A 230,686-nucleotide genomic window follows, 5' to 3' on the forward strand; every position below is an offset into this window, starting at 1 on the left:
ACAAGACTAAAATTGATAGTAAATTTTTATTTTATATCCTTAAAGCAAAAGAGAAGAGTATTACGGAATTGCAAAGCGAAGGAGGAGTGCCAACAATCAATACAACTAAGGTCGGTGGTATTCAAATCCCCATCCCATCACTCGAAATTCAACAAAAAATAGTTGGAATTCTTGATACCTTCACCGAACTTACAGCAGAACTTACAGCAGAACTTACAGCAGAACTTACAGCACGTAAACAGCAGTATAGTTATTATCGTGAGCAGTTGTTGCGTTTTGATGATAGTGTAGAATGGAAAACGATGGGAGATGTTATTTTACCAACTTCAAATATTCGCTGGAGAGATACAAATAAATCTTATCGATATATTGATTTGACGTCTGTTTGTCGCGAGAAAAATACGATTATCGAAACAACCGAAATCAACACTAATAATGCACCAAGTAGAGCTCAAAAGTTGATTTTAAAAAATGATGTTATTTTTGCTACTACTAGACCAACTCAACAGCGCCTTTGTTTGATTACAGAAGAATATTCAGGTGAAATAGCAAGTACTGGATATTGCATTTTAAGAGCTGACACAAATCATATTCTCTCAAAATGGATTTATTATTGGATTACTTCTAGTGAGTTCAAAAAATATGTTGAGGAGAATCAAAGTGGTTCTGCTTATCCTGCTATTTCAGATACTAAGGTAAAAGAATTTAAAATCCCTGTTCCATCAATTGAAGAACAAGAGCGCATCGTTTCCATATTAGATAAATTTGACGTGCTTACCACTTCCATAAGCGAAGGTTTACCAAAAGAGATAGAATTGAGACAAAAACAATATGAATATTATAGAAATCAGTTATTATCGTTTTCAGCATCACGATAGGGGCGAATTGCAATTCGCCCCGACAATTCGCCCCGACAATTTGCCCCGACAATTTGCCCCGACGACGATAAAAAATAAAATAAAATAAATGAAATACAATCCAAATATTCATCATCGTCAATCTATCCGATTAAAAGGATACGATTATTCGCAGGCAGGATTGTATTTTATAACTCTTTGCTGTGAGGATAGAGCCCCTCTATTTGGGCACATTGAAAATGGCAAAATGATTTTAAATTCATTTGGAGAAATTGCCTTGACAGAATGGTATCATACAGAGCAGGTACGTGATAATTGCGTGATTCATGAATCTGTAGTAATGCCCAATCACATGCACGGCATTATAGAAATTACCCAAAAAAAAGGAACAGAAGATGAAATTGGAAAATTTCAATCGCCATCCCAAACTATCGGCTCAATAATTAGAGGCTATAAAATAGCCACCATAAAAAAGATTAAGGATTTAATATTAGAAAATAATAAAGATATTATTAGCACGGGCGAATTGAATTCCGCCCCAAATAAAGGCGAATTGAATTCCGCTTCAAATATAGGCGAATTGGATTTCGCCCCAAATAAAGGCGAATTGGATTTCGCCTCAAATAAAGGCGAATTGGATTTCGCCTCAAATAAAGGCGAATTGGATTTCGCCCTGAGTACGGGCGAATTGCAATTCGCCCCAACCGCCCCAACCGCCCCAACCGCGGAAATAATTAAATCTTTAGATTTTAAAATCTGGCAACGCAATTATTGGGAACACATCATCCGTAACGAAAACGCTTACCATCGAATTTCTAATTATATTATAAACAACCCACAAAAATGGGAAAACGATAAACTAAAAAAATAAAATGTCAAACTACAAAACCATCGCCGAATCCAACAATTTTATTGTTTTAGATAAATATACTAAACATTCCGCATTTAACGATTCACCGTCTACGTATCAAACCGAAGCCGCTTTGGAAAAGGAATTTATCCAAGATTTAATCAATCAAGGATATGAAAATGCTTTCGATATTAAATCAATAGAATCCATGTTAGCTAATGTACGGGTACAACTACAGGCATTAAACAACATGGAGTTCACCAATAGCGAATGGGCACGTTTTGTAGAAGAATATTTAGACAAACCAAGCGATAACTTAGTAGATAAAACAAGAAAAATACACGATAATTATATTCACGATTTTGTATTTGATAGTGGTCGTATTCAAAACATCTATTTAGTAGATAAAAAGAATATTACCCGTAATAAAGTGCAGGTCATTTCTCAATTTGAACAAAAAGGAACCCACGCCAACCGTTACGATGTTACCATATTAGTAAATGGGTTGCCTTTGGTACAAGTGGAACTTAAAAAACGTGGAGTGGCTATACGTGAAGCCTTCAATCAGGTACACCGTTATTCAAAAGAGAGTTTCAATACTACCAATTCCCTTTTTAAATACTTACAACTATTTGTTATTTCTAACGGTACCTATACCCGATATTTTGCCAACACTACGAAACGCAATAAAAACAGTTTCGACTTTACTATGGAATGGGCAAAAGCCGATAATACCTTAATTAAAGACTTAAAAGATTTTACGGCTACCTTCTTTCAAAAAAATACGCTTTTACATGTATTGTTAACCTATTCGGTTTTTGATACAAGTGATACCTTGTTAGTTATGCGTCCTTACCAAATAGCAGCTACCGAAAGAATGTTATGGAAAATAGAAAGTTCTTTTAACGCTAAAAATTGGTCTAATGTAGAGAGCGGTGGGTACATTTGGCATACCACAGGTTCAGGAAAAACCCTAACCAGTTTTAAAGCCGCACGTTTAGCTACCCAACTGGATTTTATAGACAAAGTATTCTTTGTGGTCGATCGAAAAGATTTAGATTTTCAAACCATGAAAGAATACCAACGCTTTTCGCCTGATAGTGTAAATGGCTCTGATAGTACGGCTGGTTTAAAACGCAACTTAGAGAAAGATGATAATAAGATTATTGTTACCACCATTCAAAAGTTAAATAACTTGATGAAAACTGAAAGTGATTTGGCTATTTATCAAAAGCAAGTGGTGTTTATTTTTGATGAAGCACATCGCTCACAATTTGGCGAAGCACAAAAAAACCTAAATAAAAAGTTTAAAAAATTCTACCAATTTGGTTTTACAGGAACGCCTATTTTTCCGCAAAACGCTTTAGGTGCAGAAACTACGGCAAGTGTTTTTGGTCGTGAGTTACATTCCTATGTGATTACAGATGCCATTAGAGATGAAAAAGTACTAAAGTTCAAAGTAGATTATAATAATGTCCGCCCGCAATTTAAAAATATCGAAGCAGAACAAGACGAAAAAAAATTAACCGCTGCCGAAAACAATACCGCTTTACTGCACCCGAAGCGTATTAAAGAAATTTCGCAATACATTTTACAAAATTTCAGACAAAAAACACACAGAACAAAAGGAGGCAACGCTGGGTTTAACGCAATGTTTGCCGTAAGTAGTGTGGATGCGGCTAAATGTTATTACGAGGAATTAAATAACCTACAAAAAGACAGCGAAAAACCGCTTAAAATAGCAACCATTTTTTCTTTTGCAGCAAACGAAGAGCAAAATTCCATCGGAGAGATTTTAGATGAAACATTTGAGCCAACTGCATTAGATTTGAGTGCAAAAGAGTTTTTAACAAAAGCCATCAACGATTATAATGCAATGTTTAAAATGAATTTTAACATTGAAAGTGGATTCCAAGAATATTATCGTGACCTAGCAAAACGCGTAAAAAGTAAAGAAATCGACTTGATTATTGTAGTCGGAATGTTTCTTACCGGTTTTGATGCGCCAACCTTGAATACCTTGTTTGTAGATAAGAATTTACGTTATCATGGGTTAATGCAAGCCTTTTCACGAACGAATAGAATTTACGATGCAACCAAAACTTTTGGAAATATTGTAACGTTCCGAGATTTAGAACAAGCTACCATTGATGCTATTACTTTATTTGGAGATAAAAACACCAAAAATGTAGTGCTTGAAAAAAGCTATAAAGAATATTTAGAAGGTTTTACAGATATTGTTACAGGTAAAGCATGTAGAGGATTTAAGGATGTAGTGAATGAGTTAAATGAAAAGTTTCCAAATCCAGATGAAATAGTTACCGAAAAAGACAAAAAAGAGTTTGCAAAACTTTTCGGAGAATACTTACGTGTTGAGAATATTTTACAGAATTACGATGAATTTACTCATCTAAAAGCTTTACAGGATATTGATATAAATGATAGTGAAGCAATCGAAGCTTTTAAGGAAACTTACTTTGTATCTGATGAAGATATTGCCGTAATGCAAGAAATAAGTGTATTGCCAGAAAGAACCGTTCAGGATTATCGTTCCACCTATAATGACATTCGCGATTGGTTACGTCGTGAGAAAAACGGTAAGGAAGCGGAAGAATCAAAAATTGATTGGGATGATGTAGTATTTGAAATTGATTTATTAAAATCACAAGAAATTAACCTAGATTATATTCTGGAATTAATTTTTGAGCACAATAAAAAGTCCAAAGATAAAGCTGCGTTAATAGAAGAAGTTCGTCGAGTTATTCGTGCTAGTATTGGCAATAGAGCAAAAGAAAGTTTAGTAGTTGATTTTATTAACGAAACAGAATTAGACGCCATCGAAGAAAAAGCAAATATTATCGATTCATTCTTTAAATATGCACAACAAAAACAAAAGATAGAAGCAAAAGAGTTAATTGAAGAAGAGAATTTAAATGAAGAAGCCACAAAAAGATACATCACGGCATCATTAAAACGTGAATTTGCAAGTGAAAACGGCACAGAACTCAATGCCATTTTACCAAAAATGAGTCCTTTAAATCCTTTATACCTCACAAAAAAACAAATTGTATTTCAAAAAATAAGTGCATTTGTGGAGAAGTTTAAAGGGGTAGGTGGAAATTTATAAAGAAACTATCTTACCAAAGTGTGTAAGTTAATTAACTTTTAAATAAGAATGATACGTTTTTTTGCCTGTTCAATTCGTTCAAATCTCTTTTAGATGATAGAGGAGATTGAACGAAGTTAAACGGCGAGATTGTGTATTTTGATACACACTTTATAAAAACAAAACGAACCAATTAAATTTAAATCAAATTCTTGGTTTTTGACTTTACAAATAGCGTGCCAATTTATAATTTACTTTTTAGGTAATATCCTGTAATTGATTTTTTTTCTTTTGTTATTTGTTCAGGTGTACCAAAAGCTAGTAATTGTCCTCCATTTTCTCCACCTTCAGGACCTAAATCTATAATATAGTCAGCACATTTAATCATATCAAGATTGTGTTCGATAACTAAAATAGAATGTCCTTTTTCTATTAAGGCATCAAAAGATTTTAATAATTTTTTAATATCATGAAAATGAAGACCTGTTGTAGGTTCGTCAAAAATAAAAAGAGCTTTATCTTTTGTAGTTCCTTTAACTAAAAAAGAAGCAAGCTTAATTCGTTGTGCTTCGCCTCCAGATAGAGTGGAAGAAGATTGACCTAATTGTACATAACCTAGTCCAACATCTTGTAGAGGTTGTAGTTTTTGAATGATTTTATTTTGATTGTTTGTTTTAAAGAAAGCTAAGGCATCGTCTATAGTTAAGTTGAGGATGTCATCTATATTTTTACCTTCAAATTGTATTTCTAAAATTTCTTTTTTAAAACGTTTTCCGTTACAAGTTTCACAAGGTAATGAAACATCTGCCATGAAAACCATTTCGACATTGATTGTTCCTTCTCCTTTGCAACTTTCACATCTACCTCCATCTACATTAAAAGAAAAATGTTTAGGTTGGTATCCTCTTAGTTTTGAAACTTTTTCTTTAGCAAATAAATCACGAATATCATCGTATGCTTTTATATATGTAACGGGATTGGATCGAGAACTACGACCTATAGGGTTTTGGTCTACATATTCTACATGTTTAATATGAGAATAGTTGCCAGATATTTCGGTAAATTGACCTGGTTTTTCGCTTACACTTTCCAATTGTTTTTGTAGGGCGGGATATAGTATTTTTTTTACTAATGTGCTTTTACCGGATCCTGATACACCTGTAATGATGGTTAGTACATCTAGAGGAATAGTGACATCAATATTTTGTAAATTGTTTTCTCTAGCTCCAATAATATCTATATGATTTTTAAATTTTCTTCTTTTTTTAGGAACGTCTATAGTGCGTTTTCCATTTAAATATTGGGAAGTAAGAGAGTTAGATTTTAGTATTTCTTCATACGTGCCTTGTGCTACTAAGTTTCCTCCGTAGGTACCTGCTTCGGGACCAATATCTATGATCATATCAGCTGATTTCATAATATCCTCATCATGTTCTACTACTATTACGGTATTGCCTAAATCGCGTAATGATTCTAGTACTTTATTTAGTTTTTCAGTGTCTTTAGGATGTAATCCTATACTAGGTTCATCTAGTATATACATAGAACCTACTAAACTGCTTCCTAGTGATGTAGCTAAGTTGATACGTTGTGATTCGCCGCCTGAAAGAGTAGCAGAATTTCTATTTAAAGTCAGATAATCTAGACCTACATTTTCTAAGAAAGCTAATCTATTATTGATTTCTATAAGTAATCGTTTGGCTACTTTTGCATCGTATTCTGATAATGTTAGGTCGTTAAAAAAAGGGATTAATTTACGGATGGGCAAATCTACAAGTTCTGGTAATGTCTTGTGATTAATTTTTACATAACTAGCCTCAGGTCTTAATCGTTTTCCTTTGCATATTGAACATTTTGTTTTGCCTCTATAGCGTGATAGCAAAACACGATTTTGAATTTTATAGTTTTTTTCTTCTAATTCTTTAAAAAAAGAAGTAAGTCCTTCAAAGTATTGATTCCCTTCCCAAATTAACTGTTTTTGTGATTCTTCTAGCTGAAAATAGGGTTTATGAATAGGGAAATCAAATTTATGCGAATTATTTACTAATTGATCGCGGTACCAACTCATGCTTTCGCCTTTCCATGGTGCTATGCAGTTTTCATACACAGATAATGCCGTATTAGGGATTACGAGATCTTGATCTATTCCTATTATATTTCCATATCCTTCGCAGGTAGGACAGGCCCCATAAGGATTGTTGAAGCTAAATAGATGAACGTTAGGTTCTAAAAAAGAAAGACCATCTAATTCAAAATTAGCACTAAAAATTATTTTTTCAGTAGTATTAAGCTCTTGTAAATAACAAAATCCTTTGCCTTCATAAAAAGCTGTTTGAATAGCATCGGCTAACCGATTGTAAAAATCTTCTTCGTGTTTTACAACTAAACGATCTATAATTAATAAAATTTCCTTGTCTTTATAAATATCTTTTGAGTGTAATTCTTGGGAATCAGTAAATTCATCTAGACGAATGGTTTCATTATTAATTAATATTCTACTGAAACCTTGTTGTAAGAGAATTTTTAATTTGTTTTCTAATGTTCTTCCTTTTTCTAAATGTATTGGAGATAAAAGTAAGTAGCGTTTTCCTTCTTCTAGTTTTTGGACGTGTTCTATTACATCAGTTACTGTGTGTTTTTTGACTTCTAAACCAGAAATAGGAGAGTAGGTTTTACCTATTCGAGCAAATAGTAGTTTTAGGTAATCATAAATTTCGGTAGAAGTACCTACTGTAGATCTTGCGTTTGTAGTATTTACTTTTTGTTCTATTGCTACAGCTGGTGCAATTCCTTTAATATAATCAACTTTTGGTTTGTCAAGCCTACCTAAAAATTGTCGTGCATAACTAGAAAGACTTTCTACATATCTGCGTTGACCTTCTGCATATAATGTATCAAATGCTAAACTTGATTTTCCAGAGCCTGATAATCCTGTGATAACAATTAGTTTATTTCTGGGAATTGCAACATCTAAATTTTTTAGATTATGAATCTGTGCTCCTTTTATAAGTATATTTTTTTTGGGGTCTAGAGTATGAATATCTTGTATCATTTTAAGCAAAACCAATTTTTACAAAGGTAAAGAAATATAATTTCAAAATAAGAGCTATAGATTTTCATTTTACAGACTTTTTAAAATAATATGTAGAGTTTTATGGGTTTTATATTTTTTAACGAAATAATTAAAATTTTAAATTAAATAAACCCTTTTATATAATTGAAAAATAAATATTTAAAATAGATAAAGAAAAATTTAAATTAACTGATTTAAATGATAATAAAGAAAGTATTATACCATTTAAACTTTGAAACTTCCTCATAATACTATTTTTTTAACCTTAAGACTGTCCAAAAAGTTCGCAATCTTTCATTTCGACCAAAGGGAGAAATCACATAACGCTGATTATGAGATTCCTCCTTATATAGGAGTGACAAACTGCATGCTGATTTAGACACTATCCTACAAAAGCAATAAAAATTAGTGTTGGTTCTCGATGTGCTTCGCGCTCAAACTAACGATGATTTCAATTATATACTCAACCCTTTGTTCGAGTTGTTTTAAAAATGAAAAAAACAGATAAAGAATTTTACTTTTTAATCCATTATATTTTAAGTTTAAATGGTATTATATACTGTAATATTGTGTAAAATATGCCTACTAATAAAAATTGTTTATTAAACAAATTATGATTTAATTTATTAATTTAATTAATATGTTATAAAATAGATTATATCAATTCTATACGTTTTTTATCTTTACCTTTAAAATTAATAGTTTATAGATTACTTCTTGGATATAAGTAAATAATTGGAGGGTGTCTGAAAAATTAAAACTTTCAACGTTTAGTCTATTATTTTGACTATAAGAGAAATCATATTATCAGATAACATAAATATTAAAAAGAAGAATGTAATAATATATAATACTTGTATAAGGAATGTTTAGTTTTTAGAAATGTACCTGTTTTTTATTAGGATAAAACTCTGCCAAATGGCTAAAGAAATAAAAAAAACAGAGATGTATTTTTGAAGTGGTAATTGAATATAGTTTGTAGTTTTATCTAAAAAAATAATTAAGCTAAGCATACCAGTATAAGTTCCTACTACAGCTCCAAAAGTGTATAAAAGAAGTCCGTTTTGTGAAGGAATTATATATTTTTCGTTTAGGATATATACATTCCAACTCAACCAAAATGGAATTTGGGAAAAGTTAAGACCACTAAATAGCATCCCTGTACAAAGAGGATGTTCTAGTATTTGTTTTAAAATAAAAACTTGATTGTTTGTTTTTTCTAAATCAACGGGTTGTTTAGCTAAATAGGAGAGAAGTAATAAGAAAAGTATACTGAATAAAGAAATTTTTGTTTTTAATTTAGGATTTAAATTAATTCTAGAAATACCTTTAGCTGTAAAATAAATTATAAAACTTTCTATAAGCACTACACCTAGTAAATAAACTAGGGTAGAAAACAGGTTGCTTTTTTTATAATAATGTAAACCTATTATGTTTAAATAACCAAGTGGTATAGAACCTATAAAGCTAATAGTAAAACCTACTACTATATTTTTTATTTTTAAATTCAATAGTATAAAATTTATTCTGTCTTAAGTTATATTTATAATTTTTTTAAATTATGATTAAATTTGAGTAAGCTTATAAAAATGTTCTTGATGCTTACGATATTCATTCATGCCTTCTTTATGGTTAAGATAAGGAACTCCTTTTATATGATTTTGTTGACTAATTTTAAACATATAACGAACGTGTCGAGCTATTTCTTTCCAAGCAAAGAAGATAGAATGATTAGGATCGTAAATATGGGTAGGTTCACTTGCAGAGCCGTTTAATTCTACAATCATAAAATTTTTTCCATTTTCTAACTCTTCCCAAGTATTATACATTAAGTCCATGCGACCATAATAAAAACCATTTATTTGTTGACACATATTGTCGATTACTTGTGTTAGTCTTTCGGAAATTTTGTAGCTGATATCAACAAATTTTGTTCCTCTAGAATGATTACCAAAAGGGACAAGATTATAGGTTTTTCCTTTGGGTAAAATAGTATGAATTTTTGAGCCTAATTCTTTTCGTAAGACATTTAGCTGTAATTCATAACGCGGATTTAGTTTGATGAGGTTTTCAATAGTGTTTTTTCCGTCGCCTGTTATAATCATAAACTCTTTTGATACGATTCCTGTAATACGACCTTGTTTTTCGTTCGGAAAACGAACATAAAAGATCCCAATTTCGTTAGAAAAAGGAATTAATTCTTGAAGGAGGTAATTAAAATTAACATTTTTATGGTATTTTTTTAAATCTTCCAAAGAATAAATTCGTCTTACAGCACTTCCTCGTAAACCAATGTCAGGTTTTGCAATAAAAGGAAAAACAAGCGAATGTGTTGAAACCTGTTCAATAGAATCTTTGTAATTTATTAAATATGTTTTAGGATAGTACTGCTGTGGGATTAAATGATATATATCATTCTTACTTTCATTAAAAAAACCTCCATTTTTAATGGTTGGATTTACGGTATTAAAGAAGAATAAAGTACGAGAACGGATAGCATAATAGATCCATAAAAAATAAATAGGTATATAAAGAATCTGAAAGGGCCAATATTCCCAATGTGTTAGTTTATGTATGAAAAGTTTCATTATAACATTAAAAAAGAGTTCTCGTAAATTTCTTCAGTAATCAAATCTTTGTAATTAAAAATCATTTTATTTTGATTTATAATCGTTTGAGTAATACTTTGTGTAATGAAAGTATCATTTCGGTTAATGACCAATCCATTTTCTTTATCATCTGAATTTGTATGTTGATGAAAATAGGCTATATCTTTAGCATAAATTATATCCTTATTTTGGATAAATGTGTTAAATAATGATTCTCTTTCTTTTCTTATAAGATTAGAATACAGTGTAGAAGAAGACCATATATATTTTCCTTGAGGATTTAATTTTAAAGTATTTTTTGCAGTACCATCCCAACGTAGTTGATAGAGTTGTTTATGAGTATAAACAATTAATGTAAAAGGTTCTATATCAGTTAGGTTTATTTCTAACCATTTATTTATACAATGACCGCTATCAAAAATTTCAAGCAAAATTAAACCCCTACTTTTTCGGTAATTTTCTTTAGGAATGTGTTTTTCAGATGCACCATTTAGTAAAACAATTATATTTCCCTTATCATCTAATACATACCAAGTGCCACCTGCTTTTGAGTCTTTTGGGAAAAACATTTTTTTTTGCTGACCCATATAAGATTTTGGAACTAATGCTTTAGGGCGACCCATTTTTTCATCTCTATTAGAAGTAATGATGATCGTGTTATTGCTAAAAACGTAACTTACTGTGCACATATTTTTCGAAATTCAATAGTAGATGGAGCAATACCAAATGTTTCTGAAATTTGTATATAATTAAAATTTAATAAAGCAACTTTTATTAGAGCTTGATGATGAATACAATGTTCTAAATTATAAAGCACTTCTCTAAAATAATTCGTTTCTATAAAAGTTGGAATACCAGAAATAAAATGCTCTATTATCAATTTTTTATTTTCTTTTTCTATTTCATTAATAATTAAATCAATAGCTGAAATAGCACACTTTTTTACAGTTTGTATACTAACATCTCGTTCTCTAGTATCATAATTAATTATATTATTATCATATCCTTTTAAAAGAGCTTGATATAATTCAATAATATGTCGAATATGTTCCCCTATTGTAGCGTTACTTAAAGAAGAAATAGGAATAATAAAATCACAATCATTTAATTGTATCATAATTTCTTTTAGCTCAATAAGCCTATTTTTAACTGAAGTAAAATTCATAAAAACGTCTTTTTAAATTGATTAAAGTCTTTTTTGAAATCTATTTTATATAAAATAGAGAAGTAAACATTTATTGTAAAAGAAATATAATTTAGGCTAGTAATAAATTTATAAAATGCTATTCAAAATAGTATAATTGGTAAAATTAATTTTATATCTTAAAGGAATAAATGTTCTTAGAGAATAGTAGAGAAAGGAATAATAATTAGTCATAATTTTTATTATAGCAAGAATTTTTATTACTACATTACTATAAAATCTTGTTTTTGATAGACTAAATTAAATGATTGAATAATATAAGGGATTTTTAAAAATATTCCTTTCTCCACTAAAGATATATTACATTGAAAATTTTATTTAAATAGATACTTGATCGTATTTATTATACCATTTAAACTTTGAAATTTCCACATAATACTATTTTTTTACCTTTGAGACTGTCCAAAAAGTTCGCAATCTTGTCAACCAAAGGGAGAAATCACATAATGTTGATTATAAGACTCCTCCTCACGTCGGAGTGACAAACCGCATGTTGATTTAGACACTACCCTACAAAAGCAATAAAAATTAGTGTTGGTTCTCGATGTGCTTCGCGCTCGAACTAACGATGATTTCAATTATATACTCAACCGTCTGTTCGAGTTATTTCTAAAATAAAAAAAACGTATCGAGAACTTTATTTTTTAATCCAGTATATTTTAAGTTTAAATGGTATTATTAAAATAATAAAAAAATTATTTATTTCTTATATAATAGGTTAGACCAAATGGATTATTTTCAACGGTTATATCTTGCTCATAAACTAATTTGTTCTGATTTATTTTATATACAGATACAGTTGTACTATTTGAACCTGAATGAGTGGCAAAAATTTTATTCCCATCTTTATTTAAAACTAAATTATGAGGTAAAGGTTTACTAGTTGAAATAGGATCATAATTTTGAACTAAATCATTTGTCTTAATAGAATACATTTGTCCACCCGTAATGTTGGTAACAAAAATATTTTCTAAGTTAGGACTAGGATATAGACCATGAGCACCAGGATATGACTTTTGTGAAATAATTTGTAAATTTTCTCCATTTATATTATATATTTCACCAGATTGACAAGGAACAATTAACCTATTATTATTTGATAAGTGAAATAAATGAGGATCTTTACCAACATTTACTTCTTTTAACTTTTCATAGTTACTAGTAGAATATAAATATACCTTGTCAGGCATTTGCTGATCAGAATTAAAAACAGATATATAAGCCTTTGTTCCGTCTTTTGTTAAAAAAACATCATGAGGTTTCATATCTACATTTATAGTTTTACTAACGGAATTAGTATTCAGATCAATAACAGAAATCGTGTTGTCTATATCATTATTAACCCAAAGTTGTTTCCCTAGTCCATCAGCCCACATGTGAAAAACCCCATTGCCAACGTTTATTGAACTTTCTAATTTTTGTGTACTAGGATTAATAATATGAACCTGTTTGTTTTTTCGATCTCCAACATATAGTTTATCCTTTGAAGGAACAAAAACAAGATACATGGGCTCTGAATTGGCAATTTTTAATGTATTGGTTACAGCATTTGTGTTAGCATTCAAAAAACTTACAGATGAAGAATTTTTGTTTGCAACGACAACCGTTTCTTCATATAAATTTTGGTTATGATCATCATTATTCTTATCACAAGATAAAATTATAAAACTTGCAAAAAATGCCTTTAATGTTAGAATTAAAAATTTGTTTTTCATAATAGATTAATTTAATTTTTTTAAAAGTTCTTCTTCGTTTATAAAACCTAAATTTTCCCAAATTAATTTACCTTTTTTGTAATAATGTAAGGTGGGAAGTCCTTCAACGTTTAATTTTTGAGCCAATTCAGGATTTTTGTCAGTATCTATTTTAATTAGCTTGATTTTTTTTTCCTTAGAAACTTTTTCTAAAATAGGAGCTAATTTTTTACAAGGACCACACCATTTAGCATTAAAATCAACAATTATTATTGAATCTCTTGATAATAATTGATTATATTTTTCAATTGTTAATTTTTCTAATTTTATTTTTTCCTGTTGATCTAATTTTAAATTTTTGGAAGTTTGCCCGAAAAAAGAAAAACTAATTAAAAGTGTGGCAATAGTGGTAAGTAATTTCATGTTTAATTTTATTTGATTATAAGTTTTTTAATACATTAAGTAATAGTTTGTCTGAAATACGATTCTTGTAATCAGGAGCTATATATTCAAAAATGACTTTATTTTCCTCATTAATTACAAATAACGAAGACACAGGTAAGAAATTTTTATTTACTTTATTAGAACCTTTACTAATGATAGGTTTGTAGGTTAAAGGAGCTTCGTATGTAATTCCCATAGCGGTCAATAACTCTCCTTTGCTATCAGAATAAAGAGTATACTTTAATTTATCTTTATCCGAAGTTTTAATCAAAGAACTAGGAGAGTCTGGACTAATTGCAATTATTTGATAACCTAATTTGATAATGTCATTTTCTATTGATGCTATGTTGCTTAAATGAACATTGCAATAAGGACACCAACCACCGCGGTATACGATTAATACCGTTTTCTTTTTGTTAATAATAGAATGGCTAGAAACAAAACTACTATCTATTTTTTGAATTTGAGCATTAGGTAAAGTTTCTCCTATTAAGATAGGGTTGATTTCAGTAGAAGAAGAAGCTATATGTTTTTGTCCTAAAAGTGTTAAAGGTAAAAACAGTAAATAAAAAAATACATTTTTCATAATTCTCTTTATTTTATTGTTACAGTGTAAAATTAAGAGGACTAAAAAATGTATTTTGTAAGATAGTTTACAAAAACCTAAATATTATTGTAAAAGTTCAATGTTAGGAATAATTATTTCCTTACGAGTATATCGGATAATACCATTTTCTTCTAACTCTATTAATAATTTAGTAGCGGTAGGCCTTGAAGTACAAATAATTTGGGCAATATCTGTTTGAGTTAAATAATTTTCTAAAATAATATTATCCCCTTGATGACTTCCTTCTTTTTCGCACCAATCTAATAAAAATGTTTTAAGACGTGTTTTAGCATCCTTTGACATTAGGTTTGAATAATTGTTTTTAACTCGTTTTAGTTTTAGTCCTACAAATTTCATGTAACTTAATGCTAAATCAGGATATTTAAGCATTAAATTTTCAAAATCAGATAATAAAAAACTGCATATAGAAACTTCTTCTGTAAGTGCCATAGCTAGTTCATTAGATGTTCTATCAGGTTCTAAAGTTAGCTCTCCAAAAAGATCCCCTTTTTGGATAATGTCTTTTATAGTTTCATTTCCTTCTTGATCTATAGCTACAATCTTTATACTTCCCTTTTTTAATAAAAAAACCCGAGGTGTTTCAGAATCAGAAAAATATATAATTTCACCTTTTTTTGCTTTTTTAAAACCAACAATAATACATAATTGTTTAAGTTGAGACATACTTAAGGTTTTAAAAAGTTTATGATCACGTAAATACCAGTATTTAAGTTCGTCGTACATAAATGTCAAATTGAGTGTTAAAAATAATAAATAGAAACAATAAAGATCAAAACTTAACAAAACTTTATTTAAAAACAATTATTTTTTCCTAACTCTTAATTATTTTTTTATACATTTTAAAAAATAATTAAGAGTTAGGAATATAAGTGATAGGTATGAAATTAATCTATATTATGTGTTAGATTTTATGATAAAGATGAAAAGAATAAAAAATCATTTTGATCTATAATAAATTGATAACTCTTAATTAGGGTTTAATATGAAAACATTTTCATACTTTTCGTTAATAATTCATAATATTATTTCATTATTAATAAAGCAGAACCAGAAGATAAACGTTATCAAAAATTTTAAGGAAAAAATAAATCCTTTAGTAGTCTAAATAGATTTTTTAAAGAGGCTGTTATAAGGTACTTTATCTTATTATTTCATTTCTTTTTAGTTGAGCTAAAAAAGACTTAAAATTAAACAGAAGATATAAATTATATAAAATCAATATAATATTTACTAAAGCAATAAACAAATAATTTATAATTTGATTTTTGAACAGCCTCTTGAAAAAATTATTTTAAAATACCAGCGCAAGCAATTCTACCTCCAGCATTTCCAGTAGGTTGAGTCGTAAAATCGTCAACTCCTTTATGAACGATTAATCCTTTACCTGTTATGTCTCTTGCTGGATCACCGCACCCAATACACCATTCATTAGTTGAAAACGTTACCACCGCATTTCCTTTATCATCTGCAGTAAAGTTCCCAATATCTCCTCTATGATATTCTGCCTGTCCCCACTTGCCGTGCTTTTTAAAAGTAGGATTCCAGTGTCCACCTGTAGAAGTTCCGTCTGGAGCAGAACAATCTGCTTTTTCATGTAAATGAATAGCATGTTCTCCAGGTGTTAAACCACTCATGTTAGCTACCATTGTTATAATACCATTTTTTTCGGAAAAAACAGCAGTTCCTGTTACTTGACTATCACTTTTTGAATTAAGAACAACTTTAATTTCATTTTTTGTTACATGAGAACTTTGACAGCTAGCACATAATCCTAAAATAAAAAGACTAGATACAATTTTTTTTTTCATTATTTTAAATATGTTTGAGATTAATGAGACTGTTCAAAAAGTTCACAATCTTGTCATTTAGACCAAAGGGAGAAAATACATAATGTTGATTATGAGACTCCTACTTACGTTGGAGTGACAAACTGCATGTTGATTTATTACCTTTTGAAAAGCCTCTTTTTAAGTTTATATTCTATTAAACATAATAGAACTTCACCGTATTGCAAATTTAAAATATAGAATTAATCATTTTGTTATTGATAATAGTTAAAATTTATATAAATATAAGTTAAACAAAATATTATTTTCATTTTTTGTTTTAAAAAGGACGTTTTTGTGATTAAAATAAAAATAAATAAACTTAAAATTTTATGAATATCTATTATGCCATTTAAACTTTGAAAGTTCCTCATAATACTATTTTTTTAACCTTGATACTGTCCAAAAAGTTCGCAATCTTTTTTTTCATTTCGACCAAAAATAGAAAACACATAATACTGATTATGAGACCCCTCCTTACGTTGGAGTAACAAACAAGAGGTATTTTACTTCTGGTTCTTGTCATCCCGACTTTAGGAGGGATCTCATAAAATGCGTAACATTCGGAGTAACAAACAAGAGGTATTTTACTTCGGGTTCTTGTCATCCCGACTTTAGGAGGGATCTCATAAAATGCGTAACATTCGGAGTAACAAACAAGAGGTATTTTACTTCTGGTTCTTGTCATCCCGACTTTAGGAGGGATCTCATAAAATGCGTGACATTCGGAGTAACAATTAAGAGGTATTTTACTTCTGGTTCTTGTCATCCCGACTTTAGGAGGGATCTCATAAAATGCGTAACATTCGGAGTAACAATTAAGAGGCATTTATTTCGGGTTCTTGTCATCCCGACTCATAAAATGCGTAATATTCGGAGTAACAAACAAGAGGTATTTTACTTCGGGTTCTTGTCATCCCGATATTAGGAGGGATCTCATAAAATGCGTGAGATTCGGAGTAACAATTAAGAGGCATTTTACTTCGGGTTCTTGTCATCCCGATATTAGGAGGGATCTCATAAAATGCGTAACATTCGGAGTAACAAACAAGAGGCATTTATTTCGGGTTCTTGTCATCCCGATATTAGGAGGGATCTCATAAAATGCGTAATATTCGGAGTAACAAACAAGAGGCATTTATTTCGGGTTCTTGTCATCCCGATATTAGGAGGGATCTCATAAAGTGCGTAACATACCGTTTTTAAATTCTGATGATTATATTCCTCTTTTATTAAGTGTTTTTGATATCGATTATATGACTCTTCCTTACTTAGTGACAATCAAGAGATTAAAAATAGAAACAAAAAGAGTCTTCATTGAATCTAAAAGAGTCTTCATTGAATCAAAAAGAGTCTTCGTTGAACCAAAAAGAGTCTTCGTTGAATCAAAAAGAGTCTTCATTGAACCAAAAAGAGTCTTCGTTGAACCAAAAAGAGTCTTCATTGAATCTAAAAGAGTCTTCATTGAATCTAAAAGAGTCTTCATTGAATCAAAAAGAGTCTTCATTGAACCAAAAAGAGTCTTCGTTGAATCAAAAAGAGTCTTCGTTGAATCAAAAAGAGTCTTCGTTGAACCTAATATCATTTAAATTTTGAAATTTCCTCTTAATACTTTTTTTTAACCTTGAAACTGTCCAAAAAGTTCGTAATCTTGTTCATTTTGATCAAAGGGAGAAATCACATAATGTTGATTATCAGATTCCTCCTTATCGGAGTGGCAAACTACATGTTGATTTAGGCACTATCTTACAAAAGCAATAAAAATTAGTGTTGGTTCTCGATGCGCTTCGGGCTCGAACTAACGATGATTTCAATTATATACTCAATCGTCTGTTCAAGTTGTTTAAAAATGAAAAAAACGTATTGAGAATTTTACTTTTTAATTCAGTATATTTTAAGTTTAAATAATATTATTTTTAATCAATTCGTTCTAGAAAAGGTTTTATTTATAAAAAAGGCCACTATTTCTATTAAATAGTGACCCTTTTAACCAAACTAATTAAAATTTAAAGACTAATAGCAATAGCCGTTTTCTGCAATCATTTTAGCAGTAATAGTTTCGCGAAGTGCTACTACATTTGGCATATTGGTATATTTTGTAAAACGACGTAATCCCATTAACATCATGCGTTGTTCATCGCCATCAGCAAAAGAAACAATGCCTTCTTTTCCTTTTTGAGAAACGATGTCTACCGCTTGGTATAAGTACAATTGCGCCATAGCAATTTGTTCTTTTACATTTTCAGCTCCTTTAGCTTTCGCTAATTTTTCTGTACGTAAAATTCCTGACTCTGCCATGTAAATCTCGATTAACATATCAGAAGCACACATCAATAATTGTTGGTGTTTTTCTAAATCTGGACCAAATTTTTGTACAGCAGATCCTGCAACCATTAAGAACGCTTTTTTCAATTTGCCGATTAATTCTTTTTCTTCTGCAAATAGTTCCGTGTAATCAGGAGTATTGAAATCAGGAATACCCATTAATTCTTCAGCCACTTTCATTGCAGGACCTAATAAATCTACCTGACCTTTCATGGCTTTTTTCACTAACATACCTACCGATAACATACGGTTAATTTCGTTAGTTCCTTCATAGATACGAGCAATACGAGCATCTCTCCAAGCCGATTCCATTGGTGTTTCTTCTGAGAATCCCATACCTCCAAAAATTTGGATACCTTCGTCAGTACAGCTTTGAACGTCTTCTGAAACTGCTACTTTAAGGATTGAACATTCGATAGCAAATTCTTCCACTCCTTTTAATTCCGCTTCTTGGTGGGTGTTACCCGCTGCTTCACGTAATTCAATTCTTGTTTCGATATCTTTAGCGGCACGGTACGATGCTGCTTCATCTACATAAGCGTTAGTAGCCATGTTAGCTAATTTAGCTTGAATAGCGCCAAAGTTTGCAATTGGCGTTTTAAATTGGATACGCTCGCTAGCATATTTTACAGCTTCTGTAATGGTACGACGTTGTGCATCTAAACAAGCAGCTGCCAATTTGATACGACCTACGTTCAACGCATTCATTGCAATTTTGAAACCTTCACCACGTCCTGCTAACATGTTTTCTACAGGAACAACTGTATCGTTGAAGAATACTTGACGTGTAGAAGACGAACGAATACCTAATTTGTGTTCTTCTTCACCTAACGTAATTCCGTTTGAATTTGCTGGGTCATACTCTACGATGAATCCCGTGATGTTTTTGTCATCTTCAATACGAGCAAAAACAATCATTAAGTTACAGAAACCAGCGTTAGAAATCCACATTTTCTGACCGTTGATTTTGTATGATTTACCATCTGCTGATAATTCTGCTTTTGTTTTACCAGAATTAGCGTCAGAACCTGCTCCAGGTTCAGTTAAACAGTAAGCACCAAACCATTCACCCGATGCTAATTTTGGAACATATTTTAATCTTTGTTCTTCTGTACCGTATAAAGTGATTGGCATAGTACCAATACCTGTGTGCGCTCCGAAAGCTGTAGAGAAAGAACCTGTAGCACCAGAAATATAGTCACAAGTTAACATCGTTGATACGAAGCCCATACCTAAACCACCGTAAGCTTCAGGAACCGCTACGCCTAAGAAACCAAGTTCACCTGCTTTACGCATACATTCTTCGGTGTAAGCGTAGTCTTTTTTCTCAAAACGAGGTTTTTCTGACCATAATTCTTTGTCTACGAATTCTTTGATAGAATCACGCATCATGATTTGTTCTTCTGAGAAATCCTCAGGAGTAAATATATTTTCGCATTTCGTTTCTTTAACTAAGAACTGTCCGCCTCTTGTAATATCTTCCATTTGTTATTATTTTAAATGTTGAATTATAAATTTTAAATTAGTTTATACTTTCCTGAGAAGTTTTTACAATTTTGGTTATTATGTTTATGATATGCTCAATTTCAGTTAAATAAATTTCAATATTAATTTTGGTTATTTCTGATTTATCTAAAAGTCTCAACCAGTATTTAGTTTCTCTGGCTTCTTTTGAAGCGATTGACATTTTACTAATAAAGTCTTTTTTAGATTGAGCAGCTATAGCTTCTTCAACATTTGCACCTATACTTGTAGCACTTCGCATTAATTGTTTTGAAATAATGAACTCGTTTTCTTTTTTAAGTTGAATTGTTAGATTGATAACTGATAGTGCAAATTCAAATGTTTTGATAGCAATTATATTATCGTTCTTCATAATTCATTTAAAATTTAAAATTTAAAATCCATCATTTATAGTAACTCAAATATCCCCGCTGTACCTTGTCCAGTACCCACACACATGGTTACCATACCGTATTTGTTACCGCGGCGTTTCATTTCGTCAAATAATTGAACTGATAATTTAGCTCCCGTGCAACCTAGTGGGTGACCTAAAGCGATTGCACCACCATTTACGTTGATGATTTCAGGGTTTAAGTCTAACTCGCGGATTACCGCTAATGATTGTGCTGCGAAAGCTTCGTTTAATTCGAATAATTCGATATCAGAAATTTTTAAACCAGCTTGTTGTACCGCTTTTGGAATGGCTTTTACAGGGCCAATACCCATGATTCTAGGTTCAACACCTGAAGATGCAAAGTTTACCAAACGTGCAATAGGTTCTAAATTTAATTCTTTCACCATTTCTTCGCTCATAATCAGTACGAAAGCGGCACCGTCACTCATTTGTGATGAGTTACCCGCAGTTACTGAACCATCTGCAGCAAATACAGGTTTTAATCCTGAAAGCGCTTCAACAGAAGTACCCGCACGTGGTCCTTCGTCTTTAGTAACTACATAAGATTTAGTTTCTTTTTTGCCAGCTTCGTTGATGAACGTTTGTTCTACGGTGATAGGCGCGATTTGAGCATCAAATTTACCTTCTGCTTGTGCTTTCAACGCTTTCATGTGCGACTGATAAGCAAATTCATCTTGGTCTGCACGTGAAATATTAAATTGCTTTGCTACAGCCTCAGCGGTTAATCCCATACCCCAGTAGTAATCTTCGTTACCTGCTGCGGCTACTTTATAATCAGGAGTTGGTTTATAACCTCCCATTGGAATATAACTCATGCTCTCTGCACCACCGGCAATGATACAATGTGCCATTCCTGCTTGGATTTTTGCAGTTGCCATACCAATGGTTTCTAAACCAGAAGCACAGTAACGGTTTACAGTTACTCCTGGAACATCAGTCACTTTTAATCCCATTAAAGAGATTAAACGTCCCATATTTAATCCTTGTTCCGCCTCAGGCATCGCATTACCCACCATTACATCGTCAATTCTTGACTTGTCGAAGTTGGGTAATTCAGCCATCATGTGCTCGATGGTTTCAGCGGCCAATTCATCTGGACGTTTAAAACGGAACAGTCCTTTCGGTGCTTTACCTACTGCTGTTCTATATCCTTTTACTATATATGCTGTTTTACTCATTATTTTGAATTTTGAATTATAAATTTTAAATTATTTGTTGTTTTTCAAATTATTTATGTTTCATTTAAAATTCAACATTTATAATTTAAAATATTAATTACGAAGCGGTTTCCCTTTAGTTAACATAAACTGGATACGCTCCAATGTTTTTCTCTCGGTACAAAGTGATAAGAAAGCTTCTCTTTCTAAATCTAACAAGTATTGCTCCGTTACTAAAGTTGGTTCTGATAAATCACCCCCCGCCATTACGTAAGCTAATTTGTTTGCGATTTTTTGGTCGTGTTCCGAAATGTATTGTCCCGCAACCATTTGGTCTGTACCCACAAGGAACATACCTAAAGCTTGTTTTCCTAATACTTTAATGTCTTTACGACGTACTGGTTGTGTATATCCTGCTTCAGCCATTAACAAGGCGTGTTTTTTAGCTTCGGCAATTTGACGGTCTTTGTTAACCACCACCACATCTTTACCTTTTTGTAAAATGCCTAAGTCGTAAGCCTCATAAGCAGAAGTTGCCACTTTTGCCATACCTACAGTTAAGAAATATTCTTGTAAAACGTTTAATTCTACGTCGTTTTTACGGAAGGTATCCGCAGCGCGTAGTGCCATTTCTTTAGAACCACCACCACCAGGGATTACACCTACACCAAATTCAACTAAACCGATATAGGTTTCAGCCGCAGCAACAATTTTATCCGCGTGCATAGAAAGTTCACAACCACCACCTAAAGTCATTCCGTGTGGTGCAGCAATCACTGGAATAGAAGAGTAACGCGCGCGCATCATCGTGTCTTGGAACATTTTGATGGCCATATTTAACTCATCGTATTCTTGTTCTACCGCCATCATGAAAATCATACCGATATTGGCTCCAACAGAGAAGTTAGCGCCTTGATTTCCAATTACTAATCCGTTGTATTCTTTTTCAGCTAAGTCGATAGCTTTATTGATTCCTTGTAAAACACCACCTCCAATAGAGTTCATTTTTGAGTGGAATTCTAAATTTAAAATCCCATCGCCTAAGTGGTGAATTGTACTGTCGGCATTCCCCCAAACTTTTTTGCTTTCGCGAATGTTGTTTAAGATGATAAATGCGTCTTGACCAGGAACTTTAACTTGCGATTTTGATGCGGTATTGTAGTATTGTGTAGCTCCTTCTTTTACACTATAGAAAGAAGTGTTTCCAGACGCAACCATGTCAGTTACCCAAGAAGCAGGTGTATAGCCTTCTGCTTGCATCATTTCGATACCTTTTTGAACACCTATTGCGTCCCAAATTTCGAATGGTCCATTTTCCCAACCGAAACCTGCTTTCATAGCATCGTCAATTTTGTAGAAGTCTTCTGTAATTTCAGGAACACGGTTAGAAACATAAGCAAACATCGCTGAGAAGTTTTTACGGTAAAAATCACCTGCTTTGTCTTTTCCTTTAACTAATACTTTGAATCTATCGATAGGTTTTTCGATAGTTTTGGTCATTTCTAAAGTGGCAAATGACGCTTTTTTGTTGGCGCGGTATTCTAATGTATCTAAATCTAAAGAAAGGATGTCTTTCCCTTCTTTTTTGTAAAACCCTTGTTTTGTTTTACTACCTAACCATTTGTTTTCCATCATTTTGTTGATGAATTCAGGTAGTTTGAACAATTCGTGTGCTTCGTCGTTAGGGCAGTTTTCGTAAATACCATTAGCTACGTGTACTAAAGTATCTAAACCTACTACGTCAACAGTACGGAAAGTAGCCGATTTTGGACGACCAATTACAGGACCTGTTAATTTATCTACTTCTTCAATAGTAAGCCCTAATTCTTTCACTTGGTGGAATAAACTCATGATTCCGAAAATACCAATACGGTTTCCGATGAAAGCAGGGGTGTCTTTAGCAACTACCGAAGTTTTTCCTAAGAATTGTTCGCCATAATTATTCAAGAAATCCAATACATCCGAAGAAGTTTGTGGTCCTGGAATAATTTCAAATAATTTCAAATAACGAGCTGGATTAAAGAAGTGTGTACCGCAGAAATGCTTTTGGAAATCTTCGCTACGACCTTCGCTCATGAACTGAATAGGAATACCTGAAGTGTTTGAAGTTACTAATGTTCCAGGTTTTCTGTGTGTGTCAATTTGTTCAAAAACTGACTTTTTGATGTCTAATCTTTCAACAACTACTTCAATAATCCAATCACAATCTTTAATTTTTGTGATATCATCGGTTAAATTTCCTGTAGTAATTCTATCAGCAAATTTTTGATGATAAATAGGAGAGGGCTTCGATTTTAAAGCGGCAGTTAAACTGTCGTTTACGATTCGGTTTCTAACTATTTTATTTTCTAGTGTTAACCCTTTTTTTTGTTCTGCTTCTGTAAGTTCACGTGGTACTATATCAAGGAGTAAAACTTCTACTCCGATATTAGCAAAATGGCAGGCAATTCCTGAACCCATAATCCCTGAACCAACTACAGCAACTTTTTTAATTGTTCTCTTCATTTTGTAATTACTCTGGTTGATTGAATATTTTTTTATCTTGTATTAATTCATTTATTTTTTCTGTGACTTCTATGAAGTGTATTAATTTTTCTTCATTAATATGTTGTTTGATGACTTCATTAAATCTAAGAACAGTTTGTTTAGATAGTTCTCGTTTTAATTTTCCTTCTTTAGTAAGATAAATCAAAACGCCTCTTCCATCTTTAGGATTTGGTTTTCTTTCAATTAATCCTTTTTCTTCCAATGATTTTAAGGTTCGGGTTAAACTGGTAGCTTCCATACCCATTCTTGCACTTATGCTGGTAGAAGGGGTACCTTCTTCTTTGTCTATGCTTAAAAGGGCAAAACCAATAGCCATAGAACCCTCATATTTAGATCCTTCTTCATTATACATTCTAGAAACGGCTTGCCAAGTTGTTCTAAGTAAATAATCTATTGTTTTATCTTTCATTTGGATTCTAAAATTCAAATATACAAAAAAAATAATATGCGCGCATATTATTTTTTTTGATGTCGTTTTTTTACAATTCTTGATTGTGTAAAAGGAGTAAATTTGTACTTAAAAATAAACTTTAAAAGATGTACTAAATTTATAAATAATAGGGAAAACGATGAATATAACGGTGAAAAGAAAGTATAAAATCAGTATGTATCACTTTTTTAGAAAAGGCTAAAGTAATAAATAGAGGATATGAGAGAATAAAAAGGAAATATTTCGTATACCTTATATAGGCGATAATAATAAATTTAATTTTATTTTTGTTGAAGAATTTATAAAAATTGAAATTTTTGAATTTTATTTGCATGCAGGTTATATAAATAACTTATAGGTATATTAACTTTGATTTTGAAATAAAATTCTATATTAAGTCTTTATTCTTGATTAAAATTAAATATTTGCATGGCTAAATTGTCCGTAAAACCTTCTACTAAATTACAGCCTTATATAGATAGATATTTTTATGAAGACAAGGAGTACTGTGATGATGAATCATTATCTTTTTTTTTGCCAGGTACAGGTTTAGACCTTTTTTTTCATTTTGGCGAAAGTGTTTTTATGTCTAAATCAGAATTAAGTTATTCTTATCTTGTTTGTCCAAGAGAAATATTAAATAAAAATGTTTTAAAAGAACAATTTATAGCAGTTCGTTTTAAATCAGGAATGTTTCGACACTTTTCTAATGTTTCTTATTTAGATGTTAAGAATAAAATTGTTTGGGCTGATGATGTTTGGGGAAATCAGTTTAAGGAATTTCAAAAAAGATTTTTAGATACAACAGAAATTTCAAAAAAGATAGAATTAATAGAAGATTTTTTAATAGATCTGTTGTCTTTTTTTAAAAAAGAAGAATTAGTTAATTGGGATTATTTTAATCAAAAGATTTATAGTGACTATAAAACAATAAGAATAATGGATTTAGTTGATTATTCAAATTTTTCGAAGCGTACTTTTGAACGAAATTTTAAAGATCATTTTGGTGTAACCCCCAAATATTTTCAAAAGCTGGTTCGCCTTGAAAAGACAATTAAATCAATTCATCTATCAAAAAGAAATTTATTAGATTGTCTTGAATTTGGTTATTATGATCAAAGTCATTTTAATAAGGATTTTAAAGAATTTATTAGAATGAGTCCTAGAGAATACTTTAAGAAAAATAAATTTCATTATTATTTTGAAAGTTTAAATAATATAAAATAAATATACAAACTATGAAAACAAAAATTTTATTTGTCCTAACAAGTCATAATGTTAAAGGAAGTACAGGAGAATCGACAGGTTATTATTTGTCAGAAGTAAGTCATTGTTGGGATGTTTTAGTCAATGGAGGATATGAAATAGATTTTGTGAGTCCTAAAGGAGGAGTTGCTCCAGTTGAAGGTTTTGATTTAGAAGATCCTATAAATGCTAAATTTTGGAATGATTTAACGTATAATAATAAAGTGCATAATACTTTAAAACCATCAGAAGTTAATGCAACGGATTATTCTGCTATTATTTATATTGGAGGTCATGGTACTATGTGGGATTTTGCAGATAATGTTGAGTTGGCAGAAATAGCAGCAAAAATTTATGAAACAGAGGGTGTTGTAGGCGGTATATGTCATGGCCCTTCTGGATTAGTAAATATTAAACTTAGTAACGGAAAATATTTAGTTGATGGAAAAAGAATAAACTCTTTTTCAAATGATGAAGAAATCTCTATAAAGCAAGAAAAAGTAGTTCCTTACATGCTTGAAACTAAATTAATAGAGAGAGGTGCTATTTTTGAAAAATCAGGTTTGTGGGAAAAACATATTACTGTAGATGAAAGAGTGGTGACAGGTCAAAATCCTGCTTCTGCTAAGGGAGTAGCAGAAGCAATATTAGAATTGTTATCTTAAAAATTATATAAAATACTATTTTTAGAGATTAAGATGTCTAAAAAGTGATAAGTTTGATTTTTAATTTATTGCTTTTTAGACATTTTTTTGTCTTTTATAAAGACTGTTTAGGGATTCTTATTTTGAAGATAATTTTTTGAGAAGTACTTATTCAAATGAGATTTAAATAGGTTTTATTTTTGTTTACAAAATAAAACTAATAATTTTGAGTTTTATTTTTAAAGTAAAAAGATGAAAATACATAGGTTGTTTATAGTTCTGTTTTTAAGTTCATTTAGTATTTTTTCCCAAATTAAGAAAGAATCAGAAAATCAAATTAATAGTAAAGGAGAACGTATTGGTTTTTGGAAAGGATATTATGAAGGATCCAATAGAGTTCGTTATGAAGGAAATTTTAAAAATGGAGTAGAGGATGGAGTGTTTAAATACTATACAGATAGTGATAAAAAAATTTTAAAAGCAACACGCGAATTTGATGGTAAAGGAGGAGCCTATACCATTTTTTTTGATGAAAACGGATTAAAAGTAAGCGAAGGAAAAGTTATAAACAAACTTCGACAAGGAATATGGAAATACTATCACAAAGGATTAAAAACTGTTATGTGTATAGAAAACTATATAGATGATAGAGTAGAAGGAAGTAAAAAAATATTTTTTACAGATGGAGTATTAGCAGAAGAGGTAATGTATAAAAATGGCGTTAAAAATGGAATTTCTAAGATTTATTCTAAAGGAGGAACTTTAAAAGAAGAAGCTGTTTTTTTACAAGGTTTTATGCACGGTGATTATAAAGTTTTTGAAGATAATGGTGTAATCCTGATTCAAGGACAATATAAAGAAGGTAAGAAAAAAGGTCTTTGGAAATATTTTGATGCCAATAAAAATCTAGTAAAAGAAATAAATACGGATACAATTAACGGTTATAAGAAGCCTTCATTGGTTAAAAAGAAATAATTATCTTTGTGGGCTAAAAAAAAGAATACATGAAAAGAGTTGTTGTAGGTTTATCAGGAGGAGTAGATTCAAGTGTAGCCGCTTATTTATTAAAAGAGCAAGGTTATGACGTAATTGGCTTATTTATGAAAAACTGGCATGATGACTCAGTCACTATTTCTAATGAATGCCCTTGGTTAGAAGATAGTAATGATGCCTTATTAGTTGCACAAAAATTAGGAATTCCTTTTCAAACAGTTGATTTAAGTGAACAATACAAAGAAAAAATTGTAGATTATATGTTTGCTGAATATGAAAAAGGACGTACCCCTAACCCTGATGTTTTATGTAATAGAGAAATTAAATTTGATGTTTTTCTTAAAATAGCAATGTCATTAGGTGCTGATTATGTGGCAACAGGGCATTACTGTCGTAAATCAGAAACTCAAGTAGAAGGACAAACCATTTATCAATTATTAGCGGGTATAGATAGTAATAAAGATCAGTCCTATTTTCTATGCCAATTATCACAAGAACAATTATCAAAAGCCTTATTTCCTATTGGAGAATTGACAAAACCTCAAGTACGTGAAATAGCGGCTAAAATGGAACTGATTACAGCTGAGAAAAAAGATTCTCAAGGATTATGTTTTATAGGAAAAGTTCGTTTACCTGAATTTTTACAACAGCAATTACAACCTAAAGAAGGTTTTATATACGAAATAGATGCTACAAATAATCTATATAGTACGCCTAAACCTGAATTTACTACAGAAGAAGAAAAATTAAAGTTTGAAGCATCCAATATTCAATATACACCAGAAATGGGAAAGCTTGTAGGGAAACACCAAGGAGCTCATTATTACACTATTGGTCAAAGAAAAGGACTTAATATTGGAGGTACTAAAGAACCTTTATTTATAATAGCAACAGACATATATAGTAACTCTATCTATACAGGTCAAGGTAATACACACCCTGGTTTATTTAAAAAAGCATTATTTGTAGCTAAGGAAGAGATCCATTGGATCCGAACCGATCTAGCTCTTAAAACAGGTCAAAAAATGCAAGTAAAAGCGCGTATACGTTATCGACAAGAATTAAAAAATGCTATTTTACACCAGTTTGATTCAGGAATGTATGTAGAGTTTGAAGAACCTATGTCTGCTATAACCCAAGGACAATTTGTATCTTGGCATATAGGAGAGGAGCTTATAGGTTCAGGAGTAATAGCTTAAAGATAAGGTTTTCTGTGTATATTTGGAAACAAAAGGATATAAGAATATGAGATTAAAAATACTTTTAGCATTCCTGTTGTTTTTAAATTATTTTTTTACTCAAGAGGATGTTTGCATTTTTTCTAAAGACAAACCTGATGCACCCACTTTCTTTGCTAATCCATTATTAGAACTGTCACAACGTTCGCTAGATAAAAGAAAAGTTCAAGGAATTCTTTTAGATAATAAAGATGGTTTTTATTCATCAACTGTATGTTAATCAAATAGGCTCTATCTATAGAAATTATTATTTTAGCAAAATCTAAATCGTTAAATTGCGTACACATAAAAGAAATACAAAAAACATAGAGGTCCTTACTAATCTTTTTTGTAGACGTATTGAGTAGGCTAATCATTCATTAAATAGAAAAATAATGAGCCAAGATAATAGATTTTTTGTTAACAAATAGTCTGAACAAAATGCTTTAAGAGTTGATTATAATTGTGGTAATTCAGCTCCTCAAATTCAAATGTTGAATGCGCGTTTTTTACATAAGCAAAATTATACAGAAAAAGGAAAAATAGTGGCTATTTTAGACGCTGGTTTTCTAGGAGTAAATACACCCACACTGTTTGTAAGCTTACATAATAAAAAAATAATTCTAGTAGGTTATGATTTTGTAAAAGATTCGAATAATTTTTATAAAGGTAATTCGCATGAAACAAATATATTATTCATAATGGGAGTTAATACAACAAATTTAATAGGAACGGTACCCGATCCAAGTTATTATTTGTTTATAACAAAAGATTTTGCCACGGAAAAAGAAATAGAACGATCTAACGGGGTAGAAACAGTAGAAAAAACAGATCGTTTTATTTCACCAGATAATATGGTTACGGAATACCTAATTTTCAGAATGCTTTAAATAATGAATTAAGTATAAAAGAATTTGAATGGAATTCAAACAAGTTTATTCTAATTCAACAATTGAAGTAATTACTTGTGAAATTCATTAGATGGTATTAATTCAAAATTAAAGATTGATGGCAATTTAGGACAATTGATAACACAAAAAAAATTGACTAATAAAGCCGAAGAAATAAATGTAAGTTATTTGAATACAGGTGTTTAATATTATGTAGTAGTTAATTCGATTAAAAAACAAGATAAATTAATTAAAAAATAAATATTTTGAATACAATAACATCACTTTTCGATATTAAATATCCAATTATTCAAGGAGGAATGATCTGGAATTCAGGATATAAACTAGCTAGTGCGGTAAGTAATGCTGGCGGTTTAGGATTGATAGGAGCGGGATCCATGTATCCTGATATTTTACGAGAGCACATCCAAAAATGTAAAAAAGCAACGAATAAACCTTTTGGTGTAAATATACCAATGCTTTATCCAAATATTGAAGAGATAATGCAAATAATTATAGAAGAAGAAGTTAAAATAGTTTTTACTTCCGCTGGAAATCCTAAAACTTGGACTTCTTTTCTAAAAGAAAAAGGAATTGTAGTTGTCCATGTTGTAAGTAGTACAAAATTTGCATTAAAAGCGCAAGAAGCAGGGGTAGATGCGATTGTAGCAGAAGGATTTGAAGCGGGAGGACATAATGGACGTGAAGAATCCACAACTTTTACCTTGATTCCTATGGTCAAAGAACAAATAACAATTCCATTAATAGCTGCAGGAGGTATTGCTACAGGTAGAGGAATGTTAGCAGCTATGGTTTTAGGTGCAGATGGTGTACAATTAGGATCACGATTTGCAGCTTCTATAGAAAGTTCTGCCCATCAAAAATTTAAGGAAAGAATACTTACCACCGAAGAAGGAGGAACTCAGCTTACTTTGAAAGAATTAGCCCCTGTACGTTTAATTAAAAATAAATTTTATAATGATGTGCAGGAACTCTATACTCAATGTCCTTCGCCAGAAGAATTAAAGGTTTTATTAGGGCGGGCTAGAGCAAAAAGAGGAATGTTTGAAGGAGATTTAGAAGAAGGTGAGTTAGAAATAGGTCAAATAGCAGGATTAATAAAAGATATAAAGCCCGTTCAAGAAATAGTTGATGAATTATTAAAAGAATTTGAACAGGCTAAAAATGAAATGTATTCTTTGTAAAAACGTTAGAAAGAGGGTTAAATCCCTCTTTCTATTAAACTTTGTATCCCTTCACTAGCATTTAAAGGAATTGTTTCAATAAGATTACGTGAATTTTTTACATGTGCGGGTTTAGGATCTATGTAATAAATAGGAGTCTGTTTTGAAACATAGTGCATAAGTCCTGCTGCTGGATAAACTTTTAAAGAAGTTCCAATGATAATTAAAATATCAGCTTTTTCTAATATAGGAATTGCTTGGTTTATACCAGGAACGGCTTCGCCGAACCAAACAATATGGGGTCTTAGTTGTGATCCATCTGGAGCTGTATCACCTATATGTAAATCTTCCGTCCAATCAATTATATAAGTATTGTTTTTTGTGCTTCTCGCTTTCGTTAATTCACCATGTAAATGCAATACTTTTGAACTACCAGCTCGCTCATGTAGATTATCTACGTTTTGTGTTATGATATGTACATCAAAATTTTTTTCTAATTCTGCAATTATTTCATGTCCTCTATTAGGATGAACTCGTTTCAGTTGAGCCCTACGTTGATTATAAAAATCTAAAACTAATGCAGGATTTTTCTGCCATCCATCTGGAGAAGCCACCTCCATAATATCATGGTTTTCCCATAAACCATTAGAGTCTCTAAAAGTACTGATACCACTTTCAGCACTCATACCAGCTCCTGTTAAAATAACTAGTTTTTTTTTCATTATATTGGGTAATTTTAGGATTTAAAAAGATAACGGTTCTATCATTAAAGTAATTCATAAAAACATATAGAGAACTTTAATTACTTTTGCCAATATAATTAAAAACATTTACAATGCAATCTTTATTTCAAGATGAAAAATATTTAGAATATTTAGAAACGTTTATAACAGAGAATAGAAAAGAAGGTTTTAAAAAAATTTTAGCTAATAGAACTAAACATTTTACTGTAGTTTGTGAAGATGTTTATCAATTACATAATACCAGTGCCGTAATGAGAAGTTGTGAGGTTTTTGGTATTCAAGAGTTAAACGTAGTAGAACAACGATTCGGGAAAAGAATTGATAAAGAAATTGCGCTTGGAGCAGAAAAATGGGTAGATATTAAGCGGTTTTCTAATAATCAAGATTGTATTAATGATTTAAGAACTAAAGGATACCAGATTATAGCAACTACTCCACATGAAAAAGATAGTATGCTTGAGGATTTTGATATTTCTAAGCCATCGGCAATTTATTTCGGAACTGAAAGACTAGGAATATCAGAAGAAGTTATAAAAAATGCAGATGGATTTTTAAAAATTCCAATGGTTGGATTTACTGAAAGTTTAAATATTTCAGTATCAGCAGCTATTATTATACAAAGTTTAACCAATAGACTACGTCACTCTAATGTTAATTGGCATTTAACAGATCTAGAATTTTTAGAAAAAAGAATTGATTGGACTCGTAAATCTATTAAAGATATTGATTTTATTACTGAAAGATACTTTGAACAGATTAAGATGGAATGATTCTAGTTTTTTTATTTTAGATGTGTGAAATTTTTAAATAAAATAACTGTGATACGGTTTGTAATTAAGCAATGTTAACCCTGTATTTGAATTATTATATTAACCCAAATAAAAACAGATTTAAAACACTTAAAAAAGTCTTTTTTAGACTTTTAAAAACAATTTTTTTGGTATAAGATGAAAATTTTGAATTACTTTTGTATGCAATAGATATGAAGCCTCAAAGAAATGAAAAAAAGAGTATACCAATTTATATTTTTTAAGTTAATGGGATGGAAAATTGTAGGGGACTACCAATCCTACATGATTGATATAAAAAAAAGTGTAATGCCTGTAGTTCCACATACTAGTTGGCATGATTTTTATATAGGATTATTAACAAGAGGTTCATTAGGTATTAATATTAATTTTGTTGCTAAAAAAGAACTTTTTAAATTTCCTTTTGGTTATTATTTTAAATGGGTAGGAGGAGAACCTCTTAATCGTTTTAAAAATGAAAACAAAGTAGACGCAATTGCCAAAATCTTTTCACAAAAAGAAGAATTTAGATTATCTATTTCACCCGAAGGGACTCGAAAAAAAGTATCCGAATGGAAAACGGGATTTTATTATATAGCTATAAAAGCAAATGTTCCTATTGTTGCTATTGGTTTTGATTGGAAAAATAAACAAGTTATTGCTTTTCCTAAAATGATACCCTCTGGAGACAGAGAAAAAGATTTTGCTATCTTAGAAAGCTATTTCAATGGAATCGTAGGTAAAGTTCCTGAATATAGTTTTACCAAATAATTTTTAGATAATTTATATAAAATAAATTATCACCACTATTTCTGTTAATTTGATTTTTACATAGCCTTTAGTATAATAAAGAGAAAAATTTAAGTTCTTAAATTTGATGAATTTTAAAAAATAAATTTTTTCTTGGATGAGGTATGTGACTGTCTCAATTAAATTTTTTTTTAAAAAAATCAAGTAAAGCAAATGAAATTTTATTCGGATTATAAAGAAAAAAGTATTTCAGGGCGTTATATTACCAATACCCACCTAGAAGCAATATTAGATCAATTAAACTCAAACTTTGAAATTGAAATATTGGGACAATCTGTTCAAGAACGTCCTATTTATTCTGTTAAATTTGGAACTGGAGCTACAAAAATATTTATGTGGTCACAAATGCACGGAAATGAATCTACAACCACTAAAGCATTGTTTGACTTTTTAAACTTTTTAGCTTCAAAAGAACCATTAGCTCAAAGGTTAGCAAAAACGTGTACTTTTTTTATAATTCCTATAGTTAATCCTGACGGAGCACTTGCCTATACAAGAGAAAATGCAAATCAGGTGGATTTGAATAGAGATTCTATAACTTTAACGCAACCTGAATCAAAAATTTTACGTAAAGTTTTTGAAAAAATTAAACCTCATTATTGCTTTAATTTACACGATCAACGAACAATATTTGGAGTAGGAGATTCAGGTATGCCAGCAACTGTTTCTTTTTTGGCACCTTCTTTTAATGAAGCTTGTGAATATAATGAATGTAGATTACGTGCGGTAGAGGTTATTTTAGCAATGAATAACGAATTACAAAAATATATACCCAGCCAAATAGGTAGATTTGATGATGCTTTTAACTTAAATTGCATTGGCGATTATTTTCAATATTCAGGAGTACCCACTATTTTATTTGAAGCAGGACATTACCAAAATGATTATGAAAGAGAAGAAACAAGAAAATATATTTTTATAGCTTATATAACAGCATTAGAAAGTATTATTTCTTCAGAAAAGACAAAAGTAGATTTAAACAAATATTTGAATATTCCGCAAAATAAAGTTGTTTTTTATGATTTTATTTATAAAAATGTTAGAATAAAAGATGATTCTTTAGATATTATTACTAAATTTGCATCCCACTATAAAGAAACCCTTCTTGATGAGAAGGTTCATTTTGAAGCCGAGATCGTAGAAATCGGAGAGCTAGAAAGAAGTTTTGCACATCAGGTTTACGACTTAAAAGGTGAGTTATATCAAGATGAATTAGGGAACTATCCCAAACTAAAAAAAAACACTAACTTTTCTGTAAACATTAACAATATTTTTGTAAATGGAGTGCTTAAAAAGTAATATTTTAGACGTATTTAAACAAAAACTAAAAAATAAAAACACAAACAAAGAAATAATTATATGAGTAAGTTTAAACTAGATGAGGTTGATCATCAGATTCTTGATATGTTAATTGATAATACGAGAATACCATTTACAGACATTGCAAAAAAACTTTTAATTTCAGCAGGAACTGTCCATGTACGTGTTAAAAAACTAGAGGATGCTGGTATTATTCAAGGATCATCATTAACATTAGACTATGAAAAATTAGGTTATTCGTTTATTGCCTATGTTGGAGTATTTTTAAATAATACATCACAAACCAAGTTTGTTTTAGAAAGAATTAATGAAATACCATTTGTAACTGTTGCTCACGTGACAACAGGAAAATTTAATATTTTTTGTAAGATTAGAGCAAAAGATACAAAACACGCTAAAGATGTAATTTACATGATTGATGATATTGATGGAGTATATAGAACAGAAACCATGATTTCTTTAGAAGAAAGTATTAATGATAAAAAAAGATTAATGCACACAATCTTTAGAGAGATGTAAAATTATAAGTATTAATAATTTTAAAAAAAGAGTATTGAAAAAACATTTTCAATACTCTTTTTTTATTTATATCAATTGATTATTATCCGAAATTAATACCATTTAAACTTAAAATATACTAGATTAAAAAGTGAAATTCTTGATCTGTTTTTTTATTTTAAAACAACTCGAACAAACGGTTGAGTGTATAATTGAAATCATCGTTAGTTCGAGCCCAAAGCGCATCGAGAACCAACACTAATTCTTATTGCTTTTGTAGGATCAAGGAATCTCCCTCTGGTCGAAATGAAAGATTACAAACTTTTTGGACAGCCTCAAGGTTAAAAAATATTATGAGGAAATTTCAAAGTTAAAATGGTATTACACTTTTTTTATGTAAAGAAATAATAAATAAATTTATTATCAATACCTCTAATTAGATTTGTGAACAATCTTAAAAGGTTTGTAAATTTGGTTACAAAGTAAAAAACTAATTATATAAAAACTTTCACCTTATTTTTAGAAGAAATTTTATCCATATAAGTTTGTCTGATTTTAAATTCTATTAATACACTTTAAGAATATATAATATGCCTTATTTTTTTAATAGAGAATGAAAAGTCTTAGTTTGGGTTAATAAAAAACTAATAAAATTCGTAAATTTATTCATTCGAATTTAATTACCTTAAATGAAAAAAATATTACTGGTTTCGTTATTTTCTATTATTGCTTGCTCTAAAAAAGCAACTAAAGAAATAAAACCTGAAAAAGGAACAGTTACAGAAAGTGTTTATGCTTCTGGTGTAGTAAAGGCAGACAAACAATATATAGTTTTTAGTACCGTAACAGGTGTTTTGCAATATATTAATGTAAAACCAGGACAACCTATTATAAAAGGACAATCATTATTTCAAATAGAAAGTGAAAAAGCTAATCTAGCCACCGAAAATGCTCGTTTATCGTATGAAATCACACAAGAAAATGGGAGATATATCCAAGATAAAATAGCAGAAGCAGAATTACGCATTCAAAGTGCTAAGGACAAATTAATTTTAGATGAATCACTTTACAAACGTAGTAAAAATGTTAAGGAGTATAACGCTATTTCGGAAGTTGATTTTGAAAAGGTAGAGTTAGCCTATAAAAATTCTAAATTAGCCTACGAAACGGCTATAAAACAATTATCTCAATTAAAAAATCAGTTGCGAAATGAACAAGATCGGAGTAATATAAACTTAAAAATAAGCCAAAAAACAGAAAGTGATTTTACTGTTAAAAGTGCCTTTTCGGGCGAGCTATTTGATGTTCTAGTAAAAGAAGGAACTGTTGTAAATCCACAAACACCTCTAGCGATCGTAGGTAAAAAAGATAATTATATATTAGAGTTAGATATAGATGAAAATGATATGGTACGCGTGCAAGTTGGTCAAAAAATAAGGGTTACAATGGATAGTTATAAAGGTAAAATTTTTCAAGCTACTGTTACTAAAATTTATCCCATTATGGATGTGCGTTCACGAACATTTAAAATAGAAGCCCATTTTGTAAAATCACCACAAAAACTATATCCTAACTTAACTGCTGAAGCAAATATTATTATCCAAACACGTAAAAATATACTCACTATACCAAGGAATTATTTAGTAGAAGAACAATACGTTTTGGTGAAGGAAAACGAAAAAAGAAAAATAAAAACAGGACTAAAAGATTACCAAAAAGTAGAAATAATGAGCGGATTAAAAGAAGATGAAATCATTTATTTACCTGAGTAATGAATTGTAAATTAATTTTTTCTATAGCACTACACTTAATGCGCTCTAGACTCAAACAAACAATCATTGCAGGAGCAGGGGTCATGTTTGGAATTGCCATGTTTATTACTTTGGTTAGTTTTATGTATGGAATGAACGATTTGTTAGATGGTTTAATTATTAATCGTACACCGCATGTTCGTTTGTATAACGAAATAAAACCTTCTCAAAATCAACCTGTAACTATTGATCAAGAATATAAAAAGCATAGTAATTTCATTCATTCAATAAAACCTAAAGATAGAGGAAAATCTATTTACAATGCTAAGTCAATTATTCAGAGTTTAAAGCAAGATAGCCGTGTATATGATGTGGCAGCCAAGATTAATACACCTGTTTTTTTTAATTCTGGAACAATAGAAATTTCTGGAGTTGTAAACGGTATTGATGTTCTAGTAGAACAAAAATTATTTGCTCTTAATGATTATATGATAGAAGGAAAAATAGAAGATTTACAACAAAACAATAGTATTGTGATCGGGAAAGGTTTATCTGATAAAATGTTATTAAAAAAAGGAGATATTCTTAAAATTACTACACCCAAAGGAAATTTAACTTCTATGAAAATTGTAGGAATTATTCAAATAGGTATTGCAGATATAGATGATATAACCAGTTATACCTCTTTGTCCATGGCTCAAAAAATTTTAGGTGTTCCCAAAAACTATATTACTGATATTCAAGTAAAAATTTATGACATTTTACAAGCCTCCGTCTTAGCTAAAGAATATAAAATAAAATATGAAACAGATACAATAGATTATCAAACAGCTAATTCACAATTTGAAACAGGTACTACTATTAGAAGTATTATATCCTATGCAGTAGGTGTTGTCCTTTTAATCGTAGCAGGTTTTGGAATCTATAACATATTAAATATGATGATTTTTGAAAAGATGGATAGCATTGCAATTCTAAAAGCAACAGGCTTTTCAGGAAATGATGTGAAATGGATTTTTATATTGTTATCTATGGTTATTGGAATTACAGGAGGTGTTTTAGGTTTGTTTTTAGGTTTTGTTTTTTCAAACATTATAGACCTAATTCCATTTAATACAGCCGCTCTACCTACAGTTAAAACATTTCCAATTAATTACAACCCTCTTTTTTATATCATAGGAATTACATTTGCTTTGTTAACTACTTTTATAGCAGGTCTGTTTCCAGCACTCAAAGCCAGTAAAATTGATCCAGTAGAAATTATTAGAGGAAAATAATGAATAATATTGTTTTAGAAACTAAAAAACTAATAAAATACTTTAATGACCCTGTACGTATACAGGTTCTTAAAGAAATTGATTTACAAATAGAATACGGTCAATTCGTTTCTATTGTTGGAAAATCAGGTTGTGGAAAATCTACTTTATTGTATTTATTATCAACTATGGATACTGATTATGAAGGACAAATTTTAATGGATAAACAACTAATTACAGATAAAACAGATAAAGAATTAGCTCAAATTAGAAATGAAAAAATAGGATTTGTATTTCAATTTCATTATTTACTTAATGAATTTAGTGTATTACGAAACGTAATGCTTCCAGGACTCAAGTTAGCTAAACTTTCAGAAGAGGAAATAGAATATAATGCAATGGAATACTTGCGTACATTGGATATGCACGAACAAGCATTAAAAATGCCCAATCAATTAAGTGGTGGACAAAAACAACGAGTCGCAATTGCTAGAGCACTTATCAATAAACCTGTTATAATCATGGGTGATGAACCAACAGGTAATCTAGATAAAAAAAATAGTGATATCGTCTTTGATATTTTTAATCAATTAGCTGAAGAATTCAATCAAACCCTATTAATTGTAACACATGATCCTGATTTTGCTAATCGTACACACCGTATTATAACCATGGAAGATGGTAGAATTAAGATTTAAGAATTGTTGTGCAAGGCTCTGTTTTTATACGTAAGTGTTCTTCAGCAATAAATTTGCCCCAGTTTGAAATTTCATTCAATAAAGGAATTAATGTTTTACCTAATTCTGTAAGTTCATATTCTACCTTTAAAGGAGCTTTATTCGTAAAAACAGTTCTAGATATCAAACCATCTTCTTCTAACTCTTTTAACTGTAAACTAAGAGTTCTCTCCGTTATCATAGGTATTTCTTTTCGTAGCTCGTTATACCTTTTTTTATTAAAAAGATGAATTAAGATAACAGCTTTCCATTTACCTCCTATAAAATTCATAGTTAGACTCGTGCTACAAGGAAATTTTTTATGATCTATTTTATACATTTTACTATCCTTTTTGACCGTTATTGCAAATATAAAAAACTATAAATATGTTTGCAACTATAAAAAGTATAGTTTAATTAAAATAAATAAACATGAATTTTCTAGAATTAGCAAAAGAACGCTACACTACAAAAAAATACGATCCTAATGAAAAAATTTCATTAGAAATGATTGAAAAATTAAAATCAATATTAAACTTGTCACCATCCTCTATTAATAGTCAACCTTGGCATTTTACATTTGTATCAAATACAGAGATAAAAAAACTTTTGGCAGAAGCATCCTATTTTAATGCCTCAAGAGTTTTAGAGTCAAGCCATACGGTAGTGTTTAGTGTAATTGATGATGTACAAAAATTTGAAGAAAAATTTGAAAAAAAAATAGAAAACAAATTACCAGAAGGCGCAACAGGGTATTACAAACAATATTTAAAACCTCTTCCAGAAGAAGAAATAAAATCTTGGATGAAAAATCAAGTATACTTATCATTAGGGTATTTTTTATCAGCTTGTGCCAGTTTAGGAATTGATTCAACTCCTATGGAAGGAATAGAAACAGATGCTTATAAAAAAATATTAGGATTAAAAGATTATCAGCCTTTATTTGCAGTAGCAATAGGAAAAAGAGATCAAAAAGATGGAAACCAACCTCATGTAAGATCTAAATCACGTCTAGAGCTAAACGAAGTGATAAACGAGTTTAAATAAGCTTTATTTGTTATATATTACCTCTTACTTTTTTTAGTTTATACTTTCTATAAACATCAGATTGAAGTAGGAGGTATGTATTTTTATTTGAACTTTTACCTAAAAAATACTTACTTAATTATAATCTCATACTGATCTAATAAGCCTTTTATGTTTTCTTGAGAAAAAATAGCTTTTTTTAATTGATTCTTTTCAGGATTAATTGAAAAATTATGACTGGAATAAAAATCAGATTTTGTAAGATTTGTATTTGAAAAAACGGCTAATCGAAGATTACAGTTGTCAAATAAAGCCTCCGTAAGGTCACTTTCCATAAAATCTACCGAAACCATACTGCAATTTGTGAATTGAATTTTTTTAAGTTTTAGTTTATAAAATTGAGCATAATCTAAAAGACAATTTGTAAAATGAAACTCATAAATAACTTGATCAGTCATAGCAAAATTTACATTTGTAAAATTACTATCCACAAATAACACATTTCGTAAACCTACATGACCTATTTTTGCTTCCTTGAAATTACAATTTTTAAAATTACAATCTACAAAGATAGTTCCCGTAAAAAAGGCTTGTGTAAAATCACAATCTATGAATGTACAGTTTTCAAATTCTTTATTAGTAAGCTCATAAAGACCGTATGTAATATGATTAAAATTTTGATCGTATATAAAATCGTGCATATATTTTGTGTAAAGTAAAGAATAGCAATTATTCTTATTCAAGTAAAATAATTATTATTCCTTTAGGTTATTATTCAAGTATAATATTTATTAAAAGAATTATTTAAAAAATAAAAAGCTGTTCAATTTTTGAACAACTTTTTATATACTGTAGTTTTAAAAAATAATTAGCTTCTACGACTTCTACGATCAGATGAAGAAGAATCGGAACGTCGAGGACGTCTTTCGTTTTTAGGAGCTCTATCATCAGAAGAGTTTCTTCTGTCAGATTTTCTACCTCCATCACGTCTTTCGCCTTTAGGAGCACCTTCTCCGCGTCTTTCTCTACGATCTGTTCCTTCGCGTTTTCCTCCTCTACCGCCATGATCACGACGTTTGCTGTTAGAAGAACCATCGTTTTTAGATATTTCTACGTTTATACGTCTGCCTTCTAAGGTAATGCCGTTTAAAGTGTTCATAACTAAATCTACATGCTCAGCATCTGTATTAAAGAACGAGAAACCTTCTTTTACATCTACTTTAAATACGTCATCACGACCTAATTCTAGTTTTTCTTTTAAGAAATCCTTTAATTCCATCCATTCAAAACCATCACGAGCTCCAATGTTAATGAAGTAACGAACAGCACCTTCTGTAGGGATAGTTGCCTTAGCACCTGAAGACTCTTGATGTAAATCACGTGATTTTTTATAGTAAGACAAGAAACGATTGAACTCTACCGATACCATTTTTTTAATTAATTCTTCTTTAGTTAAATCTTGAAGAACGTCATAAATAGCGGGTAGGTAAGTATCTATTTCATGGTCTACCTCTACATCCTTTATTTTGTTGGCTAAGTGATATAATTGGATTTCACAAATTTCAATTCCATTAGGAATTGGTCTTTCTTCAAATTTAGTTTTGATGATTCGCTCAATTTGATTAATCTTACGAAGTTCACTTTTCGTTATAATAACCATTGAAGTACCTGATTTTCCAGCACGACCAGTACGACCAGAACGATGAGTATAGGTTTCAATTTCATCAGGTAATTGATAGTTAATTACGTGAGTTACATCATCTACATCTATACCACGAGCTGCAACGTCAGTAGCTACTAACATTTGAATCTGACGACTACGGAATGCTTTCATAACAGCATCGCGTTGTGCTTGCGATAAATCACCATGTAAAGCAGCAGCATTATAACCATCTTCGATTAATTTTTCAGCAATTGCTTGTGTATCTCTTTTGGTTCTACAAAAGATAACAGAAAAAATATCAGGATTAGCATCTGCTAAACGCTTTAGAGCAGCATAACGATCACGAGCATTAACTAAATAAAACTCATGAGATACATTAGTTGAACCTTGGTTTTTATGTCCTACTGTAATTTCTTGTGGAGTGTGCATGAACTGTTTGGCAATTCTTGCTACTTCAGCTGGCATAGTAGCCGAAAACAACCAAGTGTTTTTGTCTTCTGGAGTATCCGCTAAAATAGAACAGATGTCATCATAGAATCCCATATTTAACATTTCATCTGCTTCATCTAATACACAGATTGAAATGTTTTTTATGTTAACCATTCCACGGTTAATCATATCTTGCATACGTCCAGGAGTAGCTACAATAATTTGCGCACCTCTTTTTACTTCTCTTGCCTGTTCATTAATGCTTGCACCACCATATACTGCCACGGTATGTAAACCCTTAATGTACTTAGAATAAAGTTTAATTTCATTTGTGATTTGCAAACATAATTCACGTGTAGGCGATAAAATTAATGCTTGAGTTGTTTTGTCTTCTGCATTAATCTTTTGAATAAGAGGGAAACCAAATGCAGCTGTTTTTCCAGTACCAGTTTGCGCCAATGCAACAATGTCGGTATCTTGCTCTAATAATAGAGGAATCGCTTTTTCTTGTACTTCAGAGGGATTTTCAAATCCTAGATCTTTAATCGCCAGCACTAGCGATTCATTAAGACCTAATTGTTCAAATTTATTCATTACTTATTTTTAAATTGGGCGCAAAGGTAATGAAAAGTTATAAGTTAATGCTGCGAAATATATTTTTTTTTAAATATCCTCAAAAAAATAAGAGTTTGATTATTAAAATTTTAAATAAAATTTAAAAAAAGAGGGTGAACTAAAAGATTCTGATCTTATCATTTCGATCAAAGGAAGGCTCGAACGAATTGAAAAGATGAAACAAATTTGTTACTTTTCTTGTTGTCAAAGTGACAAACTAGACATTAAGTTACTAATTTTTAGACACCCCTTGTATTATTGTCAAAAATTATAATTTACTCATATTTTGAGCTAATGTTTCGATAAATTTAGTAATAGGTGCTTTTATCATCATTGCCATCATAGCATTAAATTCACCTTCAAATATTAATTGGATGTCTGTAGAGTCAACAGCCGTTTCATTTATATTAGCGGTTAATGTAAAAGGTAATTTGCTAGAAGCAGCTCCTAAAACAATCTTTGAAGTAGGTACAGATTCTTTTTTAACTAATTTAATTTCAGGCATACCCTTTAAACCAAATTCAAAGCAATTTTCATCAATTACCTCAAATTTAGCCGTATTTTCAGGCATTAATTTTTCAAAATTTTTAACCTCAGATAATTCTTTAAATATATATTCTGCAGATTTTGCTACTGTTACTTTTGGGCTTTCTAAATTCATACTTGATTTTTTTTAGATATTATATGTTAATATTCCATTCAGCTGGATTTTTTTTCCAATCTATAAGTAATTCATGTTCTTTTTCTGTAATATACTCTTTTATTACAGCTAATTCTAAAAGATTTTCATAGTTACTCAAGGTAAACAAGTCTACATTTGCATTTTTAAAACTTTCTTGAGCAATTGGAAAACCATAAGTAAAAATAGCAGCCATTCCTTTAATATTAGCACCTTCATTGCGTAAAGCTTCTACAGCTAATAAACTACTATTTCCTGTACTGATCAAATCTTCAACTACTACCACATTTTGACCTTTTTGTAAAAAACCTTCCACTTGATTTTTACGACCATGTTTTTTAGGTTCAGGGCGTACATATACAAAAGGGAGTCCCAATTCTTGTGCTACCAATATACCTATACCTATAGCACCTGTAGCTACCCCTGCAATTACATCAGGTTTACCAAATTGTTTCTCAATGTTCTTTGCAAATTCATCTTTTACATAATTTCGTATTGCCGGGAACGAAAGTAATATCCTATTATCACAGTAAATTGGCGATTTCCAACCAGAGGCCCATGTAAAAGGATTTTTAGAATTCAATTTAATTGCATTTATTTGTAAAAGCAATTCGGCAGTTTTACTCGCTGTATCTTTATTAAAAATCATACTGCAAATGTATAAAGTTTTTGTGAACGACAAACCACTTTTCCTGACAAATCAATTTGTTAAGGAAACTGATTTCAAGTTTTTTTTGCTTGAAAGTATTGACATCGAACAGCTTATTGTGAGCTATTTTCAAAACAAAATTCAAAAGGCCTATTTGTATCATCCTGATGAAAAAGAAATTCTTAATACTTTAAAATCTAAGATAAAAGTAAATTTTGCAGGAGGAGGTTTAGTATATAATAATAAAGGAGAAGTTCTTTTTATTTATCGAGGAGGAAAATGGGATTTACCTAAAGGTGGGATTGATAAAGGAGAGGAAATAGAAGAAACAGCTATTCGTGAAGTTGAAGAAGAAACAGGGGTTACAAATCTTAGAATTACTAAAAAACTTCAAAAGACATACCATATTTTTAGAAGAAATGGTAAGTATAGGTTGAAAATTACTCAATGGTATGAAATGCAGACCGATTATGAAGGCTTATTAGTAGGACAATTAGAAGAAGGTATTGAAAAGGTAGCTTGGCTTAATCCTAATCAAATAGACGAAGCATTAACTAATTCTTACGAAAATATTAAACTTCTCTTTGAAAAAAATAAAAAAATGCAAGAATAAAATATTATCTTAAAAGAGGCTGTCCGAAAAGGTCGCAATCTCTCATTTCTATGAAAGGGAGGTTTGAACGAAGGAAACAAGGAAAAGAAAATTATATAATGCTGAAAATGTGATTTATCCTGTCATTTAAGTGATATGTTAAACGTTGAGTTTTGACTTTTTAGACACCCTCTTTTTTTAAAATAACTATAAAAGAATTTTCAAATTATTACTTTTAATACGGCTGGAAATAAATGTTAATAGAAGTAATAAAAATACTATTTAACTTCTTAATTAAACTTGATTAATAAAGCATCTTCAGTTTTATTATATCATTTATTTTTGTCTTTTTTTAATAGCTTATCAGAGTAAAAAAATAGAATAGACCTATTAAATAGTACTTTTAAATATTAAATAAATTACAGATTTTAAGTTTTAATTATGTAATAATATGCTTTTGTTTTTTTTTGTTTGTTATATTGTGTTTTTTGTTTGAAAATATAATTAAAACATTGTTTATGGTTTAAAATTAAAATTAAATACATCAATTTTGCTTCATAAATATATTATTAATCAAATCTGGATTCAGGTAATTAAAAACTAAAATATACTATGTGTGGAATTGTATGTGCCTTTGATTTAAAACAAAAAACAGAAACTTTAAGACCTCAAGTGTTAGAGATGGCAAAAATTATACGTCATCGCGGACCGGATTGGAGTGGGATTTTTTCTAATGACAAAGCTATTTTAGCGCATGAGCGTTTAGCAATTGTAGATCCAGCTTCTGGAAAGCAACCTCTTTTTAGTCCTGATCAAAAATTCGTTTTAGCTGCAAACGGCGAAATATACAACCACCGTGAATTGCGTAAACAATTTGAGGGTAAATATGAGTTTCAAACTCAAAGCGACTGTGAAGTTATTTTAGCATTGTACCAAGAAAAAGGACCTACATTTGTGGATGAAATGAATGGAATTTTTGGTTTTGCATTGTACGATGTTGAAAAAGACGAATATTTCATTGCTAGAGACCATATCGGAATTATTCCATTGTATATCGGTTGGGACAAACACGGAACTTTTTATGTTGCCTCTGAATTAAAAGCTTTAGAAGGATATTGTTCTAAAATCGAATTATTCCCGCCAGGGCATTATTTACATAGTAAAGACGGTCAGTTGGTAAAATGGTATGATAGAGAATGGACAGAGTACGAGGCAGTAAAAGAGAATGAAACGAGTATTCAGGCCATACGTGAAGCTTTAGAAGCAGCTGTACATCGTCAGTTGATGAGTGATGTACCTTATGGAGTATTACTTTCTGGCGGATTGGATTCTTCCATTACTTCGGCTATCGCTAAAAAGTATGCGAGTCGTCGTATTGAAACTGATGATAAATCGGAAGCTTGGTATCCACAATTACATTCCTTTGCTGTAGGTTTAGAAGGTTCTCCAGATCTAGCTGCGGCTCAAAAAGTGGCTGATCATTTAGGAACGATTCACCATGAAATTAAATTTACTATTCAAGAAGGTTTGGATGCTATTCGTGATGTGATTTATAATTTAGAAACCTATGATGTTACTACGGTACGTGCCAGTACGCCAATGTATTTAATGGCTCGTGTAATTAAATCTATGGGGATTAAAATGGTGCTTTCTGGAGAAGGTTCTGATGAGTTATTTGGTGGCTATTTATATTTCCATAAGGCACCTAATGCGAAAGAATTTCACGAAGAAACGGTTCGTAAATTAAGTAAACTCCACATGTACGATTGTTTAAGAGCTAATAAAAGTTTAGCGGCATGGGGAATTGAAGGGCGTGTTCCTTTCTTAGATAAGGAATTTATGGACGTGGCTATGAGAATTAACCCCCAAGATAAAATGATTAATGGAGAACGTATGGAAAAATGGGTTTTACGTAAAGCTTTCGAAGATATGTTGCCAGAAAGCGTAGCTTGGCGTCAAAAGGAACAATTTAGCGATGGAGTGGGGTACAGTTGGATTGATACATTGAAAGAAATTGTAAACAAAGAAGTCTCAGATGAACAATTAGCAAATGCTAAATTCAGATTCCCAATTCAAACGCCAATGAATAAAGAAGAGTATTATTATCGTACCATTTTTACTGAACATTATTCAAGTGATACAGCAGCATTATGCGTGCCACAAGAAGCTAGTGTGGCATGTAGTACAAAAATAGCATTAGAGTGGGACGAAGCTTTTAAAAAACTAAACGATCCTTCAGGACGTGCTGTGGCAAAAGTACATGATGATGCGTATGAAAAATAAATAAAATGATTTTGTGTTCTGATTGACTTTCTTATCAATTCAATAGAAAGTATAAACCTCAATAGTTTTTCTTTTGAGGTTTTAAATTTTAATTTAAATTACGTATTGGCTTTTATTACAAAAAAGAATTAATATCTATCCCATAATTTGACTTTAATGTATAAAAAGGTAAATAGAGGGATTTTAAAAGGTTTTTTATAAGATTTTAATTTTAACATTTTCTAAAAAATAAAGAAAATATGATTTAAGGCTGTTTTTGGTTGATTTAAAGAATGATCTCTTTGTTAACGCTTTAATGTTAATAAACTAAAAAGGTTTTAAACGATTTTGTAATTTTAAAAAGCAGTATTTCACTATATTTGCGTGTTTGACAAAAGAATATAATTACACGAAAAAGATATTATGAGCGAAGAAGTTAAAAAGAATAATTATTCTGCTGACAGTATTCAGGCGTTAGAAGGAATGGAACACGTGCGTATGCGCCCATCCATGTATATTGGAGATACTGGAGTTAGAGGTCTACATCATTTAGTATATGAGGTAGTAGACAACTCAATTGATGAGGCTTTAGCAGGACACTGTGATACTATTTTTGTAACAATTAACGAAGATAATTCAATTACTGTTGAAGATAATGGTCGTGGTATTCCAGTAGATATTCATAAAAAAGAAGGCGTTTCCGCACTTGAGGTTGTAATGACTAAAATTGGTGCTGGAGGTAAATTTGATAAAGATTCTTATAAAGTTTCTGGTGGTCTTCACGGGGTTGGGGTGTCGTGTGTTAATGCACTTTCTGACCATTTAAAAGCGACAGTTTATCGCGATGGTAAAATTTACGAACAGGAATATGAAAGAGGTAAAGCGCAATATCCTGTAAAGCAAATAGGAACTACGGAAAAAAGAGGTACCACCGTTTGGTTTAAACCTGATGGAACAATTTTTCAACAAACTTTGGAGTACTCTTATGATACGCTTGCAGCTCGTATGCGTGAGTTGGCATTTTTAAATAAAGGAATTACAATAACGCTTACGGATAAACGAGAAAAAGATAAAGACGGTAACTTTTTAGGTGAAACTTTCCATTCTAAAGAAGGTTTAAAAGAGTTTGTTAAGTTTCTTGATGGTAATCGTGTGCCTATTATTGGTCATGTGATTTCAATGGAAAATGACAAAGGAGAAATTCCGGTTGAAGTAGCTTTAATTTATAATGATAGCTATTCAGAAAATATATTCTCGTACGTAAATAATATCAATACACACGAAGGAGGTACACATTTACAAGGTTTCCGTATGGGGTTAACTCGTACGTTGAAAAAATATGCAGATGCTTCGGGTTTATTAGATAAGTTGAAATTTGAGATTTCTGGTGACGACTTCCGTGAAGGTTTGACAGCTATTATTTCGGTAAAAGTTGCTGAACCACAGTTTGAAGGTCAAACAAAAACAAAATTAGGAAATAGAGAAGTAGTTTCTCCAGTATCCCAAGCAGTAGCTGAGATGTTAGAAAATTACTTGGAAGAAAATCCTAATGATGCTAAAATCATTGTTCAAAAAGTAATCCTTGCAGCACAAGCACGTCACGCAGCTAAAAAAGCACGTGAAATGGTGCAACGCAAAACCGTAATGGGCGGTGGTGGATTACCAGGTAAATTATCAGACTGTTCCGAGCAAGATCCAACAAAATGTGAAATATTCCTTGTCGAGGGGGACTCGGCGGGTGGAACGGCTAAACAAGGACGTGACCGTAATTTTCAAGCGATTTTACCACTTCGAGGTAAGATTTTGAATGTAGAAAAAGCAATGCATCATAAAGTGTTTGAAAACGAAGAAATTCGTAATATTTTTACTGCTTTGGGAGTAACAGTGGGGACTGCCGATGATAGTAAAGCATTGAATCTTGAAAAACTTCGTTATCATAAAGTAGTAATCATGTGTGATGCTGATATTGATGGTAGTCATATTTCTACACTTATTTTGACTTTCTTCTTCCGTTTTATGAAAGAATTAATAGAAGAAGGACATGTTTATATTGCCACTCCTCCTTTATATTTAGTTAAAAAAGGAAATAAAAAAGAATATGCTTGGGATGAGAAAATGCGTGACGCGATTAATGAAAGAATGGGCGGTGGTGCAAATATTCAACGTTATAAAGGTCTTGGAGAGATGAATGCTGAACAGTTGTGGGAAACAACATTAAATCCTGAATACAGAACATTGCGTCAAGTAACGATTGACAGCTTAACAGAGGCTGATAGAGTGTTCTCTATGTTAATGGGAGATGAAGTTCCTCCTCGTAGAGAATTTATTGAAAAGAATGCTATTTATGCTAATATTGATGCATAATTTATAAAGTATAAAAAAAGATATAGAAAGACTGGAATAAAACACCAGTCTTTTTTATTTGTATAAATTTTCCTATTAATGAATTGATATTGTATTTTTTCGTATATTCGAAAGAAGCTAATTACTTAAAACAGCTTAAAAAAATAAAATAAAATTTAACAAAAAAAGATAGTTTATTATGAAAGTATCAATTGTAGGAGCAGGTAATGTTGGAGCTACCTGTGCAGACGTTATGGCTTATAGAGGTATTGCTAGCGAGGTGGTTTTATTAGATATTAGAGAAGGATTTGCAGAAGGAAAAGCATTAGATATATCACAATGTGCAACTAATACAGGATTTAATACTAAATTAATAGGCGTAACGAATGATTATTCTAAGACAGCTAATAGTCATGTAGTAGTTATCACTTCTGGAGTTCCAAGAAAGCCAGGAATGACAAGAGAAGAATTAATAGGGATTAATGCAGGAATTGTAAAATCAGTTGCTGAAAATCTTCTTGCTTATTCACCTAATGCAATTTTTGTTATTGTTTCAAATCCTATGGATACAATGACTTATTTAACTTACAAAACTTTAGGAATTCCTAAAAATAGAGTGATAGGAATGGGAGGAGCTTTAGATAGTGCACGATTTAAAACATATTTAGCTCTAGCTTTAGATAAACCAACTAATGATATTGCAGCTATGGTTATTGGAGGTCATGGAGATACCACGATGATTCCATTGACGCGTTTAGCATCTTATAATGGAATTCCAGTATCACAGTTTTTATCAGAAGAACAATTGACTAAAATAGCTAAGGATACAATGGTAGGAGGTGCTACTCTTACGTCTCTATTAGGTACATCAGCTTGGTATGCACCAGGAGCTTCAGTAGCCTATTTGGTAGATTCTATCCTAAATAATCAGAAAAAAATGATTGCTTGTTCAACATATTTAGAAGGTGAGTATGGTCAAGATGATATATGTATAGGAGTTCCTTGTATAATAGGAAGTAATGGAGTAGAAGAAATAATAGATATAAAATTAGATAATCAAGAGAGCGAATTGTTTGTGAAATCTTCATTGGCAGTTCGTGGCATGAATGATACTCTTTCAGAATTATTATGAAAAGAATTTTAATTTTATTAAAAGACTGTTTTTTTAAAACAGTCTTTTTTTTGATATAATTTTCTTAAATTAATTGGTTTATCGTATTCAGAATTATATATTTGCAAGTTCTAGTAAATACTCCTATTGTGTTTAGGAGTCTTTTATTAACCAAAAACTAACGTAGAACAAATTAATTAATTTTTTACAAAGAATGCAGAATAGAGGACTCATTAAGTTTTTTGCAATCATCTTTGCTTTAGTAAGTATTTACCAGCTTACTTTCACTTTTGTAGCCAATAAAGTTAAAAGTGATGCAAAAGCATTTGCAAATGGAAATCAAGAAAAGGAGATTAAGTATCTTGATTCAATTGGTAAACAAAAAGTTTTTAGTTTAGGGTTTACTGATTTCACTTACAATGAAGTAGCTGATAAGCAAATTAACAAAGGTTTAGACTTAGAAGGAGGTATTAATGTTACCTTGCAAATTTCTGTGAAAGATGTATTAAAAGGTTTAGCTAATAATACATCAAATGCCATATTTAATAAAGCTTTAGCAGAAGCAAAGAAAAACCAACAAGGAAATCAATCTTTTCTAGATGCTTTTTTCGAAGCATTTGAAAAAGCTTCAGCTGGCTCAGGAACTAAATTGGCTTCTCCTGATGTTTTTGGAAATAGAAATTTAGCTGATGAAATCAACTTTAATATGTCAGATTCACAAGTGAAAGCTGTAATTGCTAAAAAAGTTGATGAGTCTGTACAAAGTGCATTTGGAGTATTACGTGAACGTATAGATAAATTTGGTGTAACACAACCTAATATTGTTAAATTAGGAAATACAGGACGTATTTTAGTAGAATTACCAGGAGCTAAAGACGTAGATCGCGCTAAAAAATTATTATCTTCTACCGCTCAATTAGAGTTTTGGGAAACGTATAAAATGGAGGAAGTTGCTTCTTATTTAATGACTGTTAATGAAGCTTTAAAGAAAACAGAAAAAGTAGAGCCAGTTGTTAAAGAAACTAAATCTTCTTCTAAAGTAAACGATTTATTAGTTGATAAATCAAAAGATTCTACAAATAATACAAAAGGAAACAATCCATTGTTTGATAAATTAATGCCGTTACAGCAAGGAGGTTCTATTATAGGTATGATTGCAACTAAAGATACAGCGGTAGTTAATGCTTATTTGAGAAGAACTGATATAAAAGCTTTGTTACCCGCTAATCTAACAGATGTTAAGTTCTTATACGGAAAAGCAAAAGATGACGAAGCAGAAGCAGTTGAGGTCTATGCTATTAAAGGTAATAGAACTAATACTCCTCCAATGAGTGGAAGTGTTTTAATAGATGCAGCAGATACTTTTGATCAAATGGGTAAACCAGCTGTTTCTATGCAAATGAATGGAAAAGGAGCTAAAATTTGGGAAGAACTAACAGGTAGAGTGTTTTCTCAAAAAAATGCAATTGCAATTGTTTTAGATGATGTAGTTTATTCTGCACCAGGTGTAACTTCAGGTCCTATTGCAGGTGGTCGTTCTGAAATTTCTGGAACTTTTAAAATTGATGAAACAAAAGATTTAGCTAATGTTTTACGTGCTGGTAAATTACCAGCAGCAGCTGAAATCGTTCAATCAGAAGTAGTAGGTCCCTCTTTAGGTCAAAAAGCAATTGATAATGGTACTATGTCAGCTATTGTAGGTTTATTAGCTGTAATGTTATGGATGTGGGTATATTATGGTAAATCAGGTACTTATGCAAATATAGCATTAGTAGTTAATTTATTATTCCTATTTGGTATTTTAGCAAGTTTAGGTGCTGTATTAACATTACCAGGTATTGCAGGTATCGTACTAACGTTAGGTACTGCAGTAGACGCTAATATCATTATTTATGAAAGAGCAAAGGAAGAGTTGAGACACGGTTTAAATTTAGGAGAAGCTGTACAAAAATCATTCTCTTGGACTGGAGCTATGCGTTCTATTATTGATGCAAACGTAACACACGTTTTAACAGGTGCTATTTTATATACCTTTGGAACAGGTCCTATTAAAGGTTTTGCCACTACTTTATTAATAGGTATCGTAACTTCATTATTTACATCTATTTTTATCACAAGAATATTCTTAGACAGAGCGGTAGCTAAAAACATTACTTTATCATTTACTACAGATTGGTCTAAAAATTGGTTTACAGGATACCATTTCGATTTCTTAAAAATTAAAAAATTCACGTATGGTTTCTCATTAGTGGTAACTGTAATCAGTTTAGTTTCAATTTTCTTTATAAATGGTTTAGATCAAGGTGTAGACTTTGTTGGAGGTAGAACTTTTCAAGTAAAATTTGAAAAACCAGTTGATGCTGCTGTAGTATCAGAGGAATTAGGAAAAGTATTTGGTGTACCTGCTGAAGCAAAAGTATTTGGTGATTCAGATCAATTAAGAATTACAACTAAATACAAAATTGAAGAAGAAGGTGTAGCTGTAGACGAAGAAGTTAATAAATTATTATACCAAGGATTATCTAAATATTTCCCTGGTATGGATTATAAAACATTTATTACCCTAACAGATGGTAAAAAAATAGCAGTATTATCAGGTTCAAAAGTAGGTGCTGCTATTTCTAACGATATCAAAACAAACTCTTTTTGGGCAGTTATCGGAGCAATGTTAGTAGTAGGACTGTACTTAGTAATTTCATTCCGTAAATTAGGATATTCACTAGGAGCAGTAGCAGCAGTAGCACACGACGTAATTTTTGTATTAGGTATTTATTCTATATGTTATAAGTTTATGCCTTTCCACATGGAAATGGATCAGCATTTTATTGCAGCTATCCTAACAGTTATTGGGTACTCAATGAATGATACCGTAATTGTATTTGACCGTATTCGTGAGTTCTTAGCAGGTAACTTAAAAGGTAACTTTAATCATATTGTAAATGAATCTATTAACACCACTTTATCAAGAACAATCAATACATCATTAACCATGATTCTAGTATTAGCTATTATGTTCGTGTTTGGTGGAGAGTCTATTAGAGGATTTATCTTTGCTATGTTAATAGGTATTATTGTAGGTACTTATTCTTCATTATTCATTGCAACACCAGTGTTAGTAGATACTTTATCTAAAAAAGATAAAGAAGAAATAGAAAAAAGACATGCAGAAATAAATGCTTAGTGTCAGACATTTTTTAATAAATTAGAAGTCCCGATTTCTCGGGACTTTTTTTATACATCAAATAATCATTAAAAATAATAAATATGAAAATTTCTTGGTCTGATTTTGAACGAGTAGAAATGAGGGTTGGAACAATAATTACCGTAGATGATTTTCCTGAAGCACACAAGCCCGCCTATCAACTAACAATTGATTTTGGAAGTCAATTAGGGATCAAAAAAACTTCGGCTCAAATAACAAAACGATATTCAAAAGAAGAATTGATTAGTAAGCAAATTATAGCTGTTATAAATTTTCCTGAAAAACAAATAGGCAAGTTTATGAGTGAATGTTTGATTCTTGGAACCCTAGGAGAAAATAATGATGTCGTATTGCTATCTACAGATCAAAAAGTAATAAACGGTTTGCGTATTGGTTGAAAACCTAAGATTGTTAGGTCTATTTTGTTCTAAAAAATGTCTTACGATTTTTATGTTAGAAAAATATAGATTATCCAATTTTTTTATACTGTTTATTTATTTTATCTAACGGACAAAGAAAAAATGAAATCAAATAATAAAACTAATATTCTTTTTAATTAAGATATGCAGTTATAATTGTTTAAAAATAATATAGGTATATAAAAACAGATTTAAAGATAATCTAAGAAGCATACAATATGTTTTTTTTATTTTTAAAACAGCTCGAACAAAGGGTTGAGTATATCATTGAAATCATCGTTAGTTCGAGCGCGAAGCACATCGAGAACCAATACTAATTTTTATTGCTTTTGTAGAATCAAGGAATCTCCCTCTGGTCGAAATGAAAGATTACAAACTTTTTGGACACTCTCAAGGTTAAAAAAATATTATGAGGAAATTTCAAAGTTTAAATGGTATAAATGGTTTTTAAAGAAACGGGAATTATTTACCAGTTTTAAGGAAAAATGAACAATTCTTTTAAAGTTACTTAATCGTAACTTTGTATAATAAAACAAAAATAAAAGAGTTATGAGAAACAAAGAATTAAATTGGACAGATGTAATTCGATTTGCTACAAAAGGAAACTTAACTCCAGATATAAGAATTAAAAAAACAGATGATGAATGGAAAGAAATACTAACCCAAGAGCAATTTTATATTACGAGAAAAAAAGGTACAGAAGCTCGTTTTTCGGGTGAACATTGTACTCAATATCAACCGGGTGTGTATAGTTGTATTTGTTGTAATACACCTCTTTTTGATTCCTCAGAAAAATTTGATTCAGGAACAGGATGGCCTAGTTTTACCCAGCCAATTAAAGAAAATGTTATTCAATATATAAAAGATAGTTCTTACGGAATGATTAGGGTAGAGGTAATGTGTAATATATGTGATAGTCATTTGGGACATGTTTTTCCTGATGGACCAGAACCTAGTGGATTACGTTATTGTATAAATTCTGTCTCACTATATAAAAATGAAAATTAAAAGAATAAAAAGCATGAAAAATATAGAAATAGCCACTTTTGGAGGAGGATGCTTTTGGTGCATTGAGGCAATAATTCAAAGACTAAAAGGAGTAGAAAAAGTAGTGTCAGGTTATACAGGAGGTAAAATAATAAACCCTACTTACGAAGAGATTTGCAAAGGAGATACTGATCATGCTGAAGTAATACAAGTAACTTTTAACACAGATTCTTTATCTTATGTAGAATTATTGAATGTTTTTATGATTTATCATAATCCTACAACCCTTAATTATCAAGGAGCAGATTATGGAACCCAATATAGATCCGTTATTTTTTATCATAATGAAAAACAAAAAATATTAGCACAAGAAGTAATCAAAAAATTAAATCCTGTCTTTGAAAACAAGATAGTTACGGAATTAGCTCCTCTAAGAGATTTTTATCCTGCAGAGATTTATCATCAAAATTATTATAATAAAAACAAAAATAAAGGATATTGTCAAGTAGTTATTTCTCCTAAAATAGCTAGACTTAAAAAAGAATATGCCGATAAACTTAAAGAAAATATTTAAAATAAAATATATGAAAACACAAAATTGGAATACAATAAAAACAGAACAAGAAGTACTTAATATTGTTGAAAAATCTAATAATAAGCCACAAGTTATTTTTAAAGATAGTGTAACTTGTGGTATTAGTGCATTTGCAAAAGAACGACTAACAAATGGTTTTAATCTAATAGAAAATATATGTGATTTTAATTATTTAGACCTATTAACTTATAGATCCGTATCAAATTTTATAGCAGAAACCTTAGAAGTAATTCATCAATCACCACAAATCATTGTTCTTATAAATGGTAAAGTAATTTATAGAGATTCTCATCATACTATTGAGGCACATAAAATAGCAGAAAAAATTAATGCTTTTACAAAATAATACTACTACATAATATAGACTATATATTTTGCCCCAAATTAAATGTTATACCTTGTAATAAAGGAGAAAAAAGATAAAAGAAACGGGTTATATTAAAGCTAAAATAACTTTTTAGATTCAAAGTTATTTTAGCTTTAATACGTTTGTTTTTACCACGTAAATTAAATTTATAAAAAGAGACTGTCTTAAAAATAGAGTATAATATATCATAATATATAAGAGAGAACCATTAATAAAAGGTGTTATATAATTATGAATCTCTTTTAAGATAAGATGAACTAAAAATATTCTAGACAGTCTCCTAATTAAAAATTTATTGTTTTTTAGTATGAATAATTTATCTTATTCTACAAAGTATAATAAATACCTACGTTAAATCTATTTCCTAGAGAATTAAGATCAAAATTAAATGTGTTCGTTTCTTCTTTTACATCTGTTTCTTTATTTTTTGATGTATGAGATGAAAAGCCTAAAACACCTAAAGAACCTACTACCGTAATTTTAGGAGAAAGAGCATAACCAAATCCTGCATTTAAATTTGTATTAAGTTCAAAAAGAGTATTTTTAGATTCTAGATTACCTAAAAGAGTTTTTTTAGTAGTAGTAGAGTTTCCAGGTAATAATCCAATATTAACCCCTACGAAAGGTCTAAAAGCTTTACTTCCTTCTCCAAAAAAATAACGACCATAAAGTGTACCTCCGTATTGATTTTCTTTTACTTCTGTATTCCCAAATTCTTTTGTAGAACCTTGAGTTGTAAAGCCCACACCTAATTGTACATTATTTGTTAAAAAAGTACCTACTTCTGGTGAAAAGTTCCATGTTGAACCCTCTAATGTAGTTGTACTCTCTATTTTTGTCTTACTACTTGAATAGCCCACTTGACCTCCTACATAAAAACTTCCCTTTTGAGCAAATACACCTGAAGTAATTAATATTGCACTTGCAATTAAAAAATTTTTCATAAAAACTATGTTTTAAAAATTAACAAAATGACTTTTTCAAATTTTATTCCAAAAAAAAGTTAAAATTAATAATTAAGGTTTTTTGAAATGTTATTTTTTTATAATATTCAATTTAAATAAAACAAAAATGTTTTAATTTAAAAATAAATAGTGATATTTAGATTAATTTTGATTGTGTTATTGTTTATGTTGATTATATAACAAAATGAATTTTTGAGTAATAATCTGTTTCTGTATGTCAAAAAAAACTTTATTTGTGAAATTATGTCAGTATATTATGTCAGTATTTTTATCTTTGTTGTTTTTTATCGTTTATTTGTTTAATTATTTTTTAAAAGTTAAATAAAGTTATTTGTTTAAATAAAAAAACTTATTTGTTTTATAATGATAATAAATTTAACCTGAAAAAATATTTAGATTCAAAGTATCTGAAAAGTCAAAATTGAATGTTTGCCCTGTCACTTTGACTAAAGGAAGAAGTTAGATTATTAGCGTTATGTAATTTTATTTAGCTTGTTTACTTCGTTTGAACCTCTCTTTAGTTGAATCAGAAGATTGTCACCTTTTTGCACTGCCCTCTAAAAAAGTTAAAAATTTAATCTAAAAGTATAAACATTAGATTGTCATCATGACAAGTGTATAATAAATACTTAGATTGAAGAGATAGATTTTAAAACCAGATTAGATATAATGGAAATAAAAGAGATAATCATAAAAACCTATTAATTATTTGCTTATCCAAAAAAATCTAAATACTATCATTCAAAAGAAAAAATCAAATAAAAATTAAGGATTATATATAAAAAAGTAGGTATAAAATTTATCTTTAAACTCCTAAGTAATTTTTTATCTTTGCGATGCTTTAAAATTTGATAAATATTCAAAATGAAAATTTCATATAACTGGTTAAAACAATTTATTAAGACGGATTGGAGTTCTGAAAAGACAGCTGAATTATTAACTGATCTTGGTCTTGAAGTAGAAGGTATTGAAAAGTTTTTTTCAATAAAAGGAGGATTAGAAGGTTTAATAGTAGGACACGTGTTAACTTGTGAAAAACACCCAAATGCTGATAAACTAAAAATTACTACAGTAGATTTAGGAAATGAAGAACCAGTTCAAATAGTTTGTGGAGCTAGTAATGTAGCGGCGGGTCAAAAAGTAATAGTAGCAACTATAGGAACAAAATTATATGATAAAGAAGGAAATTCTTTTGAGATAAAAAAAGGTAAAATTAGAGGAGAGGAAAGCCACGGAATGATCTGTGCAGAAGATGAAATAGGTATCGGAAATAGCCATGAAGGTATTATAGTTCTAGAAGAAACTGTAAAAGCAGGAACGTTAGCCTCGACCGTTTTTAATGTAGAAATAGATGAAGTTTTTGAAATAGGACTTACTCCTAATAGAGCAGACGCTATGAGTCATTGGGGAGTAGCCAGAGATTTACGAGCAGGTATGCTTCAACAAGATATTAGTACAGAATTAATTACACCATCTGTAAGTTCTTATAAAGTAGAAAAAAGAACTTTGAAAATAGATGTAAATGTTGAAAATACAACATTAGTACCTAGATATTGTGGTGTTACAATTTCAGATATAAAAGTAGCACCATCACCAGAATGGTTACAAAATAGATTAAAAGCAATAGGACTTATACCTAAAAATAATGTTGTAGATATAACAAACTATGTATTGCATGAATTAGGACAACCTTTACATGCTTTTGATGCTTCTAAAATACACGGTAAAATTATTGTAAAAAATGCCACAGAAGGAGAAAAGTTTATCACATTAGATGATGTAGAAAGAACTTTACATAAAGAAGATATCATGATTTGTGATGAAAAAGGACCTTTATGTATTGCAGGTGTAATGGGAGGCAAAAACTCAGGAGTATCAGAAAGAACAACTTCTCTATTTTTAGAAAGTGCTTACTTTAATCCTGTTTCCGTGCGTAAAACAGCCAAAAGACATGCAATTAATTCAGATGCCTCTTTTCGTTTTGAAAGAGGAATAGATCCTAGTATTACAGAATACGCTTTAAAACGAGCAGCAATCCTTATATGCCAAATTGCAGGAGGAGAGATGACTTCAGATATAATGGAAGTTTATCCTAAAAAAACAGAAGATTTTCCTGTTTTTTTAAATTTAGAGAAAGTTAAAAAAATCATAGGTCAAGAAATTCCAGATGAGGAAATTAAAAATATTCTCGTTTCACTAGATATAAAAGTAAATAGTATCTCAAAAGTAGGTCTAGGATTAACAGTACCAGCTTATCGTGTGGATGTAACTCGTGAAATAGATGTAATAGAAGAAATTCTAAGAGTTTACGGTTATAATAATATAGAATTTTCCCAAAAATTAAACGCTACAACTGCACACTCATCTAAAACAGAAGATTATAAGATACAAAATATTATTGCTAACTTGTTAGTAGGTAATGGATTTAATGAAATGATGGCAAACTCATTAACTACCCCTAATTATGTGAGTTTAAGCGATAGTTTGCACGAGAAAAATAATGTTTTGATACTTAATCCTTTAAGTAATGACCTATCTGCTATGCGTCAATCTATGTTATTCTCAGCCTTAGAAGCAGTTTCCTTTAATGTAAATCGTAAAAATGCTGATTTACGCCTGTTTGAATTTGGGAAAACCTATCATAAACAATTAGCAGGACATGAAGAAAAAATGCACCTAACCTTAACTATGAGCGGAAATAGTTCAAAAGAATCTTGGACAAATCCTCAAAAAATGACCAATTTCTTTTTATTTAAAGGATATATACTAAATATTTTTGAAAGATTAGGAATCAAAAATATTGTTACCATGCCAATGAAAAGTGATATTTTAAGCGAAGGAATGGTTTATGAATTAGGAACTTCTTGTTTAGTAGAATTTGGAACAGTAAAAAAATCAATTTTAAAACATTTTGATATCAAACAAGAAGTATTTTTTGCTGATTTTAACTGGAGTGCTATATTAAAACATTTATCAACTAATGTGAAATTTGTTGAAATTTCCAAATATCCAGAAGTTCGTCGTGATCTAGCCTTATTAGTAGACGAAGGTGTAGAATTTGCAAAAATCCTTGATATAGCAAATAAAACAGAAAAAAATCTATTAAAAGGAATTGATTTATTTGATGTTTACCAAGGTAAAAATTTACCAGAAGGGAAAAAATCATACGCAATAAGTTTCTTATTACAAGATAGTACTAAAACACTTACAGATTCACAAATTGATAAAGTGATGAATAAATTAACTCAAAATTTTGAAACAGAATTAGGAGCTACTTTAAGATAAAATACCTATTTAAGTAAGATACCAAGGCTCGGATTTTTTATAAATCCGAGCCTTGGTTTTGATTGTACTAATAATTAAGCTTCTTTAACAAAAGTAATAGAGCTGAGCTATATAAATTTTAAAAATAAAAATCTATTAATACAGATACTTTATCAACCTATTTTATTATTCAATTAGTGCAATCTTAGATGTCAAAAATAAAGTAGATAAATTGAAAAAAGATAATTATGAAATATTTTAAGAATTTAAATAAAACATATTTATCGTCTAAGTCTATTTCTTGTAATAGTACTTTTTAACTTATTTTTTAAATCCTCTCCTGAATCATATATCATTTGCTCATTTGTTGGAAAAGAAGTAGGCCTACGATTAAAATATGGTAAATAGTTTTCATCACAAGCTCTAGGATCACCATTATAATTAGCATAAATGTTTTCAAATACGAAATTACTGGTTATAGGAAATGTATTTATTAACTGATTAGTATTTAAATTTAAATAATCAATTTTGGCACTAATACTACATGATTTGTTTTGTCTAAACTCATATACAGTACTTCTAACAGTAATCATGTTATCTATCATAATTGTATTTCCTTTTTCATCTTTTACGGGTTGACCATTTGAATTTAATTGAGGTTTAGTGCCATTTTTAATTAATTTTTCTTTTGAAAACTCTCTTTCAAAAACCTTTTCAGGAGAAATATTAATGCCTCTAAAACTAACAACCATCGCAAAATCATAATTTGTATTTTTTTGTTTATTACTATGATATATAGTCCACTTATCATTTAATCCAAGAGTGCTAAAATCTAAAAGATCATTTTGTAAACGAGAAGGAATAACCATGTTAGTTTCATTTTTCGTGTAAACATGTACAAAATCAGTTCCCTTAAGATGACATTCATCCATTAATTTATTACAATCTTTATATCCTGGATTTATAGTATTTAAATATTCAAAGTCATCAAAAGCACGACGAAAACTAATCTTATCTTTTGTTTTCATTAATTTTAATGCGTTTTCATATAAAAAATCAGAAAGTTTACTTTTAGTAGTAATTAAGGCAGTTGAATAATCTTCAAAAGAAAATTGTGCATTTCTACCTTCTTTTATTAAAGTTAGAGGTAATAAAGGTTGTATTTTTTCTTGACGGTTTTGTAGCTTGATATATGTATTGTATATTTTTTCTAAGTGATTAGGATTGCCTTCTTTTTCCCAGACAGAAATAGCTTCTAAATCCCTTTTCTTGGCTTTAGAAAAAGCTTCTTCTAGTAAATAAACATAATCTTGTTTGCCTTTGGAATTTTTATTACTCTTCAAATTGTCAATTGATTTACTAATGGCTCCATCATAATTGCCATCATTTAACATTGATTGTGTTTGTTTTACACCACTACAGCTAAATAAAAAAACAACAAATACTATTAGGGAGGTAATTTTTTTCATACAATTTAATTTTAAATCTGATTATGCAAAATTCAAGCCAAAAAATACTCCGAATCTTTCGGAGTATTAAAAAATGTTTTATTTAGTAGGAATAGGAGGCAATAATTTGCTTGAAACCTCACCAAAACCAATTCTTATCTCTTCATTTTGGCAGTAGCCTCTCATAATAACAGTATCACCATCATTAATGAATTTTCTTTCAGAACCATCTTTTAAAAGAATAGGGTTTTTTCCACCCCATGTTAATTCTAACATAGATCCAAGAGAATCTTCAGTAGGGCCAGATATTGTACCAGATCCCATCATATCACCAGAGTTTATACGACAACCGTTAATAGTATGATGTGCTAACTGTTGATTCATAGTCCAATACATATATTTGAAATTAGTATTGCTAATAATGGTTTCTTCCGAATCCTCAGGAGTTATACTTACCTGTAATTTGATGTCAAAAGCATGTTCACCAGTTTGTTGTAAATAAGGAAGAGGTGTTGGTTCCTGAACAGGTGATGCACAACGGAAAGGTTCTAAAGCATCCATAGTAACAATCCAAGGAGAGATAGAGCTTGCAAAATTTTTAGCTAAAAAAGGACCCAGAGGAACATATTCCCATTTTTGAATGTCACGAGCACTCCAGTCATTTAGTAATACCATACCAAAAATATAGTCTTCGGCTTCAGCTACTGGGATATTTTCGCCCATTAGGTTGGCATCTGTAGTTATAAAGGCTGTTTCTAATTCAAAATCTACCAAACGAGAAGGACCAAATATAGGAGCTGTTGCATCAGGAGGCATAGTTTGTCCCATAGGACGATGCACTGGAATTCCTGATGGCACAATCGTAGAACTTCTTCCATGGTACCCTACAGGGATATGTAACCAGTTTGGTAATAAAGCATTAGCGGGATCACGAAACATTTTTCCTGTATTTGTAGCATGTTCTCTACTTGAAAAGAAATCAGTATAATCCCCTACAAAAACAGGAAGTTGCATTTCTACATCTTCTATTTTAAAAATGACTACTTCACGATGTTTATCATTATCTCTTAAATCTGCATTTTCAGCATCAAAAATATCGGCAATACGATTACGAACTAATCGCCATGTTTTTTTTCCACAAGAAATGAATTCATTTAAAGCATCTTGAAGAAAAACATCATCTGTTAAATCAATTCCTTCAAAATATCCTAATTGATGCAATGCTCCTAAGTCAATAGCGTAATCTCCAATACGAGTACCAACGGTTACAATATCGTCTTTTGTTAAAAAAATACCAAATGGAATATTTTGAATAGGAAAATCGCTGGTAGATGATACTTCTAACCATGATCTTCTTTCAGGATTGTTAGCTGTAATAGGCATATTATATTTTTTTGTGATTTTAATTAATTTTTACACCTCAAATATAGTTTCTATTGGGATTATACCAAACACTTTTTGTATTTTTGACAACCATTTATAAAAAAATATTCAAAAATGTTACGCGACGAACAAATATTCGATTTAATTCTTGATGAACAAGATAGACAAATTCACGGTATTGAATTAATTGCTTCTGAGAATTTTGTAAGCGACCAAGTAATGGAAGCGGCAGGTTCTTGTTTAACTAATAAATATGCAGAAGGTTACCCAGGTAAAAGGTATTATGGAGGTTGCGAAGTAGTAGATGTGGTAGAACAAATTGCTATTGATAGAGCGAAAGCTTTGTTTGGAGCAGCGTATGTAAATGTACAACCTCATTCAGGATCTCAAGCTAATACAGCTGTTTTTGCAGCTTGTTTACAACCAGGAGATACAATTTTAGGTTTTGATTTATCACATGGGGGCCATTTAACGCACGGATCTCCTGTAAATTTTTCAGGAAAATTATACAACCCTGTTTTTTATGGAGTAGATCAAGAAACAGGAATGTTAAATTATGATAAAATTCAGGAAATAGCTACGAAAGAACAGCCTAAAATAATTATTGCAGGTGCTTCCGCGTATTCTCGTGATATGGACTTTAAACGTTTTCGTGAAATTGCGGATTCTGTAGGAGCTATTTTAATGGCAGACATTTCTCACCCAGCAGGTTTAATAGCAAAAGGATTAATGAATGACCCAATTCCTCATTGCCATATTGTAACAACCACTACCCACAAAACATTACGTGGTCCTCGTGGAGGTATGATTATGATGGGACAAGATTTTCCAAACCCTTGGGGCTATACAACCCCTAAAGGAGAAGTAAAGATGATGTCTAACTTATTAGATATGGCTGTTTTTCCTGGTAATCAAGGAGGTCCTCTAATGCACATTATAGCTGCTAAAGCAGTTGCTTTTGGTGAATGTTTATCAGATGAGTTCTTTACTTATGCAATGCAAGTACAAAAAAATGCAAAAGCAATGGCAGAAGCATTTATAAAAAGAGACTATAACATTATATCAGGAGGAACAGACAATCACATGATGTTAATAGATTTACGCAATAAAGGAATAACAGGAAAAGAAGCCGAAAATGTATTAGTAAAAGCAGAGATTACAGTAAATAAAAATATGGTTCCTTTTGATGATAAATCACCTTTTATAACATCAGGTATTCGTGTTGGAACACCCGCTATTACGACTCGTGGTCTAGTAGAAGCGGATATGGATAAAATTGTAGAACTGATAGATCGTGTATTGATGAATCATACAAATGAAGAAGTAATTGAAGAAGTAGCTAATGAAGTAAATGAAATGATGAGCGAGCGAGCTATGTTCGTTTTTTAATTCATAGTACAAATATTAAATAAGGCTGTTTTAGATAGACAGCCTTAATTTTTTTGAATGTTCTGAAAAAAAACAAAATAAACTTATTTAAAAAACATTCTCTTACTATTTGTTAATAATACTCTAATCTAATGGCAGGAAATTCTTTTGGAAATATATTAAAAGTAACCACTTTTGGAGAATCACATGGACAAGCTTTGGGAGGTGTAATTGAAGGATGTCCATCAGGAATTGAGTTAGATATGTCCTTCATTCATCAACAGATGCAAAGACGTAAGCCTGGTCAATCCTCTATTGTTACACAACGTAAAGAAGAAGATGAAGTACAATTTTTATCCGGAATTTTTGAAGGAAAAACAACAGGTACTTCTATAGGTTTTATAATCCCTAATACCAATCAAAAAACAGAGGATTATAGTCATATAAAAGATACATACAGACCTAGTCATGCTGATTATGTTTATGATCAAAAATACGGTTTTCGTGACTACAGAGGAGGAGGACGCAGTTCTGCAAGAGAAACGAGTTGTAGAGTATTAGCAGGAGCCGTAGCAAAACAAATAATTCCTCAAATCAAAATAAACGCTTTCGTATCTTCCGTAGGAGAAATAAGTATAAACAAACCGTATCAAAAATTGGATTTCTCTAAAATAGAATCTAATCCCGTTAGATGCCCTGATTTAGAGGTTGCAGAATTAATGGAAAACCATATCAAAGAAATCAAAAAACAAGGCGATACAATAGGAGGAACCATAACTTGTGTAATCCAAAATGTACCAATAGGTTTAGGTGAGCCTGTTTTTGATAAGTTACACGCTGAATTAGGAAAAGCTATGCTATCTATAAATGCAGTTCATGGTTTTGAGTATGGAAGTGGTTTCTGTGGAGCTAAAATGAAAGGGAGTGAACATAATGATCGTTTTAATCCAGATGGAACCACCCAAACCAATTTATCAGGAGGAATACAAGGAGGAATAAGTAACGGTATGGATATTTATTTTAGGGTAGCTTTTAAACCTGTGGCAACTCTAATTCAAAAACAAGAAGTACTAACGGTTGATGGACATATTGTAGAGCAACAAGGAAAAGGCAGGCATGACCCTTGTGTGGTGCCAAGAGCCGTACCAATTGTAGAAGCAATGGCTGCTTTAGTAATGGCAGATTATTATTTATTAAATAAAATTTATCAATTTAAATAATGGAAATAACTAAAAACGAGGTTTCTAAGAAATCTATTTTTTCAAATCTTACTATGCAAATCTTATTAGCAATGCTTTTAGGTGCAACATTAGGGATTTTTATACATAATAATTGTGATGAGGCTACTGCTAAAGATTTTAGTGGATATATAAAAATGTTAGCCACTATTTTCATTCGTTTAGTTCAAATGATTATTTCACCTCTAGTTTTTACAACATTAGTAGTAGGTATTGCTAAATTAGGAGATATCAAAGCGGTTGGACGAATAGGAGGAAAGGCCTTAGGCTGGTTTTTTACCGCTTCTTTTATATCATTATTAATAGGCATGTTTTGGGTAAATATTCTAGAACCAGGAGCTGGATTAAACTTAAGTGGAGTAGATATAACCACAGCAGCGGAAGTTACCGAAAAAACACAAAATTTTTCTGCACAGAATTTTATTGAACACATAATTCCCAAAAGTGTTGTAGAAGCAATGGCAACTAATGAAATTTTACAAATTGTAATCTTTTCAATCTTTTTTGGTTTAGCAGCTGCTTCCTTAGGAGAGCAAACAAAATCGGTTATAAACGCATTAGATAAAATGTCTCATATCATTTTAAAAATGGTAAACTATGTAATGAAGTTTGCCCCACTAGGTGTTTTTGGAGCTATAGCAGGCGTATTTGCCATTCGTGATTTAGGAGAACTTTTATTAACTTATACAAAGTACTTTGGTTCCTTTTTAGTAGGAATTACTTCATTATGGATTGTATTACTAATTATAGGTTCTTTGTTTTTAGGAAAAAGAATAAAAATACTTTTAAATCATATTATTTCACCTTTAGTAATTGCATTTGGTACAACAAGTAGTGAGGCTGTTTTTCCTAAACTAACAGAAGAATTAGAAAAATTTGGTATAAAAGACAAAATTGTATCATTTATGTTACCATTAGGTTACTCCTTTAATTTAGATGGTAGTATGATGTATATGACTTTTGCCAGTATTTTTATAGCACAAGCCTACGGTGTATCATTAGATTTAGGAACTCAATTAACAATGTTATTAGTTTTAATGCTAACAAGTAAAGGAATAGCAGGAGTTCCAAGAGCTAGTTTAGTAGTTGTAGCAGCCACTTGCGGAATGTTTGATATTCCCGTAGAAGGCATTGCTTTAATATTGCCAATAGATCATTTTTGCGATATGTTCAGAAGTGCAACAAATGTTTTAGGTAATGCCTTAGCAACTTCCGTAGTTGGAAATTGGGAAAAAGACTAATGAAAGATAAATTCATAGAGGGTTCTAAATACAACCATTATTAGGTAGATCTTGTAATTTTTAAAACTCCATTTTTTAGAACTTTTGTCTAAAAAATGGAGTTTTTATTTTAATCAAATTTTTATGCTTAATATGAATGCTACTTCTTTCTATCTTTTAAGTTAAATTCTGATTTTAAGATCGAATAAATAACAGAATCCCAAAATTTACCCTCAAAATATTCATTCTCTCGTAAATGACCTTCTTTTATAAAGCCTAATTTCTCTAATACTCGTGCAGAAGCTTGATTTTTGGGATCTATTACAGCTTCTATAGAATGCAATCCCATTTGACTAAAACCATACTCCAATATAAGTTTAGTAGCCTCTGTAATGATACCTTTGCCTCTATATTCGGGTAATATCATATAACCTATTTCAGAACGATAATTTTCTCTTTGTATGCGATAATGACCTAAAAAACCTATTAATTTATCATTCGGTTTTTCAGTAATTGCCCAATTAATTCCTTCATTTTCCTTAATTTTATTATTGATTGTGTCAATCAATTCTAAGGCTTCTATTTTGTTTTTTAGTAAAGGACGCGGTATAAATTGCATATTATCAGCATTACTTCGTAATGCAAATACCTCATCTACATCATTATGAGTCATTTTTCTTAAGATTAATCGTTCTGATTCTAAATTTTGAAACGGTAAAAAAGCAAAGGAATTCATAAAAAAATGTAATTTATTGTAAAAAATCATTAAATTTATAATATCTCAGACCCATAAAAATAAGTGTAAATATATGGAAACAAAATTTGAATTAATAGAAAAAGAATTAATTGAAAATCTACATTTTCCTACAGAACAAGTATTGGAAGAATTAAAGGATAGAAAACAGTTAAAAGCAGAGTTAGAAAGAGCACAGGTATTAGGAAATGTAGAACATGCTAAAATTAAAATTTATTTTGAAGATGACGTTTCAAAAAAAGTAGTGGATACAACGGTTTGGGGAGTAACAGATCAAGAAATAATTCTAAAAAAAGGAGTTACTATTCCAATACATCGTATTTATAAAATTATGTAAAAACTTAATGAAATAAAGAAGTAACTTCTGTTAGACTTTTTTAGATTAACAGAAGTTTTTTATTTGTTTATTACGAAAGAAATAAGAAAGACAAAATCATATAAGAAGTATTATCATTTCCTTTTTATTTAAATAAATATTAAGGTTTTATACATACTAAACACCTACAATAAAGTGAAATTGTAAAAATTTATTGATGAAGAAACGAAAATAAATAGCTCTTATTTTATACCATGCGATGATTTCAATTATATACTAAAACGTCTGTTCGAGTTGTTTTTAAAATGAAAAAAAACGTATCGAGAACTTTATTTTTTAATCCAGTATATTTTAAGTTTAAATGGTATAAATTAGGAGGATTGTTACTTCTTCAGAATTGGGTAATATTATTTCTAATAACGAACAATATTATAACGGAAAGAAAAAAACTTATAATAATGGATTAGTTTGCGAAAGGACGCTAATTGATACGTTTTATCACAAGACAAATTCGAGATTTACTAACTTTAATTTTGAATTTAAGAATAAAACAGGAATAGAATTTACTCCTATTGATAATTTTGATAATGAAACATTAGAATACAGAAGCAAACTACTTTATGAAATAGTAAAAAAATATGGGAAATAAGATAAAATAACTACTAATGAATACTATCCCAAAAAGTACTATTACATTTCAAAGGGTTCATTTATATTTGTATACAATTTTATTTATAAAATAATAACAAGTCATAACAAAGAAAATATTTACCCATTTACAAAATAAAATTTAAATGATATATAGAGGATTAAATGACGAATACATAGAGTTAATAAACTTACAAAAAGGAAGTTCATTAACCTTTGATGATACTTCATCTTATCCTCTTTTATTTGTATGGATAAAAGGAAATGAATCCGAAGTATCTTATGAAGGCATAAAATTATCTCTTAATAATAATACTATTTTTTGTCTGACAGCATTCCATAAAATAGAATTTATAAACTTAGAAACAGCAAGAATAATAAAATTCAATCGCGAGTTTTATTGTGTTAAAGACCATGATAGTGAAGTAAGTTGTAAAGGACTTTTATTTTATGGAGCCAATCAATTACCTTATTTTCAAATACCTAAAGAAGAAATTGATAAATTTGAAATATTTTGGCAAATGTTTCAAGTAGAAATGCAATCAAAAGATGATTTACAATTAGAAATGTTACAAATGATGTTAAAAAGATTTATCATACTTTGTACACGTGTCTATAAATCTCAAATGAACTTTTCTAAATTAGAGATAAAAGAAGTAGATTTAGTTAGAGAATATCATTATTTAGTAGAACAACATTTTAGAAACAAACATACCGTAAAAGAATATGCTGAATTATTAAATAAATCAGCAAAAACTCTTGCTAATCTTTTTTCAAAAGTTTCGGACAAAAGTCCATTACAAATTATTCATGAAAGAAAACTTTTAGAAGCTAAAAGAATGCTTAGATATACAGACAAACCTATAAAAGAAATAGCATACGAAATAGGGTTTGAAGATATACAAACTTTCAGCCGTTTCTTTAAAAAATCTGAAAATCTAAGTCCGTCAGAATTTAAAAAACATCTTTTGGGAAATATGGACAACTCATCGGGAACGATAACCTAACAGATTCCTTTATTCTTACCTCATCTTTGCATTGTAATTAATTTATTAATATTTAAAATTAAAAACAATGACAAAGTTTACAGTTCCTACACGAGTAGAAGTATCCGAAAACAATCAAGTAATTTTTGATAATTTACAAAAAGACTTAGGTTTCGTACCTAATTTATATGCCTATTATGCAAAAAACGAAACAGCACTAGGTGATTACTTAACTTTACAAAATAGAAAAAACACTTTAAAAGCAAAAGAAAGAGAAGTTATTAATCTTGTTACAAGTCAAATTAATGGTTGTCGTTATTGTCAATCAGCGCATACTGTTTTGGGAAAAATGAATGGTTTTACCAATGATCAAATCATAGAATTAAGAAAAGGAACAGCTTCTTTTGATTCTAAGTTAGATGCCCTAGTTAAGTTTACCGCATCAGTAGTAGAAAATAAAGGAAGAGCTACAGAAGAAACTAAAAAGACTTTTTTTGAAGCGGGTTATACAGAAGCTAATTTAATAGACTTAGTTATTACTGTAGGGGATAAAATCATCAGTAATTATATTCATAATTTAGCTGGTTTTGAAATTGATTTTCCAATAGCAACTGAAATTTAATTATTAACAAAAAAAAAAAATGAATTTAGGAAATTTAATTATCAGAATAGCCTTTGGTTTATTATTCATTTGGGGAGGACTTGAAAAATTCTTTGAAGGTTTTTTAGGAGGAGCAGGTTTACAAAATATGGCAGGTTTTCTAAAGTCCACAGGTTGGAGCTTTTTAGGAGATACAGGCGTTTTTATTTTAGCAATTATTTTAGCATCATTAGAACTACTTGCAGGAATTTTACTCATTATTAATAAAAAACTATTTTATTCCTATAGCTTTTTATCATTTGTTATGTTTGTTGCTCTAACAACAGTTCATATACCTTCCGCAAATTGGATGAATATTATGATTCATATAGCATTATTGGGTTCATTATTAGGTTTAGCATTAGATCAATTTAAAAAAGAAAAACCATTATGGGAGCAGTAATCAAGATAAAAAATTTACCAGAAGGATACCAAAGTATTATTACTAACGGAACACATACCATAGTTGGTGATGAACCTTTGGAAAGCAAAGGTACTGATCTAGGCTTAAGTCCATCAGAATTAGTCTTGAGTGGTTTAGCTATGTGTAAGGTAGCAACAGTTCGTTTTATTGCACGAAAAAATAACTGGGAAATAGGAGAAGTCAAAGCAGAACTTTCAGAAGAGATAAAGAAAGAACCTAGCAGATTAAAAACCACTATAAAAGTGGCTATTCATATTGACGGAAATATATCCCAAGAACAAAAAGAAGAATTACTCAAACAAGCCAATGCGTGTTATATTCATCGTCAAATAATGGGAGAATGGAACATAGAACATGCTACAGAACTAGAATACTAAAAAAATAAAAATTAACTTGCAAATTATAAGAACATATAAGAATGCACTGCACCTAAATAGATTTAACTTTTTTAGAGCAGTGCATATTGCGATTATAGATAATATGGTAAATTAATAGATGAGATAAAGTAACTATATTAATTGATTTATAAATATTTGTATTTATTTGTTAAACCTTTAATTTAGTTTTTTAAAACACATTAAAAATAACAGGTTGTCAAACCTTGTCAAGAGATAACGACCATTAAAAAACAATTAAGTAAAATAATATATAAAGTTTTCATGCTATCTGATAGTATCTTTAATGTTTAATTTATAGTTGATAAAAAGTTATTTAGTAAAAAATAATATTCAAAGAAAAATAAATAAAGAAGAATTATCAAACACACACAAGATATGTCATATTATTCTTTATCCCTTTTATTTTAAGAGAGTTTTGGATCTTATTATTTACTGTAATAAATATTTGTAAATCAGAAAAAACAAAGTATTGAATTGAAGTAATTGCTGAGGTTGAAAATCTAACGTCTGCTTATAATAACAAAGACAAGTTATCCGAAGTTAAGATTAGGTACGTATATATTGTTTAAAACAAAAAATATAAAAATAATAAAATTGCTTTTGGTTATGGATCTAACAGCGTGGAAGATTGTGAAAAGTTATTTGATAAATTAAAAAAAGCTTAAAAAATAAGAATTTATATAAATCCTTATAATCATTCAGATTCCATATTAGTTAGAGGACTCAATGACCCAATAATTAAGATGCTAATTTTTTCTATAATCAGGAACTCCTTACTTTCACTATTTTTAATTCCCTTATTCACAAAAGAGGACTCTGGAAATACACATAAAAAAAATCGAAAATTGTATTCATAGTATGGAGTGTTAGTCTTTACCTAATATTTATAAAACCAATCTGTATTTCCATAGTAAAAAAGATAAAAATAATTGAAAATAAATTAGTAATACCATTTAAACTTTGAAATTTCCATATAATAATATTTTTTAACCTTGAGACTGTCCAAAAAGTTCGCAATCTTGTCATTTCTATCAAAGGGAGAAATCACATAATGTTGATTTAGACACTATCCTACAAAAACAATAAAAATTAGCGTTGGTTCTCGATACGCTTCGCGCTCGATATACTCAACCGTTTGTTCAAATTGTTTTAAAAAAGAAAAAACGTATCAAGAACTTTATTTTTTAATCCAGTATATCTTAAGTTTAAATGGTATTATGAAAGTTGAATAATGTAGAAAAATAGACAAAACATTATTGTTGCTAAAGAACCAATATTTCTAAAAAATCATACTTTTTACATCAAGATTAACAGAAAACCATCTAGCTTAACTTTGTCTTTTTTATCTTTTACACTATATTTACCTAATAGCAGGTTAAACAACCAAAAATAATATCCGATTTAAAAAAATACAGTTTACAAAAAGATGAGCGAGATACTAAGACATCAAATAGAAAAAATTACGCCATTAACAGATAAAGAATTTGAATATATTTTGTCTCATTTTACAACCAAAAAGTTAAAAAAACACCAATATTTGATTCAAGAAGGAGATTTTGTGCAAAATGATCATTTTGTCACAAAAGGTCTTTTAAAAGCTTATTATGTTAATCAAGACGGTAAAGAACACATCATGCAGTTTGCAATGGAAGATTGGTGGATTACGGATTATCAAGCTTATTTTAATGAAACAAAGTCTATATTAAATATAGACTGCATTGAAGCAACAGAAGTACTTTGTCTATCCTTGTGTAATAGAGAAAAATTATGTGCAGATATGCACAAAATAGAACACTTTTTTAGAAAAAAATCCAATTCAGGTTATATGGCCTTACAAAGAAGAATACTATCTTTATTAAATAGCAATGCTAAAGAAAGATACGAGCAACTTCGTGAAAATTATCCAATATTATTTCAAAGAGTGCCTAAAACCCTAATTGCTTCTTATTTAGGTGTTTCAAGAGAAACCCTTAGCCGTTTTAGTTCTTAAGTGTGATATACATCACATAAAACTTGTGATTTATCTCCTATGAGAAGAAAAAGAATGCGATGAAATTTGCAACCAACTAAAAACAGTAAGACAATGAATAAATTGTTTCAAAACATTTCGACAAGAATTATAATAATTCTAAGTTATATTACTTTTAGTGGTTTATGTCAAGTAAATGCGCAAACTTTAAATAGAAAAAAAATGAATAAAAAAATTTTATTTGTGGTTACGAGCCACAACAAACTCGGAGAAACAGGTCAATCTACGGGATATTATTTAGGAGAAGTAACTCACCCTTGGGCTGTTTTAAGTGATGCAGGATATGAAATAGAATTTGTTAGCCCTAAAGGAGGTAATCCTTCATATTATGGAGAAAATAATGAAGACCCTATCGACCAAAGATTTTTAACAGACAAAAAATATCAAGCTAAAATCCAAAATACAATGAAACCATCGGATATTAATCCGTCAGATTACGTAGCTATCTTATATGCAGGAGGACATGGCACCATGTGGGATTTTGCAGACAATGAAGAACTAGCACTAATTGCACAAAAAATTTATGAAAATAATGGTGTAGTAAGTGCTGTTTGTCATGGACCAGCAGGTTTGGTAAATATTAAACTTAGTAATGGTAAATATTTAGTTGATGGAAAAAAAATAAACGCTTTTACCAATGAAGAAGAAAGTGCAATAAAATTAGAAAATGTCGTGCCATTTAGTCTAGAAACTAAACTTATTGAACGTGGTGCAAAATTTGAAAAATCAGGACTATGGCAATCTCATGTAGCAGTTGACCAAAGAGTCGTGACAGGACAAAATCCACAATCCGCTCATGGAGTTGGAGAAGCTGTTTTAAAAGAACTTCAAAAACTTTAATTTAATTCTCAAAAATAATTTAAGGCAACAATTATATGTTGCCTTAATGCGTTTAAAACAAAATATGTTAAAGAGTATTCATCATATAGCCATTATTTGTTCAGACTACGAAAAGTCAAAATATTTTTATACTAAAATTTTAGAATTAGAAATCATTAAAGAAACATATAGAGAAGAAAGACAATCTTATAAACTAGATTTAGCATTAAATGGAAACTATATTATTGAACTATTTTCCTTTCCAAATCCTCCAATGAGAGTTTCAAGACCAGAAAGCTGTGGATTAAGACATTTAGCCTTTGAAGTTTCAAATCTAGAAGAAATGATAGAAAAATTAAAAAAACATAATATCATAGTCGAATCTATAAGAATTGATGAATTTACGCAAAAAAGATTTACCTTTTTTCAAGATCCCGATCAATTGCCAATTGAATTGTACGAAATCACCATAAATTAGTTATTAATATATAAGTCAAACATAATAAACCCTAAATAATTGAACAAATAAAGAGATATTTTCAAATTACCTTAATTTTTACACCCTAGTTCATAAAAAGGGAGAAGAAATACCAAACTAAAATTTTAAAATACTATATCCGTAATAAATTTCAATCGTATAATTTTATCTAAATAAATTATCATTGAAAAATTCCTATTCCTTTTAGAAAAAACACTTTCACTAAAAAACATTTATTTTAAAAACAAAAGCATACTATTTACTTATATAAAAACTAATATTAAATATTAGAAAAATTAACTCATTTGACTTAATAATAATAAATAATTCAGGTAGTCTTTTTTAGAAAACACAACGATTTTTGGTATATTTGAGTTAGATAAAAAATAAAATCTTTATAAATTGACTATCCTTTAGGTTTGTAATCAAACCAAAATGATGATACACTTTTATAAAAGTTATTACTGAATTACAAAAAAGCCATGAGGTAAATTTTTAAAACCCTAATATAATAAAAAATAAAATTTAAATAAAAAACTATGAACAAATCAAAAGAAGGAAAATGTCCCTTTCACCAAGGAGCTAACACCGAAATTAAAAAATCGGTTGTAGATAAATGGCCTAATGCACTTAATCTTGATATTCTACATCAACACGATACTAAGACAAATCCTTTAGGTGAAAATTTTAATTATGCAGAAGAATTTAAAAAACTTGATCTTGAAGCATTAAAAAATGATTTAAAAAAACTAATGACAGAAAGCCAAGACTGGTGGCCAGCAGATTGGGGACATTATGGAGGTTTAATGATTAGAATGGCATGGCATGCAGCAGGTACGTATCGTTTAGCAGATGGACGAGGTGGAGCCAATACAGGAAATCAACGTTTTGCTCCACTTAATAGTTGGCCTGATAATGGTAATTTAGATAAAGCACGTAGATTGTTATGGCCCATTAAGAAAAAATATGGAAATAAAATTTCTTGGGCAGATTTAATAATCCTAGCAGGAAATATGGCTTATGAATCAATGGGTTTTAAAACATTTGGTTTTGCAGGCGGGCGTGAAGATATTTGGCATCCTGAAAAAGATATTTATTGGGGAGCAGAAAAAGAATGGTTAGCAAAAGAAAGATATTTTGATGATGCGGATAGCGACTCTCTTGAAAATCCTTTAGCAGCGGTACAAATGGGATTAATTTATGTAAATCCTGAAGGAGTTAACGGAGAGCCAGATCCGTTAAAAACAGCTCAAGATGTTCGAACTACGTTTAAACGTATGGCTATGGATGATGAAGAAACCGTAGCATTAACAGCAGGAGGACATACAGTAGGTAAAGCACACGGAAATGGTGATGCTTCTATCTTGGGACCAAATCCTGAATCTTCAGATGTTGAAACACAAGGTTTTGGTTGGATCAATCCAGAAGGGAAAGGAAATGCCGAAAATACTGTAACCAGTGGGTTAGAAGGAGCATGGACAACCACTCCAGATAAATGGAATCATACGTATTTTCATCTTTTATTAAATTATGAATGGGAACTAAGAAAAAGTCCAGCAGATGCTTGGCAATGGGAACCAATCAATATAAAAGAAGAAGACAAACCATTCGATGCGCATATACAAGGAGTACGTAGAAATCCTATTATGACAGATGCAGATATGGCTATGAAACTAGATCCTGAATATAGAAAAATAGCAGAAAAATTCTATAAAGATCCAGCTTATTTTGAAGATGTATTTGCAAGAGCATGGTTTAAATTAACACATCGTGATTTAGGTCCTAAAAATAGGTATCTTGGAGCTGATGTGCCAAAAGAAGATTTAATCTGGCAAGATCCTATCCCAGTTGTTGATTACAAATTAAATGATGCTGAAATAGAAGAGTTAAAAATAAAACTTTTGAACTCAGGACTAACTAAAACAGAACTAATTAATACAGCATGGGATAGCGCAAGAACTTTTCGTAGTTCTGATTTTAGAGGGGGAGCTAATGGCTCGAGAATTCGTTTAGCACCTCAAAAGAAATGGGAAGGAAATGAGCCTCAAAGATTAGAAAAAGTATTAAATAAACTTCAAGAAATTAAAATCGAATTGGCTCACAATATTAGTATAGCAGACTTGATTGTTTTAGGAGGTTGTGCAGCTATTGAAAAAGCAGCAGCAGAAGGAGGCATAAATATTAAAGTACCTTTTAATGCAGGAAGAGGGGATGCAACAGAAGATATGACAGATGTGGAATCATTTTCTGTTTTAGAACCAATTCATGATGGGTACAGGAACTGGCTAAAAAAAGACTATGCTGTTGCCCCAGAAGAGTTACTTCTAGATAGAACACAACTGATGGGACTTACAGCACCTGAAATGACTGTTTTAGTTGGTGGTATGCGAGTTTTAGGTACTAACTATGGAGGTCTAAAACAAGGTGTTTTTACAGAAAGAGAAGGTATTTTAAGTAATGACTTTTTTGTAAATATTACAGATATGAATTATACTTGGACCCCTGTTTCAGAAAATCTTTATAATATTGTTGATAGAAAAAGCGGAATCACAAAATGGACTGCTACAAGAGTTGATTTAGTATTTGGATCAAATTCTGTTTTAAGAGCTTATGCAGAAGTTTATGCACAAGATGATAATAAAGAAAAATTTGTACACGATTTTGTTAAAGCTTGGGTAAAAGTTATGAACTCTGATCGCTATGATTTAGTAAAATAGCCTTTGTTTATAAAATAATAAAACTAACCTCCTTTAAAATAATTAATGAGGTTAGTTTTGTTAAGATAAAATTTACGTGTAATTCTTTTTCCTTGTCTTTTTTATGCTCTAAATAAAAAAGAGAGTGTCTAAAAGTAATAACGTGACTTCTAGCTTGGGTACTTGGAGGATAGTAAAATCCTTATTATCAGTACTTTTTAATTCATATTGTCTATTTACATTCTTTGATGAGAATGATAAAAAGGAAAAATTTTAAAAAGACTTTCCTTTTTTATTTAAAATAAAAAAATAACTTTAGTATAAGCTTGGAAATTTGCTAGGATTAGATTCGTGCATAATTTCATACACTTTTTCAAAAATATCTTCCACAGAAGGTTTTGAAAAATAATCGCCATCAGTACCGTAAGCTGGACGGTGTGCCCTTGCAGTAAGAGTTTCTGGTTGGCTATCTAGGTATTTATAAGCTTTTTGTTCTTCTACAATTTGTTGTAAAATATAGGCAGCAGCACCACCTGGTACATCTTCATCAACAATTAACAAACGATTTGTTTTTGCTACTGATTTTACAATGTCATGGTTAATATCAAAAGGGAGCAATGATTGAATATCAATAATTTCTATATCAATTCCTATTTCTAGTAATTCTTTTGCTGCCTGTTCTACTAAACGTAAAGTAGAGCCGTAGGATACTATAGTTATGTCTTTCCCTTCTTTGAGTGTTTCTGTAATGCCTATAGGTGTCTTGAACTCACCTAGATTCGTAGGCATTTTTTCCTTTAAACGGTAACCATTTAAACATTCTACTACTAATGCGGGTTCATCTGTTTGTAATAGAGTGTTGTAAAATCCAGCCGCTTTTGTCATATTACGAGGAACTAATACATGAATGCCTCGAATTGCATTTATAATCATTCCCATAGGTGACCCAGAATGCCAAATGCCTTCTAAACGATGACCGCGAGTTCTTATGATTAAAGGTGATTTCTGACGACCTGCTGTACGATACTGTAGTGTTGCAAGATCATCACTCATGATTTGAATGGCGTATAATAAGTAGTCTAAATATTGAATTTCTGCTATAGGTCTTAATCCTCTCATAGCCATACCAATTCCTTGACCTAGAATAGTGGCTTCACGAATACCGGCATCACTCACACGCATTTCGCCATATTTTTCTTGCATTCCTTCCAAACCTTGGTTTACGTCTCCAATGTTTCCAGAATCTTCACCAAAGATTAAAGTTTGTGGGTATTTTGCAAAAATAGCATCAAAATTGTCTCTTATAACTAAACGAGCGTCTACTTCTTCTGAATTTTCATCATAAGTAGGTTTTATTTCATTGATAGCAAGTACATTGTTTTCTGATTGAGAGAACAAATGAGAGCTAAATTTAGGTTGAATTTTAGTAATATATTGACTAATCCAATTTGCTAGAGTTGTTTTGGTATTTTCTTGTATTAGCATTCTTAACACTTTACGTGCAGTTATAAGAATGTCTTTACGAATAGGTTCTTTTATGTTATTTAAATCATGAGCATATTTTTCTATAAAAACTTTATTTGTTGACTCAGATGCAATGTTTTGTAAGATCGTTACTAGTTCGTCTCTTTCGGTTTTTATAGGGTTTGTAAAATTATTCCAAGCTGTTTTTTTGCCTTCTAATACATCCTTTTTAGCTTGAGTATCAATTTCGTCTAATTCTTCGGTTGTGGCTAAACTGTTTTCTAGCAACCATTTACGCATTTGAGATAGGCAGTCAAATTCTGTTTCCCAAGCGAGACGTTCAACGGATTTGTAACGTTCATGCGATCCTGAAGTTGAATGACCTTGGGGTTGGGTTAATTCATTTACGTGAATTAATACAGGTACATGTTCTTCTCTTGCTATTTTAGAAGCTTGTTGGTAGGTTTCTACTAAGCCAGGATAATCCCAACCTTTTACATTTAGTATTTCGAAACCATTGTTTGTTTGATCTCTTTGGAAACCTTTTAATATTTCGGATATATTTTCTTTTGTGGTTTGATAACGTGCGTGTACTGAAATACCGTATTCATCATCCCATACGCTCATTACCATAGGAACTTGTAATACGCCTGCTGCATTGATTGTTTCAAAGAACAATCCTTCTGAAGTTGAGGCATTTCCAATGGTTCCCCAAGCTACTTCATTTCCTTTTACAGAAAAATTAGTAGTGTCTATTCCTTCTACATTTCGAAATATTTTAGATGCTTGTGCCAAACCTAATAAGCGTGGCATTTGTCCCGCTGTAGGAGAAATGTCAGCACTTGAATTTTTTTGTTTGGTTAAGTCATTCCAATTTCCATTTTCATCTAATGAGTGTGTTGAAAAATGGCCTCCCATTTGACGACCTGCACTCATAGGATCGAATGCTAAATCTGTATGTCCATAAAGACCCGCAAAAAATTGTTCAATACTCAAAGCACCTATGGCCATCATAAAAGTTTGGTCACGATAATAACCAGAACGGAAATCGCCATTTTGAAATGCTTTTGCTAAAGCAAGTTGAGGGATTTCTTTTCCATCGCCAAAAATGCCGAATTTTGCTTTTCCTGTTAAAACTTCTTTACGACCTAATAAACTACATTCGCGACTGATGCGCGCAATTTTATAATCATTTAAAACTTCTGTTTTAAAATCTTCAAAAGTTAATTCTTTTTTTTCTTCTACTTGTGCCATTTTCTTAAATGTAAGTACGCAAATTTAATTAAAAAGCCGTTATGTTGTGCTTTATTTTGAAAAAATAAAATTTAATTATTCGTATTTTTAATTCAATATAATCTTTTTTAATTATTTATTTTTTATAAAAATGTTGTTTTTTATTAGATATTTTTACTTAAAATGTGTTTTTATTGTTTTAAAACCATTTTCTGTTGAAAATACCTAAAAGAGTTTTGGGATTAATAGTAAATTGGAAACGTATTTTTTCGGCATAATTTTTTTGTCCTATTTCCCATCCATTTTTTGAATAAATAGGACAAAATATTTCGAAATAATCAGGGACTATATTAAAATGAATTCCAGTGTCATAAACCCAATTAGGATTACTATATTTGTTTTTGTAGAGGCCTACATCGCCATATACTTGAACCCATTTCCATAAAGAGGAAGTTATGTTAACGGCGGTTAACCATTGATTAGCATAAGGATTACTAAATTTAGATTTAAATCCACCTTCTGCTATAATAATTTGTTGGCTAAAAAAACCTGATTTTTCACTTCTTCCATAAAATGAGTAGTCAAAAAGATAATCTTTTGGACGATCTAATCCAAAATCATAATAGGAAGAATTAGTGTTTTTGTAAAGAAATATTCCGCCGTAAAAGCGAAAACCTATTTGATAATTATTTTCAAAAAGTTTTCTATAACTAATTTCATTAATATATTTTGCAAATTCATTACCTATTTGTATTTGATTTGATATATGGTATCCTTTTGCGGTTTCATTATTTCCAAATGAATAACGAGCGTTGAAGACGGAGTATTTTAATGGAGATAACGTATCTTTAGACAAAGGACTAAATTCTTTGTTTACAAAAACTTGTCTAAAAGAAAGGGTTTTGTATTCATTTTTCGTAATATCTAAATTTCGGAATCGAAAGATAAGAGCAGGTATAACCCTAAAATAGGAAGCATTTTGTATGTAATGGTAGTAAGAAGTAGATAAGGTAAAACGAGTTTGGAAATTAGTATTAGAAGGTTTGTTTAATGAATAACCTATAAATCCACTACCTGTTAAGGACTGGGTGTTAAATGAATAACTAGGATTTATTTCGTAATTAAAAGGACGTGCAATAAAGCTTTCATTGTTTAAAATCAAGGAAATTAAAGCACCATCATACACATTATAATCAATATTGGGATAATAAAAAATTTGGTTTCGTTTAGAATTTTCTAGATCCCTAAAAAAAGTAAAATCTATTGGGCGGTTAGGTTTAAAAAAATTAGTAGTCTTATAATTATTTTTTTTATTTAGTTCTGGAAAATAATTATTTTCATTGATAACAAATTGATCTAATTCTTTTGTATTAAAAGCAAAAGTTGTATCCTTTTCAAAATGAGGAATAATCCATTTTTGAAATATCTTTTCTTTGTTTTTATAACCACTTAATGTAAAGGGAATACTAGAATTGTGATTTTTTTTAATTTCTAGTTGAATTTGATTATTATGTTTTTGAATTTTACCAAAATGATAGTCAACTAATTCTTTAGAAGAAACTAATTCGTGAAAAAACCAATCTATATTTTTTTCAGTATTTTTTTTTAAAATAGTTTCAAAATCAATTGTGTTACAAAATTTTTCTTGATTAATATTAAAGAATTCTTGGATACTTTTTTCTAATGATCGATCTTCTAAGTAATTTTCAAGATATTTAAATGCTAATCCAGCTTTGTATTTGAGTGCAATTTGCTCGTTGAATTTACTGAGTTTGTTCTTAGGAGTGTTTAAAGCTTGATCTAGTGTTTTTCTAGCCATTATAAGATAAGCATGATAATACTGTTCGTTAAACTTAGCATTTGTGAACTCATATCCTTTTAGTATTTTAAATCGGTTAAGTGTTCCCGCTAAATTTATATTAGGGTAATATTCTTCAATGTAATTAATCAGGTAATAGTGTTGAATAGCATCTAATAAATAATGATCTTTTCGCCAATCAATGTTTAAATTAGATTTCAAAAAACTTTGTGAATACACTTTTAAAAATTTTAATTCATATAAAAAACTATCAGGAAAAGGACTCAAAAGACTTGGTAGTTGATTTAACCCATAGAAAGGATTTCGGTCATAGTCAACTTGTGAAATAAGCAAACGTTTTGTTTTAGACTTTCCTATGTGTTTTTCAAAATACTTAATGATTCTATCAATGATAAGGAATTTTTGAATATCATTAACATTTTTACTTTCTAGATTGGTTATAATAGATATATTATCGTTAGAAAGAGTTTCAAACGTTTTATTTTTTTCTATTATGAATTGATATTCTTTTGAATGGGTGCTTTTAAACGTTTTGGAATTTATTGAGTCCAAGTTAGAAATAATATTATATTGATCGGGAATTTCAAAAGAAAACAGCATTTCCTTAACTTCTTCATAAGTAGCATCTTCTGTGTTTTCATTGCTATAAGTAACACCCGTATTACTGTTTATCTGTTTGTTGATTAACAAAAAACAATCTTTCAAATAAAAATCTTCTTTATTTGTTCCCCATCGAGTAAATTTACTATTAGGTATTTGGAGTTCGTAGTTTAATTGTATTTCTATTGAATCACCCGATTTTAGATTAAAAACAGGAATAGAAAATAGGTCTATTTGATTTGAAAATCTTTGTGGTGTAACTACGTTATTATTAACTGTAATTGTGTTTAAAAAAGTTTCTCCTCTTTCACTTTTATTGGATAAGTGAAAATTTCGAACAAATTGATCCGATAATTTTTTTCCAAGGGGTGTTTGCCTGTTAGAAAAACTATGATTCCAATCACTAAATGTTAATTGATCAATAGGATAGGGGTACTGATTTTTATAAATTATTTTTTGCTGAACAACCAGTTTTTTAGAATGAGATTCTAGAAAAACTTTACAATTTAGTGATTGCTGGCTGTATGTATAATTTATATGACCAAGTATGAAAAATAAAATGATTATTAAGAGTTGTTTCTTCAAAATTTTAGTTTTATTGCAATATAAATAAAGAATTTTAAATTATAGATTATTCTAAATAAATGGAAATCAATTTTTTCTTTGCATATTGTTATCAAAAAAAACAAAGTATTAATAAAATATTAATTTGTGCTTAAGAATATAGGGAAGGAATTTATTTTTAATGATTTTTATGTTTGTTTTTAACATATTTTTTAAATTTGAATGTAAAATTAAAATTGTGTTAAAATTTGTCATTAAGTGGTTTTCCTAAGAATTAGTTAGAAAGAATAGAATCTATTCATAAAAGAATAACAAAACAGGAGATTCTACAAAAAGTTCGCAATCTTTTTCATTTCGACCAAAGGGAGACATCTTAATGCTAAATTTTGATGAGGCTTCTTTGTTACTAAAATTCTTCAAATTTTACTTTTATATTTTTTTTAAATCTAATAGGAATGGGAACTTAAAGTATTTCCAAGCTAAATGCTTTGTTGAAAAATACGTTGAGGAAATCTAAGCATCAGAGTATTCAATTCTATTTATTCTGGTGCATTATACTTTAACTTTAATAATTATTTTCGTTATATTTGGGATAATCAAAACTGGTAGAAAAGTTAAAACGAACCTATGAATAAGCTGTATTTATAAATTACAATATGATATTAGGAAAAAGCATCAGAATATATTTGAAAGAAGGAAGTGTAACAGGTATTAAATTTGCAGAGTTGGTTAATCAAACTATTCAATCTCTTTCATGTCCTCGAACTAAAATCGCAGAACTCAACAAACATTTCCCAAATGAAATAAACACTCAAGGTGTCTATTTTTTAATAGGTTATGAAGAAGATACTGGAAAACAAATTGTCTACATTGGAGAAGCTGAAAATGTTTGGGATAGATTGAAAAATCATGATTATCAAAAAGATTTTTGGAATGAAGTAATTGTCTTTACTAGCAAAGATGATAATTTAACAAAATCACACATTAAATATCTTGAAAGCCGTTTAATTGAAGTTGCAAATCAAACCAAAAGATATGGATTAAAGAATGGAAACTCTCCTTCATTAAGTTCACTCCCTTTACCTGACAAAGATGCAATGGAAGAGTTTTTGTCAAATATTAAAATCTTAACCGGAACTCTTGGTCATAAATTTTTAGAAAATCCTATTTCACATAAAAACATCTCAGAAATTGAAATTTCATTAAATGATAAAATAGATGATAATAAAACAATTGAAAGGATTGGAGAATTAGAACTTTACCTAAATATAAGCGGAATAAAAGCTTCTGCAATACAAACAAATGAAGGTTTAGTAGTGCTACAAGGTTCAGAAGCATCGAAAAACCCAACTAAAAATTATGGCTATGGATCCTTGAGAGATAGTTTGGTATCTGAAAAAATTATAGAATCAAATTCAAATGACAAATTATACTTTTCAAGAAATTATCTATTTAACAGCGTATCTGCAGCCGCTGCAGTTATTCTAGGCTATTCTGTAAATGGTAGAAATGTTTGGAAAAATAAAAATGGAAAATCAATAAATGAAATCGAAAAGAACGAGCTAGAATAATTTTTTGTAAAGCGATACCCTCCACAAAGTGATCTGATTTTCTTCAGCTGATTTTAAAAATATAAAAATGCTCCAATCTGGTAAATTTAGAGCGATTGGGTAACTGTTGTGTTGAGAAATAGGTTAGGTGAATCTGAGCGAAAGGTTTATTTTTTTCACTGTATATTTAACAATTTTTCCTCCAACTAAAATTTGTCTAAAATTTTTTAATTGTAGTTTGTAAGATTTTATTTTAATTTCCTTTTCTTTATATTTGAAAAAAGCAATTTAAAATGTGAGGTAAACATTTTAAATTGCTTAAATAACAACAATAGATACAAATGAATAGTTCATCTATTTATTAGTTAACTATATTACTTAAAGAAGTACATAATTAAATTTAGTAGTGTGAAATCTATAACTTATTTAATAGAATTAGATAAAATTTTTGAAGAAAAAAAATGGAAAGAAAAAGAAAATTATGAAAAGGTATTGGAAGCATTATCAAATTTTTCAAACATAATATTTGAAAAGGATGAGGAGTATGATTTATTTCTTGAACTTTTACGTGAATTTCACTGGATATCACTAAATGATTATTACAATTCTTGTAAAAAACTATTAACTGAAATTATAAACGACTTAGATTCATCTAATCAAAATATTTATATATTCCCTATAATTACCAAAAATCAAAATTCAAAAATAAAGAGCGGATATCTAGTGGCATACCTAATTAAATCACTAATAGCAAGTATTGAAATTATCCATACCTATAAGTTTGAAGATGTAAATAATTTCGTCGATATTGGAAAAATAAAATTTAAAAAAAATGATGTATTATTATTAGTTGATGATTTTATTGGTAGTGGAGAAACGTTAGAAGAATGTATTCAAGATGTTAAAAAAGCTAATAAAAATATTGGAGATAAATTTAAAATTTTAACAATAGCCATAAAGAAAGATACGTACATTAGATTATCTAAAAAATACAACATTTATAAAAAATTAGAAATTTTAAAAGGAATTTCGGATTACAACACTGGTGACGATATTAATGAGAAAAAACTAATAATGAGAAATATAGAAAATAGAATCTTCTCATCAATTGATGATTATTCATTAGGATTTAAAGAATCTGAAAGTCTTATTACTTTATTGCGAACACCTGACAATACTTTTCCAATTTTTTGGAATAATTATAAAAAGGCTATAAACTTAAAACCGCCATTCCCTAGAAGTTATGAGAAAATTTAATAATAATGAATTATATCAATTATTACATATTATTCATAATAATGGAAATATTAGAAGACTAATTAGAAAAGATATTACATTCGTTGAAGTAATTGATTTTATAAAAGAATTAACTATAAAAGGCATTTTATACTATAATGATGCTAAGTTATCTATATCAGAAGATGGTATGAAACTTTTCGAAGAATTATCAATTAAATATAAGAATACAGAAAAAGACAAATGGATTGAAAAAGAAATTAAATCAAAATTAGAAAATAAAATTGATTTAGATTTCATATATTTACCTGACCAAAATGAATTATATTTTTAATGTAATATATGGGAAGTGAGTCACTAACCCTAAATTGGGAACTAAATTTCAAGCTCAATGAGCTTGTAAATAAGCAAAATCAAAGATATTTGCTTATTTAAAGCTCATTTTTCCGTTTGGGAGTAATTAAATACTCCCAAACATAAAGGAAATTTAAATAATAATATGGATTTAGAGTTATATAAAAGACATTTTAGAGAAAAGGCTCTAAATAGTGGTTTTTCTGAGGAAACTATAATTAAATGTTTAAAATATAGTGAAGTTTTAGCATCTAAGAATTTACCTGTAATTTATAATTCCTATCATTTAGCTGGACTAGTTGGATATAAGCATTCTTACTTAAGCAGAGCCATTATTTCTACTGATTTTTTCTATCGAAAATTCAAAATTCAAAAAAAAAATGGTAAATACCGTGAAATATCTGAACCACTACCTAGCTTAAAAGAAATTCAGTATTTTATTCTTAAAGAAATACTATACAAACAAAAAGTAAGTAAATATTGTAAAAGTTATATCCCTAAAAAAAAATTTAGGGAGTATCTTAAATATCATTCAAACGAAAAACAAGTTTTAACCTTAGATATTAAAGATTTTTTTCCATCAATAAAATATGAGTTTATATATACTTATTTTATGAATTTAGGATATGCAAGAGATGTTTCTTATTTTTTAGCAACTCTATGCAGTTACGTACCTAAAGCACCTAAAGGTGAAAAAACAGACTTATCTAAAAGATTTTTACCTCAAGGAGCACCTACCAGTCCTTATTTATCAAATCTTATTCTATCAAATTTTGATGATTTAGTTGCAAAGTATTGTAATGAAAATAAACTCAAATATACTCGTTATGCAGATGATATGACTTTTTCTGGAGATATTATACAAGAAGATGAATTAATAAGCTTTGTTCAGTCAGAATTAAATAAAATTGGCTTAAAATTAAATATTGATAAAATTAATTTTATGAAACAAAATGTTCCTCAAATTGTATCAGGAGTTATTATTAATAAAAAGGTTCAATTAACAAAAGAAGATAGAAATAAAATTAGAAATGTAATGTATTATATATCAAAGTTTGGATTAGAAGACCATCTTAATAGAACCAACGAAAAAAGAGATTATTTCGTTTTTCATCTTTTGGGAAAAATTCAGTATGGACTATCATTAAATCCAAATGATCACGAATTGAAAAGATATAAAGAAATTCTAATTGAAGAAAAAAAGAAGTACTACAGCAAAAGCTAAGGTTTCTTAGTCTCGAAGAGCAAAAATCATCTATGCTGATCAGAACCCACTCAACTTTCGCAATTTTAGGCTTTTCGTGATACTGCACCCACAAAGTGAGAAAGGCACATTCAGAAGTAACCTCACTTTTGTAAAAAAATAAAACAATGACCCATTTTGATTTACAAATTTGGGTCATTTTTGTTTTTTAAAGGATTCAAATGTTTAAAAATAGGTTTTTGGGTCGCAACACGACGCACGTTCCCCTATGATGCTGGTCTTACATTTTTTTTATGCTACTAAAGTTTGCTGTTGTAGATAAATCCGTCTCCCTATTTCTAATGCATTGGCTGTGTGAATGCCAAAGAAAATCCAAAGGATCTCACTTTTTTGGGTTTTGGCTTTGATTTTCTTGAGATGGTAATGTTCCTTCTCCTTGCCAAAACTTCCTTCTAGTCGAGTAGCTCGTTCTTTCTTGATGTGTTGCGCTAAAATTTTGCGTTGTTCTTCATTTTTTCCAGCTTTTCCTTTACGTACAAAATCGGTTTGGATAGTATTGGTAGACGTGAAGGTTCGATTTTTATTGGTAGCATAAATGGCATCGGCTCCAAGTATTTTTACTTTTGTTTTAGTTAAATTCTGAGCGCAAAAAACACTGCTTTGCAGACGAGTTCCTTCGTTGAAAGCTCGATATTGAATGTGTTCGATGAAGTTAATGCCATCGATTTGAATTTTGTTTACTTTGGCTCCAAATTCAACTTGCTTTACTTCTTTCCCGCGAACAATTGGGCGGATATAACTTTTGCTAATACTTACAATCCTGTCTGGAACACTTTTACCAGTTTTAAATATCTGAATTTGTTGTTTGTATACTTGTTTGATAATCAGGCGCTGTTTGCTATATTTTGTAGTGGCTTCAAACGGATTTTGTGCTTCAATACGGCTAAGTTCGCCATTGAGTTTGTATAATAATTTAAGTAAACCTCGGGTAACTTTTGTGCGATGTTTTGATTGTTTTTTTCTCTTTTTTGAATATTGATTGTATCGCTTACACCAATCTAAATATTTAGTTCTTGGTAGTTTTATTTTAAACAAATGACACAAAGCTTCCATTTGCTTATAATTCCACTGTACACACTCCCAAAGCAATTTCTGGTTCGTAGGAAAGCGCACTTCACTCTCGTAACAAGTAGCATCCGTAAGCATTTTATCTAAATCTCCCATATAAGGAATCCAGTTCTTAGCTAGTACTTCTTGAGCTTTGCCAATGGTTAAAGTCTTGGATAGCTCCATTCTGATTTGACTCACGATTTTAAAGTTTTTCAAAGGTTTATCAATCGGAATCAGAATATCACAAAAAAATTGCATAAAGATATTTCCATTGAGAAGTTCAATCAACTTTTTATCCGAACAACCGTAGTAGTTTTTAAGCATCATCAGAGCAATTTTGCCTTTAGGACTAAAATAACAATGAGTCCCTTTTTGAGAATCTTTCAGTTTGAAGGCTTGAGCAAGCTCTGAAAAAGGCATCGAAAGATAAATTTTACCCAAATCTGTTTTTAAAAATTGGGCGTAAAAACCATCAAAATCTTTATTGATAGTAAAAAATGGAATTTGGTATTGAAATTCGCTTAAACGTATTATTTTTGGCATAGCATTTAAAGAAAAACCCCGTTTTTGACTCTTTTTGAGCAATTTCGGGGTTTGTTTCTTCTAAAATAACACTTATTTTGTTGATATGCAAGTGTTTGGGTAATTATGAATGTGCCGAGAAAATCATAAAAAGAAGTCATCTCAATACTAAATTTTGAGATGGCTTCTTTGTTACTAAAATTCTTCAAATTATACTTTTATATTTGTGTTGAAAAACAATAGGAATGAGTACTGAAAGTATTTTCGCGATAAATGCTACGTTGAGAAAATCTAAAAGTGCTAGAGATTAAATAGTTTACACCAAGCTATCTTCTAAAAAATTTTCATTATGAAAATCAACAATAAGATCATCACATATTAAATCTATGTGCTGATTATAAAGTAAAAAAGCTGAAATATCTGGTGGATAAACACAAAATACACGTTTTTTATCATATATATATTTCTCACGTAATTCCATCAATAATCTCCCTAAAGCATTTACTCCTTGCAACTCTTCTTTATTTATTGATTTTGCTCCCCAAATTTTATCATCCGTTGTAAATTCAACTATAGATTTATTTTGTGTTTCTTCAAGCAAATTGCTAAACTTAGCCCAATTTTGAGCTAATTTGATTTCTAATACCCAACGCATAACTTTAACTTGAATTCTTTCCCAATCTGGTCGAGAATATTGCGCTTTATATTTGTTACTAATCATTTTAGCTTTCATTGCATTATCTTGACTAATAATCTCATATTGAATTTCAGGATTTGTTGGATAACGCATTGCTTGATATAAATGCTCTGAAGAAGGCACTATAACTTCATTAATATATAGCGAATAGCCTGAAGCCATATTGGATAAACCTCCAAATGGTTCTGTTGTTTTTCTAAAAACAATTGCCTCTTTAGATTTATAAGTCCTGCTATTCATAGTTTATTACTTAAAGTAAATATAATAATTATTTTAATTCCCTCTATTATGTAATGGAAAAAGACCTCTCCAATTATGTGCTGGATTATCCCACCAAAAGACTATTGGACAAGTATTACTAATATTACGCCAAGTAAAAAACAATGTTCCAGTGCCAAAAGTTTTATAACTTGGATATGTCTTTCCTAATGGTCTGTGTTTATGTTTTGTTGTTTCGTCTTGAATTTTTTTGATTATTTCAATTCCTTTGTCTAAAAATATTTTCTCTAATCTGTTTCTATTTTCCCTTGAAGAGAAAAAAACTTCTTGACTAGGTTGGGTTGCTTTTCTATATGCTTTATCTGATTGAAGTGTAGCATTTTCTAAACTTACCAAATAAACATCGTACTCATTTTTTGATTTTTCTGGATAAACTAAATTCAATTTGGGATTAAACCCTCGTAAATTATTTTCTATTTTGTAATAACCACCTATCGGAAATTTAGAAACGTCTAAAAAATAGTTTTCATCATCAAACAACTTTTTAAGTGAATATCTAGCATTATCAACACCCCAAGAATGTGTACAAAAAAAGAAAGACAAAACCCTTAAATCTTTATTAATCAAGGCATTTAATATGTTATTTTCTTGAATAATATTTTTTATTGCAAATTTAAAAGTTCCGCCACTTGCTAAAACATCATCTAGGTAAATATAATTCTTGATTCCTAAAGTACTACATATCTCAAGCGATTGTCCAATATTTTCAATTAAGACCTCATTAAGCAATAGCAACAAAACAGATTGACTTTTATGCTCTGCTTGTGAATTTATGAAATGAGTTTCCCTTAAAAATATTTCACAATTTTGATAACCAAAAAACGTTGTAGCTTTATTGATAAACTCCCAAAGTATCTCCATTGCTTTAGCTCTTGATATATAAGTTCCTTGATTTAGAATATGTAATAATTCACTCAAAACAAACTCCCTATCCATAATTTCGAATTGGTTTACCCATTCCATTATGTGATTTTCAGACATCACAAAACCGTTCTCATAATCTGAATGATAATCTTTTGTAATTAATGCTATTTCTCTTGCTATTTCTTCCAAAGTTTTTATCCTTAATTTTTCACAGTTTTTAAAAAAGACTCTCCTAATAGAAATCGATTTTTTTTTATACTTTTAAACCTTACAATATAATTTCTGAAAGATTTTTTTTCATAAAATCATTAACTTAAACTTAAAAATTGAAATAAAATTTATTCATTATTAATAATCCTAAAAGCATAAAAGTTTGAATTATGTTGCTCAGACTGATGATTGTTCTTCAACAATTTTATTTATTTCTTTTTCAATTGGTTTACCCATATTTCTAGATGCTCCATTATTTCATTCAATAATACTATAAATACTGGATATTTAGGATTTTTTATTTATCATTTTGCTTTTTTAAAACTGTATTAAAAAATAATTTATTTACTATTAAATTTTACAACTCGTTTAACTTTTTACATATTACGTCGGTATTGCCCACCCACTTCAAACAACGCGCTAGTAATTTGTCCTAACGAACACACCTTAGCGGCATCCATTAGTTTTTCAAAGATGTTGTGGTTTTGGATTGCGGCTTCTTGAATGATCGTGATTTGTCCTTCTACTTCTTTAGCTTTGGCATTGTGTAGGTTTTCTAGGGTTTTGATTTGGAATTGTTTTTCTTCTTCCGTCGCACGAATTACTTCCGCTGGTACTACCGTTGGTGAACCTTTAGAACTTAAGAAGGTATTTACCCCAATAATTGGGAATTCACCCGTATGTTTCAAGGTTTCATAATACAGCGATTCTTCTTGAATTTTCGAACGTTGGTACATCGTTTCCATTGCCCCTAGTACCCCACCTCTTTCGGTGATACGGTCGAACTCGGCTAATACGGCTTCTTCTACTAAATCGGTTAACTCTTCAATGATAAACGAACCTTGGATAGGGTTTTCGTTTTTCGCTAAGCCTAATTCTTTATTAATAATCAACTGGATCGCCATGGCACGACGAACGGATTCTTCTGTTGGTGTGGTAATCGCTTCGTCATACGCATTAGTATGCAACGAGTTACAGTTATCGTAAATCGCATACAAGGCTTGTAAAGTCGTACGGATATCGTTAAAATCGATTTCTTGTGCGTGTAACGAACGTCCAGATGTTTGGATATGGTACTTCAACATTTGCGCTCTTTCATTAGCACCGTATTTATTCTTTAAGGCTTTTGCCCAAATTTTACGAGCTACACGTCCTATTACCGCATATTCTGGGTCAATACCATTAGAGAAGAAGAACGATAAGTTAGGACCAAAGTCGTTGATGTTCATTCCTCGGCTTAGGTAATATTCTACATATGTAAATCCGTTGGCTAAGGTAAATGCCAACTGTGTAATAGGATTGGCACCAGCCTCGGCAATATGATACCCTGAAATAGAAACCGAGTAGAAATTACGAACGTTTTGTGTGATGAAATATTCTTGTACGTCACCCATTAAACGTAAGGCAAACTCAGTCGAGAATATACAGGTATTTTGAGCTTGGTCTTCTTTTAAAATATCGGCTTGAACCGTACCACGCACTTGCGCTAAAGTTTTTACTTTGATGTCTTGATACACATCGGCAGGTAACACTTGGTCGCCTGTTAGTCCTAAAAGCATCAACCCTAATCCGTCGTTACCTTCTGGTAATTCGCCATTATAGCGAGGACGTTCTAAACCTTTCGCATCATAAACCTCTTTGATTTTTTTCTCTACTTCGGCTTCAAGACCATTTTCTTTGATGTATTTTTCACAGTTTTGGTCAATGGCAGCATTCATAAAGAAACCTAACAACATAGGCGCTGGTCCGTTTATCGTCATCGACACCGAAGTGGCAGGATGGCTTAAATCGAAACCTGAGTATAATTTTTTAGCATCGTCTAAACAACAAATAGACACCCCTGCATTACCAATTTTACCGTAAATATCAGGTCGGTGGTCTGGATCGTTTCCGTATAAGGTAACCGAGTCAAACGCGGTGGATAAACGTTTAGCTGGCATTCCTAAGGATACATAATGGAAACGGCGGTTGGTTCTTTCTGGACCTCCCTCGCCCGCGAACATACGCGTAGGATCTTCGCCCTCACGCTTAAATGGATATAATCCCGATGCGAATGGGAATTCCCCAGGTACATTTTCTTGTAAATTCCATTTTAAGATATCGCCCCACGCTTGGTATTTAGGAAGGGCTACTTTTGGAATTTGAGTATGAGAAAGTGACTCGCTATGTGTTTTTATTTCAATAACCTTATCACGCACTTTAAAAGCGTAAATAGGGTTTTTATACTTGTTTACTTTTTCGTCCCACGTTTGAATAATTTCCCAGTTGTACGGGTCTAAATTCATTTTCACGCGGTCGAATTCTTTGATTAATAAGCCTAAGAAATCTTTGTTACTTTCATTTATTTTCAATGAAGATTCAATGATTCCAGCTTTATCGATTTGTGGCAGATTCCCATTCACCGATTCGATAGTTTTGAAAATACCGTATAACTTTTGTGCTACTTCAACTTGCGATAAAGCCGTTTCGTCATATTTACGATTATTTTCGGCAATTTCAGATAAATAACGTGTTCTATGTGGCGGAATCACGAAGATTTTCTCGCTCATTTCACGAGTAATTTCAAAAGTCGATTTTAGGTCGGCTCCCGTTTTCTCCACGATTTTATCCATAATCGACTTATACAAGGTATTCATCCCTGGATCATTAAATTGTGAAGCGATTGTACCAAAAACAGGCATTTTATCAGGATCTACATCCCATAAATTGTGATTGCGTTGGTATTGCTTTTTCACATCGCGAATCGCATCAAGGGCACCACGTTTGTCAAATTTATTTAAAGCTACTAAATCGGCGAAATCTAACATATCGATTTTCTCCAATTGCGTAGCCGCACCAAACTCAGGTGTCATTACATACAACGAAACATCAGAGTGGTCTAAAATCTCCGTATCCGACTGACCAATTCCTGAAGTTTCAAGAATAATCAAATCGTATTTTGCTGCTTTAAGCACTTGAATGGCTTCAGCAACATATTTAGACAAAGCCAAATTCGATTGACGTGTCGCTAATGAACGCATATACACACGTGGGTTATTGATCGCATTCATACGAATACGGTCTCCTAGTAAAGCACCACCTGTTTTACGTTTTGAAGGATCGACAGATATTAATCCGATGGTTTTTTCAGGAAAATCGATTAAAAAACGACGTACTAATTCATCTACTAACGAAGATTTACCCGCTCCTCCAGTTCCAGTGATACCAAGAACGGGAAAAGCCCCCCCCGCCCCCGAAGGGGGTGCCTGAAATACTTTATGAAAAGTATCGGGTTCGTTTTCTGCTAATGTTATAAGTCTCGATATGGTATTTACATCTTTTTCAGCCAATTGATTGTTTATCTCATTGGCTCCCCCTTCGGGGGCGGGGGGGGCTGGTTCTGCTAGTTGAACCAATTCGTTAATCATTCCTTGTAATCCCAAGGCACGACCATCATCTGGAGAATAAATTTTTGTGATTCCGTAAGCGTGTAATTCTTCAATTTCAGAAGGAAGGATTACTCCTCCACCGCCACCAAAAATTTTGATATGACCTGCTCCTTTTTCTTTTAGCAAATCATACATATATTTAAAGTATTCGTTATGACCACCTTGATACGAAGTCATCGCGATTGCATTGGCATCTTCTTGAATAGCTGTATTTACTACTTCTTCTACACTACGATCGTGTCCTAAGTGAATTACTTCGACTCCTGTAGCTTGGATAATGCGACGCATAATATTGATGGCTGCATCGTGTCCGTCAAATAAAGAGGCTGCGGTTACAATTCTAACTTTATTTTTAGGTTGATAAGGTTGTACTTGTTCCATTTTGATTTTTAGTTATCGGGTGCAATTTACTGATTTTAGGGTAAAAAAGAGATGAAAAAAAGGAAAGCAAATAAAAAAAAATTAGGCACATAATTTGTGTATTTTTGAAAAACATAATTAGAAAAATGAAAAAAATATTTATCCTAGCTTTTTTGATTCCTAGTATGAGTCAAGCTCAATTAAAAGACTTTATAAAAAAAACAACGGAATCCGTAATGACTAATACTACTAAAAAAAATGTTTTAGATATTTCAGGAGGTTTAAAAGAAGCGTTAAACAAAGGGGTTACCAATCAAGTTTCTAAGCTTACTGCAATGGATGGTTTTTATGGTAATGAATTAGTTAAAATTGTACTTCCTGACGAACTTCAAAAAGTAGATAGTATGTTACGGAAGATGGGGATGGGAAATTTGGCTGACGATGGAATAAAAGCATTGAATAGAGCAGCCGAAGATGCAGTGAAGGAATCTACACCCATTTTTGTGAATGCTATTAAAAATATTACGATAACGGATGCTAAAAATATTTTATTGGGCCAAGAAGATGCTGCTACTGAGTTTTTACAGACGGGAACTCGTAAGCCTCTTTATCTAAAATTTAACCCAGTTGTACAAAAATCAATTGGAAAGGTAGGAGCGGATGCTGTATGGAAAACAATTATAGATAGATATAATATGATTCCTTTTGTTTCTAAAGTTAATCCTGATATAACGGATTATGTAACGAATAAAGCGCTTGATGGTGTTTTTAAAATGATAGCAGTAGAGGAGAAGGATATTCGAACTAATTTTGATTCTCGTACGAGTGATTTATTGAAAAAGGTTTTTGCTTTACAAGATAAAAAATAAGTTTAAATATATTTTTTTAATTTATAAAAAGGAGGGAAAGAGGGTGTTTTAAAAGATTTTAATTGGGTTTGTTTTAGTCAAAAAGAAGACTAAAATGAATTTTACAGATGGAAAAATGGAGTATTGATAATGTGATTTCTTTTACTTTTAAAAAGTAGAAAACCAAAAATTAAGTTACTACTTTTAAAACACCCACTTTTGAATAAATGATTTTTAGAAATTCATTTATTAGGTATAGAATTTGTTTTAGGAAACATTAAAAATCTTCTTATAATTAAAATTTTCATTTTTTAAGATTTTTTTTAATTTTGTACATGCAACACAATGTACTTATTTTAGATTTCGGGTCGCAATACACACAGCTTATTGCACGCCGCGTTCGCGAGTTAAATATTTTCTGCGAAATTTTTCCTTTTAATCATGTTCCATCAGATTTAAGCAGCTATAAAGCTGTTATTTTATCAGGAAGTCCTTTTTCAGTTCGTGCTGAAGATGCGCCTCATCCCGATTTATCTCAAATTAGAGGTAAAATGCCATTATTAGCGGTTTGTTATGGAGCGCAATATTTAGCTCATTTTAATGGAGGTGAAGTAGCTCCTTCTAATATTAGAGAGTATGGTAGAGCCAATTTGTCATTTATAAAAGATGATGAGACTTTTTTTGAAGAAGTAAATATCAATAGTCAGGTATGGATGAGTCATAGTGATACGATCAAACAGTTACCAACAAATGGGGTTCGTTTAGCCTCTACTAAAGATGTTGAAAATGCAGCTTATCGTATTGAAGGAGAAACTACTTATGCTATTCAATTTCACCCAGAAGTTTACCATAGTGAAGATGGGAAGCAAATGCTTGAAAATTTTTTAGTAAAAATAGCGCAAGTTCCTCAAAATTTTACACCTAATTCATTTGTTGAAGATATAGTAGTTGAAATGAAAGCTAAAATCAATAATGATAAGGTAGTATTAGGGTTATCAGGAGGTGTAGATTCTACTGTAGCAGCTGTTTTGTTAAACCAAGCTATAGGAGAAAATTTGTATTGTATTTTTGTCAACAATGGTTTATTACGCAAAGATGAGTTTCAAAATGTATTAAATCAATATAAAGGAATGGGATTAAACGTAAAAGGAGTTGATGCTTCAGAACGTTTTTTATCTGAGTTAGCGGGTGTTGAAGATCCTGAAACAAAACGAAAAATTATAGGTCGCGTATTTATTGAAGTATTTGATGATGAAGCGCATAAGATAGAAGATGTAAAATGGTTAGCACAAGGCACAATTTATCCAGATGTTATAGAATCTGTATCTGTAAAAGGTCCTTCGGCAACTATAAAATCACATCATAACGTAGGAGGATTACCTGATTTTATGAAATTGAAAGTAGTAGAGCCTTTGCGTATGCTATTTAAAGATGAAGTGCGTAGAGTAGGTAGAAGTTTAGGTATAGATGAAGAACTTTTAGGACGTCATCCTTTTCCTGGGCCAGGATTATCTATTCGTATTTTAGGTGATATTACACCAGAAAAGGTAAGAATTCTACAGGAAGTAGATTCTATCTTTATAAAAGGGTTAAAAGAGCATGGTTTATATGATAAAGTATGGCAAGCAGGTGCTATTTTATTACCTGTAAATAGTGTAGGTGTTATGGGAGATGAACGTACTTACGAAAAAGTAGTGGCACTTCGAGCAGTAGAATCTACAGATGGTATGACAGCTGATTGGGTTCATTTACCTTATGATTTCCTAATGAAAGTGTCTAACGAAATTATAAACAAAGTAAAAGGTGTTAATAGAGTAGTTTATGATATTAGTTCTAAACCACCTGCAACTATAGAATGGGAGTAATTCTTTGCAGTTGATATTTAAATAAAAATGCCGTGTAAAATAAAAATACACGGCATTTTTATTTAAATTGGTGTTCTCAAATAAATTACTAAACTTATGCTTAAATACCTACTTTTTATTTTCTTTTTTTTATCCCAATATTATTACGCCCAACAAGAAAAGACATTTAAACACCTGATTCAAAAAAGCGAAACCTTAGAATCTATTGCTTTAAAATACAAAGTTTCAAAAAAAGAAATTCTAAAACTAAACACAGGTGCTGAAAAAGGAATTCAGGAAAATACGATTTTAATAATACCCAATGTGCATTCTATTTCTTATATGTTTAAAAAAAATGATGTAAACGCGGTATCTTATGATAAACATGAGGTTTCAAATAAAGAGACTTTATATAGTATAGCAAAACAGTATCAACTTTCCGTAGAAGAATTAAAAGAAGCTAATCCGTTACTTGTTCAAACCAATATTAAAGAAGGCTATGTTTTAAATATTCCCCAAAGAGGAATTCCTTATCAGAAAAAAGTAGTCTTTGATGGTAAATTTCATGAAGTACAATCACAGGAAACATTATTTAGTATTGCTCGTTTGTATAATGTATCGGTAAAAGATTTAGATGAAAAAAATGAAATTATACTAAAAGAAGGACTTCAAATAGGACAAAAGATAGAAATTCCTAATAAAAAAAAGACACTAGACGGAAAAGCAAGAATTATAAATGAAGAAACTATTTTTCATATAGTTCAGGCTAAAGAAACTAAATATTCAATTACAAAAAAATATGGTATAACAATTGATCAGTTAGAAAAACAAAATCCTGAAATTATTAATGGTCTGATTATTGGTAATAAATTAGCTATTAATAAAAATATGATTAAAGCAAAAAACGAAAATGAAGAATTAATGATTGCGCTAGCAGAAAAACAAGCTGTTATTGAAAAGTCAAAATCACAAACCTTAAAAATTGAAGATTTAGAAGATCGTTTAAAAGTTCAAAAAGAATTTAATAAAAAAATGATCACACTCAATAAATTAAATATTAATTTAAATACTATTGATGAAACAAAAAATGGTTCTGTAGAACGATTGCGATTAATTTTAGATGCTAATAAAAAAATTCAAGAAGTTTTGATTGCTAAATTAGATTCTTTGGTTATTACGATGGAATATGACTTGAAACAATTAAAAATAAAAAATTTAGAATCTTTAGAAGAATCAAAACGTTTGCAAAAAGAATCAGATCAAAAAAGAAAAGAAACAACGGATTTGGTACAACAATTAAAACATGATTTATCTGAAAATCGTCGCATAATTGTTGGAGTTATGCAAAAAGTTCAAAAGATAAATCAACAAGAAAATCAAGAATATAAGAAAAAAATACGAGAGCAACTTTCTGATAGAGATCAAGTAAGACTTAATGAAATAAAAAAAATAGATCAAGATTTGACAATGAAAGAAGAAAGGAAAGAAAGTTTACTGTCTAAAATCAATGATTTAGAATTAGAAGAAAAAACAGTTTTAAAACGTAAAATTGCGAAGGCTACTTTTTATAGTACTGAAGCAAGAGATTATGATGATCGGTTAGCCTTAGTGAAATTAGAACGAGTTCAAAAAGAAATACCAATAACAGAAATTTCTAATACAGAAACAACACTTGAAGAAAAAAGAAAAATTTTAAATGAAAACACTAATGAAGAATCTACTAAAATTGAAATTATTAATAACCTTCCAGAATTAGAAACAGGTTATTATTTAGTTGCAAACACTTTTACTGAATCAGTAGAGCGCGATGCTTTTGCGCTTCGGTTAAGTTATTCTGGTGAGCGTCAAACCAAGTTTTTTTATAATATAAATAATTTTGGATATTACGTTTATACTAATAAATATCAAACATTAGAAGAAGCTTTGTTTGAATATAAGGTAAAACCAAGATCTGATTTATTTAAAAAACTGTTCATTGTTCAAATCAAAAAAGAACTCTAAATTTGGCCTTGCAAATAGTACTAAAAACCTTTTGAATAAAAAGAGGCGAATCATTTTGTTATCAATTGTTTATAGTAATCTAATCAAGATTTTGAAATTGAAAACACATAATAAAGTTTTGCTTTAAAGGACTAGTTGTCATAATAATTTAAAAGAATTGTAATAAATATAATTTACACACATGAAAAAATTTTTTGGGATTTTATTGATTTTAGGAGGGCAATTTGTGTCAGCTCAAGTAGCAATGATCAAGCACAAAGTGGTAAAAGGGGAAAGTATTTCTCAAATTGCACAAAAATATGGAGTTCCAGCTTCTGAAGTATATGATTTAAACCCAGATGCGCGCGTCAAAATAACAGAAAATACAATATTAATCATACCTGTTAAAAAGAAAAAAGAAACCGTTAAAAAAGAAGATTTAAAAATTATAAATCACACAGTAGCTGAAGGTGAAACATTATTTAGCATTGCAAAAAAATATCAGGTAACACTAGCTGAAATAGAAAAATTAAATCCTTCAATTGTAACAGGTTTAAAGATGGATGAAGTATTGAAAATACCTGTAAAATCAGAACTTAAAACAATTCCTAAAAAAATAACACCACAAGAAAAAACACGTATAGAGCATACGGTTGAAGCTAAAGAAACTAAATTTGGAATAGCTAAACAATATGGTATTACAGTAGATGAATTAGAAACTAAAAATCCTGATATCGTTGGAAAAGAATTGGCTATAGGTCAAATCCTATTTATTAGAGGAAATAAATCAAAAGAAACAATAAAACTCAAAGTAGAAGAAGGAAGTCAAGTAAAAAAAACAGAAATACCTAAAGGGTTAGGAACGACATATACAGTGAAAGCTCAAGAGACTTTGTATGCTTTAGCTAATCAGTTTAGTTGTTCACAAGAAGAATTAATAGGACTTAATCCAGAGTTAAAAGAAGGTTTAAAAGAAGGTTTAAAAGAAGGTATGATATTAAAAATACCAACTATTTCTAAAAGAAAAGAAATGAAAAAAGAAATCATTGATTTATCAAAATACATTTCAATGGGAACTTCTAAAAAAATGGCTCTTTTACTACCTTTTAATATAGCCAAACTAGATCAAGATACGATCAATTCAACTAAATCAAGATTGAAGAAAGATAAGTTTTTAAATATGACTTTAGATTTTTACTCAGGAGCTTTGATGGCTATTGATTCAATTAATAAGCTAGGCGCAAAAGTAGATGTAACCATTTTAGACTCTGATGAAACTCGCTCTTCTTCAAATGTATCAGCCTTAGTAAATGAATACGAATTAAAATCATACGATGCAATCATAGGTCCTTTTTATCAAAACAATGTTGAAAAATTAGCAGCCATATTAGAAAAAGTACCTGTTATTTCACCTTTGTCTAAAGATTATGATAAAAAATATCCTAATCTTTATCAAGCTACTCCATTGCCAGATGATATAAAGAAAACCATGTTTGAATTTATGCGATCTAAAAATGGAAATATTATAGCAATAGTAGATCCTAAAAAACAATCAGCAAAACAATATATACAAGAAAATTGTAAAGAAGTTAGGTTTGTAAATGTTTCTGATTCAGGTGTTTTAGATGTTTCTAGTCTAAAATCATTATTAGTTACAGGTAAAACAAATTATGTGGTAATGGAAACAGAAAAGACAAATTTAATTTTGTCTATTACAACTAATCTTTTAGCATTACAAAAACAGTTTGATGTAAAATTAGTTATTCTAGGAGAAAATGAAGCACTTGATTTTGAAGAAATTCAAATGAAAAGATTGACCAAATTAAAAATGCACTATCCTTCACAACATAGAGTAAATACCTCTAAAGAATACCAAAATTTTGAAACCCAATACAAAAGAAAAAATAAAATTAATCCTAATACATTTGCAATTAGAGGTTTTGATGTAACATTTGATACTCTTTTAAGACTTATGCAAGAAAAACCTTTTGCCGATACTGCTAATGATAACAGTACGGAACAAGCAGAGAGTCGATTTGATTACCAGTCTAATTCAGAAGGAGGATTTTATAACAAAGGAATTTATATTTTATATTACGATACTGATTTAACAATTAAACAAGCAAATTAATGGCAACTTCTAAAGTAACTTATTTAGGGGCTTTACGCACCTCTTCTGTTCATTTAAATTCAGGTTCTGAAATTATTTCAGATGCCCCAATAGATAATCATGGTAGAGGAGAGGCATTTTCGCCAACAGATACAGTAGCTAATGCTTTAGCTTCTTGTATGTTAACGATTATGGCAATTAAAGCACAAGAAATGGAGTTAGAAATTCTAGGTTCAACAGCAGAGGTAACTAAAATCATGGGAACAGAACCTAGACGTATTGCCGAAATCCATATTGTTTTTTCAATGTCTATAGATTCGAATGAAAAAGTAAAAACTATTTTAGAACGCACTGCTATGACTTGTCCCGTTTTTTATAGCTTACATCCTGATATTAAAAAAGAAATAATTTTTAATTGGAAGTAATTTAAGAATCATTATAAATGGTTTTAAAATCAAAAAATAATTTCATTACTATTTAGAAAAAAATGAAGTAATTCAATAAAAATAGGATGAGATTATTTTTTTTGAATTGTAATAAATAAAAAGGACTTTACATAAAAGAGTATTTTGTTCTATAAAAATATTGATTTTTATAATTTTAAAAATTTCTCTTAAAAAGTAATAGTTTTTTAGTAAAAAAGGAATGGACAAGGAACAACTTATAAAATTAGCTCATGCTAAAATGCCTTTTGGAAAATATGAAGGACATTATTTAATTGATTTGCCAGAACATTACATAGTTTGGTATAAACAAAAAGGATTTCCAAAAGGTGTATTAGGACAACAATTAGCATTAGTCTATGAACTTAAACTTAATGGAATTGAGGAATTAGTGCGTAATATTCAACGAAATTTTCCTAAAAAATAATATGAATTTTAAAGATCTGAAAATTTTGTTTTTTTGAAATTCTAAATTTAAAATTGTTGTTTAAATTTATTTGTTTTTTGTGATTTCTAAATTGGAAATTCATTCTAAATAATTGTATTTTTGCGCGGTTTTAAACAACAACACAACAACACAACAAAATGAATCAAACAAAGTATATTTTTGTTACAGGAGGGGTAACATCTTCCTTGGGTAAAGGAATTATAGCGGCATCATTAGCAAAATTATTGCAAGCAAGAGGTTATAGAACCACTATTCAAAAATTTGATCCTTACATTAATGTAGATCCAGGAACACTAAATCCTTATGAGCATGGAGAATGTTATGTAACAGATGACGGAGCAGAAACAGATTTAGATTTAGGTCATTATGAACGTTTTTTAAACGTGCCTACCTCTCAGGCTAACAACGTTACAACTGGTAGAGTTTATCTGTCTGTTATAGAAAAAGAAAGACGTGGTGAGTTTTTAGGAAAAACAGTACAAGTGGTACCTCATATTACAAATGAAATCAAGGAACGTATGCAGTTACTTGGTAAAAGTGGTGAATATGATATTATCATTACAGAAATAGGAGGGACAGTAGGAGATATTGAATCTTTACCTTATATAGAGTCAGTTCGTCAGTTACTATGGGAGCTAGGCGATGATAATGGAATTGTAGTACATTTAACCTTAGTTCCATTTTTATCAGCAGCTGGAGAACTTAAAACAAAACCAACACAACATTCTGTAAAAACATTAATGGAAAGTGGAATAAAGGCTGATATATTGGTTTGTAGAACAGAACATGAACTAACTTCCGATATGCGTCAAAAGTTAGCTTTATTCTGTAACGTAAAAAAAGAAGCTGTAATTCAGTCTATAGATGCTTCTACTATTTATGATGTACCTAACCTGATGCTAGAAGAAGGATTAGATCAAGTAGCTCTAAAAAAATTAAATTTACCAGAAAAAAATACACCTGATTTAAAACAATGGAATGAATTTTTACATCGTTTAAAAAATCCAAAGCATCAAGTAAATATAGGACTAGTAGGAAAATATGTAGAATTACAAGATTCATACAAATCCATATTAGAAGCGTTTATTCATGCAGGAGCAAGAAATGAAACGAAAGTAAACGTTATTTCTATTCATTCAGAGTATTTAGATGCTAAATCAGTGGAAACACAACTAAAAGGGTTAGACGGAATATTAGTAGCACCTGGATTTGGTGAACGAGGTATAGAAGGAAAAATAGAAACCGTTCGATACGCCCGTGAAAATAAAATACCTTTTTTTGGAATTTGTTTAGGAATGCAAATGGCTGTTATAGAATATGGTCGTAACGTATTAGGATTAAAAGATGCCAATTCTACAGAGATGAATAAAGGAACTTCAGCACCTGTTATCAACTTAATGGAAGAACAAAAAAGTATAACAGATAAAGGAGGGACAATGCGTTTAGGAGCATGGAAATGTCAGTTAAAAGAAGAATCTCTAGCTAAAAATATTTATGGCGTAACTGACATTTTAGAGCGCCATCGACATAGATATGAATTTAATAGTGATTACCTAGAAGCAATGGAAAAAGCAGGTCTAAAAGCTTCTGGAGTAAATCCAGATACGGGCTTGGTAGAAGTAGTTGAATTAGAAAATCACCCATTTTTTATAGGAGTACAATACCACCCAGAATATAAAAGTACAGTAGCTAATCCACATCCTATTTTTGTTAAGTTTGTGGAGGCTGCCGTGAAAAATAAAATTAATTAGTTTAAAATAAAATGTTTGATGTTTAGGTGGTTCTAAAACATTAAACTTTCCGAATTTTAAACGCTGAACTAAAAAGGAAATGGAAGAAAAAAAGTTAGACCTTAATTCGATTATCGGATTTACGTTAATTTTCGGTATTATGATGTGGATAATGTATAAAAATCAACCCACACAAGCCGAAATTGATGCTGAAAAAGCTAAAAAAGAAAAAATAGTAAAAGCTAAACAGACACTAATTAAAACAACAGATTTAACCTCTGTAGTAGAAGATTCTACTAAACTAACAGCGGCTTTAAAGGCTACATTAGGAAGTTTTGCTTATTCAGCAACCTTGCCTTCAGCTAAAGGGGAATTTACGACTTTAGAAAATGAATTAGTACGTTTAAAAATTGCTAACAAAGGGGGATATATTGTAGAAGCTACTTTAAAAAACTTTAAATCAATAGATGAAAAAGGACCTCTAGTGCAATTAATAAAAAATAATAATGCGCAGCTCAATCTGGCTTTTCAAACCAAAGAAGGAAAGAATTTAAATACAAAAGATTTATTTTTTGAACCTACTTTAGTAAAAGAAGGAGCTAATCAAGTACTTTCAATGCGTTTAAAAACAAATGAAAAAACTTATTTAGAATATAAATATACATTAAAACCTAATGATTATATGTTAGATTTTAATGTGCGATCACAAGGTTTAGCTAATGTATTGAATACTTCAGCACCTGTTAATCTAACTTGGGATTTAAAAACGTACCGTAATGAAAAGAGTGTAAGCTATGAAAATCGTTACACCGAAGTAGTTTATGAATATGAAGAAGGAAAAGATAATTACTTAAACCAATCAGAAGAAGAAGAAAAAGTGTCAAATTTGACCTATGTGGCTTTCAAACAGCACTTTTTTACATCTATTTTATTAACTAAAAAACCTATTAAAATAGCAAAATTATCAACTCAAAATTTAGTAAAAGATGCCGCTATAGATACTACTTTTACTAAAAAATTTGCTGCTGTTTTACCTTTAGCTTATGCAAACGGTGAATTAGATTATAAGATGAACTGGTATTATGGTCCTTCAGATTATAAGATTTTAAATGCTTATGATCGTAATTTAGATGAAATTATTCCTTTAGGTTGGGGGATTTTTGGTTGGATTAACAAATTTATTTTTGTCCCATTATTTGGATTAATGAGTACTTTTCTGCCTTACGGAATAGCCATTATCTTATTTACAGTGTTAATAAAATTGACCATGTCTCCATTTACTTATAAATCATTTTTATCGCAAGCTAAAATGAAAGTTTTGCGTCCAGAAATGAATGAAATAAATGAGAAGTTTTCTAAAGATCCAATGAAGAAACAACAAGAAACAATGAAGCTTTATAATAAAGCAGGAGTAAACCCTATGGCAGGATGTATTCCAGCTTTGATCCAGTTGCCTTTCATGTATGCTTCTTTTCAGTTTTTCCCATCAGCTATACAATTAAGACAACAAGGATTTTTATGGGCAAAAGATTTATCATCGTATGACTTAATAGCTAAATTACCATTCAATGTTCCTCTATATGGAGATCATATCAGTTTATTTCCAATTTTAGCTGCTATTGCTATTTTCTTTTATATGAAATATACAACAGGAGATCAAGCTATGTCAGCACCACCACAAGAAGGTATGCCTGATATGGCAGGAATCATGAAAATGATGATTTGGATTTCGCCTATTATGATGTTAATTTTCTTTAATAACTATGGTTCAGGTCTAAGTTTATATAACTTATTTTCAAATTTAATGACTTTGGGATTAATGTTTTATATTAAGAAGTTCTTAGTAGATGATGCAAAAATTCATGCACAAATACAAGAAAACAAACAAAAAGAACCTAAAAAACCAGGTAAGTTTCAACAGAAATTGCAAGAAGCTATGGAACAAGCTCAAAAGCAGCAAGAAGAAAAGAAAAGAAAGTAAAAAATATTATTACAAAATAGATTTTATAAAAAAACGTCTCAAGTTTAAATTTGAGACGTTTTTTATTCGATATAGGTTACCCAAGTAATGTATTATACCATTTTAAACTTAAAATATACTAGATTAAAAAATAAAATTCTCAATATGTTTTTTCATTTTAAAACAACTTGAACAGATGGTTGAGTATATAATTAAAATCATCGTTAGTTCGAGCGCGAAGTGCATTTAAAGTTTAAATGATATTAAACCCCTAAAATTACATGTTAAGATAGCGTATTAGGAAGAAAAAGAAATCTTTTTGTTGTAACGAAAACTAGAAATTACGACTAATGCCTGTACTTCAAATAATAAAATACAATTTAATTAATTTTTAAAAAATGTACAAAAAACTAGTTGTTCTATCACTATTAGGCTTTGTTATGTCTAATTGTTACGATTATAAAGAAGATATAGTAACAGAGGTAGATAAAGGAGGATCAGTTGAAACAGAGATGACTATTGAGCATATTGATAGTGAAAAAGATCTTGTGATTACTAAGCATAAAGTTTGGTCAAAAGGAAGTTTAACTAAAGAAATCGTTTATAAAGATACAATACCAGCATTAGGAGAATACGAAGAAGAAGATGAAGAAGGCGAAATTGTAAAAGGGAAAAAAGAGTATGAAATATATTTTACAGCAAAATAAATGAAAAAATCTAACATTATCAATTTAGTTTTGGTGGCAACTATTACAGCTGCCTGTGGCAAAAAAGAGGAAGACTGGGAAGGTGGAGGAGGATCTAATAGAAAAGTTTATTTACGCTCAGATACTACAGCGGTTTATACTAAAAGCGAACAACACCAGCATTCCTATCATGCTTTTAGAGCTTATAGTTCATCAGGAGGTTCAGGGAGTTATTCAAGACGAACAGGTTATTATTCAGATGGAATACATTATAGCTCAAATGTAGGACATAATACTACTAAAGGTAGTGTGAGTAGAGGTGGTTTTGGACATTCAAGTTTTCACGTATCATCTTAAAAATAGATCACTAATTTTTAGTTTATATAAAACTATTTAAAATATTTATTGTCAAATTTTTAAACTAGTTTAATTATATAGTTACTCTAATTAAAAATAAACAAACTAGAATGAATAGAATTACAATTACTCCAAGAGTTGATTGGAGAAATAAAGTAGAAGAACTAGGTTTTAATTTTCATTCTATAGGAGATAAATACTGGGATGAATCAGTATTTTACGAATTTTCTATAGATGAAATTACAAGAATTGAAAAAGCTACTGCTCAGTTATGGGAAATGTGTTTACATGCTGTAGAGTACGTAATTGAAAATGATTTATTTCATAAGTTTCATATTCCTAATTGGTTTATACCACATATAAAAAAAACTTGGGAAAATGAAGACCCTTCTATTTACGGTCGTTTTGATTTTTGTTATAAAAAAGGTAAATTAAAACTATTGGAGTTTAATGCGGATACTCCTACATCATTATTTGAAGCGAGTATTGTACAATGGTTTTGGTTACAAGAATGTTATCCGTATTGTGATCAGTTTAATTCTATTCATGAAAAACTAATTGCTTATTGGGAATATGTTAAACCTTATTTAAAAGGCTCAAAATTACACTTTACTAGTGTGCCAGATTCATTAGAAGATATTACCACGGTGCGTTATTTACAAGATTGTGCAATGCAAGTAGGTTTAGATACATATTATACATCTATAGACCAGTTGGGATGGGACACTGATAATCAAATTTTTGTTGATGATAAAAATAACAGTATCGCTTCTATTTTTAAATTATATCCTTACGAGTGGATGATTAATGAAACGTTTGGAAAAAATATTATATTAGATAAAAATGAAACATTTTGGATAGAACCTAGTTGGAAAATGTTATTATCTAACAAAGCATTACTTCCTATTTTGTGGAGATTATATCCAGATCATGAATTTTTATTAGCCTCCTATTTTGATTCGCCTGAAAATTTGACCTCTTGGTGTGAAAAGCCCATTTTGTCAAGAGAAGGATCTAATATAAAATTAATTAAGGAAGGAGACTTGTTAGCTATGACAGGAGGAGAATATGGAGAAGAAGGTTTTATATATCAAGAACTAGCAGAATTACCAGATTTTTATAATAATTATCCCTTAATAGGTAGTTGGATTATAGGTCAAGAACCTGCAGGTATTGGAATAAGAGAGTCAAAATCTTTAATAACAGATAATACATCTCATTTCGTTCCTCATCTTATAAGAACATAATTAAGTAAATTTTGGGTATATAAAGACTTGTTTATCAATTTTAAAATAATAATACATGAGGCTGTCCAAAAAGTTCGCAATCTTGTTCATTTCGACCAAAGGGATAAATTATATAATGTTGATTTATTATTTTAGGACAGCCTCATGATTATCCAGTCAATTCTGAAAATTGTTATTTTTTTAGAGTGTATTCTTTTATAATGAACTTTTTATCATTTAAAGATTAAAATCCATTATCACCATCTAATAACTTACCAAATCCACCTAACAAACTACCTTCTTCTTTGTTTTGCCCACCAATATTAGATGCAGTAATGATGCGTCCAGCTAAACGACTAAAAGGTAAAGATTGTATATATACTATACCAGGTCCCCTTAAAGTAGCATAGAATACACCTTCTCCTCCAAATAAAGTATTTTTTATACCTCCTATAAACTCTATGTCATAATCTACATCTTTTGTGAATCCTACAATACATCCTGTGTCAATTTTTAAAACTTCTCCGTTTTGTAGTTCTTTGCGAGCTAATGTTCCTCCTGAATGGACAAATGCCATACCATCTCCTTCTATTTTTTGCATGATAAATCCTTCTCCACCAAATAAGCCTCGACCTAATTTTCGAGAAAATTCAATACCTACAGACACACCTTTTGCTGCACATAAAAAAGAATCCTTTTGACAGATAAATTTACCTCCATATTTCATTAGATCTATTGCAATAATTTTTCCAGGATAAGGGGAGGCAAAGGATACTTTTCTTTTTGAAAAATCCTGATTTTGATAAGCGGTCATAAACAAACTTTCGCCTGTTAATACGCGTTTACCAGCACTTAAGAGCTTGCCTAATATTCCTGAACCCTGATGGTTTGAACCATCGCCAAAAATAGTTTCCATTTTAATTCCATTTTCCATCATCATGAAACTCCCAGCTTCAGCTACAACGATTTCTTGTGGATCTAACTCTATTTCTACATATTGCATTTCCTCACCATAAATATGGTAATCTATTTCATGTGCTTGCATTTTCTTAGTTTTTAATGTTTAATAATAAGTTTTATATTATAAGAAAATGTTACAAAAAAGAGTTTAATTTTTTTGAATGTTTCTTAACCATGTATAGTTTCTTTTTTACCATAATTTACAATAATACTTTCTTCAAAAGCAATCCATTCTTTCCAACGATTATCTACGTAATCTCTTTCTCCGTATTTTCTAGCAAAATTTAAAAAAATAGTGTAATGATTAGCTTCAGAAATCATGAGTTCTCTATAAAATTTAGATAATTCTTGATCTTGAATATTTTCTGAAAGTACCTTAAAACGTTCGCAACTTCTAGCTTCAATCATAGCAGCAAATAGCAAACGATCAATCATAGATTGTTCGCGACTTCCGTCTTTTTTAAGGAATTTAGTTAATTGACCTACATAATCGTCTTTACGTTCGCGTGTAAATTCATAATTACGTTCTTTAATAATATCATGAACCATTCTGAAATGATCCATTTCCTCAATGGCTATTTTGGTCATTTCGGTTACCAAATCTTCCTTTTCAGAATTGTTAATGATAAGGTTGATTGCGTTAGTAGCTGCTTTTTGTTCGCACCACGCATGGTCTGAAAGAATTTCAGCAAGGTTTCCTTCTGCTATATTAGCCCATCTAGGGTCTGTTTTTAATTTTAATCCTAACATATAAAAATTATTGAAATACAAAATTACATTTTTTACTCCTAAATTATAATTGTTATTTTGTACAAAAAAAGACTTGGAGACAGTTTTATTTATAGGTTTAGTTTTTCCAGAGCCTACTTCTTCTGCGGCTGGAACTAGAATTTTGCAGCTCATTAATTTATATAAGGAGTTAGGATATAAAGTTGTTTTTGCTTCAACAGCTCAAAAAACAGAAAATTCTTTTGATTTGTTATCTATTGATGTACTTGAATATGCTATAGAACTAAATCATAATAGCTTTGATGAATTCATTTTACAACTTGATCCAATCATGGTTGTTTTTGATCGTTTTATATCAGAAGAACAATTTGGTTGGCGCGTGGCTACTATTTGTCCTCAAGCAATACGAATATTAGATTCAGAAGATTTGCATTGTTTGCGTTATGCAAGACATACAGCAATAAAAAAGAATACGATTTTTGAAGTAAAAAATATTTTAGAAGAACCATCAGCATTCAGAGAAATAGCTAGTATATACAGATGTGATTTAACTTTGATAATTTCTGAATTTGAAATAGAAATACTCAAAAATGTTTTTAAAATAGATGAATCATTACTCCTTTATTTACCTATTTTTTATTTAAACAAAGTTCAAACGATTGTTTACGAGGATAGAAAGGATTTTGTTTTTATTGGCAACTTTTTACATGAACCCAATTCTGATGCTGTTGTTCAATTAAAAAAGATTTGGAAAGAGATACGTAAAGAATTACCAGATGTTAATCTTAATGTTTATGGAGCCTATGTTTCTCCTAAAATAAATCAGTTGAATAATAAAAAAGAAGGATTTAATATAAAAGGAAGAGCTTATTGCGTGTATGAAGTACTTGAACAAAGTAAAGTTTTATTAGCTCCCTTACGATTTGGAGCAGGAATAAAAGGAAAATTATTAGAGGCTATGGTAACAAATACACCATCTGTAACCACACCTATAGGGGCTGAAGGGATAAGTACTACAAATTTTTGGAATGGTTATGTAGTTAATGATATAGATGATTTTATAAAAAAGGCAATAATTTTGTATAAAGAAAAACAAGTTTGGATGAAATCCTGTAAAATAGGAGAGCAAATTCTTTTTGATAAGTTTAAAAAAGAATTATATGAAAAAGTATTCAAAGAACTCATTTCAAAGTTAAGAGAAGATTTAAATAATCATAGGAATCAAAATTTTATTGGTAAGTTGTTATTACAAAATCAATTCGCAACCACAAAATATATGTCAAAATGGATAGAAGAAAAAAATAAAAAAATAATTACTTAAAAGTTCTGTTTTTTTGTATTTTTAATAAAGATTTAGGATAAAAATTAAATTTTATACTTTTGATTAAGATTTTGTATTTTCAGATGATTCAATTATTAGGATTAAATATTAACCAGTCTTCATGGTTTGTATTTTTTTCTTTGTTTGTTGTCTTTTTTATTTTTTATTATGGTTTTTTAAATAAATCTGTACTAAACCGAGAAATCATACGTGATTTTTCAGAATTAGAAAATTCTTATGAGCAATACCGCTTATACTTTTTATTTGTAGGGATAGGATTAGCCTTGATAGAATTTACAGTTGTCTTTTTTAATTTAAGAGAAGACGAAATTTTTCCTATTAATTTTACAATTGCTACTATTTTACTTATCCTGTATGCAGCCAGTTATAAAATTAAATTTATAGAAAAGCATCTAAGAGTATTTTTTACTCTAATATTTTTTGCCTATTTTTTAATTACTTTATTAAGAATAGTAGTACATCCAGAATATATATTTACTTATTTTGATTGGATTGTTTTATTCTTTTTTTCATATTATCTTTTTGCTACCATACATTTTTATTGGGTTTTTGTAATTTTTAATTACTTACTCATAATCTTTCTGTTTTTTTATAAAATACTAAACGAAGTAATGTTCGTTACCTTAGGATGCAGTTGTTTAATGATTTCTTTAATTAATCAAGTACGTTACATTATAAAATATAAAGCAAAAGATACTTTTTTATTTACCAATAATGCTATTAATAAAAAAGCAACTTTGGTTATAGGAATTAATAAAAATGGGACAATAGTTTATTGTTCCCAAAATGTAAGAAATATTTTAGGATATACTTCTGAAGAACTTAAAGGAATGAGTTTTTTAAGCTTAATTGAAGATCCAGAGTTTACAATTGAAAATTATCAAATAAACCATGAGTTTTATACTCGTAAAGTATTAGCAAAAGAAGGCTCCTATAAATATATACAATGGAAGAATGTACAATATTCTGATGATATGTATTTAAGTATAGGTCAAGATATTACAGAAGTAATTAATTTAGACCATCAATATAAAAATTTGATAGAAACCGCTACTGATATTATTTATGAAACAGATAAAGAAGGGAGGTTTACTTTTGTAAATACTTTTGCTAAATCTTTGTTTAATTTGACAAACGAAGAGGTAATAGGTGAAAATTTTGCTCTATTTATTAGAGAAGATTATAAAATGAAAGTCCTCCAGTTTTACCGTTCTCATTTATTAGGAAGAAAAGATATTCCTTCAATAGAATTTCCTGTTATTTTTAACAAAGGAACAGAATTATGGTTATCTCAAAAAGTAAATATAAAAAAAAATAAAGAAGGAAAAATTCTTGGTTTTTCAGCAATAGCAAGAGATATTACACTACTCAAAAATATAGAAATAGAACAAAAGAATAGACAAAAGAAAAACGAAATTTTTAATAAAACAATACATAAACTAGCTATTTTATCTTACAGAGAAAAAGAAAATTTTAATGATAGAATTAATTTAATATTAAAATCTGCAGCAGAAGGAATAAAGATTGATAGAGTAAGTTATTGGACGTATGATAAATTAAGTTTAAAATGTTTTTCTTTATATGATTTAGAATTAGATCACTTTAAAAAAGGTTTAGTATCCTTTAGATCAGATCGTCCTAACTATTTTGAGTATTTAGAAAAGGAAAAATTAATAGTAGCAACCGATGTATATGAATGTTTTTATACTAATGAATTTGTAGATGATTATTTTTTAAAAGAAAAAATTAAATCTATGTTAAACCTTCCTGTTTTTATTAACGGAGAATTACATTCCTTATTAAGTTTTGAAACAACCAAACAAAAAAGAGAGTGGGATAATGATGATATTAATTTTGCAAGATCAATAGCAGATGTCGTTTCTTTGGCAATTGAAACGTATAAAAGAAGAGAAACAGAAGAAAAGTTAGAAGAAAAAACAAAAATATTAACAGCAATTGCTGTTTCAACAGAAAAATTGCTTAAGAATAACAACTTAAATCAATTATTTGAAGAGATCTTTTCTATTGTAGGACAAGCTACTAATATTGATCGAATTTATTATTTCGAAAATAACGAAGCAGAACATTATTTTAGCCAAAAAAATGAATGGGTAAACAAAAATAAAAAGATACAACCTGAAATAGATAACAAATCATTGCAAAAAATGCTTCATAAAGACAATTTAATTTATTACGAAGTATTGTCAAAAAAACAAGTATTTAAAGCCAAAAGTTCCCAAATAAAAAATCCTTTTATTTATCAAAGATTACGTTCACAAGGAATACTATCTATTTTGCTATTTCCTATATTTATAAATGATGTATTTAGAGGTTTTCTAGGATTTGATGACTGTTCAAGAGAACGTGAATGGACAGAAGAAGAAGTAAGTATTTTACAAATTCTAGCTAATAATGTTTCTATTACAATAGAAAGAATAGAAAACTTAAATCTAATAGAAGAATCTCAAAAACAATTCAATCTATTAGCTGATAACATCCCAGGAGTCGTATTTCTGTCAGAATACGACCAGAAATTTTCTAAAATATATATCAGTGACAAAATAGAAAATTTAACAGGATATACTCGTGAAGAATTTCTAGAAGGTAAAGTGTATTTGCTTGATTTGACCCATAAAGATGATAGAGAAAATGTAATATATGAAAATAAAAGAGCATTTGAAGGAAATATACCATTTCAATTAATCTATAGAATTAAGAGAAAATCAGGTGAATATATTTGGATTGAAGAATTTAGTGACACCGTAATTAAAGAAGGAAAAGTATCTTACATAGGAGGGATTCTAGTAGACGTAACTGAAAAAAAATTAATAGAAAAAGAAATCAAAGCACGAGAATATGCTGAAACTTCTAATAAAGCTAAATCTGAATTTTTGGCCAATATGAGCCATGAAATTAGAACACCTTTAAATGCTATTATAGGCTTTTCAGGTTTAATGAAACAAACAAAGTTAGATATGATTCAAAATGAATATCTATCAACAGTAAATGAATCAGCTAAGATTTTATTAGAGGTGGTAAACGATATTCTTGATTTTTCTAAAATTGAAATGGGGAAATTAGACTTAGAATTTAAAAAATCTGATTTACATGATTTAGTATTGCAAATAGTAAAAATTATACGTTTTGATTCCGAAAAAAAAGGAATAGATCTAATTTTTAAATTTGATAAAAAAATTCCCAAATATGTTTCAATAGATCCTTTAAGAATAAAACAAGTCCTATTAAATTTGTTATCAAACGCCGTGAAATTTACAAATGAAGGAGGAGTATTGTTAGAATTAAAACTTAAAGAAATTCAAGAAAATAAAGCTAAAATTCAGTTTTTAGTTCAAGATAGCGGAATAGGAATTAAAAAAGGAAATCATCAGAAAATTTTTGAGCCTTTTTCACAAGAAGATAATTCAACAACTAGAAAATATGGAGGTACTGGTTTAGGTTTAACAATTTCTAATAATATTTTGAGCTTAATGGGAACACAACTCCAATTAGAAAGTAGTCATAGATTAGGAAGTACCTTCTTTTTTGAATTGGATTTGATATTTTGCGAACAAAATGTGGAATGTAAAAAAGAAGAAACTCATAAAAAAGAAGTAATTTATGAAAATTTTACTGCTGAATATTTAAAAACTACGAAAGAAAGAGAATTCAAAATATTAATTGTAGAAGATAATAAAATTAACATGATGTTAGCCAAAACTCTTTTGAAAAAAATATTACCCAATGTGATTCTTATTGAAGCTGAAAATGGAATCATAGGAGTAGAAAAATATATTGAAAGTAGTCCAGATTTAATATTGTTAGATATTCAAATGCCTTTAATGAATGGATATGAAGTTTCATTAGAAATTAGAAAGACAGATCCAAATATTCCAATTGTTGCACTAACAGCAGGAACTATAAGAGGAGAAAAAGAAAAATGTCTAGAAGTAGGTATGAATGATTATATATCTAAACCTATAGACAAAGAATTTTTTGAAGTAACAATACTTAAATGGTTAAAAATTATAAAATAATAAGAATATGAAATGGCAAGGAAGACGTCAAAGTGATAATGTAGAAGATAGAAGAGGTGTATCTAGAGGAGGAAAGATGGTTGTAGGCGGAGGAGTTCTAGGTATTGTTATTCTATTGTTAAATCTTTTTGGAGGAGAAACAGGAAAAATGATTATCCCCGTTTTAGAACAAGTAAATCAATCCAATTCACAGGAAACTCCATCAATACAACGTTCACTTACAGCAGAAGAAAAAGAGATGGGTAAATTTGTAGCCACTGTTTTTGCTGATACAGAAGATATTTTTGGTAAATTATCTAAAGAAAATAATATTAATTATAGAAATCCTAAAATGGTTTTATTTACAGAAGCAATTGAAACAGCCTGTGGTAGTGCTTCTTCAGCTTCGGGTCCTTTTTACTGTCCTGGAGATGAAAAAGTATATATGGATTTAGCATTTTTTGAAGAATTAAGAACGCGTTTTGGTGCTAAAGGAGGAGATTTTGCAACAGCTTACGTTATTGCGCATGAGGTTGGACACCATTTACAAACAGTTATAGGAACTTCTAATAAGGTACGACAATTACAACAAAAAACCACTCAAGAAGAAGGAAATCGTTTATCTGTAGCTTTAGAATTACAAGCTGACTTTTATGCAGGTGTTTGGGCTAAACATAATCAAAAATATTTAGATCCAGACGATATTGATGAAGCTTTAAGCGCCGCACAAGCAGTAGGGGATGATGCTATTCAAAAAAGAATGCAAGGATATGTTGTACCTGAATCATTTACCCACGGTACGTCCGAACAACGTAAAAAATGGTTTTTAAAAGGTTATCAAACAGGTGATTTACAAGCAGGAGATACTTTTTTAGAAATAAAGTAGGAAAAATATAGGGTTTTTAAGAATTTCCTTAGAATAGATAAAAACAAAAATATTTTATATCGTTTATGTTAAATTTTGGTTTACTTAAGAGATTAAGAAGAATAGGGGAAATTATAAAGTATAGATAGAAATTATTTGAAAAGGGATTTCTGAAAGATGTTTTAGAAGAGGAGATGATAATGTTAAAAAAAAATCTAAAAAATTTCTAGTTGATATAATAGAAATTAAGGTATTCAAAAACAATGATTTCATTGTATGTTAAATTATTAGAATTATTTAAAGAGAAAACAATTAGGGTATTTTTAGTAAAATGAAGTAAAAATAATAACATAAAAACAAAAGCCTAATCGAAAGATTAGGCTAAGGTTAAAAAAATATTATTATGAGGAAAATATGATTCTATTATGGTTGAGCAAAAGATGCTCTAGCGCCACCAGCAGCAAAGATAGCTAATGATCTTTCTTTTTGTCCTTGTGAGAACATATACATGCCTCTGTCGTCAGTATAATCCATATAATTCATATACATTTCTAGTGGGGTACCAGTACAAGTAGATCTATGTCCTACAGCAGGCACTCCGTAATTTGAAGAATCATGTAGCGGTGTGTCAGCTACAAAATCATTTCCGCAATTTGCATCACCCCAAATATGACGTAAGTTCATCCAGTGACCTACTTCGTGAGTAGCTGTTCTACCTAAATTAAATGGAACTGTAGCTGTACCTGTTGTACCTGTATATTTATAATGTAGTACTACACCGTCGGTTGCAGCGGCACCTCCAGGAAATTGAGCATATCCTAATAAGCTTGAACCTAAATTACAAACCCAAATATTTAATTTTGTAGTTGGAGATGTAGGGCTTATACCACCTTGTGTTGATTTTTTCATAGAATCATCAGTTCCCCAACTTCTCTTTTTAGTACTTTTACGAATTACTTGGTCTAAAACAAAGCGAACGTTAAAATTACCACTTCTTACAGAAGAATAAGGATTGTTAGCTGTGTTATAATCAGCATTTGTAGCTGCATAATCGGCATTTAACACATCAATTTGTGATTGTAATTGAGCTAGTGAAATATTTTCTGTGCTACCATTATATAGTACATTGAAAACAACAGGGATTTCAATAACACCGTTTACTAAACGGTTGTTTTTAATTGCCTCAGATGCTTGTTTTTCAAAAGATGCCATTCTAGAAGCTAAAGAGGGATCTTCTTGCATTTGTCTTTCTAATACTTCATGTGAAGCACATCCTCTCTGAGCTAGAGTATCTGCTTGAGTTGTCGAAGAGCTATCTTCTTTTTGACAAGAAAAAATCATTAACGCTACTGATGCGGATAATAAAACTTTTTTCATAATTGATTGGTTTTTGGTTGATAAAGTTTCTTTTATTGTGTTGCAATAATATAAAATATATTTTAATTTAAAAAATATTTTTTTTATTAAATTGTTTTTATTTTGATAATATGTTTATTTTATTATCTTTTAAAATGTGTTATGTGTATTTATTTTTGTTTTTTATTGCATATTTTATATGTTTTTGTATTTGATTTTCTGTAGATATTAAGGTGTTTTTAATGATTATCCCTATTCTTTTTATAGTGTAATCCTTATAGGCTAAGAAAATGGAATTAAGAATAAGATTTAGATAATGATAATAAGTTTTGTCAAGAGATAATTATATCTTGGTAAATTAAAAGTTAAAATAGTATTATTTATTTAATTGTAGAGTTAATTCGTAAAGAGCTATAGATAGAGCTTGGACAACATTCATGCTGCTATTATGTCCAAACATAGGAATATGGGTATGAATTTTGCAGCAATTTAGTATTTCAGATGAAATTCCCTGTATTTCGTTACCTATTATTAAAATTATAGGTTGGTTTGGATTTATTTTTACTTTATTAAGAGAGATGCTAGATTGAGTAATTTCTAATGCAATACAGATAGAAGGGCTTGAATGAAGATAATTGAGTAGTAATTCTTTTTCTTGTATAATTTCAAAAGAAACTCTTTTGTGAGTACTTCTAGATGTTTTATTGATTTTGCGCTCAGAAAAGATAAAATTTGAACCTGAAAAAATAATTTTAGAAACACCCATTGCGTCACAAATTCTAAAAATACTGCCTATGTTTTCTTGAAAATACACACCATCGCATACTAAAGTTATAGGGTGCTTTTTAGTTTCAAATACAGTGTTGTAATGAGTAAGCTGTTCCAAATGTTTAATGATTAAAAACGTAATTTAAAATATTAGCTCCCATTTTTAATGCTTTTTCACGTACTTCTTTTGGGTTGTTATGAACTTCATAATCTTCCCATCCATCGCCTAAGTCACATTCATAAGTGTATAATAAAACTAAACGATTGTTTATAAAGATACCAAAGGCTTGTGGTCTTTTTCCGTCATGTTCATGAATTTTAGGTAAACCATAAGGGAAAGGGAAAGGCTTTTCAAAAATAGTGTGCGAAGTGGGAATTTCGGTTAAAGGTTGATTAGGGAAAAGTTTTTTAATTTCATTTCGTATATATTGATCCATACCATAATTGTCATCAATATGTAAAAAGCCTCCTGCATTTAGATAGTTTCTTAAATTTTCGGCTTCTTGTGAACTGAAAACAACATTTCCATGTCCTGTCATGTGTATAAAGGGATATGAAAATATATCGCTACTACCAGGGGTTACAGTAGAAGGTTTTTGTTTGATACGTGTGTTAATTGTTTGATTTGTAAACTTTATTAAATTAGGTAATGATGTAGGATTAGCATACCAATCGCCACCTCCATTGTATTTTAGCAGAGCTATTTCTTGAGAAAAAAGAGGATAACTAAAAAATCCTAAAAAACTAAAAATTATAAGATATATTCTAAACATTTTGCCTCGTAAGTCTTATTTTTTAAAAATAATATTGTAATTGATATAAATTTCTAAAAAGTGTTTTAATTATTCATTACTAAAAACCACACTATGACAGGCAATAACCGCTGCGGTTTCTGTTCGTAATCTTGTGTTTCCTAAAGTTACAGGTATAAAACCTTTGTCTATGGCTAATTTAATTTCTTTTTCTGAAAAATCACCCTCAGGACCAATTAAAATAGTGTATTTAGAATTAGGATTAATTTCATTTTTTAATTTTTTTTTATCAGAATCTTCACAATGTGCAACAAACAGTTGTCCTTCAAAATCTTTACTAATAAAATCTTTAAAAGAGATAGTATTGTTTAATTTTGGTAAATAAAATTGATTAGATTGTTTCATAGCAGATTGTAAGATTTTATCAAAACGATCTACCTTGATAGTAGTTCTTTCAGAATGTTCGCAAATAATAGGAGTTATTTCATGTATACCTATTTCGGTTGCTTTTTCTAAAAACCATTCATAACGTTCGTTCATCTTAGTAGGAGCAACAGCTAAATGTAAATAAAACCCAGTTTGGTCAAACATTTTATGATTGTTAATTTTTATAGAGCATTTTTTTTCTGAAGCCAAAGTAATTTCTGTTTCAAATAAAAAACCAACACCATTGGTAACAAATAAGATATCGCCTTCTTTTTTGCGTAATACCTTTACTATGTGTTTGCTTTCTTCTTTGTCAAAAGAAAAATCTGTCGAAGCAATAGTTATGTCTGGATTGTAGAATAATTGCATTATTTCTTATTGGTCGTTAATGGTTTTTTAAAACTCGATTCTTGCTTTGGAAGTTACGGAATTGTTACTAAAATGATTTTCTAAAAATTTATAATATCCCACTATACCTATCATAGCTGCGTTGTCGGTGGTGTATTCAAATTTTGGGATAAAGGTTTTCCAACCATATTTTTTTTCGGCATCTTTTAGTGTTTGGCGAATACCGCTATTAGCAGAAACTCCCCCTCCTATAGCAATTTGTTTAATTCCTGTTTGTATAGAAGCTTCTTTAATTTTATCCATTAATATTTTAATAATGATATATTGTATAGAAGCACAGATATCATTTAAGTTCTCACTAATGAAATTAGGATTTTCTTTGATGTTTTTTTGGATGAAATATAAAAATTGTGTTTTAAGTCCACTAAAACTAAAATTAAGACCATCAACTTTTGGTTTTGTAAATTCAAAACGTCTGGGATTTCCTAGTTGAGCATATTGGTCTATAAGAGGTCCACCAGGATAGGGTAAGCCTAATATTTTAGCAGATTTATCAAAAGCTTCCCCTACGGCATCGTCAGTAGTTTCTCCAATAATTTCCATTTCAAAAAAGCTATTTACCTTTACAATTTGGGTATGTCCTCCTGATATGGTAAGGGCTAAAAAAGGAAATTCTGGTTTAGAAAATCCTTCTTCATGTATAAAATGAGCTAATATATGAGCGTGCATGTGATTAACGGCTATTAAAGGGATGTTTAATGCCATTGCCATACTTTTGGCAAAAGAACTACCTACTAATAAAGATCCCATTAATCCAGGACCCTGTGTAAAAGCTATGGCAGATAATTTTTCTTTGGTTATTCCTGCTTTTTTTAGTGCCACATCTACTACAGGTACAATATTTTGTTGATGTGCCCTAGAGGCTAATTCAGGGACAACGCCTCCATATTCTTCATGTATATTTTGACGAGCAACAACATTTGATAACATTTTATCGTTCTGTAGGACAGCGCAAGCCGTATCATCACAAGAACTTTCGATTGCTAGTATGTAAATATTTTCTCTTTTCATTTGAGACATAGATTTTATTTCTAAAGTTGTGTAAAATCAAGGAATAGATTATTTTTACAACCTGTGCAAAGTTACTAAAATTTAACTCAAAAAAATATTTCCTTTGGAAGAGCAAAAAGATGAAATAAAAAAAAATAAAAAAAATAAAAAAAATCTATGGGTAGTGATTTTAAAATTCAAGATGTATTTTTTTCTTGGAATAATATTATCGTTACTTACATTGGTTATTGCTCTTTCTATGCCTTCTGTTCAAACGCGATTAGGACAGTATGCAACAGAGTTTTTAAATAAAGAATTTGGAACTGATATAACTGTTCAAGAAGCTAACTTTACCATTTTTGGAGGAATTAAACTAAAAAAAGTTTTTATCAGAGATTATAAAAAAGATACATTGTTTCATATTAATGTATTGAAAACGAATATTCTTGATTTTAAAAAACTTACAGATGGTGATTTGCATTTTGGAGAAGTCAGAATGGATGGACTTAAGTTTAAAATTAGGAATTATAAAGGAGAGCGTGATACCAATCTAGATAAATTTATTGAACTTTTTGACGATGGAAAATCTTCTACCTCTAAGAAAAAATTTTTAATGACCATAAAAAATATTCACTTGATGAATAGTGAATTTTATTTTTGGGATGATAATATATCCAATCCTCTGCTCTTTAGTGCTAAAAAATTGAATGCAGAAGCAGCTAATCTAAAAATTTTAGGACCTGATGTTACAACTCAAATCAAAGAAATGTCTTTTACAGACGATAGAGGAATAGAAATAGAAGAGTCATCGTCAGATTTTACATATACAAAGAAAAATATTCACCTTGCTCAATTAAAATTAAAAACTAAAGAATCAAATTTAAAAGGCGATGTAGAATTACGTTATGATCGTAAAGATTTTGCAGATTTTAATAATAAAGTTCTATTTGATGTAAAAATACAAGAAGGAATAATTTCATCTAATGATTTGAATAAATTTTATGGAGAATTTGGGAAAAATCTAAAATATCAAGTAAAAGGCAAATTATTAGGAACATTAAATAATTTTTTTACAAAAAAATTGATTGTATTAGACGATTTCGGATCGCAAATAAAAGGTAATTTTCAATTTAAAAATCTTTTTTCAAAAAATGAAAACACTTATTACGTAAAAGGACACTTTTCTAAAATAACTTCTACTTATCAAGATTTAATTAAAATATTGCCTAATGTTTTAGGAAAAAAAATACCCACTAATTTTAAAAAATTAGGTGTTTTTTCGTTAAGCGGTCAAGCAGAAATAGATTTTAATAAATTAAAAGCAAACGTTTCACTTTCTTCTGCCTTAGGAATTGTAAAAACAAATTTAGCAATGACTAACATCAATAACATTGATAAGGCTACTTATCTAGGAAATGTTAGGTTAACAGAGTTTGATTTAGGAACATTTTTAAACCGTAAAGATTTAGGAATTGTAAACTTAGATACAGAAGTAGACGGAACAGGTTTTGTTGAAAAGTATTTAAATACAAAAATAAAAGGAACCGTAGGGAGTATCTATTATAACAAATATAATTATAGAAATATAATCGTTGATGGTCAGATGAACAAAGCCATTTTTGAAGGCTCTATAAAAACTAATGACCCCAATTTAATTATGGAATTTGATGGTTTCCTTGATTTAACTAGAAAAGAAAATAAATATAATTTTCATGCAAAAGTAGAATACGCCAACCTAAAAAAACTAAATCTATATACTCCTGATGCTGTTTCCGTTTTTAGAGGAGATGTAAGAATGGATTTACAAGGAAATTCAATTGATGATATTTATGGTAATGTATACATAAATAAAACTTCGTATGAAAATCCTAAAGAAACCTATTTTTTTGACGATTTTATGGTTAAATCTACTTTTGAAAAAGATGGATTTAGAACCATTATAGTCAATTCTCCTGATATAGTAGAAGGAAAAGTAGAAGGAATCTTTAAGTTTAAAGAATTACCTGATTTGATAGAAAATTCACTAGGAAGTCTATACGCCAATTATTCACCTAACAAAGTGAGTAAGGGACAATTTATGAAGTTTGATTTTAATGTATACAGTAAACTAATAGAAATATTTTATCCTGAAATTTCATTAGGTGAAAATACTTTTATGAAAGGAGAAATAGATTCTAATGAAGGATTATTTAAACTTAATTTTAAATCCCCTAAAATAAAAGCATACGATAATGAATTTGATAATATAAGTGTAGATATAAACAACAAAAACCCTCTTTATAATGCTTATGTAGAAATGGATAGTATCAAAACAAAATACTATAAAATTTCGAAAATGAGTTTGATAAACGTAACCTCAAACGATACATTATTTGTTCGAACTGAATTTAAAGGAGGAGACAAAGCAGAAGATTTTTATAATTTAAACCTATACCATACCATTGATAAAGATAATAAGAGTGTAGTAGGAATTAAAAAGTCAGAAATTAATTTTAAAAATTATTTATGGTTTTTAAATGAAAAAGAAGAACATAATAATAAAATTATATTCAACAAAAAATTAACTGATTTTTCTATTGAAAAAATTTCCCTATCTCATAATAATCAAGCAATGGAGTTAATGGGAGTTTTACAAGATTCTACCTATAAAGACCTCCGATTATCATTTAAAGATGTAGAACTAGATAAAATTACGCCTGCCATAGATAGCCTACGGTTTAAAGGGAAACTAAATGGAAACGTAGATTTTAAACAAGAAAAAAACATTTACGAACCAGCCTCTGAATTAACAATCGATGATTTTAGAATAAATGATTTAATCTTAGGTAAATTTGATATAGGAATAATAGGAGATGATAGCCTTAGAAATTTTAAAATTAATTCTGTTTTAAATAATAAAGGAAATGATATACTAAAAACAGAAGGAAGTCTTTATTTTCAAGGTAAAAAAACGTTGATGGATCTTGATGTGAGACTCAAAGATTTTGATCTTTCCTTTTTTACCCCCATGGGAGCTGATATAATAACAAATATAAGAGGGCTAGCATCAGGTTCAGCCAAATTTGAAGGAGATATTTACAACCCAGAAATAAATGGACGATTTTATTTAAATCAATCAGGTTTAAAAGTTCCCTATTTAAATACAGATTATAATTTTGGAAATAATTCCATAGTAGAAGTTACAGAAAATCAATTTTCATTTAGAGATGTAAAAGTAACAGATTCTAAATTTAAGACAACCGGTACAATGGAAGGTTGGGTAAAACATAATAAATTAAGTGATTGGTATCTAAATTTTAATATTAATTCAGATCGAATCGTCGTACTTGATACAAAAGATCATGAAGATGCTTTGTATTATGGAACAGCTTATATGGATGGAAAAGCAACGATCAAAGGTCCTACAAATGCTTTGGTTATTAATGTTAATGCTACTTCAGCAGAAGGATCTTCCTTAAAAATTCCTATTAATGATGATCAAGCCAGTTCAGAAAAAAACTATATTAAATTCATAAATTCTAAAAATACTACCCATAAAGAAAAAAATAAAGAAAAAGACTATAACGGTTTAGAGTTAAACTTTGAATTAGATATCACTCCTGTTGCAGAAATAGAAGTAATTGTTAATAAAAATAATGGACATGGGTTAAAAGGTCGTGGACGAGGTTCTTTGTTAATGGAGATAAATACCCTAGGTAAATTTAATATGTGGGGAGATTTTCAAGTATATGATGGAGTATATAATTTTAAATATGGTGGTTTTATAGACAAAAAAATAAAAGTTAAAAACGGAGGATATATTTCTTGGGATGGAGATCCATTAAACGCAACTCTAAACATGGAAGCCGTTTATAAAACGGAAGCAAACCCCTCTATATTATTAGATAATCCTAGTTTTAATAAAAAAGTTCCAACAGAGGTAGTTATTAAACTAACAGATAAATTAACAAATCCAACACCTGAAATTTTTATAAATTTTCCAACTGTTAGTTCTGTGCTTCGTTCAGAAATAGATTACAAATTAAATGATTTTGATACACGTCAAAAACAAGCCTTATCATTAATCTCTTCTGGAAGTTTTTTATCAGATAAAGGGGTCGTAGAAAACGTTATTAGCGGAAATATCTTAGAGCGCGCAAATAGTTTATTTGATGACCTATTTGCTAATGATGATCGTTTTAAATTAGGATTAAACTATGTGCAAAATGATCGATTAAATCAAGAAACAACTACGGGAGGACGAGTAGGATTTACAGTTTCAACCCAAATTAGTGATAAAATTACTATTAATGGTAAATTTGGGGTACCGGTAGGAGGCGTAAATGAATCAGTTGTAGTAGGTGATGTAGAAATCCAATTGCGTTTGAATGAAGATGGTTCATTAAAAGCTCGTGTATTTAATAGAGAAAATGATATAACCTATTTAGGACAAGGAGGAATAGGCTACACCCAAGGAGTAGGGGTAAGTTATGAAGTAGATTTTAATACATTTAAGGAACTAATGTATAAAGTTTTTAATTCTAAAAATAATAAAAACAAAGGAAAATCCGATAAACCTAAAGATCAAATACCAGATTCTGATTTATTACCAGAAATTATCCAATCTACAGAAAAAAGACAAAAAAAATCTTCTGATAAAACGAAAGAAGATGAGGATAGAATTCCAGAACTAAATTAGTTGTTTATTTCTAAAAAAAATACTACCTTAGACTTTCGTTGAGTACTTTTGTCAATCTTCTTTACTTTTTGATTGTAAAAAAATACTTAAAAAATAATATTTATCATTTTTAAGTAAAGTGAGTGTTTGTACCTTTACTTATTCTGAAAATCCTTTTTTAATGTCAAATAATAATATAAAAAAAATAGGAGTCTTGACCTCTGGTGGAGATTCCCCAGGGATGAATGCGGCAATTCGATCAGTTGTAAGAACATGTGCCTTTTACAATGTAGAATGTATAGGTATTTATAGAGGTTATCAAGGAATGATAGAAGGAGATTTTAAAGAAATGGGACCTCGTTCCGTAAATCATATAATAGATAAAGGAGGTACAATACTTAAATCTGCTCGTTCTAAAGATTTTAGAACCATAGAAGGAAGAACACTAGCTTTTAAAAAAATAAAAGAAGCCCAAATAGATGCCCTAGTTGTAATAGGAGGAGATGGAACCTTTACAGGTGCAGAAATCTTTAATAAAGAATTTAATTTTCCCGTAATGGGAATTCCTGGTACCATTGACAATGATATTTATGGTACAAGTCATACATTAGGATATGATACAGCCCTAAATACCGTAGTAGAAGCTATTGATAAAATTAGAGATACAGCCAGTTCTCATAACAGGCTTTTTTTTGTAGAAGTAATGGGACGAGATGCTGGACATATTGCATTAAATGCAGGTATAGGAGCAGGAGCAGAAGAAATCTTAATTCCTGAAGAAGATTTAGGATTAGAAAGATTATTAGAATCATTAAAAAAAAGCAAAGCTTCAGGAAAATCATCAAGTATAGTAGTAGTATCAGAAGGAGATAAAATAGGTAAAAATGTGTTTGAGCTAAAAGAATATGTCGAAGAAAATTTGCCTGAATATGATGTCCGAGTTTCTGTATTAGGACATATACAAAGAGGAGGTTCCCCTTCCTGTTTTGATAGAGTATTAGCAGCTCGTTTAGGTGTAAAAGCCATTGAATCCCTTTTAGAAGGAAAATCCAACTATATGGTAGGATTATTAGAAGATAAAGTAGCTCTAACTCCTTTAGAACAAGCTATAAAAGGACATTCTAAAATAGATCAAGACCTACTTAAAGTTTCTGACATCATGTCTACCTAACAAAATATTAAAAATAAACAAAAGTAAAATTAGACACAAAATAAATACATAATGTAAAATTATATCATATAGAGATTAGTGAAAGTAAATATATTGAAGTTGCTAAAGAATTTTAAAATATTGAAAACGAATCACTATAAACGATTGAAAACGAATTAAAAAAATAGTATATGAAAGTAAAAATAGGAATTAATGGTTTTGGACGTATAGGACGTATAGTATTTAGAGAAGTATTAAAAAGAGACAATGTAGAAGTAGTAGCAATTAATGATCTTTTAGATATAAATCATTTAGCTTATTTATTAAAGTATGATTCAGTTCATGGACGTTTTGATGGTAAAGTAGAAGTAATTGACGGAAAATTACTCGTAAATGATAGATATATTAGAGTAACTGCTGAAAAAGATCCGAAACTAATAAAATGGAATGAAGTAAATGTAGATATAGTTGCAGAATGTACAGGAATTTTTACAAAACTAGAAACAGCCCAAGCACATATTGATGGGGGAGCTAAAAAAGTAGTAATTTCTGCACCTTCAGCAGATGCTCCAATGTACGTAATGGGCGTAAATCATACCGAAGTTTCTGCCAATGATACAATCGTATCAAACGCATCTTGTACAACCAACTGCTTAGCTCCTTTAGCAAAAGTTATTCACGATCATTTTGAAATTGTAGAAGGATTAATGACCACAATACATGCAACAACAGCTACCCAATTAACAGTAGACGGTCCTTCTAAAAAAGATTTTAGAGGAGGACGTTCAGCATTAGTAAACATAATCCCTTCTCAGACAGGAGCCGCTAAAGCAGTAGCTAAGGTAATTCCTAGTTTAAAAGGTAAACTTACAGGAATGTCAATGAGGGTACCAACAGCAGATGTATCTGTAGTAGATTTGACAGTAAAACTAGCCAAAGAAACATCTTATGAAGAAATTATGACAGTACTTAAAAAAGCATCTGAAACCACAATGAAAGGAATTCTTGGTTTTACAGAAGAAGATGTAGTTTCACAAGATTTTGTAGGAGATACTAGAATATCTATTGTTGATGCCAAAGCAGGTATTGGTCTTAATTCAACTTTTTTTAAGATCGTATCATGGTATGATAATGAATATGGCTACTCAAGTAAATTAATAGATTTAGCCGTACATGTAGCTAATTTATAACTAAAATGATTATTTTTATATCCCGTTTCTTTATCTTAATGAAACGGGATTTTTATTATAAGTAAATCAAAACTATTTGATTGTTCGTCTTATTCCCTAAAAGATATAAAGTAAAAATTTATAAACAATTAAAAAACCATTTTAAACAAGAAAGAAAAGTTTATTTGTCAATCTAAACTTTTAAATGATTATATTAATAAAACTTAAAACTATAAAGAGATAAAATTATACAAATGAAATTAATAATTGATAGTGGCTCAACTAAAGCAGATTGGATTGCAATAGATGAATTAGGAAACATTTTATTTTCTACAAATACACAAGGCTTAAATCCTGAAATTTTAACAGAAACAGAAGTTCTAAAACGTTTAGATGATAATTTAGAGTTAAGTTCAAATAAGGAAAACGTTTCAAATTTATATTTTTATGGAGCAGGATGTGGAACGAATCGTATGAAAGATTTTTTGACTTCAATCTTTGAAAAATATTTTTTAAAAGCAAAAATAGATGTTTATGAAGATACTTACGCAGCTGTATATGCTACAACTTTAAAAGAAGAAAAAGCCATTGTTAGTATTTTAGGAACAGGTTCTAATTGTAGTTATTTTGATGGTTATCTATTACATCAAAAAGTACAATCATTAGGGTATATTATAATGGATGATTGTTCAGGTAATCGTTTTGGTCGTCATTTATTAAGAGGATATTATTATAACAAAATGCCTAAAAAATTAGCTGAAATTTTTGAAAATTCATATAATTTAGATCCAGATGTTATTAAGCAAAATTTATATAAAGAAGCCAATCCAAATGCTTATCTAGCTTCATTTACAGAGTTTTTAATTAAACATAAAGAAGAAGCATTTTGTCAGCAAATTATATATAAAGAAATAGAATCCTTTATAGAAAATAGCATCAAACAGTTTGAAAATTATGATGAAGTATCTAACCATTTTATAGGATCAGTTGCTTATTTTTTACAAGATGAAATTAAATCTGTCCTAAAAAAACATAATATAAAAATAGGGAAAATTTTACAAAGACCAATAGATGGACTAATAGCATACCATTTACAGAATAATTAAACAATATGGAGATAGCACTAATAGCACATGATGTAAAAAAGGCAGACATGGTTCAGTTTGTAAATAGAAATTTAGATTTACTTTTAAAAGAAAATATGAAAATTATAGCAACAGGAACCACAGGAAGCAAGGTAGAAGTAACAGGTATAAAAGTAAAAAAACTATTGAGTGGACCTTTAGGAGGAGATGCTCAAATAGCAGCTAGAGTTGCCGTTGGTAAATGCAAAATGGTTTTGTTTTTTAAAGATCCTATGAGCAGTCATCCGCATGAACCAGATATTAATATGCTCATAAGAATTTGTGATGTACATAATGTCCCTCTTGCAACTAACGAAGCAACAGCACAATTGTTGTTAGATGCAATAGCAGGATAAATGAGGATTCTTATAAAATCAACAAAAAAAAGAATGTTTTTTTAAAAAAAAGTTTTATATTGTATTGATTCTTGTTTTTAATACCGTGTGTTGCATTTTGCGGCTTATTTGTAAAAATAAAATCCTTGCTAGAAAATTATAACTCATAAAATGTCTGTCCATGAATAAAATAATTCTACTATTAAGTTTTCTTGTGTTGAACTCAATTCAAGCTCAAAAAACAAAACCTATTGATTATACAAATAGTCTTTTATTAGTTAAAAATGGAGAGGCAACTATTGTATTTAATAAGAAGAAAGAATTGTATTTAGTTGTATTAAAAGATAGTATGTTATTAACTAAAAACAACCCGAACCTTATGCCTAATACAATGAAAGTTAGTGCATTAAAAATTAAAAATAAAACGTTTTATCATGTTAACTGGAAAGCCACTGAAAAAAGAGAAACTTCGATACGTAAAGAGTTTGCTATTCTAAATGAAAATCAAATTTGGAATCCAGTAACTAAAACACTTTTAATAGCTAATACAGAAAAAACAACAGATATAACCGAAGTAGAATATTTAGATAAGTTGAAGAACACGTCGCAAACTATTTCCAAAAAAAGAAATGAAGGATACTTATTTACTTTATTATCTAATGGTGATTTTAGTTTGAGTAATAAATCAATGATAACTAAATATAGTTATAATGATAAAACAGATAGATATGAACCAACAAAGAAACAATAAACTAAAATGAACTAGAATTTTAAAAAAATATGAAAGATCTAGTATTTTTTATAGATTTTATGATTGTATAAAAATAGAAAATCCATCTTTTTTGTATTATTTTGGTGATAATTGCTTGTTTTTTAAGGGTAAAATAAAATTGAATTGTTAAATTAAAAATAGTCCATTTTTTGATTGTAATATAGAAAATGGACTATTTATAAAGTTATCTAGTGCGGGGTATTTTAAGGGGTTAGGTATTTTATTATTCTTGCATGGTGTGAAATACATTCATGACATCATCATCTTCTTCGATTTTTTCGAGTAGTTTTTCAACATCAAGTATTTGTTCTGGTGTTAGTTCTTTGGTTACTTGAGGTATTCTTTCAAATCCAGATGATAAGACTTCTATACCACGATTTTCTAGTTCTTTTTGTATAGCTCCAAAGCTTTCAAAGGGAGCGTACATGACAATTCCGTCTTCGTCTGTAAATATTTCTTCTACTCCAAAATCGATCATTTCTAATTCTAATTCTTCTACATCTTGTCCTTCAGAAGAGATTCTGAAATTACAGGTATGATCAAACATGAATTCCACAGAACCTTGTGTACCCAGCGTGCCGTTGCATTTATTGAAATAGCTTCTGATATTGGCAACAGTTCTATTATTGTTGTCTGTTGCGGTTTCTATTAAGATGGCGATACCATGTGGAGCATAACCTTCGAACAGTACTTCTTTATAATTTGCTGTGTCTTTATCGGTTGCTTTTTTTATTGCTCGCTCCACGTTGTCTTTAGGCATATTAGCTGCTTTGGCATTTTGTATAACGGCTCTTAATCGAGAATTAGTTTCAGGATTTGGACCGCCTTCTTTTACGGCCATTACAATGTCTTTACCAATTTTTGTAAACGTTTTAGCCATTGCTGACCAACGTTTCATTTTACGTGCTTTTCTAAATTCAAACGCTCTTCCCATTTCTATTTATAATTGGACTATATGAATGTTTATTGATTTTTATTGTTACAAAAATACTACATGTATGGTTAAAAAAAAATTTTTAAAAAGTTTTGATAAGCTGTTTGTTTTTATTCTTCGTTTATTAATTCTTCTTCATCGTATTCGTCATCTTCTTCTTGTTCAAATTCAAAAAAAGTAAATACAGAACCTCCATAGGCTTTTTCGAATGAAAAATTTTCTTTATGTGAGAGTTTTGTGTATTTTGAATGTTCTATAATAAGCATTCCATCTAAATTGAGCAGATTGTTTTCGAAAATTAGGTCTAATATTTTTTCAAAACTTTTTTGATCTAGATCATAAGGAGGATCCGCAAAAATAATATCATAATTATTTTTGTTTTTTTCTAGAAATTTGAAGACATCACTCTTTATTGGGGTAATGTTCATTTCAAATTCTTTAGCTGTTTTTTTGATATAATTAATACATCCGAAGTCTCCATCTACACTGATTATATTTTCTGCTCCTCTGGATGAAAATTCGTAGCTTATATTACCTGTACCACTAAATAAATCTAATACGCGTAAGCCATTAAAATTAAAGTAGTTGTTTAATATGTTAAAGAGTGATTCTTTTGCCATATCGGTTGTTGGTCTTACGGGTAGATTTTTAGGGGCAACTAAACGTCTACCTTTGTATTTGCCTGAAATTATTCGCATGCGTGTATTAAAATAAAGTTTTTTAAATAGTTGTCTTCGGATATTGATTGGTCAAATTGTAGGTTTTCGGTGTATAAACTTACATTTCGGATATACTTATATGCTATTTGAAATAATTGACTGGTTTTTGTTATTTTTCCAAGTAGTTTTACAACAATTGATTCGGGGTTTAGTTTTAGTTGTTCGGCTGTGAAAAGTAGATGGTATATAAAATCTTCTTCTTTGTTATATTCGAATGAATTGTAGAGGAGTAATTTTTGGTTTTGAACGACGATTATTTGAAAATGTTTTTCTTGTATATGAACAAAAATTTGAGGTTCTGCTACATTTTTACTTATTTCTAAGATTTTTTTAACTAAAATGGAGGCTGTGTGTTTATAATGAAATTCGCCATACAATTCGATTAATGAATTGTTAAGTTTAGTAAAAGGAATGTATATGTTATTCATATCGTTTCCAGTTATTTGATCGTAGGTAACGAAATCAGTTGGAGAAATTTTTACATTGTAGTGTAAATATGATTTTAGATTTTGTTCATCAAATAGTGTTTGTGGAACAAAAGTATTTAGCGCGTTATCATGTAATATTAATACATCATCGAAGCCTGTTTGTAAAATAGTACTTTGGCGAATTAAATTCAAAATTTCTTCTTCCGTTTCTTGAACGGTATTGTTTTGGGTTAAAATATAGTTGCTAAAGAACTCTATTTTAGAGTCTAAAGTGTTATATAAGCAAAATGATACTTCATGTAATGATATTTGAAGAAGTAATTTTTTATATTTTTTATTAAGTATTGTATTAGTTGATGTTTGCATTCGTTTTTGTACCCTTATTAATGACAAAACTACGATTTTTTTGATAAAGAATTACTTTTAATGAGTTTTAGATTAGTAATATTTTGAGTGTTTTTATAAAGTTAAATTACGGAATAGAAAATTATTACGAATAATAATGGATTTAAATTTTAAAATGGGTTTAGTTTTTTGTTTTAAATGTTAACAAGGTGGATCTATGGGGGATTTTTATATTTTTTATTTTGATCGGAAAGTTTGATGTATAATTTTAGATGAAAGAAGATTGATAATGTTTGGGTAATATTAGCTAACTAAGAATATGATATTTTATTATATGTTTTATATTTGGCTTCTTTTTTAAATAAATATTTTATGAGTTCAGGATTATTTTATAGTATTTTACGAAAAAAGTTCCCTTTTCAACTTACAGTAAAGCAGGATCTATTTTTTGGTAAGGTGGCTGAATTTATAGAAAGTTCAAATAAGAATGAATTATTTGTTTTAAAAGGGTATGCTGGTACAGGTAAGACCACTTTAATTTCTACTATAGTAAATCATTTAGTGGAAGTCCAAAAAAAATATGTTTTGTTAGCTCCTACAGGTAGAGCTGCAAAGGTTATTGCTAATTATTCTGATAAAAAAGCTTTTACGATACATAAAAAAATTTATTTTCCAAAGAAAAGCAATGGAGGTGGTGTTCGTTTTACTATGCAAACTAACAAGCATACGGATACAATTTTTATTGTAGATGAATCGTCTATGATTTCGGATGTGGATACGGATTCTAAAATGTATGAAAATGGGTCATTATTAGATGATTTGATATCGTATGTATATTCTGGGCAGAATTGTAAAATGATTTTTATAGGTGATACGGCTCAGTTACCTCCAGTTAATTTAGATATTTCTCCTGCTTTAAACGTAGAGACTTTAAGTTTAAATTATACAAAAGAGGTTTATTCTATGGAATTAGATGAAGTTATGCGTCAAGAATTTAATTCTGGAATTTTGCATAATGCTACTGAATTAAGAGAGTTATTAAAGGAACATTTTATTACAGATTTTAAATTTAAATTAAAAGGTTTTAAGGATATAGTGAGACTTACTGATGGGTATGATATACAAGATGCTATTCATCAAGCATATAATAATTACAGTATAGAGGATACAACTTTTATTGTTCGTTCAAATAAAAGGGCTAATCAATATAATCAACAAATACGCTCTAAAATTTTAGGAAAAGAAAGTGAATTATCTACAGGTGATTTTTTAATGGTTGTAAAAAATAATTATTTTTGGCTTAAAGATTCAGATGAGGCGGGTTTTATTGCAAATGGTGATATTATTGAGATTTTAGAAATCCGTTCTATAAAAGAATTATATAGTTTTAGGTTTGCAGTAGTAAAAATAAGAATGATTGATTATCCTAATCAACCCCCTTTAGATACTATTTTGTTGTTAAATACGATCATGAGTGAATCACCTTCTTTGACTTATGAAGAGTCAAATTTATTGTATCAGGAAGTAATGAAGGATTATGAAAACGAACGTGCACATTATAAAAAATACCTAAAAGTAAAAAATAATGAATATTTTAATGCTCTTCAAGTAAAATTTTCGTACGCTATTACTTGTCATAAATCGCAAGGAGGACAATGGAATACTGTTTTTATAGAACAACCATATTTGCCTAGTGATATAGATAGAGATTTTGTACGTTGGTTGTATACTGCTATGACACGTGCAAAAGATAAATTGTATTTGATTGGTTTTAAGGATGAATTTTTTATAACTTAATTTATTTTTAATTCTGTTTTTGTCCCTAATGTATTTAAATAGAATTTACTATATTGATAGATAATTAAAAAACAAAAAAATGAAAATAATAGCTGTAATACCTGCTCGTTATGCCTCTACTCGTTTTCCTGCGAAATTAATGCAAGATTTAGGAGGTAAAACGGTTATACTTCGTACCTATGAATCTGCTGTGAAGACTCAATTATTTGATGATGTATTTGTAGTAACTGATTCCGATTTGATTTATAATGAAATTGTTTCTAATGGAGGGAAAGCTTTAATGAGTATAAAAGAGCATGAAAGTGGAAGTGATCGTATAGCCGAGGCAGTTGAAGATATGGATGTTGATGTTGTAATAAATGTACAAGGTGATGAGCCCTTTATTAATGAGGAACCGCTAGTAAAAATTATTGAAATTTTTAAAAAAGATGTGGATAAAAAGGTAGATTTAGCTTCTTTAATGTTTGAAATAAAAGATAAAGAGGAAATTCAAAATCCTAATAATGTTAAAGTAATTGTAGATCAAGAAGGATTTGCCCTGTATTTTTCACGTTCAGTAATTCCTTATCCAAGAGAAGAAAATGTAGGGGTTAGATATATGAAACATATAGGTATTTATGCTTTTAGAAAAGAAGCTTTAATGGATTTTTATTGTTTGCCCATGTTACCTTTGGAGTCAGCAGAAAAATTGGAGCAATTGCGTTATTTAGAGTATGGCAAACGTATTCGTATGGTTGAAACTACGCATGGAAGTATAGGTATAGATACTCCCGAAGATTTAGAAAAAGCAAAGGCGTTTCTAAAGCAATAAGTTGGGCTTGATGTTATAATTTAGAGAAAATAGAAAACATAAAAAAACCAATCTTAACTTGCAGATTGGTTTTTTATGATGATTTTAAGAATCTAATTAATCTCAACGATTCCTTTTATTTTTAAATGAGTTAACCCACTTTCGGTATTAGTTGCATTACTTTCTACCATAATAGATTTGCGAATAGGACCTGGATTCATATTATATTTAACCTCAATCTTTCCAGACTTTCCAGGATCAACAGGATCTTTAGAAAAAGAAGGAATTGTACAGCCACAGGTTGATTGCACATTTTTTATAATAAGAGGAGCATCTCCTGTATTTGTAAATTCAAAAAAACGAATGCCATTGTCAGTAGATTTACTAACTGTGCCATAATCAATTTCATGTGTTTTAAATTCTATTTTTGCGCCATCTTGAGCTTGTAAGGAAAAACTGAATAATATTAGTGTTGTAAAATATAAAACTCGTTTCATTTGATTTAATTGATTAAGTAAAAAAACTTTCTTTGAAGTAAACCTACAAAAAAAAAACTTAAACTTTTTATTTTTATGTGGTTTATTTATTTTTGCATAAAAATACAAAAATTGTACCAAAAAAATACTTATATTTTTCTACAAGAACGAGTCTGTCTTTTGTGTCAGTAATTCTTAAAAATTTCTAAGGATTGACTATATAATAGTTAATTAAATTAGAACTATTTGATTATTTCTAGTACTTTTATAAAAATATTTCAGAAATTCTGAATTCTAATATTATTTAATATCAAAAATCAAAAATTTAAAATGATACCAGCACAATTCGATCCAAAGTCAGTAGAGAAAAAATGGTATGACTATTGGATGGAAAATAAATATTTCCGTTCTATTCCAGACCATCGTAAACCTTATACAATTACCATTCCACCACCTAATGTGACAGGAGTTTTGCACATGGGACACATGTTAAACAACACGATTCAAGATGTTTTAATTCGTCGTGCTCGTTTAAAAGGATTTAATGCTTGTTGGGTTCCAGGTACAGATCATGCTTCTATTGCTACTGAGGCAAAGGTAGTAGCTAAATTAAAGGCAGAAGGAATTAATAAAAATGATTTATCTCGTGAAGAGTTTTTAAAACATGCTTGGGATTGGACAGAGAAATATGGAGGAACTATTCTTGAACAATTAAAACAGTTGGGATGCTCATGTGATTGGGATAGAACCAAATTTACTATGGATGATGATATGACGGCATCAGTAATTAAGTCATTTGTAGATTTATATAACAAAGGAATGATTTATCGTGGTTACCGTATGGTAAATTGGGATCCTGAGGCTAAAACAACTTTGTCAGATGAAGAAGTGATTTATGAAGAGCGTCAAGGAAAATTATACCACTTAAGATATAAAATAGAGGATAGTAATGAGTTTGTAACGATTGCTACAACTCGTCCTGAAACTATTTTAGGAGACACTGCCATTTGTATTCATCCTGAAGATGAGCGTTACCAACACTTAAAAGGAAAGAAAGCAATTGTTCCTATTTGTAACAGGGTAATTCCTATTATTTTTGATGAGTATGTAGATATGGAATTTGGAACAGGTTGTTTAAAAGTGACACCAGCACACGATATAAACGATAAAGAATTAGGAAATAAACACAATTTAGAAATCATTGATATTTTTAATGAAGATGCTACCTTAAATAGTTTTGGTTTGCATTATATTGGCAAAGATCGTTTTGTGGTTCGCGATGAAATTGCAAAAGAGTTAGAAACTATTGGAGCATTAGTTAAAACCGAAAATCACCTAAATAAAGTAGGAACTTCCGAAAGAACTAAAGCTGTAATTGAGCCAAGATTGTCTGATCAATGGTTTTTACGTATGGAAGAATTGGTTAAACCCGCAATTAAAGCAGTATTAGAAACCGAAGAGGTAAAATTATATCCATCACGTTTTAATAATACTTACCGTCATTGGATGGAAAATATCCGCGATTGGAATATTTCCCGTCAACTATGGTGGGGACAGCAAATTCCTGCGTATTACTATGGTGAAGGAAAGGAAGATTTTGTAGTAGCTGAAACAAAAGAACAAGCACTTGAATTAGCTAAACAAAAAACAAAAAACCAAGAGCTAACAAAGGATGATTTACAACAAGATGCAGATGCTTTAGATACTTGGTTTTCTTCATGGTTATGGCCTATGGCCGTTTTTGGAGGTATGTTAGATCCAAAAAATGAAGATTTTAGATATTATTACCCTACTAATGATTTAGTAACAGCTCCTGATATTTTATTTTTCTGGGTAGCACGTATGATTATTGCAGGTTATGAATATACAGACGCAAAACCTTTTACGAATGTATATCTAACAGGTTTAGTGCGTGACAAACAAGGACGTAAAATGTCTAAATCCTTAGGAAATTCACCAGATCCGTTGGATTTAATTGATAAATTTGGTGCCGATGGAGTTCGTTGTGGATTGTTGTTAAGTGCAGCAGCAGGTAACGATATTTTATTTGATGAAGAATTATGTAATCAAGGGAAATCTTTTGCCAATAAAATTTGGAATGCTTTTCGTTTAATAAAAGGTTGGGAAGTAGCAGATATTGCACAACCAGAAGCCTCTAAATCAGCAATTGCTTGGTATGAAGCTAAATTACAAAAAACATTAGTAGAAATTGAAGATAATTTTGATAAATATAGAATTTCCGATGCTCTAATGGCAATTTATAAATTAGTTTGGGATGATTTTTGTTCGTGGTTTTTAGAAATGATTAAACCAGGTTATCAGCAACCTATTGATAAAACTACTTTTGATAAAGCAATCGAAATGTTAGAAGCTAATCTAAAGTTATTGCATCCATTTATGCCCTTTTTAACAGAAGAAATATGGCAACATATTGCTGATAGAACCTCTGAAGAAGCATTAATCGTTGCTCAATGGCCAGAAATAAAAACTTATGATGAAAAATTAGTTTCAGATTTTGATTTTGCAACAGAAGTAATTTCAGGAATTAGAATGATTAGAAAAGATAAAAATATTTCGTTTAAAGATGCTATCGAATTGAAAGTAGTGAATAACGAAACAATTTCTACTTTTTTTGATAGTGTAATTATTAAGCTAGGAAATTTATCTCATTTAGAATATGTTTCCGAAAAAGTAAATGGAGCTTTATCTTATCGTGTAAAATCAAATGAATATTTTATTCCAATAGGTGAGGGAATTGATATTGAGGCTGAAATAAAGAAATTAACCGAAGAGTTAAATTATATAAAAGGATTCTTAAAATCAGTTCAAGGAAAACTTTCTAATGAAAAATTTGTTTCAGGAGCTCCAGAACAAGTAATTGCTAATGAGCGAAAAAAAGAAACGGATGCTTTAGCTAAAATTGCAACTATTGAACAGAGTTTGGCAGGACTGAAATAAGAAAATATCCTACTAAAATTTTATGAGGGTGTCTAAAAAGGAGTAACTAAACCTTTAGTTTGTTATTTCAACAAAAGAAAGTATATTATATCAGTACTATCTGATTTTTTCTTTGGTAGAAATAATAGAGTTACGATCTTTTAGGGTACCCTCATATTTATTTATGATTTTTATTTTATTCTGGGATCTCTTTTTCTTGATTCAGAAATTTAAAAATTAAAGAAATTATAAAAACTATTATAGATCTTTATCTAGAACCTAATTCAATAACTTCTAGTTCTTTAATGGCCTCGCCATCAATAATAAATCGCAACATAGTTCGTATTTGATGAAATCCACTTTTACCACAAGCACCAGGGTTCATGTGCAAAAGGTTCAATGTCTTGTCAAATTGAACTTTCAGTATATGAGAATGCCCACAAATAAATAATTTAGGAGGATTTTTATAAAGTTCTTCTTTAATTTCTGCATTGTATTTATTTGGGTAACCTCCAATATGAGTAATTAAAACATCAACCTTTTCACAATAAAAACGATTGTGTAAAGGAAATTCCATTCGAGCACTGGTTCCGTCTATGTTTCCATAAACAGCACGCAATGGTTTATATTTTTTTATAGTATCTGTGACGATTAGATTTCCTATATCGCCAGCATGCCATACCTCATCTGCCCAATTTATATGTTTAAGTATCAATTCATCTATATGTCCGTGGGTATCAGATAATAATAAGATTTTTTTCATACAAGGAAAAGCTAATGGATAATTTTAAAAGTTGTTAGATGATTTAAAAAATATTCTTTTTTATTCAGAAGTATTTTCAGATTCAAATATATAAAATCATTAAATTTGAAATGAACAAATACAAAAGATAATTTCAGATAAAAGTTATATAAAATTAACTATTATTTTAGCTGTTTTAAGATTTAAAAATGAAAAAAGTATATTTAGATAATGCCTCTACAACTTCATTGTATCCTGAAGTAATTGAGGAAATGACTCGAATATTAAGTACTCAATATGGAAATCCATCGTCTTCTCACGAAGTAGGTAGAGAAGCAAAAAATGAACTTGAATTAGCCCGAAAAAGTATAGCTAAAAACCTTCAATGCAATGCTCAAGAAATTATTTTTACATCTTGTGCAACAGAGGCTAATAATTTAATACTTCGTTCAGCTATAAAAAGTTTGGAAGTAAAAAGGATTATTACAAGCAAAATAGAACATCATGCCGTTTTACATACAGTAGCCGTTTTACAAAAAGAATTTGAAATACAAGTAGATTTTGTCTCTATTAACCCTGATGGGACAATTAATTACGCTCATCTAGAAAACTTACTAAATTCAGATGTTAAAACCTTAGTTTCATTAATGTATGTTAATAATGAAATAGGAACCATTTTAGATTTAGAAAAAGTGGCCCATCTATCAAAAAAAAGCAATGCTTATTTTCATACAGATGCGGTTCAAGGAATAGGAAAATCAGTTGTTGATTTATCAAAGATTTCAATAGATTTTTTGGTAGCCAGTGCTCATAAATTTCACGGACCTAAAGGGGTTGGTTTTGCATTTATCAAAAAAAATATTGTTTTAGAACCCATATTGTATGGAGGAGAACAAGAAAAAGGACTTAGAGCAGGTACCGAAAGTATTCATAATATAGTAGGAATGGCTAAAGCCTTAGCTATTTCATTAGCTCATTTAGAAACGAATAAAGAATACCTTCAAGGGTTAAAAAAATATTTAGTAGAAGCATTAAAAAAATATTTTCCAGAAAGTATTTTTGTTGGAAACCCAGAAACAACTCAATATAATATTGTAAATATTATTTTACCATTAGAAGAAACTAAATCAGGGATGATTGTTTTTTTAATGGATATGAATGGAGTAGCTATTTCAAGAGGAAGTGCTTGTCAATCAGGAAGTTCTAAACCTTCGCATGTTTTAGAAACATTTATTCCTACTGAATATTTAGCTAAACCCAATATTCGAATTTCATTATCTAAATACAATACCTTAGATGATATTGATTTTTTAATTGAAACTATTAAGAAACTATGAAACAAATACTAAAACTATTATTATTTTTACCTTTTATGAGTCAAGCCCAAAAATTTGATATTCAAGGGCATCGAGGATGCCGTGGGTTACTTCCTGAAAATTCAATAGAAGCAATGAAAAAAGCTATTGATCTAGGAGTTACTACTCTTGAAATGGATGTCGTTATTAGCAGAGACAAACAAGTTTTATTATCACATGAACCCTTCTTATCACATGAAATTTGTTTAGATAAAGATAATCAAACCATTAGTGAAGCCACAGAACAATCATTTAATTTATATCAAATGAATTATGATGAAATAAAAAAATGTGATTGTGGTAGTAAAATACATCCCCGATTTTTAGAACAAGAAAAGATAAAAATCAATAAACCATTATTAATAGAAGTAATTGATTTTGTTGAAAAATATGTTCAGACAAAATATCCTAGTAAAAAAATCTTTTACAATATAGAAACTAAATCAGATCCCAAAGGAGATGAAATATACCACCCGTTACCCAATGAATTTGTAGATTTATTGGTTAACGTTTTAGAAAATAAAAATATTATAGATAGGACTTATATTCAATCTTTTGACGTTAGAACGTTACAGTATTTACATCAAAAATACACTTCATTTAAAACCGTTCTTTTAGTTGAAAATAAGTTGTCTATTAATGAAAATTTAAAGCAATTAGGTTTTAAGCCAACTGTTTATAGCCCAGAATTTATTTTATTAGATAAAGAAAAAGTAGATTATTTGCATACAAAGAATATAAAAGTAATTCCTTGGACTGTTAATAAAAAAGAAGATATGCAAACAATAATGTCATACGGAGTAGATGGGTTGATTACAGATTATCCGAATCGTTATTTTGAGTTAAAAAGAACATAAATTTTTCTAAGTTCAAAACATAAGTGATTATATTTTGAACTTAGAAGGTAAAAGAGGGAATTATTTTTTATAAAAAGGTAATTTAACCACTTTTGCAGCAATGTCTTTATTTCTAATTCTGATAAAAATTTCAGAGTCAGGAGTAGATAAAGTTGTTGGTACATATCCCATACCAATTCCTTTGTTTAATGAGGGAGATTGTGTACCCGATGTTACAATACCTATAATATTTCCATTAGCATCTACAATTTCGTAATCATGACGAGGAATACCTCTTTCTAATAATTCAAAACCAACTAATTTACGAGTAACTCCTTCTTCTTTTTGCTTTTTCAAATTTGAAGAATTTGTAAAATCTTTATCAAATTTTGTAATCCATCCTAAACCTGCTTCAAGAGGAGATGTTGTATCATTAATATCATTTCCGTATAAACAAAAGCCCATTTCTAAACGTAAGGTATCGCGTGCAGCTAATCCAATAGGTTTAATTTCAAAAGAAGCCCCTGCCTCAAAAACTTTATTCCAAATAGTTTCAGCATCTTCGTTTTTAAAATAAATTTCAAATCCTCCAGAACCTGTATAACCAGTAGCAGATACAATTACATTATGTACACCCGCAAATTCGCCTATTTGAAAAGTGTAATAACCCATATTTACTAAATCAATTGAAGTTAGACGTTGCATAGCTTCAGCTGCTTTAGGTCCTTGAATAGCTAATAAGGAGTAAGCATCTGAATGATTTTCCATTGTAACACCTAAATCATTATGAGATGAAATCCAGTTCCAATCTTTTTCAATATTAGAAGCATTTACGACTAACATATAATGATCATCAGCAATTTTATATACAATTAAATCATCTACAATACCTCCTTCATTGTTTGGAAGACAAGAATATTGTGCTTTACCATTAACTAATTTTGAAGCATCATTTGAAGTTACTTTTTGGATTAATGCCAAAGCATTTTCACCTTTGAGCATAAACTCACCCATGTGAGAAACGTCAAAAACACCTACACCGTTACGAACCGTTTCGTGTTCTATATTTACACCTTCGTATTGTACAGGCATATTAAATCCTGCAAAAGGAACCATTTTAGCTCCTAAATTCTCGTGAATATGAGTTAATGCTGTGTTTTTCATTTTAAAGTAGTTTGTAAAAAATTGATTGCAAAATTAATATTTTTAAATAGAAGTTTCGTGTTATTATTCTTTGAAATCAAATGAAAATTGTTTTATTTTATTATACTATACCATTTAAACTTTGAAATTTCCTCATAATACTATTTTTTAAACCTTGAGATTGTCCAAAAAGTTCGGAATCTTGTCATTGACCAAAGAGAGAAATTACATAATATTGATTATGAGACTCCTCCTTACGCAGGATTAACAAACTGTATGTTGATTTAGACACATTCTACAAAAACAATAAAAATTAGTGTTGGTTCTCGATGCGTTTCGCTCTCGAACTGACGATGATTTCAATTATATACTAAACCTTTTGTTCGAGTTGTTTTAAAAATGAAAAAACTACATACTTAACTTCAGTTAGTGTGTAAATTTTTATTTGAAATACTAAAACTTCTTTTTGATTTCTGATCTTTTTTATGGAATTTTGGGCAACAAATTTTAGAATAAAGATGGATACTACTCATTATATTTCTTCTGATATATTTTCATTAGAAACGTTACAAGAAATTATTTCACAAAATCAAAAATTAGCATTATCAGAAGAAGCACGCTTAAACATTGTAAAATGTCGTGAATATTTAGATAAGAAAATGGTGGAACACAAAGACCCCATTTATGGTATAAACACTGGCTTCGGTTCGTTATGTGATGTGAAAATTTCAAATGAAAATTTATCAAAACTTCAAGAAAATTTAATGAAATCACACGCTTGTGGAACAGGAGATGAAGTACCACAAGAGATTGTGAAAATTATGTTGTTGTTGAAAGTAAAATCTTTAAGTTATGGACATTCAGGTGTACAACTAGCAACAGTAGAGCGTTTGATAGATTTTTATAATAATGATGTTTTTCCTGTAGTGTATACACAAGGATCATTAGGAGCCTCTGGTGATTTAGCACCATTGGCGCATTTATGTTTACCATTAATAGGAGAAGGAGAAGTATATTTAGATGGATTTCGTCAACCAGCTATGAAAGTACTTGAAAAAATGAATTGGCAACCTATTATCCTGCAATCTAAAGAAGGACTAGCATTATTAAATGGTACACAATTCATGAGCGCTTACGGAAGTTATGTCTTGCTAAAAGCGTTGAAATATAGTTATTTAGCTGATGTGATAGGAGCTGTTTCATTAGAAGCTTTTGATGGTAGAATTGAGCCATTTAATGATTTAATTCACATGGTTCGTCCACATAAAGGACAAATTGTAACCGCACAACGTTTTCAAGAGTTGCTAGATGGAAGTCAAATTATTAAACAACCCAAAAAACACGTACAAGATCCTTATTCTTTTCGTTGTATTCCACAGGTACACGGAGCGTCAAAGGATACAATTGATTATGTAAAAAAAGTTTTCAAAACAGAAATCAATTCAGTTACTGATAACCCGAATATTTTTGCAGAAGAAGATTTAATTATCTCAGGAGGAAATTTTCATGGGCAACCTCTGGCGTTAACCTTAGATTTTCTAGGTATGGCATTAGCTGAATTAGGAAATATTTCAGAAAGAAGAACTTATCAATTAATTTCAGGTTTACGTGAATTACCAGCATTTTTAGTAAGTGATCCAGGATTGAACTCTGGATTTATGATTCCACAGTATACAGCTGCTAGTATTGTAAGTCAAAACAAACAACTAACAACACCAGCCAGTACAGATAGTATTGTTTCTAGTAATGGGCAAGAAGATCATGTTTCTATGGGAGCTAATGCCGCAACGAAGTGTTTGAAAATAATGGAAAATCTAGAACGTATTTTAGCTATTGAATTAATGAATGCTTCACAAGCTATTGAATTTAGACGACCATTACAATCTAGTACGTTTTTAGAAAGTTTCTTAAAGTTATATAGAGAAGAAGTTCCTCTTGTAAAAGAAGATCGAATTTTACATTATGATATAGAAAAATCAATTGCTTTCTTATCTAGTTTTTATGTAGAAGATTTAGAATAATTTAAAAAGCTATCCGAAAAGTTCAAAATCTTGTTATTTTGACTAAAGGGGGAATTACATAGTGTTGATAATATGATTTCTCCCTTTAGTTAAATGACAGATTATATGTTGAGTTTTTTTCAGATAGCCTCTTTTATTAGGATTTAAAAATTTATTTAGTATTTTAATTGAACTTTTAATTCAAATTCATCATCAATAGCTTTGTCTGCTAGGGCACCAAAGTTTTTAGAAGCATATTTTACATCGTATTTAGTTCGGTCTACCATTAGGGTAGCATTTGCAACATTTTTATTAGTTACTAGATCAAATTTTATAGGATTTGTAATTCCTTTTATAGTTAAATCAGCTTCTATACTATAAGTGTTTGTGGACTTTTTACCAATTTTTTTGAATACTAAAGTTGAGGTAGGAAATTTATCTACAGCAAAAAAGTCACCATCTTTAAGATGTACATCTAATTTGTTTTTCCATTCACCTTGTAAATCCAAAGTATTAATAGTAGTCATATCTACTGTAAAATTTCCGCCTTTTAATTCTTTTCCATTAAAAATTAATTGACCTTCTTTTAGTTTTATATCTCCATCGTGTTGACCACCAAATTTTTTTGCCAACCATAAAACTTTACTTTTTGATGCGTCTACTTTTTTTGAAGTTTGAGCAGTGGCAGTTAAGCCCCCTAAAGTTACGAGTATTGCTAAAGCAAAAGATTTTAAAATTTTCATTTTTTATGTAGTGTTAGATATTAATAAATAATTCTTCGTTTGATTTTCTTACTTTTTTATCATGTTGAGTAAGATCTTCCTCATGTCTATAACCTATAGTAGCTACTAAAGAGGCATTTAAATTTTGAGAATTTAGATTTAGTATTTCATTGTACTTTTCGGCTTCAAAACCTTCCATAGGAGTTACATCTATTTTTAGTTCAGCAGCAGCATTTAACAAATTACCAAGTGCTAAATAAGTTTGTTTAGAAGTCCATATATTTTGTTCTTTAGTGCTTAGTTCTAAAATTTTACTTTTCATAAATGCACTATAACCAGTTAAATGTTCTTGTGGTACTTCTCTAACAAAACTCACTCTTTTTATAAAATCATCAATAGTAGTTTCATCTAAATGACTATAGTTTGCAAAAACAAATAGATGAGAAGCATCTGTTATTTGGGACTGATTCCAAGAAGCAGGTTTTAATCGTTCACGAATCTCTGGATTATCAATAATTAGTACTTTATAGGGTTGAAGCCCATAAGAAGAAGTACTTAATCGAATAGCTTCTTTTAGTATATTTAGATCCGATTCACTAACTTTTTTAGAAGAATCGAATTTTTTGGTGGCATATCGCCAATTTTGGTATTCAATAAATTTACTCATTATTTAACTTCTGTATTTTTCTAATAATTCATTGAAAATTTCTAATTCAGCAGGTGTTAACTTATTAGCAAACTCATTTTCGTGTGCTAATACTAAAGGATCCAAGGTCTCTAATACTTCTAATCCTCTTTCTGTAATTGTAATTTCCATTTTTCTTTTGTTCTCAGGACAAACTTTTCGAACGACTAGTTCTTTTATTAATAATTTGTCAACCAATCGGGTAGTGTTACTAGTTTTGGCCAACATACGTTCTTGTATACATGCCATATTAACAGGTTTGCCTTTTTGTCCTCTTAAAATTCTTAATACATTATATTGTTCACTTGATAAGTCATGAGGTTTTAATATTTCTAAAAATTTATCTCCAACAACATTTCGTGTGAACGTAAGATTTAGAAGTACCCTTTTTGCTAGCGATAAGGTAACTGTACTTTTAATTTCTTCTTCTATTTTCATTTCTATAGAAATTTGATACAGCAAATGTAAAAAAAATAAACATTTGTATATACAAATGTTTGGTAAAAAAATGTTAATTTATTTTATGTAATAATAAAAAGAAATTCTAAAAGCTATCTTTTTATTTTTATTAAAAGTAAGCTCAAATGAAATGAATAGATGAAGAAAATTATATAACATTGATAATGTGATTGCTTTTGTTGTTGAAGAGATAAACTAGATTTTAAATGACTATTTTTTAGAGAGTCATTTCGATATTTGTTTTTATATAAAATGTTTTTGCAATTTTGTGTAACTTTTTTTGTCAACAAACGTATAATTAAGGTATTTAAATTTAATCAATGTAAGAATGGCACTAAGGTGTTACTAAATTAAAAATAGAATTCTAAATTTTACTGCAGTAAGAATTCCTATTTGTAATAAATCGAAAAATAAACCCCTATTTCATTTGGTTAAATTTTATTAGAAATATTTTATTCAAACTAATTAATTGTTTTATTATGACATCAATTATTTCATTATGGTGGTTATTACCATTGGTATTAACTGTTGTATTTTACAAATTTGTTTTAAGAGTTTTTTTTGGAATGGTCATCGTACCTGAGGACAAAATAGGTTTAGTAACCAAAAAATTTGTATTGTTTGGGACAGATAAATCGTTGCCAGATGGTAGAATTATAGCAACAAAGGGAGAAGCTGGTTTTCAGGCACAAACATTGGCTCCAGGATTGTATTGGGGGATGTGGATCTGGCAATATTCAGTAGATATGACCGCATTTACGATTATTCCAGAAGGAAAAATAGGTTTAATATTAAGCAAAGATGGAAAAGAAATTCCTACAGGTAGAATTTTAGCACGCAGAGTAGAATGTGATAATTATCAAGATGCTACAGGCTTTTTGGATAGAGGAGGACAAAAAGGTCGTCAAACAGCCTTTATTACGAGTGGATCGTATCGTATTAATACCTATTTATTTGAGATCGTTATCGTAGACCAAATTAAGATTTTTGAAAACATGGTTGGGATTGTAACAGCACTTGATGGAGAGCCTATACCTCATGGTCAAATTGCTGGAAAATTTGCTGATGGGCATAATAATTTTCAAAATTTTGATCGTTTTTTAGATCAAGGTGGAAATCGTGGTTTGCAACCGCAAGTAATGTTAGCAGGTTCTTATTATATAAACCCTTGGGCAATACAAATAGAACAAAATCCTATGACTGATGTTCCAATTGGGCATGTAGGAGTAGTGATTTCTTATATAGGAGAAGATGGACAAGATGTAACAGGAGAAACTTTTAAACACGGTAATATTGTTTCTAAAGGACAAAGAGGTGTATGGATGGAACCGCTAGGACCTGGTAAGTACGCGTTAAATAAATATACCACTAAATTAGAATTAGTTCCTACAACGAATTTGGTTTTAAATTGGGCAAATGCACGTAGTGAATCACATGATTTAGACAAAAATTTATCAACTATTACGGTTCGTTCAAAGGATGGATTCCCGTTTAATCTAGATGTATCTCAAATTATTCACGTTCCTGCAAATGAAGCACCTAAAATTATTGCCCGCTTTGGTAGTATGACTAATTTAGTTTCTCAAGTGTTAGAACCAACAATAGGAAACTATTTTCGTAATTCAGCACAAGATAGTGATGTAATATCATTCTTAAGTACACGTAAAGAGCGTCAGGAATCAGCAAAAGTACACATTAAAACCGTTTTAGATGAATATAATGTAAACGCAGTTGATACCTTAATTGGAGATATTATACCTCCTGAATCATTAATGAAAACATTAACGGATAGAAAAATAGCAGAAGAAGAACAAAAAACATATCAAACGCAAAAAATGGCACAAGAACAACGTCAAGGAGTTGAAAAAGAAACAGCCATTGCAGATATGCAAAAAGAAATTGTTCGAGCAGCTCAAAGCGTAGAAATAGCACAGCGTACAGCGGATGCTACTGTTAAAAAAGCAGAAGGAGATGCTGCTAGTTTAAAATTAAATGTTAATGCAGAAGCTGAGGCTACTAAAATGAGAGCTATTGCCGAGGCTGAGGCTACTAAGGCAAAGGCTGCTGCTCAAGCAGAAGCAACTAAATTAAATGCAAGTGCAGAAGCTGAAAAAATATCAAAAACAGGTCTAGCCGAAGCTGAAAAAATTATGGCTATTGGTAAATCAACAGCAGAATCATATCAATTACAAGTTTCCGCAATGGGTGGCGATAATTTTACTAAATATAAAATTACAGAAGAAATTGGTAAAGGAAATATTAAAGTAATTCCTGAAGTACTAATTTCAGGTTCAAATGGAACGGATGGAGGTATTAGTGGTCTATTAGGTATGAAATTAATGGAACTTATGAACACATCTAACGACTCTAAAAAAGAATAACGATTTTTTTATCATTTATTTGTTACTGTTTAATAATGACTAACAACTGGGTGTCCGAAAAGTAATATTTTAATGTGTAGTTTGTTTTTTCAACAATTAAATCCAAATTGCCATTAGAAAATGTTACAAATTAAGACACCCTTTTTTATAAAATACCTATCATTAACTTTTGATTAACTAACTCTTAACCTACGATAACCTAGTGTTTGCGCAATTTTGAATAAAAAAATATACGTCATTCAGTTGTTTTATTATTTCTATTTCTAAATTGGAAATTAGTCAGTAAAGAAGTTAAAAAAGATTCAAGAAAAAGGATTCAAGAAATTCAAATTCTTAATACACAAAAAACTATTGAGCGAAAAATAGATAGAGTACAGTTTATAACAACTCCAACCAATAAAGCCAGTACTGTATGGGGTATTTAAAAAAAATCTCAAGGAATTATTACCAAAGGTAATAACTTGACAGTAAAAGGAAAAAGTATTAAGCTTATGATAAATGATAAAACTATTAATCTGTCAGGAGAAGAACTCAAATCGTTTTTAGAAAACATGAGAGGGGATGAATTAAAAAAAATGAGATCATAGAAAATCCACCTGTACGATATGATGCTCAAAATGGAGTCATCATTAATTGAAAAACTAAAAAAAGGGATCAACTTTAATTAAAAGTTAAACCCCATTATTATAACTTACACACTTTAGTGCCTAAAAAATATTAAAATAAGTTAATTTACTTTTAGTACCCTGTTTTTTTAATCAATATGCCATTTTCGTAGCTTATTTAGTTCTTCCTGTTCTCTAATTTCTTCTACAGATAAGACCTTTAAAAAAGAAGGATGCTGTTCTATTGCAAATTCAATCTTTTCTACAATAGATTCAATAGACTCGTTATCATAATCTATTTGTAGAGGTTCTTTAACTGTAAAACTTTGTAAAATACCTTTTTTCTTAGTAATAAGTCCCTTTTTATCAAAAGATCTTCTAAAACCATCTATTACAATAGGTACAACAATAGGTTTATATTCTTTTATAATATGGGCAGTTCCTTTTCTTACAGGTTTAAAGGATTTAGTAGTACCTTGTGGAAACGTAATTACCCAACCATCATTTAAAGCAATTTCAATATTTCTAAAATCAGATAGATTAACTTGTTTTTGTTCGTGTTTTTCTAAATCTTTACCACCCGCTCTCCATGTTCTTTCAACAGATATGGCACCTACATAAGACATAATTTTAGTAAGTAAATTAGCATCAAGTGTTTCTTTAGCTCCTATATAATAAAGATTTAACTTAGGTTTCCATAAGTAACCAATATTTTTAATATTATTTTCACGACCTTTTAGGCTTGCATTAAAAACATGAAACATGGCTACTACATCAGCAAAATAAGTTTGATGATTAGATATAAATAATACATTCGTATTAGGTAAATTACGTATGATTTCCGATCCCTCAATGTTAAGTTGGTTAAATCCTCGGTATCTACGATGAGTACAAATTCCAAATAGAATAATGATCCATCTTTTTATAAGTAGTATATGTCCGAAAGGATTTCGTTTAAATAGTCCCATATTTTTTAATTTGGAGCTGGCAAATGTATGAAAAAAAAATTACAAGACTTTTTTTATAGTATCTTTAAGTTCGCTCATCATCATAGCAGTTGCGCCCCAAATGATACGATTCTGTATTTCAAAAGCAGGAATTTTAATTTCAGTTGCATAAGATGTGTTCATATTTACATAAGTAATGTTGCGATCGTCTAAAAAATCTTGTAAAGATAGTTCTATTATACCAGCGACTTCTTCTGGATTTAATTGAAACAAAATTTCTTCATGACAAATTCCTAAAAAAGGGGAAACTAAGAAATTACTAGGTGGAATATATACTTCTGTAAAAGGTCTTATGATCTCTATTTTATCTTTAGATATTCCAATTTCTTCATAGGTTTCTCTTAGAGCAGTTTCAGATAAATCTTTATCAAAAGGTTCAACCTTTCCTCCAGGAAATGCTATTTGAGAAGAATGTACTCCAGGGTATGAATTTCGGATAATTAAAGCCAAATAAGTAAAATGATCTTTAGGATAAAAGAGCATCATTACAGCCGCCTTTTTAGCTATGATACTATCTGTATTAAGTTCTTCTAAAAGCTTGATACGTTCAGGAGGAATCATTTTAGAATGAGACTTTATTGCAGGGAGTGTTTCTTTTGCTATTTTTGGGATATATTTTAAAAAACTAGTAAATTCCATCTAAATCAAGTTTTAACAAGATTATTTGTAGTAAGGATGCTACATAAATCTTATAAATTTAAAATTATTTTTTGGGATATACAATTATTAAAAGTTTTAACTATGTATAGTAAAGAGGAAAGTATACAAATAAAAAAGGAATTTTGGACAAAATTTGCAGAAGCCTACCCTAGAAAATGGCTGTTGTATAATACAAAAATAAAAGATGTTAGTTTTAAGTTTTTTATAGACAATAAAAAAGCGCAAGTTTTATTAGAAATAGAACCTAGAGATGAAGAAAAAAGAAAAATATATTTTGAAAAGATAGAATCTTTAAAAACTATCTTATTAGAGGATTACTTACCAGAGGCCATTTTTGAACGTAATTATTATCTTGAAAACGGGAAAATAGTAAGTCGTATTTGGGTGGAACTCTCAGGTATTAGTATTAATAATAAGTCAACTTGGGATCGTGTTTTTGATTTTTTCTATGAACAAATGGATGCTTTTGAACGATTTTTTTATGAAAATGAAGATTATATAAAGGATCTTGAAATTAATACTTAAAGAGTAATAAAAACAAGAAAAGAAATAAATTTTAGAAAAAGATAAAGAGGGTGTCCTAGAAACATACAATCTCATTGTTTTATTTTCAAAGGAAGCTTAAGCGAAGTAAAACGGAAAAATCCATTACTATTATATTGATTATGAAATTTCTTCTGTTCTTAGAGTAACAGATGAAGTTTTAATTTTTTGTTTTGGACAGCCTCTTTATTTGTAAAAATATTAAATACCTAAATAATTATTAGGGGTTATAGCTTTTAACTCTACTTTAATAATATCAGAAACATTTAGCGTATCGATAAAAGTATGTATAGAATCTTTGTTGATAATTGTATTAGTTCTTGTAAGATCTTTTAAAGCTTCATAAGGATTAGGATAACCTTCTCTTCTAAGGATAGTTTGAATAGCCTCTGCCACTACAGCCCAATTTTTTTCTAAGTCTTCTGTAAATTTTTCTTCGTTTAGTAATAATTTATTAAGTCCTTTAAGAGTAGCTTCAAAAGCAATGAGGGTATGTCCCATAGGAACTCCTATATTTCTAAGAACGGTACTATCTGTTAAATCACGTTGTAGTCTGGAAATAGGTAGTTTAGAAGACAAGTGCTCAAAAAGAGCATTAGCAATACCTAGATTACCTTCTGAATTTTCAAAATCAATTGGATTTACTTTATGAGGCATAGCACTTGATCCAATTTCTCCTGCTTTTATTTTTTGTTTAAAATACTCCATTGAAACATACGTCCAGATGTCTCGATCTAAATCAATAAAAATAGTATTAATTCTTTTTAAAGCATCAAAAAAAGCTGCAAAATGATCGTAATGTTCTATTTGTGTAGTAGGAAAAGAATGGTGTAATCCAAGCGTTTTTTCTACAAATTGAGTTCCAAAAGACTTCCAGTCATGGTTAGGATAAGCCACTTTATGAGCGTTGTAATTGCCTGTAGCACCTCCAAATTTAGCAGCAAAAGGAATGCTATATAATAATTTGAGTTGTTCTTCTAAACGTTGAACAAAAACAAAAATCTCTTTACCCAAACGAGTAGGAGATGCAGGTTGCCCGTGTGTACGAGCAAGCATAGGCACCTCTTTCCATTCTATCGCCAACTCTTTTAGTTTTTCAATAACACGGGTTAAGCTAGGTATATAAATATTTTCAAAAGCATCTTTCGTAGAAAGAGGGATTGCTGTGTTATTAATATCTTGTGAGGTAAGCCCAAAGTGAATAAATTCTTTGTATTCTTCTAAACCTAATTCATCAAATTGCTTTTTTATGAAATATTCAACAGCTTTTACATCATGATTAGTGGTTTTTTCAGTATTTTTTATCCATAATGCGTCTTCTGTAGAAAAATTCTGGTAAATTTTTCGTAGTTCAGGAAAAATAGAAGCGTTGATTTCCTTAAGCTGTGGTAGACCAGTCTCAATGAGAGCAATGAAGTACTCAACTTCTATTAAAACACGGTATTTAATTAAAGCTTCTTCTGAAAAATAAGGAGAAAGACTAACGGTTTTACTTCTATAACGACCATCAATAGGTGATATAGCATTTAATTCTGTTAATAGCATTTTGTGTGTTGTTTTTAAAAAGAGCAAATATAGTCAGAATTCTTTTTTTAGACTTAGAAAATATGATTAAGAAAGAGAGATTTTAATCTTTTTTTATGTTAAATAATAAAAAAAGGGGGAGGTTGTCTGAAAAGGAAAAATTTAATATCTACTTTGTTACTTTAGCTAAAAAGGGAGAACTCACATTATGAATGTTGTGTGAGTTCTCCCTTTGCCTAAAATGAAAGATTGTACATTTTTCAGACAATCTCATATTTTTTTATTTATGGAAAAATAAAATGTTATTTTTTAGAGGCTTTGATAACTAAATAAATACCTATAATAATAAAAGGAACGCTCAACCATTGTCCTGTACTCATAATGCCTAATGTGTTTTCAAAACCACCTTGACTTTCTTTTATTGATTCTACAATGATTCGTATGGTGAATAAAGTAATAAGGAAAGTACCAAACAATAACCCTTCTTTATTTCTAGCATCCGTTTTCCAGTACATATAAAATAATAAGACAAAAACAAAAATGTAACCAAATGCCTCATATAATTGTGAAGGATGTTTAGCTGGTATACTATCTACTAATGAAGCATATTTTGGATTTGTGGTTAATTCTTTATATGCTTCTCTATAGTTGCTAATGCCTGTTGTAGTAATAGCTTCATTTTTAGAAATGGCATCTTGAACAAATTTTATTCCAAAGATTGATTGAGTCTGATTTCCTACAATTTCTGAATTAAAAAAGTTTCCTAGTCGGACAAATATAGCTCCACTTGCCACCGGAATTACGATTCTATCTAATACCCATAAAAAAGGTCTGTTGAGGATGTTTTTAGAATAAAAATACATACAAGCAATTACAGATATAGCAGCCCCATGACTTGCTAATCCTTGAAAGCCTGTAAATTCAAATTCAGGTCTAAAACGTACAGGAAGTAATATTTCTTCTAGATGGTTTTTATAATAACTCCAGTCATAAAAGAAAACATGACCTAAGCGAGCTCCCAATAAAACAGAAACTACCATCCAGATAAAAAGAGAATCTAATTTTTCAATTGACTCTCCCTCTCTTATAAAGATTCTTTTCATAATGGCAATTCCTAAAGAAAATGCAATTACAAACATTAAACTATAAAAACGGATTGTAAAATTGCCTATTGAAATACCATCTACTGGATTCCAAATAATAGCTAATAAATGATTCATAAGTTATTTTTTCAAGTCTACCAAAAGTAGAATTATAAAAATAGAAATCCAAATCTACATATAAAAATAGTTTAAATAGAATATAATATATAACTCAGAATAGTTTCGGATTGATGATTTTATGAATCCTTTATTTTATCTTTGTCCCATGCAAAATTTAATGTTTTTTCAGCCTTTTAAAAGTAATATTTCAGGGATTACGTTGCCTAAAAAATTTACATTTCCGTTTTATTATGAACCGCATGAGTTAGCTGTAATTGCTAGTCAGGAATTACAGGCATATTTAGAAAATCAAAATGATTTTGAACATAATTTTGGTTTAAAACAAGGACAAGAAGGGCTTATTATAGGTAAAATGTTTGGTGTTTTAGTATGTCAGGATTTAGAAGGAAAAATGGGGTATTTATGGGCATTTTCAGGTAAATTGGCAGAACAAAATCAACTTAATTATTTTGTGCCCACAGTATATGATATGCTAGATTCTTCTAGTTTTTATAAAGAAGAAGAAGCCCAGATTAATCAATTAAATAAACATATTAATTTAGCAGAAACAAATCTTGAATATTTAGCCTCATTGTCTTTTTTAGAAAAAGTAAATGCAGAAGCTGAGAAGGATATTCAAAGTCAAAAAGAACGTATAAAAGAACAGAAAAAAATCCGCGAAGATTTACGGAATAAAGCTTTCTTGAGTATGACTAAAGAGCAGCAAGAACCTTATTTTATACAATTGAGTGAACAAAGTAAAAACGAAGCTATTTTACTAAAAAAAATGACAAAATATTGGAATTTCAAAAAAACAGAAGCAAAAGAAAAGATTCAAGTTTTTGAAAACCAAATTTTAGCATTAAAAGAACAAAGAAAAAAACGATCAGCTCAAACGCAACAACGATTATTTGCTGAATATTCTTTTTTAAACCAATTTGGAGAAACCAAGAGTATAGGAGAAATTTTTAATAATAATCCGCCTGCTGGAGCAGGGGAGTGCGCAGCACCTAAACTATTGCATTATGCTTTCAAGAATAAATTAAAACCTTTATGTATGGCTGAATTTTGGTGGGGACAATCACCTAAAAGCGAAATACGTAAACATAAACAGTTTTATCCTGCATGTAAAGGTAAATGTGAACCTATTTTATTAGGACACATGTTAGAAGGTATTAAAATGGAAGACAACCCATTTTATAAAAATCCTGCGGAAGGAAAAGATATTGAAATTATATATGAAGATAATTATATGTTGGCAATTAATAAACCAGCAGAGTTCTTATCAGTACCTGGTAAATTAGTATCCGATTCAGTATATGAACGAATTAAGAAAAAATATCCAAATGCTACAGGACCTTTAGTAGTACATCGTTTGGATATGTCAACTTCTGGTATCATGTTAATTGCTAAAACAGAAGAAATATACGTGGCATTACAAAGTCAATTTATTAAACGGACAGTAAAAAAGTGCTATGAAGCTATTTTAGATGGTTTGATAAAGGATGATAAAGGATATATAGATTTACCATTGCGAGTAGATTTAGAGGATCGTCCAAGGCAAATGGTATGTTACGAATATGGAAAACCAGCGCAGACAGTTTGGGAAAAAATTTCAGTTGAAAATAATAAAACAAGAGTGTATTTTTATCCAATAACAGGACGTACTCATCAGCTAAGAGTACATGCTTCACATTCTCTAGGATTAAATACTCCTATTGCAGGTGATGATCTATATGGTACAAAGGTTGAACGATTGCATTTACATGCTAAATCTATAACCTTTGTACATCCAATAACTCATCAGAGCTTGACTATAGAAGTAAAAGCTAATTTTTAGTTTATGCTTTTATTTTAGTGCGAGGGAATAAAAAAACGATTAAAATTCGTTTGTAAAACGAGTCAAAATTTTTATTCTATAATTTTTATTTCAAACATTTTATCCCAATTTTTACCCGTTACAAACAAAGTTTTGCTACTAGGATTATAGGCGATACCATTTAAAACGTCTAAATCAGGATGTTGTGTTACTTTATTTTTTAATTCACCCAAGTCAATTACTGACTCAACAGCACCTGAAGTAGGATTGATAATAACAATAGCGTCTTTTTGATAAATATTGGCATATATTTTATCATTTACCCATTCTAATTCATTGATAGCAGGCACTTTTGTGCTATTTGTATAAACATTAATGTGGTCTATTTCCTTGAAATTTTCAGGATTTATAATGCTAATTCTTTCAGAGCTATCAGTCATAAAAAGATTTTTACCATTTGTAGTTAATCCCCATCCTTCCATTTTTTTGAAATACTTAAAAGTTTTTTCTTTTTTAAAAGTACGAGCATCATATACATAACCTTCATTATTTAGCCAAGTCAATTGGTAAATTTTGTTATTTAAAAAAGTAATACCTTCACCAAAAACAGATTCAGGGAGTTCTATTTTTTGAATTACCGCACCTGTTTTATAATTTGTTTTTCGAAGGCTAGAAATACCTTTTTGTCCCGTAGAAACTCCTGATCCGTTACCTGTTCCTTCATATAAAAAGCCTTGATAAAACTCTAATCCTTGAGTATATGCTTTTAAATCATGAGGATAAGTAGCTACTAGCTGATATTTTAAAAGTTTGGGTTCTTCTTTAGCAACTAATTCTACTCTTGCTGCTAATTCTTGTACATCGCCTTCGTAATATACCATGGCTTTTAGGTTCTGATAACCTAGTTTTATTTCATTGAGAGTATATATAAAGTTATTATTTCCTTTTATAGAACCAATTCTTTTTTCATTATTAAAAAAAGAAATAGAGTCGATGTTTTTCTCATTTTTGTTTGTTACTGTAATAGAAATTTCATCACCTGAGTGATAAAAGGCTTTAAATTGCGTCTCGTCTATAGAAAATAAATTTTTTTTATCACCTTCGCAACTGCTTCCTATTACAAGTAATGATATGAAAGTTAGTAAGTTATAATTTTTCATTTTTCATTTTTTTTTCATTCACAATATACAAAAGGAATTTTGTTTATCAAAAGGCTTGCAAAAATATAAAAAGGTTGTATATTTGCACCGGCAAGTCCTACACGACCAGCTCCTGCAAACTCCTCCAGGGTGGGAACGCAGCAAAGGTAAGCGGTTGTAGCGGTGCGATGTAGGTCGCTTGCCTTTTTTGACGAAAAAAAAAATGTTTACAACTATATGATCCCGATTTATTCGGGATTTTTTATTTTAGACGAAATTTTATTCCATGGAACTAACTTGGCAAAAGGTTAAATTACCATTAAAAGAAACTTTTTCTATAGCTTATGGAAATTATTCTTTTAGAAATGCTTTGATTGTAGTTTTAAAAAAATCAGGAACCATAGGTTATGGAGAATGCACGGAAATAGATTATTACAATATTAAAATAGAAAATTTAATAGTTGAACTAAACTCAATCAAAAAATGGATTGAAAATCAAAAAATAAAGCACCCTTTCGAGTTCTATAAATTAATTTCTCAAAAAAAACTTTCTTCTTTTATTTCTTCGGCTTTAGACTGTGCTTATTGGGATTTGTATGGGAAACTTGAGAGAAAACATTTTATAGAATTAAATAAAATAGATAATAAAATTATACCTGAATCATCTATTACAATTAGTGTAGATAGCTTGGAAAAACAAAAGGAAAAAATAGAGTCATTGACTTGGAGAAAATGTAAAGTAAAATGCAAAGGATTGCAAAAAGATTCTCTTTATATGTTATCTCAGTTACAAAAGGATATAGCTATTGATTCTAATGCTAGTTTTACAAAAGAAGATTGTAAATGGTTAGAAGCACAAGAATTTGTTTCAAAATTTATTTATTTAGAACAACCTATGAAGGTTGGAGAATATAAGAACCTAAATAAATCTAGTTATGCCAACTGGATGGCAGATGAAGATTTTCAGAATAGCTTACAGTTAGACGAATTAGCAGATCATTACGGAAGTATAAATATAAAATTAGTTAAATGTGGGGGATTAACACCTGCTTTAAAAATTATTTATGAGGCTAGAAAATTAAAATATAAAATTATGATAGGATGTATGACTGAATCTACCATTGGTATTTCAGCAGGTGCAGTATTGGCTCCTTTAGTAGATTATGTAGATTTAGATGGGGCTAATTTACTAGCGTCAGATATTGCCTATGGGTCAGAAGTAATAGGAGGTAAAATTATTTTAAATGAAGCGCCAGGATTAGGAATATCAGTTAAATAAAAAAAAGAATAAAATCAGTTTTTTCATAAATAAAAAAATGGATAAAAAAGTAGTAGTAATTACAGGGGCATCTTCAGGAATAGGAAAGGCAATAGGAGAACTTTTACAAGATAAAGGATATATTGTGTATGGAACGAGCAGAAATCCAGTAAGAGTAGAGAAATCTAAAATTCAATTAATAGCATTAGATGTTAGAAATGTTGATACAATAAAAAAAGCGGTAGAAGAAATTATTGCTAAATCAGGTAGGATAGATGTATTAATTAATAATGCAGGCGTTGGAATTACAGGTCCTATAGAAGAAATTCCTACAGAAGAAATGCGTATTCATTTTGAAACAAATTTATTTGGACCTATTGAAGTTATAAAAGCAGTTTTACCTCAAATGCGCTCACAAAAATCAGGTCTAATTATAAATATAACATCTATAGCGGGCTATATGGGATTGCCTTATAGAGGGGTTTATTCCGCGTCTAAAGGAGCTTTAGGTTTGGTTACAGAAGCTTTACGTATGGAAACAAAACAATTCGGTATAGAAATTACAAATATTGCTCCTGGTGATTTTGCTACTAATATAGCAGCAGGACGTTATCATGCTCCCGTAATCAAAGGATCCGCTTATGAAAAAGTATACGGAAACACTCTTAGCGAAATGAATATACATGTAGACAATGGTCATGATCCTATAGAAATGGCGAAAGCTGTATTAAAAATTATTCATACTTCTAAACCTAAAGTACATTACAAAGTAGGTGCTTTTATGCAAAAAATGTCTATTGTACTAAAAAGGATATTACCTGATAGAATGTACGAAAAAATGCTAATGAATCACTATAAACTTTAATTCGTCAATATTTAAATCATAATTATTTTTTTGACAGAATTGTTTAGGATAATTACTATTGATATTGAAATTGAATTCGTAATTTTGCTTTATACACAGCTATAATTTAATATTAAAAAAAGAAGATGAAATTTTTTATTGACACAGCCAATTTAGATCAAATTAGAGAAGCGCAAGCATTAGGAATCTTAGATGGGGTAACCACAAACCCTTCTTTAATGGCAAAAGAAGGTATTACGGGTAAAAATAATATCTTAAAACATTATGTTGATATTTGTGCTATCGTAGAAGGAGACGTAAGTGCAGAGGTAAATGCAATGGATTTTGAAGGAATGATAAAAGAAGGCGAAGAGTTGGCTGAATTACACGAGCAGATTGTTGTTAAGCTACCTATGACAAAAGAAGGTATAAAAGCTTGTAAATATTTTTCAGATAGAGGAATCAAAACAAATGTAACTTTAGTGTTTTCTGCAGGACAAGCATTATTAGCTGCAAAAGCAGGGGCAACTTATGTTTCTCCTTTTTTAGGACGTTTAGACGATGTGTCTACAGATGGTTTAAATTTAATAGCAGAAATTCGTGATATTTATGATAACTATGCTTTTGAAACTCAAATTTTAGCAGCTTCTGTTCGTCACACAATGCACATTGTAAACTGTGCTAAAATAGGAGCAGATGTTATGACAGGTCCTTTATCTGCTATTACTGGTTTGCTTAAACATCCTTTAACAGATATTGGAATTGCACAATTTATTGCAGATTATGAAAAAGGAAATAAATAATTTCTGATTTTAGATACACAAAAAGAATATATTAAAAAAAAACACTTACCAATCTTTATGGTAAGTGTTTTTTTTTAATAATTAGTAAATCTTATCAGACGGAATCAAATAAAAATATTATACCATTTAAATTTTGAATTTTCTTTTTAAAAATAGTACATCTACAAAAGCAATAAAAATTAGTACTGGTTCCCGATGCGCTTCGCGCTCGAACTAACGATGATTTCAATTATATACTCAATGGTCTGTTCGAGTTGTTTTTAAAATGAAAAAAAACGTATCGAGAGCTTTATTTCTTAATTCAGTATATTTTAAGTTTAAATGGTATTAGTTTTCAATAAGACTTTTTTATACTGAATTATTTTTTATATAAAAACCTGTTTTTGACTATTTTTGTTCAAAAACAGGTATGTATTGTATTAAATAAGTTGAATTTTTGATTTATCTCTTAAAATAATTTATTTTAAGAATAAAAAAATTTTAGAATAAGAAAAAAACTAATTAAAATTGATTAATTGTTTGTCTAATTGCAACTAATTTTTTCATTAGATTTTCAAAATAATCTAAATGTAACATATTAGCTCCATCACTTTTAGCATTAGCAGGATCAAAATGTGTTTCTATAAATATACCATCTACACCTACTGCTATTCCTGCCTTTGCAATGGTTTCAATCATATCAGGTCTACCACCTGTTACACCTACTAATTGATTAGGTTGTTGTAATGAATGAGTTATATCTAATACGGTAGTAGCCATTTGACGCATAGTAGGAATTCCTCTGAAATCAACAATCATGTCTTGATATCCAAACATAGTTCCTCTATCTGTAACCATTACGTTTTCATTATTAGAGTCTAATACTTTTTGAACAGCATGTTTCATACTTTCAGGACTCATGAATTGTCCCTTTTTTAAATTGACTGTTTTTTTTGTTTGTGCAGCAGCTACAACTAAATCTGTTTGGCGTACTAAGAAAGCAGGTATTTGTAAAATATCAACAAATTCGGCTGCCATTGCAGCATCTTCGTTAGTATGAATATCAGTAATGGTAGGAATATTGAACTCCTTACTTACTTTTTGTAAAATTTTCAGGGCTTTTTCATCTCCAATACCTGTAAAACTGTCTACGCGAGAGCGATTAGCTTTTTTAAATGAACCTTTAAATACATAAGGAATTTTTAGATCATCTGTAATTTTTACTAAACGTTCAGCTATTTTCATGGCCATTTCTTCACCTTCTATGGCACAAGGTCCAGAAAGAACAAAAAAATTGTTGCTATCTAAATGTTTGATATTAGGAATATTTTCTAGATTCATTTTAGATTAATTTTTGCAAATATAATTTATATATATGAGTGTAGCAGTACTTCAATCGAAAATCATCTTCTAAACAATACGGATTTCATATTATTTTGGAATTTTTATTTTAAGTATTTTTTCTATAACTTTTATAGTTTAAAATTTAGTGCATAGCATCTGCAGCACTAATATTAGATTTTCGAGTTTTGATGACTACTACTATAGGAATGCAAATTAAAAACAAAATGCCTAAATACATAAAGATATCCATAAAGGCTAATATATTAGATTGTTTTATAATTTTTAATTCAAGAACTTGATATGCTTTGTTCAAAGCTTCATTATAGGAATATCCCTTAGCAATGAAACCTTTTTGGATCATAGTTATTTGATTTTGAATTTGAAAGTTTGTTTTGTCTAAATGAGCTACTAAATGAGCTCTATGTTTTTGTCCCCATCTAGAAATAAAAGTTGTAACAATGGCTATACCAAAAGATCCTCCTAATTGTCTTAACATCCCTGTAAAAGCTGCTCCATCGCCTATATCCTTACCTGTTAGTTCACTTAAAGAATAACTTGTTACAGGTACAAAAAGGAGTCCTAAACCTAAACCTCTCAAAATTAAAGGCCACCAAAAATGTTCTTCACCTGTATTAGGAGTTAATATGTTATATAACCAAAAAGCAAAAATAGAAAAACAAGTAAAGCCAATGATTAATAAATACTTTATAGAAACTTCTTTTTGTAATAGTTTGCCTACAAAAGGCATGGCAAATGCAGTCATTAATGAACTAGGAATTAGTAAAAGTCCTGATTGAGTTGCGTTCCATCTTAAAATAGATTGGGTATATACAGGTATGACAAAAATTGTGGTATAGACTCCAAATCCTAAAATAGTGGAAAACAAAATACCCATTTGCAGCGAATTATACTTTAAGACTTTTAGATTTACAATTGGAAACTCGTAAGTTAATTCTCTATGAATAAAAAAGACAAAGCCAAATAATGAAACGATGCACAAATTAATAATCGTTTTACTATTAAACCAATCATCTTGTTGTCCGTGTTCTAAGACATACTGAAGGGAACCTACAAATAGGGATAGATAAATAATACCTAACCAATCTACCTGATTTGCTTTTAATTTAATACTAAATTTAGGGCTTTTTACATACATTATAGACAAAACGGTGGCAATAATTCCGAGTGGAATATTGATGTAAAAAATAAAAGGCCAAGAAAAATGATCTACTATGTAACCTCCTAATGGAGGACCAAAAGTAGGACCTAAGATTACACCTAATCCGTAAATGGCTTGAGCCATTCCTCTTTTTTTGATAGGATAACTTTCTGTTATAATGGTTTGTGCAGTTACTAATAAAGCACCTCCGCCTAGACCTTGAATAAATCTAAAAAATACGAGTTCCCAGATATTGGTTGAGTTTCCACATAAAAAAGAAGTAATGGTAAAAATAATAATTGAGGCTGTAAAATAGTTTTTTCTACCAAATTGTTGAGAAAGCCAATTGGTCATGGGTATAATAATTACGTTGGCTATGGCATAAGCCGTAATTACCCATGAAACATCGCTTAACGTAGCTCCCAAACTCCCTTTCATTTCGTTAAGAGCTACATTAACAATGGTCGTATCTACTATTTCTAGTAGTGAACAGAGTATGGCAACTATTGTTACCATAATTCTTCTATAGCCATATTCTACTAGATCATTTGTAGTGTCTTGTATCATTTTAGAATTATTATTTTAAGTGTACATCTACATGTGCATTCATACCAGAGCGTAGTAATTCAATTTTTTCTTTTTCATTATCATTAGTGAATTCAATTTTAACGGGAATTCTTTGTACTGTTTTTACAAAATTTCCAGTTGCATTGTCAGGAGGAAGTACAGAAAATTGAGAGCCTGTAGCTGGCGAAAAGGAAGAAATTTTTCCTTTTAATTCAAGATCTCCAAAAGCATCTACCTTTATTGTTACTTCTTGGCTTACTTTCATCTTTCCTAATTGTGTTTCTTTAAAATTAGCTATTACCCATGTTTCGGCAGTATTAACTAGATAAAAAAGAGATTGTCCTTGATTAACCAATTGACCTGGTTGAATATTTACTTTAGAAACTTGTCCATCTATAGTTGCTTTTACCACAGTGTATTCTAAATTTAATTCAGCGGCATTTAAAGCGGCCTTTGCTCTACTGATATTAGCAGATGCTACTTGCGTTTGTTTATTAGAAACGATTGCTTTAGATGCTACTACATTTTTTTGATAACTACTGGCTTTTTGTTGATTGGTTAAGATTTTTATTTGGTTTTCGGCTTCTAATTTAGCAGCTAAAGCCTGTTCATATTGTTGCTTTGTAATAGAACGATTTTTATAAAGATTATGGTATCGCTCATAATCACTAGTAGCACGTTCTAAACGAATTTTAGCTGTTTCAATGGTTCCTAGTGCAGAAGCTACATTAGCATCTGAAGCAGCAACACTTGCGTTGGCACTTCCTACATCTGCCTTTGCCACTTCAAAAGTACTTTCTGCTGCTACTAATGAGGCTTTAGCTTCTTCTACTTTTACTAAATAATCGCGATTGTCTATTACAAATAAAGTATCTCCTTTTTTTACAAAATCATTGTCTTTAACATATACTTTTGAAACATAACCAGAAACACGAGGAATAATAGGAGTCATTTTTTTTTCTATTTGTGCATCGTCCGTTTCTTCGTGTGTTTGAGCATGTAAATATTTACTAATTCCATAGCTTCCACCACCAATTACTAATGCTCCTAATATGATTGCGAATTTTTTATTAATTGCTTTTTTTTCAGTTTCCATAAGACGAAATTATTTTGTTAAATTGAATGATGTAGTTAGTTGACCTGATGTAGCTAGCATTTCATAATACTTTAAAAGAACATTTGCTCTAGAATTAGCATAATTTATTTTAGCATTTAATTGTTCAACATCTGCATCAATGAGTTCTGTAGCTGTTGCTAAACCATTGTCATGTTTATCCTTAACAATTCTATAGTTTTCACTTGCTTGCTCTATAGCTTGTTGATATACCTTATTTTGATCTTGTGCAAGATTAAAATTTTCTATACTTTGTTGAGTTTGAATTTTTATTCCTTCTTTTAATAAATTTTGAGTAAGTTTTAATTCTTCGGCTTTATTCTTAGCTGTTTTTACTTCTTTTGAAGTTTTGTATAGAGAGCTTAGATCATAAGAAATCCCACCGCCTATATTTATTGCATTGGTAACATTTATCACGTTTTGTAAACTCATGGCTATATATCCTGCGGATAAGCCTATTTTAGGAAAATAATTACTTTGTGCTATTTTTATATTATTTTCATTAGCTTTTTGTAGGTAATTTATAATTTCTAAATCTTTTCTGTTTTGTAAAGCATCTTGTTCGTCTATGGTTTTAGAAATTGGAGACTGTCCATCAAATTGATGTTCATCAATTCCTATTTGATACCCTTCAGGAAGATTTAGCAATGTAGTTAGAGCATAGTTTGTGATATTTACATTTTTATTTGCTTCCTGTAAATTTAGTTTGATTTTGGCTAATTGTAATTGTGCTTTTAGGAGATCATTTCGAGCAATAATTCCGTTTTGTTCCATATTTTTAAAATCTTTCACACGTTGCTCAGCACTTTTAATATTATCGCCTATGAGCTCTACGGATTTTAATGATCTATATAATTGCGCATAATATTCAATTACTTTTAGTGAAACATCTTCTTTTGTACTAGATGACTTTGCTTTTTCAGCTAAATATAAATTTTTTGTTACTTGAATACTATTTTTAATTTTTCCTCCTGCAAATAGAGGTACACTAACATTTGCTTGCCCCATCATAAATTGGTTTATATTAGATGGGTTTACTGAAGAATGAAAAGGTAATTTTAGTTTTAGATCAATTGTTGGTTCGGTAAGATAAAAATAGTTTCCACCTATTTTAATATCTGGGTACTGATGATCTTTGGCTTGTTGCCATTCTAATTTTTTTGTATCAGCTTTTGTTTGAGCCAATAAAATTTCATTATTGTTTTTTTCTAGAAGTATTAAAGCATCCTTTAAATTTAAATTGGTTCTTTCTTGTGCGTACCAATTATAATTTATTAGTATCAATAAAGGGAGAAATTTATTTGCATTCATTTTTTTACTAATGATTTTATAACTTGTTTTATATGTTTAGTAAGCTCAATATTTATATAATTTTCCCATTGATTTTCATCCTCTATACCTATTAGTTTTTGATAGAAAGAACGACTATTATAAAAATGAAAATAGGTGCCTAATATAGTAGGAGCTAGTAAAAAAGTGTTTATATCCTCTTTAAATAAACCTTGTTCTTGCCCTTCTTTAATTACTCTATTGAGTTCAATATAATTACCTTCTTTAGCTTCGTTTATCAGTTCAAAATCAATTTTTCTTTTTTGATTATTGAACTCCATATTTATTATTTGATAAATAGATTTATTATTGTGTATTATTGCAACATAAAATTCAACTAAATTATCTAATTTTTCAAAAGGACTTGTTTCGCTATTTCGAATATTTTCCATTTGAAAATTTAAACCTGCTGAACGATAAAGGACGATTCCTTCCAATAATTTTTCTTTAGAACCAAAATAATAAGAAATCATAGCTACGTTGATGTTTGCAGCTTTTGCAATATCTCTTACAGACGTTCCGTCAAATCCTTTCTCCGCAAATAGTTTTTCAACTACTTCTAATATGGCAATTTGTTTATCGTTAAATGGATGTGTTCCCATGATTATAATAATTTTCGGCAAAACTAAACGATTGTTTGTTTTAATCGGTTGTTTGAAATTGTTTTAACATTTTTTTAACATTTACTGTTTTCATAAATATCCTTATAACTATTTAAAAAATGAAATGATTTTACAGAATTAATGTTTTAATTTAAAAAAAACGAAGAATATCTTTTAATTTTTCAAAATAAAATACCATAGAGTGTTTATAAGCTTATAACTTTATCATATATTTGCGCCCTCAAAAATAATGATATGCGATTACATAGAAACCTTGTTTACACGACTATAGACTCTTTAAATGCTATTTTTAATGAAGGAGAATACGCTGATAAAGTAGTAGCTAGAGCTCTAAAAAAAGATAAAAGATGGGGGAGTGCTGATAGAAAGTTTGTAGCTGAAACAATCTATGAAATAGTAAGATGGAAACGTTTATATGCTGAAATCGGAGATGTTAAAGAACCTTATAATCGTGAAAATTTATGGAGAATGTTTGCTGCTTGGGCTGTTTTAAGAGGTTATCCTATACCTGATTGGACTCAGTTACAAGGTACTCCAGAACGTAAAATAAAAGGACGTTTTGACGAATTATCTAAAAAAAGAGTTATAAAAGAGTCTATTCCAGACTGGATGGATACTCTTTGTGTAAAGGAATTAGGAGAAGATCTTTGGAGTAAAGAAATTAAGGCTCAGAATGAGCAAGCAAAAGTAATCCTACGGGTTAATACTTTAAAAACAACCAAAGAAAAGTTACGTGCGATCCTGATGGATTTGAATATAGAAACGGAATTTTTAAAAGATCAGCCTGATGCCCTAGTATTAAAAGAACGCGCAAATGTATTCTTAACAGAAGCCTTTAAAGAAGGTCTTTTTGAAGTACAAGACGCTTCATCACAATTAGTTGCCCCATTGTTAGATGTTCAACCAGGTATGCGTGTAGTAGACACTTGCGCAGGAGCTGGAGGCAAAACACTCCATTTAGCGTCTATTATGCAAAATAAAGGACAATTAATTGCTTTAGATTTATACGAAAGTAAATTAAATCAATTAAAATTAAGAGCACGTCGTAACGGTGTTCATAATATTGAAACTCGTGTAATTGAAAATTCTAAAACAATCAAAAAACTTCATGGAACTGCTGATCGTGTATTGATAGATGCTCCTTGTAGTGGCTTAGGCGTTTTAAAACGAAATCCAGATAGTAAGTGGAAATTACAACCAGAATTTATAGATAATATTCGAAAAGTACAAGCTGAAGTTTTAGAAAATTATTCTAAAATAGTTAAGCCAGGAGGAAAGTTAGTATATGCCACTTGCTCTATATTACCATCTGAAAATCAAGAACAAATTCAAAAATTTTTAGCAACAGAAAACGGTCAAAATTTTACTTTAATTAAAGATTACAAAATATTAGCACATCAAACAGGGTTTGATGGGTTTTATATGGCATTATTAGAAAAAAAATCTTAATATAAGTTTTTAATCAATATATGAAAAAGAATTGCCTTTTTTTTATTTTTATTTTCAGTTCCTTTTTTGGAGTAGGACAAAACTGTCCTAATGATTTAAAAACGTATTATTCTTCCGCAACAGGAGTGGGCTATATTTTAAAAACACAGCTTTATAATATTATTAAAGATCATACAGTAATTAGTTATACGCCCGGTTTATGGAATTTATACTATACTTCGGATGTAAATTCTGATGGAAAAGTCTGGGATATATATTCAAACTGTAATTTTGTTTTTGGAGCTCCCCTCTTAACAGGAGGTAATCAAGATGACGGAAAAGGAGGGAAAGTTGAATGCGAAAGATATAACAGAGAACATACTTTTCCTAAAAGTTGGTTTGGCGGTTCATCAGGTATGCCCATGTATACAGACGCATTTCATGTTATGCCTACTGATAAAAAAGATAATGGAATGAGAGGAAGTATGCCTTATGGAATAGTAGGAAATAATCCTACTTATATAACAAATAATAATTCCAAAATAGGAATTTGTACAGCTCCCAACACACCCACTAATCTTACCGTCTTTGAACCTGCAGATCAATATAAAGGAGATATAGCAAGAAATTATTTTTATATGGCTACACGCTATGAAGATAAAATTTCAAACTGGCAAAATATCACAGTTGATGCAAATGCTGTTTTAGATGGATCTAATGATCAAGTTTATGAAAAATGGTATCTAGACCTAATGATTGCTTGGCATCTTCAAGATCCCGTTAGCCAAAAAGAAATTGATAGAAATAATGCAGTTTGTGCAGCACAACATAATAGAAATCCTTTTATAGATCATCCAGAATATGTTTGCCAAATATGGTCAGCACAATGTCAAGCTTTATCTAATGTTGAAGTTGAATTACAAACCAATGTTAGTTTATATCCCAATCCATCCAATGGAGAATTAATTATTATTAATTCAGAAATTCAATTAGATGAAATTCAGGTATATAATATAAATGGACAATTAATACAAAAAGAAAAAAATCCTATAAAGAAAGGAATAAGTTATGATTTAACAGGTTTGTCTAAAGGATTCTATTTATTGAAATTGACTGCAGGAACGCAATCTATAACGAAAAAAATTATCGTACAATAACAAAGTGGCTATGCGCCACTTTTTTTATATCTATGTTTTTTAATAAATTAATTATACACCCAAAACAATTTAAAAACAACCAATGAAATCAAAAACTACTTTTTTTGCACTTTTTTGTGCATTAGTGGGGCATGCACAGGCACCCTCAGGTTATTACAGTTCCGCTACAGGTTCTGGTTATACCTTAAAAACACAATTGTATAATATTATCAAAGACCATACGGATAAAGGGTATGCTGGACTTTGGACTACTTATCAAACTTCTGATAGAGATAAAGAATACGAAAATGATAATTCAATCATTGATGTTTATTCTGAAAACCCTACAGGAGTAGATCCTTATGTATACCAATATGGTACAAACCAGTGTGGAACTTATTCAGGAGAAGGTGGATGTTATAATCGAGAACACATGATTCCGCAATCCGTTTTTAATAATGCAGCACCTATGGTATCCGATGCACATTTTATTCCACCTACTGATGGTAAGGTTAATGGAATGCGATCTAATTATCCTCATGGTATGGTAGCTGTTGCTAACTGGACATCAAGAAATGGAGGGAAATTAGGATCAAGTGCTGTTTCAGGTTATACAGGTACCGTTTTTGAACCAATTAATGAATTTAAAGGAGATATTGCTCGTATGTATTTTTATTTTGCTACACGCTATGAAAATACAGTTGCTAATTATTCTTCTTATGAAATGTTTAACAGAACTTCAAATCAAGTTTTTGCAAAACCTTTCTTAGATATGTTATTAAAATGGCATGCACAAGATCCTGTAAGTGCTAGAGAGATTGCTAGAAATAATGCTATTTATGCTCGCCAAGGTAATCGAAACCCATTTATTGATAATCCTAATTATGTAAACCTTATTTGGGGAGGTTCTACTGCTGATACGATAGCCCCTACCGTACCGTCTGATCTGACATCTTCAGGAATAACAACGACCGCTTGTACTTTATCATGGACTGCATCTACAGATAATGTTGGTGTAACTAGTTATAATGTGTATCTAAATGATGCTCTAAAAATAACGGTTACAGGTACTAATGCTATTATAACAGGATTAAAAGCTTCTACTTCTTATTCATTTACAGTAAAAGCAAAAGACGCAGCAGGGAATTTGTCAAATGCAAGTACTACATTAAATGTTATAACAGCTACTGGTGCTGATACGATTGCGCCTTCAAATCCTACGAACTTAATTGCTTCAAATATTACAACAACAACTTGTACATTATCATGGGGAGCTTCAACAGACAACATAGGAGTAACAAGATATGATGTATATCAAGGAACAATATTAAAAACATCTGTTACAAATACTAATGCTACTATAACAGGATTAACAGCTTCCAGTAATTATTCATTTACAGTAAAAGCAAAAGACGCAGTAGGGAATGTTTCAGGATCAAGTAGTGTATTAAATGTTACAACAGCTACTGGTGCTGATACGATTGCGCCTTCAAATCCTACGAACTTAATTGCTTCAAATATTACAACAACAACTTGTACATTATCATGGGGAGCTTCAACAGACAACATAGGAGTAACAGGATATGATGTATATCAAGGAACAATATTAAAAACATCTGTTACAAATACTAATGCTACTATAACAGGATTAACAGCTTCCAGTAATTATTCATTTACAGTAAAAGCAAAAGATGCAGCAAGAAATGTTTCAAGTTCAAGTAATCTATTAAATGTTACTACAAAAGCTAATGTTACTTCTGTTTCTGATTTATATTTTTCAGAATATTTAGAAGGATCTTCAAATAATAAAGCTTTAGAAATTACAAATAAAACAGGTGTTGCTGTTAGTTTATCTTCTTACGTAATAAAAAAACAAACCAACGGATCTGGTTCATGGAGTACAGGTTTAAAATTAGCAGGTACATTAGCAGATAATCAAAAATTTGTAATTGTAAATAGTTTAATAGCGTCATCTTGCTATTCTTCTACATTAGCCAATTTATCAACCACTGCTGGAGAAATGGCTTATAACGGTAATGACGCTATAGGGTTGTTTAAAAATGGTATTCTAATAGATATTATTGGTAAATTTAACGGAGGTACTGCTGATTTTTCAATAGATGAAACAATGAGAAGAAAAGAAACAGCGGTTGTACCAAGTACTACCTTCAATAAAAATACTGATTGGGATATATACGGAGTTGATATTTGTTCGGGTTTAGGAAATAGAATAGGAAAATCAAACCAAAATAAAAAAGAAATAAATATAAAATTATATCCAAATCCAACAAACGGAAACTTTGAAATAATTTTCGAAGATTTATCAGATAGATATACAGTTGAAATTTATACTACCTTAGGTCAAAAAATTCATGAAATTACAGAAATTACTTCTGGATCAATTTCTGTTAACGATTTATCTAAAGGAATTTATTTAGTAAAAATAAATCAAAATGAAAACTCTATTATTAAACAAGTTGTAGTAGAATAAAAAAATACTATAAAATTAAAAAAGAGGGATAAAAAGTTATAACCTTGTCATTTTCGACCAAAGGAAGACACGAATGAGATGAACAGTTGAAATGATATAACGTCTAATATATGACTTCTAAAATAAGAGAAATTATAATATTATAACGTTAAATTATTACTTTTTAGCCCCTTTTTTTTATATGCCCCTAGTTTAATATTAGAAATTTATTACAAATAAAAATTTCCATCCGTTTTATCTTCTTTGCCCTTTTTATCTTCATCACAAAGGAGAAACCACATAATGTTTATTATGAAACTCCTCCTTACGTCAGAGTGACAAACTGTATGTTGATTTAGGTACTATCCTACAAAAACAATAAAAGTTAGTGTTGGTTCTCGATGCGCTTTGGGCTCGAACTAATGATGATTTCAATTATATACTTAACCGTTTGTTTGAGTTGTTTTAAAATGAAAAAACATATTGAGAATTTTGCTTTTAATCCAGTATATTTTAAGTTTAAATGATGTTATATTAATTCTATAATTAAACATAAAAACATAATTGATGTATTTTTTTATTATACCATAAATTATATTTATTTTCGTGCTCTGAAAAACTTGAAAAATCAAAATAAAATGAAATACGATATTATAGTTTTAGGTAGTGGACCAGGTGGTTACGTTACTGCTATTCGTGCATCTCAATTAGGCTTTAAAGTAGCTGTTATTGAAAAAGAAAACTTGGGAGGTATCTGTTTAAATTGGGGATGTATTCCAACAAAAGCCTTATTAAAGTCCGCTCAAGTTTTTGATTACCTAAAACACGCTTCTGACTATGGTTTAAAAGCGGATAATGTAGATAAAGATTTTGGTGCTGTAATTACTCGTTCAAGAGGTGTTGCTGAAGGAATGAGCAAAGGAGTTCAGTTTTTAATGAAGAAAAATAAAATTGATGTAATTGACGGTTTTGGAAAGGTTAAACCAGGAAAAAAAATAGAAGTTATAAATAAAGAAGGTCAAATTACCGAATATGCTGCTGATCATATTATTATAGCTACAGGTGCTCGTTCACGTGAATTACCTAATTTACCACAAGATGGTAAAAAGGTAATTGGATACCGTCAAGCAATGACATTGTCTGAACAACCTAAAAAAATGATTGTGGTAGGATCTGGAGCTATTGGAGTAGAATTTGCGCATTTTTATAATTCAATGGGAACTGAAGTAACAATTGTTGAATTTATGCCTAACATCGTTCCTGTAGAAGATGAAGATGTATCAAAACAATTTGAACGCTCTTTAAAGAAAGCAGGAATCAATATTATGACCAATGCTTCAGTTGAAAAAGTAGATACTACAGGAGAGGGAGTAAAAGCAACAGTTAAAACCACTAAAGGAGAAGAAATACTAGAAGCTGACATCGTACTTTCTGCAGTAGGAATTAAAACCAATATTGAGGGAATAGGATTAGAAGATGTTGGAATTGCAACTGATCGCGATAAAATTTTAGTAAATGATTACTATCAAACAAATATACCAGGATATTATGCTATTGGTGATGTAACGCCAGGGCAAGCTCTTGCGCACGTTGCTTCAGCAGAAGGAATTCTTTGTGTTGAAAAAATTGCAGGCCTACATGTTGAGCCACTAGACTATGGAAATATACCAGGTTGTACTTATGCAACTCCAGAAATTGCTTCAGTTGGTTTAACAGAAAAAGCAGCTAGAGAAAAAGGATACGAAATAAAAGTAGGAAAATTTCCGTTTTCGGCATCTGGTAAAGCATCAGCAGCAGGAACAAAAGATGGTTTTGTAAAAGTTATTTTTGATGCTAAATATGGCGAGTGGTTAGGTTGTCACATGATTGGTGCTGGTGTAACAGATATGATAGCAGAAGCGGTTGTAGCTCGTAAATTAGAAACTACAGGACACGAAATTCTAAAAGCAGTACATCCGCATCCTACGATGAGTGAGGCTGTAATGGAAGCAGTTGCAGATGCTTATGGAGAAGTTATTCATTTGTAAATTAAGATTACATTAAAAATAGATATAAAGAGGGAGCCTTAAAAAAATAAATTTTTTCATTTAGATTAAAGTGAGAAAGCATACAGTTTTAATACCAGATTTTAGTTAACATAACTAAATCAAACGCTGAATTGTAATTTAAGACCTCCTCTTTATATTTTCTTTCAATTACATTACCTATTTAAAAAGAGGTAATAAAAAATATTTTTTAAATATAAAATAATTTAAAATTAAGTATAATTAAATAATATCAAGAAAGTTTTAGATTTTTTTTAGTTGAAAAATTATAGATCTTTTTTAAATTTGATAAAAACAAATATTATGGATTTAAAGCAAGAAGATTGGTGGACTAAATTACAAGAAGATACTAATGCAGTCGTATTAGATGTGCGTACGGCGGATGAGTGTATAGATGGAATTATTCCTAATGCTGTAAATATAGACATTTATAAAGGTCAAGGTTTTATTTATCAAATAGAAGAATTAGATAAAACTAAAAATTACTATGTATACTGTAAAGCAGGAGGGCGTAGTGCACAAGCATGTAATATAATGAATCAAATGGGATTTAATGTTACATATAATCTAATAGGAGGTTTTTCAGAGTGGAATGGTCCAGTAGATCAATTGAAATAAAAATTTAAAGATTTTACAAAAAAGCTACTTTTAGATAGCTTTTTTGTTTTGTATTATGTTATAAAACTAATTTTAGAGAAGTTATACCATTTAAATTTAAAGTATACTGAATTAAAAAGTAAAATTCTCGATTTGTTTTTTTATTTGGTCGAAATGAACAAGATTGCGAAATTTTTGGACAGTCTCAAGGTTAAAAATAGACATCTAGAAAAGCAATAAAAATTTTTTAGACTAAAATTCCATTTTGATTAAATAAATCAAAATGGAATTTTCTTTTTTAAAGAAAAAATCAAATTACGATTCTCCTTCATGATCAAAGTAGCCTTTAACTTTGACCTTAGTAGAAAAGAAATTTAAAAATAAAACAACAAAAGATAAAAAAAACATAGATTGTATACTTACTAAAACCCGTCCTAATAAAGTTATAGGATGAAAATCGCCATATCCTATAGAATTAGATGTAATAAGACTAAAATAAATAGGCTCAAACCAATGTTTAAAAGGCTTATTCATTTGATTACCCATAGCATATAATACCCCAAATCCAATAACAACTTCGGCATAATTTAAAAATAATAGTAACATAGAACGTTTATATGAACGAGGTCTTGAAAACAAATCTGAAGCAAATATTAAAGTAGGAATATAAAAAAAAGTTTCTAGTAAAAGATAAATCATTATACTAATGATAAAGATATTATTTTGCCATCCATTTATTAATATAATAAGTGGAAAAACAACCTTTGCCACTACATAAAAATCTATAGTAATGTCTTCGTACTCAAAATTTATTTTGTGCGCAAGCTGCTTTATATAAATTCCAGGAAAAAGCAGCTGAGAAGAAGATAAAAGTAAACGTACAATTTTTTCAATACCGCTATCATCCTGATGATCATTATTCCATATAGAAAGGATATTTAGTATTCGTTTTTTTATAGGATCATGTTTAGGCTTATCTTTTTTATGTTGTTTCCCTAAAATTAGTTTTTTATAAAAATGTTTTAAAGGCATGGTAAAAATATTACAATGTTAAAAGATAAATATTTTAGAAATGATTCAATTTTGAAAACATAATAAATAAAGATGAATCCTATAAAAACATTTCTAAAAGCTGTAGAATTACAAATATACATTTTCAAAAGATACCATTATTAATAAAAGCAAAGTTATTAGAACAAGTAGTATAGAGTATTTATTATAAAATAAGAAATAACAATTCAGTCATTAGAATTTACAATTCAGTATTAAATAATTTTTTTAGAATTTATAGTTTTTCAATTTTGGACAGTAAAATAACGAAATCAATGAAAAAAATAGTAAATTTTTTAATGATTGTTTTTAGTACTCTTTCTCTTTCACAAACTAAAATAGAAGGAAAAGTGATCGATAAAAAACAACATGTTATATCAGGTGCTAACGTTTTTATAGAAGGAACTTATGATGGAAGTATAACCTTAATAGATGGAACTTTTTATTTTGAAACCTATGAAAAAGGAGTACAAAACTTAATTATAAATCAGTTAGGGTTTGATGAATTAAAAGTGCCAATAAACATAGAAAAAAATCAAACAAACACCTACATCTTAAAAACTACTATAAATGCCTTAGATGCTGTAACAATTACTGCGGGAACTATTAAGGCAGGAGATAATAGCAAAGTATCAGCCTTAAAACCACTAGATATATTAACTACAGCTGGTGCCTTAGGTGATGTTGTAGGAGCTTTTCAGACAATGCCAGGAGCACAAATAAATGGAGAAAGCGGCCGTTTGTTTGTTAGAGGTGGCGAAAGTGATGAAACACAAACTTACATAGATGGAATTAGAGTAGCGCAACCTTATGGGGTTACACCAAACAATTTGCCTACTCGAAGCCGATTTTCTCCCTTATTGTTCAATGGAATGACATTTTCGACAGGAGGTTATTCAGCAGAATTTGGAGATGCTTTATCGAGCGTTTTGCTAATGAATACAATTAATGAACCAGAAATAGAAAAAGCTGATTTTGGAATCATGTCAGTAGGCACCTCAATAGGTAAGACTAAAAAATGGAAAAAAGGTTCATTAAGTTTAAATACCTCCTATATTAATTTAGGACCTTATCAATGGTTAATTCCCCAAAATATTCAATGGAATAAACCCTATCAGACTTTGGGAGGAGAAAGTGTTTTAAGACAAAAATTAAATAATGGAATTTTTAAGTTTTATGTAGCATTAGATCATTCTTCATTTGATTTAAATCAAACAGAAATAGGTACATTAATCTTAAAAAGAATTCATAATACTAATAACAATCTATATCTAAACTCTTTCTATAAAAAAACGTTTATGGATAATTGGATCCTTACAACAGGGGGGAGTTTAGGTAGAAATGAAATAAATATGTTCGTGAAACAAGATGATTTATATACAAAAGAATTGGCAACACATCTAAAATTAAAAATAGATAAAAAATTTTCAAATAGATTTACATTATCCTTTGGTGGAGATTATTTTTATACTCGCTTTAATGAAAAATACACACTTGAAAATAAAACAGAATATAAATTAGGTTATCAAAGCCAAATAGGAGCATTATTTGCAGAATCAGATTTGTACCTATCAAATGATTTTGCATTAAAATTAGGTACTCGTTTTACATACAATAGTTTGATAAACCAAAAGGTATTAGAACCAAGAGCATCACTAGCCTATAAAATTTCAAAAAATAACCAATTTTCATTTGCCTATGGTGATTTTCATCAAGCACCTAAACAAGATTATTTAAAATATACAGCTTCATTAGACTTTGAAAACACACATCATTATATTCTAAATTATTTATATACTGCCAATAAAAGAACACTTCGTGCCGAATTATATTTTAAAAACTACAAAAACCTTATAAAATATAATACAATACAACCTTTATATAATTCGCAATTTACTAATACAGGACATGGGTATGCACAAGGAATAGATCTATTTTGGAGAGATAATAATACGTTTAAAAAACTAGAATATTGGATAAGTTATAGCTACATTGATAGTAAGCGGGATTTTAAAAATTATTCGTATGAAGTAACTCCCTCCTTTGTAGCTAATCATACCTTATCATTAGTCGGTAAATATTGGATAGAAGACTGGAAATCCCAAATAAGTATAACAAATAGTTTTGCTACAGGTAGACCTTATAACAATCCCAACGAATCACAGTTTATGAATGGCAAAACCAAAGCCTATAATAATTTAAGTCTTAGTTGGGCTTATTTATTAACAACTCAAAAAATACTTTATTTCTCAATATCAAATGTTTTAGGACGCGATAATGTTTTTGGTTATCAATACGCCTCAAAAGCAGATTCAAGCGGTGTTTTTCAAAGAGAAACTATTGCTCAACCAGCTAATCGTTTTTTCTTTATAGGCTTTTTTTGGACAATAAGTAAAGACAAAAAAAACAATCAATTAGAAAATTTATAGATTTTAAAAAAGAGTGTTGTTGTTATTTATCAATTAATAACAATCCATCTATAAAAAATTACAGTTCAGCTAGAATTCGTTTTTAAAACATACTACTTACAGTAATTTTGAAATAGAAAAAATAGAATATTCAAAAACAATTAAATTTAAAAATTATGGTACGTCTTTTAACATTTTTAGCATTTATAATCAGTTCAGTAATCTTTGGACAAGAAGGGAAATATGAACAAACCATGGGAAAAGCATTAGCAATTTGGAAAGAAGGGAAAACAATGGAAGCATCTGCTATTTTTGAACGAATAGCATTCGCTGAAAAAAAAGAATGGTTACCAGATTATTACATTGCTTTGATTAATTGCACAGAAGCATTTAATCCAATAAATAAAGAAAAAAGTACAGATCTAATAAATAAAGCACAAACAGCCTTAGAAAGTGCTAAAAATAAAAGTCTTAAAAACGATGAAATCAATGTATTACAAGCACTAATCTATCTAGTAACTTTAGTTCAAGATCCTATGAATAATTCTATAAAATATTCACCATTAATCATGACTGAATACCAAACAGCTTTAATCATTAACCCTAATAACCCACGTGCTGTTTTTGGAAAGGCAGAGTTTGAATTAGGAGGTGCTAAGTGGACAGGAGTTGATACAAAGCCATTATGTGAAGAAATAAATCGGTCATTAGAACTTTTTGCTAATTTTAAACCTGAATCACCCTTACACCCAAAATGGGGATTTGAAAGAGCAAAACAAGTTGCAACTACTTGTAAATAATAAAATAAAAATAGAATAAAAAGACATCAAATGAATAAATGGATCAAAACAATACCTACAGCTATTCTAATTAGCTTTTTTATAGGACTAGCATTGTTATTTATCAACTATCTTAATGGGGCAATTATAACTTGGACTTATTTAAAATGGAGCTTTTTTTATGCTTTTCTTTATGGAATAAGTTTGTATTACGCTAATGGTATTGTTTTTGTCTTTTTTGATCGTCTGTTTAAAGAAAATAGATTTGCTCCAAAGCGACTTATTTTAGGAAGTGCAACTTCTTTTGTTGTTTCTCTATTTATGATTTTTCTTTTAAGAATTTTTGAAAGTGTTATGATAGATGATGAAACATTTTTAGAATTTATAAAAAATGAAAAAGCATCTAATTATGTGGTTTCTATGGTTATTACCTTAATTGTTACTTTAGGTCTATATTTATTCCATTTCTATAAAAATTATCAAGAATATAAACTCACAGAACAAAAAGTAATAGCGGGTACAGCTTCTGCTAAATTTGAAACATTAAAAAATCAAATAGATCCTCATTTTTTATTCAATAGTTTAAATGTTTTAAGTTCCTTAATTGAAGAAAATCCAGAACAAGCACAACGGTTTACTAGCTCATTATCTAAAATTTATAGATATGTTTTAGAACAAAAAGATAAAGAATTAGTACCTGTAGAAGAAGAATTATCTTTTGCAAAAACATATATGAATTTACTTAAAATGAGATTTGAAAATAGTTTGAGCTTTGAATTGCCCGTAGATTTTAATAATTCAGACGCTAGAGTTGTTCCTCTTTCTCTTCAGTTACTTTTAGAAAATACCATTAAACATAATGTAGCAAGCGAAAAAAAAACATTGTACATAAAAATTTTTATAGAAAACAATTATTTAGTAGTAGAAAATAATTTACAAAAAAAAGAAGTATTACAAAAACATAAAGGAGTGGGCTTACAAAATATTATTAATCGTTATGAATTAATTTCTTATCGGAAAGTTTTAATTCAACAAACAGGTACTTGTTTTAGGGTTTATATTCCTATTTTAACAAAACAGATTACTATTATGGAAACACAAGATATTTATAACGAAAATTTAGCCTTTACTAAAGCTAAAGAAAGAGTAGAAAAAATAAAATCTTTTTATGCAAATTTAATATCCTATTGTAGTATAATTCCTTTTTTAATATTAATCAATTCAAAAACATCAAATTTTAATTGGTTTTGGTTTCCACTAATAGGTTGGGGAATGGGATTATTTTTTCATGCTATAGAAGTTTTTGGTTATGGAAAAAATTGGGAAGAACGAAAGATTAAAGAAATTCTAAGAAAAGAAAATCTTCAAAATAAAAAATGGGATTAGTAAAATGATATAATAATTTTTAGATAAAATTATAAAAAAATGGAAAATTTTAATGATGGTTTTCAACGTTATGAAAAAGCAAGGAAAAAAGTAAAAGAAATCAAAGATTTTTACTCACATCTTATTTCTTATTTATGTATAAATACTTTTTTCATTTTTATAAACCTAAAATATTCATCAAATCATATTTGGTTTTTTTATCCAATGCTAGGTTGGGGGATAGGCTTGTTTTTTCATGGTTTAAAAGTTTATGACTTTTCTTTTATTAGTAAGAATTGGGAAGAGCGAAAAATTCAAGAACTCATAGAAGAAGAAAAAAAAAGAAATAATAATAAATAAACAAAAAGAATGGAAAATAGAGAAGAATATAAAAAAATGAAACATTTTATCCCTACAAATGAAGAAGAATCTCGTTATTTAGAAGCTTATAAACAAGTAAAGAAAATAAAAGGATTTTATACCCATTTAATAATATATATATTTATTAATACAATACTTTATATAGCAAATATTCAAAATATAAAAGAAAATGAAAGTTATTTAGAATGGCATTATTTTTACACAGCATTTTTTTGGGGAATAGGTTTACTTGCACACGGATTATCCGTATTTTTACCCAATATGATTTTAGGCTCTAAGTGGGAACAAAAAAAAATACAAGAATTAATAAAACAAGAGCAACAAAATAAAAAGCAATGGAATTAATCTATAAAATATATTTAAAAAAATGAATATTATAATTATAGAAGATGAAAAACCATCAGCACGTTTATTGCAACGTAAAGTAGAAAAATTAGGACTACTTGTAAATCAATTATTACATTCTGTTGAAGAAGCAATACAGTGGTTTCAAAATAATCAACACCCCGATTTGATTTTTTTAGATATTCAATTATCAGATGGTTTATCATTTGAAATTTTTGAAACAATTGATATAAAAAGTGCTGTTATTTTTACAACCGCTTATGATGAATATGCCTTACGTGCTTTTAAATTAAATAGTATTGATTATTTATTAAAACCTATTGATGAAGATGATTTAGAGAAAGCTATTCATAAGTTTAAATCTCGTACATCAACTCTACAAAATCTTTCATTAGATTTTGATATGATTAGGCGTATGCTCGTAAATCCTGTTGAAAAAGAATATAAAAAACGTTTTACTGTAAAAATAGGACAACAATTAAAACTAATTGAAATTCAAGAAATAGAATGTTTTTATAGTCAAGATAAAGGTACCTATTTGCATACTCTAGATAATCGTGATTATTTATTAGAAGGAACTTTAGAACAATTAGAAAACGAACTTAATCCAGAAGATTTTTATCGAATATCTAGAAAATTTATTGTGCCTTTAAAATCAATTAAAGAAATTCAATTACACAGTAATTCAAGATTAAAATTAATATTACCCTCATATAAAGATGATGAAATAATAGTTGCTCGTGAAAGAGTGAATGATTTTAAAAAATGGATAGGTTGATACTATTTTTATTCATAATGCCATTTAAATTTAAAATATACTAGATTAAAAAGTAAAGTTTTCTATACGTTTTTTATTTTAAAAACAACTCGAATAGATGGTTGAGTATATACTTGAAATCATCGTTAGTTCGAGCGCGAAGCACATCGAAAAAAAACATTAATTTTTGTTGCTTTTGTAGATGTACTATTTTTAAAAAACAAAATTTAAAGTTTAAATGGTATAAGAATTAAGTTAGAAAACACAAATAAAACCCTAAAGAGAAAAGATTAATGAATATTAAAAAGTAGAAAAAGTAATGAAGAGTAATTATTTCCTACTTTTATTTGTCTTTTTTGGATCAATCAAAAAATAAATATAATAAGGATAAAAAATAAGAGGAAATATTGAATAGATCCTCTTATTTAATTTTATTTACTTAAGTTTTTCATTTCTTTTTCGATCATTTCATAAAATTGATCAATTTTTGGCATGATAATAATTCTTGTTCGTCTGTTTTTAGAACGATTTTCAGGAGTATCATTATCAACTAATGGAATGTGAAAACTTCTTCCTGCAGGTATTAATTGCTTAGGATTTACGCCTAAATCTTTTTCTAATACACGAACAATAGAGGTAGCTCTTTTTACAGAAAGATCCCAATTGTCTAGTAAAACACTATTTTTTATAGGCAAATTATCAGTATGACCTTCTACCATACACTCAAAATCAGGTTTGCTATTAACCACTTTGGCAACCTTTCCTAGCACTCCTCTAGCCCTATCACTCACATCATAGCTGCCTGATTTAAATAACAAATTATCTGCTATAGAAATCATTACAACTCCCTTTTCTACATTTATATTAATATCTGGATCATCTATTCCTACTTCACGTTTTAAACTTGTAACAAGTGCCAAGGTTACGGAATCTTTTTTAGTTAAAGCATCTTGTAAACGATTAATTTTTAAGTCTTTTTCTTTAATTGTTTCCAATGCTTTTTCTATATTCTGAGCTCCTTTTTGCGTTAAAACAGTCATTTCTTTCGAACTATTAATCAAATCAGAAGTGTTTTTTCTTAAATTTTGATTTTCATTTTGTAGAGCAGCTAAACTAGCATTAAGTCCCGATTTTTCTTCTAAACAAGAATTTAACTTAATAGTTGCAGTATTCAACAAATCTTGTGTTTCTTTATTTTTAGCTTCTAATTCAGTATATTTTTTTTTAGAAACACATGAGGTCGTTAAAAGACCTAAAAGTGATAATGTTAAAAATGTTTTATTCATTTTATTTTAATTTTGATATAGATCAGCAAAAATTTTGCCATTTTTAATAAAATAACGATAAACTATAGAATTTATTTTGTAATAATTTTCTTTTTGATTTAGATCTCTATTTTTTAAATATTTAGGAAGATTAGTGTATAAATAGTAATGTGATTTTAAAACAGCCCAAAAATGTTTAGGTTTTAATTCAATTAAAAATTTTATACCAGCTATTCCATCTAATAGCATTCTTACAAGCAAGATAGGAATTAATTTTGATGTGGGAAGATTTTTAGTCATCATCCACAATGAGTTTCTAAAATTTAAAAATGTTTTTTGAGGAGAACCTGTTTTTAAAGTACCTCCACCAAGATGATAAACAGTAGATAATCCACAATACTTAGTTTGGTAACCTTTATTAAAGGCTCTCCAACACAAATCAATTTCTTCTTGATGCGCAAAAAAATCAGAATCCAATCCATTAAGTTCTCTAAACACGTCTTTTCGTATAAAAAAACAAGCACCTGTAGCCCAAAAAATATCAATAATATCGTTGTATTGACCTTTGTCCTCTTCTAAAGTATCAAAAATTCTACCTCTGCAAAAAGGAAATCCATATCGGTCAATAAACCCTCCAGCAGCACCTGCATATTCAAACATAGTTTTATTTTTATAATCTAATATTTTAGGTTGTGCAATAGCAACTGTTAGATCTTTTTCAAATAAATCTATAATGGGGTTTAGCCAATCTTTTGTTACTTCTATGTCAGAATTTACTAATGCGTAAATATCTTCTTCAACATACTTTAAAGCTTCATTATAACCTTTTGCATAACCAAAATTCCCTGTATTTTGTATGATTTTTACAAAAGGAAATTGTGTTTTTATAAATTCTACAGAATGATCAGTAGAAGCATTATCTGCAACATAAATAGTTGCTTCTGAAGAATGCTGAATAATTGATGGAAGAAATTGATCTAATAATTTTTGTCCATTCCAATTAAGTATGACAACGGCAATTTTTTTCATATTTAGGAGTTTTACTAAATAAGCCTTTTAATTTTTTTAATAATTAATCAAATATTTTACAACTACAAAAATAAGTGTAATAAAAGAGATAGTGTAATAGATACCTTTAATTATTGTAAAAAAACTCGATAATTCAATTAAATTTTTAGAAAGAATAGGATAGATTTCTAGTATGCAGATAATGCAAATGTTTTCGGTATAATCAAATAAAGCCGAAATGATAGGTAATAAAACTATGTAAATAAATTGAGTTTCTAATAAATTAAGTTTTTTGAGAAAACAAATAAAGATAAAACTAATTGCAAATAAAATAGGAAAGATCAAATTTAGGGGAATTTGCTGATACAAATAAGCTTGACGACCTTTTGTGTCTAAATTGTGAAATAAATTTTTTGCTTCAATGTAAGAATAACCCAAAAGACGAACGTCAAATATTCTTATTTTAATTTCATCATTTTTTACATTAGGGATATTAATACTCAGGATTAAAATAAATACTATGATTGTACTAAAAAATAAAACGAGTACTTTTTTCCGTTTATGTTTTGTGAGATATTATTAAGCACAATTAAATAGGATATTCAGGAAGGTTATGTAAAAAAATATATTTCTCATTTTCAAAATCCATTTTACAAAAATAATGATTTAAGCCATTTGTAACCATTAAATATTGAGCATTTAAAACCAAATTATAACGAGCTATTTGATCAAAAGTTTGTTGTGAAATTTTTACTTCAGGTGCTTTGCATTCTATTAATAAAAAAATAGATCCATTAGGTTGAAAAACAACAATATCATACCGTTTAATTAAATCATTAATTTTAATTAATTTTTCAACATTAATACATGATTTAGGATATTTTTTTTCTTCCAATAAGAAACGAATTACATTTTGACGAACCCATTCTTCAGGTGTAAGCATTATAAATTTTTTACGAATTTCATCAAAAATAGATACTTTATTTTCGTTATTTTTGAACCGAAATTGATAGCTAGGAAAATTTAATTTTATCATTTTCCAAAAATAGTTTTTTTACTTTCAGGTTTCAAGTTCTTTTTAATCTGGATTATGCGTTAGCTTTTGTATGAAGATAAAAAGACAAAGAGGATAAAAATGCACGAAAATTTTTATACAAATATATTTTTATTATATCGAGAATAAAAAACGTACTACTTTTTTAGATTCAAAGTTATTTTTTTGTAATAAACTGACAATGCGTAAGCTAGGTTTAAAATTTAAACTTTAAAAAAAGAAATATGGATGAAGCACTAAAGATTATAAAAGACATAAAGGCAGGAATTATTAAACCTATTTATTTTTTAATGGGGGAAGAACCTTATTATATTGATAAACTTTCAGAATATATAGAACAAAATATTTTACAAGAACACGAAAGAGATTTTAATCAAACAATACTTTATGGTCGTGATGTTACAATAGAAGATATTGTAGGAAATGCGAAACGTTATCCTATGATGGCAGATAAACAAGTAGTTATTGTAAAAGAAGCTCAAGAATTATCACGTACCATTGATAAATTAGAAGCTTATGCTGAAAATCCACAAGATACCACAGTTTTAGTACTCTGTTATAAATATAAAACATTAGACAAAAGGAAAAAGGTTACTAAAGTTTTAGAGAAAAACGGATTAGTTTTTGAAAGTAAAAAGTTATATGAAAATCAAGTAAGTACTTGGTTGACCCGGGTTTTACAAGGTAAAAAACTACAAATAGAACCTAAAGCGGTACAAATGTTTGTTGATTTTTTAGGAACTGATTTAAGTAGAATTGCCAATGAAATAGACAAACTTTCTATAATATTAAAGCAAGGAGAAGTTATTACACCTGCTATTATAGAAGAAAATATTGGGTTCAGTAAAGATTTTAACCCCTTTGAATTACGAAAAGCAATCGGTGAACGAAATCAGCTTCAAGCATATAAAATAGCAGATCATTTTGCTCAAAACCCAAAAGATAATCCAATTGTTTTAACCATAGGTTTAGTGTTTAGTTTCTTTTCACAATTATTACAATATCATGGATTGAAAGATAAAAATCCTAAAAATGTGGCATCAGTATTAAAAGTAAATCCCTTTTTTGTAAAAGACTACGAATTAGCAGCCCGAAATTATCCTATGAAAAAAGTAAGCGGTATTGTAGCAACACTAAAGGATATAGATTTAAAAAGTAAAGGAGTAGGAGCAACTAATCTTTCACAAGATGATTTATTAAAAGAAATGTTAGTTAAAATTTTTAACTAAATTTACGATATTTGCAACTTTAAAGTAATTAAAATATTGAGTTTAAAATGAGTGTAGGAATGAATAAAAATACAGTTCTAGCATGGGCAACATTTATAATGATTGTTATGGGAGTAATTTTAATAGGGTTAGGTATTTATCGTTATGCAGAGGTAGCAGGATGGGGATTCAGTGCAGTAGGAATTGGTTTTTTTGCTAATGCTTGGGTTTTTAATGCTTTAAAAGGAAGAGTTTAAAATAATAATCAATCATAGTTTTTAGTTTTCAATCATTATTTTGAGTTCTAAATTTTAAAATTATAAATTATAGTTATGTCAGACGATAAGAAAGTAATATTTTCAATGTCGAAGGTAAGTAAAACTTACTCTTCAACAAACAAACAAGTATTAAAAGATATTTATTTAAGTTTTTTTTATGGTGCTAAAATTGGTATTTTAGGATTAAATGGTTCAGGTAAATCATCTTTATTAAAAATTATAGCAGGGATTGATAAAAATCACCAAGGAGACGTGGTTTTTGCGCCAGGTTATACAGTAGGGTATTTAGAGCAAGAACCTCAATTAGACGAAGAAAAAACAGTAATAGAAATTGTTAGAGAAGGAGCAGCAGAAGCCGTTAAATTACTTGAAGAATTTAATACAATTAACGATCAGTTTGGTTTGCCTGAAGTTTATGAAAATGCTGATAAAATGCAAAAACTAATGGATCGTCAAGCAGAATTACAAGATAAAATAGATGCTTGTGGTGCTTGGGAACTAGATAATAAACTTGAAGTAGCAATGGATGCACTTCGTTGCCCAGATGCAGATACGCCAATAAAAGTATTATCAGGAGGAGAACGTCGTCGTGTAGCATTATGTCGTTTATTATTACAAGAACCTGATGTACTATTATTAGACGAGCCTACTAACCACCTAGATGCAGAATCAGTTCATTGGTTAGAACAACATTTACAACAATATAAAGGAACTATTATAGCAGTAACCCACGATCGTTATTTCTTAGATAATGTGGCTGGCTGGATTCTTGAACTAGATAGAGGAGAAGGTATTCCTTGGAAAGGAAACTACTCATCTTGGTTAGATCAAAAAGCCAAACGATTAGAACAAGAAGAAAAAACAGAATCAAAACGACGTAAGATTTTAGAACGAGAGTTAGACTGGGTTCGTCAAGGAGCTAAGGGACGTCAAACAAAACAAAAAGCACGTCTTCAAAATTATGATCGTTTATTAAATGAAGACTCTAAACAATTAGAAGAAAAATTAGAATTATATATACCTAATGGACCTCGTTTAGGAACGAATGTAATTGACGCTAAAAATGTTGCTAAAGCATTTGGCGATAAATTATTATATGATAATTTAAATTTTACTCTACCACAAGCGGGCATTGTGGGAATTATTGGACCTAATGGTGCAGGTAAGTCAACCATTTTCCGTATGATAATGGGAGAGCAGCAAGCTGATTCAGGTTCATTTGAAATAGGAGAAACTGTAAAAATTGCATACGTTGATCAAACCCATAAAAACATTGATCCAGAAAAATCTATATGGGAAAATTTCTGTGATGGTCAAGAATTAATTATGATGGGAGGACGACAAGTAAATTCGCGTGCCTATTTATCTAAATTCAATTTTTCGGGTAGTGAACAAAATAAAAAAGTTTCAACATTATCAGGAGGAGAGCGTAATCGTTTGCATTTAGCAATGACCCTACGTGAAGAAGGTAACGTATTGTTATTAGATGAGCCTACAAATGATTTAGATGTAAATACTCTTCGTGCATTAGAAGAAGGTTTAGAGAATTTTGCAGGTTGTGCTGTAATTATTTCTCACGACCGTTGGTTCCTAGACCGTGTGTGTACACATATTTTAGCTTTTGAAGGTGATTCACAAGTATACTATTTTGAAGGAGGATTTACAGATTATGAAGAAAATCGTAAAAAACGCCTAGGCGATTTAGTACCAACCAGAATAAAATATAAAAAATTGGTTAGATAAAATATTATTTTAATAAATTTCCTAAATCCCCTAAAATACTTTTAGGGGTGTTTTTTTAAATAATATGATAAAAAAAAACCTAAAATAATGTGAAAAAGGTATAATAACATTCAAATTTTGAAAATTCCTCATAATAATATTTTTTAATCTTGAGATTGTCCAAAAAGTTCGCAATCTTGTCATCGAGACCAAAGAGAGAAACTACACAATGTTGATTATGATACTCCTCCAATGTACTTATAGTAATTTTTATTCAAAATATAAATGATATGAAAAAATGACTTTACTTAAGATCTGTCTAAGTATAGAATTTAAAAAATTAATTTTCTTGATAGTTAATTAATAAATCAATAAACTTACTGTAACTTTTCATACCCTCTTTCTGTTGATTTAGCTTTAAAAAATAATCATAAAAGATTTCAAAACCTTCATTTATGATAGATTCATGTGATGACCAAAAAAAATTACTTTCATCAAAGTTTTTTAAAATCCCAGGATTGATTGTTTGTAGTATTCTTTTGAGTTCTTTTTGATCTTTAGATTCAATATTTACTAGACAATAACGTAAAGCATACGTATAACCGGCGTATTGAAAGAATAAATTTTGGTTATGGATAGTAGCTAGAAATCCAATAAAATTACACTCACTCTCACTAGAATACCCGATTTGATGAGCCATTTCATGACAAACTATTGCGGGTAAATTATAAGATGGAAGCATATTATTTATTTGTGCCTCATTTGTAAAAGGATTTAAATAACCTCCAAACCCCATATAAGTTAGTGGGTAGCTAAACAAAGAGTTTTTTATACTGGTCTTTTTATACTCAAAAAAAGAATGTCTGTTTTTTAAATTAATATATCCAGATTGAGCTAACTCAAATATTTGAACAGCTGTATAAGGACTGATTACTTTTTGATTTATATTACGTGTTAATTTAAACTGAATTTTATTTGTTTTGTGTATAAGATTTTGGGTAAATTGTAAAAGTTCTTTTTGACTATAATCTGTTTTAAGATTCATCTTTTTATAAAGAGGTATTCGATAATAGTTATAAGCCCAAAGTAAATGAAAAATAAAATACATGGTTACTAAAAAAGAAAAGAGATTTTTAGTGTTTTCTTTCCAACATATTTTACGATTTTTATATAACCAATATGGAAGATAAATTAATGCTAAAATATAAATACAATCACCAATAGAAAAAGGAATCCATCCAAAAATAATTCTATTTAATTTTGAAATCATAAGGTAAAATCCATTACTATAATATTGCTCTACAATAGTAGGGAATTTTGAAAATATCTTTAAGAGTAATATTTGAAATACAAAGAATATAAAAAATAAGATATTTTTTGATATTTTTAAATTATTGATTTTTAGTGGTTTCATGTTTTTTAATTAATCAATAAATTTAGTTTTTAACTCTGGAGAAGGGATCATACAAGTTACTTTTTTTCCATACCATTTATAACGATTTTTAGCAACAAAATCATATAGAAAGTCTCGTAAGTTAATTGGAATTATTTTAAAAATAAAGAACCAATTTAGAATAGATAAACTTTGTGCAATCTTTAAAACAGCTTCTGATTTATAATAATAAGCTTGATTGGGAATATATAATACAATACTTTCTATATTTCTATTTTTAATTCCCAGATATTGAAGTACTTCTTGTCCTAACTCAGATTCTAAAGTTACAAAACGAAAAATATCATTTTTGTCATGCTTAATGATATATTGTACCCAATAATTACAAAGATTGCACACTCCGTCAAAAAGTATGATTTGTTTATCTTTTGGTAGTTTCTGCATTAATTTAATATTATTTAGGTTGAATATATTCTAATTGTTCTAAACTGACTTTAGAGGTAAAAAAGCCATAATTTACAATGGCATTGTTTTTTTCAATTTTATCAATAGTACCTATAGACTTACCGTCAATCATGCGAACACGATCACCTACTTTAAGTACTACTTTAGGTTTGTTTTCTTCTATTTTTTTAGCAATTTCTTTCTTTTCTTTTTTCTCTTTCCGAATTTCTTCTACTTTAATATTTACTTCTGCTAATACTTCTTTTTCTACTTTTTCTTTGACTTTCTTTTCTTTTAGGGTAATTTTTTTACGTTTTGAATTTTCTATTTCTACCATTTTTAAAAATTCACCAATTAAATCTTTTTTGTTTTTATCATTAAAATATTTTTCAGAAATATCATCTATTTTTTGCCCCATATAAATCAAACGTTGATTAGTATCATATAATTCTTGATAGCGTTCTAGCTTATCTTGAATTTTGGCATTGATGGTTTCCATTTTTTTATTTTCTTGGCGAGCTTTTGTTTCTTCTTCTTTTAAATTTTGTGAAGTTTTTTCTAGTTTAGAACGTTCTTTTTGAAGGGAGGAAATGGTTTTGTCAAATCGTATTTTGCTACCTTCTACCTTTTTTTTAGCACGATTAATTAATCCGTAAGGAATACCATTTTTTTGAGCTACTTCAAAAGTAAATGAACTACCTGCTTGACCTATAATTAATTGGTACATAGGTTCTAGTGATTTTTCATCAAAAAGCATATTAGCATTGGTTGCGCTTGGTAATTCATTAGCTAACATTTTTAAATTGGCATAATGAGTTGTTATAATACCAAAGGCTTCACGATGATAAAATTCTTCTAGAAAGACTTCTGCCAAAGCACCACCTAGTTCTGGATCGGAACCTGTACCAAATTCATCAATTAAAAATAAAGTGTTGGAATTACATTTTTTTAAAAAGTAATTCATGTTTTTTAAACGATAGCTATAAGTACTTAAATGATTTTCAATAGACTGGTTATCTCCAATATCCGTTAAAATTCTATCAAATAAGCACGTTTCACTACGTTCATGTACAGGAATTAGTATTCCTGATTGTAACATTAGTTGTAGTAAACCAACGGTTTTCATAGAAATGGTTTTACCACCAGCATTAGGTCCTGATATAACAACGATTCGTTTACTTTGATCAAATTCAAAAGTTTGAGGATAGGTAGTTTTTCCTTTTTCTTTATTATTTAAAAATAAAATAGGGTGAAAGGCTTCTTTTAAAAAAACTCTTTTTTCTTCATTTATTTTAGGTAATAAGCCGTTTATTTTTAAGGCATATTTAGCTTTGGCCGAAATAACATCTAGATCACTTAAAAAATCTTGGTATTGTGTTAATAATTCATGAAAAGGGCGAATATTGTTGGTTAGTTGCTTTAGAATTTTAATAATTTCTTCTCGTTCTTCATATTCTAAATTAGCTAGTTCACGAGAATAACGAAGGGTAGATTCAGGTTCAATATAAGCAATGCTACCTGTTTTAGAACTTCCTAATATAGAGCCTTTTACTTTACGGCGATACATTGCTTGAACAGCTAGTACTCTGCGATTTTCTACCACAGTTTCTCGAATTTCATCTAAATAACCTAATGAATTGTATTGGTTTAGTGCCATCCCAAAACTTTGATTTACTTTACCTCTAACTAAATTCATATTTCTACGGATTTCTAATAGAGTAGGAGTAGCCTCATCTTTTATTTCACCATATTTATCAAAAATAGCCTCAATGGCTTTTGTTATTTCTTTTGTGATAGTTATTTGACTTGCTTTTTTGTGTAAAGCAGGATAATAATCATCAAATTTTTTTAAGAAGATTAATAAAGCATTAGTGTTTTCAGCTAGTGAATGAATCTTTTTAAAACTTGAAGCTTCTAGATAACTATCTTCTATAGCTAAAAATTTAAGCTCATTTATTATGGGGTCAAAATTATGACTAGGTAGGGCGTTATTATTATCAAAAGAAGAACGATATTCAGAGGTTTGAAATAAAATATCGGTTAGTTCTTCTTTATTTTTATAAGGAATTATATGTAATGTTTTTTCAATTCCTATTTCAGTTGTACAATATGCCGAAATGGTTTCTAAAACGGTTTGAAATTCTAAATCTTGTAAGGTTTTACTATGTATTGAAATCATTTTATCTCTTAATGTAGTCACAAATTTACAATTTAAATTAAAAAAGGAGATTGAATTTTCAATCTCCTTTTAAATTAAATTTATTAAAAGTTATCTTTAATGTAGATTATGTTTTAAAATGGTTTTTTTGATCTTATTTCTCCATAAAGTAGGTTTTGTTGAATACCCAGTTAAACTTATTTTTTTTAACCATAGTAAATAATCATCACTTCCTTTTAGATTTAAATAAAACTTTTTTGAAGCCATTTTTAAACAAAAATCTCTAAAAGAATCTTCAACACTTGAGTATTGCTTAAAACTAGACCAAGTTACTTGATTTTTTCCTTTAATTCCAAAGTGGTTATTTAATCTTTTTGCAACTTTACTATTACCGTAGCCTGATTCTACTATGGCAATACTTAGAATTATAGATCTTGGTATTCCAAATTCAAAGGATAACTTATCTGCTATTTCACCATATTCTTTAATGTACGACTCACTTTGTGAATAGCTGTTATAAAAGCTAAGAAAAGTAAAAGCAAATAAGAAGTATAATTTTAGATTTTTCATAAGCATAAATTTCTTTATAATTAAGTTGGTATTACTTAAAATATTGACCAAATTTGCCAAATGATTAATAATTATATTGCTTCTTTTTGAAGAAGTAGGGTACAAATTTAATAAAAAAAGTTTTCTAAACATCCTTTTTATCAACAAATTAACTTAGAATTAATATTTTATGTCTTTTAAGAAAAGAGTTTTTTTATTTATTTATTTTGTTTTACAGACTGTTTCAGGGCAAAATATATCTTTATTTCAATATAAAAAAGCAGACTCCTTATATCCTAAGATAAATTTAAATTTGGAGAAAAATATAATTATAAATGAAAATCATTTAAAACCTCTTTTTCTTAAACTTTTAAAATTAAAAAAAGATAATTTAAAACAAGTTTCATTTGTTCATATAGGAGATTCTCACATACAAGCTGATATATCTACTAAAGTTATACGTACTGAATTACAACGTTATTTTGGGAATGCTGGTAGAGGCTTAATATTTCCATATCAATTAGCTAAAAGTAACGCTCCAACAGATATTATTTTTAGTTCAAATTCTAATTGGAAAGGAAGTCGATTAATTAAAAAAAATCCAGAAATACCCTGTGGTATAAGTGGTTTTGCGATAGAATCTATAGAACCCAATTCTCTTATTAATTTTAAGTTTAGAGGAACTGAAACATTTCATAAATTTGATAAGCTTACTTTGTTTACAAATAAAGAAATTAAAAATGTTAATTTAATTGAAGATACAGCAAAATATAGTGTTAAAGATGGTGTTTTAGATTTTAAATTTGATGGTCTTCGGTCTAATTTTAATATTATATGCAATGATTCTATTTGTACTAAATTATATGGTATATTTTTAGAAAACTCTATTGATAAAGGAATTATTTATAGTGCAATAGGAGTAAATGGAGCTAAATATTCTGATTATAATTCTGAAGTTTTATTTTGGGAACAAATTAAAAATGTTAAGTCAGATTGTTATATTTTATCTATGGGTACTAACGAAGCACAAAATATTGTTTTAACTCCTGAGAGTTTTGTAGAGTCAATAAAGGAAACAATTGATAAAATAAAAATATTTAATCCTGAAGCTGTTTTTATATTATCAACTCCTCCTGTTTCTTTTTATAAGAAAGTAGTACCTAATAAAAAATTAAAAGATTTTTCTGATGCAATTATGGCTTATTGTATTGATAATGAAATTGCATTATGGGATTTATTTGAAATTTCAGATGGATTAAAAGGAAGTTGTGAGTTTGCAAAAAATCAACTTTTAGTTAATGATCTTGTTCATTATTCTAGAAAAGGATATGAATTACAGGGGTATTTATTTATTGAAGCATTTGCTAAAAGTTGGAATAATTATATAAATTCACTCTCTACAATTAAAATGAATTAATACCATTTAAACTTAAAATTACTGGATTAAAAAGTAAAATTCTCGATACGTTTTTTTTCATTTTAAGAACAACTGGAACAGACGGTTGAGTATATAATTGAAATCATTATTAGTTCGAACGCGAAGCGCATTGAAAACCAACACTAATTTTTATTGTTTTTGTAAGATGGTGTTTAAATCAACATACAGTTTGTCACTCCTACATAAGGAGGCGTTTTATAATCAACATTATGTGGTTTCTCCCTTTGGTCGATTGACAAGATAGCGAACTTTTTGGACAGTCTAAAGGTTAAAAAAATAGTATTATGAGAAAATTTCAAAGTTTAAGTGGTATAAATTAAAATATGAAAAAGTGTGTTGTTTTTAACTGTATTCAATAAGGAGATTTTTAGAATTAGAAAAAAGGCTCAGATTATAAAAATCTAAGCCTTAATTTTTTTGTTTACAACTTTTAGGAAGTTGTTATTAATGTTAATGATTTTTCTTGTGTTAAGAGAGTGTAAATAGAATTTTGAATATTTCTTTTTTGTTGTACCCTCTTTTAAGTTTTATATAGATTAGATATTATAAATTTGTTTTAATTTATCTTTCCACATTGTTAATTCTTCTCTATTACGTTCAATACTTTTCTTTACTTCAATAATCATTGGATTATCTTTTTTAGCATTTGAGAAGAATTGGATATTGTTTTCTAATTGAAAAATTTCATTTTGTACTTCTTCTATTTTTCTTTGAATGAAAATCTTTTCTCCATCTATTTTATGTTGACCTTCTTGGCTTAGTTGTTCTAAACGACTGTTAAATCGAACCATTTCAGCTTCACGTTTACTTGATGTCAAATTTTCAAAAAGAGTATCTAATACTTTGTTAAATTTTCCTTCTATATGACGTCTAGAAAAAGGTACTTTGCCAAAGGATTTCCATGTTTCTATGTGAGTTTTTATAAGGTCTAAATCTTTTCTATGATCTCCAGAGAGAGTCAATGTTTTTACGATTTCTAAATAATCCTTTTTCTTATCAAAAGCAATAATTTCAATTGCTTCATTTTGATTTCTAAAGGCTGTTAATCTGTCAAAATAGTGATTGCAAGCTTCTTTAAATTCTCCCCAAACATGATCCGAAAACTTTTTAGGAACATGACCTATTAATTTCCAATCTTCTTGGATTTTTTTCATAATAGGGGTTGTTTCATTAAAGTTATCGTTATTCATTAATTCTTTTGCTCTAGCAACTAGGGCGTTTTTTTTATCTAAGTTAGCTTGTTGTTCTTTTTTTATATCTTTATAAAAAGAGTTTTTGTTAGCATTAAAACTTCGGACAGCATTTTTAAAATCAGCCCAAACTTCTTCATTGATTTCTGAAGGAACTTTTCCTGCTTCAAAAAATGCTTTTCTTAGAGTTTCTATTTTGTTTATTTGGCCTTGCCAAGAGGAATGTGCTGTTATTTTTTCTTCGGCAATTTTATAGATTTGATTTATTATATCCTTTTTTGTGGCTAAATTTTCTTCTTCTTTTAAGCGTTGTTGTTCAAATAAATTTTCACGTTTTTCGTGCATTTGTTTGGTTACTTCGCTAAATGCGTGCCAAATTTCTTCTCGATTTTCTTTAGAAACAGGACCTATTTCTTCTTTCCAAACTTTATGTAATAATTGAAGTTCTCTAAAAGCTTTGAAAACGTCTAGTTCGTTTAAAAGATTTTTAGCTCTTTCTATAATTTTTAGCTTTTTATCTAAATTATGTTTAAATTCTAAATCACGTGCTTCTCTATCTAAATGCAGTAGATCATAAAAGTTTTCTACATGAAAATGATAATTATTCCAAACATGATTGTATTTGTCTTTAGGTATTGCACCAGCACTTTTCCAACGATCACGAATGTCGTTAAATGGTTTCAATAAATCCTTTATTTCAGCATTTGAAGTTAGTAATGTCTTTAGTTCTTCTATTAGATTTAATCTATTTTGGAGATTTAATTTTAGCTTAGCTTCAAGATTTTTAAAATAAACGTTTCTTTTATTTTTATATTCGTTATAAAGAAAGTCAAATTTAGATTTTGTAGGGGAATGATACTCGAAATCTTCATTAGGATTTTCATGTAAAAATTCTTCTTTTTTTTCTTCAATAAAATGATTGTATTTAGATAAAAAAGCTGATTTTATTTCCTCTATGTGATTACGGATAACCATAATTTTGTCTAGGGCTAATAATTGTTCAAATTCTAGCACTAGGGAATCCATACTCATGGTATGATAATCTTTCATTGGAATTTCATGTTCGTGTTCCAATGTATTGTCTTCATTTACTTCTGCATTTAAGTTCTCGATGGTTTCTATCGCTAATTGAGTATCTGATTGCGATAGATTTTGATCATTTCCATCTGCTTTTAGCAGGTTATCATTCATTTCTTCTTGCATATTGCAGGATATTTACAGTTAATAATATTTGCACAAGTTAATAAAATCAAATTTAAATAAAAAGAGACTGTCCAAAAAGTTCGCAATCTTTCATTTCGACGAAAGAGAGAAATCACATAATGTTGATTATGAGACTCTTTCTTACGTTGGATTGATAAACTATAGGTTGTATTTTGATATATATTTTTAAAGGAAAATCCTGTTTTTAACTTTTTTTGAGCTTTTTAGGGGGGTGTTTTTTTTAATATAATCTATATTTTATTGATATACAAGCTTTTATTTGATTATGAATGAGCTTATAAATTGGTTAATCTAAAAAAATATTTCTAACAGCTCTAAATTTTTTACTTCTAAATGCTTTCATTTTAGTGTTAAATTTATGCTGAATATTAGTAACTTCTATTGTTAAATTATTTGGTATTGTTTTGGTGATAGTTTTAAAAGAGATTCGTTCTAAACTATGATGATTTGTAAAAACAAAAGAAGTATGCTGAAAATGTGTTTATACTTCTTTTGTTTATTTTATTAAGGTCAAAATAGGATAGTTTAGATTCTATTTTTAACTACGTTATCTGTTTTAAATTTCAAACCAGTTTTTAATAAGATTATCAATGGACTGGGCATTTTTATGTGTATATTCATTAGTTTTAGGATTGTATAGGTAATCTTTACCCCATTCTTTATGATTTTTTGCTAGAGAGATGATGGCATCACAAACATATTTAATTTCTTCATTTGTAGTGGTGGGGTGTATAGACATTCTTATCCATCCTGGTTTAACAGTTAAATCACCAGAGTCTATATTACAAGTAATAGCATTGGATTTATCTTGATCAACATGTAATAAGTAATGACCGTAAGTACCGGCACAACTACAACCACCCCTAGTTTGAATACCGAAGTGATCGTTTAATATTTTAACTCCTAGGTTGTAATGTAGGTTATCTATATAAAATGAAATAACTCCTAATCGTTCTTGATGTTGTCCTGATAAAATGGTTAAATTAGTTTCTTTGTTTAATTCTTTAAAAATATAATCGACAATTTCTTTTTCGCGTTTTAGTATATTAGCTACTCCCATTTTTTCTTTTAATTGTATAGCTAATGCTGTTTTTATTACTTGAAGAAAGCCTGGGGTGCCTCCATCTTCGCGATCTTCTATATTGTCAATGTATTTATGTTCTCCCCAAGGATTAGTCCAAGATACTGTTCCTCCTCCTGGACAATCAGGGACATTATTTTTGTATAAATTTTTATTAAAAACTAACACGCCTGAGGTACCAGGTCCTCCTAAAAATTTATGAGGAGAAAAGAAGATAGCATCTAGATAGGCTTCTTGATCTTCAGGGTGCATATTGATTGTTACATAAGGACCTGAACAGGCAAAATCGACAAAGCAAACACCTCCATTTTGGTGCATAATTTTTGCTACTTCATGATAAGGCGTTTTGATACCTGTAACGTTTGAACAAGAAGTAATGGAAGCTATTTTAAAACTTCTATCTTTATATTGTGCTACAATTTTCTTGAAATTTTCTAAACAAAAAAGACCTTCTTTATTAGCAGGAATTATGACTACATCAGCAATTGTTTCTAACCAAGAGGTTTGATTAGAATGATGTTCCATGTGAGATATAAATACTATAGGTTTTATTTCTTTAGGTATATTGGTATAATTTTTTAAGTTTTCGCTAATTCGTAAGCCTAAAATTCTTTGAAACTTATTAACAACACCTGTCATTCCTGTGCCATCAGTAATTAATACATCGTTTTCATCAGCATTTACATGTTTTTTTATGATTTTTCGAGCTTGGTGATAAGCTATGGTCATAGCAGTGCCGGAAACAGTGGTTTCGGTATGAGTATTTGCTACAAAAGGGCCAAAATCTTTTAAGATTTTTTCTTCAATGGGTCTGTATAGTCTTCCTGAAGCGGTCCAATCTGTATAAATAATTTTCTTTATTCCAAAAGGAGAATCAAATTCTTGATTAATACCTACAATATTTTCTCTAAATTTTAAAAAATATTGTTCTAATGTTGTAGATTTTTCGGTTGTAATCATTTGTTTTTTATTTGGTTTCAAATATACATTATTTACTTATTTTGAAATAGATTTTTAAAAAAATGATTAATAAATTATAATATTTTATTGAAAATAAAAAAAGTGTATTTGAAGTATGAAATAAAATTTTAAAATCTTTTTTGTTTTCGTTCTTTTATTTGATTGAGTAATTTATGTTTGAACTCTATTTCTATTTGTTTTAGTTGAATAATTTTTTGATTTGGTATAATACCTTGCAAATTTTTGACTAATGATCGTTTGTTTTGTCTTATTTCATTTTCTATTTTTTCTTCTTGATCCATTAAGTTTTGCATTTCTTTATCTGATAAGGAATTTGTATTTTCTGTATTTAATTGGTGAATTAATTTCTTTTTTTGTTTTTGAAGTTCCAATTGTGTATCATCAAATTGATTGAATATAGGCCAAAATTTTTGTGCTTCTTCAGAGGTTAAATTAAGTTTATCGGATATAAAAGCTATACGTAATGTTTTTATTTTTTCCATTTTTTCTTCTCTTCCTTGTCCAAAAGTAATTTGGTTTAATATAATTATAAGGAAAGTTATTATCTTTTTCATGACAATCATTTTATTGGTTAATTTGTGTATTCGTTTAAAAAAATAGGAGTTTGATGATCTATAGGAATAACTTCTTTTTCTAAATCTTTTAGATCTTCAATTGTTAGGTAATCAACTAGTTCTTCTGTGGTTAGATCATCTGCATAGGTTAAGTATTCTTGTGTAGAATTGATGGTGTAATTGTCTATTTGATTAAAATAAATATTTGTAAAAATTGAAATAATTATTGTAGTGGCAATTGCATAAAGTATAATATTTTTTTTCTTCCAAAATGAAATTACGTTTGTTTTTTCTTTTTCGTCATTAATTATTGACATTAGACGATTTTCAAAATTTAAAAAATAATCATCGGGAACTTTATATCCGGAATTAATTTTTGGGTCTGTATTTATATTAATAGGATTCATATTAGTAGGACAAAAATAAAAGGGAAAGGTTTAATTTGAGTTTAGAAAATATTCAATTTTTTTGACTGCATGGAAATAGGAGGCTTTTAATGCTCCTACGGAGGTTTTTAATATTTCGCTAATTTCTTCATATTTTAATTCTTGAAAATATTTCATCTTAAAAACTTGTTGTTGTTTTTCGGGTAAGGAGGCTATTGCTTTATGCAGTTTTAATTGAATTTCATTTCCGTCAAAGTGTATGTCTGCTTCTAATTTTTCTATCATTTTTCCTTTTAATTCTTCATTTGACAAGCCTTTTTTCCTTGCTTTGCTATTTAAAAATGTGATGGTTTCATTTGTAGCAATACGATAAATCCATGAATAAAGTTTACTTTCTCCTTTAAAATTTTCGAGATTTTGAAAAACTTTTATAAATGTATTTTGTAAAATATCGTCTGAATCATCATGATCTGATACGATATTTCTTATGTGGTAATATAGTGGTTTTTGATACTCACGAATCAATTTCCTAAAAGCTTCATTTTGAGTTTTAGGATTTAGGAGTTCATTTAAGAATAATTTTTCGTCTTGCAAAATGTAAGGTGTTTGAGTATAAGACTAAAGATATTTAAAAAGGTTTAATTTAAATGGAAAAGGCTTTGTATATTTGGTTAAAAATTAAATTTTATGATTAAAACAGTTATTTTTGATATGGATGGTGTGATTGTAGATACTGAACCAGTTCATAAATATGCTTATTATCAATGTTTTAAAGAATTGTCAATAACGGTTTCAGATAGTATGTATGCGTCATTTACAGGGAATTCTACACGCAATGTTTTTCAAAAATTAAAAGAAACTTTTAATCTAGATTATGAAGTAGAAACTCTTGTGTTAAGAAAAAGAGAATTTTTTAATGAGGCATTTGATATAAAACCTGATTTAGAATTAATTGAGGGGGTTTTAGATTTAATTAAAAAATTACACGCTCAGGGTATTCAGCTTATTCTAGCTTCTTCTTCTTCTGCAAGTACTATAAATCGTGTATTTAATCGTTTTGATTTAAATCAATATTTTACTCATAAAATAAGTGGTGAAGATTTTCCTAAGTCAAAACCAGATCCTGCTATATTTTTACATGCAGCCTCACTTTCGGAAGCTTCTAAAGAAAATTGTATTGTAATTGAGGATAGTACTAATGGTGTAAAGGCAGCCCATTCAGCTGGAATTTATTGTATAGGCTATAATAGTGTTAATTCAAAACTTCAAGATTTATCCTTAGCTAATGAGGTAATTCATCATTTTGATGAATTTGATTTTTTAAAGGATATTATGAATTAATGAGAACACGTTTTGTGTTTGAATAAATTTTTTAAGGAAGGGGAGTTGTTATTTGTTGTGAGTATAATTTATGGATATAGAAATAGTTTCTAAAATAAATTATTAATCTTTATTGTATTTTGAATTTTATTTATTTCAGTACTATTTTTTATTTGATAATAAATTAGTTAGTTTTATTTTCATTCCAATAATAACTATCAGGATAAGCTCTTTGTCCAAATATTGCAGTGCCTATTCTTATGATAGTTGCTCCCTCTGCTATGGCTGTTTCTAAATCTCCACTCATACCCATTGAAAGTTCTTTCATTTCTACATTGGGGATATCTAGTGCTATTATTTCTTCTTGAATGTTTTTAAGTAAGCGAAAACAATCTCTAACTTTATCAGTTTCGGCACTAAATAGACCTATAGTCATAAGTCCTTTTATTTTTAGAGTATTAAATTGAGCTACTTTTTCTATAAAATTGCGAGCATTATTAGGATTTATACCAAATTTACTTTCTTCTCTTGATGTGTTTATTTGTATTAAAACATCTATGGTTTTATTTTCAAGTTGTAATCTTTGATGTAATTTTTCAGCTAGATCTAAACGATCAAGAGATTGTATACATGAAACATCATATTTTAAAATTTCTTTTATTTTATTGGTTTGTAAATGTCCAATAAAATGATTTACATGAGAGATTTCTTTTAACGATTCATATTTTTCCTTTAGTTCTTGTACTTTATTTTCAGCTATTAATTTACTACCTGTACTTAATGCAATTTTTATACGCTCAGCTGAAACGGTTTTCGTTGCTAAAAGTAATTTTATTTCATCAGGATTTCGGTTGTTTTGTTTGCAAGCATTATTTATACGTTCTTTTATAATGTTAATGTTTTTTAAAATTTCTTCAGTCATTGGATGATTTTTTATTTTTTTTCTTCTAGGTTTTTAATTAATATTGATTTTATAATGGTATATGCGTAGTCTTTAGCTTCAGCAAAAGAGATATTATATTTACGTTCTATATTTTGTAAATCTTTAGGAAATCGGAGTAAGAGGTTGTTGTAATATTGTTCTAAAATTTCTTTTTCTGGGATTGCAAAATTTACTTGTAATTGAAACCGTCTTAACAAGGCTATATCAATAATTTCTACATGATTTGTAGCGCATATCAATAAAGATTTATTAGGAAAATAATCTATAAGTTGGATAATTGTATTTACTAATCTTCTCATTTCTCCTACGTCTTTATCATCATTACCTCTTGCTTTTCCTATTTGGTCAAATTCATCTAAAAATAGAACAGCATTATCTCTAGCTGCTTTGTCAAAAATTTGTTTAATATTTTGTGACGTTTCACCTATTCGTGAACAAACTATATTACTTAAATTAAGTATTAAAATATTTTTACCTAATTCTTTTGCAATAGCTTTTGCAGTCATTGTTTTACCACAACCTGAACTACCATGAAGTAAAATTTTATTATTTATAGGTAACTGATATTTATTTAATTCATCAAAATAGGTATGTTCTTTTATCAGTTGGAGGATATTTTTTTTATTGTTTTTTTCTAAAAAAACATCCTTTAAGAATATTTGTTCTTTGTCTTCTATAATAAGATTTTGTACATTCATTCTACTTTTATTATGAATTTTCTATTTATATTTTAGAAACAGAATTAATGATTCAAATTTAGTTAGGATAACTAACTTAAGCAAGTAAAATTTATTTTTTTTTTGAATTTAAAGAAGGACTTAAATTGTGTAATTAATTATCTGTATGCTAAGGCAATGATTTTATATTAAGTTTATCCTTTTATTAATGTCAACTTAAGTTAGCCGTCAAACTTTAGGATAAATGGAAAAAAGGAAAAGACTATCCAAAAAGTAATAAATTAACATGCAGTTTGTCACTCCGATAAGGAGGAGTCTCATAATCAATATTATGTAATTTCTCTCTTTGGTCGAGATGACAAGATTACGGATTTTTTGGACAGCCTCAAGGTTTAAAAAATAGTATTATGTGGAAATTTCAAAGTTTAAATGGTATAATTATTTAAAATATGTATTAAATGTACACCGTAACTATATTTACTAAAAAAAGAAATTATTTTTGAATCATTTTGTACAAAATCTTTAAAATAATAAAAATATTCCAATAGAAATCATTAGTACGTTAGGAATTAAGAATGAATCAAAAACCTCCATAAAAAAACTTTATATTTTGATGCAAAATAAGTTCTTAATATTGAATACTTCAAAAAGAAAAGGGATTACTATTCTTAAAACTCTTTTTCTAAATATTCTTTTGTGTTTTTATAGCTTTTAGAAAAAAATCAAAGTTACCGAAATCTATTGGTAGAGTATTTCAGATGAACTATGTAAAAAAATAAGACTAAATGTAGCCAAGACTCTTAAAAAAGTTATCCAATTCAAATTTTGATGATTCATTTTAGTTTTTTATTAGTTTTTTATTAGTTTTATTTTACTAATTGTATTTTCCTGATTAAGTATCAGGATATAGATTCCACTATTTAGGAAACTAGTATCTATATGATTTTTTACTAAATTTTCTTCTGAAATAATAATTTTTCCACTTAAATCAATGATACTAAATTTAGTTTGAGCATTTTTTTTAGTTTCTATATGTATAAAATCTCTTATTGGGTTAGGATAATAGTCATAATTTATTGGTTTAGTTTGATCTAGGTTTAAAGAAATAATCGGAATAGTTTTAGTAATAGATTCTGAACAATTATTTTTGCGAGTTGTTAAAGTAATAGATTTATCACCTGTTGATTGAAAATTATAAATAGGGGATAATTCATTTGTTCTATATTCATTATTAATATTCCATGATATAGAATCATAATTATTAGATTGATTTTGTAATTGAATATTTGTTCCATTAACTAAAAAAGAGAAATCAGGGTGTAAATTATAAGTATTTATAAGCCAATTAGGTTTATTTTTAAGTACAACACTATCGGATATTTTTTGTAGGTAGATAGCCGTAATCTCATCAATACCTCCATAAAAATTACAAGGTGCTATATTTTCTTGATATAATGTATTAAATATAGAACAAGCTACAAGATATGAGCCTTTTAATCCGGGGTGAACGTCATTATAAGTAGAATGTAATAAAAGATCCTTGCTAGAAATATAATGTTCTTTGAAACATTCACCTGCTGAAGCGAAAGGAACTTTCATACCATGCGCAATTGCAGTTATTGAATCTTTTATTTTTGTTTGACTTGCAAAATAATTTTCGTAATTACCTCCGCCATTGTTATTACTACCAATACCATTTGATATTTCATACAATATTATTTTAGAACAAGGACTATATTTTTGTATAGAATCCATTAGTCTTCTTCCTCTATTTATTGTTGTTTTTGTAGAGGAAGAAAAACCTACAGACTCTCCTGTACCAGGTTGAAGAATGATTGCATCCCATTTCTGTGAAGAAAATAAGCGATAAATATTATGATCATTTACATGATTTATAAATCCAGTTCCTCCTTGTGCATATTGTTGTACCTCAACATTCTTTCCTTTTGTGTTTGCAAGATTTTGAAATAATGTGGGCATATTATTATAGTAGGTCATACTATTTCCTATAAATAATATTTTTTCTTGTGCAAAGAAATTAAGATAAGAATATAAAAAGAAGGTTAAAATTATAATTTTTCTCATTTATTATTATATTTCCGTTAGTAGTAAATTAATGTTTTTATAAGGAAAAACAGAATTGCGAATACGATCTGTATCTTATTTACGATTATCTAAATAAAACTTGAATAGATAAATTTAGTGATGATTAATTATGTAAAAGTACTAAAATCATTGTGAAAATAAGATATGTGTAAAAAGAACAGAATACATTTTTATTTAATAGAACTATTATATTGTAATGAAGAGCCTAATCTTTATATTTTTATTAACATTTTATTAAATATTAGAAGCTTATATTTGGGAAAACGATTTTACTGATGCGATTTATAATAAAAGCCACTATTTTTCTAGGTTCTTTGTTTGCACAAGCTCAAATAAAAGTTCCACAAGCAAGCCCTAAAGCTCTTTTTACACAAACTGTTGGTTTAACAGAAGTAGAAATAGAATATTCTCGTCCTAGTGTAAAAGGAAGAATTATTTATGGAGATTTGGTCCCCTTCGGAAAAATATGGCGTGCAGGTGCAAATGCTAATACTACAATTAATTTTTCTGATGATGTAATAATTAATGGCGGTACCTTAAAAAAAGGGAAATATGCTTTATATGTAATGCCTAAAGCAGAAGAATGGGAGATTTATTTTTATAATGATACCCAGAATTGGGGAACTCCCGAAAAGTGGGACGAAACAAAAATAGCTCTCAAGGCATCTTCTAAAACCGAAATATTACATAAATCAGTAGAAACATTTACAATAGGAATTTCTAATATAGATTTTAGTGGTGCCAATCTTGAATTTTTGTGGGAAAAAACTTCTGTATCCTTGCATTTTGAAGTGCCTACAAATAAAATAGCTATTGCTTCTATAGAAAAAACATTAAACGGACCTACCTCAGGAGATTATTTTGCAGCTTCTCAGTATTATTATAATACAAACACGGATTTTAATAAAGCTTTACTATATATTAATAAAGCGTATGAAATGAATGAAAAAAAACCTTTTTGGTATATGAGGCTTAAATCACAAATTCAAGCCAAATTAGGAGATTATAAAGGAGCTGTTGAGACAGCAAAAAATTCATTAGAAGGAGCTAAATTAGCAAATAATTTAGATTACATAAAGATGAATGAAGAGAGCATTAAAGAATGGACTAAAAGATAAGCTAATAAAATTATCTTTATTATCTATAGTATAGATTGCTTATTATAAGCTGTTTTTTATCCGTTTTGCTTTTCTAGAGTTCTATCTTTAAATAATCAATTTTAAACAATTTTATATTATAAGAAAAGAAAATATATTTAAAAACTAACGATTCTATTATTTTGCTTTGTTTTAGCGGATCAAAAGAGAAAATATTCAATAGGAAAAAATTAGTATATTGATTTTGAGGTGTTTTCTAATATAAGAAGGATAAGTTAAAAGTTATTTTTTACTTTAAGAATACCCTCTTTTATATTTAGTGATAATTATCATTTTTTATATGAATATTTAAGAGTAAATTAGAGCATAAAATAAGCTAAAGAACTAAATCTTTTAATAAGTAAACTATCTTAACTAAAACTTATATATATGAAAACCATTTTAGTCCCTACTGATTTTTCAGATGCAGCTAATAATGCAAGCCTTTTTGCTCTAGAATTAGCAAAAAAAAATCAAGCAAAAGTACTTTTGCTGCATAGTTATAACCTACCTATAGTAGATGTACAGTCAGGTATTTTAAGTGCCAATATGCTTTATACGAGTGTAGATCTAGATGAATTTGATCTTTTTAAAGAAAATAATGAAAAATTAAATAAGTTAGCTTATTCAAAAGGATTGGAAGATGTAGAAATAAGTCATAAAATTGTTCTAGGAGAATTGAGTGTTAGCATAAATCAATGTGTAAAAGAAGAAAAAGTAGATTTTATTATAATGGCAACTTCTGGAGATGATGATTGGTTTTCTAAAGTAATGGGAACTAATACTGATTCCGTAATTTTAACAGCAAGTGTACCCACATTAGTATTACCCGACGGATGCAACACAAAAGAATTAGAAACTATAGGGTTTACTACAAGATTTAAAGAAAAAGATAGAGAACCATTTATTCAAACAATAAATTTAGCTAATAAATTAGGATGGTTCGTTAAATGTTTGCATGTTATAACTTCAGAAAATGAAGTGTCAGAGGAGACCATAGATTCTTGGAGAAAAGAGTTTGAAAATGATAACGTTAGTTTTATTCTTAATAAATCAGAAAACGTAGTAGATGCTATAGAATATTTTATTAATCATTATCAAATAGATTTATTAGGAATGGTTACTTATAAAAGAGATTTTTTTACAGAGCTTTTCACTAAGCGATTGACTCAAAAAATGACTCATAGAGTACAAGTTCCAGTACTTGTTTTTCATGCTTAGTAATTATTGAACATACATTATAAAAGGCTGTCTTAAATAAAGTAATCTTTAATTTCTAGTTTGTCAATTACATAAATAATAAGTAACAATGTTATGTAATTCTTTAGGTGTCCATATCTTACAAAGACTAGACAAAGGCACATTCAGAAGTAACCTCACTTTTGTAAAAAAATAAAACAATGACCCATTTTGATTTACAAATTTGGGTCATTTTTGTTTTTTAAAGGATTCAAATGTTTAAAAATAGGTTTTTGGGTCGCAACACGACGCACGTTCCCCTATGATGCTGGTCTTACATTTTTTTTATGCTACTAAAGTTTGCTGTTGTAGATAAATCCGTCTCCCTATTTCTAATGCATTGGCTGTGTGAATGCCAAAGAAAATCCAAAGGATCTCACTTTTTTGGGTTTTGGCTTTGATTTTCTTGAGATGGTAATGTTCCTTCTCCTTGCCAAAACTTCCTTCTAGTCGAGTAGCTCGTTCTTTCTTGATGTGTTGCGCTAAAATTTTGCGTTGTTCTTCATTTTTTCCAGCTTTTCCTTTACGTACAAAATCGGTTTGGATAGTATTGGTAGACGTGAAGGTTCGATTTTTATTGGTAGCATAAATGGCATCGGCTCCAAGTATTTTTACTTTTGTTTTAGTTAAATTCTGAGCGCAAAAAACACTGCTTTGCAGACGAGTTCCTTCGTTGAAAGCTCGATATTGAATGTGTTCGATGAAGTTAATGCCATCGATTTGAATTTTGTTTACTTTGGCTCCAAATTCAACTTGCTTTACTTCTTTCCCGCGAACAATTGGGCGGATATAACTTTTGCTAATACTTACAATCCTGTCTGGAACACTTTTACCAGTTTTAAATATCTGAATTTGTTGTTTGTATACTTGTTTGATAATCAGGCGCTGTTTGCTATATTTTGTAGTGGCTTCAAACGGATTTTGTGCTTCAATACGGCTAAGTTCGCCATTGAGTTTGTATAATAATTTAAGTAAACCTCGGGTAACTTTTGTGCGATGTTTTGATTGTTTTTTTCTCTTTTTTGAATATTGATTGTATCGCTTACACCAATCTAAACATTTAGTTCTTGGTAGTTTTATTTTAAACAAATGACACAAAGCTTCCATTTGCTTATAATTCCACTGTACACACTCCCAAAGCAATTTCTGGTTCGTAGGAAAGCGCACTTCACTCTCGTAACAAGTAGCATCCGTAAGCATTTTATCTAAATCTCCCATATAAGGAATCCAGTTCTTAGCTAGTACTTCTTGAGCTTTGCCAATGGTTAAAGTCTTGGATAGCTCCATTCTGATTTGACTCACGATTTTAAAGTTTTTCAAAGGTTTATCAATCGGAATCAGAATATCACAAAAAAATTGCATAAAGATATTTCCATTGAGAAGTTCAATCAACTTTTTATCCGAACAACCGTAGTAGTTTTTAAGCATCATCAGAGCAATTTTGCCTTTAGGACTAAAATAACAATGAGTCCCTTTTTGAGAATCTTTCAGTTTGAAGGCTTGAGCAAGCTCTGAAAAAGGCATCGAAAGATAAATTTTACCCAAATCTGTTTTTAAAAATTGGGCGTAAAAACCATCAAAATCTTTATTGATAGTAAAAAATGGAATTTGGTATTGAAATTCGCTTAAACGTATTATTTTTGGCATAGCATTTAAAGAAAAACCCCGTTTTTGACTCTTTTTGAGCAATTTCGGGGTTTGTTTCTTCTAAAATAACACTTATTTTGTTGATATGCAAGTGTTTGGGTAATTATGAATGTGCCGACAAAAATTAGATGTAAAAAAGAAATTGTAACTTTTAAGACAGCCATTTTAGTATGATAGTATAACTAAAATTTCAAATGATTTAATATATATTTAGTAAATTCGGTAGCCCCTTGATTATTTAAATGACCACAAGATGAAAAATAATGATCATCAGTTATTGCGTTTTCAAAATTGTGAATTTCAGGATAAATTTTGTTTATTTTTTCAAAATAGCTCATCCCTTTAGTAGATTTACACATAGGTGTCATTACCAAAAATAATTGAATATTGTGTTCCTTGCAAATTCGTTTAATATCATCTAAATAACGGTTACGCATAGGTTTTAATCCTGAAATATTGTTATTCATTCTTTTCCAATTTGTACCCCTTAAAGGATAATACCCTTTATTATCTAATAAATTTGTCCTCTCTTTTAAAAAAGATTTATTTACTTCTCTAAAACCAATTTTATTATCAAATTTTAGGTATCTATAAAAAGGAATATAGTAAAGTTGTAAAAAATCAACCTCTGATCTAAAATGATCTTTTATTATTGGATTAGAGTGTAAATAGGGCATAAAGCGAGAAGTAGTTCCTTCATCTCTTTTTTCATTACAAATACTTAAATCTGCTTCCAATAATAAATTTTTGATTTTAAATTTTTGTTGGAGCATTATTTTTAACATAAGATTGGTTTCAAAAAGATGTGATCCACTCATACCAAAATTAAAGGTTTTGTATCCTTTTTCTTCAAAAATAGAAGGAACAAAATGATTATTAGCTCTAGATGTTCCCATAATAACTACATCATAGACCTTATTTTTTGTATGTAATACATATTCAACTTTATTTCTCTTACTTGAAGAAGAAATAATAAAAGTATAAAGTATATCAAGGAAAATACTACTTATTAGGATAATAAATAGTATCGTTAAAGCATGTTTGAAAAATTTTTTCATTAGAATTGAAAATATATAAACTCTTTATAATCAGAATAAACACCTAATGCAATTAAAGCTAAAATTAAGATAAATAATTTAATATAAACAAATTTACCAGAAATAGGCTCTATTTTATTTCTATTAAACCATTCAAATAAAATAAAAGATAATATTAATGGAATTAATTCATAAGAATAACGTTCATTATCTAAATACTGTGCAGAAAAATCGTTATTAGTAAATAATTTATAAATATAATTATAGGCATCTGTTATAGATTTAGCTCTAAAAAATATCCATGCTAAAGAAGAAAGAAGAAAGGTATTTATAATATTGATCAAGGTTTTAATTCCCGAAAGATTCCATTTGATATATATATATCCAATATTATCTCTATTTTTATTAAATAATAGTAGAGGTAAAAAATAAATTGCATTTATAAGTCCCCAGACAATAAAAGTCCAATTGGCTCCATGCCAAAATCCACTCACTAAAAAGATAATAAACGTATTTCTAACTTGCATCCATTTTCCTCCTTGACTACCACCTAAAGGGATATATAGATAATCTCGAAACCAAGATGATAAAGAAATGTGCCAACGACGCCAAAATTCAGCAATGTCCCTAGAAAAATAAGGATAATCAAAGTTTTTTAATAAATCAATTCCAAATAATTTAGATGTTCCTAAAGCAATATCCGAATAACCGCTAAAATCACCATATATTTGAAAAGCAAAATAAATAGCCCCTAATAATAAAGAATAAGAATTCATTGCGCTCGAATGGTCAAAAATAGCATTTGCATACAATGCACAAGAATCAGCAATGACAACTTTTTTTACTAATCCCCATATCATTTGATAGGTTCCTTCTTTCGCTTTTTCGAAATTAAATTCTCTTTTTACTTTTACTTGAGGAAGTAAATGAGTTGCTCTTTCAATAGGTCCAGCTACTAACAAAGGAAAATAACTTACAAATAGAGAATAATCAATAAAATTATATTCAGCTCTGATTCTTTTTTTATAGATGTCAATAACATAAGACAAGCCATGAAAGGTATAAAATGAAATTCCAACAGGTAGTATAAGTTTTAACAGATAAGGATGCGCCTCAAATCCTATTTTATTACATAAATCAGCAAATGATTGAGCAAAGAAATTATAGTATTTGAAAATTCCTAAAAAGCCTAAATTTATTCCAACACTTAACCAAAACCAAAATTGAGCAACTTTTTCATTAGTACTTCTTTCAATTTTTATGCCTGAAATATAATCTAAAAGTGTTGAAAAAATTAATAAAAATAAAAAATGCCAATCCCAACAAGCATAAAAATAATAACTAGCTACTATTAGTAAAGTGTTTTGTCCTTTTTTAGATTTGTTAAAAACAAACCAATAAAGAATAAAAATAATAGGTAAAAAAATTGCAAATTCTAAAGAATTAAAAAACATTGTATCTTAACATTTTATTTAAAAATCAAAAAAGTATAAGAAAATTAAAAGACTTATATAATTTCTAGACGATTTCGAGTGTACAAAAATAATTCAATTTATACTTGTTAGGTACTATTTTATCTAATTCTTTTGAAGAGCATAGGAAAATGATACCCTATATAAATAGTATAAATAGATTTTTTTAACCTTTAGTAAATATTTAATCATTTATAAATTGCGCACTCATTATAAATATGGTATTTTCGCTTTTTAGAATTTTAACGAGTCATAAACCATTTTATAAAAAGGCAAATCATGAGTTATTATACCATAAAGGATTTAGAAAACTATTTTAAAATGTATAAAAAATCGGTACGAGAACCCAAAAAATTTTGGGATAAAATAGCCGATGAAAATTTTATTTGGTATCAAAAATGGGATAAAGTTTTTGATTTTGATATGCAAAAAGCTGAATTTAAATGGTTTATTGATGCAAAAGTTAATATAACAAAAAATTGTATTGATCGTCATTTAGCAAGAAAAGGAGATAAAACAGCGATTATTTTTGAGCCTAATAATCCCGAAGAAATATCACAAAAAATAAGCTATAATGAACTTTATCAAAGAGTTTCAAGAATGGCCAATGTTTTACTTGAACAAGGTATAGAAAAAGGAGATAGAGTTTGTATTTATTTACCAATGATACCTGAATTAGCAGTAGCCGTTCTAGCTTGTGCAAGAATAGGGGCTATTCATTCTGTGGTTTTTGCAGGTTTTTCAGCAGGTGCTTTAGAAGCTCGAATAAATGATTGTCAAGCCAAAATGGTAATTACATCTGATGGTGGTTATAGAGGTGATAAAAAAATCAATCTAAAAGGAATTGTAGACGAGGCGTTGGAACGTTGTCATGGTGTTAAAACCGTTTTAGTTGTTGAGCGTACCAAAGAAAAAATAGATATGAAAATAGGACGTGACCACTGGTTACAACCCTTATTAGAAAATGCTTTAGATACCAGTGTGGCTGAAATAATGGATGCTGAAGATCCATTATTTATCCTATATACTTCAGGTTCTACAGGAAAACCAAAAGGAATGTTACATACAACAGCCGGATACATGGTTTACACAGCTTACACATTTAAAAACGTTTTTAATTATAATGATGGAGATATATTTTGGTGTACAGCAGATATAGGCTGGATTACAGGACACTCTTATTCATTATACGGGCCACTTTTAAATGGTGGAACAACCGTAATAAGTGAAGGCATATTATCATATCCCGATTTTTCACGTTATTGGCAAATAATAGAAAAACATAAAATAACACAATTTTATACAGCTCCTACAGCCATTCGTTCTTTAGCTAAAGAAAATTTAGACTATGTACAAAAATTTCCTTTAAAATCATTAAAAGTAATAGGTTCAGTAGGAGAACCTATTAATGAAGAAGCTTGGCATTGGTATAATGACCATGTAGGAGGAAAACGTTGCCCATTAGTAGATACATGGTGGCAAACAGAAACAGGTGGAATTATGATTGCACCCATACCTTTTGTAACTCCTACTAAACCCACTTATGCTACTTTACCATTACCTGGAGTTCAGCCCGTTCTGATGGATGAGTTGCGTAATGAAATAGAAGGCAATCAAGTTGTAGGAAGTTTATGTATTAAATTTCCATGGCCAAGTATTGCAAGAACTATTTGGGGAGACCATGAACGTTATAAAAAAACTTATTTCTCTCAATTCCCTGGAAAATATTTTACAGGAGACGGAGCACTACGCGATGAAGTGGGATATTATAGAATAACAGGTAGAGTAGATGATGTAATTATTGTTTCAGGACATAATTTAGGAACCGCTCCTATTGAAGATTCTATTAATGAGCATCCAGCAGTAGCTGAAAGTGCTATAGTAGGATCACCTCATGATATAAAAGGAAATGCTTTATATGGTTTTGTTATTCTAAAAGAAACAGGAGAACATCGTGATCGTGAAAATTTAAAAATTGAAATTAATCAAATTATTTCTGACCAAGTAGGACCTATTGCTAAATTAGATAAAATTCAATTTGTTAGCGGTTTGCCTAAAACCCGTTCAGGCAAAATTATGCGTAGAATTTTAAGAAAAATAGCTTCTGGTGATCTAGAAAATTTTGGTGATACTTCTACTTTATTAAATCCAGAAATAGTGGAGGAAATAAAAAAAGGAAAAATATAAATAAACCTAATTATTTAAATTGCCCCAAAAAGTAATAACTATTTGGGGCAATCCGTTTTTTTGAAAACTTTTTTTACAACCAATCTTAAAACCTAAAATTTATTACTATTTAAAAACACTAATTCTCTAAAATCTTACATTTTTATGATCTTCCATAAGGCTGATTTCTGATCTTTTCTAAATAATTACACTATTGATACTTCCTATTTATTTTTAATTTAAAATAACATTTTTTATTTGTAACTTTATGTGAATTAAAATAGTTCTTGTTTTAAAAAAAAAATATTTTATTTGATTGTTTTTGGAAATTTTGTTTGTGGTACAAACTTTATAAAAGTTATGAAAAAGTAATAAGTTTTTTAAAATGATTTATAACAGACTTGTATCGGATGAAAGATTATAACATTTTTAGTTATATAAAAGAAAAATAGACATGACTTAAAGTATTATTGTCTCTTTTTTCTTCTATGTAAAGTGTTTTTGAGCGATTAAAATCGTGTTTTGTCGATTTTTATCTATAATATACTTAATACTATCAATATTACGTATTTTTGTATAAATTTTCATATAAAATGAAGAGAACGTTACCCCTTTTTGGGAAAATTGCTCCCACAGTTTTCCTATTCGTATTCGTGATACTATTTAGTCAAATTTCAAAAGCCCAATGTGGTGGAGATGACTCTGGCGTTATTACGGTTTGTGATATTACCAATCCAGGTAATAAAACTATTGATTTATTTTCTTTATTAGGAGGCAATCCTGTTAGAGGAGGAGTTTGGCTAGATGATGAATTATCTGGAGGATTAAATCCAACAACAGGCATCCTAAATGTCCAGAAAATTAGAAGAAGTGGTAAGTATACTTATACTTACACAGTTTCAAATGTTTCTGGCTGTGTAGATACCACTGGTACTGTAGAGGTAACAGTAGGAAATTATGCTGGTGTTCCAGGACCAAAAGGAACTGCTTGTGGAGATAATGTTTATAATTTATTCTTATTATTTGACGGAACAGGATCCAATAATATAAGCCCTCAATTTAATGGAGTATGGGTGAATGAAACGAATAATTTAGGCGTTTCATCTAACTTTTTTGATACTTCTGTTGAAAATCTAAAAGAACCTAAGACTTATACATTTTCTTATACCGTAAATGAAGTAAATGAATGTCCTGCAAGTAGAGCTATAGCGCAGTTAACCGTTTATCCACCAGCACAAAAAGGAACACCTTTACCTCTTAAAATTTGTGATAACGAGGATTTTTCAGTATATCAAAATATAAATTTGTTTGATAGATTAGAAGGAGAAGATCCAGGAGGTAGATGGTATGATGACAATAATACGGGTGAATTAACTTCTTTATCAGATTCTTTTATAAATGTTGAAAGAATCTACAAAAAATTTGGAGTAGGATCTTATTCTTTTACTTATGAAGTATATCCTACTAATCCGATATGTGATAAAAAAACATCAGTTTTTGTTATAACAATAGAGAAATTTATAGATTATTTAAATGTATCATTAGTCGTTACTCCAAATAAAAGATGTATTGATGAAGTTCAAACAACTTCTTTTAACGCTATATTATCTCAAAATCCAGTTTTAATACCTGATGGGAATTATTTGGTCACTTATAATGTTGCAGGCGATAACGGTAATTATTATAATACTAAACAAGGAATTGAATTTAAAAAAGGAGTTGCTGATTTTACGATTCCTAATATGAAATTTAATATATCAGGTAATTATTCAGTTAATGTTACAGATCTTGTGTATGTTGATGCGTTAGGAATTTGTCCTAATAATTTTATAGATCAATCATTTATGGTTAAAATTAATCCATTACCTAATCTCCAAAATAGTATTTTAACTGTAAATGAAGTCTGTCAAAATTACAATGCTAATGCAACTATAAAGAATGCCTTATTGTTAGAAAATGGTAGTTATTCTATTCTATACAATTTGAGTGGAGCCAATGTAGCAGTTAACCAATTTTTAACTTTTAACGTATTAGGAGGAGTTGCTAATTTTAACATACCTAAGAATTTATTGCTTAATGCTGGAAAAACAGAGATTATAGTTACAAAAATAACAAATAATGAAACAGGATGTTCAAGTATAGTTAACTTAAGAAGTATCTTTAATGTAAAGCCTTTACCTTTCGTTTCTAATTTAAAAGTATTAGTTAATGATGTATGCAAGGATAAAGAAGTTGAAGTATTTATTACAGGTTTAGAATCATTAAAACACGTCAAATTATTTTATGATCTTAATGGAGCTAACAATTCTCATAATAATGAAATAGATTTAGATATAGTTTCAGGAAAAGCTAAATTTATTTTGCCCAAAAAAGTATTACCCAATATAGGTATTACAACAATATTATTGACTGAATTGACCAATATAGATAACTCCTGTAATATAGTGTTGAATAATATTATAGATACTTTTAGTATATATAATTATCCTGAATTACCTATTGTATCAGATCAAGTTTTCTGTGAAACAGAAAATGCTACAATACAAAACTTAAAACCACAAGGAAATGATTATTTATGGTATAGCTCGGATCTTGCTATTAGCTCATTATCAAGTACTTTTTCTTTAAAATCAGGTAAGTACTATGTTTCAAAAATTAATTTAGCAACAGGTTGTGAGACAGAGCGAGTACCTGTAAATATTATGATTGATATTGTTGAAGCCCCGATATTAAATCCGAATGGAGAAAATTTTTGTGGATTAAATAAACCTACAATTAAAGATTTGTCTAATAAAACAAATGCCTCTTCAACTATAGAATGGTATGATGCTTTAGTCAAAGGAAAACTAATGCTACCCTCTAATTTACTACAGGAAGGAATGACCTACTACGGATTTAGTACAAATTCAATAAATGGATGTAAGTCAAAAGAGGTCCTAACCGTGACTGTTTCATTGACAGATTGTAATGTTCCTGATAACTTTTTTATTCCTGATGGTTTTTCTCCTAATGGAGATGGTATAAATGATACTTTTCATATTCCGAATATAGAATTTGTTTATCCTAATTATACTATTGAAATTTATAATAGATATGGTAATTTATTATTTAGAGGAAATAAAGATAATGATTGGGATGGTAAAAACTCTGCCTCAGTTAATTTGGTTGACTCAGTAGTCCCTAATGATGTATATTTTTATTTAATCAATTTTAATAAAGATAATATTCCAGCAAAACAAGGACGTCTATATTTGAATCGTTAATATTATTAAAGTAACAAGATCAATGAAAAAGTATATATATATAGGCTGTTTATTATTAATTAGCCTTACGGATTTTGCTCAACAAGATCCTCAATATACACACTATATGTATAATATGAGTGTGGTAAATCCAGCTTATGCTACAGTAAAAGAATCCGTTTTAGACTTAGGTGTGCTATATCGTTCACAATGGGTTGGAGCTGTTGGAGCTCCTAAAACGATGACTGCCTTTGCTCATATACCTGTAAATAAAAAAATAGAATTAGGACTTTCATTAGTTACAGATAATATAGGAGATGGTGCTAAAAAAGAAAATAATTTTTATGCTGATTTTGCATATATACTTCAACTGGAAGGAAGCCAAAGATTATCTTTTGGGATGAAAGCAGGATTTACGAATTTAACAACAAATTTTAATGGTTTCAAATTAGAATCAGGAAATACAACTACAGATCAAGCTTTTAATAATAATATAAATGCTTTTAAACCAAGTGTAGGAGTAGGAGCTTATTACTTTACAGATACGTATTATATAGGAATTTCAGCTCCCAATTTATTACCAACTAAACATATTGAGGAACGTCAAGGAATTAATGCATTAGGATCAGAAGAAATACATTTATTTGCTACAGCAGGATATGTTTTCGATATAAATGAAATGTGGAAACTAAAACCTTCTATCATGGCAAAAATTGTAAAAAACGCCCCAGTATCATTAGATATTTCAGCAAATTTTTTATATAATAATCGTTTAGAATTAGGAACTTCTTATAGATTAAATGATTCAGCAAGCGGTTTAATAACCATTAATGCTACGAGTAACTTAAAAATAGGATATTCATACGATCATACATTGTCTAATTTAGGGAGATTTAATTCAGGTACACACGAAGTATTCTTAATTTTTAATTTAGATTTATTGACAAAAGGATATGATAAATCACCAAGATTTTTCTAACAATATACAATATCAACTTCCTTTTAATTGCGACCGTTAAAAAATAAATTTTAAAAAGATGAAAAGATTATTATATATATCAATTCTTTTATTTTCATTATTGGGATTTACTCAAGAAAATAATTTAGAACGAGCAAGAAAATATTTTAATAGAACCTATTACAGTGAAGCGATACCATTGTATGAAAAGCTAGTAGTTGAAAATCGTTCACAAGAGATCATTCAAAATCTTGGGGATTCATATTATTTTACAAATGATTTGAAAAGTGCACAGCGATATTATCGTTTTTTGATTAAAAATTATGGAAAAGATTTATCTGAAGAATACTATTTTCGTTTTTCAGAATCATTAAAAGCTACCGCAAATTATGCAGAAGCAAATCAAGTTTTAATTGATTACTATTCTAAAAAAGGAAAATCTTCTGAATTGATACTATTAGAAAAAGATCTTAAAATATTGGAAAATGTAACAGCTATTGGTGAACGTTTTAAAATTAAAAATCTAGAAATAAATACTAATAAATCTGAGTTTGGAGCTGTTATTTATAATGATAAATTAGTTTATGCAGCTACTAAAAAAGAACCAAATTTTTTAGATAAAATATATAAATGGAATAATGAATCTTATTTAAATTTAGTTTCAGTTCCATTAAAAAACATTTATATAAAAGATTCAGTAGTAAACTATTTTGCAAACGAGTTAAAATCTTCAATGCACGAAGCAACTCCTGTTTTTACAGCAGATGGAAAAACAATGTATTTTACTAGAAATTACACAAAAAAAAATGGTAGAAGGGCTAAAAATGATGATAAGATTTCAGTATTACATATTTATAGAGCTCAATTAATTAATGGTAAATGGGATAATATAATTTCATTACCCATTAATAATCCTAATTATTCTACAGCTCATCCAGCATTAAGCCCTGATGAAAAAATGCTTTATTTTTCATCTGATATGCCTGGAAGTAAAGGTTCTTTCGATATTTATAGTGTTGAAATTAATGATGGTTTGTTTGGAAAACCAAAAAATTTAGGCAATTTAATAAATACCACACGTCGTGAACAATTTCCTTTCGTTTCAAAAGATAATAAGTTATATTTCTCTTCTAACGGACATATAGGTTTTGGAGCTCTGGATGTTTTTGTTTCAGATATTGCCAATGAAAACTTTTCTAAGCCAACAAATATAGGTTTGCCAATCAATTCAGGAGTAGATGATTTTGCTTTTAATATTGATTCAAACACTAAAGAAGGTTTTTTTTCATCTAATAGAAAAGGAGGAAAAGGAGGAGATGATCTTTATTTTATATCTGAAATAAAACCTCTTATTCTAGAAGATTGTAAACAATATATATCAGGTATAATTACGGATCTAGATACAACTTTACCATTAAAAGAAGTAAAAGTTATTTTATATGATCTAATTAATAAAAAAGATATAGAAATTGTTACAACTGATTTTAATGGTAAATTTAGATTCACAGTCGAATGTGAAAAAGAATATACAATAAAAGCATCAAAAGAAGGGTATATAGATGATAAACACTCATTATTAGTTCAAAAAGAACGAAATAAAGAAAATGATGCTTCTATGAAATTAAAATCTTTAGCCAAAATTCAAGAAGAAAAAGATATTGCAGAACAAGTAAAGAAAAAGGCAGAGGAAGAAGAAAAAGAAAAAGCTATAGAAGAAGAAAAGAAAAAAGAAAAAAGAAAAGAAATTTTAGCAAAAGAAAAAGATATTATTGTTCAAAAAGATAAACTAATTATAAAAACAGATCCTATATATTTTGATTATGATTTGTGGTATATTCGTCGTGATTCTAAACCAATACTAGATAAAGTAATTGATTTGATGAAAAAATATCCTGATATGATTGTAGAAATTGGCTCACATACAGATATAAGAGGAGGAAAAACATATAATTTAATTTTGTCAGAAAATAGAGCAACTTCTACAAAAGATTATTTTATAGATAAAGGAATAGAATCTAAAAGAATTATTGCAAAAGGATATGGAGAAAGTCAACCTGTTATAAAATGTAGTACTGAAGAATCTTGTACAGAGGAAGAACATGAGTTAAATCGTAGAAGTGAATTTGTTATTAAAGATTTGTAGCAAATATTTATATTAAATATACTAAAGCCGTTTCATTTTTATAGAAACGGCTTTTTTTGATATTTATGCCTAAAAAAAGTAATAGTATTACAGTAAATATTTTATTGAATTATTTTTTATGAATAAATTTACATAAAAAAAGTATGTTTTCTAAAACTTGTAAATATGGGATTAGAGCAATTATTTTTATTGCATCTGAATCTGTAATTAATAAAAAAATGAGTCAGAAGGAAATAGCTAATCAAATAGATTCTCCAATGGCTTTTACAGCTAAAATTTTACAAAAGTTAGTTCATAAAAATATTGTTTCATCTTCTAAAGGAAGTGGAGGAGGGTTTTATATTGAAAAAAATAGATTGAATAAAATAACACTGCTAGAAATTATTGAAGCTTTAGATTGTGATTCTATTATTAAAGGTTGTGGACTTGGGTTAAGAGATTGTTCTGAAGAACATCCATGCCCCTTTCACGATAAGTTTAAAATAATAAAATCAAATTTATTGAATGTTTTTAGAAATACAACCCTAGAAGAATTAGCATCAGGAATAAAGAAAGGTAGCGCATTTTTAAAATATTAAATACTGATAAAAGTCATAAAATAAAACCTTGTAATAAGATATTTTTATCCTATTATAAGGTTTTTATTATATAAATAGATGAAAACTAACCAAGGTAAGACTTTCTATTAAGAGATGCTAATTACAAACTGTTGAAACCTATTTTTGAAATAAAAATATGAGATAAGTAAATATAAAGTAGAATTAAATTTAGTTTAATAAATAGAATATGATTAAGTATTATGACGATTTTATAAAGTATGGGGGGGTAGAAAAAATATTTAAAAAAAATGAAGTAATTTTTAATGAAGGTGAATCAGCTTTATTTTTTTATTTTATTATAAGCGGTGGTATTAGGATGTTTAACAGAAACGAGGAAGGAAAGGAGTTTGTACAAGGTTATTTTTTGACTGGACAAAGTTTTGGAGAACCTCCTTTATTTATTGATGAAAGTTATCCTACTACAGCAGCTTGTATAAAAGATAGTATGGTTTTAAAACTTTCTAAAAATAAATTTTTCAATATGCTTGAAGACATACCAGAATTGAAGACATTATTCATTAAAATTTTATCTAAAAGAATTGTAGGAAAAGCTAAGTCTTCAAAGGATATAATTAATCAAAATACAGAACAAAAAATAATTTCTTTTTTAATGATTCAAAAACCAGAAAACATAAAAAAAAAGATTTTTATTCCTTTTACTCGTCAAGAAATTGCAAATTTTACAGGGCTTAGAGTAGAAACTGTTATTCGAGCTTGTTCAAAATTAAAAAAAACAGGCATTATTGAAATTATTAATCATAAAATCTATTTTTAATGAAAATTACGAATAAGAATTGGTTATTCATTTCTATTTTTAATTTGTTTATTGTTGTAATTTTAGGAACTATAATGCGTTATAAAATAGCTTTTGAATTTCCTTTTTTTCAACAAAAAAATCTTCTGCATTCACATTCGCATTTTGCCTTTTCAGGTTGGATTACTCAAACATTATTTATTTTATTAGGATCATTTCAAAATCAATTAGTTTCTAAAAAGTATAATATGTTACTTGTGATAAATCTAATTTGTTCTTATGGAATGCTTTTTTCATTTATAATGCAAGGTTATGGTTTAATATCCATAATACTATCAACTTTATCTATAATTATAACTTATTTTTTTGTTTATTACTTTTACAAGGATAATAAAGAAAATACTATTTCAAATATATGGATTAAAGGAGGATTGTTTTTTAATATTTTTTCTACTTTAGGAACTTTTTGTTTAGCCTATATGTTGGCTACAAAAAATATAAATGAAACAATTTATTATTCTTCTATTTATTTTTATTTACATTTTCAATATAATGGTTGGTTTTTCTTTAGTATTATTGGATTGTTTATTAAAAATTTATCATTGGACATAAAAACAACAAAACAGTTAAGAAATTCTTTTTATGTATTTTTTATTTCTTGTATAATAACGTATGTATTGTCTATACTTTGGGTTAAAATTCCCAAATGGTTGTTTGTATTAACTGCTATTTTTACTTTTTTAAATTTTTATTTTTGGTTAAAGATTCAATATGTTTTTACTATAAAATTTAAAGAAAAATATAGAATATTACCTTCTATTGTAAAAAGAATTTTATTGATAATTCTGATAGCAACTAATTTAAAATTTCTTTTACAAATAGGTTTACTTATAGATGATTTAAAAGAGTTTGTATGTACTAATAGAACTATCATAATTGGTTATTTACATTTAGTATTTTTATGTATCGTTACATTGTTTTTATTAGTTATTTTGTTTATAGAAAGAATATTAGATCTCAAAAAAAATACTATTTTGGGTTTAAAAATATTTAGTTTAGGAGTAGTTTTAAATCAAGTATTTTTATTTGCTCAAGGAGGTTTCCCTTATTTTAATATTTACTTGCCTTTCACAAATGAAGTTTTAATTTATATTTCTTTATTAATATTAGTAGGAGTGTTATTAGTATTGATTTCTCAAATAAATAAAGAGCACTAATACAATATAATTTTGTTAATTCAAGAAATTTTATCATTCAGGTATTTTGGATTTTATCCGTTACTTATATAGTTTATTGTTTAAATATTGATAAAAAGAACAATTATTATAATTAGAAATAAAAAACTTATTAGGATAAATTTCCAAGCGATATTTGCTTTTTTTAGTTCCATAAATTCAAATGCTACTACTACTAATTTTATTAAAAAAAGAAGCATTGTAAGGCTAATCTTGATAATATGATGTATATCAGTTGTTTGTAAAAAAGATGTTAATAAGGTTAATATTAATAAAAGACTATACGTTTTAATTAAATGTTTTTCCATAGTTTAAAAAATTAAATATAAAGTAGGAAATAAGATTAACCAGATTAGGTCACACATGTGCCAAAAAGCTGCAGACGCTTCTATATCAAAGAGATTTTTGGTTAAATTATTTTTGTCTTTGTTAAAATAAATAGCTAAGAGAATGAATAAACCAATTAATACATGTAAATAGTGAAAGCCTGTTAGTAACCAATAATAAGTAAAGAATGTATTTGTTTCTAAGTATATATTATGACTTAGTTTTTCAAAATACTCATAGCTTTTTAAGACTAAGAAGAACACTCCTAGTAGCATGGTTATTTTTAGGTATAGATTAAATTTTTTATGATTATTCTTTTTAGCATAATTAACAGAAACAGCCATAAAGAAACCACTTGTAAGTAATATAAAAGTATTGATAACTCCTATTAGATTATTTAACTTTAAACGTGATTCGTTAAATATTTTTATTTCTTCTTGTGCATTATAGCTCATAGCTATAATTGCCATTCCGAAAGTTAAAATTTCTAAAAAGATAATTATCCATACTAAAATACCTCCAGGAGGATAATAAAAGTTTTTATAGTTTTTTGTCGTTTTGTTCATTTACAATGTTTTAGAGTTATATATTATTGTCTTTTAATTTTATCAAACAAATAGACTAGGGCATTTATTAGTTCGATAGGGTTTTTAAGTATTTGAAAATGATTTTGACCAAACATTTGAGGTAAATAATATTTAGCTTGTGCTTCTATAGTTAAGGCATAAGAATTTATTTGATTCACATATAATTCTTTTAATGCTTGTTTTACATCATTTATGCCATATTTACCTTCATATTTATCATAATCATTTGGTTTTCCATCAGAAATTAAGATAATCCATTTGTTTTTAGTTTTACGTGTTTTTAATCTATTTCCCGCGTGTCTAATAGCACCTCCAATGCGTGTGTAACCTCCAGGTTTTATATAACCAATTCTTTTTTTACCGATGTCCCAAGTTTCGGTAAAGTCTTTTAGTGTAATATAATTTATATGATTTCTTGTTTTTGATGAAAAGCAGTCTATTGAAAAGTCAATATTAAATTCATGTAAAATTTCACCAAATAAGATAGAAACTTCCTTTTCTACATCTAAAACTTTGTTTCCATCTACATAACTATCACTAGATAAGCTGACATCCAGTAATAATAAAATGGAAAGATCTTTCTCTTTTTTTCTATTTGAAAAATAAATATTTTCAGAAGGTGTTTTTTGGGTATGTACATCTACATATAAATCAGTTAGAGCATCAATATCAAATTCGTTGCCTTGTGTTTGTTTTTTTTGTTGTAATAATTTATTATTTATATGAGTTAATGATTTTCTTAATTTGTTTAGAACAGGAGTATAGTTTTTTATAGTATCATAATAAAACTTAGGATCTGTTTTTAGTTGAAGTTTTGGATATACTTTACAAAAATTAGTACGGTATTTTAGTGCAGAAAAATCCCATTCATTGTAGTATATATAAGTTCCTTTTGCATCTTTTTCGGTTGATTCTGCTATGGTTAGGTTTTCAATAAAATCAGATTGATAAATAGAATGGGCTGTGTCATCTACTCGTACAGTAAAACGCATTTTTATTTCTTCTAAAGCATCGTTATGTTCTTCTAACTCGTCTTCACCATCAAAATTTTTCCAATTTCCATAAAATTCATCTACAGTTTCTACTTTTTCAAAACTATGATTAAGTACATCATCATCTTGTTGTTTTTTATCTATTTGAAGGGATTTTATTTCTTCAACTCCTACGGTTTTTAAAGTCGTTTTTACCTCATCATTCTTGGTAGACTTTAAACTTGTATGATTTGTATTTTCTTCTTCTATATTTTCTTCTTTTTTTGCAAACATAAATTTTCCATATAACCAGTACAAATGTGGATTCGTTGCTTTTTTACTAAGAAAATGATCTAATAAAAAAGCATATATATATTTAGTTTTAGGGAAATTTTCAAAAAGGATAGGAAGTATTTGAACGGAAGCTATTTTTGCTTCATTTTGTGATTTTTCTACGTCATTTTCTGGCTCATTCCAATTTAATTCAAGGGATTGCTGTGTTGAGAGGTATAGAATTCTAAAGAAATAAAAAGCAATATTTTTTTCATAGGATTCAAATTGGTTAAAATATTCAGGCAAAAAGAAGTTGTTGTTTTTGTAACCGCCTTCTTTTTCAGCGGGATAAATAGTAATAGATTTTCCACTAACGGCATTAGCTATAAGTGTTAATCGTGGTGTAATGTCTTTTAAAAAAACGGTATTTTTATTGGATTCTAAAGCTTTTTTTTGTGATTTTCGTAGATATTTTGCTACAAAACTAAATATTATTTCGTCTAAATCTATACTCATAATTGATTCCTTTTTTAATTTGTAATTTAGGGTTGTTAATTTGTACTATATGATTCATAGATAAAGAGTTCAGTCAATTTTAATATTGAAAAGATATTATATCATTAAATCACACAAATCTTTTAAGGATTGAACAGTTTGTAAATCGTCCGTTAAAGGTTCTACAACAGCGGTGTGTATAGACAATCTTTTGGGCAATCCTGAATGAATAAGTTTAGCGGCATCTACGAGTAATCTTGTTGAAACGGTTTCGGTTAAACCAAGTTCTATTAGATTTCTAATTTTATTAGCAATGGTTACAATTTTATTAGCAATGTTAGGATCAATACCCGTTTCGCTAGCAATAATTTCAGTTTCAATTTTACTTTTTGGATATTCAAAAGACAAGGCCACAAAACGCTGTCTTGTAGAAGGTTTTAGCTCTTTGAATCCTCTTTGATAACCAGGGTTAAAGGAAGCAACGATCATAAAGTTTTCATGTGCTTTATAGGTTTTTCCAAGTTTGTCTATGAATAGTTCTCTTCTATGATCTGTTAATGAATGGATGGCCACAATTACATCAGGACGAGCTTCGGCTATTTCATCTAAATATAAAATAGAGCCTTCTTTTAAAGCAGTTGTTAAAGGACCATCAATCCAGATTGTTTCGGCTCCTTTTATGATAAATCGGCCTATTAAGTCAGTAGATGAAGTTTCTTCATGACAACTTACGGTTAAGAGTTTTTTATTGAGTTTATATGCCATATACTCAACAAATCTAGATTTACCTGTTCCAGTAGGACCTTTGAGTAAAAGAGGAAGTTTATTTTGATAAGCATGAGTAAAGACATCTTCTTCTTTACCTAAAGCAAAATAATAGGGTTTTATATCTTTCATGATTAAATAAGATAAACGGAATCTTATCCGATTTTGTAAATAAGGTATGAACGTGTGTAGAAGGGGATAAAGATTCCGTTTGATTGTTTGTATAAATTAATTTTTTAGAGTTTCAGTAATTTTATGGATTGTATTTTCATTGTTTACTCCTAATCCTTCTTGTTGATAAATAAGTTCTCCGTTTTTATTAAATACACTTATAATATTTGAGTGTGAAAAATCCATAGGAGAAATTTTTTTATATTTAACAGCAAGTACGTTAGCAAATTCTTGAACGGTATTTGGATTACCTTGCAAAAAAGTCCAATGTGGTGCATTCATTAGGTTATCTTTGGCAAATTTTTTTAATCTTTCAGGGGTATCGTTTTCAGGATCTATACTGACTAAAACAAAATTTAATTGTGTTAATTTGTTTTTAGGTATTTTTGATTCTATATCGCGCATATCCGCTACTAATCTAGGACAAGCCGCCTTGCAGCTTGTATAAATCATAACCATTACAGTTACCTTTCCCTTTAAGTTTTCAAGGTAAATGGTTTTGTTATCTTGGGTTTTCCATTGGCTGGTTAGGTTAAAAATAGATTCTTCTGATATAGTGTTATTTTCTGTTTTTGAGTCTATTTTTTTACATCCCAATAATGAAAGAAAACTAAGTATAAATACTAATTTTTTCATGTATATAAAATTTATCTTTTTATGGAATCTTTTACGCATCTAAATCCAAGGTTTTGTATGGCATAATTAGCTTTTATACTACCTCTAAAAGCGTATCGCATAAAGGCTGCATAATTCATTAGATCCGAAGCGTTTAATGAGCCGCTGCCACAAAATAGGTTTTTGTCAGTAGTAACATCATTTCTAGATTCTCCTGTTAAAAGGATGGAGCTAAAGTCAGAAGTCCATTCCCATACTAATCCGTGTAAATCGTATACACCATAGTAATTTTTGAATGTTTTTCCTACTTCATGATCAAATGCTTGTGGTTTTTCGTACCAATCTAAAATGAATTGATTATATGATTTTTGTTTTCGTGCATCGGGGAGTTTATCATTTGCCATAGCCACATATTCCCATTCGTCTACTGTGGCTAGACGTTTGCCTTGACATTCGCAATAGGCATTTGCCGCATACCAAGAAACATTTGTAACAGGGTAATTTAATTTATCTTTATTCTCAATTTCAGTATTAGATTTCCAATTTTTAAGATAGTTTTCATCAGCAAAAATTTTTTTAATTTTTGATTTTTGCCATTTACTATTGGTTTTTACAAAAGCTAAAAAGTTTTGATGGGTTACAGGATATACATCCATATAAAAACTAGAAATATTAACTTTTTTATTATTTTTTCCATAAAGAGGGATATAAGCCCCTCCTTTTATGTATACCATCTGAGTTTCTACTCCGAAAGACTTGTCTTTAAGAGTAGAAATAGATGGTTTGTTTATATTTCGATTCGTTTCTAAATTTGTTTTTTCTTGACAAGAAATAAAAATAAGTATTATTATAAGGAAATATAAACGTTTCATAGAATTAATAATTAAAAAATTTGGATATTATTTTTTAGCTCTAACAGCTGCAACCATGGCAGATGTAACTTCTTTTTTACTATTACCCCATTGGCTATATACGTAAGTAAGAACATTTGCTACTTCTTCATCTGTAAGTGTTTGAGCGGTCATAACACTATTAAATTTTTTACCATTTACAGTTATTTCACCTGTTTTACCTTTTAATATAATTTCAATAGCTCTATTAATATCAGCATTTAAGAAATCAGATTTGGCAAGAGGAGGGAAGGCATTAGGTAATCCTTCTCCATTAGCTTGATGGCATGCAAAACAGGTTTTTCCATAAACTGATTTACCGTCAGCAATACGTTCTGTAAGTGTAACTGCTTTAGCAGGTTTAATGACTTTTTCGTTAGGCATAGACTGAATTGTTCCTCCTTCAGGAAGATATACTTGATCTGATTGAGTTCCAGAATATACTTTTTTATTATCCTCTCCAGTAACGTTAATCATTCCTAAACTACCTTTATTAAAAGTTCTAAAGATTGAGTGATCTACTAATATTAAGGTACCAGGAACTTCTACTTTAAAATCTACAATAGCAGCGCCACCAGCAGGTACTAGAGTGGTTTGTACATCATGATTAATTGTTTTTCCTCCTTCTATGTGAACATTATCAAATATTTCGCCTATAACATGGAAAGAAGAAACTAAGTTAGGACCACCATTGCCTACAAACAAACGAATTCTTTCTCCGACTTTTGCGGTTAAGGCATTATCACCTACTAACGAACCTGTTTTACCATTAAAAACAACATAATCAGGTTCTTCTTTAATGGCTTTTGCCATATCAAAAGGTTGTAACCCTTTTTCACCGTTGGCTCCTTTTGTATAGAAATCACCTTGCATTACGTAGTATTCTTTATCAACTGGGGGTAACCCTCCTTCTGGTTCAACAAGTATTAAACCGTACATACCATTTGCAATGTGCATACCTACTGGAGCAGTAGCGCAATGGTATACATAAAGACCTTGATTGAGTACTTTAAACGAAAAGGTAACTTCATGACCAGGAGCTACAAACGAAGACTTTGCGCCACCACCAGGACCTGTAACAGCGTGTAAATCTATATTATGAGGAAGTTTATTGTTAGGGTGATTTTTTAAATGAAATTCAACTTCATCGCCAATTCTTGTTCTAATAAAGCTTCCTGGTACAGAACCACCATAGGTCCAATATACATATTTTACACCATCCGCCATTTCACCTTCTTTTTCAATAATTTCCATATTGACAATAAGTTTTTTGGCAGATCGATCGCCTACAGGTTTGGGAACAAAAGGAGGAGCTGTTAATTCTGCCTGAATTGGATCGCCTTCTACTTCGATTGAAGCGGGATCAATAGATGAGGAATTAGATGCTTTCTTACAGCCAATAAGCAATAAGCTGGCTAAAGAGGCCGAGAATATTAAATGCTTAATCATAATGTAAATTTTAAATATTATTGTATTTGTATTAGGGTTAATTTTGAATCTTAAAGTTTGAATAGAATAGGTTGGGGTTAATTTTTATGGATAAAAACCCCCAATTATTACCATTGTTTTTATTACCACCTTTTATAATTTCCATAGAGGTTGTGGCAAACATTTGAGAGAATCCACCGTCTAGGGTTATATTTTCAAATAGTTTATAAGAAGCTGTAAAATCAATTTCAGTACCTAAATAATTATCTTTTTTTTCTCCTAATTGATAAATATTTGCACTTGATAAAAAGTAATGAGGTGAAAGACGTGCAGAAAATTTATCTTTTTCGTATTGTAAATTCAGATAAAAATCAGTTAAACCTACAGTATTAATGTGATTTCCTACATAAAAATAATCCATATATCCATTGAACTTATGATTTGTTCCATACAACGGATTAAATGATTTAATGTCGCTACTAGTATCATCTTGATCTTTTCCTGATATATATTCAAAACCAAGACCTGCTAGGAATGACGGAACAAATTTGTAATTTATGTTTGTAGTAAAGTAATTAGCCATTACACGATTTGTATTTATTTTTCCTGTTTGAAGATAAGTAGCTCCATCAATATTCCAATTTCCTTTCTTGAATACGAATCTAGGTCCGAATGTTTGACTATAATCTATTTTTTCTTCTCCATTTATCAAATAAGGCATACCATTGTTTAAGATCAATAAGCTTAAATTTAAATTCTTAAAAGTTCCATTATACCAAGCATATTGGAGCGATTTATATTGAGAAGGAAGATAAATTTCTTTAAAATTAGTTTCTTTATTTGCATTGTATGCAAGACCTAGATGTATGATTTGTTTACTAGAAGGAGTAATCTTAAATAGAAAAGCATCATGACTTTTAGCCTGCATTGTCCAGTCTATACTTCCTAAAATTCTATGATCGTCATACGCTATTTCTTGTCGTCCTATTTTAAAAGATAATTTGTCATTTAATTTTACTTCTCCATAAGCTTCATGGAAATTTATACCTGTATCATTTTTTGAATTAGTTAATACATCCCCCCAAGTTCTCACGTTTTGAGGCGAAGCGACTAATTTTATATTATTATAACTATAATCAAAAGAAATACGAGTTCTTTGAGTAGTAAAAGTGGCTGCTTTTTCATTAACAGGTTTTAATGTGCTATAACCATTTCTATTTTCTAGTCGTACTCTTAAATCAGCATTTATATTAAATTGTTGAGAAAAAATTACAGAAGAGAATAATCCCGCAATTGTAAAATATACAGGTTTCATAACTATTAAAATTTATTTGTTAGTAACGGTTGTTATGGTTTGTTTTTTAGCTGTTATATTTTTTAGCCAATTATGGCCTCATCGTTCGTTTTACCATGTTTAATAAAATCGTATATGTATAAAGAAATTCCTAGAGTAAATAATGTGGCACACAGTAGTAATACTACAAAGTGAATAGCTATTTCATTCTGAACGGTCATGAACTCCATTTTAAACTTTCTTTCAAGATATACTTGAGCTACTCCAGCTACCCCAAAAGCGGTGGTCATACCTAACATACCAATATTTGATAACCAAAATGCCATACGTCCTGTAACTGAATCATATCTTTTTCTTCCTGTAAGATTAGGTATAGCATAACTAATAATTGCTAATACAATCATGGCGTATGCTCCCCAAAATGCTAGATGTCCGTGCATTGCGGTAACTAGAGTTCCGTGTGTATATACATTGGTTTGAGGAAGGGTATGAGCAAAACCCAGTAGACCAGCACCTATAAAAGATACAATTGCGGATCCTAATGTCCAGTATAGAGCTAATTTATTAGAATGTTTTTTTTCTCCTTTTCTATACATATTTACTGCAAATAAAGCCATACCTAAAAAAGCTAAAGGTTCTAGAGCCGAGAAAATGCCTCCTATGATTAACCAAATTTTATTTACGCCTATGTAGTAATAATGATGACCTGTTCCAAGAATACCTGATAAGAATGTTAATCCCACAATTACATATAACCATTTTTCAATAACTTCACGGTCAACACCTGTTAATTTGATTAATAAGAATGATAAAATACCTCCCATGATTAATTCCCAAACGCCTTCTACCCATAAATGAACTACCCACCAACGGAAAAAAGAATCCATTACTTGACTATCAAACCAAATCATACCAGGTAAGTATAACAAAGCCGCAAATACTAAGCCCATTGATAGAACCAATGCAGTTGTTGTTTTTCTTTCTGCTTTAAATAGGGTTGTTATTATTAATCCTAGGAATAAAAGCACATTTATCACTACTAAATAATCTAATTCTCTTGGTATTTCTAAAAATTTCCTACCTTCCCAATGATTAAAGTGATAGCCTATTACAGCTACTACACCTACAATACCAAGTGATATTAATTGAACATAAGCTAATTTTACATTTACTAATTCTCGTTGTGCTTCTTCGGGAATAATGTAATAAGCAGCTCCCATAAAACCTGTTAATAGCCAAACTACGAGTAAATTAGTGTGTACAGCTCTAGCGGTATTAAAAGGAATGATGTTGTGTAATCCATCCAATCCAATTCGGGCAAAGCCCATAATAAAACCATAGATTATTTGAAGTGCTAATAACAGCATACATAAGGCAAAAAACCAATAGGCTACTTTTTGTGATTTATATTTCATTTTAATTACTTTTTATTAATTATTTACTTTTGATAATGGAGAAACGATTCTGTCAAATCCATTTAAATCAATACCACCAATCCATTTTAAGTAAGCTACCACAGCATCAGCATCTTCAGAACTCATTTTATAGGCTACCAT

At 29.3% G+C, this 230,686-nt stretch carries 189 protein-coding genes and 1 other RNA gene (2 of these 190 cut by a window edge); 104 read left to right on the forward strand and 86 right to left on the reverse strand.

Annotated features, from left to right (window positions below; genetic code table 11):
- From AWN65_RS04050 to AWN65_RS04060, 3 genes are all read left to right on the forward strand, one after another.
- Positions 1-878, forward strand: partial view of a restriction endonuclease subunit S gene (locus AWN65_RS04050; RefSeq protein WP_060381988.1) — the 3' portion only. It extends 313 nt beyond the left edge of the window; only the last 878 of its 1,191 coding nucleotides appear in the window; the start codon falls outside the window, past its left edge; it ends in the stop codon at positions 876-878.
- An 88-nt stretch (positions 879-966) separates the two neighbouring features.
- On the forward strand, positions 967-1,728 hold the full coding sequence (locus AWN65_RS14745) for a transposase (RefSeq protein ID WP_060381989.1): 762 nt from the start codon (positions 967-969) through the stop codon (positions 1,726-1,728).
- Between the two features lies 1 nt (position 1,729).
- Positions 1,730-4,834, forward strand: coding sequence for a type I restriction endonuclease subunit R (locus AWN65_RS04060; protein ID WP_060381990.1), 3,105 nt, complete (start codon positions 1,730-1,732; stop codon positions 4,832-4,834).
- A 223-nt stretch (positions 4,835-5,057) separates the two neighbouring features.
- Here AWN65_RS04060 and uvrA read toward each other — a convergent pair whose 3' ends face one another.
- The 10 genes from uvrA to AWN65_RS04110 form a co-directional block, all read right to left on the reverse strand.
- Positions 5,058-7,865, reverse strand: a complete 2,808-nt coding sequence (gene uvrA, locus AWN65_RS04065; protein ID WP_060381991.1) for an excinuclease ABC subunit UvrA — start codon at positions 7,863-7,865, stop codon at positions 5,058-5,060.
- Between the two features lie 890 nt (positions 7,866-8,755).
- A complete protein-coding gene (locus AWN65_RS04070) occupies positions 8,756-9,397 on the reverse strand; it encodes a hypothetical protein (protein ID WP_060381992.1) in 642 nt (213 codons plus the stop codon).
- A 54-nt stretch (positions 9,398-9,451) separates the two neighbouring features.
- A complete protein-coding gene (locus AWN65_RS04075) occupies positions 9,452-10,474 on the reverse strand; it encodes an ATP-grasp domain-containing protein (protein WP_060381993.1) in 1,023 nt (340 codons plus the stop codon).
- Positions 10,474-11,184 (reverse strand): NRDE family protein, encoded by a 711-nt coding sequence (locus AWN65_RS04080; protein WP_060381994.1) that lies wholly within the window; start codon positions 11,182-11,184, stop codon positions 10,474-10,476. The genes AWN65_RS04075 and AWN65_RS04080 overlap by 1 nt, the downstream gene beginning before the upstream one ends.
- Entirely contained in the window at positions 11,172-11,660 is a 489-nt protein-coding gene (locus AWN65_RS04085; RefSeq protein ID WP_060381995.1) for a hypothetical protein, read from the reverse strand. Before AWN65_RS04085 ends, AWN65_RS04080 begins: the two co-directional genes overlap by 13 nt.
- Before the next feature lie 734 nt (positions 11,661-12,394).
- Positions 12,395-13,414, reverse strand: coding sequence for a YncE family protein (locus tag AWN65_RS04090; protein ID WP_060381996.1), 1,020 nt, complete (start codon positions 13,412-13,414; stop codon positions 12,395-12,397).
- A gap of 6 nt (positions 13,415-13,420) precedes the next feature.
- Positions 13,421-13,816 carry a thioredoxin family protein gene (locus AWN65_RS04095; protein WP_060381997.1) on the reverse strand — a complete coding sequence of 132 codons (396 nt, stop codon included), beginning with the start codon at positions 13,814-13,816 and terminating at the stop codon, positions 13,421-13,423.
- Positions 13,817-13,832: 16 nt separating this feature from the next.
- Positions 13,833-14,423: a redoxin domain-containing protein gene (locus AWN65_RS04100; protein WP_060381998.1), complete on the reverse strand. Its 591-nt coding sequence runs from the start codon at positions 14,421-14,423 to the stop codon at positions 13,833-13,835.
- An 84-nt stretch (positions 14,424-14,507) separates the two neighbouring features.
- Entirely contained in the window at positions 14,508-15,188 is a 681-nt protein-coding gene (locus tag AWN65_RS04105) for a Crp/Fnr family transcriptional regulator (protein ID WP_060381999.1), read from the reverse strand.
- Positions 15,189-15,751: 563 nt separating this feature from the next.
- The gene (locus tag AWN65_RS04110) at positions 15,752-16,273 is read right to left on the reverse strand and encodes a superoxide dismutase family protein (RefSeq protein WP_060382000.1); all 522 of its coding nucleotides are present in this window, start codon (positions 16,271-16,273) and stop codon (positions 15,752-15,754) included.
- Positions 16,274-17,475: 1,202 nt separating this feature from the next.
- Here AWN65_RS04110 and AWN65_RS14750 point away from each other — a divergent pair.
- On the forward strand, positions 17,476-17,880 hold the full coding sequence (locus AWN65_RS14750) for a hypothetical protein (protein WP_145902538.1): 405 nt from the start codon (positions 17,476-17,478) through the stop codon (positions 17,878-17,880).
- Positions 17,881-18,304: 424 nt separating this feature from the next.
- Here the strand turns inward: AWN65_RS14750 and AWN65_RS04120 are convergent, their stop codons facing one another.
- The 5 genes from AWN65_RS04120 to AWN65_RS04140 form a co-directional block, all read right to left on the reverse strand.
- Positions 18,305-20,101 carry an acyl-CoA dehydrogenase family protein gene (locus AWN65_RS04120; protein ID WP_060382002.1) on the reverse strand — a complete coding sequence of 599 codons (1,797 nt, stop codon included), beginning with the start codon at positions 20,099-20,101 and terminating at the stop codon, positions 18,305-18,307.
- A 37-nt stretch (positions 20,102-20,138) separates the two neighbouring features.
- Entirely contained in the window at positions 20,139-20,492 is a 354-nt protein-coding gene (locus AWN65_RS04125; RefSeq protein ID WP_060382003.1) for a four helix bundle protein, read from the reverse strand.
- A gap of 35 nt (positions 20,493-20,527) precedes the next feature.
- Entirely contained in the window at positions 20,528-21,712 is a 1,185-nt protein-coding gene (locus tag AWN65_RS04130) for an acetyl-CoA C-acyltransferase (RefSeq protein ID WP_060382004.1), read from the reverse strand.
- Between the two features lie 93 nt (positions 21,713-21,805).
- A complete protein-coding gene (locus AWN65_RS04135; RefSeq protein ID WP_060382005.1) occupies positions 21,806-24,196 on the reverse strand; it encodes a 3-hydroxyacyl-CoA dehydrogenase/enoyl-CoA hydratase family protein in 2,391 nt (796 codons plus the stop codon).
- Positions 24,197-24,203: 7 nt separating this feature from the next.
- A complete protein-coding gene (locus AWN65_RS04140; protein ID WP_060382006.1) occupies positions 24,204-24,647 on the reverse strand; it encodes a MarR family winged helix-turn-helix transcriptional regulator in 444 nt (147 codons plus the stop codon).
- Between the two features lie 450 nt (positions 24,648-25,097).
- Between AWN65_RS04140 and AWN65_RS04145 the strand changes: the two genes are divergently transcribed.
- From AWN65_RS04145 to AWN65_RS04175, 7 genes are all read left to right on the forward strand, one after another.
- Positions 25,098-25,895, forward strand: a complete 798-nt coding sequence (locus AWN65_RS04145) for a helix-turn-helix domain-containing protein (RefSeq protein ID WP_060382007.1) — start codon at positions 25,098-25,100, stop codon at positions 25,893-25,895.
- An 11-nt stretch (positions 25,896-25,906) separates the two neighbouring features.
- Complete coding sequence (locus AWN65_RS04150) at positions 25,907-26,578, forward strand: type 1 glutamine amidotransferase domain-containing protein (protein ID WP_060382008.1); 672 nt, start codon at positions 25,907-25,909, stop codon at positions 26,576-26,578.
- A gap of 231 nt (positions 26,579-26,809) precedes the next feature.
- On the forward strand, positions 26,810-27,532 hold the full coding sequence (locus AWN65_RS04155; RefSeq protein WP_060382009.1) for a toxin-antitoxin system YwqK family antitoxin: 723 nt from the start codon (positions 26,810-26,812) through the stop codon (positions 27,530-27,532).
- A 29-nt stretch (positions 27,533-27,561) separates the two neighbouring features.
- Positions 27,562-28,749, forward strand: coding sequence for a tRNA 2-thiouridine(34) synthase MnmA (gene mnmA, locus AWN65_RS04160; protein WP_060382010.1), 1,188 nt, complete (start codon positions 27,562-27,564; stop codon positions 28,747-28,749).
- Between the two features lie 46 nt (positions 28,750-28,795).
- Positions 28,796-29,008: a hypothetical protein gene (locus AWN65_RS14950; protein ID WP_060382011.1), complete on the forward strand. Its 213-nt coding sequence runs from the start codon at positions 28,796-28,798 to the stop codon at positions 29,006-29,008.
- A 250-nt stretch (positions 29,009-29,258) separates the two neighbouring features.
- Entirely contained in the window at positions 29,259-29,657 is a 399-nt protein-coding gene (locus tag AWN65_RS14955; protein ID WP_060382012.1) for a S8/S53 family peptidase, read from the forward strand.
- A 266-nt stretch (positions 29,658-29,923) separates the two neighbouring features.
- Positions 29,924-30,862, forward strand: coding sequence for an NAD(P)H-dependent flavin oxidoreductase (locus tag AWN65_RS04175; RefSeq protein ID WP_060382013.1), 939 nt, complete (start codon positions 29,924-29,926; stop codon positions 30,860-30,862).
- Between the two features lie 17 nt (positions 30,863-30,879).
- Here AWN65_RS04175 and AWN65_RS04180 read toward each other — a convergent pair whose 3' ends face one another.
- Positions 30,880-31,563 (reverse strand): SIR2 family NAD-dependent protein deacylase, encoded by a 684-nt coding sequence (locus AWN65_RS04180; RefSeq protein ID WP_060382014.1) that lies wholly within the window; start codon positions 31,561-31,563, stop codon positions 30,880-30,882.
- Positions 31,564-31,676: 113 nt separating this feature from the next.
- Here AWN65_RS04180 and AWN65_RS04185 point away from each other — a divergent pair, with 113 nt between their 5' ends.
- The 7 genes from AWN65_RS04185 to AWN65_RS04215 all read left to right on the forward strand — a co-directional run bounded on the left by AWN65_RS04185 (position 31,677) and on the right by AWN65_RS04215 (position 38,705).
- On the forward strand, positions 31,677-32,354 hold the full coding sequence (locus AWN65_RS04185; RefSeq protein WP_060382015.1) for a TrmH family RNA methyltransferase: 678 nt from the start codon (positions 31,677-31,679) through the stop codon (positions 32,352-32,354).
- A gap of 228 nt (positions 32,355-32,582) precedes the next feature.
- A complete protein-coding gene (locus tag AWN65_RS04190; RefSeq protein WP_060382016.1) occupies positions 32,583-33,143 on the forward strand; it encodes a 1-acyl-sn-glycerol-3-phosphate acyltransferase in 561 nt (186 codons plus the stop codon).
- Positions 33,144-33,335: 192 nt separating this feature from the next.
- The gene (locus tag AWN65_RS04195; RefSeq protein ID WP_060382017.1) at positions 33,336-34,481 is read left to right on the forward strand and encodes a M14 family metallopeptidase; all 1,146 of its coding nucleotides are present in this window, start codon (positions 33,336-33,338) and stop codon (positions 34,479-34,481) included.
- Positions 34,482-34,541: 60 nt separating this feature from the next.
- Complete coding sequence (locus AWN65_RS04200; RefSeq protein WP_014165284.1) at positions 34,542-35,021, forward strand: Lrp/AsnC family transcriptional regulator; 480 nt, start codon at positions 34,542-34,544, stop codon at positions 35,019-35,021.
- A gap of 668 nt (positions 35,022-35,689) precedes the next feature.
- The gene (locus AWN65_RS04205) at positions 35,690-36,772 is read left to right on the forward strand and encodes an efflux RND transporter periplasmic adaptor subunit (RefSeq protein WP_060382018.1); all 1,083 of its coding nucleotides are present in this window, start codon (positions 35,690-35,692) and stop codon (positions 36,770-36,772) included.
- Positions 36,772-38,028, forward strand: coding sequence for an ABC transporter permease (locus AWN65_RS04210; RefSeq protein WP_060382019.1), 1,257 nt, complete (start codon positions 36,772-36,774; stop codon positions 38,026-38,028). The genes AWN65_RS04205 and AWN65_RS04210 overlap by 1 nt, the downstream gene beginning before the upstream one ends.
- Positions 38,028-38,705: an ABC transporter ATP-binding protein gene (locus AWN65_RS04215; RefSeq protein ID WP_060382020.1), complete on the forward strand. Its 678-nt coding sequence runs from the start codon at positions 38,028-38,030 to the stop codon at positions 38,703-38,705. Before AWN65_RS04210 ends, AWN65_RS04215 begins: the two co-directional genes overlap by 1 nt.
- Here AWN65_RS04215 and AWN65_RS04220 read toward each other — a convergent pair.
- The gene (locus tag AWN65_RS04220) at positions 38,695-39,063 is read right to left on the reverse strand and encodes a winged helix-turn-helix transcriptional regulator (RefSeq protein ID WP_060382021.1); all 369 of its coding nucleotides are present in this window, start codon (positions 39,061-39,063) and stop codon (positions 38,695-38,697) included. The two genes, AWN65_RS04215 and AWN65_RS04220, sit on opposite strands and share 11 nt — an antisense overlap.
- 92 nt (positions 39,064-39,155) lie before the next feature.
- On the opposite strand from AWN65_RS04220, the gene AWN65_RS04225 reads away from it, so the two are divergent.
- Positions 39,156-39,770: a nitroreductase family protein gene (locus AWN65_RS04225; protein ID WP_060382022.1), complete on the forward strand. Its 615-nt coding sequence runs from the start codon at positions 39,156-39,158 to the stop codon at positions 39,768-39,770.
- Between the two features lie 110 nt (positions 39,771-39,880).
- Here the strand turns inward: AWN65_RS04225 and AWN65_RS04230 are convergent, their stop codons facing one another.
- The 4 genes from AWN65_RS04230 to pyrE form a co-directional block, all read right to left on the reverse strand.
- On the reverse strand, positions 39,881-40,450 hold the full coding sequence (locus AWN65_RS04230; protein ID WP_060382023.1) for a pentapeptide repeat-containing protein: 570 nt from the start codon (positions 40,448-40,450) through the stop codon (positions 39,881-39,883).
- Positions 40,451-40,617: 167 nt separating this feature from the next.
- Positions 40,618-42,435, reverse strand: coding sequence for a DEAD/DEAH box helicase (locus tag AWN65_RS04235; RefSeq protein WP_060382024.1), 1,818 nt, complete (start codon positions 42,433-42,435; stop codon positions 40,618-40,620).
- 289 nt (positions 42,436-42,724) lie between these two features.
- Entirely contained in the window at positions 42,725-43,117 is a 393-nt protein-coding gene (locus tag AWN65_RS04240; protein WP_060382025.1) for a hypothetical protein, read from the reverse strand.
- Positions 43,118-43,136: 19 nt separating this feature from the next.
- Positions 43,137-43,784 carry an orotate phosphoribosyltransferase gene (pyrE, locus tag AWN65_RS04245; RefSeq protein ID WP_060382026.1) on the reverse strand — a complete coding sequence of 216 codons (648 nt, stop codon included), beginning with the start codon at positions 43,782-43,784 and terminating at the stop codon, positions 43,137-43,139.
- 7 nt (positions 43,785-43,791) lie between these two features.
- Between pyrE and AWN65_RS04250 the strand changes: the two genes are divergently transcribed.
- The 9 genes from AWN65_RS04250 to ytxJ all read left to right on the forward strand — a co-directional run bounded on the left by AWN65_RS04250 (position 43,792) and on the right by ytxJ (position 55,641).
- Positions 43,792-44,397 carry an NUDIX hydrolase gene (locus AWN65_RS04250; RefSeq protein WP_060382027.1) on the forward strand — a complete coding sequence of 202 codons (606 nt, stop codon included), beginning with the start codon at positions 43,792-43,794 and terminating at the stop codon, positions 44,395-44,397.
- Positions 44,398-44,988: 591 nt separating this feature from the next.
- On the forward strand, positions 44,989-46,659 hold the full coding sequence (gene asnB, locus AWN65_RS04255; RefSeq protein WP_060382028.1) for an asparagine synthase B: 1,671 nt from the start codon (positions 44,989-44,991) through the stop codon (positions 46,657-46,659).
- Between the two features lie 402 nt (positions 46,660-47,061).
- Complete coding sequence (gene gyrB, locus AWN65_RS04260; protein ID WP_060382029.1) at positions 47,062-49,002, forward strand: DNA topoisomerase (ATP-hydrolyzing) subunit B; 1,941 nt, start codon at positions 47,062-47,064, stop codon at positions 49,000-49,002.
- A gap of 178 nt (positions 49,003-49,180) precedes the next feature.
- The gene (locus AWN65_RS04265) at positions 49,181-50,113 is read left to right on the forward strand and encodes a malate dehydrogenase (RefSeq protein WP_060382030.1); all 933 of its coding nucleotides are present in this window, start codon (positions 49,181-49,183) and stop codon (positions 50,111-50,113) included.
- Between the two features lie 193 nt (positions 50,114-50,306).
- On the forward strand, positions 50,307-53,273 hold the full coding sequence (gene secDF, locus AWN65_RS04270; protein WP_060382031.1) for a protein translocase subunit SecDF: 2,967 nt from the start codon (positions 50,307-50,309) through the stop codon (positions 53,271-53,273).
- Between the two features lie 83 nt (positions 53,274-53,356).
- Complete coding sequence (locus AWN65_RS04275) at positions 53,357-53,692, forward strand: tRNA-binding protein (protein ID WP_060382032.1); 336 nt, start codon at positions 53,357-53,359, stop codon at positions 53,690-53,692.
- 570 nt (positions 53,693-54,262) lie between these two features.
- Positions 54,263-54,721 carry a peptide-methionine (R)-S-oxide reductase MsrB gene (gene msrB, locus AWN65_RS04280; protein ID WP_060382033.1) on the forward strand — a complete coding sequence of 153 codons (459 nt, stop codon included), beginning with the start codon at positions 54,263-54,265 and terminating at the stop codon, positions 54,719-54,721.
- Positions 54,722-54,734: 13 nt separating this feature from the next.
- Positions 54,735-55,274 (forward strand): peptide-methionine (S)-S-oxide reductase MsrA, encoded by a 540-nt coding sequence (gene msrA / locus AWN65_RS04285; protein ID WP_060383815.1) that lies wholly within the window; start codon positions 54,735-54,737, stop codon positions 55,272-55,274.
- Between the two features lie 10 nt (positions 55,275-55,284).
- Positions 55,285-55,641: a bacillithiol system redox-active protein YtxJ gene (gene ytxJ, locus AWN65_RS04290; protein WP_060383816.1), complete on the forward strand. Its 357-nt coding sequence runs from the start codon at positions 55,285-55,287 to the stop codon at positions 55,639-55,641.
- 347 nt (positions 55,642-55,988) lie between these two features.
- On the opposite strand, the gene AWN65_RS04295 is transcribed toward ytxJ, so the two are convergent.
- A complete protein-coding gene (locus AWN65_RS04295) occupies positions 55,989-56,606 on the reverse strand; it encodes an outer membrane beta-barrel protein (protein WP_060382034.1) in 618 nt (205 codons plus the stop codon).
- Positions 56,607-57,491: 885 nt separating this feature from the next.
- Here AWN65_RS04295 and pheT point away from each other — a divergent pair.
- On the forward strand, positions 57,492-59,912 hold the full coding sequence (pheT, locus tag AWN65_RS04300; RefSeq protein ID WP_060382035.1) for a phenylalanine--tRNA ligase subunit beta: 2,421 nt from the start codon (positions 57,492-57,494) through the stop codon (positions 59,910-59,912).
- Between the two features lie 260 nt (positions 59,913-60,172).
- Here the strand turns inward: pheT and AWN65_RS04305 are convergent, their stop codons facing one another.
- Positions 60,173-61,360 carry a hypothetical protein gene (locus tag AWN65_RS04305; protein ID WP_060382036.1) on the reverse strand — a complete coding sequence of 396 codons (1,188 nt, stop codon included), beginning with the start codon at positions 61,358-61,360 and terminating at the stop codon, positions 60,173-60,175.
- A 78-nt stretch (positions 61,361-61,438) separates the two neighbouring features.
- Positions 61,439-62,722 carry a fumarylacetoacetase gene (fahA, locus tag AWN65_RS04310; RefSeq protein ID WP_060382037.1) on the reverse strand — a complete coding sequence of 428 codons (1,284 nt, stop codon included), beginning with the start codon at positions 62,720-62,722 and terminating at the stop codon, positions 61,439-61,441.
- A 114-nt stretch (positions 62,723-62,836) separates the two neighbouring features.
- Here fahA and glyA point away from each other — a divergent pair, with 114 nt between their 5' ends.
- The 3 genes from glyA to AWN65_RS04325 all read left to right on the forward strand — a co-directional run bounded on the left by glyA (position 62,837) and on the right by AWN65_RS04325 (position 66,569).
- The gene (gene glyA / locus AWN65_RS04315) at positions 62,837-64,111 is read left to right on the forward strand and encodes a serine hydroxymethyltransferase (RefSeq protein WP_060382038.1); all 1,275 of its coding nucleotides are present in this window, start codon (positions 62,837-62,839) and stop codon (positions 64,109-64,111) included.
- Positions 64,112-64,242: 131 nt separating this feature from the next.
- Positions 64,243-65,310: a chorismate synthase gene (gene aroC, locus AWN65_RS04320; RefSeq protein ID WP_060382039.1), complete on the forward strand. Its 1,068-nt coding sequence runs from the start codon at positions 64,243-64,245 to the stop codon at positions 65,308-65,310.
- Positions 65,310-66,569 (forward strand): dicarboxylate/amino acid:cation symporter, encoded by a 1,260-nt coding sequence (locus tag AWN65_RS04325; RefSeq protein ID WP_060382040.1) that lies wholly within the window; start codon positions 65,310-65,312, stop codon positions 66,567-66,569. The genes aroC and AWN65_RS04325 overlap by 1 nt, the downstream gene beginning before the upstream one ends.
- Positions 66,570-66,708: 139 nt before the next feature.
- Here AWN65_RS04325 and AWN65_RS04330 read toward each other — a convergent pair whose 3' ends face one another.
- On the reverse strand, positions 66,709-67,284 hold the full coding sequence (locus AWN65_RS04330) for a GNAT family N-acetyltransferase (RefSeq protein ID WP_060383817.1): 576 nt from the start codon (positions 67,282-67,284) through the stop codon (positions 66,709-66,711).
- Between the two features lie 73 nt (positions 67,285-67,357).
- Between AWN65_RS04330 and AWN65_RS04335 the strand changes: the two genes are divergently transcribed.
- From AWN65_RS04335 to katG, 10 genes are all read left to right on the forward strand, one after another.
- Positions 67,358-67,639: a hypothetical protein gene (locus AWN65_RS04335; protein ID WP_060382041.1), complete on the forward strand. Its 282-nt coding sequence runs from the start codon at positions 67,358-67,360 to the stop codon at positions 67,637-67,639.
- 376 nt (positions 67,640-68,015) lie between these two features.
- Positions 68,016-68,267, forward strand: a complete 252-nt coding sequence (locus AWN65_RS04340; RefSeq protein ID WP_060382042.1) for a hypothetical protein — start codon at positions 68,016-68,018, stop codon at positions 68,265-68,267.
- Between the two features lie 145 nt (positions 68,268-68,412).
- Positions 68,413-69,273, forward strand: coding sequence for a helix-turn-helix domain-containing protein (locus tag AWN65_RS04345; protein WP_060382043.1), 861 nt, complete (start codon positions 68,413-68,415; stop codon positions 69,271-69,273).
- A 67-nt stretch (positions 69,274-69,340) separates the two neighbouring features.
- Positions 69,341-69,874, forward strand: a complete 534-nt coding sequence (locus tag AWN65_RS04350; protein WP_060382044.1) for a carboxymuconolactone decarboxylase family protein — start codon at positions 69,341-69,343, stop codon at positions 69,872-69,874.
- 19 nt (positions 69,875-69,893) lie between these two features.
- The gene (locus tag AWN65_RS04355; protein ID WP_060382045.1) at positions 69,894-70,295 is read left to right on the forward strand and encodes a DoxX family protein; all 402 of its coding nucleotides are present in this window, start codon (positions 69,894-69,896) and stop codon (positions 70,293-70,295) included.
- The gene (locus AWN65_RS04360) at positions 70,283-70,693 is read left to right on the forward strand and encodes an OsmC family protein (RefSeq protein ID WP_060382046.1); all 411 of its coding nucleotides are present in this window, start codon (positions 70,283-70,285) and stop codon (positions 70,691-70,693) included. The genes AWN65_RS04355 and AWN65_RS04360 overlap by 13 nt, the downstream gene beginning before the upstream one ends.
- A 1,447-nt stretch (positions 70,694-72,140) precedes the next feature.
- On the forward strand, positions 72,141-72,704 hold the full coding sequence (locus AWN65_RS04365; protein WP_060382047.1) for a Crp/Fnr family transcriptional regulator: 564 nt from the start codon (positions 72,141-72,143) through the stop codon (positions 72,702-72,704).
- 201 nt (positions 72,705-72,905) lie between these two features.
- On the forward strand, positions 72,906-73,583 hold the full coding sequence (locus AWN65_RS04370; protein ID WP_060383818.1) for a type 1 glutamine amidotransferase domain-containing protein: 678 nt from the start codon (positions 72,906-72,908) through the stop codon (positions 73,581-73,583).
- 64 nt (positions 73,584-73,647) lie between these two features.
- Complete coding sequence (gene gloA2 / locus AWN65_RS04375; protein ID WP_060383819.1) at positions 73,648-74,040, forward strand: SMU1112c/YaeR family gloxylase I-like metalloprotein; 393 nt, start codon at positions 73,648-73,650, stop codon at positions 74,038-74,040.
- 539 nt (positions 74,041-74,579) lie between these two features.
- The gene (katG, locus tag AWN65_RS04380; RefSeq protein ID WP_060382048.1) at positions 74,580-76,757 is read left to right on the forward strand and encodes a catalase/peroxidase HPI; all 2,178 of its coding nucleotides are present in this window, start codon (positions 74,580-74,582) and stop codon (positions 76,755-76,757) included.
- A 294-nt stretch (positions 76,758-77,051) separates the two neighbouring features.
- On the opposite strand, the gene AWN65_RS04385 is transcribed toward katG, so the two are convergent.
- On the reverse strand, positions 77,052-79,454 hold the full coding sequence (locus AWN65_RS04385) for an alpha-ketoacid dehydrogenase subunit alpha/beta (RefSeq protein ID WP_060382049.1): 2,403 nt from the start codon (positions 79,452-79,454) through the stop codon (positions 77,052-77,054).
- A 178-nt stretch (positions 79,455-79,632) separates the two neighbouring features.
- Positions 79,633-82,437 (reverse strand): hypothetical protein, encoded by a 2,805-nt coding sequence (locus tag AWN65_RS04390; RefSeq protein ID WP_060382050.1) that lies wholly within the window; start codon positions 82,435-82,437, stop codon positions 79,633-79,635.
- 635 nt (positions 82,438-83,072) lie between these two features.
- On the opposite strand from AWN65_RS04390, the gene AWN65_RS04395 reads away from it, so the two are divergent.
- The 4 genes from AWN65_RS04395 to AWN65_RS04410 all read left to right on the forward strand — a co-directional run bounded on the left by AWN65_RS04395 (position 83,073) and on the right by AWN65_RS04410 (position 86,781).
- A complete protein-coding gene (locus AWN65_RS04395; protein ID WP_060382051.1) occupies positions 83,073-83,987 on the forward strand; it encodes a GIY-YIG nuclease family protein in 915 nt (304 codons plus the stop codon).
- Between the two features lie 387 nt (positions 83,988-84,374).
- Positions 84,375-85,223, forward strand: coding sequence for a phosphoribosyltransferase (locus AWN65_RS04400; RefSeq protein WP_060382052.1), 849 nt, complete (start codon positions 84,375-84,377; stop codon positions 85,221-85,223).
- Positions 85,210-85,536 (forward strand): hypothetical protein, encoded by a 327-nt coding sequence (locus AWN65_RS04405; protein WP_060382053.1) that lies wholly within the window; start codon positions 85,210-85,212, stop codon positions 85,534-85,536. Before AWN65_RS04400 ends, AWN65_RS04405 begins: the two co-directional genes overlap by 14 nt.
- Positions 85,537-85,701: 165 nt before the next feature.
- Positions 85,702-86,781: a reverse transcriptase family protein gene (locus tag AWN65_RS04410; RefSeq protein WP_060382054.1), complete on the forward strand. Its 1,080-nt coding sequence runs from the start codon at positions 85,702-85,704 to the stop codon at positions 86,779-86,781.
- Between the two features lie 270 nt (positions 86,782-87,051).
- Here the strand turns inward: AWN65_RS04410 and AWN65_RS15160 are convergent, their stop codons facing one another.
- From AWN65_RS15160 to AWN65_RS04430, 4 genes are all read right to left on the reverse strand, one after another.
- Entirely contained in the window at positions 87,052-88,413 is a 1,362-nt protein-coding gene (locus AWN65_RS15160; protein ID WP_063744209.1) for a hypothetical protein, read from the reverse strand.
- A 295-nt stretch (positions 88,414-88,708) separates the two neighbouring features.
- Positions 88,709-89,329 (reverse strand): NADAR family protein, encoded by a 621-nt coding sequence (locus AWN65_RS04420; RefSeq protein WP_060382055.1) that lies wholly within the window; start codon positions 89,327-89,329, stop codon positions 88,709-88,711.
- Positions 89,330-89,362: 33 nt separating this feature from the next.
- Positions 89,363-90,421, reverse strand: a complete 1,059-nt coding sequence (locus tag AWN65_RS04425; RefSeq protein WP_060382056.1) for a phosphoribosyltransferase-like protein — start codon at positions 90,419-90,421, stop codon at positions 89,363-89,365.
- 398 nt (positions 90,422-90,819) lie between these two features.
- Complete coding sequence (locus tag AWN65_RS04430; protein ID WP_060382057.1) at positions 90,820-94,251, reverse strand: methylmalonyl-CoA mutase family protein; 3,432 nt, start codon at positions 94,249-94,251, stop codon at positions 90,820-90,822.
- A gap of 125 nt (positions 94,252-94,376) precedes the next feature.
- Between AWN65_RS04430 and AWN65_RS04435 the strand changes: the two genes are divergently transcribed.
- The 11 genes from AWN65_RS04435 (at position 94,377) to AWN65_RS04485 (ending at position 107,883) form a co-directional block, all read left to right on the forward strand.
- The gene (locus AWN65_RS04435) at positions 94,377-95,099 is read left to right on the forward strand and encodes a DUF4197 domain-containing protein (protein ID WP_060382058.1); all 723 of its coding nucleotides are present in this window, start codon (positions 94,377-94,379) and stop codon (positions 95,097-95,099) included.
- A 314-nt stretch (positions 95,100-95,413) separates the two neighbouring features.
- Entirely contained in the window at positions 95,414-96,943 is a 1,530-nt protein-coding gene (guaA, locus tag AWN65_RS04440; protein WP_060382059.1) for a glutamine-hydrolyzing GMP synthase, read from the forward strand.
- Positions 96,944-97,039: 96 nt separating this feature from the next.
- Complete coding sequence (locus AWN65_RS04445) at positions 97,040-98,923, forward strand: LysM peptidoglycan-binding domain-containing protein (RefSeq protein ID WP_060382060.1); 1,884 nt, start codon at positions 97,040-97,042, stop codon at positions 98,921-98,923.
- A gap of 181 nt (positions 98,924-99,104) precedes the next feature.
- On the forward strand, positions 99,105-101,033 hold the full coding sequence (locus tag AWN65_RS04450; protein ID WP_060382061.1) for a PBP1 and LysM peptidoglycan-binding domain-containing protein: 1,929 nt from the start codon (positions 99,105-99,107) through the stop codon (positions 101,031-101,033).
- Entirely contained in the window at positions 101,033-101,437 is a 405-nt protein-coding gene (locus AWN65_RS04455; RefSeq protein ID WP_060382062.1) for an OsmC family protein, read from the forward strand. Before AWN65_RS04450 ends, AWN65_RS04455 begins: the two co-directional genes overlap by 1 nt.
- Before the next feature lie 220 nt (positions 101,438-101,657).
- The gene (locus tag AWN65_RS04460; protein ID WP_060382063.1) at positions 101,658-101,882 is read left to right on the forward strand and encodes a DUF3820 family protein; all 225 of its coding nucleotides are present in this window, start codon (positions 101,658-101,660) and stop codon (positions 101,880-101,882) included.
- Positions 101,883-102,040: 158 nt separating this feature from the next.
- Positions 102,041-103,654: a CTP synthase gene (locus AWN65_RS04465; protein WP_060382064.1), complete on the forward strand. Its 1,614-nt coding sequence runs from the start codon at positions 102,041-102,043 to the stop codon at positions 103,652-103,654.
- Between the two features lie 79 nt (positions 103,655-103,733).
- Positions 103,734-105,614, forward strand: coding sequence for a membrane protein insertase YidC (gene yidC, locus AWN65_RS04470; RefSeq protein WP_060382065.1), 1,881 nt, complete (start codon positions 103,734-103,736; stop codon positions 105,612-105,614).
- Positions 105,615-105,991: 377 nt separating this feature from the next.
- Entirely contained in the window at positions 105,992-106,300 is a 309-nt protein-coding gene (locus AWN65_RS04475) for a hypothetical protein (RefSeq protein ID WP_060382066.1), read from the forward strand.
- Positions 106,301-106,636, forward strand: coding sequence for a hypothetical protein (locus AWN65_RS04480; protein ID WP_060382067.1), 336 nt, complete (start codon positions 106,301-106,303; stop codon positions 106,634-106,636).
- Between the two features lie 110 nt (positions 106,637-106,746).
- Complete coding sequence (locus AWN65_RS04485) at positions 106,747-107,883, forward strand: glutathionylspermidine synthase family protein (protein ID WP_060382068.1); 1,137 nt, start codon at positions 106,747-106,749, stop codon at positions 107,881-107,883.
- 223 nt (positions 107,884-108,106) lie between these two features.
- Here the strand turns inward: AWN65_RS04485 and AWN65_RS04490 are convergent, their stop codons facing one another.
- Entirely contained in the window at positions 108,107-108,907 is an 801-nt protein-coding gene (locus AWN65_RS04490; RefSeq protein WP_060382069.1) for a TIGR00266 family protein, read from the reverse strand.
- 83 nt (positions 108,908-108,990) lie between these two features.
- Positions 108,991-109,572, reverse strand: coding sequence for a tRNA-(ms[2]io[6]A)-hydroxylase (miaE, locus tag AWN65_RS04495; protein ID WP_060382070.1), 582 nt, complete (start codon positions 109,570-109,572; stop codon positions 108,991-108,993).
- 73 nt (positions 109,573-109,645) lie between these two features.
- On the opposite strand from miaE, the gene AWN65_RS04500 reads away from it, so the two are divergent.
- The 3 genes from AWN65_RS04500 to ypfJ all read left to right on the forward strand — a co-directional run bounded on the left by AWN65_RS04500 (position 109,646) and on the right by ypfJ (position 115,792).
- Entirely contained in the window at positions 109,646-110,872 is a 1,227-nt protein-coding gene (locus tag AWN65_RS04500; RefSeq protein WP_060383820.1) for a glycosyltransferase, read from the forward strand.
- Between the two features lie 83 nt (positions 110,873-110,955).
- Positions 110,956-114,927, forward strand: a complete 3,972-nt coding sequence (locus AWN65_RS04505; RefSeq protein ID WP_060382071.1) for a PAS domain S-box protein — start codon at positions 110,956-110,958, stop codon at positions 114,925-114,927.
- Positions 114,928-114,934: 7 nt separating this feature from the next.
- Positions 114,935-115,792: a KPN_02809 family neutral zinc metallopeptidase gene (ypfJ, locus tag AWN65_RS04510; protein ID WP_060382072.1), complete on the forward strand. Its 858-nt coding sequence runs from the start codon at positions 114,935-114,937 to the stop codon at positions 115,790-115,792.
- Between the two features lie 402 nt (positions 115,793-116,194).
- On the opposite strand, the gene AWN65_RS04515 is transcribed toward ypfJ, so the two are convergent.
- From AWN65_RS04515 to tsaD, 5 genes are all read right to left on the reverse strand, one after another.
- The gene (locus AWN65_RS04515) at positions 116,195-117,148 is read right to left on the reverse strand and encodes a zinc metalloprotease (protein ID WP_060382073.1); all 954 of its coding nucleotides are present in this window, start codon (positions 117,146-117,148) and stop codon (positions 116,195-116,197) included.
- Positions 117,149-117,503: 355 nt separating this feature from the next.
- A complete protein-coding gene (locus AWN65_RS04520) occupies positions 117,504-118,013 on the reverse strand; it encodes a TrmH family RNA methyltransferase (RefSeq protein ID WP_060382074.1) in 510 nt (169 codons plus the stop codon).
- Between the two features lie 4 nt (positions 118,014-118,017).
- Entirely contained in the window at positions 118,018-118,668 is a 651-nt protein-coding gene (locus tag AWN65_RS04525) for a DUF4159 domain-containing protein (protein ID WP_060382075.1), read from the reverse strand.
- Between the two features lie 69 nt (positions 118,669-118,737).
- The gene (locus tag AWN65_RS04530; RefSeq protein ID WP_060382076.1) at positions 118,738-119,442 is read right to left on the reverse strand and encodes a 16S rRNA (uracil(1498)-N(3))-methyltransferase; all 705 of its coding nucleotides are present in this window, start codon (positions 119,440-119,442) and stop codon (positions 118,738-118,740) included.
- A 27-nt stretch (positions 119,443-119,469) separates the two neighbouring features.
- Positions 119,470-120,492: a tRNA (adenosine(37)-N6)-threonylcarbamoyltransferase complex transferase subunit TsaD gene (gene tsaD, locus AWN65_RS04535; protein WP_060383821.1), complete on the reverse strand. Its 1,023-nt coding sequence runs from the start codon at positions 120,490-120,492 to the stop codon at positions 119,470-119,472.
- A gap of 181 nt (positions 120,493-120,673) precedes the next feature.
- On the opposite strand from tsaD, the gene AWN65_RS04540 reads away from it, so the two are divergent.
- The 6 genes from AWN65_RS04540 (at position 120,674) to AWN65_RS04565 (ending at position 129,657) form a co-directional block, all read left to right on the forward strand.
- Entirely contained in the window at positions 120,674-125,149 is a 4,476-nt protein-coding gene (locus AWN65_RS04540) for a translocation/assembly module TamB domain-containing protein (RefSeq protein ID WP_235588344.1), read from the forward strand.
- Between the two features lie 160 nt (positions 125,150-125,309).
- The gene (gene pfkA, locus AWN65_RS04545) at positions 125,310-126,299 is read left to right on the forward strand and encodes a 6-phosphofructokinase (protein WP_060382078.1); all 990 of its coding nucleotides are present in this window, start codon (positions 125,310-125,312) and stop codon (positions 126,297-126,299) included.
- Positions 126,300-126,469: 170 nt separating this feature from the next.
- A complete protein-coding gene (gene gap / locus AWN65_RS04550; RefSeq protein WP_060382079.1) occupies positions 126,470-127,468 on the forward strand; it encodes a type I glyceraldehyde-3-phosphate dehydrogenase in 999 nt (332 codons plus the stop codon).
- A 233-nt stretch (positions 127,469-127,701) separates the two neighbouring features.
- A complete protein-coding gene (locus AWN65_RS04555; protein WP_060382080.1) occupies positions 127,702-128,553 on the forward strand; it encodes an N-acetylglucosamine kinase in 852 nt (283 codons plus the stop codon).
- Positions 128,554-128,558: 5 nt separating this feature from the next.
- Positions 128,559-128,927, forward strand: coding sequence for a methylglyoxal synthase (locus AWN65_RS04560; protein WP_060382081.1), 369 nt, complete (start codon positions 128,559-128,561; stop codon positions 128,925-128,927).
- Between the two features lie 160 nt (positions 128,928-129,087).
- Positions 129,088-129,657 carry a hypothetical protein gene (locus tag AWN65_RS04565; RefSeq protein WP_060382082.1) on the forward strand — a complete coding sequence of 190 codons (570 nt, stop codon included), beginning with the start codon at positions 129,088-129,090 and terminating at the stop codon, positions 129,655-129,657.
- 244 nt (positions 129,658-129,901) lie between these two features.
- Here AWN65_RS04565 and AWN65_RS04570 read toward each other — a convergent pair whose 3' ends face one another.
- From AWN65_RS04570 to AWN65_RS04580, 3 genes are all read right to left on the reverse strand, one after another.
- The gene (locus AWN65_RS04570; protein ID WP_060382083.1) at positions 129,902-130,612 is read right to left on the reverse strand and encodes a YebC/PmpR family DNA-binding transcriptional regulator; all 711 of its coding nucleotides are present in this window, start codon (positions 130,610-130,612) and stop codon (positions 129,902-129,904) included.
- 110 nt (positions 130,613-130,722) lie between these two features.
- Complete coding sequence (gene rsmD / locus AWN65_RS04575; RefSeq protein ID WP_060382084.1) at positions 130,723-131,310, reverse strand: 16S rRNA (guanine(966)-N(2))-methyltransferase RsmD; 588 nt, start codon at positions 131,308-131,310, stop codon at positions 130,723-130,725.
- Positions 131,301-132,125 (reverse strand): DUF3822 family protein, encoded by an 825-nt coding sequence (locus AWN65_RS04580; protein ID WP_060382085.1) that lies wholly within the window; start codon positions 132,123-132,125, stop codon positions 131,301-131,303. Before AWN65_RS04580 ends, rsmD begins: the two co-directional genes overlap by 10 nt.
- 351 nt (positions 132,126-132,476) lie before the next feature.
- On the opposite strand from AWN65_RS04580, the gene AWN65_RS04585 reads away from it, so the two are divergent.
- A complete protein-coding gene (locus AWN65_RS04585; protein WP_060382086.1) occupies positions 132,477-133,901 on the forward strand; it encodes an ATP-dependent DNA helicase in 1,425 nt (474 codons plus the stop codon).
- A 79-nt stretch (positions 133,902-133,980) separates the two neighbouring features.
- Positions 133,981-134,712, forward strand: a complete 732-nt coding sequence (gene kdsB / locus AWN65_RS04590) for a 3-deoxy-manno-octulosonate cytidylyltransferase (RefSeq protein WP_060382087.1) — start codon at positions 133,981-133,983, stop codon at positions 134,710-134,712.
- A gap of 92 nt (positions 134,713-134,804) precedes the next feature.
- Here kdsB and AWN65_RS04595 read toward each other — a convergent pair whose 3' ends face one another.
- On the reverse strand, positions 134,805-135,188 hold the full coding sequence (locus AWN65_RS04595; protein ID WP_060383822.1) for a DUF1573 domain-containing protein: 384 nt from the start codon (positions 135,186-135,188) through the stop codon (positions 134,805-134,807).
- A 309-nt stretch (positions 135,189-135,497) separates the two neighbouring features.
- Here AWN65_RS04595 and AWN65_RS04600 point away from each other — a divergent pair, with 309 nt between their 5' ends.
- Positions 135,498-138,125, forward strand: a complete 2,628-nt coding sequence (locus AWN65_RS04600; protein ID WP_060382088.1) for a valine--tRNA ligase — start codon at positions 135,498-135,500, stop codon at positions 138,123-138,125.
- A 247-nt stretch (positions 138,126-138,372) separates the two neighbouring features.
- Here the strand turns inward: AWN65_RS04600 and AWN65_RS04605 are convergent, their stop codons facing one another.
- On the reverse strand, positions 138,373-138,867 hold the full coding sequence (locus AWN65_RS04605; RefSeq protein WP_060382089.1) for a metallophosphoesterase family protein: 495 nt from the start codon (positions 138,865-138,867) through the stop codon (positions 138,373-138,375).
- A 188-nt stretch (positions 138,868-139,055) separates the two neighbouring features.
- Here AWN65_RS04605 and AWN65_RS04610 point away from each other — a divergent pair, with 188 nt between their 5' ends.
- The gene (locus tag AWN65_RS04610; protein WP_060382090.1) at positions 139,056-140,183 is read left to right on the forward strand and encodes a cysteine desulfurase family protein; all 1,128 of its coding nucleotides are present in this window, start codon (positions 139,056-139,058) and stop codon (positions 140,181-140,183) included.
- Entirely contained in the window at positions 140,180-141,058 is an 879-nt protein-coding gene (locus AWN65_RS04615; RefSeq protein WP_060382091.1) for a glycerophosphodiester phosphodiesterase, read from the forward strand. Before AWN65_RS04610 ends, AWN65_RS04615 begins: the two co-directional genes overlap by 4 nt.
- A gap of 60 nt (positions 141,059-141,118) precedes the next feature.
- Here the strand turns inward: AWN65_RS04615 and gcvT are convergent, their stop codons facing one another.
- Positions 141,119-142,201, reverse strand: a complete 1,083-nt coding sequence (gcvT, locus tag AWN65_RS04620) for a glycine cleavage system aminomethyltransferase GcvT (protein WP_060382092.1) — start codon at positions 142,199-142,201, stop codon at positions 141,119-141,121.
- A gap of 497 nt (positions 142,202-142,698) precedes the next feature.
- Here gcvT and hutH point away from each other — a divergent pair, with 497 nt between their 5' ends.
- On the forward strand, positions 142,699-144,201 hold the full coding sequence (gene hutH, locus AWN65_RS04625) for a histidine ammonia-lyase (protein ID WP_060383823.1): 1,503 nt from the start codon (positions 142,699-142,701) through the stop codon (positions 144,199-144,201).
- Between the two features lie 155 nt (positions 144,202-144,356).
- On the opposite strand, the gene AWN65_RS04630 is transcribed toward hutH, so the two are convergent.
- From AWN65_RS04630 to AWN65_RS04640, 3 genes are read right to left on the reverse strand one after another with little or no spacing between them, the layout of a single operon-like run.
- The gene (locus tag AWN65_RS04630; protein ID WP_060382093.1) at positions 144,357-144,923 is read right to left on the reverse strand and encodes a YceI family protein; all 567 of its coding nucleotides are present in this window, start codon (positions 144,921-144,923) and stop codon (positions 144,357-144,359) included.
- 13 nt (positions 144,924-144,936) lie between these two features.
- Positions 144,937-145,569 (reverse strand): NAD(P)H-dependent oxidoreductase, encoded by a 633-nt coding sequence (locus tag AWN65_RS04635; protein WP_060382094.1) that lies wholly within the window; start codon positions 145,567-145,569, stop codon positions 144,937-144,939.
- Positions 145,570-145,572: 3 nt separating this feature from the next.
- Positions 145,573-146,025 carry a MarR family winged helix-turn-helix transcriptional regulator gene (locus AWN65_RS04640; RefSeq protein ID WP_060382095.1) on the reverse strand — a complete coding sequence of 151 codons (453 nt, stop codon included), beginning with the start codon at positions 146,023-146,025 and terminating at the stop codon, positions 145,573-145,575.
- Positions 146,026-146,525: 500 nt separating this feature from the next.
- Here AWN65_RS04640 and AWN65_RS04645 point away from each other — a divergent pair, with 500 nt between their 5' ends.
- Positions 146,526-148,427: an SPFH domain-containing protein gene (locus AWN65_RS04645; RefSeq protein WP_060382096.1), complete on the forward strand. Its 1,902-nt coding sequence runs from the start codon at positions 146,526-146,528 to the stop codon at positions 148,425-148,427.
- Positions 148,428-149,181: 754 nt separating this feature from the next.
- On the opposite strand, the gene AWN65_RS04650 is transcribed toward AWN65_RS04645, so the two are convergent.
- Both AWN65_RS04650 and AWN65_RS04655 read right to left on the reverse strand, forming a co-directional pair.
- Entirely contained in the window at positions 149,182-150,000 is an 819-nt protein-coding gene (locus AWN65_RS04650; RefSeq protein ID WP_060382097.1) for a lysophospholipid acyltransferase family protein, read from the reverse strand.
- Positions 150,001-150,039: 39 nt separating this feature from the next.
- Positions 150,040-150,678, reverse strand: coding sequence for an NUDIX hydrolase (locus AWN65_RS04655; protein ID WP_060382098.1), 639 nt, complete (start codon positions 150,676-150,678; stop codon positions 150,040-150,042).
- A 102-nt stretch (positions 150,679-150,780) separates the two neighbouring features.
- Between AWN65_RS04655 and AWN65_RS04660 the strand changes: the two genes are divergently transcribed.
- On the forward strand, positions 150,781-151,224 hold the full coding sequence (locus tag AWN65_RS04660; protein ID WP_060383824.1) for a DUF4268 domain-containing protein: 444 nt from the start codon (positions 150,781-150,783) through the stop codon (positions 151,222-151,224).
- A gap of 219 nt (positions 151,225-151,443) precedes the next feature.
- Here the strand turns inward: AWN65_RS04660 and purB are convergent, their stop codons facing one another.
- Together purB and lgt are read right to left on the reverse strand one after the other, a co-directional pair.
- Entirely contained in the window at positions 151,444-152,787 is a 1,344-nt protein-coding gene (gene purB, locus AWN65_RS04665) for an adenylosuccinate lyase (RefSeq protein ID WP_060382099.1), read from the reverse strand.
- Positions 152,788-153,068: 281 nt separating this feature from the next.
- Positions 153,069-153,986 (reverse strand): prolipoprotein diacylglyceryl transferase, encoded by a 918-nt coding sequence (gene lgt / locus AWN65_RS04670; RefSeq protein ID WP_060382100.1) that lies wholly within the window; start codon positions 153,984-153,986, stop codon positions 153,069-153,071.
- A 121-nt stretch (positions 153,987-154,107) separates the two neighbouring features.
- Here lgt and AWN65_RS04675 point away from each other — a divergent pair, with 121 nt between their 5' ends.
- Positions 154,108-155,808 carry an RluA family pseudouridine synthase gene (locus tag AWN65_RS04675; RefSeq protein WP_235588345.1) on the forward strand — a complete coding sequence of 567 codons (1,701 nt, stop codon included), beginning with the start codon at positions 154,108-154,110 and terminating at the stop codon, positions 155,806-155,808.
- Between the two features lie 71 nt (positions 155,809-155,879).
- Here AWN65_RS04675 and AWN65_RS04680 read toward each other — a convergent pair whose 3' ends face one another.
- Positions 155,880-156,947 (reverse strand): glutaminyl-peptide cyclotransferase, encoded by a 1,068-nt coding sequence (locus tag AWN65_RS04680; protein WP_060382102.1) that lies wholly within the window; start codon positions 156,945-156,947, stop codon positions 155,880-155,882.
- An 88-nt stretch (positions 156,948-157,035) separates the two neighbouring features.
- Here AWN65_RS04680 and ffs point away from each other — a divergent pair.
- The 4 genes from ffs to fsa all read left to right on the forward strand — a co-directional run bounded on the left by ffs (position 157,036) and on the right by fsa (position 159,831).
- An RNA gene (gene ffs, locus AWN65_RS04685) (signal recognition particle sRNA small type) lies at positions 157,036-157,134 on the forward strand.
- 78 nt (positions 157,135-157,212) lie between these two features.
- Positions 157,213-158,205 (forward strand): enolase C-terminal domain-like protein, encoded by a 993-nt coding sequence (locus AWN65_RS04690; RefSeq protein WP_060382103.1) that lies wholly within the window; start codon positions 157,213-157,215, stop codon positions 158,203-158,205.
- 37 nt (positions 158,206-158,242) lie between these two features.
- Positions 158,243-159,049, forward strand: coding sequence for an SDR family oxidoreductase (locus AWN65_RS04695; RefSeq protein WP_060382104.1), 807 nt, complete (start codon positions 158,243-158,245; stop codon positions 159,047-159,049).
- Positions 159,050-159,174: 125 nt separating this feature from the next.
- Complete coding sequence (gene fsa / locus AWN65_RS04700; protein ID WP_060382105.1) at positions 159,175-159,831, forward strand: fructose-6-phosphate aldolase; 657 nt, start codon at positions 159,175-159,177, stop codon at positions 159,829-159,831.
- Positions 159,832-160,332: 501 nt separating this feature from the next.
- On the opposite strand, the gene kdsA is transcribed toward fsa, so the two are convergent.
- The 5 genes from kdsA to AWN65_RS04725 all read right to left on the reverse strand — a co-directional run bounded on the left by kdsA (position 160,333) and on the right by AWN65_RS04725 (position 165,925).
- Positions 160,333-161,151: a 3-deoxy-8-phosphooctulonate synthase gene (gene kdsA / locus AWN65_RS04705; RefSeq protein ID WP_060382106.1), complete on the reverse strand. Its 819-nt coding sequence runs from the start codon at positions 161,149-161,151 to the stop codon at positions 160,333-160,335.
- A 145-nt stretch (positions 161,152-161,296) separates the two neighbouring features.
- The gene (locus AWN65_RS04710; RefSeq protein ID WP_060382107.1) at positions 161,297-162,880 is read right to left on the reverse strand and encodes a DHA2 family efflux MFS transporter permease subunit; all 1,584 of its coding nucleotides are present in this window, start codon (positions 162,878-162,880) and stop codon (positions 161,297-161,299) included.
- 10 nt (positions 162,881-162,890) lie between these two features.
- On the reverse strand, positions 162,891-163,976 hold the full coding sequence (locus AWN65_RS04715; protein WP_060382108.1) for an HlyD family secretion protein: 1,086 nt from the start codon (positions 163,974-163,976) through the stop codon (positions 162,891-162,893).
- 9 nt (positions 163,977-163,985) lie between these two features.
- Positions 163,986-165,305: a TolC family protein gene (locus AWN65_RS04720; RefSeq protein WP_060382109.1), complete on the reverse strand. Its 1,320-nt coding sequence runs from the start codon at positions 165,303-165,305 to the stop codon at positions 163,986-163,988.
- On the reverse strand, positions 165,302-165,925 hold the full coding sequence (locus AWN65_RS04725) for a TetR/AcrR family transcriptional regulator (protein ID WP_060382110.1): 624 nt from the start codon (positions 165,923-165,925) through the stop codon (positions 165,302-165,304). Before AWN65_RS04725 ends, AWN65_RS04720 begins: the two co-directional genes overlap by 4 nt.
- Positions 165,926-166,180: 255 nt before the next feature.
- Between AWN65_RS04725 and AWN65_RS04730 the strand changes: the two genes are divergently transcribed.
- The 5 genes from AWN65_RS04730 to AWN65_RS04750 all read left to right on the forward strand — a co-directional run bounded on the left by AWN65_RS04730 (position 166,181) and on the right by AWN65_RS04750 (position 173,643).
- Positions 166,181-167,395: an RsmB/NOP family class I SAM-dependent RNA methyltransferase gene (locus tag AWN65_RS04730; RefSeq protein ID WP_060382111.1), complete on the forward strand. Its 1,215-nt coding sequence runs from the start codon at positions 166,181-166,183 to the stop codon at positions 167,393-167,395.
- Positions 167,396-167,415: 20 nt separating this feature from the next.
- Positions 167,416-168,531: an endonuclease gene (locus AWN65_RS04735; protein WP_060382112.1), complete on the forward strand. Its 1,116-nt coding sequence runs from the start codon at positions 167,416-167,418 to the stop codon at positions 168,529-168,531.
- Between the two features lie 82 nt (positions 168,532-168,613).
- Complete coding sequence (locus AWN65_RS04740; RefSeq protein ID WP_060382113.1) at positions 168,614-171,001, forward strand: endonuclease; 2,388 nt, start codon at positions 168,614-168,616, stop codon at positions 170,999-171,001.
- Positions 171,002-171,618: 617 nt separating this feature from the next.
- Positions 171,619-173,007: a dihydrolipoyl dehydrogenase gene (gene lpdA, locus AWN65_RS04745; RefSeq protein WP_060382114.1), complete on the forward strand. Its 1,389-nt coding sequence runs from the start codon at positions 171,619-171,621 to the stop codon at positions 173,005-173,007.
- Between the two features lie 321 nt (positions 173,008-173,328).
- On the forward strand, positions 173,329-173,643 hold the full coding sequence (locus AWN65_RS04750; protein WP_060382115.1) for a rhodanese-like domain-containing protein: 315 nt from the start codon (positions 173,329-173,331) through the stop codon (positions 173,641-173,643).
- Positions 173,644-173,937: 294 nt separating this feature from the next.
- Here AWN65_RS04750 and AWN65_RS04755 read toward each other — a convergent pair whose 3' ends face one another.
- A complete protein-coding gene (locus tag AWN65_RS04755; RefSeq protein WP_060382116.1) occupies positions 173,938-174,654 on the reverse strand; it encodes a potassium channel family protein in 717 nt (238 codons plus the stop codon).
- A gap of 293 nt (positions 174,655-174,947) precedes the next feature.
- Between AWN65_RS04755 and AWN65_RS04760 the strand changes: the two genes are divergently transcribed.
- From AWN65_RS04760 to AWN65_RS04785, 6 genes are all read left to right on the forward strand, one after another.
- Positions 174,948-177,101, forward strand: a complete 2,154-nt coding sequence (locus AWN65_RS04760) for a TonB-dependent receptor (RefSeq protein ID WP_060382117.1) — start codon at positions 174,948-174,950, stop codon at positions 177,099-177,101.
- Positions 177,102-177,256: 155 nt separating this feature from the next.
- Positions 177,257-177,880 (forward strand): hypothetical protein, encoded by a 624-nt coding sequence (locus AWN65_RS04765; protein WP_060382118.1) that lies wholly within the window; start codon positions 177,257-177,259, stop codon positions 177,878-177,880.
- Positions 177,881-177,910: 30 nt separating this feature from the next.
- Positions 177,911-179,245 (forward strand): histidine kinase, encoded by a 1,335-nt coding sequence (locus AWN65_RS04770; RefSeq protein WP_060382119.1) that lies wholly within the window; start codon positions 177,911-177,913, stop codon positions 179,243-179,245.
- A gap of 39 nt (positions 179,246-179,284) precedes the next feature.
- A complete protein-coding gene (locus AWN65_RS04775; RefSeq protein WP_060382120.1) occupies positions 179,285-179,584 on the forward strand; it encodes a 2TM domain-containing protein in 300 nt (99 codons plus the stop codon).
- 9 nt (positions 179,585-179,593) lie between these two features.
- A complete protein-coding gene (locus tag AWN65_RS04780) occupies positions 179,594-179,950 on the forward strand; it encodes a 2TM domain-containing protein (RefSeq protein ID WP_060382121.1) in 357 nt (118 codons plus the stop codon).
- A 22-nt stretch (positions 179,951-179,972) separates the two neighbouring features.
- Entirely contained in the window at positions 179,973-180,728 is a 756-nt protein-coding gene (locus tag AWN65_RS04785; protein WP_060382122.1) for a LytR/AlgR family response regulator transcription factor, read from the forward strand.
- A gap of 410 nt (positions 180,729-181,138) precedes the next feature.
- On the opposite strand, the gene AWN65_RS04790 is transcribed toward AWN65_RS04785, so the two are convergent.
- The 3 genes from AWN65_RS04790 to AWN65_RS04805 form a co-directional block, all read right to left on the reverse strand.
- Positions 181,139-181,993, reverse strand: a complete 855-nt coding sequence (locus tag AWN65_RS04790) for an OmpA/MotB family protein (protein ID WP_060382123.1) — start codon at positions 181,991-181,993, stop codon at positions 181,139-181,141.
- Between the two features lie 6 nt (positions 181,994-181,999).
- Positions 182,000-183,001, reverse strand: coding sequence for a glycosyltransferase family 2 protein (locus tag AWN65_RS04795; protein WP_060382124.1), 1,002 nt, complete (start codon positions 182,999-183,001; stop codon positions 182,000-182,002).
- Between the two features lie 568 nt (positions 183,002-183,569).
- A complete protein-coding gene (locus AWN65_RS04805; RefSeq protein ID WP_060382126.1) occupies positions 183,570-184,016 on the reverse strand; it encodes a type I restriction enzyme HsdR N-terminal domain-containing protein in 447 nt (148 codons plus the stop codon).
- Positions 184,017-184,258: 242 nt separating this feature from the next.
- On the opposite strand from AWN65_RS04805, the gene holA reads away from it, so the two are divergent.
- The 3 genes from holA (at position 184,259) to ettA (ending at position 187,263) form a co-directional block, all read left to right on the forward strand.
- Positions 184,259-185,263 carry a DNA polymerase III subunit delta gene (holA, locus tag AWN65_RS04810; protein ID WP_060382127.1) on the forward strand — a complete coding sequence of 335 codons (1,005 nt, stop codon included), beginning with the start codon at positions 184,259-184,261 and terminating at the stop codon, positions 185,261-185,263.
- A gap of 47 nt (positions 185,264-185,310) precedes the next feature.
- A complete protein-coding gene (locus AWN65_RS15015; RefSeq protein WP_060382128.1) occupies positions 185,311-185,499 on the forward strand; it encodes a CAL67264 family membrane protein in 189 nt (62 codons plus the stop codon).
- A 75-nt stretch (positions 185,500-185,574) separates the two neighbouring features.
- Complete coding sequence (gene ettA, locus AWN65_RS04820; protein ID WP_060382129.1) at positions 185,575-187,263, forward strand: energy-dependent translational throttle protein EttA; 1,689 nt, start codon at positions 185,575-185,577, stop codon at positions 187,261-187,263.
- 319 nt (positions 187,264-187,582) lie between these two features.
- On the opposite strand, the gene AWN65_RS04825 is transcribed toward ettA, so the two are convergent.
- The 4 genes from AWN65_RS04825 to AWN65_RS04840 form a co-directional block, all read right to left on the reverse strand.
- Positions 187,583-188,656, reverse strand: a complete 1,074-nt coding sequence (locus AWN65_RS04825; RefSeq protein ID WP_060382130.1) for a DUF3810 domain-containing protein — start codon at positions 188,654-188,656, stop codon at positions 187,583-187,585.
- 9 nt (positions 188,657-188,665) lie between these two features.
- Complete coding sequence (locus AWN65_RS04830; protein ID WP_060382131.1) at positions 188,666-189,079, reverse strand: thiol-disulfide oxidoreductase DCC family protein; 414 nt, start codon at positions 189,077-189,079, stop codon at positions 188,666-188,668.
- Between the two features lie 10 nt (positions 189,080-189,089).
- Positions 189,090-191,258: an endonuclease MutS2 gene (locus tag AWN65_RS04835; RefSeq protein ID WP_060382132.1), complete on the reverse strand. Its 2,169-nt coding sequence runs from the start codon at positions 191,256-191,258 to the stop codon at positions 189,090-189,092.
- Between the two features lie 96 nt (positions 191,259-191,354).
- The gene (locus AWN65_RS04840; RefSeq protein WP_060383825.1) at positions 191,355-191,807 is read right to left on the reverse strand and encodes a glucosaminidase domain-containing protein; all 453 of its coding nucleotides are present in this window, start codon (positions 191,805-191,807) and stop codon (positions 191,355-191,357) included.
- 292 nt (positions 191,808-192,099) lie between these two features.
- On the opposite strand from AWN65_RS04840, the gene AWN65_RS04845 reads away from it, so the two are divergent.
- On the forward strand, positions 192,100-193,203 hold the full coding sequence (locus AWN65_RS04845; protein ID WP_158447577.1) for an SGNH/GDSL hydrolase family protein: 1,104 nt from the start codon (positions 192,100-192,102) through the stop codon (positions 193,201-193,203).
- A 557-nt stretch (positions 193,204-193,760) separates the two neighbouring features.
- Here AWN65_RS04845 and AWN65_RS04850 read toward each other — a convergent pair.
- The 5 genes from AWN65_RS04850 to AWN65_RS04870 form a co-directional block, all read right to left on the reverse strand.
- Complete coding sequence (locus tag AWN65_RS04850) at positions 193,761-195,617, reverse strand: DUF349 domain-containing protein (RefSeq protein WP_060382134.1); 1,857 nt, start codon at positions 195,615-195,617, stop codon at positions 193,761-193,763.
- Positions 195,618-196,194: 577 nt separating this feature from the next.
- Positions 196,195-197,679 carry an aminotransferase class V-fold PLP-dependent enzyme gene (locus tag AWN65_RS04855; RefSeq protein WP_060383826.1) on the reverse strand — a complete coding sequence of 495 codons (1,485 nt, stop codon included), beginning with the start codon at positions 197,677-197,679 and terminating at the stop codon, positions 196,195-196,197.
- Positions 197,680-197,807: 128 nt separating this feature from the next.
- The gene (locus AWN65_RS04860) at positions 197,808-198,254 is read right to left on the reverse strand and encodes a sensor of ECF-type sigma factor (protein WP_103681671.1); all 447 of its coding nucleotides are present in this window, start codon (positions 198,252-198,254) and stop codon (positions 197,808-197,810) included.
- A 17-nt stretch (positions 198,255-198,271) separates the two neighbouring features.
- On the reverse strand, positions 198,272-198,661 hold the full coding sequence (locus AWN65_RS04865) for a hypothetical protein (protein WP_060382136.1): 390 nt from the start codon (positions 198,659-198,661) through the stop codon (positions 198,272-198,274).
- A 30-nt stretch (positions 198,662-198,691) separates the two neighbouring features.
- Entirely contained in the window at positions 198,692-199,234 is a 543-nt protein-coding gene (locus tag AWN65_RS04870) for an RNA polymerase sigma factor (RefSeq protein ID WP_060382137.1), read from the reverse strand.
- Positions 199,235-199,327: 93 nt separating this feature from the next.
- Here AWN65_RS04870 and AWN65_RS04875 point away from each other — a divergent pair, with 93 nt between their 5' ends.
- The gene (locus AWN65_RS04875; RefSeq protein ID WP_060382138.1) at positions 199,328-199,981 is read left to right on the forward strand and encodes an HAD family hydrolase; all 654 of its coding nucleotides are present in this window, start codon (positions 199,328-199,330) and stop codon (positions 199,979-199,981) included.
- 163 nt (positions 199,982-200,144) lie between these two features.
- On the opposite strand, the gene AWN65_RS04880 is transcribed toward AWN65_RS04875, so the two are convergent.
- The 3 genes from AWN65_RS04880 to AWN65_RS04890 form a co-directional block, all read right to left on the reverse strand.
- Positions 200,145-200,882: a YggS family pyridoxal phosphate-dependent enzyme gene (locus AWN65_RS04880; RefSeq protein ID WP_060382139.1), complete on the reverse strand. Its 738-nt coding sequence runs from the start codon at positions 200,880-200,882 to the stop codon at positions 200,145-200,147.
- Positions 200,883-200,893: 11 nt separating this feature from the next.
- A complete protein-coding gene (locus tag AWN65_RS04885; protein WP_060382140.1) occupies positions 200,894-201,601 on the reverse strand; it encodes an AAA family ATPase in 708 nt (235 codons plus the stop codon).
- A gap of 828 nt (positions 201,602-202,429) precedes the next feature.
- Positions 202,430-203,665, reverse strand: a complete 1,236-nt coding sequence (locus AWN65_RS04890; RefSeq protein ID WP_060382141.1) for an SGNH/GDSL hydrolase family protein — start codon at positions 203,663-203,665, stop codon at positions 202,430-202,432.
- Between the two features lie 293 nt (positions 203,666-203,958).
- On the opposite strand from AWN65_RS04890, the gene AWN65_RS04895 reads away from it, so the two are divergent.
- Positions 203,959-204,804 carry a DUF2911 domain-containing protein gene (locus AWN65_RS04895; RefSeq protein WP_088420284.1) on the forward strand — a complete coding sequence of 282 codons (846 nt, stop codon included), beginning with the start codon at positions 203,959-203,961 and terminating at the stop codon, positions 204,802-204,804.
- Between the two features lie 408 nt (positions 204,805-205,212).
- Positions 205,213-206,043 (forward strand): universal stress protein, encoded by an 831-nt coding sequence (locus AWN65_RS04900; protein WP_060382143.1) that lies wholly within the window; start codon positions 205,213-205,215, stop codon positions 206,041-206,043.
- A 303-nt stretch (positions 206,044-206,346) separates the two neighbouring features.
- Here the strand turns inward: AWN65_RS04900 and AWN65_RS15165 are convergent, their stop codons facing one another.
- From AWN65_RS15165 to AWN65_RS04915, 3 genes are all read right to left on the reverse strand, one after another.
- A complete protein-coding gene (locus AWN65_RS15165; RefSeq protein ID WP_235588321.1) occupies positions 206,347-207,708 on the reverse strand; it encodes a transposase in 1,362 nt (453 codons plus the stop codon).
- Between the two features lie 182 nt (positions 207,709-207,890).
- A complete protein-coding gene (locus AWN65_RS04910) occupies positions 207,891-208,766 on the reverse strand; it encodes a hypothetical protein (RefSeq protein ID WP_060382144.1) in 876 nt (291 codons plus the stop codon).
- A complete protein-coding gene (locus tag AWN65_RS04915) occupies positions 208,766-210,199 on the reverse strand; it encodes an MBOAT family O-acyltransferase (protein WP_060382145.1) in 1,434 nt (477 codons plus the stop codon). The genes AWN65_RS04910 and AWN65_RS04915 overlap by 1 nt, the downstream gene beginning before the upstream one ends.
- Before the next feature lie 297 nt (positions 210,200-210,496).
- Between AWN65_RS04915 and acs the strand changes: the two genes are divergently transcribed.
- The 7 genes from acs to AWN65_RS04950 all read left to right on the forward strand — a co-directional run bounded on the left by acs (position 210,497) and on the right by AWN65_RS04950 (position 221,296).
- Complete coding sequence (gene acs / locus AWN65_RS04920; RefSeq protein WP_060382146.1) at positions 210,497-212,404, forward strand: acetate--CoA ligase; 1,908 nt, start codon at positions 210,497-210,499, stop codon at positions 212,402-212,404.
- 572 nt (positions 212,405-212,976) lie between these two features.
- Positions 212,977-215,646: a gliding motility-associated C-terminal domain-containing protein gene (locus AWN65_RS04925; RefSeq protein WP_060382147.1), complete on the forward strand. Its 2,670-nt coding sequence runs from the start codon at positions 212,977-212,979 to the stop codon at positions 215,644-215,646.
- 22 nt (positions 215,647-215,668) lie between these two features.
- The gene (locus tag AWN65_RS04930; RefSeq protein WP_060382148.1) at positions 215,669-216,604 is read left to right on the forward strand and encodes a PorP/SprF family type IX secretion system membrane protein; all 936 of its coding nucleotides are present in this window, start codon (positions 215,669-215,671) and stop codon (positions 216,602-216,604) included.
- Positions 216,605-216,662: 58 nt separating this feature from the next.
- On the forward strand, positions 216,663-218,726 hold the full coding sequence (locus tag AWN65_RS04935) for an OmpA family protein (protein WP_060382149.1): 2,064 nt from the start codon (positions 216,663-216,665) through the stop codon (positions 218,724-218,726).
- Between the two features lie 143 nt (positions 218,727-218,869).
- A complete protein-coding gene (locus tag AWN65_RS04940; protein ID WP_060382150.1) occupies positions 218,870-219,304 on the forward strand; it encodes an RrF2 family transcriptional regulator in 435 nt (144 codons plus the stop codon).
- A 208-nt stretch (positions 219,305-219,512) separates the two neighbouring features.
- Positions 219,513-220,100: a Crp/Fnr family transcriptional regulator gene (locus tag AWN65_RS04945; protein WP_060382151.1), complete on the forward strand. Its 588-nt coding sequence runs from the start codon at positions 219,513-219,515 to the stop codon at positions 220,098-220,100.
- Positions 220,100-221,296 (forward strand): hypothetical protein, encoded by a 1,197-nt coding sequence (locus AWN65_RS04950; RefSeq protein ID WP_060382152.1) that lies wholly within the window; start codon positions 220,100-220,102, stop codon positions 221,294-221,296. The genes AWN65_RS04945 and AWN65_RS04950 overlap by 1 nt, the downstream gene beginning before the upstream one ends.
- A gap of 80 nt (positions 221,297-221,376) precedes the next feature.
- On the opposite strand, the gene AWN65_RS15420 is transcribed toward AWN65_RS04950, so the two are convergent.
- The 10 genes from AWN65_RS15420 to AWN65_RS05000 all read right to left on the reverse strand — a co-directional run.
- Positions 221,377-221,622: a cytochrome C oxidase subunit IV family protein gene (locus tag AWN65_RS15420; protein ID WP_060382153.1), complete on the reverse strand. Its 246-nt coding sequence runs from the start codon at positions 221,620-221,622 to the stop codon at positions 221,377-221,379.
- Positions 221,623-221,625: 3 nt separating this feature from the next.
- Positions 221,626-222,207: a cytochrome c oxidase subunit 3 gene (locus AWN65_RS04960; protein ID WP_060382154.1), complete on the reverse strand. Its 582-nt coding sequence runs from the start codon at positions 222,205-222,207 to the stop codon at positions 221,626-221,628.
- Between the two features lie 23 nt (positions 222,208-222,230).
- Positions 222,231-223,988: a nitric oxide reductase activation protein NorD gene (locus tag AWN65_RS04965; protein WP_060382155.1), complete on the reverse strand. Its 1,758-nt coding sequence runs from the start codon at positions 223,986-223,988 to the stop codon at positions 222,231-222,233.
- Positions 223,989-224,084: 96 nt separating this feature from the next.
- Complete coding sequence (locus AWN65_RS04970; protein WP_060382156.1) at positions 224,085-224,864, reverse strand: CbbQ/NirQ/NorQ/GpvN family protein; 780 nt, start codon at positions 224,862-224,864, stop codon at positions 224,085-224,087.
- Between the two features lie 96 nt (positions 224,865-224,960).
- Positions 224,961-225,539, reverse strand: a complete 579-nt coding sequence (locus AWN65_RS04975) for an SCO family protein (protein ID WP_060382157.1) — start codon at positions 225,537-225,539, stop codon at positions 224,961-224,963.
- An 11-nt stretch (positions 225,540-225,550) separates the two neighbouring features.
- Positions 225,551-226,390: a formylglycine-generating enzyme family protein gene (locus tag AWN65_RS04980; RefSeq protein WP_060382158.1), complete on the reverse strand. Its 840-nt coding sequence runs from the start codon at positions 226,388-226,390 to the stop codon at positions 225,551-225,553.
- 27 nt (positions 226,391-226,417) lie between these two features.
- A complete protein-coding gene (gene nirK, locus AWN65_RS04985; RefSeq protein ID WP_060382159.1) occupies positions 226,418-227,857 on the reverse strand; it encodes a copper-containing nitrite reductase in 1,440 nt (479 codons plus the stop codon).
- 37 nt (positions 227,858-227,894) lie between these two features.
- On the reverse strand, positions 227,895-229,151 hold the full coding sequence (locus tag AWN65_RS04990; RefSeq protein WP_060382160.1) for an alginate export family protein: 1,257 nt from the start codon (positions 229,149-229,151) through the stop codon (positions 227,895-227,897).
- Between the two features lie 62 nt (positions 229,152-229,213).
- Positions 229,214-230,545 carry a cbb3-type cytochrome c oxidase subunit I gene (locus AWN65_RS04995; RefSeq protein ID WP_060382161.1) on the reverse strand — a complete coding sequence of 444 codons (1,332 nt, stop codon included), beginning with the start codon at positions 230,543-230,545 and terminating at the stop codon, positions 229,214-229,216.
- 15 nt (positions 230,546-230,560) lie between these two features.
- Positions 230,561-230,686: the 3' portion of a c-type cytochrome gene (locus AWN65_RS05000; protein ID WP_060382162.1), read on the reverse strand. 309 nt of this gene lie beyond the right edge of the window; 126 of the gene's 435 nt are visible here — the last part of the coding sequence; the start codon falls outside the window, past its right edge — the gene reads right to left on this strand; it ends in the stop codon at positions 230,561-230,563.

The organism is Flavobacterium covae (assembly GCF_001534645.1).
Classification (GTDB): Bacteria; Bacteroidota; Bacteroidia; order Flavobacteriales; family Flavobacteriaceae; genus Flavobacterium; species Flavobacterium covae.

Excerpts from the sequence above, each read along its gene's own strand:
- AWN65_RS04335 (WP_060382041.1), top strand. The coding sequence starts at position 67,358 with ATGGAAACAAAATTTGAATTAATAGAAAAAGAATTAATTGAAAATCTA.
- AWN65_RS04445 (WP_060382060.1), top strand. The coding sequence starts at position 97,040 with ATGCTTAAATACCTACTTTTTATTTTCTTTTTTTTATCCCAATATTAT.
- AWN65_RS14745 (WP_060381989.1), top strand. The coding sequence starts at position 967 with ATGAAATACAATCCAAATATTCATCATCGTCAATCTATCCGATTAAAA.
- AWN65_RS04785 (WP_060382122.1), top strand. The coding sequence starts at position 179,973 with ATGAATATTATAATTATAGAAGATGAAAAACCATCAGCACGTTTATTG.
- ypfJ (WP_060382072.1), top strand. The coding sequence starts at position 114,935 with ATGAAATGGCAAGGAAGACGTCAAAGTGATAATGTAGAAGATAGAAGA.
- AWN65_RS04980 (WP_060382158.1), bottom strand. The coding sequence starts at position 226,390 with ATGAAACGTTTATATTTCCTTATAATAATACTTATTTTTATTTCTTGT.
- AWN65_RS04350 (WP_060382044.1), top strand. The coding sequence starts at position 69,341 with ATGACAAAGTTTACAGTTCCTACACGAGTAGAAGTATCCGAAAACAAT.
- gyrB (WP_060382029.1), top strand. The coding sequence starts at position 47,062 with ATGAGCGAAGAAGTTAAAAAGAATAATTATTCTGCTGACAGTATTCAG.
- AWN65_RS04365 (WP_060382047.1), top strand. The coding sequence starts at position 72,141 with ATGAGCGAGATACTAAGACATCAAATAGAAAAAATTACGCCATTAACA.
- AWN65_RS04805 (WP_060382126.1), bottom strand. The coding sequence starts at position 184,016 with ATGATAAAATTAAATTTTCCTAGCTATCAATTTCGGTTCAAAAATAAC.
- AWN65_RS04125 (WP_060382003.1), bottom strand. The coding sequence starts at position 20,492 with ATGAAGAACGATAATATAATTGCTATCAAAACATTTGAATTTGCACTA.
- AWN65_RS04850 (WP_060382134.1), bottom strand. The coding sequence starts at position 195,617 with ATGCAAGAAGAAATGAATGATAACCTGCTAAAAGCAGATGGAAATGAT.
- AWN65_RS04615 (WP_060382091.1), top strand. The coding sequence starts at position 140,180 with ATGAAACAAATACTAAAACTATTATTATTTTTACCTTTTATGAGTCAA.
- AWN65_RS04330 (WP_060383817.1), bottom strand. The coding sequence starts at position 67,284 with ATGAATTCCTTTGCTTTTTTACCGTTTCAAAATTTAGAATCAGAACGA.
- miaE (WP_060382070.1), bottom strand. The coding sequence starts at position 109,572 with ATGTTAGGATTAAAATTAAAAACAGACCCTAGATGGGCTAATATAGCA.
- AWN65_RS04995 (WP_060382161.1), bottom strand. The coding sequence starts at position 230,545 with ATGAAATATAAATCACAAAAAGTAGCCTATTGGTTTTTTGCCTTATGT.
- AWN65_RS04890 (WP_060382141.1), bottom strand. The coding sequence starts at position 203,665 with ATGAGAAAAATTATAATTTTAACCTTCTTTTTATATTCTTATCTTAAT.
- AWN65_RS04580 (WP_060382085.1), bottom strand. The coding sequence starts at position 132,125 with ATGCAAACATCAACTAATACAATACTTAATAAAAAATATAAAAAATTA.
- AWN65_RS04110 (WP_060382000.1), bottom strand. The coding sequence starts at position 16,273 with ATGAAAAAAAAAATTGTATCTAGTCTTTTTATTTTAGGATTATGTGCT.
- AWN65_RS04130 (WP_060382004.1), bottom strand. The coding sequence starts at position 21,712 with ATGAGTAAAACAGCATATATAGTAAAAGGATATAGAACAGCAGTAGGT.
- AWN65_RS15160 (WP_063744209.1), bottom strand. The coding sequence starts at position 88,413 with ATGCCAAAAATAATACGTTTAAGCGAATTTCAATACCAAATTCCATTT.
- AWN65_RS04605 (WP_060382089.1), bottom strand. The coding sequence starts at position 138,867 with ATGAAAAAAATCTTATTATTATCTGATACCCACGGACATATAGATGAA.
- AWN65_RS04370 (WP_060383818.1), top strand. The coding sequence starts at position 72,906 with ATGAATAAAAAAATTTTATTTGTGGTTACGAGCCACAACAAACTCGGA.
- AWN65_RS04275 (WP_060382032.1), top strand. The coding sequence starts at position 53,357 with ATGAAAATTTCTTGGTCTGATTTTGAACGAGTAGAAATGAGGGTTGGA.
- AWN65_RS04770 (WP_060382119.1), top strand. The coding sequence starts at position 177,911 with ATGAATAAATGGATCAAAACAATACCTACAGCTATTCTAATTAGCTTT.
- AWN65_RS04780 (WP_060382121.1), top strand. The coding sequence starts at position 179,594 with ATGGAAAATAGAGAAGAATATAAAAAAATGAAACATTTTATCCCTACA.
- AWN65_RS04515 (WP_060382073.1), bottom strand. The coding sequence starts at position 117,148 with ATGAAAAAAGTTTTATTATCCGCATCAGTAGCGTTAATGATTTTTTCT.
- AWN65_RS04695 (WP_060382104.1), top strand. The coding sequence starts at position 158,243 with ATGGATAAAAAAGTAGTAGTAATTACAGGGGCATCTTCAGGAATAGGA.
- AWN65_RS04525 (WP_060382075.1), bottom strand. The coding sequence starts at position 118,668 with ATGTTTAGAATATATCTTATAATTTTTAGTTTTTTAGGATTTTTTAGT.
- holA (WP_060382127.1), top strand. The coding sequence starts at position 184,259 with ATGGATGAAGCACTAAAGATTATAAAAGACATAAAGGCAGGAATTATT.
- AWN65_RS04915 (WP_060382145.1), bottom strand. The coding sequence starts at position 210,199 with ATGTTTTTTAATTCTTTAGAATTTGCAATTTTTTTACCTATTATTTTT.
- AWN65_RS04680 (WP_060382102.1), bottom strand. The coding sequence starts at position 156,947 with ATGAAAAATTATAACTTACTAACTTTCATATCATTACTTGTAATAGGA.
- AWN65_RS04570 (WP_060382083.1), bottom strand. The coding sequence starts at position 130,612 with ATGGGAAGAGCGTTTGAATTTAGAAAAGCACGTAAAATGAAACGTTGG.
- AWN65_RS04180 (WP_060382014.1), bottom strand. The coding sequence starts at position 31,563 with ATGAAAAAAAAACTAGTTATTTTAACAGGAGCTGGTATGAGTGCTGAA.
- AWN65_RS04710 (WP_060382107.1), bottom strand. The coding sequence starts at position 162,880 with ATGATACAAGACACTACAAATGATCTAGTAGAATATGGCTATAGAAGA.
- AWN65_RS04210 (WP_060382019.1), top strand. The coding sequence starts at position 36,772 with ATGAATTGTAAATTAATTTTTTCTATAGCACTACACTTAATGCGCTCT.
- AWN65_RS04430 (WP_060382057.1), bottom strand. The coding sequence starts at position 94,251 with ATGGAACAAGTACAACCTTATCAACCTAAAAATAAAGTTAGAATTGTA.
- AWN65_RS04190 (WP_060382016.1), top strand. The coding sequence starts at position 32,583 with ATGAAAAAAAGAGTATACCAATTTATATTTTTTAAGTTAATGGGATGG.
- msrB (WP_060382033.1), top strand. The coding sequence starts at position 54,263 with ATGAGAAACAAAGAATTAAATTGGACAGATGTAATTCGATTTGCTACA.
- AWN65_RS04220 (WP_060382021.1), bottom strand. The coding sequence starts at position 39,063 with ATGTATAAAATAGATCATAAAAAATTTCCTTGTAGCACGAGTCTAACT.
- AWN65_RS04975 (WP_060382157.1), bottom strand. The coding sequence starts at position 225,539 with ATGAAAAAATTAGTATTTATACTTAGTTTTCTTTCATTATTGGGATGT.
- AWN65_RS04120 (WP_060382002.1), bottom strand. The coding sequence starts at position 20,101 with ATGGAAGATATTACAAGAGGCGGACAGTTCTTAGTTAAAGAAACGAAA.
- AWN65_RS04420 (WP_060382055.1), bottom strand. The coding sequence starts at position 89,329 with ATGAATAGCAGGACTTATAAATCTAAAGAGGCAATTGTTTTTAGAAAA.
- AWN65_RS04840 (WP_060383825.1), bottom strand. The coding sequence starts at position 191,807 with ATGAAAAATCTAAAATTATACTTCTTATTTGCTTTTACTTTTCTTAGC.
- fahA (WP_060382037.1), bottom strand. The coding sequence starts at position 62,722 with ATGCCTATTACAGCTAACAATCCTGAAAGAAGATCATGGTTAGAAGTA.
- AWN65_RS04720 (WP_060382109.1), bottom strand. The coding sequence starts at position 165,305 with ATGAATGCAAATAAATTTCTCCCTTTATTGATACTAATAAATTATAAT.
- AWN65_RS04085 (WP_060381995.1), bottom strand. The coding sequence starts at position 11,660 with ATGAATTTTACTTCAGTTAAAAATAGGCTTATTGAGCTAAAAGAAATT.
- lpdA (WP_060382114.1), top strand. The coding sequence starts at position 171,619 with ATGAAATACGATATTATAGTTTTAGGTAGTGGACCAGGTGGTTACGTT.
- AWN65_RS04560 (WP_060382081.1), top strand. The coding sequence starts at position 128,559 with ATGGAGATAGCACTAATAGCACATGATGTAAAAAAGGCAGACATGGTT.
- AWN65_RS04460 (WP_060382063.1), top strand. The coding sequence starts at position 101,658 with ATGGACAAGGAACAACTTATAAAATTAGCTCATGCTAAAATGCCTTTT.
- AWN65_RS04135 (WP_060382005.1), bottom strand. The coding sequence starts at position 24,196 with ATGAAGAGAACAATTAAAAAAGTTGCTGTAGTTGGTTCAGGGATTATG.
- AWN65_RS04730 (WP_060382111.1), top strand. The coding sequence starts at position 166,181 with ATGCGATTACATAGAAACCTTGTTTACACGACTATAGACTCTTTAAAT.
- AWN65_RS04200 (WP_014165284.1), top strand. The coding sequence starts at position 34,542 with ATGAGTAAGTTTAAACTAGATGAGGTTGATCATCAGATTCTTGATATG.
- AWN65_RS04345 (WP_060382043.1), top strand. The coding sequence starts at position 68,413 with ATGATATATAGAGGATTAAATGACGAATACATAGAGTTAATAAACTTA.
- AWN65_RS04455 (WP_060382062.1), top strand. The coding sequence starts at position 101,033 with ATGGCAACTTCTAAAGTAACTTATTTAGGGGCTTTACGCACCTCTTCT.
- ettA (WP_060382129.1), top strand. The coding sequence starts at position 185,575 with ATGTCAGACGATAAGAAAGTAATATTTTCAATGTCGAAGGTAAGTAAA.
- AWN65_RS04450 (WP_060382061.1), top strand. The coding sequence starts at position 99,105 with ATGAAAAAATTTTTTGGGATTTTATTGATTTTAGGAGGGCAATTTGTG.
- AWN65_RS04865 (WP_060382136.1), bottom strand. The coding sequence starts at position 198,661 with ATGAATCCTATTAATATAAATACAGACCCAAAAATTAATTCCGGATAT.
- AWN65_RS04565 (WP_060382082.1), top strand. The coding sequence starts at position 129,088 with ATGAATAAAATAATTCTACTATTAAGTTTTCTTGTGTTGAACTCAATT.
- AWN65_RS04230 (WP_060382023.1), bottom strand. The coding sequence starts at position 40,450 with ATGCACGATTTTATATACGATCAAAATTTTAATCATATTACATACGGT.
- AWN65_RS14950 (WP_060382011.1), top strand. The coding sequence starts at position 28,796 with ATGAGATTAAAAATACTTTTAGCATTCCTGTTGTTTTTAAATTATTTT.
- AWN65_RS04715 (WP_060382108.1), bottom strand. The coding sequence starts at position 163,976 with ATGGAAACTGAAAAAAAAGCAATTAATAAAAAATTCGCAATCATATTA.
- AWN65_RS04755 (WP_060382116.1), bottom strand. The coding sequence starts at position 174,654 with ATGCCTTTAAAACATTTTTATAAAAAACTAATTTTAGGGAAACAACAT.
- aroC (WP_060382039.1), top strand. The coding sequence starts at position 64,243 with ATGGCAGGAAATTCTTTTGGAAATATATTAAAAGTAACCACTTTTGGA.
- AWN65_RS04405 (WP_060382053.1), top strand. The coding sequence starts at position 85,210 with ATGAGAAAATTTAATAATAATGAATTATATCAATTATTACATATTATT.
- AWN65_RS04765 (WP_060382118.1), top strand. The coding sequence starts at position 177,257 with ATGGTACGTCTTTTAACATTTTTAGCATTTATAATCAGTTCAGTAATC.
- AWN65_RS04635 (WP_060382094.1), bottom strand. The coding sequence starts at position 145,569 with ATGAGTAAATTTATTGAATACCAAAATTGGCGATATGCCACCAAAAAA.
- AWN65_RS04655 (WP_060382098.1), bottom strand. The coding sequence starts at position 150,678 with ATGGAATTTACTAGTTTTTTAAAATATATCCCAAAAATAGCAAAAGAA.
- AWN65_RS04075 (WP_060381993.1), bottom strand. The coding sequence starts at position 10,474 with ATGAAACTTTTCATACATAAACTAACACATTGGGAATATTGGCCCTTT.
- AWN65_RS04735 (WP_060382112.1), top strand. The coding sequence starts at position 167,416 with ATGAAAAAGAATTGCCTTTTTTTTATTTTTATTTTCAGTTCCTTTTTT.
- AWN65_RS04215 (WP_060382020.1), top strand. The coding sequence starts at position 38,028 with ATGAATAATATTGTTTTAGAAACTAAAAAACTAATAAAATACTTTAAT.
- AWN65_RS04790 (WP_060382123.1), bottom strand. The coding sequence starts at position 181,993 with ATGAATAAAACATTTTTAACATTATCACTTTTAGGTCTTTTAACGACC.
- guaA (WP_060382059.1), top strand. The coding sequence starts at position 95,414 with ATGCAACACAATGTACTTATTTTAGATTTCGGGTCGCAATACACACAG.
- AWN65_RS04240 (WP_060382025.1), bottom strand. The coding sequence starts at position 43,117 with ATGAATTTAGAAAGCCCAAAAGTAACAGTAGCAAAATCTGCAGAATAT.
- AWN65_RS04095 (WP_060381997.1), bottom strand. The coding sequence starts at position 13,816 with ATGAAATTACTTACCACTATTGCCACACTTTTAATTAGTTTTTCTTTT.
- AWN65_RS04760 (WP_060382117.1), top strand. The coding sequence starts at position 174,948 with ATGAAAAAAATAGTAAATTTTTTAATGATTGTTTTTAGTACTCTTTCT.
- AWN65_RS04100 (WP_060381998.1), bottom strand. The coding sequence starts at position 14,423 with ATGAAAAATGTATTTTTTTATTTACTGTTTTTACCTTTAACACTTTTA.
- AWN65_RS04435 (WP_060382058.1), top strand. The coding sequence starts at position 94,377 with ATGAAAAAAATATTTATCCTAGCTTTTTTGATTCCTAGTATGAGTCAA.
- AWN65_RS04640 (WP_060382095.1), bottom strand. The coding sequence starts at position 146,025 with ATGAAAATAGAAGAAGAAATTAAAAGTACAGTTACCTTATCGCTAGCA.
- AWN65_RS04080 (WP_060381994.1), bottom strand. The coding sequence starts at position 11,184 with ATGTGCACAGTAAGTTACGTTTTTAGCAATAACACGATCATCATTACT.
- AWN65_RS04140 (WP_060382006.1), bottom strand. The coding sequence starts at position 24,647 with ATGAAAGATAAAACAATAGATTATTTACTTAGAACAACTTGGCAAGCC.
- hutH (WP_060383823.1), top strand. The coding sequence starts at position 142,699 with ATGGATACTACTCATTATATTTCTTCTGATATATTTTCATTAGAAACG.
- glyA (WP_060382038.1), top strand. The coding sequence starts at position 62,837 with ATGTTACGCGACGAACAAATATTCGATTTAATTCTTGATGAACAAGAT.
- gloA2 (WP_060383819.1), top strand. The coding sequence starts at position 73,648 with ATGTTAAAGAGTATTCATCATATAGCCATTATTTGTTCAGACTACGAA.
- msrA (WP_060383815.1), top strand. The coding sequence starts at position 54,735 with ATGAAAAATATAGAAATAGCCACTTTTGGAGGAGGATGCTTTTGGTGC.
- AWN65_RS14955 (WP_060382012.1), top strand. The coding sequence starts at position 29,259 with ATGTTGAATGCGCGTTTTTTACATAAGCAAAATTATACAGAAAAAGGA.
- AWN65_RS04585 (WP_060382086.1), top strand. The coding sequence starts at position 132,477 with ATGAGTTCAGGATTATTTTATAGTATTTTACGAAAAAAGTTCCCTTTT.
- kdsA (WP_060382106.1), bottom strand. The coding sequence starts at position 161,151 with ATGAATCTAGAAAATATTCCTAATATCAAACATTTAGATAGCAACAAT.
- AWN65_RS04555 (WP_060382080.1), top strand. The coding sequence starts at position 127,702 with ATGAAATTAATAATTGATAGTGGCTCAACTAAAGCAGATTGGATTGCA.
- asnB (WP_060382028.1), top strand. The coding sequence starts at position 44,989 with ATGTGTGGAATTGTATGTGCCTTTGATTTAAAACAAAAAACAGAAACT.
- AWN65_RS04145 (WP_060382007.1), top strand. The coding sequence starts at position 25,098 with ATGGCTAAATTGTCCGTAAAACCTTCTACTAAATTACAGCCTTATATA.
- AWN65_RS04265 (WP_060382030.1), top strand. The coding sequence starts at position 49,181 with ATGAAAGTATCAATTGTAGGAGCAGGTAATGTTGGAGCTACCTGTGCA.
- AWN65_RS04885 (WP_060382140.1), bottom strand. The coding sequence starts at position 201,601 with ATGAATGTACAAAATCTTATTATAGAAGACAAAGAACAAATATTCTTA.
- pyrE (WP_060382026.1), bottom strand. The coding sequence starts at position 43,784 with ATGATTTTTAATAAAGATACAGCGAGTAAAACTGCCGAATTGCTTTTA.
- AWN65_RS04930 (WP_060382148.1), top strand. The coding sequence starts at position 215,669 with ATGAAAAAGTATATATATATAGGCTGTTTATTATTAATTAGCCTTACG.
- AWN65_RS04325 (WP_060382040.1), top strand. The coding sequence starts at position 65,310 with ATGGAAATAACTAAAAACGAGGTTTCTAAGAAATCTATTTTTTCAAAT.
- AWN65_RS04795 (WP_060382124.1), bottom strand. The coding sequence starts at position 183,001 with ATGAAAAAAATTGCCGTTGTCATACTTAATTGGAATGGACAAAAATTA.
- mnmA (WP_060382010.1), top strand. The coding sequence starts at position 27,562 with ATGAAAAGAGTTGTTGTAGGTTTATCAGGAGGAGTAGATTCAAGTGTA.
- AWN65_RS04250 (WP_060382027.1), top strand. The coding sequence starts at position 43,792 with ATGTATAAAGTTTTTGTGAACGACAAACCACTTTTCCTGACAAATCAA.
- AWN65_RS04945 (WP_060382151.1), top strand. The coding sequence starts at position 219,513 with ATGATTAAGTATTATGACGATTTTATAAAGTATGGGGGGGTAGAAAAA.
- AWN65_RS04540 (WP_235588344.1), top strand. The coding sequence starts at position 120,674 with ATGTATTTTTTTCTTGGAATAATATTATCGTTACTTACATTGGTTATT.
- AWN65_RS04880 (WP_060382139.1), bottom strand. The coding sequence starts at position 200,882 with ATGACTGAAGAAATTTTAAAAAACATTAACATTATAAAAGAACGTATA.
- gap (WP_060382079.1), top strand. The coding sequence starts at position 126,470 with ATGAAAGTAAAAATAGGAATTAATGGTTTTGGACGTATAGGACGTATA.
- AWN65_RS04150 (WP_060382008.1), top strand. The coding sequence starts at position 25,907 with ATGAAAACAAAAATTTTATTTGTCCTAACAAGTCATAATGTTAAAGGA.
- AWN65_RS04360 (WP_060382046.1), top strand. The coding sequence starts at position 70,283 with ATGGGAGCAGTAATCAAGATAAAAAATTTACCAGAAGGATACCAAAGT.
- nirK (WP_060382159.1), bottom strand. The coding sequence starts at position 227,857 with ATGATTAAGCATTTAATATTCTCGGCCTCTTTAGCCAGCTTATTGCTT.
- AWN65_RS04090 (WP_060381996.1), bottom strand. The coding sequence starts at position 13,414 with ATGAAAAACAAATTTTTAATTCTAACATTAAAGGCATTTTTTGCAAGT.
- fsa (WP_060382105.1), top strand. The coding sequence starts at position 159,175 with ATGAAATTTTTTATTGACACAGCCAATTTAGATCAAATTAGAGAAGCG.
- AWN65_RS04675 (WP_235588345.1), top strand. The coding sequence starts at position 154,108 with ATGAATCCTTTATTTTATCTTTGTCCCATGCAAAATTTAATGTTTTTT.
- AWN65_RS15165 (WP_235588321.1), bottom strand. The coding sequence starts at position 207,708 with ATGCCAAAAATAATACGTTTAAGCGAATTTCAATACCAAATTCCATTT.
- AWN65_RS04600 (WP_060382088.1), top strand. The coding sequence starts at position 135,498 with ATGATACCAGCACAATTCGATCCAAAGTCAGTAGAGAAAAAATGGTAT.
- AWN65_RS04990 (WP_060382160.1), bottom strand. The coding sequence starts at position 229,151 with ATGAAACCTGTATATTTTACAATTGCGGGATTATTCTCTTCTGTAATT.
- gcvT (WP_060382092.1), bottom strand. The coding sequence starts at position 142,201 with ATGAAAAACACAGCATTAACTCATATTCACGAGAATTTAGGAGCTAAA.
- pheT (WP_060382035.1), top strand. The coding sequence starts at position 57,492 with ATGAAAATTTCATATAACTGGTTAAAACAATTTATTAAGACGGATTGG.
- AWN65_RS04185 (WP_060382015.1), top strand. The coding sequence starts at position 31,677 with ATGCAATCTTTATTTCAAGATGAAAAATATTTAGAATATTTAGAAACG.
- AWN65_RS04530 (WP_060382076.1), bottom strand. The coding sequence starts at position 119,442 with ATGCAATTATTCTACAATCCAGACATAACTATTGCTTCGACAGATTTT.
- AWN65_RS04910 (WP_060382144.1), bottom strand. The coding sequence starts at position 208,766 with ATGAAAAAATTTTTCAAACATGCTTTAACGATACTATTTATTATCCTA.
- secDF (WP_060382031.1), top strand. The coding sequence starts at position 50,307 with ATGCAGAATAGAGGACTCATTAAGTTTTTTGCAATCATCTTTGCTTTA.
- AWN65_RS04750 (WP_060382115.1), top strand. The coding sequence starts at position 173,329 with ATGGATTTAAAGCAAGAAGATTGGTGGACTAAATTACAAGAAGATACT.
- AWN65_RS04740 (WP_060382113.1), top strand. The coding sequence starts at position 168,614 with ATGAAATCAAAAACTACTTTTTTTGCACTTTTTTGTGCATTAGTGGGG.
- AWN65_RS04595 (WP_060383822.1), bottom strand. The coding sequence starts at position 135,188 with ATGAAACGAGTTTTATATTTTACAACACTAATATTATTCAGTTTTTCC.
- pfkA (WP_060382078.1), top strand. The coding sequence starts at position 125,310 with ATGTCAAATAATAATATAAAAAAAATAGGAGTCTTGACCTCTGGTGGA.
- ytxJ (WP_060383816.1), top strand. The coding sequence starts at position 55,285 with ATGAAAACACAAAATTGGAATACAATAAAAACAGAACAAGAAGTACTT.
- AWN65_RS04305 (WP_060382036.1), bottom strand. The coding sequence starts at position 61,360 with ATGAAAAAAATTACCTCCCTAATAGTATTTGTTGTTTTTTTATTTAGC.
- AWN65_RS15015 (WP_060382128.1), top strand. The coding sequence starts at position 185,311 with ATGAGTGTAGGAATGAATAAAAATACAGTTCTAGCATGGGCAACATTT.
- AWN65_RS04385 (WP_060382049.1), bottom strand. The coding sequence starts at position 79,454 with ATGGCACAAGTAGAAGAAAAAAAAGAATTAACTTTTGAAGATTTTAAA.
- kdsB (WP_060382087.1), top strand. The coding sequence starts at position 133,981 with ATGAAAATAATAGCTGTAATACCTGCTCGTTATGCCTCTACTCGTTTT.
- AWN65_RS04235 (WP_060382024.1), bottom strand. The coding sequence starts at position 42,435 with ATGAATAAATTTGAACAATTAGGTCTTAATGAATCGCTAGTGCTGGCG.
- AWN65_RS04940 (WP_060382150.1), top strand. The coding sequence starts at position 218,870 with ATGTTTTCTAAAACTTGTAAATATGGGATTAGAGCAATTATTTTTATT.
- AWN65_RS04950 (WP_060382152.1), top strand. The coding sequence starts at position 220,100 with ATGAAAATTACGAATAAGAATTGGTTATTCATTTCTATTTTTAATTTG.
- AWN65_RS04195 (WP_060382017.1), top strand. The coding sequence starts at position 33,336 with ATGAAATTTTATTCGGATTATAAAGAAAAAAGTATTTCAGGGCGTTAT.
- AWN65_RS04860 (WP_103681671.1), bottom strand. The coding sequence starts at position 198,254 with ATGAAAAAGATAATAACTTTCCTTATAATTATATTAAACCAAATTACT.
- AWN65_RS15420 (WP_060382153.1), bottom strand. The coding sequence starts at position 221,622 with ATGGAAAAACATTTAATTAAAACGTATAGTCTTTTATTAATATTAACC.
- AWN65_RS04475 (WP_060382066.1), top strand. The coding sequence starts at position 105,992 with ATGTACAAAAAACTAGTTGTTCTATCACTATTAGGCTTTGTTATGTCT.
- acs (WP_060382146.1), top strand. The coding sequence starts at position 210,497 with ATGAGTTATTATACCATAAAGGATTTAGAAAACTATTTTAAAATGTAT.
- AWN65_RS04630 (WP_060382093.1), bottom strand. The coding sequence starts at position 144,923 with ATGAAAATTTTAAAATCTTTTGCTTTAGCAATACTCGTAACTTTAGGG.
- AWN65_RS04610 (WP_060382090.1), top strand. The coding sequence starts at position 139,056 with ATGAAAAAAGTATATTTAGATAATGCCTCTACAACTTCATTGTATCCT.
- AWN65_RS04225 (WP_060382022.1), top strand. The coding sequence starts at position 39,156 with ATGAATTTTCTAGAATTAGCAAAAGAACGCTACACTACAAAAAAATAC.
- AWN65_RS04825 (WP_060382130.1), bottom strand. The coding sequence starts at position 188,656 with ATGAAACCACTAAAAATCAATAATTTAAAAATATCAAAAAATATCTTA.
- AWN65_RS04155 (WP_060382009.1), top strand. The coding sequence starts at position 26,810 with ATGAAAATACATAGGTTGTTTATAGTTCTGTTTTTAAGTTCATTTAGT.
- purB (WP_060382099.1), bottom strand. The coding sequence starts at position 152,787 with ATGCTATTAACAGAATTAAATGCTATATCACCTATTGATGGTCGTTAT.
- AWN65_RS04505 (WP_060382071.1), top strand. The coding sequence starts at position 110,956 with ATGATTCAATTATTAGGATTAAATATTAACCAGTCTTCATGGTTTGTA.
- AWN65_RS04465 (WP_060382064.1), top strand. The coding sequence starts at position 102,041 with ATGAATCAAACAAAGTATATTTTTGTTACAGGAGGGGTAACATCTTCC.
- AWN65_RS04935 (WP_060382149.1), top strand. The coding sequence starts at position 216,663 with ATGAAAAGATTATTATATATATCAATTCTTTTATTTTCATTATTGGGA.
- AWN65_RS04205 (WP_060382018.1), top strand. The coding sequence starts at position 35,690 with ATGAAAAAAATATTACTGGTTTCGTTATTTTCTATTATTGCTTGCTCT.
- AWN65_RS04965 (WP_060382155.1), bottom strand. The coding sequence starts at position 223,988 with ATGAGTATAGATTTAGACGAAATAATATTTAGTTTTGTAGCAAAATAT.
- AWN65_RS04060 (WP_060381990.1), top strand. The coding sequence starts at position 1,730 with ATGTCAAACTACAAAACCATCGCCGAATCCAACAATTTTATTGTTTTA.
- AWN65_RS04855 (WP_060383826.1), bottom strand. The coding sequence starts at position 197,679 with ATGATTACAACCGAAAAATCTACAACATTAGAACAATATTTTTTAAAA.
- AWN65_RS04775 (WP_060382120.1), top strand. The coding sequence starts at position 179,285 with ATGGAAAATTTTAATGATGGTTTTCAACGTTATGAAAAAGCAAGGAAA.
- katG (WP_060382048.1), top strand. The coding sequence starts at position 74,580 with ATGAACAAATCAAAAGAAGGAAAATGTCCCTTTCACCAAGGAGCTAAC.
- AWN65_RS04480 (WP_060382067.1), top strand. The coding sequence starts at position 106,301 with ATGAAAAAATCTAACATTATCAATTTAGTTTTGGTGGCAACTATTACA.
- AWN65_RS04645 (WP_060382096.1), top strand. The coding sequence starts at position 146,526 with ATGACATCAATTATTTCATTATGGTGGTTATTACCATTGGTATTAACT.
- lgt (WP_060382100.1), bottom strand. The coding sequence starts at position 153,986 with ATGAATCATTTATTAGCTATTATTTGGAATCCAGTAGATGGTATTTCA.
- AWN65_RS04490 (WP_060382069.1), bottom strand. The coding sequence starts at position 108,907 with ATGCAAGCACATGAAATAGATTACCATATTTATGGTGAGGAAATGCAA.
- AWN65_RS04875 (WP_060382138.1), top strand. The coding sequence starts at position 199,328 with ATGATTAAAACAGTTATTTTTGATATGGATGGTGTGATTGTAGATACT.
- AWN65_RS04410 (WP_060382054.1), top strand. The coding sequence starts at position 85,702 with ATGGATTTAGAGTTATATAAAAGACATTTTAGAGAAAAGGCTCTAAAT.
- AWN65_RS04355 (WP_060382045.1), top strand. The coding sequence starts at position 69,894 with ATGAATTTAGGAAATTTAATTATCAGAATAGCCTTTGGTTTATTATTC.
- AWN65_RS04650 (WP_060382097.1), bottom strand. The coding sequence starts at position 150,000 with ATGGGACTATTTAAACGAAATCCTTTCGGACATATACTACTTATAAAA.
- tsaD (WP_060383821.1), bottom strand. The coding sequence starts at position 120,492 with ATGAAAAGAGAAAATATTTACATACTAGCAATCGAAAGTTCTTGTGAT.
- AWN65_RS04970 (WP_060382156.1), bottom strand. The coding sequence starts at position 224,864 with ATGAAAGATATAAAACCCTATTATTTTGCTTTAGGTAAAGAAGAAGAT.
- uvrA (WP_060381991.1), bottom strand. The coding sequence starts at position 7,865 with ATGATACAAGATATTCATACTCTAGACCCCAAAAAAAATATACTTATA.
- AWN65_RS04105 (WP_060381999.1), bottom strand. The coding sequence starts at position 15,188 with ATGTACGACGAACTTAAATACTGGTATTTACGTGATCATAAACTTTTT.
- AWN65_RS04295 (WP_060382034.1), bottom strand. The coding sequence starts at position 56,606 with ATGAAAAATTTTTTAATTGCAAGTGCAATATTAATTACTTCAGGTGTA.
- AWN65_RS04830 (WP_060382131.1), bottom strand. The coding sequence starts at position 189,079 with ATGCAGAAACTACCAAAAGATAAACAAATCATACTTTTTGACGGAGTG.
- AWN65_RS04660 (WP_060383824.1), top strand. The coding sequence starts at position 150,781 with ATGTATAGTAAAGAGGAAAGTATACAAATAAAAAAGGAATTTTGGACA.
- AWN65_RS04960 (WP_060382154.1), bottom strand. The coding sequence starts at position 222,207 with ATGAACAAAACGACAAAAAACTATAAAAACTTTTATTATCCTCCTGGA.
- yidC (WP_060382065.1), top strand. The coding sequence starts at position 103,734 with ATGGAAGAAAAAAAGTTAGACCTTAATTCGATTATCGGATTTACGTTA.
- AWN65_RS04395 (WP_060382051.1), top strand. The coding sequence starts at position 83,073 with ATGATATTAGGAAAAAGCATCAGAATATATTTGAAAGAAGGAAGTGTA.
- AWN65_RS04835 (WP_060382132.1), bottom strand. The coding sequence starts at position 191,258 with ATGATTTCAATACATAGTAAAACCTTACAAGATTTAGAATTTCAAACC.
- AWN65_RS04925 (WP_060382147.1), top strand. The coding sequence starts at position 212,977 with ATGAAGAGAACGTTACCCCTTTTTGGGAAAATTGCTCCCACAGTTTTC.
- AWN65_RS04725 (WP_060382110.1), bottom strand. The coding sequence starts at position 165,925 with ATGGGAACACATCCATTTAACGATAAACAAATTGCCATATTAGAAGTA.
- AWN65_RS04900 (WP_060382143.1), top strand. The coding sequence starts at position 205,213 with ATGAAAACCATTTTAGTCCCTACTGATTTTTCAGATGCAGCTAATAAT.
- rsmD (WP_060382084.1), bottom strand. The coding sequence starts at position 131,310 with ATGCGAATAATTTCAGGCAAATACAAAGGTAGACGTTTAGTTGCCCCT.
- AWN65_RS04485 (WP_060382068.1), top strand. The coding sequence starts at position 106,747 with ATGAATAGAATTACAATTACTCCAAGAGTTGATTGGAGAAATAAAGTA.
- AWN65_RS04690 (WP_060382103.1), top strand. The coding sequence starts at position 157,213 with ATGGAACTAACTTGGCAAAAGGTTAAATTACCATTAAAAGAAACTTTT.